185 protein-coding genes and 1 tRNA gene (2 of these 186 only partly in view) are annotated in these 230,686 nt (G+C 56.7%); 96 read left to right on the top strand and 90 right to left on the bottom strand.

The features are described from left to right. A protein-coding gene (locus E1J53_RS02335) for a peptide chain release factor 3 (protein WP_134270371.1) crosses the window boundary here: on the bottom strand, window positions 1–1,513 show its 5' portion. The gene continues 71 nt to the left of window position 1, outside the view; the window shows 1,513 of its 1,584 coding nt (coding positions 1–1,513); its start codon is at window positions 1,511–1,513; its stop codon lies off the left edge, out of view. 92 nt (window positions 1,514–1,605) lie between these two features. On the opposite strand from E1J53_RS02335, the gene E1J53_RS02330 reads away from it, so the two are divergent. Next, window positions 1,606–1,678: transfer RNA gene (locus E1J53_RS02330), tRNA-Thr, on the top strand. A 179-nt stretch (window positions 1,679–1,857) separates the two neighbouring features. On the opposite strand, the gene E1J53_RS02325 is transcribed toward E1J53_RS02330, so the two are convergent. The 3 genes from E1J53_RS02325 to E1J53_RS02315 all read right to left on the bottom strand — a co-directional run bounded on the left by E1J53_RS02325 (window position 1,858) and on the right by E1J53_RS02315 (window position 5,643). Continuing rightward, the gene (locus E1J53_RS02325) at window positions 1,858–3,042 is read right to left on the bottom strand and encodes a hypothetical protein (protein ID WP_134270370.1); all 1,185 of its coding nucleotides are present in this window, start codon (window positions 3,040–3,042) and stop codon (window positions 1,858–1,860) included. Between the two features lie 389 nt (window positions 3,043–3,431). Then, window positions 3,432–3,965, bottom strand: coding sequence for a DsrE family protein (locus E1J53_RS02320; RefSeq protein WP_134270369.1), 534 nt, complete (start codon window positions 3,963–3,965; stop codon window positions 3,432–3,434). Window positions 3,966–3,996: 31 nt separating this feature from the next. Next, the gene (locus tag E1J53_RS02315; protein ID WP_134270368.1) at window positions 3,997–5,643 is read right to left on the bottom strand and encodes a hypothetical protein; all 1,647 of its coding nucleotides are present in this window, start codon (window positions 5,641–5,643) and stop codon (window positions 3,997–3,999) included. 115 nt (window positions 5,644–5,758) lie between these two features. Here E1J53_RS02315 and E1J53_RS02310 point away from each other — a divergent pair, with 115 nt between their 5' ends. The 3 genes from E1J53_RS02310 to E1J53_RS02300 are packed head-to-tail and all read left to right on the top strand — an operon-like array spanning window position 5,759 to window position 8,657. Further along, the gene (locus E1J53_RS02310) at window positions 5,759–7,714 is read left to right on the top strand and encodes an acetoacetate--CoA ligase (protein WP_134270367.1); all 1,956 of its coding nucleotides are present in this window, start codon (window positions 5,759–5,761) and stop codon (window positions 7,712–7,714) included. Window positions 7,715–7,737: 23 nt separating this feature from the next. Further along, window positions 7,738–7,974, top strand: coding sequence for a hypothetical protein (locus E1J53_RS02305; RefSeq protein WP_134270366.1), 237 nt, complete (start codon window positions 7,738–7,740; stop codon window positions 7,972–7,974). Window positions 7,975–8,012: 38 nt separating this feature from the next. Further along, window positions 8,013–8,657 (top strand): TIGR02117 family protein, encoded by a 645-nt coding sequence (locus tag E1J53_RS02300; protein WP_173021334.1) that lies wholly within the window; start codon window positions 8,013–8,015, stop codon window positions 8,655–8,657. A 448-nt stretch (window positions 8,658–9,105) separates the two neighbouring features. Here E1J53_RS02300 and E1J53_RS02295 read toward each other — a convergent pair whose 3' ends face one another. Next, the gene (locus E1J53_RS02295) at window positions 9,106–10,176 is read right to left on the bottom strand and encodes a transposase (protein ID WP_134270364.1); all 1,071 of its coding nucleotides are present in this window, start codon (window positions 10,174–10,176) and stop codon (window positions 9,106–9,108) included. 1,163 nt (window positions 10,177–11,339) lie between these two features. Here E1J53_RS02295 and E1J53_RS02290 point away from each other — a divergent pair. Then, window positions 11,340–12,020 carry a DUF2459 domain-containing protein gene (locus E1J53_RS02290; protein ID WP_134270363.1) on the top strand — a complete coding sequence of 227 codons (681 nt, stop codon included), beginning with the start codon at window positions 11,340–11,342 and terminating at the stop codon, window positions 12,018–12,020. A gap of 79 nt (window positions 12,021–12,099) precedes the next feature. Beyond that, window positions 12,100–13,743 (top strand): PcfJ domain-containing protein, encoded by a 1,644-nt coding sequence (locus tag E1J53_RS02285; protein ID WP_134270362.1) that lies wholly within the window; start codon window positions 12,100–12,102, stop codon window positions 13,741–13,743. A 20-nt stretch (window positions 13,744–13,763) separates the two neighbouring features. Here E1J53_RS02285 and E1J53_RS02280 read toward each other — a convergent pair whose 3' ends face one another. From E1J53_RS02280 to E1J53_RS02270, 3 genes are read right to left on the bottom strand one after another with little or no spacing between them, the layout of a single operon-like run. Further along, on the bottom strand, window positions 13,764–14,609 hold the full coding sequence (locus E1J53_RS02280) for a phytanoyl-CoA dioxygenase family protein (protein WP_134270361.1): 846 nt from the start codon (window positions 14,607–14,609) through the stop codon (window positions 13,764–13,766). A 60-nt stretch (window positions 14,610–14,669) separates the two neighbouring features. Continuing rightward, a complete protein-coding gene (locus E1J53_RS02275; protein WP_134270360.1) occupies window positions 14,670–15,404 on the bottom strand; it encodes a hypothetical protein in 735 nt (244 codons plus the stop codon). Between the two features lie 31 nt (window positions 15,405–15,435). Beyond that, on the bottom strand, window positions 15,436–17,391 hold the full coding sequence (locus E1J53_RS02270) for a glycoside hydrolase family 3 N-terminal domain-containing protein (RefSeq protein ID WP_134270359.1): 1,956 nt from the start codon (window positions 17,389–17,391) through the stop codon (window positions 15,436–15,438). Window positions 17,392–18,284: 893 nt separating this feature from the next. On the opposite strand from E1J53_RS02270, the gene E1J53_RS02265 reads away from it, so the two are divergent. After that, the gene (locus E1J53_RS02265) at window positions 18,285–20,708 is read left to right on the top strand and encodes a prolyl oligopeptidase family serine peptidase (protein WP_134270358.1); all 2,424 of its coding nucleotides are present in this window, start codon (window positions 18,285–18,287) and stop codon (window positions 20,706–20,708) included. A gap of 60 nt (window positions 20,709–20,768) precedes the next feature. Here the strand turns inward: E1J53_RS02265 and E1J53_RS02260 are convergent, their stop codons facing one another. From E1J53_RS02260 to E1J53_RS02250, 3 genes are all read right to left on the bottom strand, one after another. Further along, window positions 20,769–21,134 (bottom strand): iron chaperone, encoded by a 366-nt coding sequence (locus E1J53_RS02260; protein ID WP_173021333.1) that lies wholly within the window; start codon window positions 21,132–21,134, stop codon window positions 20,769–20,771. Window positions 21,135–21,296: 162 nt separating this feature from the next. Further along, the gene (locus E1J53_RS02255) at window positions 21,297–21,776 is read right to left on the bottom strand and encodes an SMI1/KNR4 family protein (RefSeq protein WP_134270356.1); all 480 of its coding nucleotides are present in this window, start codon (window positions 21,774–21,776) and stop codon (window positions 21,297–21,299) included. Between the two features lie 211 nt (window positions 21,777–21,987). Next, complete coding sequence (locus E1J53_RS02250) at window positions 21,988–22,413, bottom strand: helix-turn-helix domain-containing protein (RefSeq protein ID WP_134270355.1); 426 nt, start codon at window positions 22,411–22,413, stop codon at window positions 21,988–21,990. Window positions 22,414–22,518: 105 nt separating this feature from the next. On the opposite strand from E1J53_RS02250, the gene E1J53_RS02245 reads away from it, so the two are divergent. After that, entirely contained in the window at window positions 22,519–22,884 is a 366-nt protein-coding gene (locus E1J53_RS02245) for a DoxX family protein (protein ID WP_134270354.1), read from the top strand. 2 nt (window positions 22,885–22,886) lie between these two features. Continuing rightward, the gene (locus E1J53_RS02240) at window positions 22,887–23,519 is read left to right on the top strand and encodes an NAD(P)-dependent oxidoreductase (RefSeq protein ID WP_134270353.1); all 633 of its coding nucleotides are present in this window, start codon (window positions 22,887–22,889) and stop codon (window positions 23,517–23,519) included. A 230-nt stretch (window positions 23,520–23,749) separates the two neighbouring features. Here E1J53_RS02240 and E1J53_RS02235 read toward each other — a convergent pair whose 3' ends face one another. The 3 genes from E1J53_RS02235 to E1J53_RS02225 all read right to left on the bottom strand — a co-directional run bounded on the left by E1J53_RS02235 (window position 23,750) and on the right by E1J53_RS02225 (window position 28,468). After that, window positions 23,750–25,594 (bottom strand): M61 family metallopeptidase, encoded by a 1,845-nt coding sequence (locus tag E1J53_RS02235; RefSeq protein ID WP_253929769.1) that lies wholly within the window; start codon window positions 25,592–25,594, stop codon window positions 23,750–23,752. A gap of 500 nt (window positions 25,595–26,094) precedes the next feature. Then, window positions 26,095–26,424 (bottom strand): hypothetical protein, encoded by a 330-nt coding sequence (locus E1J53_RS02230; protein WP_134270352.1) that lies wholly within the window; start codon window positions 26,422–26,424, stop codon window positions 26,095–26,097. 64 nt (window positions 26,425–26,488) lie between these two features. Next, on the bottom strand, window positions 26,489–28,468 hold the full coding sequence (locus E1J53_RS02225; protein WP_134270351.1) for a S8 family serine peptidase: 1,980 nt from the start codon (window positions 28,466–28,468) through the stop codon (window positions 26,489–26,491). Window positions 28,469–28,793: 325 nt separating this feature from the next. Between E1J53_RS02225 and mutS the strand changes: the two genes are divergently transcribed. After that, entirely contained in the window at window positions 28,794–31,481 is a 2,688-nt protein-coding gene (gene mutS / locus E1J53_RS02220) for a DNA mismatch repair protein MutS (RefSeq protein ID WP_134270350.1), read from the top strand. Between the two features lie 219 nt (window positions 31,482–31,700). Here the strand turns inward: mutS and E1J53_RS02215 are convergent, their stop codons facing one another. Beyond that, window positions 31,701–32,342 carry a transposase gene (locus E1J53_RS02215; protein WP_134270349.1) on the bottom strand — a complete coding sequence of 214 codons (642 nt, stop codon included), beginning with the start codon at window positions 32,340–32,342 and terminating at the stop codon, window positions 31,701–31,703. 387 nt (window positions 32,343–32,729) lie between these two features. Here E1J53_RS02215 and E1J53_RS02210 point away from each other — a divergent pair, with 387 nt between their 5' ends. Then, window positions 32,730–34,160, top strand: a complete 1,431-nt coding sequence (locus tag E1J53_RS02210; protein ID WP_134270348.1) for an FAD-dependent oxidoreductase — start codon at window positions 32,730–32,732, stop codon at window positions 34,158–34,160. Between the two features lie 4 nt (window positions 34,161–34,164). On the opposite strand, the gene E1J53_RS02205 is transcribed toward E1J53_RS02210, so the two are convergent. Both E1J53_RS02205 and E1J53_RS02200 read right to left on the bottom strand, forming a co-directional pair. Next, on the bottom strand, window positions 34,165–35,064 hold the full coding sequence (locus E1J53_RS02205; RefSeq protein ID WP_134270347.1) for a carboxypeptidase-like regulatory domain-containing protein: 900 nt from the start codon (window positions 35,062–35,064) through the stop codon (window positions 34,165–34,167). Window positions 35,065–35,171: 107 nt separating this feature from the next. Then, complete coding sequence (locus E1J53_RS02200; protein ID WP_134270346.1) at window positions 35,172–36,659, bottom strand: Na+/H+ antiporter NhaC family protein; 1,488 nt, start codon at window positions 36,657–36,659, stop codon at window positions 35,172–35,174. A 253-nt stretch (window positions 36,660–36,912) separates the two neighbouring features. Between E1J53_RS02200 and E1J53_RS02195 the strand changes: the two genes are divergently transcribed. After that, window positions 36,913–39,648 carry a pitrilysin family protein gene (locus tag E1J53_RS02195; RefSeq protein WP_134270345.1) on the top strand — a complete coding sequence of 912 codons (2,736 nt, stop codon included), beginning with the start codon at window positions 36,913–36,915 and terminating at the stop codon, window positions 39,646–39,648. A gap of 59 nt (window positions 39,649–39,707) precedes the next feature. On the opposite strand, the gene E1J53_RS24420 is transcribed toward E1J53_RS02195, so the two are convergent. Continuing rightward, on the bottom strand, window positions 39,708–39,842 hold the full coding sequence (locus tag E1J53_RS24420) for a hypothetical protein (protein WP_256366158.1): 135 nt from the start codon (window positions 39,840–39,842) through the stop codon (window positions 39,708–39,710). Window positions 39,843–39,856: 14 nt separating this feature from the next. Next, window positions 39,857–40,975 (bottom strand): DNA polymerase III subunit beta, encoded by a 1,119-nt coding sequence (gene dnaN, locus E1J53_RS02190; RefSeq protein ID WP_134270344.1) that lies wholly within the window; start codon window positions 40,973–40,975, stop codon window positions 39,857–39,859. Window positions 40,976–41,239: 264 nt separating this feature from the next. On the opposite strand from dnaN, the gene E1J53_RS02185 reads away from it, so the two are divergent. The 5 genes from E1J53_RS02185 to mrdA all read left to right on the top strand — a co-directional run bounded on the left by E1J53_RS02185 (window position 41,240) and on the right by mrdA (window position 47,158). Next, entirely contained in the window at window positions 41,240–42,598 is a 1,359-nt protein-coding gene (locus E1J53_RS02185; RefSeq protein ID WP_173021332.1) for a pitrilysin family protein, read from the top strand. Between the two features lie 272 nt (window positions 42,599–42,870). After that, window positions 42,871–43,908 carry a rod shape-determining protein gene (locus tag E1J53_RS02180; protein ID WP_134270342.1) on the top strand — a complete coding sequence of 346 codons (1,038 nt, stop codon included), beginning with the start codon at window positions 42,871–42,873 and terminating at the stop codon, window positions 43,906–43,908. Window positions 43,909–43,928: 20 nt separating this feature from the next. Next, entirely contained in the window at window positions 43,929–44,747 is an 819-nt protein-coding gene (mreC, locus tag E1J53_RS02175) for a rod shape-determining protein MreC (protein WP_134270341.1), read from the top strand. Further along, window positions 44,744–45,268, top strand: coding sequence for a hypothetical protein (locus tag E1J53_RS02170; protein WP_134270340.1), 525 nt, complete (start codon window positions 44,744–44,746; stop codon window positions 45,266–45,268). Before mreC ends, E1J53_RS02170 begins: the two co-directional genes overlap by 4 nt. Continuing rightward, window positions 45,269–47,158: a penicillin-binding protein 2 gene (gene mrdA / locus E1J53_RS02165; protein ID WP_134270339.1), complete on the top strand. Its 1,890-nt coding sequence runs from the start codon at window positions 45,269–45,271 to the stop codon at window positions 47,156–47,158. A 20-nt stretch (window positions 47,159–47,178) separates the two neighbouring features. Here mrdA and E1J53_RS02160 read toward each other — a convergent pair whose 3' ends face one another. Further along, window positions 47,179–47,652: a hypothetical protein gene (locus E1J53_RS02160; RefSeq protein WP_134270338.1), complete on the bottom strand. Its 474-nt coding sequence runs from the start codon at window positions 47,650–47,652 to the stop codon at window positions 47,179–47,181. 640 nt (window positions 47,653–48,292) lie between these two features. On the opposite strand from E1J53_RS02160, the gene E1J53_RS02155 reads away from it, so the two are divergent. Continuing rightward, on the top strand, window positions 48,293–51,565 hold the full coding sequence (locus E1J53_RS02155; RefSeq protein WP_134270337.1) for a CHAT domain-containing protein: 3,273 nt from the start codon (window positions 48,293–48,295) through the stop codon (window positions 51,563–51,565). Window positions 51,566–51,602: 37 nt separating this feature from the next. On the opposite strand, the gene E1J53_RS02150 is transcribed toward E1J53_RS02155, so the two are convergent. Next, entirely contained in the window at window positions 51,603–52,676 is a 1,074-nt protein-coding gene (locus tag E1J53_RS02150) for a hypothetical protein (protein ID WP_134270336.1), read from the bottom strand. 576 nt (window positions 52,677–53,252) lie between these two features. On the opposite strand from E1J53_RS02150, the gene E1J53_RS02145 reads away from it, so the two are divergent. Further along, window positions 53,253–53,942, top strand: a complete 690-nt coding sequence (locus E1J53_RS02145) for a hypothetical protein (protein ID WP_134270335.1) — start codon at window positions 53,253–53,255, stop codon at window positions 53,940–53,942. 415 nt (window positions 53,943–54,357) lie between these two features. Continuing rightward, window positions 54,358–54,705 carry a hypothetical protein gene (locus E1J53_RS02140; RefSeq protein WP_134270334.1) on the top strand — a complete coding sequence of 116 codons (348 nt, stop codon included), beginning with the start codon at window positions 54,358–54,360 and terminating at the stop codon, window positions 54,703–54,705. Window positions 54,706–54,754: 49 nt separating this feature from the next. On the opposite strand, the gene E1J53_RS02135 is transcribed toward E1J53_RS02140, so the two are convergent. The 4 genes from E1J53_RS02135 to E1J53_RS02120 form a co-directional block, all read right to left on the bottom strand. Further along, a complete protein-coding gene (locus E1J53_RS02135; protein ID WP_134270333.1) occupies window positions 54,755–55,975 on the bottom strand; it encodes a hypothetical protein in 1,221 nt (406 codons plus the stop codon). A gap of 399 nt (window positions 55,976–56,374) precedes the next feature. Next, complete coding sequence (locus E1J53_RS02130) at window positions 56,375–57,154, bottom strand: MBL fold metallo-hydrolase (protein ID WP_134270332.1); 780 nt, start codon at window positions 57,152–57,154, stop codon at window positions 56,375–56,377. A 350-nt stretch (window positions 57,155–57,504) separates the two neighbouring features. Next, the gene (gene galE, locus E1J53_RS02125; RefSeq protein ID WP_134270331.1) at window positions 57,505–58,530 is read right to left on the bottom strand and encodes a UDP-glucose 4-epimerase GalE; all 1,026 of its coding nucleotides are present in this window, start codon (window positions 58,528–58,530) and stop codon (window positions 57,505–57,507) included. A 15-nt stretch (window positions 58,531–58,545) separates the two neighbouring features. Beyond that, window positions 58,546–60,336, bottom strand: a complete 1,791-nt coding sequence (locus E1J53_RS02120; protein WP_134270330.1) for a hypothetical protein — start codon at window positions 60,334–60,336, stop codon at window positions 58,546–58,548. A gap of 59 nt (window positions 60,337–60,395) precedes the next feature. On the opposite strand from E1J53_RS02120, the gene E1J53_RS02115 reads away from it, so the two are divergent. Next, window positions 60,396–61,499: a trypsin-like peptidase domain-containing protein gene (locus tag E1J53_RS02115; protein WP_154640114.1), complete on the top strand. Its 1,104-nt coding sequence runs from the start codon at window positions 60,396–60,398 to the stop codon at window positions 61,497–61,499. A gap of 90 nt (window positions 61,500–61,589) precedes the next feature. Here the strand turns inward: E1J53_RS02115 and E1J53_RS02110 are convergent, their stop codons facing one another. Beyond that, on the bottom strand, window positions 61,590–63,650 hold the full coding sequence (locus E1J53_RS02110) for a M13 family metallopeptidase (RefSeq protein ID WP_134270328.1): 2,061 nt from the start codon (window positions 63,648–63,650) through the stop codon (window positions 61,590–61,592). Window positions 63,651–63,827: 177 nt separating this feature from the next. Further along, window positions 63,828–64,550 (bottom strand): polyprenol monophosphomannose synthase, encoded by a 723-nt coding sequence (locus tag E1J53_RS02105; RefSeq protein WP_134270327.1) that lies wholly within the window; start codon window positions 64,548–64,550, stop codon window positions 63,828–63,830. Between the two features lie 122 nt (window positions 64,551–64,672). Here E1J53_RS02105 and E1J53_RS02100 point away from each other — a divergent pair, with 122 nt between their 5' ends. Beyond that, the gene (locus E1J53_RS02100; RefSeq protein ID WP_134270326.1) at window positions 64,673–65,494 is read left to right on the top strand and encodes a transporter; all 822 of its coding nucleotides are present in this window, start codon (window positions 64,673–64,675) and stop codon (window positions 65,492–65,494) included. A gap of 114 nt (window positions 65,495–65,608) precedes the next feature. Beyond that, a complete protein-coding gene (locus E1J53_RS02095; RefSeq protein WP_134270325.1) occupies window positions 65,609–67,537 on the top strand; it encodes a DNA topoisomerase IV subunit B in 1,929 nt (642 codons plus the stop codon). Window positions 67,538–67,549: 12 nt separating this feature from the next. Here the strand turns inward: E1J53_RS02095 and E1J53_RS02090 are convergent, their stop codons facing one another. Next, window positions 67,550–68,371: a universal stress protein gene (locus E1J53_RS02090; RefSeq protein WP_134270324.1), complete on the bottom strand. Its 822-nt coding sequence runs from the start codon at window positions 68,369–68,371 to the stop codon at window positions 67,550–67,552. A 108-nt stretch (window positions 68,372–68,479) separates the two neighbouring features. Here E1J53_RS02090 and E1J53_RS02085 point away from each other — a divergent pair, with 108 nt between their 5' ends. The 4 genes from E1J53_RS02085 (at window position 68,480) to E1J53_RS02070 (ending at window position 72,192) form a co-directional block, all read left to right on the top strand. Beyond that, the gene (locus E1J53_RS02085; protein ID WP_134270323.1) at window positions 68,480–69,718 is read left to right on the top strand and encodes a GNAT family N-acetyltransferase; all 1,239 of its coding nucleotides are present in this window, start codon (window positions 68,480–68,482) and stop codon (window positions 69,716–69,718) included. Window positions 69,719–69,919: 201 nt separating this feature from the next. Further along, window positions 69,920–70,150, top strand: a complete 231-nt coding sequence (locus E1J53_RS02080) for a hypothetical protein (RefSeq protein ID WP_134270322.1) — start codon at window positions 69,920–69,922, stop codon at window positions 70,148–70,150. A gap of 297 nt (window positions 70,151–70,447) precedes the next feature. After that, on the top strand, window positions 70,448–71,182 hold the full coding sequence (locus tag E1J53_RS02075) for an electron transfer flavoprotein subunit beta/FixA family protein (protein ID WP_134270321.1): 735 nt from the start codon (window positions 70,448–70,450) through the stop codon (window positions 71,180–71,182). A gap of 50 nt (window positions 71,183–71,232) precedes the next feature. After that, window positions 71,233–72,192, top strand: a complete 960-nt coding sequence (locus tag E1J53_RS02070) for an electron transfer flavoprotein subunit alpha/FixB family protein (RefSeq protein WP_134270320.1) — start codon at window positions 71,233–71,235, stop codon at window positions 72,190–72,192. Between the two features lie 150 nt (window positions 72,193–72,342). Here the strand turns inward: E1J53_RS02070 and E1J53_RS02065 are convergent, their stop codons facing one another. Beyond that, on the bottom strand, window positions 72,343–73,671 hold the full coding sequence (locus E1J53_RS02065) for a T9SS type A sorting domain-containing protein (protein WP_134270319.1): 1,329 nt from the start codon (window positions 73,669–73,671) through the stop codon (window positions 72,343–72,345). Window positions 73,672–74,211: 540 nt separating this feature from the next. Here E1J53_RS02065 and E1J53_RS02060 point away from each other — a divergent pair. Continuing rightward, window positions 74,212–76,695 (top strand): alpha-amylase family glycosyl hydrolase, encoded by a 2,484-nt coding sequence (locus tag E1J53_RS02060; RefSeq protein ID WP_173021331.1) that lies wholly within the window; start codon window positions 74,212–74,214, stop codon window positions 76,693–76,695. Window positions 76,696–76,701: 6 nt separating this feature from the next. Here E1J53_RS02060 and E1J53_RS02055 read toward each other — a convergent pair whose 3' ends face one another. Continuing rightward, window positions 76,702–77,076 (bottom strand): response regulator, encoded by a 375-nt coding sequence (locus E1J53_RS02055; RefSeq protein WP_134270317.1) that lies wholly within the window; start codon window positions 77,074–77,076, stop codon window positions 76,702–76,704. A gap of 283 nt (window positions 77,077–77,359) precedes the next feature. Here E1J53_RS02055 and rpsT point away from each other — a divergent pair, with 283 nt between their 5' ends. Then, entirely contained in the window at window positions 77,360–77,614 is a 255-nt protein-coding gene (rpsT, locus tag E1J53_RS02050) for a 30S ribosomal protein S20 (RefSeq protein WP_134270316.1), read from the top strand. Window positions 77,615–77,703: 89 nt separating this feature from the next. Here the strand turns inward: rpsT and E1J53_RS02045 are convergent, their stop codons facing one another. Next, window positions 77,704–78,684, bottom strand: coding sequence for a YpdA family putative bacillithiol disulfide reductase (locus E1J53_RS02045; RefSeq protein WP_134270315.1), 981 nt, complete (start codon window positions 78,682–78,684; stop codon window positions 77,704–77,706). Between the two features lie 308 nt (window positions 78,685–78,992). Here E1J53_RS02045 and E1J53_RS02040 point away from each other — a divergent pair, with 308 nt between their 5' ends. Next, entirely contained in the window at window positions 78,993–79,988 is a 996-nt protein-coding gene (locus tag E1J53_RS02040) for a polyprenyl synthetase family protein (RefSeq protein ID WP_134270314.1), read from the top strand. A gap of 109 nt (window positions 79,989–80,097) precedes the next feature. On the opposite strand, the gene E1J53_RS02035 is transcribed toward E1J53_RS02040, so the two are convergent. The 3 genes from E1J53_RS02035 to E1J53_RS02025 all read right to left on the bottom strand — a co-directional run bounded on the left by E1J53_RS02035 (window position 80,098) and on the right by E1J53_RS02025 (window position 83,051). Beyond that, window positions 80,098–80,541: a GNAT family N-acetyltransferase gene (locus E1J53_RS02035; RefSeq protein ID WP_134270313.1), complete on the bottom strand. Its 444-nt coding sequence runs from the start codon at window positions 80,539–80,541 to the stop codon at window positions 80,098–80,100. A 5-nt stretch (window positions 80,542–80,546) separates the two neighbouring features. Beyond that, complete coding sequence (locus E1J53_RS02030; protein ID WP_134270312.1) at window positions 80,547–81,971, bottom strand: T9SS type A sorting domain-containing protein; 1,425 nt, start codon at window positions 81,969–81,971, stop codon at window positions 80,547–80,549. Between the two features lie 117 nt (window positions 81,972–82,088). After that, a complete protein-coding gene (locus tag E1J53_RS02025; protein ID WP_253929766.1) occupies window positions 82,089–83,051 on the bottom strand; it encodes an OmpA family protein in 963 nt (320 codons plus the stop codon). Between the two features lie 314 nt (window positions 83,052–83,365). On the opposite strand from E1J53_RS02025, the gene E1J53_RS02020 reads away from it, so the two are divergent. The 3 genes from E1J53_RS02020 to E1J53_RS02010 all read left to right on the top strand — a co-directional run bounded on the left by E1J53_RS02020 (window position 83,366) and on the right by E1J53_RS02010 (window position 86,590). Continuing rightward, window positions 83,366–85,033, top strand: a complete 1,668-nt coding sequence (locus tag E1J53_RS02020; protein ID WP_134270310.1) for a glycosyltransferase family 39 protein — start codon at window positions 83,366–83,368, stop codon at window positions 85,031–85,033. Window positions 85,034–85,265: 232 nt separating this feature from the next. Next, window positions 85,266–85,826 carry an RNA polymerase sigma factor gene (locus E1J53_RS02015; protein ID WP_134270309.1) on the top strand — a complete coding sequence of 187 codons (561 nt, stop codon included), beginning with the start codon at window positions 85,266–85,268 and terminating at the stop codon, window positions 85,824–85,826. A gap of 71 nt (window positions 85,827–85,897) precedes the next feature. Further along, the gene (locus tag E1J53_RS02010; RefSeq protein ID WP_134270308.1) at window positions 85,898–86,590 is read left to right on the top strand and encodes a hypothetical protein; all 693 of its coding nucleotides are present in this window, start codon (window positions 85,898–85,900) and stop codon (window positions 86,588–86,590) included. Here E1J53_RS02010 and E1J53_RS02005 read toward each other — a convergent pair. Further along, entirely contained in the window at window positions 86,558–89,473 is a 2,916-nt protein-coding gene (locus E1J53_RS02005; protein ID WP_173021330.1) for a CHAT domain-containing protein, read from the bottom strand. The two genes, E1J53_RS02010 and E1J53_RS02005, sit on opposite strands and share 33 nt — an antisense overlap. An 81-nt stretch (window positions 89,474–89,554) precedes the next feature. Here E1J53_RS02005 and E1J53_RS02000 point away from each other — a divergent pair, with 81 nt between their 5' ends. Further along, entirely contained in the window at window positions 89,555–90,358 is an 804-nt protein-coding gene (locus E1J53_RS02000) for an alpha/beta hydrolase (protein ID WP_134270306.1), read from the top strand. 16 nt (window positions 90,359–90,374) lie between these two features. Here E1J53_RS02000 and E1J53_RS01995 read toward each other — a convergent pair whose 3' ends face one another. Then, window positions 90,375–90,872: a hypothetical protein gene (locus E1J53_RS01995; protein ID WP_134270305.1), complete on the bottom strand. Its 498-nt coding sequence runs from the start codon at window positions 90,870–90,872 to the stop codon at window positions 90,375–90,377. Between the two features lie 85 nt (window positions 90,873–90,957). On the opposite strand from E1J53_RS01995, the gene E1J53_RS01990 reads away from it, so the two are divergent. Both E1J53_RS01990 and pckA read left to right on the top strand, forming a co-directional pair. After that, a complete protein-coding gene (locus tag E1J53_RS01990) occupies window positions 90,958–91,950 on the top strand; it encodes an acyl transferase (RefSeq protein ID WP_134270304.1) in 993 nt (330 codons plus the stop codon). A 104-nt stretch (window positions 91,951–92,054) separates the two neighbouring features. Continuing rightward, window positions 92,055–93,623: a phosphoenolpyruvate carboxykinase (ATP) gene (pckA, locus tag E1J53_RS01985; RefSeq protein WP_134270303.1), complete on the top strand. Its 1,569-nt coding sequence runs from the start codon at window positions 92,055–92,057 to the stop codon at window positions 93,621–93,623. 95 nt (window positions 93,624–93,718) lie between these two features. Here pckA and E1J53_RS01980 read toward each other — a convergent pair whose 3' ends face one another. After that, window positions 93,719–94,675: a lysophospholipid acyltransferase family protein gene (locus tag E1J53_RS01980; RefSeq protein ID WP_134270302.1), complete on the bottom strand. Its 957-nt coding sequence runs from the start codon at window positions 94,673–94,675 to the stop codon at window positions 93,719–93,721. A gap of 62 nt (window positions 94,676–94,737) precedes the next feature. On the opposite strand from E1J53_RS01980, the gene E1J53_RS01975 reads away from it, so the two are divergent. Next, window positions 94,738–95,352: a hypothetical protein gene (locus E1J53_RS01975; protein WP_134270301.1), complete on the top strand. Its 615-nt coding sequence runs from the start codon at window positions 94,738–94,740 to the stop codon at window positions 95,350–95,352. On the opposite strand, the gene E1J53_RS01970 is transcribed toward E1J53_RS01975, so the two are convergent. Continuing rightward, window positions 95,349–95,690: a MerR family transcriptional regulator gene (locus E1J53_RS01970; RefSeq protein ID WP_134270300.1), complete on the bottom strand. Its 342-nt coding sequence runs from the start codon at window positions 95,688–95,690 to the stop codon at window positions 95,349–95,351. The genes E1J53_RS01975 and E1J53_RS01970 overlap by 4 nt on opposite strands. Before the next feature lie 225 nt (window positions 95,691–95,915). Between E1J53_RS01970 and E1J53_RS01965 the strand changes: the two genes are divergently transcribed. Next, complete coding sequence (locus tag E1J53_RS01965) at window positions 95,916–96,752, top strand: phosphatidate cytidylyltransferase (protein ID WP_134270299.1); 837 nt, start codon at window positions 95,916–95,918, stop codon at window positions 96,750–96,752. Between the two features lie 124 nt (window positions 96,753–96,876). Further along, the gene (locus E1J53_RS01960; protein WP_134270298.1) at window positions 96,877–98,166 is read left to right on the top strand and encodes a hypothetical protein; all 1,290 of its coding nucleotides are present in this window, start codon (window positions 96,877–96,879) and stop codon (window positions 98,164–98,166) included. Window positions 98,167–98,200: 34 nt separating this feature from the next. On the opposite strand, the gene E1J53_RS01955 is transcribed toward E1J53_RS01960, so the two are convergent. Continuing rightward, window positions 98,201–100,675, bottom strand: coding sequence for an Ig-like domain-containing protein (locus tag E1J53_RS01955; RefSeq protein ID WP_134270297.1), 2,475 nt, complete (start codon window positions 100,673–100,675; stop codon window positions 98,201–98,203). A 275-nt stretch (window positions 100,676–100,950) separates the two neighbouring features. On the opposite strand from E1J53_RS01955, the gene E1J53_RS01950 reads away from it, so the two are divergent. After that, the gene (locus tag E1J53_RS01950; RefSeq protein WP_134270296.1) at window positions 100,951–102,267 is read left to right on the top strand and encodes a hypothetical protein; all 1,317 of its coding nucleotides are present in this window, start codon (window positions 100,951–100,953) and stop codon (window positions 102,265–102,267) included. 10 nt (window positions 102,268–102,277) lie between these two features. On the opposite strand, the gene prmC is transcribed toward E1J53_RS01950, so the two are convergent. From prmC to E1J53_RS01935, 3 genes are all read right to left on the bottom strand, one after another. Further along, on the bottom strand, window positions 102,278–103,126 hold the full coding sequence (gene prmC / locus E1J53_RS01945; RefSeq protein WP_134270295.1) for a peptide chain release factor N(5)-glutamine methyltransferase: 849 nt from the start codon (window positions 103,124–103,126) through the stop codon (window positions 102,278–102,280). Window positions 103,127–103,130: 4 nt separating this feature from the next. Continuing rightward, entirely contained in the window at window positions 103,131–103,667 is a 537-nt protein-coding gene (gene dcd, locus E1J53_RS01940) for a dCTP deaminase (RefSeq protein ID WP_134270294.1), read from the bottom strand. 519 nt (window positions 103,668–104,186) lie between these two features. Beyond that, window positions 104,187–105,077, bottom strand: a complete 891-nt coding sequence (locus E1J53_RS01935; RefSeq protein WP_134270293.1) for a WD40 repeat domain-containing protein — start codon at window positions 105,075–105,077, stop codon at window positions 104,187–104,189. Window positions 105,078–105,153: 76 nt separating this feature from the next. Between E1J53_RS01935 and E1J53_RS01930 the strand changes: the two genes are divergently transcribed. Both E1J53_RS01930 and E1J53_RS01925 read left to right on the top strand, forming a co-directional pair. Further along, on the top strand, window positions 105,154–105,336 hold the full coding sequence (locus tag E1J53_RS01930) for a hypothetical protein (RefSeq protein WP_134270292.1): 183 nt from the start codon (window positions 105,154–105,156) through the stop codon (window positions 105,334–105,336). Between the two features lie 150 nt (window positions 105,337–105,486). After that, window positions 105,487–106,134: a 4'-phosphopantetheinyl transferase superfamily protein gene (locus E1J53_RS01925; protein WP_134270291.1), complete on the top strand. Its 648-nt coding sequence runs from the start codon at window positions 105,487–105,489 to the stop codon at window positions 106,132–106,134. Here the strand turns inward: E1J53_RS01925 and E1J53_RS01920 are convergent. Both E1J53_RS01920 and E1J53_RS01915 read right to left on the bottom strand, forming a co-directional pair. Further along, window positions 106,131–106,649 carry a gamma carbonic anhydrase family protein gene (locus E1J53_RS01920; protein WP_134270290.1) on the bottom strand — a complete coding sequence of 173 codons (519 nt, stop codon included), beginning with the start codon at window positions 106,647–106,649 and terminating at the stop codon, window positions 106,131–106,133. The genes E1J53_RS01925 and E1J53_RS01920 overlap by 4 nt on opposite strands. A 46-nt stretch (window positions 106,650–106,695) precedes the next feature. Then, a complete protein-coding gene (locus E1J53_RS01915; protein WP_134270289.1) occupies window positions 106,696–107,610 on the bottom strand; it encodes an aldo/keto reductase family oxidoreductase in 915 nt (304 codons plus the stop codon). 60 nt (window positions 107,611–107,670) lie between these two features. Between E1J53_RS01915 and E1J53_RS01910 the strand changes: the two genes are divergently transcribed. From E1J53_RS01910 to E1J53_RS01890, 5 genes are all read left to right on the top strand, one after another. Beyond that, window positions 107,671–108,063, top strand: a complete 393-nt coding sequence (locus E1J53_RS01910; protein WP_134270288.1) for a transmembrane 220 family protein — start codon at window positions 107,671–107,673, stop codon at window positions 108,061–108,063. 155 nt (window positions 108,064–108,218) lie between these two features. Then, on the top strand, window positions 108,219–108,788 hold the full coding sequence (locus E1J53_RS01905) for a transposase (RefSeq protein WP_134270287.1): 570 nt from the start codon (window positions 108,219–108,221) through the stop codon (window positions 108,786–108,788). Between the two features lie 217 nt (window positions 108,789–109,005). Continuing rightward, window positions 109,006–111,624 carry an alanine--tRNA ligase gene (gene alaS, locus E1J53_RS01900; RefSeq protein ID WP_134270286.1) on the top strand — a complete coding sequence of 873 codons (2,619 nt, stop codon included), beginning with the start codon at window positions 109,006–109,008 and terminating at the stop codon, window positions 111,622–111,624. Window positions 111,625–111,867: 243 nt separating this feature from the next. After that, window positions 111,868–112,164 carry an SCP2 sterol-binding domain-containing protein gene (locus tag E1J53_RS01895; protein WP_134270285.1) on the top strand — a complete coding sequence of 99 codons (297 nt, stop codon included), beginning with the start codon at window positions 111,868–111,870 and terminating at the stop codon, window positions 112,162–112,164. A 330-nt stretch (window positions 112,165–112,494) separates the two neighbouring features. Further along, the gene (locus tag E1J53_RS01890; RefSeq protein ID WP_134270284.1) at window positions 112,495–115,248 is read left to right on the top strand and encodes a gliding motility-associated C-terminal domain-containing protein; all 2,754 of its coding nucleotides are present in this window, start codon (window positions 112,495–112,497) and stop codon (window positions 115,246–115,248) included. On the opposite strand, the gene E1J53_RS01885 is transcribed toward E1J53_RS01890, so the two are convergent. The 3 genes from E1J53_RS01885 to E1J53_RS01875 form a co-directional block, all read right to left on the bottom strand. After that, window positions 115,235–116,143, bottom strand: coding sequence for a bile acid:sodium symporter family protein (locus E1J53_RS01885; protein ID WP_134270283.1), 909 nt, complete (start codon window positions 116,141–116,143; stop codon window positions 115,235–115,237). The two genes, E1J53_RS01890 and E1J53_RS01885, sit on opposite strands and share 14 nt — an antisense overlap. 353 nt (window positions 116,144–116,496) lie before the next feature. Beyond that, entirely contained in the window at window positions 116,497–117,075 is a 579-nt protein-coding gene (locus E1J53_RS01880; protein WP_134270282.1) for a DUF3109 family protein, read from the bottom strand. Between the two features lie 3 nt (window positions 117,076–117,078). Next, window positions 117,079–117,669 (bottom strand): hypothetical protein, encoded by a 591-nt coding sequence (locus tag E1J53_RS01875; protein ID WP_134270281.1) that lies wholly within the window; start codon window positions 117,667–117,669, stop codon window positions 117,079–117,081. Window positions 117,670–117,976: 307 nt separating this feature from the next. Here E1J53_RS01875 and E1J53_RS01870 point away from each other — a divergent pair, with 307 nt between their 5' ends. Next, window positions 117,977–120,979: an FAD-binding and (Fe-S)-binding domain-containing protein gene (locus E1J53_RS01870; RefSeq protein ID WP_134270280.1), complete on the top strand. Its 3,003-nt coding sequence runs from the start codon at window positions 117,977–117,979 to the stop codon at window positions 120,977–120,979. A 43-nt stretch (window positions 120,980–121,022) separates the two neighbouring features. Here E1J53_RS01870 and porQ read toward each other — a convergent pair whose 3' ends face one another. Further along, complete coding sequence (gene porQ, locus E1J53_RS01865; RefSeq protein ID WP_134270279.1) at window positions 121,023–122,072, bottom strand: type IX secretion system protein PorQ; 1,050 nt, start codon at window positions 122,070–122,072, stop codon at window positions 121,023–121,025. A 71-nt stretch (window positions 122,073–122,143) separates the two neighbouring features. After that, window positions 122,144–122,806, bottom strand: a complete 663-nt coding sequence (locus E1J53_RS01860) for a toxin-antitoxin system YwqK family antitoxin (RefSeq protein ID WP_134270278.1) — start codon at window positions 122,804–122,806, stop codon at window positions 122,144–122,146. 199 nt (window positions 122,807–123,005) lie between these two features. On the opposite strand from E1J53_RS01860, the gene E1J53_RS01855 reads away from it, so the two are divergent. The 3 genes from E1J53_RS01855 to E1J53_RS01845 are packed head-to-tail and all read left to right on the top strand — an operon-like array spanning window position 123,006 to window position 125,059. Then, window positions 123,006–123,704 carry a hypothetical protein gene (locus tag E1J53_RS01855; protein WP_134270277.1) on the top strand — a complete coding sequence of 233 codons (699 nt, stop codon included), beginning with the start codon at window positions 123,006–123,008 and terminating at the stop codon, window positions 123,702–123,704. Further along, window positions 123,688–124,506 carry a hypothetical protein gene (locus E1J53_RS01850; RefSeq protein WP_134270276.1) on the top strand — a complete coding sequence of 273 codons (819 nt, stop codon included), beginning with the start codon at window positions 123,688–123,690 and terminating at the stop codon, window positions 124,504–124,506. The genes E1J53_RS01855 and E1J53_RS01850 overlap by 17 nt, the downstream gene beginning before the upstream one ends. Continuing rightward, on the top strand, window positions 124,475–125,059 hold the full coding sequence (locus E1J53_RS01845) for an FKBP-type peptidyl-prolyl cis-trans isomerase (protein WP_134270275.1): 585 nt from the start codon (window positions 124,475–124,477) through the stop codon (window positions 125,057–125,059). The genes E1J53_RS01850 and E1J53_RS01845 overlap by 32 nt, the downstream gene beginning before the upstream one ends. A gap of 163 nt (window positions 125,060–125,222) precedes the next feature. Here the strand turns inward: E1J53_RS01845 and E1J53_RS01840 are convergent, their stop codons facing one another. Together E1J53_RS01840 and rsmA are read right to left on the bottom strand one after the other, a co-directional pair. Then, window positions 125,223–125,672: a GNAT family N-acetyltransferase gene (locus tag E1J53_RS01840; RefSeq protein WP_134270274.1), complete on the bottom strand. Its 450-nt coding sequence runs from the start codon at window positions 125,670–125,672 to the stop codon at window positions 125,223–125,225. After that, window positions 125,659–126,435 carry a 16S rRNA (adenine(1518)-N(6)/adenine(1519)-N(6))-dimethyltransferase RsmA gene (gene rsmA, locus E1J53_RS01835; RefSeq protein ID WP_154640113.1) on the bottom strand — a complete coding sequence of 259 codons (777 nt, stop codon included), beginning with the start codon at window positions 126,433–126,435 and terminating at the stop codon, window positions 125,659–125,661. The genes E1J53_RS01840 and rsmA overlap by 14 nt, the downstream gene beginning before the upstream one ends. A gap of 55 nt (window positions 126,436–126,490) precedes the next feature. On the opposite strand from rsmA, the gene E1J53_RS01830 reads away from it, so the two are divergent. Then, on the top strand, window positions 126,491–127,426 hold the full coding sequence (locus E1J53_RS01830; protein WP_134270272.1) for an SMP-30/gluconolactonase/LRE family protein: 936 nt from the start codon (window positions 126,491–126,493) through the stop codon (window positions 127,424–127,426). 125 nt (window positions 127,427–127,551) lie between these two features. Here E1J53_RS01830 and E1J53_RS01825 read toward each other — a convergent pair whose 3' ends face one another. From E1J53_RS01825 to E1J53_RS01815, 3 genes are read right to left on the bottom strand one after another with little or no spacing between them, the layout of a single operon-like run. Continuing rightward, window positions 127,552–128,202 carry a hypothetical protein gene (locus E1J53_RS01825; RefSeq protein WP_134270271.1) on the bottom strand — a complete coding sequence of 217 codons (651 nt, stop codon included), beginning with the start codon at window positions 128,200–128,202 and terminating at the stop codon, window positions 127,552–127,554. Between the two features lie 11 nt (window positions 128,203–128,213). After that, window positions 128,214–129,422 carry a M20 family metallopeptidase gene (locus E1J53_RS01820; protein WP_134270270.1) on the bottom strand — a complete coding sequence of 403 codons (1,209 nt, stop codon included), beginning with the start codon at window positions 129,420–129,422 and terminating at the stop codon, window positions 128,214–128,216. Then, window positions 129,419–131,419: a peptidylprolyl isomerase gene (locus E1J53_RS01815; protein WP_134270269.1), complete on the bottom strand. Its 2,001-nt coding sequence runs from the start codon at window positions 131,417–131,419 to the stop codon at window positions 129,419–129,421. The genes E1J53_RS01820 and E1J53_RS01815 overlap by 4 nt, the downstream gene beginning before the upstream one ends. 212 nt (window positions 131,420–131,631) lie before the next feature. On the opposite strand from E1J53_RS01815, the gene E1J53_RS01810 reads away from it, so the two are divergent. After that, on the top strand, window positions 131,632–132,015 hold the full coding sequence (locus tag E1J53_RS01810) for a DUF1232 domain-containing protein (RefSeq protein ID WP_134270268.1): 384 nt from the start codon (window positions 131,632–131,634) through the stop codon (window positions 132,013–132,015). A gap of 94 nt (window positions 132,016–132,109) precedes the next feature. Continuing rightward, window positions 132,110–133,408, top strand: a complete 1,299-nt coding sequence (locus E1J53_RS01805; protein WP_134270267.1) for a Pycsar system effector family protein — start codon at window positions 132,110–132,112, stop codon at window positions 133,406–133,408. A gap of 19 nt (window positions 133,409–133,427) precedes the next feature. Here the strand turns inward: E1J53_RS01805 and E1J53_RS01800 are convergent, their stop codons facing one another. From E1J53_RS01800 to E1J53_RS01780, 5 genes are all read right to left on the bottom strand, one after another. Continuing rightward, entirely contained in the window at window positions 133,428–135,032 is a 1,605-nt protein-coding gene (locus E1J53_RS01800) for a M28 family peptidase (RefSeq protein WP_134270266.1), read from the bottom strand. Window positions 135,033–135,100: 68 nt separating this feature from the next. Continuing rightward, a complete protein-coding gene (locus tag E1J53_RS01795) occupies window positions 135,101–136,234 on the bottom strand; it encodes an amidohydrolase (protein ID WP_134270265.1) in 1,134 nt (377 codons plus the stop codon). Window positions 136,235–136,262: 28 nt separating this feature from the next. Then, entirely contained in the window at window positions 136,263–136,847 is a 585-nt protein-coding gene (locus tag E1J53_RS01790) for a hypothetical protein (RefSeq protein ID WP_134270264.1), read from the bottom strand. A 7-nt stretch (window positions 136,848–136,854) separates the two neighbouring features. Continuing rightward, complete coding sequence (locus tag E1J53_RS01785) at window positions 136,855–138,477, bottom strand: hypothetical protein (protein ID WP_134270263.1); 1,623 nt, start codon at window positions 138,475–138,477, stop codon at window positions 136,855–136,857. An 8-nt stretch (window positions 138,478–138,485) separates the two neighbouring features. Next, window positions 138,486–139,037, bottom strand: a complete 552-nt coding sequence (locus E1J53_RS01780) for an RNA polymerase sigma factor (protein ID WP_134270262.1) — start codon at window positions 139,035–139,037, stop codon at window positions 138,486–138,488. Between the two features lie 372 nt (window positions 139,038–139,409). On the opposite strand from E1J53_RS01780, the gene E1J53_RS01775 reads away from it, so the two are divergent. From E1J53_RS01775 to purE, 3 genes are read left to right on the top strand one after another with little or no spacing between them, the layout of a single operon-like run. Further along, a complete protein-coding gene (locus E1J53_RS01775) occupies window positions 139,410–140,858 on the top strand; it encodes a nicotinate phosphoribosyltransferase (RefSeq protein ID WP_253929764.1) in 1,449 nt (482 codons plus the stop codon). Window positions 140,859–140,888: 30 nt separating this feature from the next. After that, entirely contained in the window at window positions 140,889–141,602 is a 714-nt protein-coding gene (locus E1J53_RS01770; protein ID WP_134270261.1) for an NUDIX domain-containing protein, read from the top strand. 40 nt (window positions 141,603–141,642) lie between these two features. Beyond that, complete coding sequence (gene purE, locus E1J53_RS01765) at window positions 141,643–142,137, top strand: 5-(carboxyamino)imidazole ribonucleotide mutase (RefSeq protein ID WP_134270260.1); 495 nt, start codon at window positions 141,643–141,645, stop codon at window positions 142,135–142,137. 144 nt (window positions 142,138–142,281) lie between these two features. Here the strand turns inward: purE and E1J53_RS01760 are convergent, their stop codons facing one another. Beyond that, window positions 142,282–143,820 carry an OmpA family protein gene (locus E1J53_RS01760; RefSeq protein ID WP_134270259.1) on the bottom strand — a complete coding sequence of 513 codons (1,539 nt, stop codon included), beginning with the start codon at window positions 143,818–143,820 and terminating at the stop codon, window positions 142,282–142,284. A 433-nt stretch (window positions 143,821–144,253) separates the two neighbouring features. On the opposite strand from E1J53_RS01760, the gene E1J53_RS01755 reads away from it, so the two are divergent. From E1J53_RS01755 to E1J53_RS01745, 3 genes are all read left to right on the top strand, one after another. Continuing rightward, window positions 144,254–145,777: a S8 family serine peptidase gene (locus E1J53_RS01755; protein WP_134270258.1), complete on the top strand. Its 1,524-nt coding sequence runs from the start codon at window positions 144,254–144,256 to the stop codon at window positions 145,775–145,777. 216 nt (window positions 145,778–145,993) lie between these two features. Continuing rightward, a complete protein-coding gene (locus E1J53_RS01750) occupies window positions 145,994–147,559 on the top strand; it encodes a DUF547 domain-containing protein (RefSeq protein ID WP_134270257.1) in 1,566 nt (521 codons plus the stop codon). A 28-nt stretch (window positions 147,560–147,587) separates the two neighbouring features. Continuing rightward, window positions 147,588–148,901 (top strand): hypothetical protein, encoded by a 1,314-nt coding sequence (locus E1J53_RS01745; RefSeq protein ID WP_134270256.1) that lies wholly within the window; start codon window positions 147,588–147,590, stop codon window positions 148,899–148,901. Between the two features lie 168 nt (window positions 148,902–149,069). Here the strand turns inward: E1J53_RS01745 and E1J53_RS01740 are convergent, their stop codons facing one another. Next, window positions 149,070–149,846 (bottom strand): alpha/beta fold hydrolase, encoded by a 777-nt coding sequence (locus tag E1J53_RS01740; RefSeq protein ID WP_134270255.1) that lies wholly within the window; start codon window positions 149,844–149,846, stop codon window positions 149,070–149,072. Between the two features lie 94 nt (window positions 149,847–149,940). After that, window positions 149,941–151,635, bottom strand: coding sequence for an adenylate/guanylate cyclase domain-containing protein (locus E1J53_RS01735; protein WP_173021329.1), 1,695 nt, complete (start codon window positions 151,633–151,635; stop codon window positions 149,941–149,943). A 230-nt stretch (window positions 151,636–151,865) separates the two neighbouring features. Here E1J53_RS01735 and E1J53_RS01730 point away from each other — a divergent pair, with 230 nt between their 5' ends. Both E1J53_RS01730 and E1J53_RS01725 read left to right on the top strand, forming a co-directional pair. Beyond that, entirely contained in the window at window positions 151,866–152,570 is a 705-nt protein-coding gene (locus E1J53_RS01730; RefSeq protein ID WP_134270253.1) for a DUF3291 domain-containing protein, read from the top strand. Between the two features lie 112 nt (window positions 152,571–152,682). Beyond that, window positions 152,683–153,054 (top strand): hypothetical protein, encoded by a 372-nt coding sequence (locus tag E1J53_RS01725; RefSeq protein ID WP_134270252.1) that lies wholly within the window; start codon window positions 152,683–152,685, stop codon window positions 153,052–153,054. 108 nt (window positions 153,055–153,162) lie between these two features. Here the strand turns inward: E1J53_RS01725 and E1J53_RS01720 are convergent, their stop codons facing one another. Next, window positions 153,163–154,332, bottom strand: coding sequence for a PQQ-dependent sugar dehydrogenase (locus E1J53_RS01720; RefSeq protein WP_134270251.1), 1,170 nt, complete (start codon window positions 154,330–154,332; stop codon window positions 153,163–153,165). A gap of 259 nt (window positions 154,333–154,591) precedes the next feature. On the opposite strand from E1J53_RS01720, the gene E1J53_RS01715 reads away from it, so the two are divergent. The 4 genes from E1J53_RS01715 to E1J53_RS01700 all read left to right on the top strand — a co-directional run bounded on the left by E1J53_RS01715 (window position 154,592) and on the right by E1J53_RS01700 (window position 157,563). Then, entirely contained in the window at window positions 154,592–155,227 is a 636-nt protein-coding gene (locus E1J53_RS01715; protein WP_134270250.1) for an outer membrane beta-barrel protein, read from the top strand. Window positions 155,228–155,476: 249 nt separating this feature from the next. Next, window positions 155,477–155,992 (top strand): RNA polymerase sigma factor, encoded by a 516-nt coding sequence (locus E1J53_RS01710; protein ID WP_253929762.1) that lies wholly within the window; start codon window positions 155,477–155,479, stop codon window positions 155,990–155,992. Beyond that, window positions 155,989–156,576 (top strand): hypothetical protein, encoded by a 588-nt coding sequence (locus E1J53_RS01705; RefSeq protein ID WP_134270248.1) that lies wholly within the window; start codon window positions 155,989–155,991, stop codon window positions 156,574–156,576. Before E1J53_RS01710 ends, E1J53_RS01705 begins: the two co-directional genes overlap by 4 nt. 21 nt (window positions 156,577–156,597) lie before the next feature. Further along, window positions 156,598–157,563 carry a DUF4097 family beta strand repeat-containing protein gene (locus tag E1J53_RS01700; protein WP_134270247.1) on the top strand — a complete coding sequence of 322 codons (966 nt, stop codon included), beginning with the start codon at window positions 156,598–156,600 and terminating at the stop codon, window positions 157,561–157,563. A gap of 41 nt (window positions 157,564–157,604) precedes the next feature. On the opposite strand, the gene E1J53_RS01695 is transcribed toward E1J53_RS01700, so the two are convergent. Then, window positions 157,605–158,312 carry a DUF697 domain-containing protein gene (locus E1J53_RS01695; RefSeq protein WP_253929760.1) on the bottom strand — a complete coding sequence of 236 codons (708 nt, stop codon included), beginning with the start codon at window positions 158,310–158,312 and terminating at the stop codon, window positions 157,605–157,607. A gap of 332 nt (window positions 158,313–158,644) precedes the next feature. Continuing rightward, window positions 158,645–159,637, bottom strand: coding sequence for a tRNA (adenosine(37)-N6)-threonylcarbamoyltransferase complex transferase subunit TsaD (gene tsaD, locus E1J53_RS01690; RefSeq protein ID WP_134270245.1), 993 nt, complete (start codon window positions 159,635–159,637; stop codon window positions 158,645–158,647). A 118-nt stretch (window positions 159,638–159,755) separates the two neighbouring features. On the opposite strand from tsaD, the gene E1J53_RS01685 reads away from it, so the two are divergent. The 5 genes from E1J53_RS01685 (at window position 159,756) to E1J53_RS01665 (ending at window position 165,708) form a co-directional block, all read left to right on the top strand. Next, the gene (locus E1J53_RS01685) at window positions 159,756–160,337 is read left to right on the top strand and encodes a hypothetical protein (protein WP_134270244.1); all 582 of its coding nucleotides are present in this window, start codon (window positions 159,756–159,758) and stop codon (window positions 160,335–160,337) included. Beyond that, window positions 160,328–161,176: a DUF3822 family protein gene (locus tag E1J53_RS01680; protein WP_134270243.1), complete on the top strand. Its 849-nt coding sequence runs from the start codon at window positions 160,328–160,330 to the stop codon at window positions 161,174–161,176. Before E1J53_RS01685 ends, E1J53_RS01680 begins: the two co-directional genes overlap by 10 nt. Window positions 161,177–161,197: 21 nt before the next feature. Further along, window positions 161,198–161,758, top strand: a complete 561-nt coding sequence (locus tag E1J53_RS01675) for an RsmD family RNA methyltransferase (RefSeq protein WP_134270242.1) — start codon at window positions 161,198–161,200, stop codon at window positions 161,756–161,758. A 316-nt stretch (window positions 161,759–162,074) separates the two neighbouring features. Beyond that, complete coding sequence (locus E1J53_RS01670; protein WP_134270241.1) at window positions 162,075–164,870, top strand: 2-oxoglutarate dehydrogenase E1 component; 2,796 nt, start codon at window positions 162,075–162,077, stop codon at window positions 164,868–164,870. A gap of 94 nt (window positions 164,871–164,964) precedes the next feature. Further along, window positions 164,965–165,708, top strand: a complete 744-nt coding sequence (locus E1J53_RS01665) for a head GIN domain-containing protein (RefSeq protein ID WP_134270240.1) — start codon at window positions 164,965–164,967, stop codon at window positions 165,706–165,708. A gap of 235 nt (window positions 165,709–165,943) precedes the next feature. Here E1J53_RS01665 and priA read toward each other — a convergent pair whose 3' ends face one another. After that, window positions 165,944–168,424: a primosomal protein N' gene (gene priA / locus E1J53_RS01660; protein ID WP_253929758.1), complete on the bottom strand. Its 2,481-nt coding sequence runs from the start codon at window positions 168,422–168,424 to the stop codon at window positions 165,944–165,946. Between the two features lie 280 nt (window positions 168,425–168,704). Between priA and E1J53_RS01655 the strand changes: the two genes are divergently transcribed. Further along, window positions 168,705–169,208 (top strand): dihydrofolate reductase, encoded by a 504-nt coding sequence (locus E1J53_RS01655; RefSeq protein ID WP_134270239.1) that lies wholly within the window; start codon window positions 168,705–168,707, stop codon window positions 169,206–169,208. 6 nt (window positions 169,209–169,214) lie between these two features. Here E1J53_RS01655 and E1J53_RS01650 read toward each other — a convergent pair whose 3' ends face one another. Beyond that, window positions 169,215–170,570, bottom strand: a complete 1,356-nt coding sequence (locus E1J53_RS01650; RefSeq protein ID WP_134270238.1) for a DUF2851 family protein — start codon at window positions 170,568–170,570, stop codon at window positions 169,215–169,217. A 333-nt stretch (window positions 170,571–170,903) separates the two neighbouring features. Here E1J53_RS01650 and E1J53_RS01645 point away from each other — a divergent pair, with 333 nt between their 5' ends. After that, window positions 170,904–173,276, top strand: a complete 2,373-nt coding sequence (locus tag E1J53_RS01645; protein ID WP_134270237.1) for an outer membrane beta-barrel protein — start codon at window positions 170,904–170,906, stop codon at window positions 173,274–173,276. A gap of 203 nt (window positions 173,277–173,479) precedes the next feature. On the opposite strand, the gene E1J53_RS01640 is transcribed toward E1J53_RS01645, so the two are convergent. Beyond that, window positions 173,480–173,866, bottom strand: a complete 387-nt coding sequence (locus E1J53_RS01640; RefSeq protein ID WP_134270236.1) for a group III truncated hemoglobin — start codon at window positions 173,864–173,866, stop codon at window positions 173,480–173,482. A gap of 24 nt (window positions 173,867–173,890) precedes the next feature. After that, window positions 173,891–174,694: an N-acetylmuramic acid 6-phosphate etherase gene (murQ, locus tag E1J53_RS01635; RefSeq protein ID WP_134270235.1), complete on the bottom strand. Its 804-nt coding sequence runs from the start codon at window positions 174,692–174,694 to the stop codon at window positions 173,891–173,893. Window positions 174,695–174,793: 99 nt separating this feature from the next. Between murQ and E1J53_RS01630 the strand changes: the two genes are divergently transcribed. Then, a complete protein-coding gene (locus E1J53_RS01630; protein ID WP_173021328.1) occupies window positions 174,794–175,501 on the top strand; it encodes a transposase in 708 nt (235 codons plus the stop codon). Between the two features lie 7 nt (window positions 175,502–175,508). On the opposite strand, the gene E1J53_RS01625 is transcribed toward E1J53_RS01630, so the two are convergent. Beyond that, a complete protein-coding gene (locus E1J53_RS01625; protein ID WP_134270233.1) occupies window positions 175,509–177,875 on the bottom strand; it encodes a T9SS type A sorting domain-containing protein in 2,367 nt (788 codons plus the stop codon). A gap of 47 nt (window positions 177,876–177,922) precedes the next feature. Here E1J53_RS01625 and E1J53_RS01620 point away from each other — a divergent pair, with 47 nt between their 5' ends. From E1J53_RS01620 to E1J53_RS01600, 5 genes are all read left to right on the top strand, one after another. After that, window positions 177,923–179,887, top strand: coding sequence for a Na+/H+ antiporter NhaC family protein (locus E1J53_RS01620; RefSeq protein ID WP_134270232.1), 1,965 nt, complete (start codon window positions 177,923–177,925; stop codon window positions 179,885–179,887). 325 nt (window positions 179,888–180,212) lie between these two features. Continuing rightward, entirely contained in the window at window positions 180,213–180,764 is a 552-nt protein-coding gene (locus tag E1J53_RS01615; protein WP_134270231.1) for a hypothetical protein, read from the top strand. A gap of 68 nt (window positions 180,765–180,832) precedes the next feature. Then, window positions 180,833–181,873 (top strand): hypothetical protein, encoded by a 1,041-nt coding sequence (locus tag E1J53_RS01610; RefSeq protein ID WP_134270230.1) that lies wholly within the window; start codon window positions 180,833–180,835, stop codon window positions 181,871–181,873. Further along, window positions 181,857–182,690, top strand: coding sequence for an AraC family transcriptional regulator (locus tag E1J53_RS01605; RefSeq protein ID WP_134270229.1), 834 nt, complete (start codon window positions 181,857–181,859; stop codon window positions 182,688–182,690). Before E1J53_RS01610 ends, E1J53_RS01605 begins: the two co-directional genes overlap by 17 nt. Before the next feature lie 37 nt (window positions 182,691–182,727). After that, window positions 182,728–184,191 (top strand): S41 family peptidase, encoded by a 1,464-nt coding sequence (locus E1J53_RS01600; RefSeq protein WP_134270228.1) that lies wholly within the window; start codon window positions 182,728–182,730, stop codon window positions 184,189–184,191. 6 nt (window positions 184,192–184,197) lie between these two features. Here E1J53_RS01600 and E1J53_RS01595 read toward each other — a convergent pair whose 3' ends face one another. Both E1J53_RS01595 and E1J53_RS01590 read right to left on the bottom strand, forming a co-directional pair. Beyond that, window positions 184,198–185,625: a S9 family peptidase gene (locus tag E1J53_RS01595; protein ID WP_134270227.1), complete on the bottom strand. Its 1,428-nt coding sequence runs from the start codon at window positions 185,623–185,625 to the stop codon at window positions 184,198–184,200. Window positions 185,626–185,772: 147 nt separating this feature from the next. Beyond that, the gene (locus tag E1J53_RS01590; protein ID WP_134270226.1) at window positions 185,773–187,275 is read right to left on the bottom strand and encodes a family 20 glycosylhydrolase; all 1,503 of its coding nucleotides are present in this window, start codon (window positions 187,273–187,275) and stop codon (window positions 185,773–185,775) included. 129 nt (window positions 187,276–187,404) lie between these two features. Here E1J53_RS01590 and E1J53_RS01585 point away from each other — a divergent pair, with 129 nt between their 5' ends. From E1J53_RS01585 to E1J53_RS01560, 6 genes are all read left to right on the top strand, one after another. After that, entirely contained in the window at window positions 187,405–188,166 is a 762-nt protein-coding gene (locus tag E1J53_RS01585; protein WP_253929756.1) for a M15 family metallopeptidase, read from the top strand. A gap of 33 nt (window positions 188,167–188,199) precedes the next feature. Then, complete coding sequence (locus E1J53_RS01580; protein WP_134270225.1) at window positions 188,200–189,681, top strand: BCCT family transporter; 1,482 nt, start codon at window positions 188,200–188,202, stop codon at window positions 189,679–189,681. A 173-nt stretch (window positions 189,682–189,854) separates the two neighbouring features. After that, window positions 189,855–190,826 carry a MoxR family ATPase gene (locus E1J53_RS01575; RefSeq protein WP_134270224.1) on the top strand — a complete coding sequence of 324 codons (972 nt, stop codon included), beginning with the start codon at window positions 189,855–189,857 and terminating at the stop codon, window positions 190,824–190,826. An 86-nt stretch (window positions 190,827–190,912) separates the two neighbouring features. Then, window positions 190,913–192,001 (top strand): DUF4837 family protein, encoded by a 1,089-nt coding sequence (locus tag E1J53_RS01570; RefSeq protein ID WP_134270223.1) that lies wholly within the window; start codon window positions 190,913–190,915, stop codon window positions 191,999–192,001. A gap of 68 nt (window positions 192,002–192,069) precedes the next feature. Beyond that, window positions 192,070–193,122: an outer membrane beta-barrel protein gene (locus E1J53_RS01565; protein WP_134270222.1), complete on the top strand. Its 1,053-nt coding sequence runs from the start codon at window positions 192,070–192,072 to the stop codon at window positions 193,120–193,122. 111 nt (window positions 193,123–193,233) lie between these two features. Beyond that, window positions 193,234–194,265, top strand: coding sequence for an outer membrane beta-barrel protein (locus E1J53_RS01560; protein ID WP_134270221.1), 1,032 nt, complete (start codon window positions 193,234–193,236; stop codon window positions 194,263–194,265). On the opposite strand, the gene E1J53_RS01555 is transcribed toward E1J53_RS01560, so the two are convergent. Together E1J53_RS01555 and E1J53_RS01550 are read right to left on the bottom strand one after the other, a co-directional pair. Then, on the bottom strand, window positions 194,262–194,681 hold the full coding sequence (locus E1J53_RS01555; protein WP_134270220.1) for an alkyl hydroperoxide reductase: 420 nt from the start codon (window positions 194,679–194,681) through the stop codon (window positions 194,262–194,264). The genes E1J53_RS01560 and E1J53_RS01555 overlap by 4 nt on opposite strands. A 71-nt stretch (window positions 194,682–194,752) precedes the next feature. Continuing rightward, window positions 194,753–197,260 (bottom strand): PIG-L family deacetylase, encoded by a 2,508-nt coding sequence (locus E1J53_RS01550; protein ID WP_134270219.1) that lies wholly within the window; start codon window positions 197,258–197,260, stop codon window positions 194,753–194,755. A 583-nt stretch (window positions 197,261–197,843) separates the two neighbouring features. On the opposite strand from E1J53_RS01550, the gene E1J53_RS01545 reads away from it, so the two are divergent. Next, window positions 197,844–198,818 carry a polyprenyl synthetase family protein gene (locus E1J53_RS01545; protein WP_134270446.1) on the top strand — a complete coding sequence of 325 codons (975 nt, stop codon included), beginning with the start codon at window positions 197,844–197,846 and terminating at the stop codon, window positions 198,816–198,818. On the opposite strand, the gene E1J53_RS01540 is transcribed toward E1J53_RS01545, so the two are convergent. Both E1J53_RS01540 and E1J53_RS01535 read right to left on the bottom strand, forming a co-directional pair. After that, on the bottom strand, window positions 198,777–199,820 hold the full coding sequence (locus E1J53_RS01540; protein WP_134270218.1) for a glycosyltransferase: 1,044 nt from the start codon (window positions 199,818–199,820) through the stop codon (window positions 198,777–198,779). The two genes, E1J53_RS01545 and E1J53_RS01540, sit on opposite strands and share 42 nt — an antisense overlap. Before the next feature lie 5 nt (window positions 199,821–199,825). Then, window positions 199,826–202,264: a DUF3536 domain-containing protein gene (locus E1J53_RS01535; protein ID WP_134270217.1), complete on the bottom strand. Its 2,439-nt coding sequence runs from the start codon at window positions 202,262–202,264 to the stop codon at window positions 199,826–199,828. Window positions 202,265–202,521: 257 nt separating this feature from the next. Here E1J53_RS01535 and E1J53_RS01530 point away from each other — a divergent pair, with 257 nt between their 5' ends. Further along, window positions 202,522–203,127, top strand: a complete 606-nt coding sequence (locus E1J53_RS01530) for a superoxide dismutase (RefSeq protein WP_134270216.1) — start codon at window positions 202,522–202,524, stop codon at window positions 203,125–203,127. A gap of 197 nt (window positions 203,128–203,324) precedes the next feature. Here the strand turns inward: E1J53_RS01530 and E1J53_RS01525 are convergent, their stop codons facing one another. Both E1J53_RS01525 and E1J53_RS01520 read right to left on the bottom strand, forming a co-directional pair. Further along, window positions 203,325–205,088 (bottom strand): WG repeat-containing protein, encoded by a 1,764-nt coding sequence (locus E1J53_RS01525; protein ID WP_134270215.1) that lies wholly within the window; start codon window positions 205,086–205,088, stop codon window positions 203,325–203,327. Beyond that, complete coding sequence (locus tag E1J53_RS01520; protein ID WP_154640112.1) at window positions 205,085–205,807, bottom strand: hypothetical protein; 723 nt, start codon at window positions 205,805–205,807, stop codon at window positions 205,085–205,087. The genes E1J53_RS01525 and E1J53_RS01520 overlap by 4 nt, the downstream gene beginning before the upstream one ends. A 70-nt stretch (window positions 205,808–205,877) precedes the next feature. Here E1J53_RS01520 and E1J53_RS01515 point away from each other — a divergent pair, with 70 nt between their 5' ends. Beyond that, window positions 205,878–206,855: a tocopherol cyclase family protein gene (locus E1J53_RS01515; RefSeq protein ID WP_134270213.1), complete on the top strand. Its 978-nt coding sequence runs from the start codon at window positions 205,878–205,880 to the stop codon at window positions 206,853–206,855. Window positions 206,856–207,306: 451 nt separating this feature from the next. On the opposite strand, the gene E1J53_RS01510 is transcribed toward E1J53_RS01515, so the two are convergent. Beyond that, the gene (locus tag E1J53_RS01510; protein ID WP_134270212.1) at window positions 207,307–208,989 is read right to left on the bottom strand and encodes an AMP-binding protein; all 1,683 of its coding nucleotides are present in this window, start codon (window positions 208,987–208,989) and stop codon (window positions 207,307–207,309) included. Window positions 208,990–209,364: 375 nt separating this feature from the next. Between E1J53_RS01510 and E1J53_RS01505 the strand changes: the two genes are divergently transcribed. Further along, complete coding sequence (locus E1J53_RS01505; protein WP_134270211.1) at window positions 209,365–209,754, top strand: hypothetical protein; 390 nt, start codon at window positions 209,365–209,367, stop codon at window positions 209,752–209,754. 56 nt (window positions 209,755–209,810) lie between these two features. Here E1J53_RS01505 and E1J53_RS01500 read toward each other — a convergent pair whose 3' ends face one another. Further along, window positions 209,811–211,382, bottom strand: coding sequence for a TlpA disulfide reductase family protein (locus tag E1J53_RS01500; RefSeq protein ID WP_134270210.1), 1,572 nt, complete (start codon window positions 211,380–211,382; stop codon window positions 209,811–209,813). A gap of 546 nt (window positions 211,383–211,928) precedes the next feature. Between E1J53_RS01500 and E1J53_RS01495 the strand changes: the two genes are divergently transcribed. Further along, window positions 211,929–213,818, top strand: coding sequence for an amidophosphoribosyltransferase (locus tag E1J53_RS01495; RefSeq protein WP_134270209.1), 1,890 nt, complete (start codon window positions 211,929–211,931; stop codon window positions 213,816–213,818). A 109-nt stretch (window positions 213,819–213,927) separates the two neighbouring features. Here the strand turns inward: E1J53_RS01495 and E1J53_RS01490 are convergent, their stop codons facing one another. After that, the gene (locus E1J53_RS01490) at window positions 213,928–214,701 is read right to left on the bottom strand and encodes a hypothetical protein (protein WP_134270208.1); all 774 of its coding nucleotides are present in this window, start codon (window positions 214,699–214,701) and stop codon (window positions 213,928–213,930) included. Between the two features lie 147 nt (window positions 214,702–214,848). Here E1J53_RS01490 and E1J53_RS01485 point away from each other — a divergent pair, with 147 nt between their 5' ends. Then, window positions 214,849–215,748: a TIGR01777 family oxidoreductase gene (locus E1J53_RS01485; protein WP_134270207.1), complete on the top strand. Its 900-nt coding sequence runs from the start codon at window positions 214,849–214,851 to the stop codon at window positions 215,746–215,748. Then, window positions 215,745–216,509 carry a TIGR03915 family putative DNA repair protein gene (locus E1J53_RS01480; protein ID WP_134270206.1) on the top strand — a complete coding sequence of 255 codons (765 nt, stop codon included), beginning with the start codon at window positions 215,745–215,747 and terminating at the stop codon, window positions 216,507–216,509. The genes E1J53_RS01485 and E1J53_RS01480 overlap by 4 nt, the downstream gene beginning before the upstream one ends. Before the next feature lie 124 nt (window positions 216,510–216,633). Here E1J53_RS01480 and E1J53_RS01475 read toward each other — a convergent pair whose 3' ends face one another. From E1J53_RS01475 to E1J53_RS01435, 9 genes are all read right to left on the bottom strand, one after another. Continuing rightward, the gene (locus E1J53_RS01475) at window positions 216,634–217,137 is read right to left on the bottom strand and encodes a GNAT family N-acetyltransferase (RefSeq protein WP_134270205.1); all 504 of its coding nucleotides are present in this window, start codon (window positions 217,135–217,137) and stop codon (window positions 216,634–216,636) included. A gap of 93 nt (window positions 217,138–217,230) precedes the next feature. Continuing rightward, window positions 217,231–217,791: a hypoxanthine phosphoribosyltransferase gene (gene hpt / locus E1J53_RS01470; protein ID WP_134270204.1), complete on the bottom strand. Its 561-nt coding sequence runs from the start codon at window positions 217,789–217,791 to the stop codon at window positions 217,231–217,233. After that, a complete protein-coding gene (locus E1J53_RS01465) occupies window positions 217,778–219,205 on the bottom strand; it encodes a M28 family peptidase (RefSeq protein ID WP_134270203.1) in 1,428 nt (475 codons plus the stop codon). The genes hpt and E1J53_RS01465 overlap by 14 nt, the downstream gene beginning before the upstream one ends. Window positions 219,206–219,597: 392 nt before the next feature. Continuing rightward, entirely contained in the window at window positions 219,598–220,146 is a 549-nt protein-coding gene (locus E1J53_RS01460; RefSeq protein WP_134270202.1) for a hypothetical protein, read from the bottom strand. Between the two features lie 130 nt (window positions 220,147–220,276). Next, window positions 220,277–223,174, bottom strand: a complete 2,898-nt coding sequence (gcvP, locus tag E1J53_RS01455) for an aminomethyl-transferring glycine dehydrogenase (RefSeq protein WP_134270201.1) — start codon at window positions 223,172–223,174, stop codon at window positions 220,277–220,279. Window positions 223,175–223,373: 199 nt separating this feature from the next. After that, window positions 223,374–223,805 (bottom strand): DUF4231 domain-containing protein, encoded by a 432-nt coding sequence (locus E1J53_RS01450; protein ID WP_173021326.1) that lies wholly within the window; start codon window positions 223,803–223,805, stop codon window positions 223,374–223,376. A 99-nt stretch (window positions 223,806–223,904) separates the two neighbouring features. Continuing rightward, window positions 223,905–224,459 (bottom strand): hypothetical protein, encoded by a 555-nt coding sequence (locus E1J53_RS01445; protein WP_134270199.1) that lies wholly within the window; start codon window positions 224,457–224,459, stop codon window positions 223,905–223,907. 41 nt (window positions 224,460–224,500) lie between these two features. Continuing rightward, entirely contained in the window at window positions 224,501–224,866 is a 366-nt protein-coding gene (locus E1J53_RS01440; protein ID WP_154640111.1) for a hypothetical protein, read from the bottom strand. Window positions 224,867–225,214: 348 nt separating this feature from the next. Further along, window positions 225,215–226,180, bottom strand: a complete 966-nt coding sequence (locus tag E1J53_RS01435; protein ID WP_134270197.1) for a hypothetical protein — start codon at window positions 226,178–226,180, stop codon at window positions 225,215–225,217. A gap of 414 nt (window positions 226,181–226,594) precedes the next feature. On the opposite strand from E1J53_RS01435, the gene E1J53_RS01430 reads away from it, so the two are divergent. The 4 genes from E1J53_RS01430 to E1J53_RS01415 form a co-directional block, all read left to right on the top strand. Further along, entirely contained in the window at window positions 226,595–228,730 is a 2,136-nt protein-coding gene (locus tag E1J53_RS01430) for a peptidylprolyl isomerase (protein WP_134270196.1), read from the top strand. Window positions 228,731–228,896: 166 nt separating this feature from the next. Continuing rightward, a complete protein-coding gene (locus E1J53_RS01425; protein WP_134270195.1) occupies window positions 228,897–229,076 on the top strand; it encodes a hypothetical protein in 180 nt (59 codons plus the stop codon). 8 nt (window positions 229,077–229,084) lie between these two features. Beyond that, window positions 229,085–229,639, top strand: a complete 555-nt coding sequence (gene lptC, locus E1J53_RS01420) for an LPS export ABC transporter periplasmic protein LptC (protein WP_134270194.1) — start codon at window positions 229,085–229,087, stop codon at window positions 229,637–229,639. Between the two features lie 28 nt (window positions 229,640–229,667). Further along, window positions 229,668–230,686 carry the 5' portion of a hemolysin family protein gene (locus E1J53_RS01415; RefSeq protein WP_134270193.1) on the top strand. Its footprint extends 244 nt past the window's final position, so the window shows 1,019 of its 1,263 coding nt (coding positions 1–1,019); it begins with the start codon at window positions 229,668–229,670; its stop codon lies off the right edge, out of view.

Below are 230,686 nucleotides of genomic sequence, written 5' to 3'. Positions count from 1 at the left end.
TTTCGGCAAGGTATACGTTTCGGCCGCTCTTGTCGACCCCCACGTGCTGACGGCGGCGTTCCAAAAAGGCCCGCATGGCGGCCGGATCCTCACTCGTCACCCACAGCGCTTTGTGGAGGTTGATGGGCTCGTAAATGACCTTTGCGCCATACTCGTGCTCGAGCCGGTACTGAATTACGTCGAACTGCAGTGCCCCCACCGTTCCGATGATCTGGGCGTTATCCACCGTACGGGTAAATAGCTGGGCTACACCTTCGTCCATGAGTTGGTCGATTCCCTTGGCCAGTTGCTTGGACTTCAACGGATCACCGTTGATGACCCGCCGAAATTGTTCAGGACTAAAGGAAGGGACACCCTTAAAGTGTAACTCCTCCCCTTCCGTCAGGGTATCCCCGATTTTGAAGTTCCCCGAGTCATAGAGTCCCACCACGTCACCCGCAAAGGCCTCGTCCACCACTTCTTTTTTGGCGGCCATGAAGCTGGTCGGGTTGGCAAACTTCAGCTTCCGACCTTGCCGCACGTGCAGATAGTTGGTGTTGCGCTCGAAGGTGCCGGAGCAGATCCGGAGGAAGGCAATGCGGTCCCGGTGACGGGGGTCCATGTTGGCGTGAATCTTGAAAACGAAGCCGGAAAACTGATCTTCGTTGGGTTCCACCTGCCGCTCTTCGGCCGGCCGGGGCCGGGGCGGCGGAGCGATTTGCACGAAGCAGTCCAATAGTTCCTTGACGCCAAAATTATTGACGGCCGAGCCGAAAAATACGGGGCTGATTTCTCCATCCAGGTAGTCCTGGCGTGCAAAATCGGGATAGACCTCGTTGATCATCTCCACCTCGCCGCGCAGCTCTTCGGCGGCGTCCTCCCCAACCAGGCTATCCAGTTGCGGGTCCGCCAGGTCATTGAATTCAATGACCTCTTCCGGACGCCCCTGTTTGTTGTCGGGCCGGAACAGCACTAGTTTTTCCTCAAAGAGATTGTAGACGCCCTGGAACCGGTCTCCCATCCCGATCGGCCAGCTGAGCGGCCGGGCGTTCAGGTGCAGTTTCTGTTCGATCTCGTCGATGAGGTCGAAGGCTTCTTTACCGGGGCGGTCCAGTTTATTGACGAAGACAATGACGGGGGTCCTGCGCATCCGGCAGACTTCCACCAGTTTTTCCGTTTGTTCCTCTACCCCCTTGGCGACGTCAATGACCACGATCACGCTGTCCACCGCCGTCAGGGTGCGGTAGGTATCTTCCGCAAAGTCTTTGTGGCCGGGCGTATCGAGGATGTTGATCTTCTTATCTGCGTAGTCGAAGGCCATCACGGAGGTGGCTACGGAGATGCCCCGTTGCCGCTCGATCTCCATAAAGTCGGAGGTCGTGGTCTTTTTGATCTTATTGCTCTTCACGGCCCCGGCAACCTGAATGGCGCCCCCGAAAAGGAGGAGTTTCTCGGTCAGGGTGGTCTTCCCCGCATCGGGGTGGGCAACGATGCCGAAGGTGCGGCGACGGGCGATTTCGGTTTTCTGGCTCATAATTCGGAGCGCAAAAGTACGGCGGTAAAAAAACTTTCCCTAAGCTTGGTGCATTATCCCGTAGCATTTTATCTTTGCGTCCGCTTTAATCAGCCACCCTAGCTCAGCTGGTAGAGCAATTCATTCGTAATGAATAGGTCACCGGTTCGAGTCCGGTGGGTGGCTCACAGCAAAGCCCCGCAATCCGTCTGGATTGCGGGGCTTCTTGCTTTTTATCACCGGCAACTGCTTTCGGATGACGAAACGTACTCCGTTTTGGAGGTAAGGTTTCGGGCCCGGAGGGTTTACGCGACTAGCCTTTGGCAACGGCGTGCAGGTGCCAGGTAATTATTCGGGTGCCAACTTTACAGGTTCGTGGTCTGTGCGTCTACATTATAGCGGTAAATGGCACAGATTCCGGAGGTAATGCGGGGCATTTCCGTCCGGGGCAGATTATACACCTTCGCACCGGAGGCATGGGCGGCTCGGGCTGCCCGTTCGAGCAACTCCTCGCTGTTAGCATCATTCTGCTCCGGGTCAAGCGATACGCCGTTGGTCGCTTCATCGTAGGTACCGTAGCTATCGTGATCTTTATCGACCCAGAGTACCTCCACCCGGCCATTGATGGCTGCGGGAATGACGGTATGGACACCAAAACTTGCCTCGTTATTGGCCAGTTTCGCCTCGAATTTTTCGAGATCCCGCTGGTATTGTTCCTGAAAGTGGGGCGCCACTACGTTCCAGGCCATTTCCTGTAACTCGGCGGGTTGCTTATCCGCCACATTACCGGCCATAAAGTCCTCTTCGTACAGGTGAGCATAACTATTGGCCTCCCGGTAAATGGGAATTAGTTCTTCTACTCCCGCCAGCACCAGGGGTGCATTGTCGTCGCACAGAATACTGGTCACGCCGTCGTTCACGCGGTCAAAAAAGACCTTGATTTCTTCATTCTCCTGATCGTGATCGGCGTCACGGCCAAAGAATACGGAGTTACTACCGGCTTTTTTGCCGGGGGCACCAGCGCGGGTCAGTCCGCGGCTGCGGTCATCAATCCGTAACGCTTCGGCCATATTACTGGGCACCTCTTCGGCAAATTCCAGTTCCTGGATGCTGTATTCGGTAGTTTCAAACAGGCGGATGTTGTCGCGACTGAGGGAAAGAAGGTAAAAACGGGCGGGGTCCTCGTTCACCAGCGAAATCAGGGGACGTACGTAAAAGGTCTGCTGTACGTATACCTGGCTACGGAAGTCAATCGGACAGGCATAATGGCTGAAGTGTCCGTCACCGATAAACACGGCCAGGCCGTCACTTTGATCTTGCCAGAATTCCGGCTCGGCGAATAAATCAATGGCCGGCTGCAGAAATTGCTCCGCCTGTGACGGGCGCAACCCGAATTGCTTTTCAAGTTTGCGAGCGGCCAATTGCACGGCATTCTTAGCCCGTATACGGGACTTCTCCTCCTGGCCAACGCGGCCGGTGGGGAAATACATAGAAACAGAGTGTGGGCCACTGAAGCGGGCCAGTTCTTTGAAGTTATTGTCGGTAATCACGATGGGTGATTTTTAAGTTTGGTTTTTGCGTCCACGGAGGGAACTTCCCTCTCTCTTGAAGCGGCGTTGCGTCGTTTACGATTCTTCCGGTAAATACCGGAGATGACGCCCAGGAAATACAAAAATCCAAGTGCGTAGTAAATCGATCGCCCTACGGTACCCAGGCCCTTAGCGAGGCCGAGGTAGCCCATCATCCCCAATACGGGGATGGCCGTCAACAGTGTACTGGGAATCCGGGACACAATCAGGTTAATTTAAGGTTCATGGGGAACATCCCCCACTTACCTTAAAAACCGAAGGGCACTACCCCGTGTTCGGTAACCCTCTGGAAATCAAAACAGAAAACATTGCCCCGGCCGACATTACCTTTTCCGGATACTTTCCCGGTTTTAAAACCGAAAAACCGAAAATCCCCGCAATTGGTGGGTAGATACGGTGGTGAGCATGGAAGTTGCGATCTCAATTTCCGGCAGGGTTTGCTCCGGGGTAAAGCCCCGGGCCAGTAAAGACTGACCGCAGACGGTGAGCTTTACTCCCGCAGCCTTCAGGGCCGTTACCAGCGGAGCGTTAGGATTATCCACTCCGAAAAGCTTTTGGTGGGTAGCGTTATCCAATACACCGAAGGTGGCCTTTCCGTGGATGGCCAGCACCACCTCCATTTGCTCCGGTGGCACGCCACCCACGGCGTGTAGGTTCAGCATCCGGGCAACGTTGTTTAGTCCGGCCCCCAGGGTGTCGGGCGTGGGCGCTCCGGAAAACACGTCTACCACAATTTTGTAGCGCAGGCCCGGATCCGGCTTCACGGTAGCTTCCGGAATCGGATAGATCCCGCCAAAGTCCTTGATGACCGGGTTGACGCGTTCCTGGCCAAGCAGAGAGGTGAACGCCAGGAGACTAATGGCAAGGAGGAAATATGTTCGCATGTCTTGTGTTCTTGGTAAAAATTTCGGGACCCTACTGAAGCTTTGCCATTTCTTCTCTGGCGGCGGCAGCTATTGCTCCATCTCCGTCCAGGGCAATGGCTTTGGCAAAAAGTTCTTTGGCCTGATCCGTTTTACCGGAGCTCGCCACGGCAATTCCGTACCGATAATGGGTGCGGGCCGATTCCGGGAAGAGGCGGTTATTCATCCGTAGCACGAAGGAGGCCTCCACGTTACGACCACCACCGAGCAGCATTTGCCCGATGCGATCAAACTCGCCCTCAAAATCAACGAACCGATAGTTGGGGTCCTCCACGAACTTCTGGGCGTCGGTTTGCACCTGCATGATTTTACCCGTGGAGAATAAGTCGGTAAGGTGCTGCATGGGGTCGCGGACAAAATTATCTCCGTCAAACTGCAGGGCCTTTGCCAGGACGGGGTCCTGGTTGGTACGATATTCTTCGGCGCTGAGTCCTACCGCCAGATGGGGCGCCAGCCAGTCGGCGTTCTGCCACTGGGGCTTGTCTTGCCACCAGGCCCAGGAAAGGCGCACGGGGATTTTGCTGTTGGGCAGCACAAGCAATCGGTTATCGCCGTAGAAGTTTACGTTTTCGCCCGTTGGTTCTCCGAGGAAAATGGCGTTGGTGTAGTTGTCCAGTTCGTTGACCAAATTCTGACAGGCGGAGAACGTCCGCCGACCGATGAGTACGAAAAATTTACCGGGTTGGTTGATTTTATCGGCCCGGATGACGTTCGTGACCACGTACTTGTTGTTGAAATTGTTTCCACCGCCATTCAAGCGTACGTCCAGCACCAAGCGCTCCACTTCGTTGGCATCAACGAAGGCGAAAACGCGCTTGAAGAAGTCATCAATACTTTCGGTCGGGTCGGGAAAAACCTGACTGTACCGAACGTAGACTACCCGTTCCTCGGGCAAATAACGGAAGTAGTAGTGCTTTTCCAGGGAGTCCAGATAATGGGGGGTAACCGTTTCATCTCTCATGCCCGTCCATCCCTCACCGGATTTACTGAAGCCATAAGCAATGGAGATTTCCGGGGATTGCTCCGCAACAACCTGCTGTTCAAAGGTCTCCCCGTCTTTTTCGAGGGTGAAGGTGATTTCCTTCTTCAGTTCCTCCGTCACGCCGCTGGCGTGCAATATTTCCGGAATGCAGAGCATGTACAGTCCGTAGGCCTTGACGAAATAGTCATTCTCGGCGGGAATCATTGGCCGGACCATCGTCAACGCCTCGGCGACGGGCCGGCCTTCGATGTTGATCACTCTTGCTCCTACTGCCCGTGAATAGTCCCGGCTGGCACCTTCCACGAAAAGGCCATCAGAGAACTCGTACAGATTCAGGGGCAGACGGTGAAAGCCTACCTCCTCACTCAGCGGGCGAATGGAAGTATGTCCGTACGCAAAGGACGACACCAGACGGATGAACCCCGCCTTAATCTCGTGAGCCGCCATCTCCGGTATGGCTTCCCGCAGCTGTTCGACCTGCTCATCGAAGGCGGCTACCGTGGTTTTTTTGAACAGAAAGGGGTAATCGGTGTGAATGGTTTTCTGGAAAAAATCCAGATCCGCCCGCCATTCCCCGGCGGTAAGCTCCACTTGCGCAGTAGCGCCGGCGAAGGGTAGCAGGCCCACAAGCAGGGCCATAAGTAATCGAAAAAGCATGCTAAGTGTTAGGTGGTACGGAGCTAAAGGTAGGGGCTACAAGTTGGATTGATTTCCAGCTCCCGACAAACCACTACCTTCACCCACGCCTTAGCCAAATAAAATTGAAACCAGCATGCCTACCCACCCCGTTTTGTGGCAACCAGATCAAGCATCCGTTTCCAACACCAACCTGTGGGCCTATAAAAAGTGGCTCAAAGCTACCCGTGAGTATGACTTTGACACCTACGAAGAGCTCTGGAACTGGAGTACGAACAACCCCGCCGATTTCTGGCAAAGCATCGTCGATTACTTTGGGGTAAATTTTCATGATGCGCCCACTGAGGTCCTATCGGGAAAAATGCCCAACGTTCGTTGGTTTGCCGGGGCCACGGTAAACTACGCCGAGCACATTTTCCGTCAGGCCACTACCGAGTATCCGGCCCTAATCTTTCGGAATGAAACCGGGGGGCAGGAGGTCAGCTGGGCCAGCTTGACACAGCAGGTGGTCGCCGCCCAGCAGTGGTTGATCGGCCAGGGGATTGGCGTAGGCGACCGGGTGGCCGCCTACCTGCCCAACATCCCGGAGGCCATTGTCTTTTTTCTGGCCACCAATGGCCTGGGGGCGGTATGGTCCTGTTGTTCCCCCGACTTCGGGGTGGAAACGGTCATTGAGCGCTTCGGGCAAATCGAACCCCAGGTCCTGATCGCCTGCGACGGTTACCAGTACAACGGCAAGCCCTATTCAAGAATGGAGGAGGTCGCCAAGCTTCGCCGGGCACTTCCTTCCGTCCGGGCCACCGCCTTCGTCCCCTACCTCGATTCCGCGGCCAGTCTCCCGGACGCTGCCGCCTACGAGTACATTACAACCGCAGCCAGTGAGTATACCCGGGAGGACCTTACCCTAAGGCCGGTCCCCTTCGACCATCCGATCTGGGTTCTCTACTCTTCCGGCACCACCGGAAAACCCAAGGCCATCACCCACAGCCACGGGGGCGTGCTGCTCGAGCACCTGAAGTACATGGCTTTCCACAATGACGTCAAGCCCGGGGAGCGTTTCTTCTGGTTCACCACCACCGGCTGGATGATGTGGAACTTCCTGCAGGCTTCCATGCTCATGGGGGCTACGCCGGTGCTCTTCGACGGCAGTCCCGGCTTCCCCAGCCTGAACCGGCTCTGGGAATTAAGCGAGGAGCTGCCCATCCATCACTTTGGCACCAGTGCTCCCTACCTGGTGGCCTGCATGAAGCAGGGACTCACTCCCGGCAAAACTTATGACCTTAGCCGACTGCGGTCCATCGGCAGCACGGGTGCTCCCCTGCCCGCCGAGGCCTTCGACTGGGTATACGAAGCCGTGGGGGAACATCTCTGGCTTTGTTCCATGAGTGGCGGAACCGACGTATGTACGGCCTTCGTCGGGGGAATTCCCTTCGCCCCGGTTCGCCGGGGGCTCATCCAGGGCCGCGCCCTGGGGTGCGCGCTGTACGCCTACGACGAAGCGGGGGAGCGGGTCTCCGGGCAGCTCGGAGAAATGGTCATCGAACAGCCCATGCCCAGTATGCCCGTTTACTTTTGGAATGACCCGGGGCAAGCGCGCTACCGGGCCAGCTACTTTTCCGATTTCCCCGGCAAGTGGCGGCACGGAGACTGGATAAAAATTTTCCCAAACGGTCAGTTGATCATCCAGGGAAGATCAGACGCGACCCTTAACCGCAAGGGCGTCCGGATCGGGACGGCCGAAATTTACCGGGTGCTGGACCAGATTCCGGAACTAAAGGATGCCCTCATCCTGAACCTCGAACAACCCGACGGGTCGGACCATATGCCCCTGTTCGTAGTAAGCGACGGGGAAGTTGACGCCGGGATGCGCGAGAAGATCAACCGGGAACTGAAGGTTCAGTGTTCTCCCCGCCACGTCCCCGACGAAATCATCCAGGTACCGGACGTGCCCTACACCCTGAGTGGGAAAAAGATGGAAGTTCCGGTGAAAAAGATTCTACTCGGCATGGACCTATCCTCCAGCCTGAACCGGGATGCGGTACGCAATCCCCGGGCGTTGGACTGGTTCATAAACTGGGCCAAAAACAACTAACGAATAAGGAATACAAAGTACTCATGCCGAAAACCTACCAAGAACACCGCCGACGCTGGATGATCAAATCCGGCGGTGGCCTGGCCATTATCGGATTTGGTGCCTGCCTGATTGCCGAAGCGGCAATGCTAAAGTCCGGGGGCGCAGCCACTTCCTCCTGGGTGGCCTACGGTACGGTCGCCCTGGTAGTTTTCAACGCTGGGCTGGCTATCTTTGGGGATGCCGTGCGCCATCGGGTGCACATGGATCGGCTGGAATAATTTTCTTCCCCCAGAATGCAGCAAGGATGCTGAAAAAAATGAAACGATGGACGCTGCGCTCGGTCCTGGCGGTACTCGCCGGCCTGCTTGGTTACGTATTACTGTCATTGCTGCTATCCGCCATTCCCACCGGAGTGTTAAACGAAAAAACACCCCGGATGAAGACCATTTACGTCCACTCCAACGGGGTGCACGTAGACGTCATCCTGCCCCGGGCAGAAGTACCGGAAGACTTGTGGCAGCAGCTAAGTCCGGGACCAAACACCAGCTTCATGGCCTTCGGCTGGGGCGATAAGGGGTTTTATCTCGATACGCCCACCTGGGCGGAACTCAAAGCTTCCACGGCCATCAAGGCCATGCTTTTACGGAGTCCGACGGCCATGCACATCACCGACTACGAGCGGGAACGCACGGACTGGACGTCGGTACACATTCGGGAAGAGCAACTCTTCCACCTCCTTAAATACATCCGGTCTTCCTTCGCCGCGGGAGCGGCCGGGGAGGTGATCGAAATTCCGGATGCCGGTTACACGGATCGCGATCGCTTTTACGAAGCAAGGGGGCATTACAGCATGATCATGACGTGTAACACCTGGGTGAACCGGGCCTTCCGCCGGGTCGGTATCCGCACGGCGGTGTGGACCCCGATGGATAGTGGGATTCTCCGCCATTTGGAGCATTAGGTCCGCGTTTATCGTTGCCGATGCCATGGGACTTGATTCGGAAAATACGCTAAACTAGTAGATAAAGATGGGTGGGTTACTCTTGAGCGTAGGCTGTTCCGTGAATTAACCAATTGGCCATCAAACCCTTGAATTTTTCAGTAGCGGCAGAAAATTTATGGGATGGCATAGAGTTATACCCCTTTTGATAGCACACGGATTGTTCTTTCAGCTGAGTCTATCTCTTTCTAGGTCTTCCTCGCCAAAAGAAAAATCACAACTTAAAATCTAGGTCAGATGAATGCAGTGGCTAAATGGTGGTGGGTAAGAAGCCTCTTAATTTACTCCTAAGCGCCAAGGAAAATTCTACCCCATAAGTTTTCCACCTTTTGCTGGCCAAAAGGTGCTATGTTATTTTCCAAAGATTTAGACGCTTTTTTATCTTTAAAGCCTAAGGCCCATCCAACTTCTAGTTGATGGAGTCACGGTAGGCAAGTTTCGGCTTGCCTACTTCTTTTTGACACCTCCTTTGATGAAGTCTAGGGTCATAAGCAGTTCCATTTTTCACTATTGCGTACATAACCACTAACAACTTCCGTTGAACTGCAATAAGCCCTTTTTTCTTAATCATTGTCCGTTGATATACCCTCTGATACAGCTGGCCAAAAACACCATCATCCTTTACGTAGGATAATGATGGCATAAAAAGCGCTCGACGTATCCTTGAGTTTCCTCTTTTTGATATTGAAGAACGTCCTCTTACGGAACTACCCGACTGTCTTTCAACTACATCCATTCCCGAGAATTTTACTAATTGAGCACGAGAATCAAACAACTGAAAACAGCCTGTCTCTGCTGCAATGACTGCAGCTGTTTTTAAGGCCACTCCAGGAATTGTCATGAGTAGGCGTAGCACATTATCAAGAAGTTCGTCCTGGCGAGCAAGCTGGCGGATTTCTAATTCGATTTGTTTCAATTGTCGTTTAAAGAGTGCAATTATCTCACGATACCGCATGCAGACTTGGTCATCAACAAGCGCACTATGTTCCATAGCGTGTAGTTGATTTTGAGTAACTGTTTTTGATTCTGTAATTGCTTGATATTGACGTGTTAGGGCTCTTAGACGACGAATAGACTTTGTAGGTGGGCGCCAAGCAACAAGTTTTCTTTCGGAGACTAAGCGAGCAATGATTTCTGCGTCACTGACATCCGTTTTGTTGTGTAAGTTATGGCTCTTTGCGAATGCGTTGACCTTTGTCGATAATTGGACGGATACGAAATAGCCATGCTCAAAGAGAAAGTAAGCTAGTGCTTCGTGGTATACCCCGGTAGCTTCCATTGCTATCACCATCGGGGCATCCTGGACGGTATACTTCTTGAGCCATTCATGGAGCTTAATGAACCCCGAATTAGTGTTAGAAAACTTCTTGACGCCACGATGCTTGCGGACTTCGGTGCTCCCTTGGAACTGGAATAAAATGCGGACGTAGAAATCGTCTTTACTCACATCCACACCTATGGATTGTTTAACTACAGACATACAGAACAGAATTGATGATAAAAAGCAGAGTACTTTCTTCGCCTTCCCTCATAGCGTTATACTATCTAGTGAAAATATCCACTGATTTAAGTGCTATTCCGACTCTAAAAGCCTCCTAGCAGTAGGCTCAATCCTTTTGGTGTGGCTATACGATTTTACAGTAGGCCTTGGTGGAACAATGAGTCACTACTACTAGGAGTAAGATATCATGCTTCCTTTCTAACGAAAGACAATATGACATCCTAAGGCAAACATATGAGGTGGAGCCAACCACGAAGTAGCCGCGAAGCGAACGCCCTCGGCTGCATCATCGGCTTAACGGGAATGAAGACCTTTGCTGACCTACAAAGCCGAAACTCGCAACCTACTTAGTGGACAAAAGATCACTAATCGGTTACACATCATTAGGGACTTTTTAAAAGCCTTGGGGTGCTCATACAACAGCTTGGCGCCAACGGTCGCAAAGGCCTCCATTCCCTACCGATGACGAAGGCCGAAAAAAGGGGGGGGGAGCAGGGAAAGCCCGGAACAAACCACTAAGAAAACTTTGGTTGCAGCAAATACTTTAGACCTTCAACGCAGTGATATAAATCTTAAACCCGGCCTTAATTGCTGGTAGGGGGAGCGGTGCTTTTGGGCCGTGAAGCGGAATTGGTGTTTGAGCCAATACGGGGCGAGTACTTGAAAACAAAGAGTTGACAATCGATAGGTGTTCTTTGAAAAAAGTGGCGTGCGGTGAGTTTCAATTTCGTAGGCATCAAAAGCGCCGTGAGCCCGTTAAGCCGGCAATTTAGACGGGGGGCTTTTGCGGTACTTTTGGCCGGCAAAAGTACCAAACTCACATAGCGGAAAGAGTGTCTGTCTTTGTCCAAATTCAGTGATAGTAGACTGCCATATCACAAAACCACCTAATACAAAAAGGCAATTTATTAAGGAAAAACATTCAGGGTAAGAGGGTTGTAACTTCATACCGCTAAAGAAGTTACAACTTTGCGCTACCTGACAAATTTTCTGCCGCTACCTTGCGCCCTACTGAACAAACGCGATGCTTATAGAATCGCTGATGAGACCTTTCAGAAAAACCTTCCTAACCCTTCGGAAAACCGCCAAAAACTTAACGCAGAAGATATTCCCTAAAAAACCGGGCAGAATACCTTTGCGCCATGAAAAGATTGATGCTTTTCGGCACCCTGCTCGTGGTGCCCGCCGTAGCCGTTCTGCTGTACGCCATCATCGGTGCCCTGATCTCCCTGATTCCGGGAAGGGAAAAGGCTTCCGGAGGTCCGAACACCCGACGGGTCTATCTGGACGGCAACGGACTGCACTGCGAATTCGTATTCTCCGTTAATGATTTGCCGGCAGACCTGGCCGCGGAATTCCGTCCGACGGGGGCCTACCTCGGCATCGGCTGGGGAGAACGTAGCTTTTACCTCGACATCCCGACCTGGGACGACCTCACGGCGAAGATTGCCTTTCGGGCCATGCTGATGCCCAGCCCGACCGTGATGCATCTGCGCAACCATCAGGCGGCGGACGCTAATTGGCTGCCCCTGGAGCTTACGGAAACCCAGTTTCAGGAACTCCTGACCTACACCTTGGCGTCCTTTACCCGGACGGGGGGCGGCGCTTTCCGTCACCTCCCCGGGGTCGGCTTCGACGAGCGGGACTTCTTCTACGAAGCCCGGGGAGCCTACAGCCTCTTCAAAACCTGTAACAGCTGGACCAACGGGGGCCTGAAAGCCATCGGCTGCGCCACGGCCCACTGGACGCCATACGACCAGGCGATCAAACTTCACTACCGGCGGCGGCAACGCCGCCTGACCAGGCAACTGCGCCTGGCCTGACCCGCAGTTCGGAGGAAGATAACGCCGGCAGGAACTTTCCGGGGAGCAGCGTACATTTATTCGCCGTACTTTCCTGTCTATGGCTACCCCCGACTACACCGATGCGCAAGAAGCCCAGTGCTTCACCCGGGAACTGGAAGCGGTCCACCGCCGGTTTCCAAACCTACCCGTAGCGGAGGCCACCACCCAGGACCTGCTGATCATTTACCGCCGGCTGGAGGCGGACCTGCCTCCCTTTGGTCGTTTGCTGCGGCAAAACCTGAGCCAGGAAGCGGACTATGCCAGCCTGCTCCTTCCTCACCTGGAGGGCTGGTTATCGCCGGAGGATCAGCGGCCGCCCCTGCTGGCTTCCCTGATTTATCTGGACGCCCGGGGAGCCGAACCGGAAGTACTCCGGGAGCTGAAGGAACTACCGACCTACCTGGCCACCCCCGACCACCTCGGCATCCTGCGCTCCGCGCCCCTTAGTGCCCACGCTTCCTGGATTGAATTTCAGGGGAAGCACGGACCGGCGTTCTCCGAAGAACTCAACCACCTGGCTTTTCGGTTCCTGCTGGACATTTTCTTCCACGATGAATTGCTCTACCGGCAGAATGATCTGCTGGCAGAATTCCTGCGCGATATTCTGCCCCTTTATCAAGAAAAATTCCCCGACGAGCACCTGCCTCAATGTTATCATCGGGTGGCGGACTGGGTGAAGTTTTTCTTTCAGCACCGAGACCATCATTTCCCCCATCTGCCGGTGGAAGACGAACTCTACCACACCGCCATTGAGAACATCATCCGTTTCATTCCGGGCATCCTCTGGTGGAATAACGGAATTCCCTACCAGCGCGGACGAAAGGCCTTTGATTACCACAGCGAGGAGTTTCGTTGGCTGGCCCGGGGCAACAGCCTGCGCAAACTGCCGCGACACCCGACCTACAGCAAGGCCATGGCCAAGGCATTCAATAATCTGGCCCACAACCTGGACACCGAAGAGGGTGATCTTTATACCTACTGCCTGGTACTTTCCCTGGGGGGAAGGCCCCAGTTGGGTAAGGTTCTCCCCCGTTATTTCACCCGCCCGGAAGACGCTGCGGCCACGGCCGCCTGGCGTGAAATGATGGACCCCCTGATCCAGAAACTGGTTACCTTCCGGGACCTCGACTGGGAAACGGAGGAAGGGGACCGGCTGCTGGGCTACCTGTACCATATTTTCCGCGATCAGCCGCAGTACCCACTGGACGGGCGTACCCAGAACAGCCTGCTCCGCGACGCCCACGACTGGTATGACCGCATTGAGCAACGGCGGCAGGAGCTGCTGGACCGGCAGGCCGCCGCCCGGGCCGCCTGGGAGGCGTCTTTGCAACGGGATCACTGGCCAGCCCTGTCCGACGCGCCCGAGTGGTCGGAAAAATTTGGTCGCTACGATGCCATTCGCGCCCGCAAGATCGTCGAGCTGACCACGGAAACCCAGCTCCGGGCGGAATCCCGCGTGTTGAGCCACTGCGTGAGCACCTACGCCATGGGCTGCAAACGCGGCCAGTGCTCCATTTGGTCACTACGGGAACTGCGGCAGAATGGTACCTGGTACAGCATCCTGACCATTCAGGTTATCCCGGAGCCCCGCTCTATCGTACAGGTGCGCGGCCGGATGAACCGCGCCGCCTCCCGGGAGGAGATGGACATCGTGGAAGGCTGGGCCAGGCAGGCGAAGCTGAACATCGGGTTACTCTACTGATGCCTCCAAATGGACCGGGATCAGTGGACAATTTCGTCCCAGTCCACCTGATCATTGTGCGAGTGGGTGAAGCCCATGGCCCGCTCCTGGGCGATGGTATTCACGTCGCGGTAGGCGGCCACGTAGGTCTTGCGCCACACCGGGGAGGTATTCCCGCCGGAACCGTGGACGATTCGTTCGTCGTGCACGGTTATATCCCCCCGCTTCACGGGGAGGTAGACGATTTCGTCGGTGGGCTTCATGTCGATGACCAGGGTGTGTGAATCGTCGCGGGAGGTTTCCCCGGAGGCCGCCCCCTTGGGGCGGTGGCTGCGCAGGGCCGGCTCCCGGTTGGTGCCGGGGACCACCTGGAGGCAGCCGTTTTCCAGGGCGGAATCGCTGAGGGCCAGCGAGAAGGTGGCCGTCCAGGTATTTTCCGTTTTCGGCCAGTACCCCAGGTCCTGGTGCATCGCAAACTCGGCCCGTTCCTGGCGGGGGCGCTTGGCCAGGAACTGCTCGTAGTCCATGGCCGCCTTTCCTTCGGGGTAGAGTTGATCGGCGATGGACTGACTGATGCGATGGTAAACGTTATTGGCCAGCTCCGGCCGGTAGGTGCTGGGCAGCATGGCGTTGACGAGCTGCCATTCTTCGAAGGGCGTGCCGTAGTCCTGGCTCATGTCGCAAAAGTCCCGGCCCATATTGGGTTCTTTCCCCGCAACGAAGTGGTCAAACCAGCCATCCAGGAAGGCCATTTCTTCCTCCGTCAGTACTCCGTGCAGGATCAGGTAGCCGTCGCGGCGGTAGGCCGCGATCTCTTCATCGGTGAGTTGGTAGTGGTCCCCCCGTCGCCGATGGGCGCCGGAGGATGGGTTGGATATTTCACGCATGGCAAGGTAGGTTGGTGGCGTCCGGAGCGGCCGGATCTACACCCAAGACGAAACGCCCCCTTATTCTTCACTTACTGCGGCCGGTGAATCTCCCCGAATCTCCCGAAGGCGTTTCAGGGTAATCTCATTCAGTTTAATGGCACGATCAAGGTGAAAAGCGCGTGACTCTGCCTGCCGCAGATAGATCGCCAGTTTCACCGAAGCAACTTCTTTTAAGCCCGCGAAATCCGTGATGCAATCTCGTTGACCATCTTGCACCAGGCTCCGCAGGCAGGCCAGATCCAGGTAAGGGCCGAGAGACTCGGCGACTTCCAGGGTCTTGGCGTCGTGACGGAGCAAATCCGCCCGGACGTAATCATTGCGAAAGACGGAATTGGCCGCCAGCAAAGAGCGAAGCTCGAGGTCTTCAATCAACAGTGCATCACCGGATTGCGCGATGATGTCCCAGGTAGTGGGCGAAAAGGAGCGGAACACCCCCCGGACAAACACGTTACCCATGGTCTCCCCGAATTGGATGCGCGCCGCAGGACTATCTTCCCGCAACAGGCGGAGGGCGGTAAAGATGTCTTTAACGTCCTTTTCGCAATCGATGAGGTTGAGCTTATTGGACTGCATCTCTTCGAGCAAATCCACCTCAATGGCTTCCAAGTAGGCTACCCGCCGATCCTCATCCTTCAGGGATTGATTACAACGGTCCACCCCTACGGCAATGAACAGGGACAATAGGATTAGGGACACCTGTAACAGATAGTCTTTCCACCCCTTGATGGAGAACGGGCTTTTTCTTTTGGACATTACGGATAGGGGTTTATGGGAACACCAAAAATCAATAACTTATTCCGGCTCCGAAAGGATAGAGCGGATTTTCGGAATCGTACGGCAGGTCTTCGGCCTGGTTTTCCACCGCTTCCTTTGTCCGTGGAAGCTCGATGGGAAGTTTCCCCTCGGGCCGGGCGGCCCCGAAGAGCACCCGGGCCACGGCACGGTCCGAGCTACCGAATTCCGCCAGCAGGGCGGTCGCCGCGGCGTCCAGCTCCGTGAGGATGGCCGCGCGTTCCAGATTGGCAATTACCACGGCCGGTTTTTGGTTCAACACCGGCAGGATGGTATTCAGTTCCTCCTCACTGAAGTGCAGTCTGCCCTGGTGGAAGAAAGACTCCAGAAATTCATCACTACGGGGATCGTAGGGCGTGTTGACGCGGTAGACGACCACGTCCGCCGCCGCCGGCTCGTCCACCACCTCCCCGAAGGCTGCGTAGGCCTCCGTTTCCTGGGCACCGACCACGAAGAGCTTCGTCCCCTCCGCCAGCGGCAGCAGATCGTCATTCTTCAGCAGCACCATGGAGCGCTCCTGGGCGTCCATCCCCGCTTGCCGGAAGGCTTCCTTCCCCGCCACCGCGGTGGCGGCGGACTCCTCCACGTAGGGGTCGTCAAACAGTCCGAGGATGAATTTATCCCGCAGGATGCGCGCCACCGAGACGTCAATGCGGTCTTCCCGCACGGCGCCTTCCCGGACCAGTTCTACAACGTACTGCGGACAGGCCTCCCCGCCAAACTGATCGCAGCCGGCCTCCAGCGATTTCTGCACCCTTTCCTTTTCACTCAAACCCTCCACGCCCCAGGCGCGGCCCTTGCCGAGGGCCCCGTCGGTGATGATGTTCCAGTCGGTACACACTACCCCGTCGAAGCCCAGCGAGTCGCGCAGCAAGCGGGTAATGACGGCCTTGTTGAAACCGAAGGCCACGTCTTCGTCCGTCTGCCCCACCGGAATGCCGTAGTAGGGCATGATCTGCGCCGTTCTGGCGGGCAGGGCGCCCTCGCTGAAGGGCAGGAGGTGATAGGCAAAATTGTCGCCCGGATACACCTGCTCGGCGCCGTAACCGAAGTGGGCGTCTTCCCCGTCCTTTTGCGGACCACCCCCACTGAAGTGCTTGGTCATGCAGGCCACACTCTGCCGGTGCAGGGAGTCTCCCTGGAACCCGCGCACGTAGGCGGCGGTCAGTTTAGCCGAGAGGCCCGCGTCCTCGCCGAAGGTGCCGTTGGCGCGGGCCCAGCGGGGTTCCGTGGCCAGGTCGGCCATGGGGTGCAGGGCCAGGCGAATGCCCGTGGCCAGGTACTCCTGGCGGGCGATGTCGCCAAATTCCTGCACCAGCGCAGAATCGCGCAGGGCGGCCAGTCCGAGGGGCCCGGGCCACTGCGAAAAGGAGGAGGTCGAAATCACCGCTCCGGGATTAAAGGCCCCGACGTGGCGGGGGTCGGAGGCGATGGTCACCGGAATACCCAGCCGGGTGCGTTCCGCCCGCTTTTGGAGCAGGTTATTGTGGCGGGCCAGCACCTCGGCATCAAAGCCGTTGACGATGTTGAAGCTGTTCATGTGCCTGTCCACCAGCATCTCCGCACTCGTCCCCATCATCAGCGGCAGGATGAGGCCGAAGGGATCGCCACTGAACTCCATGGCGTCCTGGGGCTCCCCCTCACTGGTCATGCCCACCATGGTGATGAACATGGTGCCCGCCTTCTCTTCCAGCGTCATTCTGCCCAGCAAATCCTGCACCCGTGCGTCCGGATCAAGCGTGGGGTTTTCGTAATCGTCCAGGGTGCCGTTCTTGTTCAGGTCGCGAAAGCTGATGCCGTCCTGGGTGAGCCGGGGCGCTTCCTCCCCCAGCGTCGCCAGTCGTTTGTTGGCGGCAGCATGCATCTGCCACTGTACGATGCCGACGGCCAGGAGCGCCAGCAGAAAAAGGCCAAGGATACCGAGCAGCAGCCACTTCAGGATTTTCATATGCGGTAGGTCAGATGGGTCCTAAATCTACAACACGAACTACACCACTTCACGAAGGGTTGACCATTTTTCCTGGTCGTTGCTATGCCTTATTGGGGCGAGGGACCGCAGGTGCCAGATTTTCAGGATCGAGGATTAAGGATTTAGGGCAAAGTGCTCATCGGATGCGTCGGAGCGCAGCGGAGCTCATCCGATGTGTCACGCCCTCGGACAAGCTCCTAAAGTCCACATCCTCGGGCCTAAATCCTGTTTCTCCTCCCCTCGTCACTTACGAGTCACTAATCACCAAGAAACCAGCAACTAAATCAAGTATAGGTGTTGCCTCCAAGGTGACTCTCAAAGGAGTAACGACACGAACCTCCGGTTCAGCGCTACACACTTCGAGGTCACGCCGGAGCTGTTCTGGCCTTCGCAAAGTATCTGAAAAATCGAAGATTTTAGGGTCTACTGCGTTTGGCTATCTGGAGTCGTCTTTCCCCGAAAGGCGACCACACCAGCATAGTGGTTGAGATTGTACACGATCAGTTTACTCAAGCTGTTCTGGGAAGTATCTGGGTACCCCAGAACCGATTGGGTTTCCTTTCGGGGAAAGGAAACACCAGATGCCTAAGTCATTTATTATCTCTCCAAAAGAAATGTTGATGGGTCTCTCCTACCTTTTCAGAAAAAGCCAACCGTCAAGCCCCTCTCCTGCGAGGCACGAGCGGCCGGAGAGGGCTTTGGGGAGAGGGAAAATACTCACCACCACCCCCTTTTCGTCAGCCGCCGGTCAGTAATCCCCGGGAAACTCCGGGCGTTCGCGGCGGGTACGGGAAGTCTCGCGCAAATTTCTTTTCTTACGGAACCATTTTCCGGACCGGTCTACCGGTCTCCGTAACCCATAAAACCATACCATGCGTACTACCTTCTTGCTGGTACTGCTTCTGGCAGTCTCCGGCCTCAGCCTGGCTCAGGTAAAGCTTGATTACCAACAGCCTCCGAAAGAAATCATGGAACTCGTCGACGTCCCCCTGGCACCCTCCGTGCTGATGGACGAAGACAAGGAATTCATGCTCCTCCTCTACCGGGATGCCTACAAGACCATCGCCGAACTCTCCGAAACGGAAATGCGCCTCGGCGGACTCCGCATTGACCCGAAAACCAACATCGGCAGCCGCACCACCTACTTTAAGGACATCAAGGTGAAGCCCGTAAGCGGCGGCACGGCCCGCAGCGTACAGGGTCTGCCGAAGAACGCCCGCCTGGCGAACCCGACCTGGTCGCCGGACCAGTCCATGGTCGCCGTCACCAACACCACCAGTGAAGGGGTGGAAGTGTGGGTACTGGACGTGGCCAACGCCAACGTCCGCCGCCTCACCGGCCCCACCATCAACGCCAACCTGCGTGACGTGATCAACTGGTTCCAGGATGGCAGTGCCATCCTCGTCAAGATGCTTCCCGAAGACCGGCAGCCCCTCATCAACGTCGCTGAGGCGGTGCCCGAGGGGCCCACGATCTCGGTGGCCGACGGCAAAAAGGCCCAGAACCGGACCTACCAGGATTTGCTCAAAAACCCCAACGACGAGCACAATTTCGAGCAGCTGGCCAAGTCTACCCTCGTCAAGGTGAAGCTCGACGGCAGCACCGAACAGTGGCTCCCGACGGCCATGTACCGCAGCGTTTCCTTCAGTCCGGACGGCAACTACGTCATGGTCTCTACGGTGGAACGCCCCTTCTCTTACCTCGTCCCCTACTCTCGCTTCCCCTCCATCACCAACATTTACGCCGCCGACGGCAAGCTGGTACAGAACGTATCCAAGGTGCCGCTCATCGAGGACCTGCCCACGGGCTTCATGTCCACCCGGACCGGCCGGCGCGACCTCAGCTGGCGGGCTGACCGCCCCGCCACCCTGACCTTCGTGCAGGCCCTCGACGGCGGCGACCAGAACCGGGAGGCCGAATACCGGGACGAACTTTTCGAACTGGAAGCCCCCTACAACGGCACGCCCCGCAGCCTGATGAAAACGGTCAACCGGATGTCCTACGTCCTCTGGGGCGACGACAATACGGCGATCGCTTACGATCGCTGGTGGCCCACCCGTAACGCCAAGACCTACGTCTTTGCGCCCGGCAATCCCGGCAAGGGCGCCAAAATCATCGCCGATCGTAACTACCAGGATCGCTACAGTGATCCCGGCAACTTCGTCACCAAGCGTAACCAGTTCGGTCGCTCGGTGCTGGCCATGCAGGAAGGCAACACCTTCCTGATCGGTGCCGGCTACAGCGAAGAGGGACAATTCCCCTTCCTCCACCAGTACAACCTGAAAACGGGGGATAATAAGGAACTCTACCGCTCCACCTACACCGACAAGCTGGAAAACCTCAATGATTATGACCCGGCAACCGGTCGGCTGATGGTCCGGATTGAGTCCAGCACGGATTACCCCAACTACTACTTCCGCGAGCTGAATAAGGACGGCGAACTGACCCAGGTCACCAACTTCGCCAATCCCTACAAAGCCCTGGCCGACGTCCACAAGGAAGTCATCACCTACAAGCGCGACGATGGGCTGGAGTTGTCCGGGACCCTGTACCTCCCCGTTGGCTATGACATGGAGAAAAAGGAAAAGATGCCCATGATCCTCTGGGCCTACCCCCGGGAATACAAGGACAAGGCCAGCGCCTCTCAGACCACGGCCAACCCGAACGAGTTCACGCGCCCATCCTGGGGAAGCCCCGTATACTGGGTGACCCGGGGCTACGTGGTACTGTCCGGTGCGGCCTTTCCCATCGTCGGGGAGGGTGACGAAGAGCCCAACGATTCCTTCCGGCGGCAGCTGGTCGCCAACGCCAAGGCCGCCATTGACGCCGTGGATGCCCTCGGCTACATCGACCGGGATCGCGTGGCCGTGGGTGGACACAGCTACGGGGCCTTCATGGTGGCCAACCTGCTGTCGCACTCCGACCTCTTCGCGGCGGGCATCGCCCGCTCGGGCGCCTACAACCGCACCCTGACGCCCTTCGGCTTCCAGAGCGAGCAGCGCAGCTACTGGGAGGCCCCGGAGGTCTACTACACCATGTCCCCCTTCATGCACGCCGACAAAATGAAGACCCCGCTCCTGCTCACCCACGGGCAGGCCGACAACAACTCCGGCACCTACCCCCTCCAGAGTGAGCGCTACTTCAACGCCCTCAAGGGACTGGGCGCCACCGTCCGGCTCGTCATGCTCCCCAAAGAGAGCCACGGCTACCGGGCCAAGGAAAGCATCCTCCACCTGCTCTGGGAGCAGGACCAGTGGCTGGAGAAGTACGTGAAGAATCGGAAGCAGGTGCGGTAGCAACTGCTGATTGAAATGAAAAAGCCCCCGCATCATGGTTTGGTGCGGGGGCTTTTTTCGTCAGTATTTCCATTTTGCGTCTCGTTCCAATACATCCTCTACCCTGAACTTCGCTATTTTCTCGATGAGTATCACCGGCAGAGGGTCTGCATATTGAAATCTAATGGAGTCTTTATTCACAGCATACCCGGCAATTTCCTCCTCAAAAGGCTTCATGGCGGGACCCGTTGGCAGAAAAGTCAGGTGATTTTTATGTGCGGCGTAGGCAAACAAAATGGTCTTCATTTCAAAGGCAGGTTTGCCCCACTTCAACACTTCATCTGCTTCGGGCGCAATCTTCTTTAAGATTGCCCGTAGTTCCTCCGCCTTGGCTTGTGCGACTTCGGGCAGTTGGTTCATGTATTCTTCTACGGTTGATGGTTTCATCTGTATTCGATTAGGTTCTTCCATTCAGGAAAATACCGGCTTTCTATCGTTCGGCCCGCCATATTGTAACCTCCCCCCTTTTGCAGCATCTTCTATTGTTTAGAATGCTGATTATTTACGGGCTTGCGCCAAACATGTTTGGCAATTAGACCCCATCCATTTTCATTGCCCGACCACAAACAATTCAGATAGCTGACCAGCTACCTTATCCCTTCCTCCCTGAATTATTTCTTCACCAACATCACTCACGTCGTGATAAATCTGATATACGGGCGGATTCTCCCCTTCATGAATATTTATAAAGTATGGGTCGCCACTTCCCGTGGGGTCCTCACCTATGCATATGTATCCTAACTGCCCGATAGCGCATCCTGGATACAGGTCATAAAATTCGTCTTGCACCCCTTCGAAGCCGACAAACTCAATACTTCTTTCGTCGTCTGGATTAACCTCAAAATCTATGATCAATCCATTGATGGGAAACGTAGTCAAAAATTCAACGTACCACGGTGGAAGCGCAGCCTTTAATTCATTAGGCAGCGAACCGAAACCGTTTTCATCTTCTTTCTCCCCTTCGAATTTTATCTGTTGCGGGTGATTGAAAAAGTTTTCAATTGCGGCTAGAAGTTTAGTATCAATCATGCTAGATGTTTGGGCCTGACTACTTCATTTTTCAACGATAAGGTGCTCGGCGCAGTTTTGAAATTACGGAAATTGTATCGAGCGAAGCTCGAAAAAAAATTTTGGAATTTGCCGTAGGCATGGTGTCAGCGGAAGGGCGGAGCGCAGCGGAGACTTTCTCTCCAACGGTTCGGCTAAACGCAGTAGGCGAGGAATCGAGCCTATTGCCGTTTTAGCCTTTGTTGTGCTCTCGTCTTTTTTCTTTCATTAAATATTCTCGATGTTGCTTTCCCCATTTTGTCAATTCTATTATTAAAGGTACGAGTGTATATCCATAATCCGTAAGTTTATAAGTTACTTTTACTGGAATGGTGTCGTACACTTTTCTTTTTACCAATTCATTTATCTCTAAATCTTTCAATTCTTTTGATAACATTCTTGGAGTAATTTTCGGTATCCCTTTCTCCAATTCAGAATATCTAAACTCTCCATTACAGAGTAATGCAATTATCGGCATTTTCCACCTTCCTTGCACAATCTCCATTGTATCTTGAATAGCTTGTAATTCCTTTCGATAATGTTCGATTATTTCTAAAGGAGGTTTGTCTATTCTGTAACTCTTAAACTCTTCAATTTTATCTTTTAATGCCCTATCCATTGCTATCCGTTTTTGCAAAGATACACTATACTTTGGTATAGCACTATAGAATGTATAGTATTTGTTTCATAGTTTTGCGTCATCGTTAATTTTAAACAGTAAAAAATGAAAATATTATTTTGGATAGTAAGTCTTGGATTAGTTGCCTTTGAAATGGCAGCAGGAATTGGAAAACAACTTGGAGGGAAAATGGCTCTGGATTGGATGAATAAATTGGGTATCGCCAAACCTTTTATGAGTGCATTCGGAGGTTTAGAAGTGGGTGCGGCTGGTGTTATTCTTTTCAGTCTTTTTAGCAAAGGAGGTTTCAATGACAAACTTGTGCCTTGGGCTTGTTTGGTTCTTTTTGTCCTTAAAGTTGTTGAGCTAATCCTACAATATAAAGCAAGTGAACCGTTTGCTGCAATGGTTGGACCTATTGTAGTTCTTGTACTTGTTGCTGCTTTTTATTTCATAAGACAAAGTATATAACAATGAGTAAAACAGTTTTAGTATTTGGTGCAAATGGCAATTTGGGCAGTCATTTTGTTAAGCAAGCTTTGGATGCAGGTTATAGAATCAGAGCTTTTGTAAGAACCCCTGAAAAATATTATCTTTCAGATAATGTCAATATTGAAGTATTTAAAGGAGATGCGACTAATTATGATGATGTAGAAAAGGCTGTATCAGGAGTTGATATTGTAGTCAGTTGTTTAGGCAATCCACCAAAGAAAAAAATCTATATAATGGATAAAGCCTATGAGAATATAATGTTGGCTGCATCTGACCAACCTAATACACCACGTTGCTTAATGATTTCAAGTATTGGTATCGGTGGGTCGTCTTGGTTCGTCAAGTTTCTTCTTCAACAAATTGGAGGAAAAGAGGGCTTTGCAGATTTTGAAAAAGCCGAAAAGAGAGTGCTTGAAGCAAAGGATGTTCCTTTTGTTGCTATCCGCCCCGCTGGACTTACCAATAAACAAGGAAAAGGAAAATATCGAATTATTGAAAAGCCAACCGTTTTCTTTCCCAAATTCATTTCTCGTTCTGATGTCGCTAAGTTTTTCGTGCATTGCCTAAATGATACTTCATTTGACCGTAGAGCAGTTATGATTGAGGGAGCTTAATCTATTTTCGGATTTCGTTTTTTCTTGATGGCACACAACATAGTTGCATCCGCATTGCACATACACCAGTATATGTAGGCTAAAGTCCTAACTACGCAATCAGGGCACTCCAAAATAGCCAAAAACGGGGCCTCTCACGACAGAAAAGCGTGAAAAGTTGACGTTGTTACCGGTGTTTTCCCGCTAACAACGCAACAGAAACAGGGAGCTATTGCGCTATAATTCAGCCCCTACTGCTCCCCCAACCAACCATTCCGCAATTTCACCACCTTCTTCTTCACCTCCTCGTCCATGCTGACGGAAAAGGCCGGGTCGGTGGTCGCCGTGAAGGTGCCGCTGCGCTCGCGGCCGAGCTGCCGGAAGGTAATGGAGTAAGATTGGCCGAGAGTGAGGCCATCGGCAACTTCGTTGAATTGCTCCACGCTGGTGATGGCCACGCCGTTGAGCGTCAGGATAGTACTGCCGGCGTCTACGCCGGCGGCGTAGAGGGGATTGTTTTCGGCCACCGATCCACGGACCTTCACCACGCCATCGTCCTCCCGCAGCCGCAGACCGGCGAAACCGGGGGTGTCCGCATCGTTCTGCCGGACGCTGATGCCGTAGTTGTCCAGGAGGGCGCCGAAGTCGGGTAACTCACTGCCGTATACGTGGCGGTCAAACCACTCGGCGGCCCAGTCCTGATCCTCGACGACATCGCCCAGGGCGAGTTGGAGGTCGCGGATGTGGTAGGGGATTTCCGTAATACCGTAGCGCCGCCAGATCAGGCGCATCACCTCATCTAGGGTGTGGCCGCGCTCGCGGAGGGTGAGGTCCAGGGCGAGGGCCATGGTGGCGCCGTAGGAGTAGTAACTCACGAAGGTGTTGCCGTAGTTGTCGGGGTCGTTGGCGGTGGCGGCATCCAAGAAGGGAGCCTCCTGGCTCATTTCGATCGGATTGCGGTGCTCCCGGCCGGGACGGAGCAGCACGTAGTTCAGCTGCCCGGTCAGGCCGGAGGCGTAGTCCTCCTGACTGAGGATGCCGGCCCGAACCAGGCTCAAATCATCGTAGTAACTCGTAAAGCCTTCGGCGAACCAGAGCTCCCCACTCTGGTTGGCGTGGTCGAAGTGGAAGGGCTCCAGGCTGGCGGGGCGGATGCGCTCAACGTTCCAGCAGTGGAAAAATTCGTGGCTGACGGTGCCGATCAGGCGGTCGGCGTATTCTTCCAGTCCGACGGGCGCCGAACAGATGGTGGAGTTGCGGTGCTCCATACCGTCGCCGCCGATCCAGGGGTTATAGGCGCACAGGAAGACGTAGCGACCAAAGTCGAAATTGGGCAGTTCCCCGAATACCTTTTGCTGGGTGGCGACGATGTCCTTCGTCCATGCGACGTAGTCGTCGAACTGCTCCCGGGTGCCCTCGTGCATCATGGCCACCTCGATGATCTGGGTTTTGCCGTCCGGGTTTTTCACCGCCCATTCGTCGCGCATGATGTCGCCGGCGATGGTCGGGGAATCGTAGAAATAGTAGTAGTCCGGCGCGGCGAACTTCCGGCCGCCCAGGGCGACCAGTTGGGTAGCGACCGTCCAGTCGGGGCGCTGGCCGTTGGCCAGCTCCAGGGTGACCGGGCGGTCGTTGAGCCCCTCTCCGTAAATGAAGCTGGCGGGCATGTTGAGGTGAAGCTTGCGGTCGTCGATGCCCGAGTAGGTGCCGTCACCGCCGTTGGCGAACAGGGTGTAGGACAGTTGCACCGCCCCCCCGTGGCCGGCAATGGCCCAGCGGGTGATGCCGTCGCGGTGGACGGCAATGGGATCGCCCTGCGCGTCCCGGGCTTCAAGGTCGTAGACGTTCTTGGCGAAGTTATGGACCGCATAACGCCCCGGGCTCGACTGCGGCATGGATACGTAGAACACCCCCGGCCCCACGGCCGGAAAGTCGATCGTGATGCGCAGCTCGTGTTGCTGCACGTTCTGCAGGTCCAGGTGGTACTTAATGGTGGCGGGGTGATCGGCGACCCATTCCAACTGGGCGGCGAGGGAGGAAGATAACAGAAGGGCAAGGCAAAGGGCCAAACTGCGGCCCATCAAAGCTCGGAGCATCGTATTAGTTGTTTATTGTCCGCTAATTACGGCATAAACCGCTTACCCCCAAGGCAGTCCCGGCGGGATTTCCCGGATTGGGCGCACTACCGACCCGGTTTTTCCTTCATTTTGGAGTGGCGGAAATATTATGCGACGGGGCGCAGGTGCCAAGATGCCCAGCGGAGCCAAGATCATAGATCATGGCTTCACCCACCGCACGGCACCCGCGCGCCGTCGCAATTGTTTCAATTCGGCGATCCCGACGAGCCACGCGAAAATTGGGTGCGTCACCGACTTTCGCGACACCTCGGAGCAAATCGTTGCACTCGACGGCTCCGAGGAGCGCTCTAGTCTAAGGTATCATTGCCGGTCCTCCGAGCAGTCTTTACTGGGTCGGAGGCCCGGATTGCTGCTCGGAGGTCTCGGCATCCGGAACAATAGTCTCTTTTTACGAACTGAACCGCCTAGGTCATCCATCCTTCAGCCCCCGGACGCAATTATCCGAAGGAGTAGAATCATTAATTGCAGGAAAAATTATTGACTTCCTGGCGAGCTTGCGCCAGCGCATCCTGGTATTCCTGGGTGCTGGTCACCGCAGCACAGGTTTCGAAGCCCTCGACGGCGTCCAGGTAATCATTGGCCTCCTGACGCCAGGCGTCACAATTGGCCTGGGTGGGATCATTTCCGTAGGCAACGGCCGCATCACTGAGGGCCATCACCGCGTCGCTTAGGGCCGTACTAAAGGCCGCGCTGGTACAGTTGTTGGGGGTAACCGGATCATCGTCGTCGCCACAGGCGGCTACGAAAATGGCGGCAAAGAGCAAAACGGGATACAAGAACTTGTACATGAATAAGGGGTTGTTTTGGTTCTTTATGCTGAGTCGTCTTTTTCCGTTACAACCATCGCCAAATTTATACCACCGAACTGAGGGAGCGCAGCCACGGCTGGCGGATTCCCCCGGCGATCAGGCGACTTTTGGCGCTTTCGGCGGCACTCCGCGTAGCGAACGGCCCCACGATGATCTTGAAGGCCGTGGCCCCGTTGACCTCACTGATGTGAATCAGCACCGGCAGGCGGAATTTAGCTTCCAGTTCCTGTACTTTTTTCAGCACGTTCTCAAATTCCTTATTCACGGCCACCTGCAGGCCGAATCCGCTGCGGGATTGTCCGCTGACCGAAATCCGGATCAGATCGTTGCCGGACACGGGCGCGGAAACCGGCGGTGGCGTGGTGGGGGTAGTTGGCGTCGTGACCGGCGGCGGTGTGGGGGTTGGCGGCGGAGTGGTAATCGGTGGCGTGGTCGTCCCTCCTGCGGGAGGCGTGGTTGGCGTGGTGATCGGGGGCGGAGTCGTTCCGACGCCCGCCAGTCGCTGGGCCTCGGCCACGGCCCGTTCGGCGTTCACCCGGCCAAAGCCATACTTGGTGGAATATCCCCGGGCGTCGTAATCCCAACGGTTGCCGATCTTATCGGCCGTGGACTCCAGGATGCTTTTCACCTGGGCGCTGGTCAGGTTGGGATTGGCCGACAGCATCAGCGCGCAGATTCCCGCCACCAGGGGCGTAGCGGAGCTGGTGCCCCCGAAGTGCTTGTAGAAGGGCCCACGGTCGATGCCGTCGACGTAATACCGTTTATTGGCCGGCATCCCGGGGTTGCCGCCGTCCCAGCTGGCGCGGGCGGCCAGAATCGGCCAGCCGCCGTCGCTGGGGGCCACCACGCTCAGGCCGGTGCCCCGGTTGCTGTAGCTGGCGTGGGTATCGTTGCTGGTGCTGGCCCCCACGGCAATCACGCCGGGAATGGTGGCGTAATAATTAATGTACTCCCGGCCCTCGTTACCGGCCGCAAAGACCACCACGGAACCCTTGCCGTTTCGTCCGCTGGTGATGGCCCGCCGTACGGACTGGATATGTTCGTTCCCCGGACGGAAACGGGGGTCGATGGTGCCCCAGGAACAGGAGATAACGTCGGCCCCGTTGCGGATGCAGTGGCTGAACATCCGTTCGGTGAGCCACTTGGAGTAGGTCAGTCCGTGCAGGGGCATCAGCCGTGATAGGGGGGCGGCGCCCACCAGGCCGCTGCCGTTGGCCGCGCCGATGGCCACGCTCGCACAGGGGGTGGCGTGGTTGCCCACCGCCGAGCCCGTCGGGAGTTGGGCGCTACCGCTGGAGATGCTCAGGGGTGCGACCACCTTACCCCGTAAATCGGGGTGGTTCAGGTCAAAGCCGTTGTCGATGACGGCCACGGTGATGGAGGAGCTGCCGAGGTTACCCAGGCGCCGCCAGGCGGCACGCACCTTGGCGTCCGCCCCGGGCTTCAGCGGGAAGTTGGGTACGTCCGCTACCCTACCGTTATTCTGTAGGTGCCACTGGTGGGAGAGTAGGCCGTCGCGGGGTTCGACGAAATACTGGTCCAGGGGAACGTCCAGGTCCGGAATGGCTTTCTCCACCATGCTGAGCTTCTGGAGCGCCACGGCTACCTTTAGGGGGTTCGGACTCTTGGGAGTTACCTGCAGCACGCAGGTGCCGTCTTCCCGCTGCTCGAGTACTTCGAGGGCAAAGGTGTCAAAAATTACCTGACTTTCTTCCTTCCCGACCCCTTCGGCCAAATGGCAGTAGATGATGCCGGTGGGCACCACCGGACGGTTATCCCCGTCCACAAAGTACACGTGGGTGCCGACGTCGACAGAATCATCCCGGCGCACCTCATCCAGGGCGTCGTCGATGTTTTTATCCTGACGTAAAGAAACCACCTGGAATCCTCCCAGGTCGGGGATGACGTTCGTTTCCACGGCATCCACCTCCTTTTCCTCCCGGTTTTTCCGCAACCCCACCAGCTTACTGGATTTTCTCAGGGCAAGGTCTCCGGACTCCGATTGTACTTTAATCTCCTTCATGCTGGGAAGATAGGAAAGAATGGCGGAAGGTATCGCCAGATTTATCCGCTCTCTTACTCCTTCCCCCGCGATGCATTGGATGGCCCTTCCTTTTCCTTAGCTTTCTTCTGAACTTACCCCATTTCTCTCAAAAAATTGATCCCCGTAGCCATCTGGCTTTTCCCAAACGACCCCGCGATGCATCGGATGACCCTCCGCTTCGCTCCGGAGACATCCGATGAACGCTACTTCTGTCTTCCTTCTTCCTGTCTTCCTTCTCCTCAGCCCCCGCCTTTATCCTTAATCCTCAGTCCTAAATCCTCCTGGTTTTCTATCTTCGCCAGTCATGGCAAAGACATCCAAGAAGCGCTCCAAGAAGGTCACTCCGCTGATGCAGCAATACAACCAGGTGAAGGCCAAGCACCCGGAAAGTTTGCTGCTGTTCCGGGTGGGCGACTTTTACGAGACCTTCGGCGAGGATGCCGTCAAGGCCGCCCAGGTACTGGGGATCATCCTGACCAGCCGCAACAACGGCGGCAGCGACGTGGAACTGGCGGGCTTCCCCTACCACAGTCTGGACATGTACCTGCCCCGCCTCGTCAAGGCCGGCTACCGGGTAGCCATCTGCGAGCAGCTGGAAAAACCCAGTAAGGAGAAGAAGATTGTCCGGCGGGGCGTCACGGAAATCGTCACCCCCGGCCTGGCCGTAGACGATAAACTGCTGGACCACAAGAGCAACAACTTCCTGGCCTCGGTGGCCTGGTCCGGGGGCAAAAAGGACGTCTTTGGATTGTCCCTGCTCGACATCAGCACGGGAGAATTTCTCGTCGCCGAAGGCTCGGGCGATTACGTGGATAAACTTCTCCAAAGCTTCACCCCCAAGGAAGTGCTGCTCAGCAAGGACCGCAAAAAAACTTTTCTGGAACGTTTCGGAGATCGGTTTTACCTCAGTCCGCTCGACGAATGGATCTTCACTGAAGACTACACCCAGGAAAAGCTCCTTCGGCAGTTCAACGCCACCAGCCTGAAGGGATTCGGGGTGGAGGAAATGCAGCTCGCCCAACTGGCCGCGGGGTCCATCTTACACTACCTGGAGACCACCGAAAACAAGAACCTGCAGCACATTACGCGCATCAGCCGACTGGCCAACGACCGCTACGTCTGGCTGGACCGCTTCACGATTCGCAACCTGGAGCTGCTGCACAGTCCGCACGACAACGGCGTACCGTTGGTGCGGGTGCTCGACCACACGGTCACGCCCATGGGTGGACGCTTGCTCCGCAAGTGGGTCGTCTTGCCGCTCATTGACCTCAAGGCCATCCGGTCACGGCACGCCGTGGTCAATACCTTCGTTGGCTCCCCCGTCCTGCTGCAGGATCTGGACGGCTGCCTGAAGCAGATCGGCGACCTGGAACGCCTCATCAGCAAGGTTCCCCTCGGTAAAATCAATCCCCGGGAAATCCGGGCGCTGCGCGATGCCCTTTGCGCCATCGGCCCCATTAAGGCGCTGATCGCCGACGCGAAAAACGAAGTCCTGGCCCACATTGCCGGTAAGCTGGATGACCTGCCCGAGGTATGCGCCGAAATCGACCGCCAGGTGCAGGAGTCTCCGGCCGTCAACCTCAATAAGGGGGGCGTGATTGCCGACGGATTCGATCCAGCGCTGGATGAACTGCGGGACATCACCCGCAACGGCAAGGGGCGCTTGGCCGCAATTCAGCAGCGGGAGGTGGAGCGCACCGGCATCAGTAGTTTGAAGATCGGCTTCAACAACGTGTTCGGGTACTATTTGGAGGTCACCAATAAGTACAAGAACGACGTTCCTGAAGAGTGGACCCGCAAGCAGACGCTCACCAACGCCGAACGCTACATCACCGAAGAACTCAAGGAGCTGGAGAATAAGATCCTCAACGCGGAAGACAAAATCCTGCAGCGGGAGGAAGAGCTTTACGAGGAACTGGTGGTCTGGTTGCAGCAGTTCATTGCGCCCATCCAGCACAACGCCGCCCTGATCGGGCAGCTCGACTGCCTGCTGTCCTTCGCCAAGGTGGCGAACCAGCACCGTTACGTGATGCCGGAGCTGGACGAGAGCCAGGACATCGACATCACCCAGGGCCGCCACCCCGTCATCGAACAACAGTTGGCGGTCGGGGAGCAGTACATCCCCAACGACGTTCGCCTCGATCCGGAGGAACAGCAGATCATCATGATCACTGGGCCGAACATGTCGGGTAAATCGGCGCTCCTCCGCCAGACGGCCCTCATCGCCCTCATGGCGCAGATGGGGAGCTTCGTGCCCGCCCAGCAGGCCCGTCTCGGCCTCATCGATCGCGTCTTCACCCGCGTGGGGGCCAGCGACAACATTTCCAGCGGAGAATCCACCTTCATGGTGGAGATGAACGAGACGGCCTCGATCATGAACAACATCACCGACCGCAGCCTCATCCTGCTCGATGAAATCGGCCGGGGAACCAGTACTTTCGACGGCATCAGCATCGCCTGGGCCATTGCCGAATACCTACACAGCAACGGGCAGACGCGGCCCAAAACGCTTTTCGCCACCCACTACCACGAGCTCAACGAGCTGGCCGGCCGACTGGAACGCATCAAGAACTATTCCGTAGCCATCAAGGAGCACGGCAACCGCATCATTTTCCTGCGCAAACTGGTGCCCGGCGGAAGTCAGCACAGTTTCGGTATCCACGTCGCCCAGATGGCCGGAATGCCCCGCAGCATTGTTGCCCGGGCCACGGACATCCTCGCCCAATTGGAGCAACAGCACATTACTGCCGACGGTGATCAGCAGGGCGCAAGCGCAGGTGCCGAAGTTTCCGGGAACGGCCATGCTCCCCAGGCCCAAACCGCCGCCACCGCCTCGCTGTCCACCGAAGCAATGCAACTTTCCATCTTCGAAACCGTCGACCCCACCGCCGGAAAACTCAAGGCGGCCCTCGAAGAAATCAGCATCAACAACATGACGCCCATCGAATGCATGATGAAGCTGAATGAGCTCAAGCAATTGCTGGAGGAGTAGAAGCGCCTCCGGAAGAGGCTTGCTAACAACCCGCCCGCATAATCAATCTCTCTCCAGCACCCCCCGGAAAAGGCTTGCTCCGCAAGCCGGGCGTTTAGCGGGAGAGAACTGCTTCATATCAAGGGTCATTTTTCGTTCTCAACCGACCGGCCTGCGGAGCAGACCTAATCCCAATTCCCCACCCCGGAAGAGGCTTGCTCCGCAAGCCGGGCAATAACCCTACGTATATTTTCCAACCAATTCCTCCGTCAAGTAAACCCCCGGATATTCTGTCCAGTGTTGTACTGAACGAGCCGCTACGGGATTGTTTAAAATATAGCTCAGCACTTGATGAAAGGTTCCTGGCCTCAGATCACGATCAAAAAAGTCGTACGCCCAGAATTTACCTTTGCGGCCGAGCAGTTTATTGCACTTTACTGCGGTGAACGTTTTGTGTCGGTGCATGAGCTCTGGTAGATCAACCAGATTTGTTCCGCCCCCAATCAAGACATGCACGTGATTATTCATCACGCATACCGCAATCAATTCAAGGTCTCCTTTGTCGGCGAGAAACTTCCAAGAATCAATAACCACCCGCTTACACTCTATACGGTGAAGCAGTCCCTTTCCTTTCCGGAATTTAGCCGATAGGCGATGAAATTTTTTCTGGGCACGCTCAGTGGCTCTTTGTTCAAAACACATTATTGACTCGGGTGCAAGTGTAGGGGATTGCCGTATCGTTAGCAGCTCAATTTGATGTTTTCGCCAAAATTCTTCCGCCACCCGCTGGGGTAAGGAGTCAAAGGTTCGGTACACGAGATGAACATAATCTTCCCCCAAATCACGGTGTGGAAGCCGGTTTTGCTTTTCGGTGAAGGCCATAACAATTAATAGGGTAAAAAAAACAAAAGGCTTTCCAAGCTACGGTATTTTCAGACAAGATCTGTATAACTGATCGACGACCGGCCTGCGGAGCAGACCTAATCCACCACCACACCGGAAAAGGCTTGCTCCGCAAGCCGGGCGTTAGCGGGAGAGAACTGCTTCATATCAAGGGTCATTTTTCGTTCTCAACCGACCGGCCTGCGGAGCAGACCTAATCCACCACCACACCGGAAAAGGCTTGCTCCGCAAGCCGGGCGTTCAGCCTGACAACCAACCAGCCTACAGACCAGACCTGAACCACCACTCCCCCGAAAAGCGCTCCCAACAAGCCGGTCATTCCGCCATCACCAAACATAAACCCCACTCCAGACCTTATGCATAGGTATGAAATATACCCATGACCTCATCGTGATCGGTGCCGGGTCGGGCGGCCTCGGGGCCGCCGGCTTCGGGGCCGCCATCGGGCTGAAGGTGGCCCTCATCGATCGCTCCGCCAAAAATTTTGGAGGGGACTGCCTCAACTACGGTTGCGTCCCGAGCAAAGCGCTGCTCCACGTAGCCTCCCTCTTCGCCGGCGGAAAGCAAGCCGAACGCTTCGGACTGAAAACCTCGGGCCAGGCCGACTTCCCGGCCGTCATGCGCTACGTCCACGAGCAGCAGGACATCATCCGGGCCCACGAAACACCCGAGTACCTCGAAAAAGAGTATGGTCTGGAGTCCATCATCGGCGAGGCCAAATTTTCAGCGGCACGGGAGGTGACCGTCAACGACCGGAAATTGACGGCGCGGCGGATTGTCCTGGCCACCGGCTCCGTCCCCCGCCACCTCGAGGTTCCCGGAGCGGATGACGTCCGGCAATGGGACAACGAAAGCCTGTTCTGGGAACTGGACACCCTCCCCGAACACCTCCTGATCGTCGGGGGCGGCCCCATCAGCTGCGAAATGGCCCAGGCTTTCGTTCGCCTGGGCAGTAAGGTTACGCTGCTCGTCCGGGCCAAGCAGTTGCTGGAAAAGGACCCGGCCGTCATGGGCAACATCCTCGCCAACCGACTGCGTCAGGAAGGCGTCGACCTCCGCTTCGAAACCACCATCACCAAATTTGATGGGCCCCATTCCGCCACCCTGAACGATGGACAAACCATAACCTTTACGCACCTACTGGCCGCCATCGGCCGGGAAGTACGCACGGAGGGGATCGGCCTGGCCGCTGCGGGCATTGAAGTCCGGGACGGAAAAATCGTCACCGACGACTACTACCGGACTACCAACCCACACGTATACACCGTGGGAGATGCCTACGGCCGGGAAATGTTCAGCCACGGAGCGGAAAAGCACAACACCGACCTGTGGAATAATTTCCTGAGTCCCCTGCGCAAAAAGCATCGCCTGGAGGCCTTCAGTTGGGTCACCTTTACCGACCCCGAAATTGCGGTATTCGGTCAGACACCCCGACAGCTGCGGGAAGCTGGTATTGACTTCGACCTCGTGCAGCAATCCTTTGACCACGACGACCGGGCCGTAGCGGCCGATTACCGGGAAGGGCACCTGATGCTCTGCCTGTCCAAAGGTTTCTGGGGAGGAGGAAAAATCCTTGGCGGCGCCATGGCCGCCCCCGGTGCCGGGGAAATGATCCAGGAGTTACAACTGCTCCAACTCCTCGGCAAAAAGTACAGTACGCTGACCAACAAGATTTACGCCTATCCCGTGGGCAGCCGCATTAACCAAAAGCCCGCCCGGGACCGCACCTCCGAATTCCTCCTCTCGGATCGGGTGACCAGCATCCTCCGTTGGTTCTACCGGCTGAAGAACCGGTAATCCATCAAGGTTGTCGGAAATACCCCAGCTCGGCGCGAATTTGCAGGTGAAGGGTCTTCACTCCCCGCGGGAAATAGGCTTCCCATTCCTCCTCGTCAAAATAACTGTGCCAGTAGCCCCATTCATCTCCGGGGTAGCGTAGGTAGGTCGTAGTCCGGTTCCCCTCTACGCCGAGGGCCAGATTGGGGCTTTTTTGGATGTCCTGCTCGTCCGTCGGGCAGGAGGCGTCGGGCTGCAGAAATTCCAGCCCGATGAAGGCCCCCGACCGCGGCAGGAAAATGTCTTCCTCCCGTAGGTTAACCTCCAGCATTTTTTGTCCGGCGGGAACGTACACCTCAATGGTCCGTTGTAGCAAACTCCCGCCCGGGGCCCGTTCTTTCTCCTTTTCCACCACGCTGAACAGCCGGAGGCGGAACAGGCCGCCGCAGGCCTGGTTGTTGTTCAATTTGGCCATTACCGACCGCAACCATCCTGGCCGTCGATTTCCCGGCAGGTAGCGGACGATCGTGAAGCCCTTGGGGGCGGAAAAACCCCAGGTGCCGGGGGCGTTGAGGCTACCGGACGCCCGGCGGGTCATTCTCCCGGAGCGTTGCAGTTCGATGGTCGGCAACTCCAGGCTGGAAGGCGTCAGTTTCACGGTATCCGGCAAATCACCGGCCCTGATTTTTCGGTCTTCGTAGCCCAGGGCGGAAAAAAGAAGTTCTTCCACCTGCGCCACGTCGTAAAACTTGAAACGCCCCAGCATATCCGTGTACTGACCCTCCAGCCGCCCCTTGATGGCCACGGCCGCAAAGGTGATCGGCGTGCCGTCTTCAGCATCAATGACTACCGCCGATCTGGTCTGGGAAAACAGGGAAGACGATAGGGCAAAGCAGCAAAAAAGGAGGAGGCTGATGGGTTTCATGGCGGGCGTTTAGTTAATCCCAAAAACCAAAAATCAGCCGCCTGGTTTAGTGTTTTACCCGACGGGAAGGGGCATTTGGGCGTCACCGCAGGTGCCCGGCCTTACCCTCAGAGCAAGCCGAGCAACAGGTAAATCAGGGCCGCCGCTCCACCGGCGATACCGGCGTAGGGCAACTGGGTCTTGACGTGGTCCACGTGGTCCGTCGCCGAAGCCATACTGGACAGGATCGTGGTGTCGGAAATCGGGGAGCAGTGATCGCCGAACACCCCTCCGCCCAGCACGGCGGCCACGGCCATCAGTACGTTCGCGTCCATTTCGGTGGCCATCGGCACGGCAATCGGCACCATAATCGCGAAGGTTCCCCAACTCGTTCCGGTGCTGAAGGCGATGAAGCAGGTGACCAGAAAAACCAGAAAGGGGACCAGGCCCGGCGTGATGAATTGCTGCGCGACCTCGGAGACGTAAATTCCCGTCTCCAGTTTCCGGCACAGGGCGCCAATGGCAAAGGCCAGCAACATCAGCAGGGCCAGCGGGATCAGTCCGGCAATTCCCTTCAGCACCAGGTCCACGGATTCGCGGATGCCAAAAATGCCCTGGGCCTTATAGACGATGATGGATACGAGTATCGACAGGGTTACGGCGGTCAGTACGGCCGTGGACCCACTTCCACTGCCGATGGACTGGAACAGCATGGCACCTGCGTTCGCGCCCTCTCCCAACAGCTCCCGGGCATCCGCCCAGCCGGTATAGGCCAGCATTACGGGCATGAAAAACACCATCACGATGATCGGGATAATCATGTTCCGGGATCGCGGACGCACCCCTTCCTTGGGGGCAATATCCGTCAGTTCCGTATCCACCACCGGTGTGGCACCTTTACTCAACACCCGTCCGGAGGCGGCACGTTCCTGCGCCTTCTTCATGGGTCCGAAGTCGCGGCCCGAAAGGATGATGACGGGCACCAGCAGCAGCGCCAGGATGGCGTAAAAATTATATCCAAGGGCCTGGATCATGGTGCCAAATGGATTGGCAAATCCCTCGGCGGCCAGCAGGGTCATGATGAAGGCGCCCCAGCCATTGAAGGGGATGAGGATGGACGAAGGTGCCGAACTGGAATCGGCGATGTAGGCCAGCTTTTCGCGGCTCAGTCCCAGCTTATCGAATATGGGCCGGTACAGGGTACCGACCGTCAGCACGCTAATGCTGGACTCCACAAAAACCAGGGCTCCCGTCAGCCAGGCCAGTAACTGCACGACGATCCGGCCCCGACCATCCCGCTGGTTCTCGTAGTGCTGGAGCCTACGCTCCACGGCGGCGATGAAGCCCGCCACGCCCCCCGAAGCCTGCATAAACACGATCAGCGCCCCCACCAGGGCACAGAACATGATGGTGCGGGTGTTGCCGGCATCCGCAAACACGTCCACCATGCCCTGCAGGGTATCGAGGAACCCAAGCCAAAGGTTACCTCCGGCCAGAATGACGTAGCCCAGAAAAATGCCGGTGAGTAAAGAAATAAATACCTGCCGGGTGAGGATGGCCAGTAAGATGGCCACTACGGGAGGGATCAGGGTGAGGAAGCCGAGTTGTTCCGCCATGGATGTGCTTTACTTGGTGCGTAAGCTAGCCAAAAAAGAGCTAATCGATCGTAGTTCATGGTGTAGCGAAGGGCAGACGCGCAAGGCTACCCGCTGGCGGCAGTGCTTCCGTTATTGCAAGCCAGCTGACGTATCCGGCCAATAATTCGGCCGTTAGTCGATTGTTACGGCCGTTGATCGAAATACCCTGACCACTGGTCGGATCGTTTACGACCTTAAAGCTTTGTTTTAGTTAACCCTAATCCATTATTTCATGCGAATAAATATACTCGCCACCCTATTACTTTTTTGCGGGGGATTCCTTTTTGCCCAGGACGCAGCGCCGTCCATCAAAAAGATCACCACCGTTGAAGGCATCACCGAATACCAATTAGATAACGGGCTGCAGGTCCTGCTGTTCCCGGATCAATCCGTTCCCACCATCACCGTAAACGTCACCTACAAGGTGGGCTCCCGCCACGAAGCGTACGGAGAAACGGGCATGGCGCACCTGCTGGAACACCTCGTGTTCAAGGGTACTCCCGATCACCCCGACATTCCCCAGGAGCTTACCGAGCACGGTGCCCGACCCAACGGTACCACCTGGTACGACCGGACGAACTACTTCGAAACCTTTGCCGCCAGCGACGAGAACCTGGACTGGGCCCTAGACATGGAGGCCGACCGGATGGTAAATTCCTTCATCGCCAAGGAAGACCTGGACAGCGAGATGACCGTGGTCCGCAATGAGTTTGAGAGCGGAGAAAACGACCCCGGCGGCGTCCTGATGGAGCGGGTGCTCAGCACCGCCTACCTGTGGCATAATTACGGAAAGTCCACCATCGGCTCCAAGGCCGACCTGGAAAACGTACCCATCGAACGCCTGCAGGGTTTTTACCGGAAATACTACCAGCCGGACAATGCCGTGCTGGTGGTAGCCGGAAAAATTGAGGAGGAGAAGACCCTTAATCTGATCAAGGAGAAATTTGGCAAAATCCCCCGTCCGGAGCGTAAGCTCTACCCGACCTACACCCGCGAACCCGTCCAGGACGGGGAACGCTTCGTGGAGCTGCGCCGCGTGGGCGACGTACAGGTCATGCAGGCCGCCTACCACATTCCCGCCGGTCCGCACGCCGACTACGCGGCCATCAGCGTACTGATGAACATCCTGACCAGCCAGCCCAGCGGCCGCCTCTACACCACCCTGGTGGAAGACGGTGACGCCAGCCTGGTTTGGGGCTTTGCTCCGGCCCTGGCCGAACCCAGCTTCGCCATGTTCAACGTCAACGTACTGAAGGAAAATGACCTTGCTTCGGTGGAGGAAGCCTTTAAGGCTACCCTTGAGAAAGTCCGGGAAGAAGCCCCCACCGAAGAGGAGGTCAATCGGGCCAAAGAGCGGATCCTCAAGAATTTTGAACTCGGTCAGCGCGACGCCAACCGCGTCGGTCTCACCATGAGCAGCTACATCGCCCAGGGCGACTGGCGACTGGGTTTCATCTACCGGGACCGCGTGGAGCAGGTTACGGCGGAGGACGTACTGCGCGTGGCCCAGGAATACTTCAAACCCGCCAACCGCACGGTAGGCCGTTTCTTCCCCACCGAAGCCCCCGACCGGGCCGAGATTCCCGAGGTGAACAATCTTTCTGCTCTGACGGACGGTTACCAGGGCCGCGAAGACATTGATGCCGGGGAGGAATTTGACCCCGATTACGACAACATTGACGCCCGTACCGTATCCGGAACCGTGGGTAAGACGAAGGTGGAATACAGTCTGCTGGCCAAAGAAACCCGGGGCAACAGCGTAAACGCTCAGATGTCCGTTCGCTTCGGCAATCTTGAGGCCCTGAAGGGTCGCGCCAAGGCCGGAGAGATGGCCGGCAGAATGCTGATGATGGGCTCCGAAAACTATACCCGCCAGGAAATCCAGGACAAACTGGATGAGCTGAAGGCGCGCGTATTCGTGGGAGGGAGCGTAAACAATGCGTACGTTTCCATCGAAACGGAAAATAAGAACCTGGCCGCGGTGATTGACTTCGTGGGTGAAATCCTCAAGACCCCCACCTTCCCCGAGGAAGAATTCAACAAAATGGTCAAGGAGGAACTGGCTTCCATTGAGGAATCCCGGAGTGATCCGCAGGCCATCGTCTTTACCGAGATGCAAAAGCGGACCAACGACTTCCCCGAAGATCACCCCTACTACCCCACCAACTTTGACGAAGACGTGGAGCTTTTGAAGAGCACGACCATTGACGACGTCCGTGCTTTTTACGAAGATTTTTACGGGGGCTCCAACATTACCTTCGGAGCCAGTGGGGACATGGATACGGAGGCCGTCATTGCCGCCCTCGACCGAAACTTCGGCAAGTGGAAGAGTCCGAAAGAGTACAAACGGATCAACCGGCCTTACCGCGCCGTGAAGCCCGACATGGTGAAGGTAGAAACGCCGGACAAGGCCAACGCCTGGTTCGTGGCCACCCAGACCTTCCCCCTCAGCAAGGATCACCCGGACTACGCGGCCCTCGTCATGGGTAACTACATGCTGGGTGGCGGATTTTTGAATAGCCGCCTGGCTACCCGAATCCGGCAGGAAGAAGGATTAAGCTACGGTGTCGGCAGTGTATTCAACGCCGGGTCAATTGACCGCAACGCCAGCTTTATGGCCTACGCGATCTACAATCCCGAAAACCGGGAGGCCCTGGAGAAGGCCTTTAAGGAAGAAATCGAAAAGGTCCGGACGGAAGGCTTTACGGCGGAGGAAATTGAAGCCGCGAAAAGCGGTTGGCGCCAGAGCCAGCAGCTGAACCGTTCGCAGGATCGGTCCATGGCCGGTACCCTGAGCAATAATCTTTTCCTCGACCATACGATGCAGTGGTCCAAGCGTCTGGAGCAAAAGATGATGGACCTCACGCCCGAAAAGATCAACGCCGCCATCAAGAAATACATTGATGCGGACAAAATGGTCATGATTCGTGCCGGAGACTTTAAGCGAGTAGAAGCCAAGCGCCCGTAAGGGAACCGACTTATCGCTAAAGCATGAGGCCCGGATCGATGATCCGGGCCTCATTTTTTTTAGAGTTCCCACCCCATATAGTAGGCAAACTCTCCGAGGGCTTTCCCGGCCAGGTAAAGGCCACCGACCGCAAGAATGAGGATTTTGAGCCAGTAGTACAGCCGTTTGGGGTCGATCTCGGGTTGCTTATCCATCAATCGTGGGGGCCTTAGTTACTCAGCATGACGGGCATGACGAGCATCATGATTTCCTGGCCGCCGGCTTGTTCCGTGGGCAGCAAGATACCGGCGCGGGTAGCGGTGCTCATTTCGAGTTTGACTTCCTCGCCTTCCAGTACGCCCAGCATTTCCACGAGGAACTTGGCGTTGAAGCCAATCGTCAGCGGGTCTCCGTTGTAAGAGCAGGCCAACTGTTCGGTGGCCTCATTGCTGAAGTCAAGATCCTGGGCCGAAACGGTAAGGGAACCGTCGGCGATGGTCAGGATAACCTGGTTGGTGGTCTTGTTGGCGTAGATAACGATCCGCTTCAGGCTGTTCTGGAAATCAGCCCGGTTGATCAACAGTACGTTCGGGTTGTCTACCGGGATGACGGCATTGTAGTCCGGGTAACGGGCGTCAATCAGGCGGCAGGCCATGTTCGTATCGCCAAAAGTGAAGAAAGCATTGGCCTTGTCGAAGGAGACCGATACCTGTTCGTCCGTGCTGGGAAGCGCACTCTTGAGGAGGTTTAGCGCTTTTTTGGGCACGATGAAGTTGCTCGTCACTTCGCCGGAAATATCGCTCAGGGTGTACTTGACCAGCTTGTGGGCGTCGGTAGCGACCATGATGAGCTTGGAAAAATCCACCTGGAAGTAGACGCCCGTCATGGCCGGACGCAGTTCATCGGTCGACGTGGCGAAAAGTGTCTTGTTAATGCCTTCGAGCAAGTTCAGCGCAGAAACACTGATTTCATCGGCCTCGTTGGGTACGGGGATATCTGGGTAGTCGTCTCCGTTTTCTCCGGCCAGTTTATACTTACCGTAGGCGGAGGTAATTTCAATGCCGAAGTTGTCTTCGTTGATGACGAAAGTGACGGGTTGCTGGGGCAGTGCCTTCAGCGTATCGATCAGAATTTTCGCCGGTACGGCCACGGAGCCGTCGCCGTCTGCATTTACCTCAATGGTGGTGATTACACTCGTCTCCAGATCGGTGGCGGCAATGGTCAATTGATTGCCGCTAACCGTAAAGAGAAAATCCTCGAGAATGGGGAGGACGGGATTGGAACTGATGGCACCACCGGCCAGGGTCAGTTTCTTTTGCAGATCGGAGGAGGAAACACTAAACTTCATAGGGCAAACTTACGGATTAGTCCGGTAGCACACCAGTATGTAGAACAATGTCTCGGCATGATTTTTTCCACCAGGGTGTGGATTCCGAGATCGGGCCACAATTTCGGCCTTCCCATACCCTTCTTTTTGGGTAAAATTTGCTGATCATGCCGCGTGGGAGGGGGTGCATTAAAACTACGGTCGCCCAAAATTCGTTCACCCATGCCCGTCACTCCCACGCAAACTATCTTTGCACGATACGACCGGGCAATAATCCACTACTCCTTGCGCAAGCCTTCCCCCAAATTGATGAACACCTCCCTACGTACGGCTCCGCCCGTGCGTACGCCGGTCATTCCGGCGCTGGGTCCCGCCCATCGGTTCCGGCTCAGCAACGGGTTGCCGGTAGTCGCCATCGGGGGGGCGGAGGCCCCCATCCTTCGCGTAGAGTTCCTCTGTCAGGGTGGCCGTCCCTACGAAAATCAGCGGCTGGTGGCGGGAGCGGCCACCGACCTGGTGGTTGAGGGCACCCGGAAGCGAACGGCTTCCCAGTTAGAGCACTTTTTCGAACAGTACGGGACCAGCCTGGAAACCCCCAACGTGACCGACACGGGTAATCTGAGCGTGTCCACCCTGAACAAGCACGCCGAGACCGTACTACCGGTGATGGCCGAAGTAATCGCAGAACCCGCCTTCGCCCAAACGGCCTTCCGCCGCTTCATGCGGCAGCGCCGGCAACAGCTGCGGGAGAACCTGACCGACAACGACACCCTGGCCTACCGGTTGATCACCGAGGCCACCTACGGCAGTGACCACCCCTACGGATACAACGGTTTCTTTCCGGATTACGACCGCCTCCGGCTGGACGACATCAAAGCGTTCTATCACGGGCACTTTCACGCCGCCAACGGGACCTTGCTGGTCATCGGGCAAATTGATGCAAGCACCGAACGGCTGCTGGACGCCACTTTCGGCCAACTCCCTCCCGGTCCGGCAGTGGCCCCTCCCGTACTCCCGCCCACTCCTTCCGGGGCGGCCTGCCTGCAGTTGTTGCGCCCGCGGGCGCAACAGACGATGATTCGCCGTGGTCGGGCCGGCATTCACATCAAAGACCCGGATTACCCGGCGCTGGTCGTCCTGGACACCGTACTCGGGGGCTACTTCGGCAGCCGCCTGATGCGCAACATCCGGGAGGAAAAGGGCTTTACCTACGGGATCGATTCCGAACTGGATACCTACCGCTTTGACGGCAGTATGGAGATTTCGGCGGACGTAGCCAACGACAACCTCCAGGAGGTCCGGCAGGAAATTCTGGTGGAAATCGATAAGCTTCGCCAAACGCCGGTCCCCGCCGCCGAACTGGACATGGTACGCGCCTACCTGGGTGGCAGCATCGCCATGGAACTTGACGGGCCCTTTGGCCACGGGTGGCGTTACCGTTCCGCCATCATCAAGGACTACGAGCCCGTATCCTTTTTACGGAGGCTGCACGAAACCATCCGGGACATTTCCCCCCAGGAGCTCCTGACGGTTGCCCAGAAGCATTTGCGGCCGGAGGAGGACAAGGAGGTCATTGTGGGGGGAGCGGACCGCCTGCCGGAAGCCACTCCCGTAACGGACCCTACCCTGCCCCTCAACCGCTGAAAAACGGTACCGGTCGGATCATAAAAATTGCCGGATAGCGTTAATGCGAATATCCATTGCCGCACCAGGGTCTCAGGCACCTGCGACCGCGCCATAATTTGGGTTTTCCACTAATAAAAAACTTCCCCGGAGGGCATTTTTAAGATAAATTAGCCGGCGACGAAGAAAAGGGGCACATTCTTGGGAATATCCCCCCCGAAAACATCGTTTTGCCAGCCTTTTTTCCGACTTTTGCCGGACTATCCCCAGGGAACGATATATTAAGCAACTAGATGAGGTTTTTCAACCTATTTAAACAAGAGCTGGCCATCGATTTGGGCACGGCTAATACGCTCATCATCCAGAACGATCAAGTGGTGGTGGATGAGCCTTCTATTGTCGCCATTGACCGTAAAACGGAAGAGACGATTGCCGTGGGACGTCGTGCCATGCAGATGCACGAAAAAACCCACGACAACATCAATACCGTGCGCCCCCTGAAGGACGGCGTGATTGCCGACTTCCGCGCGGCCGAGCACATGATCAAGGGCATGATCGAAATGATCGGCAGTAAACGGCCCTTCTTCACCCACCTGAAAATGGTCATTTGCATTCCTTCGGGGATCACCGAGGTCGAGAAACGCGCCGTTTTTGAAAGTGCGGCCCGGGTGGATTCCAAGGAAACCTACCTGATTCACGAGCCCATGGCTGCCGCCCTGGGTATCGGACTTGACGTCGAGGAGCCCGTGGGCAACATGATCGTAGACATTGGGGGCGGAACGACGGAAATTGCGGTGATTGCCCTGTCCGGTATCGTTTGTGACCAGAGTATCCGGGTGGCCGGTGACGAATTCACGGACAACATCGTGCAGCACATGCGGCGCCAGCACAACATCCTGATCGGCGAGCGGACGGCGGAGCAGATTAAAATCAACGTGGGTTCGGCCCTGACGGAACTGGATAACCCTCCCCCCGAGTACGCCGTTAACGGCCGGGATCTCCTCAACGGTATTCCCCGGCAGATCACGGTTACTTACCAGGAAATTGCCGAGGCACTGGACGAAAGCATTGTCTCCATTGAGGAGGCCGTCATCCGGGCCCTGGAAACCACGCCACCCGAACTGGCCAGTGATATTTATTCCACGGGACTTTACCTGACCGGCGGGGGAGCCATGCTGCGGGGGCTGGACAAGCGCCTCAGCAAGAAGACCCAACTTCCGGTGCACGTAGCGGAGGATCCGCTGACGGCGGTCGTCCGGGGAACGAGCAAAGCCCTCTCCGACACGGACAGATTCAAGGCCATCCTGATTCCCGCAAGCAGCGTCAGCTAGTCTGATCAACCGCCCGCCGGATGGAACGCATACTCAGAATCTTCCTCGCAAACGGCAGCTTTTTCACCTTCTTCGGGTTACAGATTGTCTGCTTCTGGCTGATTATCAACTACAACAGCACCCAGAGCGAGATCGCCTCGGAAACCTGGTCGCTTTACGGTGGTTGGTTCCGGAGTGGTAAGGACGTCATTGATAATTACCTTGACCTCGACGAAGAGAACGAGATCCTGCTGCGGGAGAACGCCCAGCTCCGGGCCAAGCTTCCGGAGTCTTACTACGATACTACCGTCGATCAGGACAGCATCGAAGACGAAGCTCGCCTGCAGCGGTTTACCTATCTGGCCACCCGGGTGGTCAACCGCACCCCCTACAACCCCAACAATACGTTCGTGCTGGACCGGGGGGAACAGCTCGGGGTTATCCCGGGCCAGGGAGTCGTGGGGGAATCCGGATTGCTGGGCATCATCGACGTGACGACCTCCCGCTACGCCCGGGCAATTTCCATCCTGCACCTGGACACCAGGATCAGTGCGGGCCTCAAAAACAAGGCCTTTGGCACCCTGCGCTGGGACGGGCAGGACGCCCGCTACATGAGTTTATCGGACATTCCCGAATACATCACGGTCAACCCGCAGGATACGGTATATACGACCGGCTACTCGAACGTATTCCCCACCGGCATCGCCATTGGAACCATTAGTGAAATCGAGGTGCAGCCCGGTACGGGTAATCAGCTCCTCCGCGTGCGGCTGATCAATGACCCCCTGCGGCAGGACCTCGCCTACGTCGTGCAGGACCTGTTCAAGGAGGAACTGGAAAACCTAAATACAACCGAATGAGGGGGAATAGTCTGGGAGCCAACGTTGGGCGCTTCGTGCTGCTCTTTTTCCTGCAGGTTTTTGTTTTCCGGCAGGTAAGCCTCGGTTGGAGTGGCAAGGAGTATCTGTTCATATGGTTGTACCCGCTGTTCATTGCGGCCCTACCCCTGAGAACCCCGAGGCCCGGAGTGGTGGCCCTGGCGTTCCTGGCCGGTTTGTCCGTTGATATCGCTTACGGCACCCTGGGGTTGCACGCCTCTGCCGCAACGGCCACCGGCTACTTCCGACAATTTCCACTTAAGTTCCTGGAACCCAAGGATGGCTACAAAACAAAATCTACCCCGGAAGGCCGGGATCTCGGACAGGCCTGGTGGGTTCGCTACCTGGCCTACGTCACGGTGTTTTACTGTGTCTTCTACTTTTCCGTAGAAGCCTTTTCGCCCGTTTTTTGGCAGGATATTCTGCTAAAGTGCCTGCTCTCCATCCCGGTTTCCTATTTGCTTTCGTTGATCTTAGTATCTTTCCTCAGACCAAGACTGTAGATGAGTGTCTCCTCCCCCAAGGCTGATCCCCGTGGGTTGACCATTAAGGTCATCATGGCCCTGCTGTGTGGCTTGCTGCTCGTCAAGGCTTTCCACCTGCAGGTAGCCAGCGAGAGCTGGCGGGTACGGGCGGATAAAGTAGGCTACAGCAAGCAAACCCTGTATCCTGCCCGCGGCCTGATGACCGACCGGAACGGCAAGCTCCTGACCCTGAACAAGCCCGTCTATCAGGTTGAGCTCACCTACAACCAGTTCTATCCCCACCGGGAAACCTTTGACACGACGGAGTTCTGCAAACTCCTCAACATCAGCCGCGAGTATTTTGAGGAAGCCATACCCCGCCGGTGGACCGGACGGTACAGCCGCAGCAAACCCTTTATTTTCCTGAACCACGTGGCACCGGAGCGTTTTGCGACCTTCCAGGAGAAGCTCTTCAAATTTCCGGGTTTTTCCGCCAGTCTGCGGAGTTCCCGCGACTACCCGGCGCCCTACGCCGCCCACGTCCTCGGCTACATGGGGGAAGTTAACCAGGCGGCCATAGATCGGGGGGAAGGCAGGTACGTACAGGGCGATTACCACGGCATCTCCGGCCTGGAGTATCAGTACGAGACCCTATTGCGGGGCGACAAGGGAGAACGCTGGGTCTATCGGGACCGACTCGGGCGGGAAGTAGGGGAAGTCCTCGAAGGCCGGGCCAACCAGAGTGCCGAGGTAGGGGCCGACCTGGTCACCACCCTGGACGTGGAGCTCCAGCAATACGGAGAAGAATTGATGGCCAACAAACTCGGGACCGTCATTGCCCTGGAACCCGCTACCGGCGAGGTGCTGGCCATGATTTCCGCGCCCACCTACGATCCGGCCAGCTTAAAAATTGGTCGGGAGCGAAGCAGAGCCTTCACGGAGTTGTCCCGGGATACCCTCCAGCCCCTGCTCAACCGGGCCATCAACGGAAAATATGCCCCGGGTTCTCCCTTCAAGACCCTCGTGGCCCTGATTGCCATGCAGGACGGGACCCTCAATCCCAATCGAGGGATGGCCTGCCAGGGGGGATTTTATAGCGGGGGTAGAATGCTGCTGGGCTGCCACGGCCACCCCTACTGTAAAAATGTGGAGGACGCCATCGCCCAAAGTTGCAATAACTACTTCGTGACCACCTGGCTGGAAAATATCAACCAGTTCGGGTCCCTCTCCCCCACCGAAGGATTTGACTCTTTCAACCGATATCTGGAAGAGTTTGGGCTAGGAAATAAGCTCGGCATCGATTTTCCGGGAGAGATATCCGGCTTTATTCCTACCAGTGAATTCTTCGCCAAGCGGTTCGAGGACGAGCAATACTGGCGGGCCATATGGCTCCGCTCCCTGGCCATCGGACAGGGTGAATACGAGTTGACCAGCCTGCAGATTGCCAACTTCATCGCCGCCATCGCTAACCGGGGCTACTGGTATACCCCGCACCTGGTGAAGGAAGCCCGGGAAGGAAACGAAGGGATCCGTCGGGTAATCCAACCTCAGCGGCACGACATTTCCATCGATGCCGAATACTTTGAAACCGTGGTGTCGGGTATGAGAAAGACCGTTACGGAGGGAACTGCGAGAGTTGCCAACGCCCCCGGAGTAGAGATTTGTGGCAAAACGGGCACCGTACAAAACAGCTTCGGGGACCACTCCGTATTTACGGCTTTCGCTCCGAAGGACAACCCCAAAATTGCCATTCTCGTCTACATTGAGAACGGAGGATACGGAGGGTCCGTTGCCGCACCAATCGCCAGTCTGATGATCGAAAAATACGTCAACGGCAGTATTCCCCCGAACCGAAAATGGCTGGAAGACCGGATGAAAAACCTCGACATGCGGGAACGGGGTAAGAGCTCCATTCGCGTGACGAAATAACAGCCTTTTCCACATCGGGCTTATTCCTCCCGCCGTCTACCTCCGTAGGTAACCGGTGAAAGCTGTTGTAATGGCGCGAGCGCAGGTGCAAAACTTTCCCGGTGAAGCACCGTAGATGGCGTCGTCGGTAAAAGGAGGCCGTCCGGATCAGGCAATACAAGTGCATGTGGAGCAATTGCCATGGCTACCCGGGAGTTCTGAATTTCCGGAATGAACGAGCTTGTGCGCTGACCGGGGGGCGGGGAGACCATTTCTTTCTCGGAAAAATCGTGATAAATCAGGTTGCACTCCTTTAGGGAGCAGATCATTTTGCGTACCCCGTTGTGGTATAGAATCGCTCGGTTGCCGGGCTTTATCCGAAAGGTCACTTTCCCTTCTTTGTTCGTAGTCATTGTCTTCGTCCAGCCGCGCTTGGGTCCGACGATACTGAAGGCAATTTTTTGTCCAGACCATGCCTGTTCGGTATGGCGGATTCGCAATTCAACGGTAATCATAATTTCAGGAGAGTGATTTTGTGGAAAGGTTTATTGCACACTTAGCTAAGTGCTCCCTTCATGAGTACAAAATCCGTTAATAATAGGGTTTAGGTGTTTACTTCCAAAAACGAATAGAATTACTATAAGAGACACTTCACTAATAGGGATTCAGGGGCAAAAAAAACATTGGCTAATCATGTAAAAAACAATAGACAAACTCATTGATAAAGTATCATTGAATTATCTAAAAACAATTCAAAACAACTGCACTTCAAATATCACCGCTTCCTTAGGGCTTTTCACCCTAAGCGGCAACGGAACTTTTTTTTCAAAAAAATATCTTGAAATAACATCTTTCTAAGTAGCTGATAATCAGACATTAGCTTTGCAGAAAAAAATGTCGAAAAAACTGCAGTCTTCTTTTTACGCGTTTTGCTGCCGAAAAAACATTGATATTTCCGGTCGAAAATTTCACATTTAACTACTCGCTGGCGATCTGCAAACCAACTACTCCAGTCCATTTCCTCTCCACATTTCCATTCGCTTGATGGATACCTTTTCCATGTTTTATGTATGGGGGTATGAAGGGAAATTTCCGGAATAGGCATTAGCCTTGATTCGGGCAGTTTCAATAAGGGACGACTACAGCACATTGGGCATGAAAAAGTACTATGATTATCTGTACGCCAATGACTATGCTTCCGATAGCCAGGCCTACTTAAGCACTTATGAAGAACTCCGGCAGACCAAACCGAACAAGGCCGCAAAGGCATTCATCAATGCCATGCACCTGTGGCTCATTTACTACGGTCACCGCAAGGTGGAAAAATACCTGGATCAGCGTCCGGACCCTACGGGACCTTCTCGTGGAAACATAATCTCCTCCCTGGGAAAGGCAGGCAAATGGAAATTCGAGATCCAATTACTGCGGGCGGAGATCGCCTACCATCAGGGATACAATCATCGTTGCCGGGAGATGCTCTCTAAGTTGCTCCAGGAGATTGACCGCCATGAGAACAAGCACATCGGAACGAAGAATTTTTTACTACCCCGCATTCATCTGTTACGAGGAAAAACCCTGAATCGCGACCGCGATCACGCACTCGCCCGGATGGATTATGGGCTGGCCTATAACTATTTCTTCTACGGTAAGAAAAACCAGCAAAATGGTCAGGCGCCACTCACGCTGGGCCGTATTCACACGGCCTTCGCCCGGTCATTTTTTGACTGGAAACAAATGCAGGAAATTTATGACTACTTGGAAAAAGCTGAGTTGGTGTACAAAAGGTCCTTTGAGCACCAAGACCGGAAGCACCTCTGCTACGCAGAATTAGATGAACTCCGGGCGCGTTACGTGGTGGGCATGGCCAGAAAAAACTGGCGTAAGCATGCCAAGGAGCTTTTGCACCGGGAGGATAAGCCCCCCATTCACCAAACCTTATCCTGGGAAGATAAATTCAACGAGCCCATGGCTGACGCCATGCGGATTACCCATCATGCACTCAAGGGCAGGAAGAACCATCGGCGAAAGGCCCACCATCTGCGCTTGAGGGCCCGGGCGAAATTGGTGGCCGCCTATGCGGTCCTGGGCATGAACGGACGAAAATACATTCCCTGGGTGGTCCATCGGTTAAAACAGGCCGATCGCCTCTACCGCCGGGAGATCAAAATGAGATTGAAATTCTTCAATCACGTTCCCCACCCTACCCTGGTCCGGGCCTACAACCACCGGGGTAAGTGTCTCTGGATGTTGGCCGAAGCTTTCGCCCAGGAGGGGAAGAAAAAGGAGGCCAAAAAATACCTCCAACGGGCAGAATTCTCCCTGGCCAAAGCGAAAAAAATTAATCGGAAACCGCTGGACGTTATTCAGCGGGATAAAAGAGAACGGGAACAATCAATCGCGCTGCAGAAAGCCGCTTCCGGAGCGATGCACCAGGTCGTTGACCGCTATCAGTGCTTTCGGACGGAGCAGCGAGAAATGGAATGCAAGTTCATTACCCTTAAATACCCCACGATATTTGACGCTTCTCCCCGGCAAGTGTTCCGAGCGGTTGCTGCCGGCTATCACCGCTGTGAAAAAAAGATATCGGAGTGTTTAACCTGGCTGACCTTCAGCGAATCCCGGGAGTCTCTGCTGAAAGAGCACCGGTCCGTGGGGGAACTTATGCTCGAAGCGGCCTCCCTTTACCAGCCGGTCAGCCAGGAGGAGGAGGACTATCGGATGGATCGCATTCACCGGGTGTTTATGTTTTCTCAGCCAGACGTCAGCCGGAGTCCTCGCTTTCCCGGAAAGCTGGCGGAAGTGGAACCTAACGCACAACTTGGGCCCCTGGGGAAAATGCACATTCTACAAACGGCAAGCTTCTGGCGGCTCCTGCACAGCAATGAAGAAGACCTGACGGATGAATATAACGAACAGTTCTTTTCGTTCGCCAATGATGTGTCTCAGTACCACATGGACCAATTGGGTGAGGGAACCGGCAAAAACCCCGCCTGGCGGGTGGGCTCCTACCCTTCCGAAAGTGCAGTCATAGAACATTTTGATGGTGATGGCGGAGGTGGAGTTTTGGCCATTTATACGGGCTACCGACACGTCTACGCTTACGTACTGGCGAAAACTGCCAAGGGAGATTCTCACCGTAAGTTCGTCGCCATTACCGACGATGAGCAGCGTCGGTCGATGGATACCTTCATCAGCCTGACCGCAGATTTTCAAAATGCCCTGGCCAAGGTCATCGAAAGCCTGCAGGATGATCACAATCGGAAGCTCGTGGTCGAGCAGAAAACGTTGAGGTATCAGAAGACCAATGAGCACCTTCCGGATACGATCATCGGGAAGCAGTTAACACCGCAGGAGGCCGACGCCATCAATTCGACTTTCTTGCGGACGGGACGGGCCCTTGCCGAATTCCTTTTCGAGAAGGTTTCTATCCCGAAATCCATTGACCGGCTGTATTTGGTCTCCAACGATGAACATCTGCAGCGCCTTCCCCTCAGTATGCTCTACACCGGAGACCTTCCGGATGCCGGAGAAGAACGGGACTTCAACCACCTCGACTTTCTGGGGCTACGGTATCAACTTGCCATCATCCCTTCCGTAAGCTGGCTCTGGCGACTCAGAAAAACTTCGACTCCACCGGATGATCAGGTGCCGTCCGCGGATACGCTGAATTCCATGCTGAGCTTTCTGGCCGTTAGACAGGCCTCCTCTCCGCCGGATGAAGAAACCAAGCAGGGGGTTCTCATCTTTGATGCCTTGAAGCACATCACCCAAAACCTGAACTTAAATTACCGCGCAATTTTCCTGCCGGATGACCTTACGGGCATGGACACCATCAAAGATCATGTCATCCAGGGCAGCCCATTTGCCCTGATCAAATACTTTTATGGCCACATCAGCTACGAGGAAAGAAAGTACGGAAGGAAAAAGCTCATCCTCTCCGGAAAGAAATCCGCCAAGAAGGAGAGAGAAGACCGTCACTACGGGGATGCCTTTGACCGCAACCCAAAACATCTGTACCTGGACGAAATCAAGGAAAATGATCTGCGAAACTGCTTTCTCGTCTTCCTGAATGGGTGCGAAGCCGCTCAGGGTGACCACCGGATAGGGTATCTCCCCAATTCCTTGATGTCGGCCTACTTATGGGCAGGCGTACAGGCAGTCATCGGAACACACGTAGCCATTACTTCAACAACCGCCGCACTCTTCGGCGAGCTCTTCATGGAATACTGGCTGGAGGAGGGAGACACTACCCTTGGCGAAGCCATCATGCAGACCATAGAGGACATTCGACGGGGGGGGATGATCGAGGGGCATCCGCGGCGACGGCTTTCCCACCGTCATCCAATCCACTGGGGAGGTTACACCCTCATGGGAGACCTTACCCTGAAGTGGTCCGACGTAAAGGCCCTGCTAAATCCGGGGCAATGACACAAGCTTATGGCTCCTGGCGCAGTAGACAAGGGCACTATGCCATACCCGGAACGTATTGCCCCCTGCGATTGGACCAGGTCATGCGAACCTTTGGTACTTCGGTAAACTTTTCCCCAATTCTTAATCCATAAATCCGGAGAGGCTCATTATCGCTCATTGCCTTTTCGTCAAAAAGCTCTACCCGGTAAAGCCCCGGCCGAAGTAAGGTCTCCTCCTTGATATCAATAGAGATTTTACCCGCTTCATCCAAATGTCGCAGTGGAATTCTCAAAGTTTCTACGAGAATGGGAGCACGATCATTCACTTCTTTTTCCACTTGCTCGTCAATAAATCTCAGGTCCCCGCTTAGGGGTTCATACGCCCCATTCAGGTAAAACTTAAGAAAAACTCCTTCTCGGGGAAATTCATCAAGTGGAAAAGCAAGGTCAAGATACTCCTCCGCATTTAACATTTTGTAGTCCTTGTCGATTCCCAGCAGCCTTAATCCAGAGCTCGCCTTCATCGGGCTGGTAACATCTTTATGTGCATGGCTGTCTACAGAATCGTCGTCGGGGCCAAGCAATGCAGGGTTTAACCCCCTGCGTGGAAACAGATTATCATACATGTCGAGATATGAACGGTAAAGCCGGTTTACCGTACCCTGCAGAATCTCTTTATTATTCTTCGTCTTGAGTTTTTCCTCCTTCAGAATGTCTACAATATCTCTTTCGGTCAGACGCTCGGCCTTTAACTGGACAATTCGCCTCCGTAACCTTTGGGTGTCCGGATCAAACTCCGCGATCTGCTGCTTTTTTAGCGCGGCTCGTTTGGTCCTTTCCTCAATCGTCATCTGATCACCGGGAACATAGCTCAGGTTCCGGTTAGTCTCATCTTCCTTTGGCTGGACGAAAAAGGAGTTGATCTTCGCCCGTAGTCGAAGCTCGTCCTGAGTAAAGGGGAAATCATCTTCAAATTTTACCGTTACGGGCGTATTGGTAATCAGGGATGTCAGGCGTTCTCGCTTCTTCGGGCCACTACATAAAAGGAAATGATGAAATCCATTAATGGCGACTTCCTCAACTTCTCGTTCGGCTTTCTTTAGGCTGTCGGCAAACTGCTTGGCAGTCATATCAGAATTAACGGAGAGTGGCTTACCAGAAACGCGCCTTCCCTGGCCCCGGGATACATTAGGTGAATTGGTCATAATTTGGTTGAGTCATGCGGCTATCAAGAATCGTCCGGTCATTTTCGGTAATCGAAACACATTCTGATGAAGGCTACAGCGGATTCATTTTTTAGGCTTGCCACCAAGGGAGGCAATCGTGATTCAGAAAAAAACTAAACGTGGGGGCGCAAAGATAATTGTTTCGATTATACCATACAATATATGAGATAAAATAATCAAATTAAAGAAACGAATCGTCAATTTATAATTTTTTATTTTGAATCATTTCAAAGAAAAAAGAATTAAGATCCGTTTTTTTTAATCGAATCACTTGTTTTTTCGGGAAAAACGCCCTTCCTTTGTTTTGCCGCAAAAAAAGAGCCTGGCTCCTTCAACGGAAGGAGACCAGGCCATTCTCTAACCGACGGCACATTTGTTACCGCCAAGCTAGTGAAGTAAGGATCTTTAGCTTTAGGTGTACGTAGTGTAGTAATCATACGTAAGGTAGTAAATGGCCCGTCTACAAACAAGACCTTCGTCATGAAGTACGTCTTTCTAATTTTCTTAGTTTGCGTCGCGATGTACTACTTTAATAAGTTCCAGGATGAAAAGAGAGTGGAACATCGCGTTACGTCGGACTTTCAGCAACGAACCATTCGTGACCAAAACCAGCAGTTAGCCGAATGGAAACAATGGGCCCAGGGCATTAAAGCACAGCAGCAACGGGCCCGACAAGCCCTGGAGGACGCCAACGCCCAGATCGGCACCCTCCGGGAGGAAAAATCTCAATTACGGAAGCTCAATGACCGCCAGGTCCAGCAGCTCGCCAACCTCCAGGGACAAATTGAGTCCGCCGATGATGAGCTGGCGAAGATCAACACCTACGTTGATCAATTGAAACAACGCAACGGTATTCAGCAGGATAGCCTGAACGGCTATCGCCAATTGGCGGCCCACTTGCGTGAGGACAATGAAAGGTTATCGTCCTTTGCCAGTGAACGGCAAGCCAGTATGGATTCTCTCCTACTTGCCTTCCAGCAACTCCACCGCAAGAACGAAGCAATACGGAGCAATAATAAGCGCCGATTGGAAGCCACCGCCCAGTACGCATTAGCCCAATTCGGAATCCCTCTTTATCAGCTACCAACCGGCCTACTCATCATGATGCTGGGCCTCCTCTTCTCAAGCATTCTATACGGTCCGTCCCGGGACACCCTCCCCGGCGCCTGACCACCCACTACCCAAGGCTAAAAAACCTGCCCGCACTACACGGGCAGGCTAAGAATCACAATGAGGTAGCCTCAGGCTACCCGCCTACCCCAAAGGTCTGTCCCTCAGCCTGCGATTACAAGGCGTCAGCATCCTAACCCTACTCAGAACCTATCCCCTCAAACACCACCCTACACATAAAACCCTGATATCCAAAAACTTGAACGACACAAAATATGAACCTCGCTTTCCCGAGAGCAGCTCCGGGACCAGGCAGAGCCGTGCCATCGTCACGCCTCCACCTCCCCGAAAAGCCGCCTCCAACAAATTGGTCGACACGCGCCGACGGGCGTGATAGCTATAGCAGATTTCAGTGCACTGATGGCCTTTTCTCCAAAGCCAAAACAGAGGAGACCATCCCTCAATACTGGACACTATGCTTCAGCAATCGTTTTTCATCAGTGCGATCACCCTAATGATCGTAGTCAGCTCATTTTCCTTATCCGCACAATCCGCGGAAGATCTGGCCTACTGGGCCGCGTCTCCGAACAGCGGGACCAATGCCACTCCGACCTCAATTGCGGGGTCTGACCTGGCCACTTGGTCCTTTACCGCTCCCACCGCGGATAACGAAGCAATCATCAAAACTCCCGATGGAGTTCTCTGGCCTACCACCACTGACCAATTGTCAGCCTTGATGATGGCCTCGGCTCCTACCAACCGGTTCCTGGTTTATTACCATGGCGTAAGTGGTCCGGAAGTTCTGGCGGTTTGGGTTTTCTAACCCCCGATATGAGTGAGAGGGGAAGTAGCCGATCGGCTACTTCCCCTTTTTAATTTAACCTCCTTAAGTGTTCCTGCAACCAGAGGTCACTGCTCCGACCATTTTGTGCCAGCTGCGCTAGCAGTCGCTTTCTTTCTGCGTTCAAATGACGCGATCGTTTGATGGATTCAGGGGTATCATTCAAATAATCCTCCAACTTGAGCATTTCTCGGAAAACCGATAAGAAATTACGATGTAGCTGGAACTGGTACGCAAGCTTCTGCTTACGCAGCTCCAAATCATTAATCATCGCATCGTAGTTTTTCAAGAAGGCCGGAAAATTTTTGATCAGTTTCCGCGCCGCCTGGGGGTCTCCCTTTTGCCCCGTATGCATCAGGTCATAATACGTCTGGATGGTGAGCTTCTTCAGCGCCAATTTTCGCTCATCCTGATTAGTTTTACTCCTCGTTTTAAGGTGAGGAATCGCCTCCCGGTATTTCCCTTCATCCAGGAAAAGCAGCGCCCGACAAAAGGCCAGGGAGAATCCCCGGTCATTTCTATGCACCTTACTGCCATAAATACCTACGAAACGGTGCGCCCACTCATGAACACTGCGGCTTTCGTCCGTATTCTCAATTCCGTCAACCGGCACCATTGACCATTCAAATTCTTCCCGGAATCTGATGGCCTGAATCACCACATTGGTCAGGTAGGACGCCGGCAGGTCGTTGGTGGTTCCCGATGACCAACTAGCTCCGTACTTTCGGTCAATCACCATCAACTTGGCCCGAAAGCTAATGGGCCCCATCGCCTCGACTCCCTTATTACTGGCCATCGTAGCAAAAGAACCAATGCACCCCAAAAGGTCCACGTAGTCCTCCAGGGTAATCTTCGATACGTTAGCCTCCATGAAGAAGAAAAAGTCTTCAACCTCGTCTTCCAACGTAGGATCATTTAATTCCCTGGAAAAAATAGTGCTGACCTTTTGGTAGGCCAGTAGCATGGGCTCAGATTGTATTTGCACGGCCCGTCGCCCCAACAGCATCTTGAACTCCTCAAAGTGCTCTTCCGCCAGGGGCAGCTTGTCCGCCCGGAATATTGTAGGGTAGAGTTGATACCGCATGAAGAGTCGGCATTGATAAAGCAAGTACTGCCGATCCGCCTGCCAGGATAGTAGCGCCATTTTTTTAGGAAGCTCGTGCTTATTGCTCCACTCTGTTTCTTTCAGCTCGCGGTAAGTCTCTTCAAGGTCAATGCGGTACTTATTTAATGGGTACTCTTGATCTTGCACAAGTAGTATTTTAGGTGAGGGGAACCACCAATATAGGTATTCCCTGCGTTTAACGCTGCCTCTGAGGCGCCTACAAATGAAGGGGATAAATTATATAAAACAAGTCGATTAAAATATGATGATGTGAAGCAAAACTGCTAAATAATTGCCCCAACACCTATCGCGATACCAGCCTCCTTCCGCACCGGTATCTCACCAAAATTAAACCCCAATACGGCAGTTGCGTATTGGGGCCAATCGTTTCGAGACTATAAACAAGTAAATTCTCCCAAAAGGGCAAAGGCTTCACTCCTGGGCCTAATTCCCTAAAGATCGGGTGATTGGAAGGAGAAATGCAATCCTTGTCTATGCAAGTATCGTCCCTCCTGATTTTTTACTGAAGTTTGCTCCCGCCCAATCTTAGCTTCGGCCAATGATTATTCGCATTCCATCAAATCCGCACCGGACCTTATCCGGCAACATGGCCTCCACCGCTGCAGCGGTCCCCATCCGGTGACTCAGGTGAGTGATTACCCCACGTTCAGCACCGATTCGCTCCACGTATTCCAGGGCCTCTTCCAGGGAAAGATGAGAATGGGTCCCCTGGTGATGCAGGGCAGAAATAATGACGGTCTTCACCCCACGTAATTGTCTCAGGGTCCGCTCCGGCAGGGTCTTTGCATCCGTTAGGTAAGCAAGGTCGCCAATACGCAACCCCAAAATAGGCAGCTTGCCGTGAAGTACCTCCAACAGGGTCACGGCCCGCCCATTAAAGTTGATCTCCTCCCCAAAGCCAACCTCCCGGATGTCCAGTCGGGGCACCCCGGGATAATCACTAAAGGCGTAGGCAAACCGGCTCCGGAGCTCTTCGGCCACTCTGGGCAGGCAATACACCGGCATATCAATCTTTTGCCGGAAACAATATGGGCGCACGTCGTCCAGTCCGGCGGTATGATCATTGTGTTCGTGCGTCAGAATAAGTCCCGCCAGGGAGTGCACGCGCTCCCGCAACAGCTGCGTCCGAAAATCCGGCCCCGCGTCTACGGCCAGGGTTTCCGTTCCGTTCCGCAACAACACGCTCGCCCGCAGGCGCTGGTCCCTGGGGTCACCGGAGGTGCACACCGGACAGTCACAGCCCAGCACCGGAACTCCCTGAGAGGTAGCCGTGCCCACAATGGTTAAAGTTGGCTCTGAGGTCATTGTAAGTAGTAAATGATCAGGCATCCCGAAGGGTTGTGTTTCCCGCCCCTACTGGCGCACTCTTTTAGTTGATCCAATGTAGGGTGATAAACATCCACTGTTCTGACCGGACCTTCCTTGCCGACCCCGAAAGCTATCGGCTTCGTCATACACTATTCAGACCAGGGCTAAACCGTGGTCGGAAGCTTGTTTCACGAAGGCCTAGCCGAGTGAAATGGCGTCCGAACACTAGATGTATATATAGCTTAAACGCGAAATTTTTATCACCCTAGATCCGATGCCAATCGGTCTATCCCCATCTGTATTCGGGAAAATGGTCCCCAAACATGGCAAGGCCCTGACCGACCGGCCTATCCCTTGCCAAGCTGCTTCTCCCAGGCCCAGGCCGTGGCCATGATGTCTTCTACTCCACGCTCCGGCGTCCAGCCCAGCTCGATGGCCGCCCGGGTCCGGTCGGCGTATACCGCCACGACGTCACCGGGGCGGCGAGGACCGATTTCGTAATTCAGCTTCACGCCGGATACCCGCTCGAAGGCATCGATCACCTCAAGCACCGTCAGGCCCTCCCCGATGCCCAGGTTAAACACCTCGGGATTATTGGGCACCTTGTCTTCCAGCATGTGCCGGAGTGCCAGGGTGTGGGCCCGGGCCAGGTCCATCACGTGGATGTAATCCCGCACGCAGGAACCGTCCCGCGTCGGATAATCATCCCCGAATACCGTGAGTTTTTCCAGTTTCCCCGCCGCTACGGCCGTGATGACCGGCACCAGGTTAGAAGGGGAGTTGGCGGGGTCCTCCCCGATTTTGCCACTCTCGTGTGCCCCGGCCGGATTGAAGTACCGCAGGATCGTTGCCCGGCAGTAGGGATTGGCCCGACAAAAATCGAAGATGATGTCTTCCCCCATTTGCTTGGTCCGCGCGTAGGGGCTTTCCGCTTCCTGCCGCGGAGTGGCCTCCGTCACGGGAAGTTCCCGGGCGTTGCCGTAGACCGAACAGGAACTGGAAAACACCAGATTAGAACTGCCCTGGCTCCGTAGGCCCTCCATGACGTTGAGGAGGCTGTTGAGGTTATTGCGGAAGTAAGCCAACGGCTTTTCCACGCTTTCCCCCACGAGTTTGTAGGCCGCAAAGTGGATGGCTCCGTCAAACTCTTCCCGGGCAAACATGGCGGCGGCCGCCCGGGAGTCCGCCAGGTCGATGGCGTAATTTTTCACCTCCACCCCGGTGATCGCACGAATTCCCGCGAAGGTCTCGGGGCGGGCATTGTGGAAGTTGTCCGCACTGACGACCTCGTAGCCGCTTTCAATCAGATCAACGATGGTATGACTACCAATGTATCCCGCTCCTCCGGTTACCAGAATTCTTTTCTTCTTCATGCTGGGTCAATGTGTTTAGTCGTGGTGGAGTTTGATTTCGTCCGGCGGAATCTCGATGCCCATCCGGGCCATGAGGGCCGTAGCGTTAAAGCTCTTACTCACCCCGCGATGGAGTTTATAGTCAAACGTTAGCTGATCTCCTTCGGTCTGTACCTCCATCGCATAATTTTCCACCTTGCTGCCGGGTTCTCCCTCCAGAGCGGCCAGTTCCAGGTCGTGGGTTGCGATGATCCCGGCCCCGAGGTCCCGAATCAGCTGGCGAATAAGGGCCCGGGCGCCGGTGTGGCGGTCGCGGGAGTTGGTTCCCTTGAGAATTTCGTCGAGCAGAAAAAAGACCTGCTGTTGGGGGTCCGCCACGGCCTCAATGATGGCCTTCAGTCGCTTCAGTTCAGCGTAAAAACTCGAGGTGCTTTCGCTCAGGTCATCCTGGGTGCGCATACTCGTCCAGACGTTCAGGGCGCCGGAGCGCAGGTGCCGGGCACATACGGGGCCTCCGGCCTGCATCAGCACGAGGTTCACCCCCACCGTCCGCAGCCAGGTCGATTTTCCGGCCATGTTGCTACCGGTCACGAGCTGAATGTGCCCGTCGGTGCGCATGCGGATATCGTTCGTCACCCTGCTGGAAGGATGCAGCAGAGGATGCCCCAGTTCACTGGCCTCCAGGAGGGGCTCCCGGGTCCATTCCGCATCGGTCCATTCGGGCTGATTGAAGCGCAGGGTCGCCCAACTGACCAGGGCGTCCGTCCGCGCCATCGTTTCCAGCCACCCGGGCAGGGCCGCCCGGTGACTTTCCCGCCAGGCGTCCAGGCGGGAGAGCCACTGCAAGCTCCATAATCCGGACACCTCCAGCAAAATCACGAAGGGGTTGTAGCGCACGTCCAGTTGACTGATGAGGTACCCCAACCGCCGCATGGCGGGGATCGAAGGCGTACGGTTGGCCTTCGGTTGCACCACTTCCGGAGCAGATTCCAACTGGGCCAGTAAATCGGCGTACTGCCCCAGCAGTTTTCCCATCTCAGAAACGTAGGCGTGTTCGCGTTCAATCCGTTCCTTGTATTTCCGCAGTTGCAGGAAGGTCGGTACGAGGAAAAGCACGCCCAGTTGCCAGATCGGCATGAAGAGCATCCAGGCAATGGAGATTAAGGTCAGCGGGACGGCCAGCCAGAGCATCGTTTTGTCCCAACGACCTTCCACCACGGCCGGTCGGTCCAGCCAGGCGAGTAGCCGCTGCTGGTGTTGGGCGGTATCCTCCAGGGCGTCGCCGAGGGCGCGGAACTCGATGCACCAGTCGGGCACGGCCGCCAGGGCAATACTTTGCACCTGCGTCCGCGCCGCCGCTTCCTCTTTCGCGGGCACCAGCAACTGCTCGGCCAGATAGGCCTGACCGGGGGCCGTAACGGTTCGATTGAGGAATTGAAACAGACTATGCGGTCCGAAAACATCCAGGTCCAGCGCGTAGGGGTGCTGAGGATGCAGAAAGGTGCTCCCGTCTTCCCAGGCGCTGAAGTCGTGCTCCAGGGATTGCAGCTCCGCCCGGGCCAGCTTAGCCCGGATACTGGCGAGGGAAGACGCTCGTTCGAGGCTGCGGTGCCACCGGACGCCCCGGGCAATGACGGGTACGGATAGGGCAAAAAATAGCAGGCCAAAACGCCAGTCCCAGGAAAAAACCAGGATCAGTCCGGCCACCCACGCCAGGACGAGGAAGAGCCGAATCAGGGAAAATCGTTCGTAACGACGCGCAAAATATGCTGCTTCCGTAGAAGCCGATTGCCAAAGGGTTTGGTAGTACTGACTAGGGTCACTCATCGACGGCGAAGGTACGATCTTCGGGCGACTGCCCGGACCTCTTTGGTAGTACGATCGGGGTGAATTTTGTAGATTCGCCGTTACCAAAGCCTTGCCTTATCGCGAAGTTATCAGATTACGTTTTCCAGGTAGCCACGCCCTTCAGTACGGGTACGGGGGTTTACCTTCCCCGACGGGAGTTGCTGGTCACCAACGAGCACGTCGTGCGGGACAACGCTACCGTCGTGATCGGCAGTGAGCGGGAGTCCGAACAGCTCGCCGCCGTGGTGTACCTGGACGCCTACTACGATCTGGCTTTTTTGCGACCGGCCCGGCCCTTCGACCTTCCGGAACTTCCCCTGGCCGAAACGCCACCCGAGCCGGGCACGGAGGTGCTGGCCCTCGGCCAGCATTTCGGGCACTCCATGCGCATCAGCGAAGGCAAGGTGCTGGAACTCGGTCACCTGCACCACGGTATTTCCTTCATCGTTCATGACGCCTGGCAGGAGGCCAGCCACAGCGGTGGCCCCCTGTTCACGAAGGCCGGCCACCTGGCCGGTATCAATATGTACGACATTCAGGAGGGTAAGGGGCGCGCGCTCAGCCTGCCCACGGCCACGATCAAGGAATGCCTCGACCATTTCAAGGCCGGCCACGGCCGGCCCGCCGCCCGCTGCTTCAGTTGCCGGGAGATCATCTTTGAAGTCATCGTAAACCCCAACGGTCACTGCCCCAACTGCGGCAACCCCCTGGTGACGCCCGATCTGGTCGAAGATTATGAACCCACCGGAGTCTCTGCTACGGTGGAAGACATCATCAAAACCGCCGGACACAATCCACAACTGGCCCGCCGGGGTCCTAATCTGTGGAGCATCCGCCAGGGCAGTGCCATCATTCAGATGGCCTACCACGAGGATTCTGGACTGGTGACCGGCGATGCCTACCTCTGCCGTCTGCCGGACATCCCACGGCCAGAACTGTTTTCTTTCCTACTCAAAGAAAATTTCAAGCTACCCCAGCTGACCTTTAGTACCTACGGCCGCGACGTCGTGCTTTCTCTCCTGATCTACGATCGTTATCTGACCGTGGAAACCGCCCTTCCCCGTTTCGAACACCTCTTCGAGAAAGCCGACGAATACGACAACATCCTGGTCGAGGAGTACGGGGCGCAGTGGCTGAACTAAGATTTCGGGAAGCAACGGCCCCAAAGCACGACGCGCCATCCCGATCGATCGGGATGGCGCGTCGTGGTCATCGTTGGTGAGGCCGATGATTTACCAGATTCTTACCCGCTTCTCGGGTTCAAGGTACATGCCGTCTCCTTCCTTAATGTCGAAGGCTTCGTAGAAGGCATCGACGTTAACCAGGGGCTGGGTAGCACGGTAGCGCCCCGGAGAGTGAGGATCGGTCATCACCTGAGTCCGGAGGGATTCTTCCCGGGCGAGGGTGCGCCAGATGGTGGCCCAACTCATGAAGAAGCGCTGCTCGGCCGTAAACCCATCGATGGGTTCCGGGCGGCCGTTCTCCGCGTAGAAGAGCTGCAGGCCATCGTAGGCACCAAGCACGCCGCCGAGGTCGCCGATGTTCTCCCCGAGGGTGAACTTACCGTTGATGAATACGCTGTCGAGCACCTCAATGGCACTGTACTGCTCGGCCAGGGCATCGCCGCGTTTGGTGAATTCCGTCAGGTCTTCTTCGGTCCACCAGTTGGCGAGGTTACCGTCGCCGTCAAAGCGGGCGCCGGAGTCGTCAAAGGCGTGGGAGATTTCGTGGCCGATCACCGCGCCGATACCGCCGTAGTTGACCGCCTCGTCCGCCAGGTAATCGTAGAAGGGAGGCTGCAGGATGGCGGCCGGGAACACGATTTCGTTATTGAGGGGATTAAAGTAGGCGTTAACCGTCTGGGGAGACATCCCCCATTCTGACTTATCCACGGGCTTGCCAATTTCGGAGATGTTTTTCTCCGTGGCCCATTGATCCGCGGCCAGCATATTCTCGAAGTACGTCTTGTCTTCGCTCACCTCCATATTGGAGTAGTCTTCCCATTCGTCGGGGTAGCCGATCTTCACCGTGAACTTGTCCAGCTTCTCAATGGCGTTGCGCTTGGTGTCTTCCGTCATCCAGTCAAGTTGTTGAATCCGGTTTTGGAAGGCCTTGATCACGTTGGCGATCATCGTCTCGGCCTTTTCTTTGGCTTCGGGGGGGAACTTCTCGTCCACGTAAACTTTACCGAGCGCTTCCCCGAGGTTACCGTTTACGGTGGCCAGGGCCCGCTCGTCCGCCGGGCGCTGCTCCTTGGCACCGTTGAGGTACTTGCCGTAGAACTCCCAGTTGGCCCGGTTGGTTTCCGTGGTCAGCATGCCCGCGGCGGAGCGGATGGTGCTCCAGCGCAGCATGGTCTTCAGGTCTTCCAGCGGGGTGGTCGTCAGGAAGCTCTGCAGGGCCATGGTGTAGTTCGGCTGCATGACGATGAGGCTATCCAGTGGTTCCTCGATGTTCATGTCCGCCATGAGCTGTTGCAGATCCACGGAGGGAAGCATTTCCTGTACTTCGGCGATGGAGTGCCGGTTGTTGAAGTTGCGGGCGTCGCGGCTTTGCACCTTGTCAAAGCGGGGTTCGGCCAGCTGGGTTTCGAAATCGAGAATCTTCCGGGCGGCGGCCAGGGCGGTGTTTTCTTCGTCACCCAGGAATTGCAGCATCCGGGAAACGTGCTGGACGTACTCCTCGCGGATTTCCTTAGACTTGGTGTCTTCTTCCAGGTAGTAGTCCCGGTCGGGAAGGCCGAGGCCCTGGGGCGCGAGGTAGGCCGCATTTACCGTACTGTTATTGAGGTCGGGGAAGGCCGTGATGCCGAAGAAGGGTTGGGATATGGCATTGTTGGTCGCCAGGACGCGTTGCATATCGGCCAGGGACTCAATACCCTCGATATCGTTCAGGGCAGACTTGAGCGGGGTGATGCCCAGTTCGTTGCGGGCCAGGGTATCCATCTGTCCGTTGAACATGGCGATGGCCTTGGCCTGATCGGTACCCGGAGCGTAGCGATTTTCTTCCTGCGCCTTGGCGATGATGTCCAGAACGTCCTTATCGGTCGACTTACGGAGGACACTAAAACCGCCCCATGAGCTGCGGTCATCGGGGATTTGGGTTTCCTGCATCCACGTGCCGTTTACGTAGTTGTAGAAGTCATCTTTCGGACTAACGGTGGTGTCCATATTGGAGAGGATAATGCCACGTTCGGTGGTGTCCTCGGCCGTGGTGCCGTCGGCACCACAACCCGTCAAGAGTAGGGAAAAGAGCGGCAGTGCGCAGAGGGCACGCCAGAGGGAAATTTTCATTAGTGAATATTTATTACTCCATGAATGATCCGGGCCGCTGCTTACGCTAAAGCAGCCATCACGGCCAAAATTTTGCCAATTCTGAGAAGGCGGATAAAGCTAGGAACTTTTTCTCCGAGCCGTTACCGATTTTCGATCATCGTCCATCAGTCCCCGACGGGCACCCAAAATTGCCCCCTATTTCTTACTCCGAAACCGCAGGGCCAGAACGCCCAGTACGGCTTCCTTGATGATGGCGCCCTGCATTTTACTGGCTCCCAGTACCCGGTCCGTGAAGGTGATCGGGACTTCGACGATCCGGAACCCAAGTTGACGGGCGGTGTATTTCATCTCGATCTGGAAGGCGTAGCCAATAAACTGGATGGAAGAAAAATCAATGGCTTCCAGCACCCGGCGGGTGTAGCACATAAAGCCCGCGGTGGGATCTTTGACGGGCATCCAGGTCACCGCCCGCACGTAGAGGGAAGCACCGTAGGAAAGGGCGATGCGATCCCAGGGCCAGTTTTCTACCCGTCCGCCCCTGGTGTACCGGGAGCCGACCGCCACGTCACCGCCACCGGTGTGGCAGGCTTCCCGCAGCCGGATCAGATCCGCCGGAGTGTGGCTGAAATCGGCGTCCATTTCAAAGAAGTACTCGTAATTCTCGGGGCGCTTCAGTCCCCAGCGGAACCCGTCGAGGTAGGCCGTCCCGAGGCCGAGTTTGCCCGACCGCTCGAGTAAGTGGAGCTGATCGGGGTATTTTTGCTGGAGCTCCCGGACGATATTCGCCGTTCCGTCGGGGGAGCCGTCATCCACAATGAGTAAATGAAAGGGATACGACAGATGGAACACCGTATCGATCATCTTTTCGATGTTCTCCTTTTCGTTATAGGTAGGTATGATGACCAGGCTATCGCTCACTTCAGCTTCGGATTAAGTCGGGCAAAGATAGAACGTAGCCGTCACTGATGAAGACCGTGCCTTCCTCCGCAAACAATAATTCTGTAATAATTACCCTCCAGAACGGTATAAAATCCCCCCAAGTGTCCCTTAAGATCCCCCTATCCTCCCCTACTTTCTGGCTTTGCTCCTTCCTAATGTTGCTGGGCACCTGCGGTCACGCCCAGGGCCCCATTAGTGGATTCCCGGCCCCCAAGGGAGAAATTGCGGTTGCGTTGGGTTACTCCTTTGAGCAGTACGACACCTACCTGCAGGAAAATGGCCGGGAGGAAGCGCGAAACATCGAAACGGTAAGCTATAATCTGTTCGTGGAGGCCGGCCTCAACGAGCATACTGCTCTCGTAGCTACCCTGCCCTGGATGCAGGTCAATAACGGGCAAGGCAGCCTGCAGGACGGCTCCCTGTGGATTAAATACATGAACGCCGACAAGCGCCTCAAGAGGGGGCACAGCCGGTTCTTTACCGCCGTCGGACTGAGTTTCCCCGTGGGGAATTACTCTCCCGACGGGATTGCGGCCATCGGGCAACGGGGTGGCGTCTTTCAGGGACGGCTGGCCTATCAATTTCAGCACGACGCCGGTTGGTTCCTGCACGCGCAGACCGGCATTGATTTCCAGTTCACGCCGGACGCGCGATCCTCCTGGCCGCTCCTGCTCCGGTCGGGTTACGGCAACAAATATTTCTACGTGGAGGGCTGGATTGAATTTGTCACCGCGCTGGAAAGTGGCACCGGCGTACAGGCCGCCGCCGGGGGAACGGGCAGCAGCTGGCAGCGACTGGGAGCAACCTTTTACGTCCCCGTGCGCCCCTGGGTTGGGGCCATGGTGGGCGGCGCCTGGATTACGGATGGAGAGTTCATCGGCCGTAGCAACCGCCTTAATACCGGTGTGGTGTTCAAGCTTTAGGGTGAAGCGGACGGGCAAAACAACACATTCCAAGCTGGCTGCCATTTACCCCACAAATTGTTTTAACCTTTCGGCGCAGTTTCGTATGTTTGCAGAGCTAAGAAATACAACTTAATGGCCCAATCTAACTATACCGAAGACAACATTCGCTCACTAGACTGGAAGGAGCACATCCGGATGCGTCCGGGGATGTACATCGGTAAACTCGGGGACGGCGCAAGCCCGGATGACGGTATTTATATTCTGATCAAGGAGGTTATTGATAACTCCATTGATGAATACGTCATGGGTTTCGGGCGGGAGATCGACATCAACATCGAAGATGGTGTGGTGTCCGTTCGAGATTTTGGGCGCGGGATTCCGTTGGGTAAGGTCGTGGACGTAGTGTCCAAAATCAACACCGGGGGTAAGTACGATAGCAAAGCCTTTAAGAAATCCGTCGGCCTCAACGGCGTGGGACTGAAGGCCACCAATGCCCTGTCGGAAGAATTCACGGTTTACGCGGTACGGGAAGGAAAACTTAAGCAGGCGGATTTCGCCTACGGCGAACTCGTCAAGGATCACCGGCAAAGCAATACCAAGGAAGCCAACGGAACCTTCGTCAGTTTCCGCGCCGACAAGGGCATCTTCAAAAAGTATAAATACCGTTCCGACTTCGTTGAAAACCAGCTGTGGAACTACGCCTACCTGAACGCCGGGCTGAAGCTGAACTTCAACGGAAAAACCCTGGTGAGCCGCAACGGACTGAGGGACCTTCTGGAACGGAAAACAAACGTTGAGCAGCAGCGCTACCCCGTCGTTCACCTGAAGGATGAGGACGTTGAGGTGGCCATCACCCACGGTAATGCTTACGGAGAAACCTACTTCAGTTTCGTCAACGGTCAGCATACGACCCAGGGGGGAACCCACCTGAATGCCTTCAAGCAGGCCATGGTGGAAGCCATTCAGAAGCACTTCAACAAAAATTACGACCGCAAGGACATCCTGGCCAGTATCGTAGCCGCCGTTTCGGTCAAGGTCGAGGAGCCCGTCTTTGAGTCGCAGACCAAGACCAAGTTGGGGTCTACGGACATGGGGCCCGGACTGCCCACCGTGCAGACTTTTATGCGCAACTTCCTGGTGGAGCGCCTGGATAACTACCTCCATAAGAACCCCGAGGTGGCCCAGGCCATTGAGAAACGCGTTAAACAATCCGAGCGGGAACGCAAGGAAATTGCCGGCATCAAAAAACTGGCGAATCAACGCGCCAAGAAGGCTAATCTGCACAATAAAAAGCTGCGGGACTGCCGGGTCCACTACAACTCCTCTAACAAGAAGGTTGACCAGGAGATCAAACTAGCTTCCACCATCTTCATCACGGAGGGTGACTCGGCCAGCGGATCGATTACCGTCGCACGGGACGTTCAGACGCAGGCGGTTTTTTCCCTGCGCGGGAAGCCCCTCAACTGCTACGGACAGACGAAGAAGGTGGTGTACCAAAACGAGGAGTTCAACCTGCTCCAGCACGCTCTGAACATCGAGGACGGGGTGGATGAACTTCGCTACAACCGGGTGGTGATCGCCACGGACGCCGACGTGGACGGTATGCACATCCGCCTGCTGCTGCTGACCTTTTTCCTCCAGTTCTTCCCCGACATGGTGGAAGCCGGCCACCTGTACATTCTGGAAACCCCGCTGTTTCGGGTTCGGGACAAACAGAAGACCTTCTACTGCTACAGTGAGGCGGAAAAACAGGAAGCGATTCAGAAACTGCGCGGCAAGCCGGAGATTACCCGCTTTAAGGGACTGGGGGAAATCAGCCCGAAGGAGTTCAAGGATTTCATCGGGGAAGATATCCGGCTGGAGCCCGTCGTACTCGGAGAGCAAACCAACATCGACGATCTGCTCACCTATTACATGGGCAAGAATACGCCGAGCAGACAGAACTTCATTATCGACAACCTGCGGGTCGAGCGTGATGAGGACCTGGACGGGGACGGCACTCCGGATGCCGAGCAACTTGAGGAAGCGGAAGTGGCTACGGCCGCCGAAGCGGCGGCCTGATTTGGCTGATGCCTATTCGTTTACGTGCATGATGAGCAGGGGCGTCTGGGGGTGGAGCACCATCTGACGGGTCTCGCTACGGTGAAAGAGTCGCTCCCAAAAGCCACGGTTTTTCGTAACCATAATGGCCAGGTCAATGGGGTGACCATCCAGGTATTCAACCAGGCCTTCCTGCACGGAGTCCGCATTTACTTCCTTGATCTCAAAAGAAAATTCTGGATCGGGATTGGAGAACAACGGAGCGAATAGCTTCTCCCGCTGCCCTTCGTGGCTGCCCTCCTCATCGTTGACGTGGACAAAGTGCACCCGGGCGCGGAACAGTTCATTGAAATCCATCAGTCTCAGCACGGCACGGCGGGAAAGGGACAGGTTATTACTGGCGTAAAGGACATTCTCGTAATCGTGGAACTGGCCGCTTTTCGGCACCAGCAATACCGGACAGGGAGACCGCTGGGCCACCGAACTGGACACACTACCAAATACCTGCTCCAGCAAATCCGCATCGCCGGTAGACCCCATGACGATCAGGTCTGCATCAACGGCTACCTCCACAATTTTATCCGCCGCAAACCCCAGGACTAGTTCAGCATCCAGAGTGACGCCCGCCGGAACAGCGAAGTCGACCATAAAACGCTTCAGGTCTTCTTCTCTTTGCGCCATAAGTTCGCCCACCGGAGACATCGTAATGGCGTCGCCGGTTGCCACGGAAGGGGTAAATACGTGAATGACCTTCACCGAGGCAGTACCGACAAAATCGGCCAACTCAAGGGCATAGCGAAGAGATACGGCGGAATTATCACTGAAATCAACGGGAACCAGAATACGACTGAACATAGGGAATAATTTGGTGGGGGAAAGATAAGTCCTCACGATCAAAACTTATCCGACATCCATTTTCCGTTTCGCTGCGTTGTGTAAGTGAATAGTTTGTCCGCGCCACATATGCCAGTTGCTTTTTTACCCACGGTCTGTTCCCATGCCCCGGTGTCCCGTACCGGGGTCATTCCCATCGTCAACTTTCCGGATTGGCAACTCCTACGGGTGGAAGCCTTTGGGGCTTCCGCTGTTTCCTGGCCCGGCGCCAACCGGCCGGACGACTACTGGGTGCAGAAGAAAAATTTGCAGTTCCTCGAAAAGAATCCGCAGGGAATTGAGACGAAGGGCCTGGTGCTCCGTCATCGGCCATCCGGGCGGCAAATTCTACTCACCGAGCAAACCTTTTTCTTCCACCTGGCCGGACAGGTGAGCGACAACGCCAAAGGAGAAACTTCCCGTTTTGATTTCCGGAGAAGAATGCTGTCTCCCTTCAGCTTCAAAATTTTATGCCTGGGCCAATTTCTCACCTCGGGTGATTACTGTCAGGACGGCCTGGAACTGCTCACCCCACGGGAGAGCATCGACCTGTTGAGTGGCGTTGCCGATTCCATTCTTCAGCACGACCCCTCCTATACCGGGGTATTACTGAAGGACCTATTCCCAACGGACCATTCCGCAACCGAGGAACTCCGAAACCGGGGGTATTTCCTCTTGCCCACCGACCCGGTGATGGAGTTGGAGATTCCCGACCACTGGCGGTCCATGGACGATTACCTGGAAGACATTACGAGTAAGTACCGGGTACGGTACCGGCGGGCCAGGGGAAAAATGGAAGGGTTGTCTTCCCGGGCACTTTCCCCTCTGGAGATCAATATCCATCTTCCCCGAATCTACGACCTTTATACCCTGACCAGTTCCGGAGCTGACTTTAACGCCGCCAAGCTGAAGCAAGACTATTTTGGCTGGCTCGCTGGTCAGGAGGAAGTTAACGTGAAGGGGTACTTTGACCAGTACAATCATTTGGTTGCCTTCACGACCACCATCGCTAATGGTCCCATCCTGCATGCGCATTACCTGGGAATGGAAGATGCCTTTAAGCACAGTCATCACCTGTACCATAATATCCTCTTTGACCTCCTGGAATCAGCCATCGAAGGTGGATTCCAAAAGCTGGACTTCGGGCGTACGGCCCTGGAAATCAAAAGCTCCATCGGAGCGGTTCCCAAAGAATTCGCCTGCTTACTGAAGGCGCGGAGTGGCATCATTAATCGTCTTATCCCCCTGTTCACCCCGGCGGTGTACACCGCCCAGGCATGGACGCCCCGCAGTCCCTTCAAAGCAAGTACCGTAAGCTCCCGGAACTAGCCTCCGGGACTTTGTCTTGAGAATGTCTTTTTTGAATTCTGGCCAACCATTTTTTTCTTCGTGGGGTTCTTTGGGTAGATTTCAATCGAAGTTGACGGAGCTGGTTTTTGATCCTCTTAAAACGGGGAATTTTTACAATTTTTTTGTAGCTTCCGTCGTCTTTTCACCGCCTTTAGTATACCAAACAAAACCCAAGAGCTTATGAGTACGCGAAGAAATCTTAAGTATAAATACCTGAAGACTAAAATCGCCCTAAACGAAACCATTCAGAGTATTCTTGAGATCAATCGCAAGCGAAGAATCTTCGGAAACGATCGCGTCCACCATCAGGATCTCAACGAAGAACTCAAGGTACTTAACGCCGTAGCCGAAAACCAGGCCCGCTCCTTACGGGTCTACGAGCAACGGCTCCAGAATCAGGGCCGAGCCTAACGGCCTCACCCAACGCTTTAAGACCGATTTCGATCGGTCTTTTTTTTTGCCCAGACGCCCGAGATCACCCCCAGAGGTTCACGATTTCATCCACAAGTCACGATTTAGCGAAATTTCGCTAAATCTTAGTTTCAGCCAGGTTGGAGTGTTATCTTTGGCCGGCTTTTGCTCTGGGCAGAGGGATTTTGGACGGGTACTCAACCTATCTGAAAGAACTCCCGATCATTTGCCAACTATCTTTTGCCCTAACAGTTCCCTTTACGTAGGAACCCAGACCATAAAAATTTTCTTTACCATATGAAGCTGCTCGTATGCGTCAGTAAGACGCCGGAAACGACAACCAAGATTCAGCTGACGGCCGATCAATCCGACCTGGATAAGTCCGGCGTACAGTACATCATGAATCCTTACGACGAATGGTACGCCCTGGTGCGTGCCCTGGAACTCAAGGAAGCAGTGGGTGGCACGGTGACCATCCTGAACGTGGGTGCCGCAGACAACGACACGGTCATCCGCAAGGGACTGGCGATCGGTGCCGACGACGCCATTCGGGTGAACACCGACGGCGGAAGCAGCCTGTACATCGCCAAGCAAATTGCCGAACAGGCCGCTGGCTACGACATCATTTTCTTCGGTAAGGAAACCATCGACTACAATGGCTCGGAAGTTGGCGCCATGGTCGCTGAATTCCTGGGCTTACCCTACGTGGGTGACGCCAGCAATCTGGAGATGAACGGTAACCAGGCCACCGTTACCCGCGACATTGAGGGTGGCGTTGAGGTGGTGGAAGTGGAAACGCCCTTCGCCGTGAGTGCCGCTAAGGGCATGGCCGAGCAGCGCATCCCCAATATGCGGGGTATCATGATGGCCAAACGCAAACCGCTTAACGTAGTCGAGCCCGTAGATTTTCCCGAGACCACTCAGGTCAACCACTACGAGCTCCCCGCCGAGAAGACCGCCGTCAAGCTCATCGACCCGGACAATATGGAAGAACTCGTTCGCCTGCTACACGAAGAAGCCCGTGTCATTTAATTAATTGTCCGTCCACCTCATCCCCCTAACCACAAAAAAATTCTCTTCCCATGGTGCTTGTATTTGCTGAAGCCACGAATGGAAAGTTCAAGAAAGCTGCTCATGAAGCAGTAACCTACGCTAAAAAAACCGCCGAAGTGCTCGGCACGGATTGCTGCGCCCTCACCATCGGTGAGGTAGAAGACGCCGGCCAGCTCGGAGTTTTCGGTGCCAGTAAGGTGCTCAACGTCGGTGGCCCGGGCGTAGCCAAATTTGACAGCCAGGTGTACACCGCCGCCATCGCTGCGGCCGCCAAAGAAGTTGGTGCCAAAGTGATCGTCCTATCCCATAACTCCACGGGCAAAAACCTGGTGGGTCGTTTAGCCGCCCGCCTGCTGGCCGGCTCCGCCCCCGGTGTAAATGCCGTTCCGACCGCCAACGGAGACCAACTGACGGTACGCAAAGCGGTATTCTCCGGTAAGGCCTACGCCGACGTGACCCTCACGACGGAATACAAGGTCATCAGCCTGGCCGGTAACTCTATCCCCGTAGAGGAAAGCGGTGCTGCGGTAGCGGTGGAGAGCTTCTCCCCGGAACTGCCGGCCGCCAAAACCAAAGTAATCGAAACCAAGCGGGTGGAAGGAACCACTCCGCTTCCCGAAGCGGAACTGGTCGTCAGTGGCGGCCGTGGCCTGAAGGGCCCCGAAAACTGGGGCGTCATTGAAGACCTGGCCGAAGCCCTGGGAGCCACCACGGCCTGTAGCCGTCCGGTAGCCGACGTAGGTTGGCGCCCTCACCACGAGCACGTAGGACAAACCGGCGTAGCCATTCGCCCCAACCTGTACATTGCCGCCGGCATCAGCGGTGCCATTCAGCACCTGGCCGGGGTCAACAACTCCAAGACCATCGTGGTGGTCAACAAGGACCCCGAGGCTCCCTTCTTCAAGGCCGCCGACTACGGTGTAGTGGGTGACCTCTTCGAGGTGCTTCCGAAGCTGACCGAAGCCATCAAGGAACATAAGGCAGGGTAAACCTCTTGCCAGGAAGATGCTTGAAAGCCCCGCCGCCCCGTGCTGGCGGGGCTTTTCTTTTTATGTTCGGCTATTCGGATTGCTTCAGGTAGCCGGTTTGCCCCATACTCTCTTTTGCCGCTGACTCCAGGCCTGACCGTCGATCACGCGCTACTGAATGACCACCCGCAATTGCTCCACCCGTTGCTGGTCGGCACTGCTAACCCGCAGCAGGTAAACGCCCGCGGGCACCTCTCCGGCAATGAGTTGCTGACTGCCTGAGGACAGACGTTCCAGATTCAGCACTTGCCCACTCAGGCTCAGTAGCCTGGCCGTTCCGCCCGCAAACTCCTCGGGGACGTTCAGGTTCATCACACCGTTGCTTGGCGATGGCCATACGTGGAGTAGCTGCTCCAACGCCGGAACGACGATCATCGGCGAGAGGTGCGCACTACCGTCAAAATCTACCTGCCGTAAGCGGTACTGTAAACTCTCGGGGAATACCCCTTCATCCAAGAAAGTGTACTTCGCTCCGGCCGGGAGGTTACGGGCGGGAACGATGGCCCGCTCCGACCAGCTTTGTCCTTCATTTTCACTGCACTCCACCACGAAGTGGCTGGCTTGATCTTCGGTTCCCGTTTCCCAGTCCAGGGCGACCACCTGGGGCTTCAGCCGGCGCCCGGTCCACCGGAGGTAGGTCACGGGGAGAGCCCGGTTGACGGTGTAACGAAAATTGCTGCCTCCGTTCGTATCGCCGTTGATCGTGCGGTAATCGGCATCGGAACCGTCGGCGGCCGGTGGCACCGCATCGCCGGAGGTGAAGGGGTAGTATTCTACGGTGGTACCGTCCGGTTGGGCGGGAATCAAATACTCGAAAAATGGCCCGAAAACATTGTCCATCGGTACGACCGTCGAGGTGGCGAAGCCATCGGTGGTGTAGCGCAGATAGACGGCCTGCCCGGGGCTCATCGCGTCGGTGGTGACGACGCCCACCAGGACGGGTTCATCGGCGGGAATTTCTCCCTCCATATTTGGTTCTGGCTGCTGCCCGGTCTGGAAAATAGATTGAATGGGGCCTTCTACTTTGAAGTAGAGGAAGGAGGTAGGGTCTCCGAAAAGGTTCGGGGTTTTGAACACGTAGTTGTGGCTCATGTCCGTGACGTCGACGGAAAAAGCGACCGTTCCGCAGCCGGTCATCACGTAGTTTTCTCCCTCGTTGGCCGTTCGGTCGAGGTCCGCGGCGCATCCCTGCGGGCCGAACTGTCCGTTCTGGTAAAATTCGGTGTCCCCGGCATTGCGCCAGAGTCGGAAATACTGAAGTCCCGTTCCGTTGGGCTGGCCGATGAAGATGTTGCTGGAGCCGAAGGAGGGCGAAAAGGAGAGTCCGTCCGTGGGTACCGTCCAGCCGTTGGCGAAGCCCGTGCCAATGATTCCGTTTTGCGCCACCACGTTACCTCCCATCACCAGCAGGCAAAGGAAGAGCCAATTAACCAATTTCATATTAGATGTTTTCTGAAAGGTCAGGTAAGATAAGCAGGGCCACTTAAAGATGCACCCTTGCTTTTGGCCCTCGCCTTCGAGTTCCGCGAATTTCCTCGGGGTAGTTGATTGTAAGAAAATGCAGCGGCCCCGAGTTCCGCTCAGCTCGTCGGGATCGCTGATTGTAAGAAAATGCAGCGGTCCCGAGTTCCGCTCATCTCGTCGGGATCGCTGATTTTTAAGAAAATGCAGCGGTCCCGAGTTCCGCTCAGCTCGTCGGGATCACTGATTTTTAAGAAAATGCAGCGACGTGCTTGTGCGACTAGCCCTTGGGCAACGGCGTGCAGGTGCCTTGTTTATCCGCCCAGAGCCAGGGAAATTGGTGCCTGGGGGTTAGCAATCGCTCACTGCGACTGTGTCCTCCCTCTTCACCTGGCCTCACCCAAAAACACGGCACCCGCGTCAGCCATCGTTGCACATCCCTTGATGGCGACATACCCGGAAATTTCGCCCGCACACATAAAATTTATTAATTATTTTATCCGCCCAACCCCCTCCATCATGCGTACCCTTTTTCTCCCCCTACTGCTCTTTGCGACTTTATCGATTTCGGCTCAGGACTTTATGCTCCAGGGCTGGTACTGGGACTACGACAAAGACGGCTGCAATGGCTACAGCGGCCCCAACTGGGCCAGCGTCCTCGCCGGCCAGGTCAACAGCCTGGACGACGCGGGCTTCACCTACGTGTGGCTACCGCCCATGTCGCGTGCCAGCTTCGGTGCCTGCTCAAACGGCTATGACCCCAAGGATTTGTACGACCTGGGAGAATTCGGCCTGGGCCGCACCGGTTTCGGAACCCGGGGAGAAGTGGACGCCATCATTGGTGCCCTGAACGCCCGTGGTATGCAGGCCGTAGCCGACGTGGTCTACAACCACCGCGACGGCGGCAGTCCGGAAGATAATCCCGCCGTCAAAGCGTACATCGAAACCCACTTCAACGGCAACGGCAAGCAGCCCTACCCCAGCGACCGGTTCCGCTGCCGCTTACCGCTGGGCGGAGCCTACGGAGCGGGCACCTACTACATCAAAATCAGCTCAAAAACCCAGGCTTCGTCTTACGTCAGCCGGACTTATAAATTTTACCCCACGATCGCCAGTTCGTCCCTACCCTATCAGGGAGAAGTAAACGAGTCGGAGCCCAACGGGGGCGGAGATTGCGGGCAACCCTTCAACCTTGCTCAGCTTAATCAGGATATCGTCGCCACGCTGTTTGACTTCAGCGGTTGCTACACCGACGAGTTCGCCCTGACCATCACCGCCGCCGACTTTAACGCGGGCGGGGACGATCTGCTGATTTTCCTGAACAACACCAACGGCTATTCGGACCACCGCATCTACGATATTTACTACGAGCCCGCCGACGGCAGCCCGGGATTCAATATTCCCCTGTCGGACCTGGTCTACCAGACCTACACCGACTTTACCGCACTGCCCAGTGGGCAGGGCGGAATGAACTTTGAGAACTTCCGCCCCAACACCAGCAACGCCGCCACGACCTTTCTGTCCGGCGACTGGGACAGCAAGATCTTTTTTTACGATATCGTGCAGGCCGAAGCCAGTACCGCAACCACCTACAACGACTGGACCAACTGGTTGCTTACCGACGTGGGCGTAGGGGGCCTGAGAATGGATGCCGTCAAGCACTTCCCGCCTTCCTTCGTCGGGCAGCTGCTCGACGACCTGGCCGGCCGCGGCCAAACCCCCGACATGGTCGTTGGCGAACTCTTCGACGGCAACCCCAACCTGCTGAAGGCCTGGGTGGATGACGTTACCCTGGCCACCACGTCCAGTAGTGCCGTCGTGCGGGTTTTTGATTTTACCCTGCGCAATGCCCTGAAGGAGGCGTCGGACAACGGCGGCTACGACTTGCGGAACGTCTTCAACGCCTCGCTGCGGGATGCCGTCGGACTGCCGGGCTTCAACGCCGTAACCTTCGTCAATAACCACGACTTCCGCGGCCCCGGAGAACCCATTCAGCAGGATCCCATGCTGGGGTATGCCTACATTCTGACCAATAACCAGATTGGCGTGCCCACGGTATTCTATCCGGATTTCTTCGGCAAACCCATCCCCAACGCTCCTACAGTGAACCTTTCCGCGGAGATCAGTCAGCTCATGGCCATTCATCGCGCCCACATTTTTGGTTCTCCCACCATCGAATACCTGAACCGCTTCGGGACTAACCGGTCGGCCGATTATCAATCCGGCCAGGACAGCCGATCGCTGATCTACCAGATGAGTGGTGGTGCCGGCGCCCAGCAGGTGGTGGTAGCCATCAATTACGCCTACGAAACCCTGAAGGTGAATCAGGAATTGGCGCCCGCTAATGGCGTTGGTGGCGGGTCTACCTTTCTGGAGTTGACGGGTAATGCCTTCAATACGACGGCGACGCTGGGTAACGACCGTAAATTGCTCATCGACGTACCGGCCAGATCCTACGCCGTCTACATTCTTTCGGAGGCCCTTCCCCTGACGCTGAATGCCTTTACCGCCCTGCCGTTGGACAAGGGCGTCGTTCAACTGGACTGGTCTACTTCCCTCGAAGAAGACCTGGCGGAATTCGTGCTGGAAACCAGCGAGGATGGGTTCAACTTCCGTTTGCTTCACCAGGCTATTCCCAACAATCGCCCGGCAACGTACCGTCATCTCGACGATCGCCCCTGGATCAATTCCGTTCGGTATTACCGATTAAGAACCCGGGAGCTGGACGGCAGCGAGCACCTCAGCGAGGTGCGTACCGTTTGGGGAGACCCATCCGGGCAACTCGCCGCCTTCCCCAACCCTACGGACCACCTGCTCCGGGTAAGGGGAACCGGCGCCACGAGGGGCTGGCAGCTTATGGCGGCCGATGGCCGCAGCTTCGCCGCGCCGGTACGCGCGGCCAACGATAATGAGATTATCGTAGATCTCGGGGAAGTTCCCGCCGGGGTTTACGTATTGCGGCGGGGAGAACAGGTGGTTCGGGTGGTCCGCAGTCCGCGCTAGGTACGGTTAGCCGTAGATGAACAGATCCCCGAGAACATCGAGCAGGTCCTGGTTGTCGAAGGGCTTGGTCAGGTATACTTCTCCACCGTGCTGGTATCCGGCGTAGCGGTCTTCGGGACGGCTCCGGGCGGTAAGGAATACGATGCGGACATCACTCAGGCCGGGGATTTCCCGTAGTCTTTCGGCCACCGTGAAGCCGTCCATTTCGGGCATCATGACGTCCAGGACCGCTACCTGGGGCTGAAAGGTGGTTGCCACGGCGATGGCTTCTTTCCCGTCGCTGGCCACAGCCGTTTCATACCCGGCCTTGCTCACCAGAAAGTCTAACGCCGTTCTTATTGCGGGCTCGTCGTCGACCAGCAATATTTTTCCTCGTTTCATAAAAGCACTAGGTTACCGGGTAAAGGTAAAGGATTTAGGTTTCAGGATTAGAGGATTTAGGGGGTAGTGAGGGATTGGAGGACGGAACCATATCCCTGGGCCAGAAGACAGAATTTCCTCCTCAGGACAACTTCGGGCCTTAGAAAGGCATTTCCATAAGTGAGGTTTAAGGATCCCCACCGGGATCTAAAGCTCATAAATAAAAAGGTAAAGGTTTCGCAGAATTGAAAAAAGTCGTACCTTTGCGGACCGATTCAAGCCCGGAAATAAATTTCAGTAGAAAATGGCACATCACCAGTCAGCTAAGAAACGCATTCGTCAGGACGCCAAAAAGCGTCTTCACAACCGCTATTACAAGAAATCTGCCCGTACGGCGATCCGCAAACTGCGGGACACCGAAGATAAAGCCGAAGCCGAAAAGCAGCTTCCCGGTCTGTTCAGCATGATCGACCGTCTGGCCAAGCGCCGGCTCTTCCACCCCAACAAGGCCGCTAACCTGAAGTCTAGTCTCTCTAAGCACGTTAAGAGCTTAGGCTAGTATTTCCCCGGGCATATAATCTAGGCAAAACGCCGCTTCGTTTTTGAACGAAGCGGCGTTTTGCGTTTCTCGGTACCGGTTGTTTGGCCTCAGGCCGTCACGGACTGCTTTTGGACGATATCTCCGACAATGATGTCTCCGTGATCCCGGGTATTTTCGATGAAGAGTTTGCTGGTCTGGAGGCCGGCACAGACGACTCCGGCCATATACACTCCCGGCAGGGTGGTTTCCAGGGTTTCCTTGCGGAAGATTGGCTTACAGGCATCTTCTTCGTCGATGGGGAGTCCCAGGCGTTCCAGCAGGTCATAGTTTGGACGGTAGCCCGTCATTGCCAGCACGAAATCATTGGGGAGTACCAGGGTTCCTTCGGGGGTGCGGACCACGACCTCCGTTTCCTCAATACGCTCAAGTTCGCTGTGAAAGTAGGCCTTGATGCTGCCCTCCTTGATTCGGTTCTCAATGTCGGGACGAATCCAGTACTTGACCCGGGGAGAGATTTCTGCTCCGCGAATGACCATCGTTACGTGGGCGCCCTTGCGCCAGCATTCGAGGGCCGCATCGCAGGCGGAGTTGGCCGCTCCGACCACCACCACTTCCTGACCGATGTAGGCATGAGGGTCATCGTAGTAATGCTTCACTTTCGGGAGGTCTTCTCCGGGAACGTCCAATGGGTTGGGCGTATCGTAAAAGCCGGTAGCTACGCATACATAGGAGGCTGCGTAAGTATCCTTTTCGGTGGTCACCACGTAACCGCCCGTGGCCGAAGCCTCCATTTTTTCCACGGCTTCGTAGAGGTGCAGATTAAGGTTGAAGCTGTCGACCAGGCGGCGGTAATATTCCAGGGATTCGGCCCGGGTGGGTTTATCTCCGTGGCTGATGAAGGGAGTCTGGTGGATTTCCAGTTTGAGCGAAGTACTGAAAAAAGTCATGTTCACCGGAAAATTAAAGAGGCTGTTGACCAACATCCCTTTTTCCAGAATGAGGTACTTCAGTCCGGCCTTCTCCGCACTGATGCCCACATTGATGCCCGAGGGACCTCCACCGATGATGATCAAATCGTAGTGTTCCATAAAGGTTTCGCTTTTGGGTTGGGCAGAACAACATTCTTCGGGAGCTAACCAGAACATTCTGGCTCCCCGGGTTTTTGCCTGGCACCTGCACGACGTGCCCAAAAAATATTCGCCAGCGGAAGTTGGCTTCCCGCATCAATGGCGATGACGCGATCCACCTAATTCGACGGCAAACCTGGTTCAGGCATTCGCAAACCCGGGGAGTAACGGAAGTAATAACTACTGCCCAATAAAATTAACCCCCAACCCGCAAGACTGTTCCGCAGGAATCGATGTTTATAGCCAGTGGCACTTCGTATGTTTGCCCCATGCAACAGCCTCCGATTACAACCATTGACGATATTCGCCAGCTTTTCCTGAAGGAACTGGTGAGCGGATTCGGGGAAAAAGAGCCCCGGGGCCTTTACGCCCCCATCGACTACATTTTACAACTCGGTGGGAAGCGCATTCGACCGGTGGTTGCCCTGCTCTGTGGCAAAATGTTTGGCGACCAGGATTTCAGCAACAGCATGTCCGTCGCCCTGGCCGTTGAGGTATTTCACAACTTCACCCTGTTGCACGACGACATTATGGACGACAGTCCCCTGCGACGGGGGCAGCCTACGGTCCACGAAAAATGGGACGTCAACACCGGCATCCTCAGTGGTGATCTGATGCTGATTCAGGCCTATGAGCATCTTTGTCGGTGCCCGAACACGGTGGCCATTCCCAGCCTCCTGCAGACGTTCAACCGGGTCGCCACGGGCGTCTGCGAAGGCCAGCAGTACGACGTGGATTTTGAGCGGCGGGAAGACGTAACGATCAGAGAATACGTTCGGATGATCGAACTCAAAACGGCCGTTCTGCTTGGCGGGGCCATGGAACTCGGCGCCCTCGCAGCCGGAGCCCCACAAAGCGACGCCGATCATCTCTACGCCTTCGGTCGCCTTACGGGTCTGGCCTTTCAGCTTCAGGATGACCTGCTGGACACCTTCGGAGACAGTGCCGCCACCGGAAAGCGGACCGGCAATGACATTATTCGCAATAAAAAAACCTTTTTGTTCCTCAAAGCCCTCGAGTTGCTTTCGGACGAACACCGGGAGGAACTCCGCGAGTGGTTCAACTCCAGTCCCGACGACCCGGCCGAAAAGGTAATCCGGGTTACGGAACTGATGCAGGAGGCCGGGATTCCCGGCGCGGTGGCCCAACTGCGTGATGATTTTCAGCAGCAGGCCTACGAGCACCTCGCAGCAGCGGGTGGGAACCCTGAGGTTAAGAAACTCCTCGTGGCCCTGGCGGAGGGGCTGCTGCAACGTGATCATTAGCGGTGTAGCCTCCCTCGGTCTAACTTACAGCCTAAACGACCGGCTTGCGGAGCAAGCCTTCTCCGAAGTATTTCTTTAGCCTCAGCCTCAGCCTTCTCCTTAGCCTTGCTTACAACTCCAGCTTTCCGTTGAGCCAGTTATTTTCAATCGTGGCGTCCTGGGCGGCGTAAAATTTCAGGGCTTCCGTATTCGTATCAACGATTTGCCACTTAAGCAATTTACAGCCACGCTCCCGGCCACGCTCCTGCAGGGTGTCCCAGAGTCTTTGCCCGATTCCCCGTCGTCGGTAGGCGGGTTCGAGGACAAAATCTTCCAGGTAAATCATTCGTCCTTTCCAGGTCGAATACACAAAATAGTAGAGCGCCATCCCGATCACCCGGCCATCGTCTTCCGCCACAATGGCGTGATAGAACCCATCCTCAAAATCTTTTTGGTAGGCTTCTACCGTAGCGGTGAAGTGAGGCAATGCATCAACGTAACGGGCAAGTTCTGCTACGAGGCCGTGAAGGGCCGGCACGTCCGCCGGCCCCGCTTGTCTGATTTGAACGGACATCTTCGTTATTTTAGGACGATGCGACGGACTACGGATTCTCCGGAAGGCAGACCAACACGGACCAGATGCCAGCCCGCGGGAAGGGTGCCGGGCAGGCGTATTCCGCCATTGTCGGCGGTTAGACCACTCAGGAGCTGACGTCCACTCTGGTCGTAGATGAAAAATGGATGGGCGCCGGCGGGTAGACCCCGTAGCTGCAGATTATCTCCCCGGGTGGCGGGGTTGGGTTGCAGGCTGATCTCGGGGCGTTCAATCGGTGCCCCCAGGGAAACGGAGTACACGTTTGCAAACTGCGCAAAGAAATCAAGCGTAGCCGTAAAGGCCGGGACTACGCAGCCGCCGTGATTCAGGGGGCCGCCGGTAGCGATCTCCACGACCGTGGAGCCGTTGGCGCGCATCACGGAATCCGCTAACAGGGCATTCTGGAAGGGTACCTGCTCGTCTTCCGTGCAGTAGTAGAGCAAGGTGGGAGACACGGGTGCCCAATCGTAAGTATCGTTGTCCTGCAGGGACTGAATGATGACATTGTCGGGGTCCTGTGTTTGCAAAACCTGCAGTACGGAGTCCTGGAAGATGTCCGAAACGACGGCGTCGTTTTGCCGTAGGAGCGTATCCAGCCGAACATTGAATTCCCCCAGACTCATCTGAAGTTGGTCCAGGGAGTCAATGACGGGGAGATAGGGGTCGACGAATACCTGATCCAGGGAGTCGAACCAGCCGTAAACGTTGTTGTAGCTGATGTAGGTGTAGGCGATGTAGCCCGGCAAGGTGGCCAGTTCCTCACTGAAGAGGGTGTTGAGCATGATGTCGGAGATACTGTAAGGGCCGCTAAGGTGCGCTCCGGCCGTAACGGCAATGTCCGTGTTGAGTTCAAGCTCGCGGTGCAGAGCCTGGGCCGCGTGCCCGCCCTGACTGTAACCGGTCACGAAGACCTGTTCGTTGAAGGGTATTTCCCGTGACTCCAGCCAGCCTCTCACGGCAATCAGCATATCGCGGCCGGCGGACGCTTCCGAATCCGCGTGCACGTAGGGGTGGAAGCCCTCACTGTCCCCTAGTCCGACGTAATCCGGAGCCAGGGAAATGAACCCTTTAGCCGCCAGGGCAATGACCAGGTTTCGTTCAAACACGCCCTCGCGACTGGGGACGGCTTCGCGGTTAGGCACCGTACCGTGATTATAAACCGCCAGGGGAAATACCAGTTCCTGGTCCAGGGGAAGGGAGAGCATTCCGCTGGCGGTATCCGGTTGACCAAAGGCGTCCACGGTGGTATAGACTACTTTGTAATTCTGGACGTCGTATTCTGCATCGATGGGCAGCAGGACATCAAGGACGAACTCAAAATTGAAGTCTTGTTCCTCTACGGAGATCACCTCTTGGGCAAAAGTAGGAAAAACGAATAGCAGGCAGGTAAGAGTTGATAGTAAGCGCATGATCGTATAAAGTAAAAAGTGGCGTCTGGTTCGCAGACAAACAAAAAAAGCCCCAGTCAGACAAACTGACTGGGGCCCTTAATGTAGTCATTAATTCAGAACACGGAGTGAGCCGATTTAGAGGTCAGCGTTGATTACGCGGAACTCGGTACGGCGGTTAACGGCGTGCTCAGCTTCAGAGCAGCTTACACCGTCGGCACAACGGTTCTTCAGTTGGCTTTCACCGTATCCGTTAGCAACCAGGCGGCTGCGGCTGATGCCCTTATTGGCGAGGTAGTTAACCACGGCCTGAGCGCGACGCTCGGAAAGGCTCTGGTTGCTGGCGGCAGAACCACGGCTATCCGTGTGAGCGTTCAGCTCAATGCGGATGTTCTTCCGCTCGTTCATCAGCTTTACCAGGGTATTGTCGATGATCCGACGGCTTTCGGCGGTCAGATTGGCGCTACCCAGCTCGTAGTTGATGGGCAGTACGTTGTAGGTAGTCAGTTCACAGTCGATGGGCTCGTAAGAGGTGATACCACCTTTAGTTACCAGCACCTCTTTGGTGACCGTGGTGTACTCAGCGGGAACAGTTTCCTCACGAACGGAAGCGGGCTGATCAACAACACGCTTGGTGATTTCGTCGTATACGGGGTCGATCGTGATTTCGCGAACCTGCGCGGCCGAGGCAACAACTTCCTTGGTGTAGGAAGCGGTCTGACCGGACACGTTGCTCTTCGTGGTCGTGGCGTTAGAAGCCAGACGCTTTACCGCAATGGTGCGGTATTCGGCGTCATACTTGCGGTAACACAGGGTCTGACAGTCCAGGGGATTGTCGGACTCACAGCCTTCGGTAGCGGTTACTTCCCAGCCGTAGGATTCCGGCTTGATGAGGATACGTTCTTCCGCATCACTGAAGGTGGCAGCCTGTACGTTCAGTGCCTCAGCGGGCGACTGGCTTTCGTAGTTTACCGTTTCGGTGGTAAAGGTAGCGGGAACGAACTCGTAGCGCGTGTAGCCTTCCTTTACCAGAACGCGTTCGGTAACGGTCTTGTAAGTTGCGGGAGTGGTCACCAGACGGGTATACTCGGGACGAGTCATTACTCGTTCGGTTTGCGTCTCGTATACATCAGGAGTAACGCAGCGTACGTAACAGGTGTTGGGCTCTGGATTCGCTGGGAGACCGCCTTGTGCTTGAAGGGCGGTAGCAGAGAAAACCAGGGCAAAAAGGAGAATAAAACTAAGTCTCATGGATGGTTGGTTGGATGGATGTTTGAGTAGTCACTAGGGTAAGTTACATTGTACCAAAAAGTCCGTGTTCACAATCTGAGTTATCCAAAACAATGCAGATAGATAGCTCGGTACTTTCCAAACTTACGCATTCTTGACGTAACACTTCAAGACAAGTCACAGGGATGAAACAAAAAAAAATAATCCTAAATCGTCATCCTACGGGTCTCTCCCCCTGGTTGAAGGTTTGCCTCTGTCTTATTGCCTACGCTCTTTTCCTCTCCCTGGGGCTGGGGGAGGTAGCTCTTTTTGACTGGGACGAAATCAATTTTGCGGAGATCGCACGCGAGATGCAGGTCACTGGTGATTACCTCCAACCCCGCATTAATTACGTGCCCTTTCACGAGAAGCCACCGCTTTTTGCCTGGATGCAATTATCGGCCTTTAAGCTGGTTGGCACGGGGCCCTTCGGCGCCCGCTTGCCCAACGTTATTTGCGGTGCCCTGACGCTGCTCTCGCTCTGGCACCTCGGTGGAAGGGCGTCTGCTTATAAGCTTGCCTACTGGTGGATGGCCTTCATGGGGCTCAGCCTGCTTCCCCAACTTTATTTTCGTTCTGGCATCATCGACCCCTGGTTCAACCTGTTCATCCTGCTCGGGTTGTGGCCGGTTTTTCGCAATGCCGTTCCCGCCTGGGGGAATATTTTCTGGGCGGGGGGCTGGCTTGGACTGGCGGTACTGACCAAAGGCCCCGCCGCGGGATTGATTGCCGGCCTATGCTGTCTGGTATTACTCATTATGGATAGGGATGATCGCGGGAAACGCAGCCTCCGCTACCTGTCCTTTGGTTTGTTAAGTTTGTTGCCGTCTTTGATCTGGATCGGATTACTGTGGCAGGAGGATGGTGGGCAGCTGGTCATGGACTTCCTTGATTATCAGTGGCGACTATTCTCCCGGGAAGATGCCGGACATGGCGGTTTTCCCGGCTATCACGTCGTAGTGCTCCTGATCGGGTGTTTCCCCGCCAGCATTTTTGCCATACCGGGACTGACGAATCGATTCAATCCATCAGATGACAAGACCATCCATAAGCTTGACCGGGGCATGCGTATCCTCTTTTGGGTGGTACTGATCCTGTTCAGCATTGTCAACACCAAAATCGTCCATTACTCAAGCCTCGCCTACTTCCCCATTGCCTGGTTTGCGGCCAGGTGGGTCACCCATACGAGTAGCTCGATTGATGCACCTACCTGGCTGTCCCGCACGGGGACAACGATCCTGTGCCTCTTTGCCCTGGCGAGTCTGCTCCTTCCGATTATTGGTTGGCAGTCCAGTGCGCTTGCCAGCACGAGCCAGGACCCGGAACTGATCTCCAGACTCGCCATGAACGTACCCTGGCCCTGGTACACCATTTTGCCGTTCCTCCTGATTATTGGTCAATTGGTAGCAGTTCTCCGACTCAAAAAACGCAGTCTGCCGAACCTGGCAGCGATCTACCTGGCGGGAATGGTCTTGTTTACCGCCGCGGGCCTGTGGAGTTTCACCGGCAGAATCCAGACGTACTCTCAGGGAGCGCTTACTGAATTTTTCCAGGGTCTCCGAACTTCGGACGTGTACGTGGGTACGGCCTACCATAAATCTTACGCCCACTGGTTTTATTCCGAAGTCCAACCGGAAGTCTACGAATACGGTCAGACTGACCGACACTGGAGATTCCATGGGCCCATTGATAAACCGCTCTTCTTCAGCAGTCCGCTAAGAAAAACCGATCAGGTACTCAGAGAAGTGCCCGACGCTGTCCTACTCTACCAAAAGGGTGGTTTTTCATTTTACCAACGGCCCGCTCATCCCTAGTCCTACCGGTTGGTGCGAATCTTTTTTCATCGCTCCTCCCATTGAGCGTCGGCTTTATTATTCGGGAAAAGTTCAACGGCATTAGGAAGCAGAATACCGATAAAGTGCGTTAACTTACTGGGCAATAGGAATATCTGTTTCTTCCTGGAAACAATTCCCCCCCTAAATCCCTTTTACGGGGAGATAGACACCGTGAATATTCACATTACACCCTAAACGTTCTTGCCCTACGATGAAATTCAATCGTCGGCAGACCTATACTGACGAGGAGCTACAGGCCCATTACCGTAAAGGAAGTGGCAAGGCTTTTCAACGGATTTACGAAAAGTACGATAAAGACCTCCTGGCCTACATCCGCAACTATTCAAAGGATGACCGCGATGCCGAAGATGTCTGCATCATTGCCTTCACCAAGCTTAGCGAAAAGATTAAGAACGGCGAAACCGTTGAAAAAATCCTCCCCTGGTTAGTCACCGCCGCCAGGAATCGTTACCTGGATATTTTGCGGTCCAATGACCGCAAAATGAACGACTTCTGGGAAGAGGTCCGGCTTGAACCCACCCAGGAAGAAGGAACCCCAGCGTACGATTTTCAAAAAGATCCACGGTGGAACATCCTAATTAGGGAAGTTACTCGTCTTAAGGAAGAACAACGGATAGTTATCGTGGCAAGATTTCTTCACGAACAATCGGCCGAAGAAATCGCACAACTGCACCAATGGCCCGTAACTTCCGTGTATAATTATTTAAACGGAGCAAAAAAAACCCTGCGTCGGCGATGTCAAACCCTCTGACCCGACGCGTTTACCCTGACCCAGGTCTCCTCCCCCTTTAGCTACCGACCTTCCAGAAACTAAACGTAGAGATGTCTTCCCGGAACGATTTTGATCCCGCTGAATTCGACCGCTTCGCCGCGGCGGGTCAGCAAAAGTTCGAAAACTTTGCCCATAGTCACCGCAATGTGCGCCGTGGCCTTGATGCCCAGTTCCGAAAACACCGTCCGCTTCGCTATCGCACACTCTTTTCCATCGCAGCGTCCATTATCGTGGTCCTGGTTTGTGCCTTCCTCTTCCGCGGAACCCAGCAGGATAGCTATCTGGCTTTAGCGGATGAGCTCCGCCAACCCTTCAGTACGGAAACCCTGAGCGTAAAGCGGGGGGAGGTAGAACCCGAAATCTCTGGCGGCAATCAAGCAGCCCTCATTACCAAAGCGATGAGGCTCTACCACGGTGGGGCAGCGCTTGAAGCAGCGGAACTATGGCATGAGCTAGCCGCCGATGCCGATCCGGATAATCAACCGCTCTTTCAATTTTATGAGGGAAGCGCCTACTGGTTAGGAGGTGCCCCGCAGAAAGCCATTCAACTCCTTACTCCCCTTCTGGCCTCACTTCCCACGACCGATGCCCTTTACCGAAAGTGTCATTACGTCATCGGATTGGCCTACCTGGACAATCGGGAGCCCCAAAAAGCCATTCCTCACCTGGAAGCAGTGTCGGGCATCAGGGATAAAATGGGCAAAGCTACCTCAAGACTTTTGGCGGACCTTAGAAAGGCCTAGGAGTATCACCGCTCCAATTACCAGCCCTCCCAGCAGCATCAACGGCCAGATAGGGTTCTGCCCGGCCAGTGGGTCGGCATTTCCGATATAAATCATCGTCGCCCAGTTGGCGGGATGAACGCCATCCCCACTTCGCTCTAGGTATTCGAGTTGGGCGCGCTGCAGGGCCTGGTGTTTAGGCAACCCCAATTCGTAAATGCCTTCGTAAAAATCTTTTTGTAGGTAAAAGGAGGTTTCGTCTCCGACCTCCCATAGGTTGACCACCAGGTTACCGACGCCCGCCGTAGCGAATGCCTGAGCCAGATTCGCAATACCCCGACCTTTGAATAAGCGGCCGTTGGCGGATTCGCAGGCCGACACGAACGCCAAATCCGCTGGCAAAGAGCTGTTCGATATTTCCTGGGCATCGATCAGGGCTACCTCTTCTCCGGTATCGGGAAAGAAATAAAGGCCGGATGCCTCAGGTTGCTCGTTATTGATGCGGGTATGGGTGCCGATATGGAGTACTCTGGCACGTGGTGCCAGATCCCAGAAGGCCGCCTCCCGGGCGGCTTCTCCCCGGGTAATTTTAACCTCTTCTCCCAATAACTCCTCCAGATAGTCCGCAGAGAGCGCACTGAAGGGGAGTGCTGGCATATCCGCATACCCCCGGTCGATAAAGGGCATGAAGGCCGCCATCTCCCGATCCGGCGCAGCTGGTCTTACTTCCTCGTAAAGCTGCCCCGAACGCATGTTGAACAGATGACGGATGGCTCCATTTTTGATCAGATAGGCGTAGTCCATGCTGGACTCCCCCTCCCGGGGAGCCTCCATCAACAGCGCGCCAAAGGGTAAGTATCCCAGATTACCGTCCGGGACAATGACCAGGTCCCTACTCCGTACGTCTACCTCGAAGGGCGCAATGAGCTGGACGTAAAAGTCGTGTAACTGCTCGTATACGCGATTGTCCTCTGCCCGCATGTCCTCCAACAATGCCGGAATCCGGTTATTTAATCCTCCCGGAATCCGGACCCGGGTAAATCCGGTCCGCTCCGCAGAAACCATGATGATGTACACCAGACTATCCTGATCGACGAAGTGCAGGAGCACCTCATCCTCCCGGAGAATATTCTGACGAATATCCTCCAGGCTTACCCGGCCAAAATTTGCTCGCTCCTCCAGGTAGCCATCATTCGCGAAACGGAGAGAGTCCATGCGGGCGTCCTGCCGGGAACGAACCTCCTTGACCGCCCGCTCAAGACCGGGCAATCGACTACGGTCCAGCTCCAAGTTTCCGACCAGTCGGGTCAGAGAGTCCAGAATTTTTCGATCCTCTTTTTCCGCCATCAGCAATGCACCTCCCCGCTCGGAGAGCAATTGCATTTTATTGAAGTGTAGCGCTTCGGTGATGCCGAGATACTTTATTCTTTCGCTGGCGTCAAGCGCCACCCGCAAGTCTTCAGCATTTGCCTGACGACGGTAACTCCGCCAGGCTACGCCCACTTCAATTTTTCTCAATTCCAGCGCCGCCTCATCCAACTGACGGCGAAAGGCTGCCTGATCGGCCTCTCGACGAATAACCTTCAGTAGACTATCCGCAAGGGCAATGTCCCGTTTGGCGTACTGGTCGTAAATCTGGTCCTTCGTGTCCAGCCCCCAACGGGAAAACATGGCGGAGCGCTCGGTCAGTAGTTTAAGGACGCGTAGGTTGGCGGGAAGAGGGTCTTGGGAAAAGTCGTGTAGGGGTTTAGGCACGCGGTAATCTATCCGGGGGTCCGTTTCAAAGGCTAACAAATAAAAAAAGTTATTGGCGGCAGCTTCAAAATCCCCCCTCCGAACCAGTGCTTTAGCCTGAAGCAGCAAACGGGAGGTAAACAGGTCATAGTCGAACTCCGAAATATCCTGAGCTTCTGCCCCTCGCGCAATCCATTCCATTGCTACACTATCCCGACGGGCCAAAAGGTGGTAGCTGGCCCGAAAATTACAGTACCGCTGGTAGCGATTACTCCGCTTGAATTCGGGGTACCTGGCAAAAAAGGTGCCCATGGCATCCAGCGACCGCGCAAAATTCTCGTCATCCCCCAGGGTACTGTAAAGTAGCACCGAGTAGGAGTGGAAAGTAAGTCGTTCTTTATCTGACGGGGCCGTTTCTTGCTCAACTAACCGACCTGCCTTAGCCAAAATGCGCTCAGCCTCGGTCAGCTCAAACAGTTCCAGCCGTAGCAGGACCTCATTAAACAAGCCTTCAATGGAATCCCGGGGAGCCGTAGCCCACAATAAGGCCATTCGCTGCGTAGAAAGCGCCTTCTCATAGTCCTGTTGATCGGCGTACAGTACGGCCAAATTATTGTAGGCCGACCAGAAGTCCAACGGGGTGAACACTGCCTCTCCGATGGCCAGCGACTCCTCCGTTTTCCGGATGGCCAGGTCCTCCTCCCCCCGATGAGCGGCCATCATTCCTTCCGCATACTTGACGTCCGCCACGGCCTTGGCGTCATCGGCCTGATGGGCGTAGACATAATTCGCCATCCGTTCAAAATAGGCAACTCCCTCCGGAGAACGGTGGCCATAGGAAGTGCCCAGTGCCTGCAGGATGAGGTAGTAAAAATCGAGCTGAGTGGAATCAATCCCCGCCGATTTGACCAAGCGCTCACTGGCCAGAAATTGTTCCGCAGCGGCATCATACTGGCCAAGTTCATACAGGCACTCCCCGTAGTACAGCTCCGCCTTAGCCTGGATCGCTGATGGCTCCTGCCGGCGCAGTTTCCGCAGCAGCGTGGGAAACTTCCGGGCTGCCGCAGCATATTCCTGATTATAATACTGATCAATCAGCACCTCCAGACTGGCGCCATCATCCGTTTGGGCGGTCACCGCAGGTGCCATGCTGATCAGAAGGAGCAGCATCAACCAAAACGTCCTGGAGTAGTTGTGTAATTGTGTTCTCTTCAACATAGGGGGGACGAAGCAAATTACGCCATATTTTTGATGGACTTCCGGCATTCAGCCATTTTTAACGCCCTGCAGTTACCCGCCTACTGGCGGGCCTGTCACCGGACACGCGCACAAATGGACATCCGGGTCAATACCGTCCCCTACGGAAAGCATTCCCGGCAATACTATCTGGAAATTCTACCCGCCGCCGGCCCGGCTCGACCCGATCGACATGCTTTCTACTTTCATGGCGGCGCCTGGACTTTCGGACGTCCGGAAACCTTCATTCCCGCGGCCATTCCCTGGCTAGAGAAGGGCTTTCGGGTGCTGATGCCCAGTTATCGCAGACCTCCCCGGGTCTGGCTACCCGACATCGTGGATGATTGCCGGGCGGCCATCTCCCACGCCGCCGTCTCCGCGGATGTAGGGGCCCTCCACCTTGGCGGCATCAGTGCCGGCGGACACCTGGCCGCCCTGCTCGCTTGTCATCCGGAATGGTGGACGAGCGCCGGCTGGTCATCCACACCCCACAAAGCCCTCATATGTGCGGCCCCCACTTCGTTTGCCCATCTCTGGCCACCCGCGCTCTTCTCCCGTTACCCGACACTTGATCCCGTGCAGCAGCTGCCCTCCCCAGCTAGGGCGGACCTCGCCTGGTACTTGCTGCACGGAACGGCCGATGCCACCGTCAGCTACGAACACTCACAGGTATTTGCGGAGGCCCTACGACGAACCGGGCATCGCGTGCAATTCCATACCCTGCCCGGTGGCACCCATCTGGACGCCGGAAGATGGATGTTCGGCGAGCTGGCGGAAAAAGAAGTAAAAGAATTTATTCAGGAGGGATTACGACCCTAGCGGGCCGCCGGTTTCCCTATTGGCCTAAACAGAGGATGTTGATCGGGTCGGTCCGGATTACGTTACTGAAGTTCCCCGCGCGGTCAACAATCTGGATGGAGTAGGAAAAGGTATCCACGGGGAAACGCTCGTCCGCCGCGCAAAGCCGGTTATTGAAGATGCAGCAGATACCCGTAGTATTGACGATGGTGATGAAGATATCCCCACTGATGCCGTTCCCCGTTCCTTCTTCCGGGATCAGGGGTAGGCTGAAGGGCGTTTGAATGCCCAGGCGACTGTCCTCGACGAAAATGTCAATGCTGTCACTGTCGAGTTGGCTGAGGTCACCGTCACCGTCCGTAAAGGAAAACTGGATGGTAATACTATCCAGAGGACCGTTAGTGAACTGATAAATCTCGCTCTTATTCATGCCCTCGTAGGTAATCACCGGCTCCACTGGGAATTCGGGCGGGTTGACGCAGGAGGCAATCGTCAGGCAGGCCAACAACCAAAGTGCAAATCGGGTGTATTGCATACTAAGATGATTATGAATTTTGGTGGTATGGATGTTGCCAACCAGTAAAATGCACAACGGCCACCCGATTGCTTACCTCCTCCAGATGAATCGAGCAGAACTCGCGCGTCTAATTCAGGAAGTCAGTCCCGACACCTTCGAGCCACTCGCCCTGGAGGTGTTCCGGTATCAGGCAGCCTGCAACAATATTTACGCCGAATATCTCAAATTGTTGCGTGTTTCTCCGCCTTCGGTCCGCCGCTTGACGGACATTCCCTTTCTGCCCATCTCCCTTTTCAAGCGATATCGACTGCAATCGGGCACCTGGGAGCCCGCCAAAGTCTTCACTTCCAGTGGTACTACGGGAGCCACCACCAGCCATCATCTCCTCCGCTCGGAAGCATGGTACCGGGAAAACGCCCGACGGGCATTCGAAGAAATCTATGGCCCGCTGCGGGGTCGGGCGGTTCTGGCCCTGCTGCCCGCCTACCTGGAGCGCACGGGCTCCAGCCTGGTGTTCATGGCCGATGACTTCATCCAGAGAAGCCAGCACCCCGCTTCGGGGTTTTTCCTCCACGACCTCCGGGAACTGAGCCACCGCCTGGCGGAATTAACCGACGAAACCCTCCCTCCCCTATTGATTGGCGTCAGCTTCGCGCTCCTCGACCTGGCCGAACAGTTCCCCCAATCCCTGGCCCATACCCTCGTCATGGAAACCGGTGGCATGAAGGGCCGCCGGCGAGAACTTACCCGACCGGAACTCCACCAACGGCTTGGCCGGGCCTTTCAATCCACTACCATCCACAGTGAATACGGTATGACGGAATTGCTCAGTCAGGCCTACGCCCCGGAAGCCGGCATCTTCTACCCCGCCCCAACCCTGAGGGCCTTCGCCCGCCAACTCACGGACCCACTAAGTCCCGCCCCCGTCGGGAAAACCGGAACCCTCAACCTCATTGATCTGGCCAATCTGGACACCATCTCCTTCATCGCTACCGATGACCTGGGGATAGTCCACCCGAACGGCACCTTCGAGGTCCTGGGGCGAATGGACCATTCTGATGTCCGGGGCTGCAACCTGCTGGTCCGCGACCTCTGACTCCGCAGCGGAAAGGATAATAATTGACAATAAAAACAGGTCCGATCAGGTTTGGAATCCGCCGATCACCGCTACCTTTGCGCCACCAAATAAAGCCGAATTACATGCAACATTCAAACCTCCAGGAAAACCTGAAGGTCGCGGCCCTCGTTGAGGCCACCATCCGCGACGGTCAGGGCAAGATCAGCGACACGGGTGCGCTGATCATCAACACGGGGAAATTCACGGGGCGCTCCCCCAAGGATCGCTACATCGTCGAAGACGAGATCACCCGGGAAACCGTGGACTGGGGAGACATCAACATCCCCATCACCCAGGACACCTTCCGACAGCTGAAGGAAAAAACCATGGCCTACGCAGCGGACCTCCCCGAAGTATACGTCCGCGACGCTTACGCCTGTGCCAGCCAGAAGTACCGGATCAACATCCGGGTCTTCACCGAGTTCCCCTGGCAAAATATGTTCGCCTACAACATGTTCCTCCGCCCCGACGGGGAAACCAACAAACAACTGCAAACGGACGAGTGGACCATTTACGCCTTCCCCGGCGTACTGGCGGACCCGGCCGTCCACGGCACGCGTCAGGAGAACTACTCCATCATCAACTTCACCGAAAAAACGATTCTCATCGGCGGCACGGCCTATACCGGTGAGATCAAGAAGGGCATTTTTTCCGTCCTCAACTACGTACTGCCCACCCAGCGGGAAGTGCTGAGCATGCACTGTTCGGCCAACGTGGGTACCAAGGGAGACACGGCCCTGTTCTTCGGTCTTTCGGGCACCGGTAAAACTACGCTGAGTAACGACCCGGACCGTCGCCTGATCGGCGACGACGAACACGGCTGGAGTAAAGCCAACGTCTTCAACCTCGAAGGCGGCTGCTACGCCAAAGTCATTGACCTCAGCGAAGCGAAGGAACCCCAGATTTACCGGGCGATCAAATTCGGGGCCCTGCTGGAAAACATCGGGCTGCAGCAGGATGGCCATACCCCCGACTACCACGATGCCTCCATCACCCAGAATACCCGCGTGAGTTATCCGATCTACCACATCGATAACATCATGTACAACAGCCGCGGAGACCTGCCCAAAAATATCTTCTTCCTCACCTGTGATGCCTTCGGTGTATTGCCTCCCATCAGTAAGCTTACCCCCGAACAGGCCATGTATCACTTCATCAGTGGGTATACGGCTAAAATTGCGGGTACCGAAGCCGGCATCACCGAGCCTCAGGCTACCTTCTCCGCCTGTTTCGGCGCTCCCTTCATCCCACTTCACCCCACGGTGTACGCCGACATGCTCGGAAAAAAGCTCAAGGATAGCGCCGAGGAAGGGCAGCCCATCAACGTATGGCTGGTCAATACCGGCTGGACCGGTGGAGGATACGGTGAGGGATCCCGGATCGAATTATCGTTCACCCGGGCCATGATCAAGGCCGCGCTGGACGGTGCACTGGACCACGTAGAGTACACTACCGACGACCGCTTCGGCCTGGCCCGCCCCGTGAAGTGCCCCGACGTACCCAATGCCCTCCTCAACCCCAGAGACACCTGGAAAAACGAGGAAGAATACGACGTGGCCGCCAATAAGCTGGCCGCTTTGTTCCAGAAGAACTTCTCCAAGTTCGCCGCCGAAGCCGAGCCACTCGTCGTGGAAGCCGGTCCGGCCGTCTAGAGCCGCTAAAGCGACTTATTGGTCCCGATGATCCCGAATTTCAGTTCGTACTGGAATTCGGGATATTTTTTGGAACCAACCAGAGGATTAAAGCATCACCTCCCGGCCTCCTTACTTGCCCGGAGGTCCCGGTCGTACTCCGCCGGCAGGTAGGCTTTGCCCGCCATCGCTTCCATTGCGGCGGGGTCTTCCCCGCGTTTCCACCGTCGGTGGGTCCAGAGCCAGGGCGTCGGGTCGCGCAGAATCTCTTTTTCCAACTGCCGCACAAAGGCCTCCGTAATGAAACCCCGGGGCGTATCCCGCGGAGTATCCGTCACGGGTAGTAAACGGGCCACATAGTGCCCTCGCTTCTCCATCCGGAGGGTAACGTAATATACCGGGCGGTCGTACCGGACCGCATAGCGCTCCGGTCCCGCTAAAAAACGGGTATTGCGGTGCAAGAAGGGACTCCAGTGGACCTTCTGCCAGGCAGCATTGCTGGGGGACTGATCCGCAATGAAGAAATCGATGGCCGGCCCCGCCGGGTTTTCGTCAAAGTATTCAGTGACCTTCCGCCGAGACACCATCAGGGTGCCCGTGCGGGAGCGGTTGGCCCCGATGAGTCGATCCAGTGTTTCGTTCTTTAGCGGGGAGTAGATTCCCATCACCGTATGGCCCGTAAACTGCAGTGGAAAAGCCAGGGCCGCCATTTCCCAGTTCGCGTAGTGCGCCCCCATAACGATACAGCTGCGCCCCGCTTTGGCCAGGTGCTCCACAATCTCCGGGTTTTCTACCCGGCAGCGACGCACCATTTCTTTCCGGGGCATGGAGAATAGCTTGATGGACTCCGCCATCGAATCAAAAAAGAAGCGATAGTTCTCGTCTACCTGTCGCAGGACTTCCGCTTCCGTCCATTCGGGGAAAGAACCGCGGATATTCGAATACACCACCTGCTTACGGTAACCCAGCAGTCGGTATCCGATCCAGTATAATCCCCGGCCCAGGCCGTATAACACCGACAGCGGTAACCAGCTCAGGGGTAAAATGATGAGGTAATAAATGATGTAGGCCATATCGGGAGGCGAAGGTAGGCTTCAGGAGTTGTTCCTAAGCGCAGATCACCTAAATTTAGGACATGGAAACCCAAGAGTCACCCGGTAATACCGACGCCAAGCTCAACCGCCGGATTGACCGGTCTCTGCTCATTTCTCTGGTCGCCGTACTGATCAGCCTGATCGGTACCGCCGTATCCATTTACGAAGCAAGGGTCCTCCGGGATCAGCAGTACCTGCAGGCCGAACAAAAAAGTGCCTCGGCCTGGCCTTACGTGGAAACCTCTGCTGTAATCAACTACCAAAACGATTCATCCGTACTGCTATCCTGTCTTTTACGCAATAAGGGGGTAGGCCCGGCCATTCTGGGGGATGTTCACTACTTCTACGATGGTGCACCGTGGGAGTCCTACAGTATGGACGATGCACTCGTAGCGCAGGAGCCCACATTTTCCGTTCAAACTCAACGTAATTCACAAGTGGACAGCCTGGTACTCAGCCCGGATAAGGATTACACCATTTTCACGCTGGAAATCACCGGCAAGTCCACGGACGGATTTTCCCAGAAAATCAACGAGGTAACCGATAAGATATCGATCGAATTTTGCTACTGTTCGATCTACGGGGATTGTTGGTACCGGGGTAAGGGACGGGCACCCGTGAAAAATGAAAGGTGCCAGAGTTACCTGTCGTATTAGCCCAGATCTTCCCGCATTTTTACCAGTCGGGCCCGCACGTTGCGTAGGTGGTTGATCATTTCCTGGCGGTCCGGAGCGGGCTTCTTTCCCGCAGCAATTTCCTTACGTGCTCCCTCAATGGTAAACCCCCGCTCCTTCAGAAGGTACTGAATCTCCTCTAGCTGGCGAATATTTTCTTTGGTGAATCGGCGGTCTCCGCGACTGTTCTTATTCGGTTTGATGTGCCCGAATTCGGTTTCCCAAAAGCGCAACTGGGAGGTCTTAACGCCGAGTCGCTCGGCGACTTCACCGATAGAATAATAAAGTTTGAGGTCTTCGTCCGACTTTTCCTTGGCCATCGATCTCCGGGTTTGGGGTGGAAAAGATAGGCATAATTACCCAAGCTTCGGTAAGGCGGTATTGAAGACAAAGATGCCCTCCGGTTCGAACTACGGGTGCCACAATGACCTTCTAACGGTAGATATCCGGCTTTTTACCGCTAATCACGGCACCTGCGTGCGCGCCAAACCACCGCAATTATTTTAAGCTAGTATATTGCCAACTGCTTTAGCACTAAAGTTTTCATGCAAGGACTCTGGAAAAGACTAGTCACCGCGATAATCTTCGTCATCATCATGATTGCGGGGTTGTACACGGGACCCTACACCTTCAGCTTATTATTTTTCGTGATCACGGCCGGCTGCCTCTGGGAGTTTTTCGGCATGACGCTGGACCGGACCACGCGCCGGGATCAGTTGCGCAAGGCCCTGGGCGTTGCCCTGGGACTGATGCCCTTCGTCTTTACCTCCGTACTTTCCCTGGTGGAGGTGCAGGACCCGGAAACCTTTATTTCCTTCGCCAGTCTTCTCTTCTCTCCCTTCGTTTTCCTCATCTTCATCTACGAGCTGTACAGCAACAGCAAGCTCCCTTTTGAGAACATCGGGTACCTGATCCTGGGCCTCTTTTACATCGGCATCCCCTTTGCGCTGCTGCACTTTATCGCCTTTGACGGCCCCCATTTTTATTACCGCATCGTCTTTGGTCTCCTGCTCCTCACCTGGGTGAACGATACGGGTGCTTACCTGGTCGGCAGCCAGTTTGGTAAGACGCCCCTTTTCCCGCGTATATCTCCGAAAAAAACCTGGGAGGGCACCGCCGGCGGGATTCTCACCACCGTGGTCTTTGGCTACTTACTCGGACTGGTGTTTACCGAAATACCGGTCGGGCAGTGGATCGGACTGGCCCTCATCGTGGCCATTTTCGGAGGGCTCGGCGACCTCATCGAGAGTATGCTTAAGCGCAGCGTCGGGGTGAAGGACAGTGGTAATCTGCTGCCCGGGCACGGGGGGCTTCTGGATCGCTTCGATGCCTTCATCTTCGTAATTCCCTTCGCCACCGCTTACCTTTTGTACCTGCGCTAATTTTGAGGCCGCCTTTCAATTTGTTGGTCTCCAGGCAAGGGTCATTGATGATTTATGGCGGGACGCGGGTGCACAGTCCTCACTCAGAGCAAAGTCTTCTGGTTTTGCACCTTAACTTGGCCCTATGGCCCGATTCACTTCTCCCGACGATTTGCTGCGGCTGGCTCCGGACGCAAAAAGCCTGGAAGTAGCCCGGCGGCTTTTCTACAGCCGTCGCTGGCGGCTCCTTGGCGGAGACGGCCAGTGGATGTGGGGCGAATTTCTCTACGGCCACAACAAGGCCATCGAAACGGCCGTAGCCCTCACCGAGGGTCGTTTCTTCTGTAGTTGTCGCGCCCGTAACCGCCCCTGCACCCACGGATTGGCGCTGGTGATGATCCTCAAGAACGGACAGGACCGGATCACGGTGGGCCAACCCCCGACCTGGCTCCGCAGCCTCCAGTTTCAACTGGACAAACAGCGCAAGCCCGCTACGTCCCCCAAGGCGCCGCCCCGGTCGGACCGACGAGCCGAGCGGCTCGCCCTCATGGATGCCGGTGTGGATGATCTGGAAGTACGGCTCATTGATTACGCCCGCCGAGGGATTGCGGACACCATGGCCCTACGGGAAGAGGTGTGGCACGCCGCCGCCGCCCGCCTGCAGGACGCCAAGCTACCCGGCCCGGCGGGTCGCTTGCGCCGAATCGCCGGGCTTACCGCCCGGGATAAAGAAACCGCCATCGCCCGTACGCTGGGCGACCTGTTTTTCTTTGTCCGCTCCTGGAAAAAAAGGCATCAGCTCCCCGTCGACCGACAGGAAGAGTTGCTTCAGGTCGGCGGGCTACTGCCCAAGAAGGAGCAGGTATTGGAACAAAAAGGACTGGTGGACCACTGGCTCGTCGTGGGCGGCAAGACGGGGCGGGAAGAAAAGCTCACCTATCGAAGGACCTGGTTTCGCGGAGAGCGATCCCGGAGGTTTGCGCTCCTGCTGGATTACACCTTTGGTGAACGGCCGTTTGATCGGTCCTGGCCCCTCGGGGCCAGCTTTACGGGGAGTATGCATTACTACCCGGGAAGCTACGCCCAGCGAGCCCTTTTCCCCTACCCTACGGCCGGCGGCCGGCCGTATGACGGTCTGCGCGGGTATGAACGGATTACCGACATGTACACCAACTACCGGCGCGCCCTGGCGGTTAACCCCTGGTTGCTGAGTTATCCGGTCTACTTCCAGGGCGTAAAACTGGCCGTTAAGGGCCAACAGTACGGACTACTGGACGCCGACCATCAGGTTCTTCCCATCCATCCGGACTTCGAGAACACCTTTTCCTTGCTCGCCCTCAGTGGCGGACGGGCTTTTTCCATTTTCGGGGAATACGACGGCTACCAACTCCTGCCCCTCAGCACGGTTACGGGCATGGGATTACAGCCGCTATAGCGTGGACTAAAATCACCGCCGTGTGAAATAAAAATTAGCGAACGACCTCAACCTTGCGGTTCACCACCCCGTCGTCCGTCGTCAGGCTCAGGGTGTAAATACCGTTGGGGAGGTCTCCCAGACGCAGTTCCCGGTGGTTGGTCTCCAGACCCGTCTCGTACCGGAGGGTACGCCCGGTAATGTCCGTTAGCGTCAGGGTAGTGAATTTCTGTTGGCCGTTCAGGTGCACCACCAGGCGGTCGCTGGTGGGATTGGGGTATACCTGCAGTTTGTTATCCAGGTAAACGCTGGCCGCCACCGGGTCGTAATCGGCCACTTCGGTGGGTGCCTGGCGGCGGATCGTCAGGTTGAAGGGATTGACATGCACGGCATCCATGTGGCCGGCTCCGTTCATCACTGCGGCGGTTTCGCCACCGAGGGTGAGTACCGTCTCGGGGCCGTTATCCTGGTCCGCGATTTCATAGTCATCGATGAAACCGTAAACGTCTTCGGTGATCACTACACTGAGTTCACCGATCTTTCCGAATCCACTGATGCCCTCACCGTTGGTTCTCGTAAAGGCGCTCTGAATGCGGCCACGACCGGGGTCGTTTTTGGTGAGGGAGAGAATCGGGCTATCGTAGCTGGCCCAGCTGTCTTCGCCGTAGACGATGTCCACCCCACTGGCGTCCACGGCCCGGGGGTCATAGGTGAAGGGGAAAATGAAGCCGTATACGTCTTCGGTGATCACCACCGAGTTACCGGCAACAATGTCCAGAACCACCCGATCTCCGGGTTCGGCGATCAGCGTGCCGCTGAGGCTGAGTTCGAAGGTGGTGAAGTTTTGGGGAACGGAGCGTAAGCGGTGGGCCAACCCGAGGTTATTCATCACCACCTGGGTATCCAGAGAACTGATGATTTGGTCGCCGTTAGCATCAACGTGCTTCAGGTCTACACCGTTCAGGTCTTCGTCCCAGTCTTCGCCGTATTGTGCTCCCCAACCACCGGGATTGGCGGTAAGGCGGGGCGTGCCCGACTGTCCCATGGCCAGGCCGATGGGCAGCAAGTCACCAACGTCCACAACACCGTCGTTATTCGTATCTCCCGGCCACACACAATCTTCGTCGAGGCAGGCGTTCGGGTCTTCGGCCGTTACGTTAATGGAAACCTCTACCGTACTGCTAAACTCGCAGCCGTTGCTTTCATCATTGCTCAGACAGTATTCCAACGTCAAGACATCGGTCTGTCCCACCGCGTTGGGTAGTGGCGTGTACCGTAATTTTCCGGTAACCGGATCGGTAATCACTAATCCGAAACTGGGCTGTTCCACGACGCTCCAGGAGGCATTGCCGCCGGGACTGCTGTAGGTCAAATCCAGCGGAACCCCAACCGGAGTGGTCAGCGTAGCCGTTTCCTGGTCCGGAGCAAAGTTCGAGACAAAAACGTAGACCGTTTGTTCTTCGGCTTCTCCCTCACAGCCGGGAGCCATGGAGGTGTAGGTAAACTGATCGACACCCGACCATCCGGCGGGAGGATGGTAGGTAACCTGTCCGTGAACACCAGTATTGACCAGAACGCCAAATTCCGGAGCTCCGAATTCCACGCAATCCGCGAACACACTGTACAGGTCATTGTGCAATACGTTCAGCGTGACGGGAGCGTCAACGGTGGTGTAAGTACGGTCTTCTTCGGCAAATTCGTTTTCCCTGAGGTCCAGCACGGTAATGTGGAAGACCATTGGTGATTCCTGGTCGTCGGAAGCGTAGGCGAGGTACTCTTCCCCGACGAAATCTTCGTGGGGAGCATAAGCCATTACTCCGTCGATCAGGGTCATTTCGCCGTACTCGGGAGTAGATAGCGGAGTGGCTCCTTCCGGAGCGAAAATGAACTGGGCCTGATCGCGATTGGTGAATACCCGTACGGTATCCATCGGCGCACCTCCCTGCTCGGGGGTCACCGTTACGCTCACGGTTCCCAGGTCGCAGGTGTTTTCCAACGTGCAGATGACGTAGTTAAAGTCGGTCAGTCCGCTGAAGCCCGGGTTAGGCGTAAAGACGATTTCGTCTCCCACGATTTCCACCGTGCCGGCATTGACTACCGGAGCCGCCGTCAGGGCAAAGTCGCCCGTGTTACTGAAGTCATTACTGGTTACCGGAATCGTTACCGGCGTACCGGCGGCGGTGTAGGCCGCGTCGTGCTTGGCCTGAATGATCGCCTCTTCCACCGACACCTCAAACTGGGTGAAGGCCACGTTTACCCCGAAAGGGAAACTGACCAGTAGAAAATCATCGCCACCTACGTATCCAGGATCGGGGGTGTAGGTGAGGGTATAGTTGAAAATGGGGTCTTCCACCATCGTCACCGTACCGTTCTCGGGCTGTCGCCCAACGGTAGGTTCATACCGGGAAAGAAAGCTGAAAGTTGCTGACTGGTCCTTGATGACCGTCATCTCTTCACGCTGGCCAAAAGCGTCCGCAGAAACGCCTAGCAACAGCAAAAACAGAGCCGCCTTAAAGAGCCGCAAGTTCATGAGAAGGGATGCATTAAAACCAGTTGGGACCACAATATAACAACTCCTTTTGATGTCCCAGCATGAAATCAAGAAATATGCTACTATTGCGTGAAAAAAATATATCAGTCTAATTTACCGTTTCACGCTGATAACAAGGGCCTTAGAACTTAGATTTGTGAACAATGAATGAAAAATCTAATAAGTTAATTAGCCTTTTGGGTAGTTTGGAGCGTCATCAGCAGCGAAGCTGTCGAAAATTAGTCCAGTCTCCCTACTTCAATACTAATGATGACTTGTTAGCCCTTTACGACGACATCACCAAGCGTCTGCAGAAGGGAAAGAGCCTGGGAAAGGTGGAGGTTTGGCGCTCCGTTTTTGGCAAATCCAAACCCTACAATGACGTCCGTTTCCGCAAGTACACTTCCGATCTTTTTAAGCTGGTTCGGGAATACCTGACGCAGGAGTCCCTGGAGGAAGAGCCCAAGCTCAAAGACTATCTGTTCCTGGCGGCACTGGAACGGCAGCATCCGGATAAGCTGATTCGGGGGGTTGAGCGCAACTGGGCCAACATTACTTCCTTTGAGGAGGACGCCGATTACAACCGTTACCTGTACCGGCATTTACTGGAGCTGCGCAAGTACTCCCTGGTGAACTACGAGCACCGTCCGTATGACCGGGCGAACGTGGAAGAAATCAGCTCAAGTCTGGACATTTACTACATCGTCGTAAAACTCCGTTCCGCCGTTGATGCTCAAAGTCGTACACAAACTGAAAAACAGCAATACGAAATCCATCTGGTGGACGAGCTGGTCCGTTTCCTGGAGACCACGAAAACTTATCTGGACCACACTCCGGTAGCCATTCATTACTACATGTATAAAATGCTTACCACCACGGATTCCGAAGCCCCCTATTACCACTACAAAAACTTGCTGATGGAACGCACGGACAGTCTGCCACCGGAACAGACTTCCGAGCTCTTCAAACCCGGGCTGAATTACTGTCGGCGCCGGATCAATGAGGGACGCCGGGAGTTCCTCGCCGAATACCTGGAGATTTACCGCTATGCCCTGGACCGGGAACTGGTCTACGACGACGGCGTGCTCGATCCGCTGCAGTTCCGGAATACCATCCTGATTGCCCTGCGTCACGGTGATTATGACTGGGCGGAACACTACATCGAAAACTATCAGGATCGCCTGCCCCCCAAGCAACGGGCAAACGCCGTGAACTATAATTCCGCTACCCTTTATTTCTATCAGAAGAACTACGACAAGGCTCTGGACTTCCTGCGCGACGTGGAGTACGAAAACACCACCTACAACCTCAACGCCAAGACCATGTTGCTGGCCATCTATTACGAAACCGAGGAGGACATCGCCCTGGACTCCCTCTTCGACTCCATTACGGCCTACCTAAATCGGCACAAGGAACTACCCGTCACGGCCCAGCAGGCATTCCGAAATCTGGTGTCCTACACCCGCCGGCTTACGCGACTGCTACCCGGCGACCAGAAGGCACTGGATCAGCTCAAAAAAGACCTGGCCGAGAAAAAATACGTCGCTTCACGTCCCTGGCTGGAGGAGAAGATCGCCGAATTCGAAAAATAAAGTCCCTGGATCAGGCATTTATCGTGGCCCGGATCATTCGCCATTTGTCGCGCATATCTTTTTGGCGCTGCACGCTGGTGCAAGCCATTTCGGTAAATAGCAGACTGACTTCTTCGTTGTTGAACTCATTGGTTTCCACGTAGAGCATTCCTCCGGGGCGCAGGAGCTGTTCGCCAATTTCCACGGCCCTGCGGTAAAACTTCAGCGGATCGTCTTCCGGGACGTACAGGGCGAGGTCTGGCTCGTGCGCAAGGGTCGATGCCCCCATCCGATCCTTCTCGGAGGGAGGAATGTAGGGAGGGTTGGATACGATGAGATCGAACTGCCCGAGATCATCTTGACGGGGGACGTAGTTGAGCAGGTCAGCTTCCTGAAAGGTAACCGGTAGCGATAATTTTTCCGCATTTCCCCGGGCTACTTCCAGTGCTGCCTCCGAAACGTCTAAGCCGCTGCATTCCCAACTGGGCCGTCGTGCCTTCAGGGCGAGGGGAATGCAGCCGGAGCCCGTACCCAAATCCAGCACCCGCAGGGGCTGGTTTCCCGGATGATCCCGCAAGATCCACTCCACGAGTTCCTCCGTTTCCGGGCGGGGGATCAGCACGGCGGGGGAAACGGTCAGTTGCAGGCCGTAGAAATCCGCCACGCCCGTAACGTACTGTACGGGCTCACCGGCCTTGAGGCGGTTGATACTGGTCCAGGCCATGATCTGCTCGTCCTGGCTCAGTAAGCGGGGCCGCTGGCCCCGCCGCCAGCCAAACAAGTCCTCCAGTACCAGGCGGGCAACGGAGGCGGCTTCCCCGTCGCCCAGGACGGGAGCCAGTTCGTCAATCAGGTGCTTGGTGAGTTGATCCGTCCGCACTGAATTAGAATTTATTCTTCCACATCATGGATTCCATCGGACGGTCACTGCGCTGATTGTACTTGGCGTTCTTCTTCTTGTTGTAGTAATTCTCAATGTCACCTTCTACCCCGAAATAGATCAGCTGCCCGATGGGCATCCCGGCGTAGACCCGGACGGGGTGAGTACAGCTGATTTCCAGCGTCCAGTGATTACAAAAACCCACGTCGCCCTTGCCCGCCGTGGCGTGAATGTCGATTCCCAGTCGACCAACGCTGCTTTTCCCCTCCAGGAAGGGGACACTCGAGTGCGTTTCGGTGTATTCAAGCGTAACCCCCAGGTAGAGGGTGTTCGGGTGAAGAATGAATCCTTCCTCTCCGATTTCGACGTGCTCAATGGCGTTGTGCTTACGGGCATCCAGAATATGATCCTTGTAGTAGGCCAGGTGACGGCCCAGGTGAACGTCGTAGCTGTTCGTTCCGAGATTACTCCGGTCAAAGGGCTCAATGACGATTTCTCCGCGGTCAATGGCCGCCAGGATTTTCTTATCACTCCAGATCATGGCAGCGAAGGTAGAGATTTGAGGGGTGAGAATTGATGATTGAGGTTCAATTTTAGGCTAAGGCTGAGAAATGAGACCCTGGAGGAGGCAAAGGCTGAGGATTGAAAGCACGGATTGGGCTTGCTCCCCGCCCCACCGATGATTGGTCGGGCAAGCGCACCCCAAACTGGTCGAGGCGTTCCACGCCGAGCCATTCCCGGAGCCGAGCATCTTTCGGGCCAAGCTTGCTCTAGGCAGCAGCGTAGGCTTCTCATTTTTCAGCCGATGAGGGAGTTCCCGCTTCCGGTAAAAGTAACTTTGTGAAACGATGCTATCGTTATGAAAAATCGGAGTGCTTACCTACCGCAGTCCGGTCGTTCATGCCAAATTGCGTAAAGAGAAATTGAATACTGGAAGATGTTCTCTTAGGATTTGAACCTGATAGGCGTTTTCCCCGGGATAGGCTAACCGGTTGTTCTCTGAGCACGGCCCTACCCGTTAACCTTGCACCTGCAGACTTGCCCTGTATAAGACCAATACCTACCCTACTCTCCATTCCAGTACCCGGCGGTCATCACCGGACGTCAAAAGCGTTTGCTCGTCCTTCCACAGGAGGGTGTTGACGGAGTTGACGTGTCCCCGGTCCCGGACGACCTCGGCCACCTTGAGCAGGGCGAGGTCCGCCGCCCGCCAGAGTTTGATGGTTTTGTCGCGGCTGGCCGTAGCCAGGTACTGACCGGAAGGATCGAGGGCCAGTTTATTGATGGTGGACAGGTGGGCCGGCACGGTTCGCAGGTGCCTAAGGGAAGCTTCCGATACGTCCCATTCTATGAGTTGTGCATCCCGTCCGCCCGAAATCAGTCGCTGCCCGTCGGCGGTAAACGCCAGGGTAAATACCGAAGGCTGGTTGGCTTTTTCCCGCGCCAGGAGGCGTAAATCCTTGCGGTCCAACAGGTAGATGTTTCCGTCACTGGCTCCGAAGGCGAGTCGATCGCCGACGGGATCATGCGCAAGGCAGCGAAGGGAGTTTGCGCTGAGTGGAAGACTTTCGCGGCAGCTTCTCGCCCGAACGGACCACCGACTCAGGACTCCGTCTCCTCCTACCGCAAACAGGTCATCCTCCAACCGGAGCAGGGCAAAAATTCCCTGCCGGTGATGCGCTAAATGGCGGTTGCGCTCTTCATCGCCGGGATACAACCAGTGCAATCCACCGTCCAGTGCTCCCGCCACCAGGCCGCCGTCTTCCAGTACGTCCATGCACAGAAATTTGCCGCCGTCTACTTTCGCCACTACCCGGCCGAAATCCACGTCGTCCTGGTGCCAGTGCACCAGGTAGCCGTCGGCGGCAGCGGAATAAAAACCATCCGGTGCGGCCCGTAAATCATAGACGGCGGCCAGGTGACCGCTGCGTTCACTAACCCGTTTTAGCATACCGTGCGAACATCTAAGACAAACCGTAGTTGTATATCGTCGCTATGAAGTTTTTAAATATACTACATACCTGAATATGAAGTTTGGCCTTCTCGCTCTGTGCTTTCTCCTCCTCGGTTACTGGCTCCCCCAGTGGACTCCCCTGTGGCAAGCCCTGGTGGGCGGAGGAACCACCCTCGTCACCCTGGGCGTGACCTTCTACTACATTGACACCCGCGTTTTTGCCGAACGGCTGGCGGAGCTGGAAACCTTTTCCTGAGTGGTGCGTCGGGGTATTGTTCCCGTAGCGTGAGCAATTCCCACTGGTTGGAGAGTTGAAGGCGGATGTGGCTTTCGCCCGTCGGTTGCTTATCTTTCGCGCCGCCCGACGTCCGGGCAACGGTTATCCTGCGAACACAAAACTTCTACTTTGCCCCTTCTGCTCCACGAAACGCTGCATCCCCCCGGTGAATGGGGGCTCTGGCACATTCTTGAATCAGAGGCCTTGCTCCGCGAACGCACGCCACTCTTCGAAGCCGAGCTGGTGGCACTGGAGCAAATCAAGGGGGAAGGACGTCGAAGAGAATTTCTTGCCGCCCGGCTCTTGCTGCACCACATGAGCGGTCGGCCGGAACGGGGGGAGCTGATCAAGGATGATTCGGGCAAGCCTCACCTGGTGGACTCCATTTTTCACGTCTCCATCAGCCATACCGTTGACTATGCGGCGGCCATTGCCCACCCCAACCCCTGCGGCATTGACGTGCAACGTATCGTCCCTCGCATCGTGAAGCTGGCCGACAAGTTCGTCAATACCGCCGAGCGGTCGCAACTGAAGGATCGGCACGAACTGGTGCAACTGCACCTCATCTGGTCCGCTAAAGAGGCTATGTATAAGGCCTTTGGACGGCGAAAACTGGACTTCAAGGAACACCTGACCGTGAACCTGGAAGACTTCAGCCCCGACAACAGTCGGGCAACGGCCATGTTGCGCAAAGGTAATGCGGAGATGGTCTTTGACCTTACCTATCAGATTAACCCCGATTTCGTGATGGTGGCCTGCGTGGAAATTACCCTTTAGGACTCACCGAACCAGGAGGCGTATTTCGGATATGCCCGGGCGATTCGTTCGATGGTGTCCGCCCGTTGGGCGGGGTCGAGGTCTTTGATCTTGCGGGCGGGAATGCCGGCGTAGATGGAGTTGGCTTCGCAGCGCATATTGGCGGGCACCACCGCTCCGGCGCCAATGATGACGTTGGATTCCACGACGGCATTGTCCATGATGATGGCCCCCATCCCCACCAATACGCTGTCGTGCAGCGTGCAGCCGTGAATAATGGCCCGGTGGCCGATGCTGACGTCATTGCCGATCGTCGTGGCGGCCCGCTCGAAGGTACCGTGGATGACAACGCCGTCCTGGATGTTCACCCGGTCGCCGGTGGTGATGGCGTTGACGTCTCCGCGGACCACCGCGGTGAACCATACCGAGCAGTCGTCGCCGAGTTTCACTTCTCCGATGAGGGTAGCGTTTTCGGCGAGAAAACAGTTCTCGCCCCATTCGGGGGTAAATCCTCTTACGGGTACAATCAGGGCCATGGCGGTACATTAAATTGGCTAAACGGTGCCGAGTATTGGTGAGTGGTTAGGCGACTTCCTTGCCTTGGGCTGCTTCCAGCAGGGCGAACCAGTCCTGTCGGTCGAGGTCGGTTTTCAGGGCGAGGCGTGCGTCGCGAATCCGGTCCTTTTTGGTGGTGCCCAGAACGGGAATACATCCCGCCGGGTGCCGCAGTAGCCAGGCCAGCAGGATGATGTCCTCACCGACGTTACCGTACTTACTGGAGAGTGACTTGGCCACGTCCCGCACCCGGAGCACGGAAGTACCTTCTCCCTTGAAGTACTTGGCGCCGCCGAGGGGGCTCCAGATCATGGGGCGGCAGTCGGTGTTGATCATCTGATCGAAAGTGCCGTCAAAGAGGGGATCCGTGTGCAGGGGGTTGCACTCCACCTGGTTGGTGACCAGCTCCGTGCATTGGGACAGCATCTCGTACTGCGTGGGCGTAAAGTTGCTCACCCCGAAGTGCAGGACCTTACCCGCTTCCTTGAGGTGCGCGAAGGCCGCAGCCACCTCCTGGGGATCCATCAGGGGGTCGGGGCGGTGGATGAGGAAGAGGTCCAGGTGATCCGTTTGCAGGTTGGTCAGGCTCTGTTCCGCGCTGCGGATGATGTACTCTTTGGAGGTGTCGTAACTCTTCAGCCGGTTTTGGGGGCGGCGGTGGGATTTTAGCCGGATGCCGCATTTGGTGACCAGTTGAATCCGGTCGCGGATATCCCCACCGATGTGAGCCAGAGCCTCGCCGAAGGTTGCTTCGGTGCTGTAGTGGCCGTAGATATCTGCGTGGTCGAAGGTGGTGATTCCCAGTTCTACACAATGCTCAATCATCATGGCCATTTGTTCGGGACTGTAGTCCACGCCCCACTCTCCCCAGGTCATGGTTCCGGCTACGAGTTGGGACAATTTGGGCCCATTTGGGGCAATGTTCACCTGTTTTACCTTCATGGCCGTAAGTTTACGACAAAGCCGGCAACCGGCCCCATTTTCCGCCAAGCCAATTTCAGTATGAAGTATCTCCACCTCCTCGTGGCCGCCCTATTTGTCCTATGCGCCTACTGGCAGCTGAACGACCCGGACTGGAACAAGTGGGTCGCCGCCTACGGCATTGTGGCCTTCGTGGCCGTGCGCGCCTATTCGGGTGGCCTGCGGCCCATCGTGGCGGGCCTGCCGGCGCTGGCGCTGTTCGTCTGGTGGTGCACCTACGTGCCCGATTTCATCCAGTGGTTGCAGGACGGCACCCCCAACATCGCCACGGAAATGAAAACCGAAGAACCACACATCGAACTGACGCGGGAGTTTTTTGGCCTCCTGCTGTGCTGGGGGACGCTGGCGTATTATACCTATTGGGCGTGGAAGCGGCAGCAGGGCGGCGGCGCGCAGGTGCAGAAAAATGCCTAGCGGCCGTGGACATTGGCTCTACGAAATACCAAAACCGATACCGGATTGCGTCAACCCGGGCCCGGTGGTGGGATTACGGGTGGGATGCCGCCTATTTCGTGACGATGTGCACCAAAGGGATGCACCATTATTTGGGAAAAATATCTGGGGCAAAAATGACGCCCACCCCGCCGGGGGTTATTGCGGCGAGGATATGGACGGAAATTCCCGACCATTTTCCCGATTGGCGGTTGGGGGAATTCGTGGTGATGCCCAACCATGTGCACGGAATTTTGATCAAACAATCCTCCCCCCAGGAGGGATTGCCGGCAGGCGCCAACGTTGATCAACCATCGGAAATGCCCGGCGACGGGGACGTTCGACCACCATCAAGAATATTGGGCGACGCCGACGTTTCACCACCGTCAAAAATATTGGGCGACGCCAACGTAGAGACAGGGCATGCCCTGTCTCTACATCCCGCGCGGGAAAAATCACCGGGTAAAACAAAAAATTCCACCCCCGCCCAACGCCGATTTCGCAATCCCGGGAAAAACACCCTTTCGGCCGTGGTGGGATCCTACAAATCGGCCGTTACCCGGGAGGTCCGCCGCGGCGGACACGATTTCGCCTGGCAGGCCCGGTTCCACGACGTTATCATTCGGGACAGCAACGCCTATTTCCGCATCGCCCAATACATCACCCATAACGTAGAAAATTGGCGCGAAGACCGATCCTTCGGATGATTCCGACCTCCGTATCCCCTGCACCACGCTCAGGAGACATCCGATGAACCCGGCTTGTTCCCCACCACCCCGGCACCTGCACGCCGTTGCAAAACTGCTCGTCGCATAAACCTCCGGCCATTTTCATTCCCCTCCGCTGCACCTTTTTCCTCCCCCTCCGGTATTGTATCTTTGCGCCCCTAATCGGCCCAATCGCCAACAGATTACAATCGTACCCATGACTGCTGCCCAGATCCGCCAGGCTTTCCTCGACTTTTTCCGGGATAAAGACCACAAGATCGTTCCCTCCGCACCCATCGTGAACAAGGATGACCCCACCCTGATGTTCACCAATGCGGGCATGAACCAGTTCAAGGATTTCTTTCTCGGCGACAAGACCCCCGACCGCCGCCGCATCGCCGACACCCAGAAGTGTATGCGCGTCTCCGGTAAGCACAACGACCTGGAAGACGTGGGCCGCGACGGCACCCACCACACCATGTTCGAGATGCTGGGCAACTGGTCCATCGGCGACTACTTTAAGCCCGAAGCCATCGCCTGGAGCTGGGAATTCCTGACCAAGACCATGGGCCTCGACCCCGAATGCCTCTACGCCACCATCTTCGAGGGCGCTCCCGACGAGAACGTCCCCCGCGACGACGAGGCCTACAACGAATGGCTCAAGGTGCTGCCCGCCGAGCGCATCCTGGAGGGCAACAAAAAGGACAACTTTTGGGAGATGGGGGACACCGGTCCCTGCGGTCCCTGTACCGAAATCCACTTCGACACCCGCAGCGCCGAGGAACGGGCCAAAACACCCGGCCGCGACCTGGTCAACGTCGACGACTCCGGGGTGGTGGAAATCTGGAACAACGTATTCATCCAGTTCAACCGCAAGGCCGACGGCGGCCTGGAGCCGCTGCCCGAAAAGCACGTCGACACGGGCATGGGCTTCGAGCGCCTCTGCATGATTATGCAGGGCAAGACGGCCACCTACGACACCGACGTGTTCACCCCCATCCTGGGAGAGATTGAGCGTCTGACGGGTAAGAAATACGGCGGCTCCTACGCCGCCGACGCCAAGGCTGACATGGCCATGCGCGTCATTGCCGACCACCTGCGCTCGGTAGCCTTTACCATTGCCGACGGACAGCTCCCCGGTAGTGGTGGAGCGGGTTACGTGGTGCGCCGCATCCTGCGGCGGGCCGTCCGCTACGCCTACAGCTTTCTGGACCAGAAGGCTCCCTTCATCAATAAGCTCATGCCCATTTTGGTGCGGGAGATGGGCGATGCCTTCCCCGAACTCAAGGAGCAGGAGCAGCAGATTACGCGCATCATCGAGAGTGAGGAAAAATCCTTCCTCAACACCCTCGAAAACGGCCTGACCCGCTTTGCGAACCTGGAGCCCCAAGACGGCGTGATCACCGGTGAAGACGCCTTCCAGCTCTACGACACCTTCGGTTTCCCCATTGACCTGACGCGGCTGCTCGCTGACGAGCAGGGTTTGCAGGTGGACGAAGCCGGTTTCGAAGCCGCCCTGGCCGAACAGAAGGCCCGCGCCCGCAAGGACGCCGCCAAGGAGGTGGGTGACTGGACGGTCCTCAGCGACGAAGACAGCACCTTCATCGGCTACGATTACCTCTCCGACGCCGGTGCCCGCATCACGAAATACCGCACCGTGAAGGTGAAGGACAAGCCCCAATACCACGTCGTGCTGGACCGCACGCCCTTCTACGGGGAAAGTGGCGGACAGGCCGGCGACACCGGTACTTTGCAGGTGGGCGACGAGACCATTTACGTCACCGACACCATCAAGGAGAATGACCTGACGGTGCACATCGTCAACAAGCTGCCGGCCACGCCGGAAGCCGACGTCATCGCCAAAGTGAAGGCGGCCGAGCGTCAGGCGACGTGTCAGAACCACACGGCTGCCCACCTCCTGCACGCTGCGCTGCAGGAAGTGCTCGGCGACCACGCGGTACAAAAAGGACAAGACCTCGGACCGGAAAAACTGCGCTTCGACTACAGCCACTTCGACCGGACGACTGACGATGAGCTGGAAAAGATCGAACTGCTGGTCAACGCCAAGATTCGCGAAAACATCCCGCTGATCGAGCGCCGCGACGTACCCATTGCGGAGGCCAAGGCCTCCGGGGCCATGATGCTCTTCGGGGAGAAGTACGGCGACAGCGTCCGCATCATCACCTTCGACCCCGACTTCAGCACGGAGCTGTGTGGGGGTACGCACGTGAAGCACACCGGTGAGGTGGGACTGTTTAAAATCACCAGCGAGAGCTCCCTGGCCGCCGGCGTCCGGCGGATCGAGGCCGTCACGGCCCTGAAGGCGGAGTGGTTCGTCCGGGGTCGCCTGGCCGCCCTGGAAGACATCAAGGACCTCGTGAAGGGCAGCGATCCCATCGCGGCGGTGGCGAAGCTACAGGACGAAAACCGCAGCCTCAAAAAGGAGCTCGAGAAACTACAGGCCGCCCAGGCCAGCAACCTCAAAGGCGATCTGGAAAAGGCCTTCGAGGACGTCAACGGCATCAACTTCCTGGCCGCCAAGGTGCCCCTGAGCGACGCCGCGGCCATCAAGACGCTGGCCTTCCAGCTGACCGGCGAGAACGAAAATGCCTTCGTGCTCCTCGGCTCCGAGAACGAGGGCAAGGCCCTGCTGACCTTGGCCATCTCCAAAGGTCTGACGGAAGCTAAGGCGCTGAACGCAGGTGCCATGATCCGCGAACTGGCCAAGAACATTAAAGGTGGTGGCGGTGGCCAGCCCTTTTTCGCTACGGCGGGAGGAAAGGATCCCGGTGGGATTGCGGCTGCATTGCAGCAGGCGAAGGAGGCGTTGGGGTAGGTATAAATCTGCCCTCCCTCCACAAACACATTCCCTCGGCTGAGCGCGAGGATTCCGCTACGCTGCACCTGCGCTCCGTCGCAAATACTTACGTCAACAATCCGGAAGCATTTCAAAGACTCGTAATTATCGTGGAATATCCCTCGGCGGGATTGTGATAGAAGGCCAGGCCCAAGGAACGGGCGGTCAATTTACTCCAGCATCGAAAGCGAAAATTCGCTACCTTGCGGAAAATTTTCCACCATGACCTTAGCTGAATTCACCGAAAAAACCCGCGAAGCCGCCAAGAATGCCCCCAACCTGGGTAAGAGCATTAAGCTTCAGCTCGATGAAGGCGTCGTTCACATTGACATGACCGAGGACGAAGCCCAAGTCACCAACGAAGACAAAGAAGCCGACACGGTCGTCATCACCAGCATTGACACCCTCGACAAACTGCGCACCGGTGCCCTCAACCCCATGATGGCCATGATGAGCGGCAAGGTGAAAATCAAGGGAGACATGGGACTGGCGATGAAACTGCAGAGCCTGTTGGGATAGACTGTTGGACCGTTAGTTCGTTCGTCTGTTAGTCTGTTAGTCTGTTGGTTCGTTAGTCCTTTAGAAATTTTGATGGATTGTTTTAGGATTTCACGATCAGTAGGATCTTGACCCCTCATCCCCCGTTAACGAACAAGGCAGGGTATTCCCCTAACAGACTAACAGACTAACAGACTAACAGACTAACAGACTAACAGACTAACAGACTAACAGACTAATTTCCCCCTTTTGCCTGCTTACGGACAAGTCTGAAAAAGCAATTTCCAATTTTGTGCGTTATTGGGTTAGTGTGCATCCAGAGTGTACCCACAAACCCAATTCGCCTGGCTTATGCGTTTTTTGACCCTCTCCCTGTTTTTTTTGCTGCTTCCGCTGACCATTTTTGCCACCCACAACCGGGCGGGGGAGATCATCGTACGATCCTCCGGGGACTGTACGGACATCAACGATCAGCTGACGGCCTGCGCCGTGATCATCACCTACACGGAAACGATTCAGACGGACGTTGACCGCGACAGTCTGCTGATTTCCTGGGGAGACGGTACGACGGAAGTCGTGCAGCGGGACGCGATGCGCATTACCAACCTGGGGAACGGTATCCAACGCAATGAATACCCGGCCTGTCACCGCTATTCGGGTTTTGGCACCTACTTCATCAGTTTTCAGGACCAGAACCGCGTAGCGCAGGTGCTCAACATTGACGGAGGGTCGTCGGTGAACATTCCCTTCAGCGTTTACACGGTGTATACTCTGGCCAATCCGCTGCTGAACGGTTGTAACAGCAGTCCCGAGCTTTCGCAGATCCCCATTGAGGATGCCTGTATCGGCTCCGTCTGGACCCACAACCCCGGAGCCTTTGACGTTGACGGTGACAGCCTCGCCTTCGAATTCACGGTTCCCCAGCGCGCCCCCGGCGTGCCCATCCGCAACTACATTCTCCCCAACCTCTTCGGTGGAAACACCGGCAGCCTAACGATCAACTCTCAGACCGGTCAAATCACCTGGGATGCGCCGGCGGTATCGGGTGAATACAACCTGGCCTTTTTGATTAAGAGCTTCCGGAACGGTATCCCGCTGGATACCGTCGTGCGGGACATGCAGATTTTCGTGCGGGAGTGCTCCAACGACCCACCGGAGCTGGACATCCCAATGGAGGAAATCTGCGTCGTCGCCGGAGAACTCATCGAGTTTGACGTGGTAGCTACCGCTCCGCTTACGGATACGGACCAGCGGGTGCGGTTGCAGGCCAGTGGCCGGCCCTTTGACCTGGAGAACGGGGCCACCTTCACGCCCGATCAGGATATCTGGCTCACCGATCCGGTGACCAAAACCTTCCGCTGGCAAACGACCTGCGAAGACATCAGTAATCAACCCTATTTCGTAGTGTTCCGGGCGGAAGATGATTTCTTCGCTCCCGACCGGGGACTGGCCACCCTGCGATCGGTCTCGATCAAAGTGGTTGGGCCTCCCCCCGAAGGGTTGAGGACCACGGCCGAGGACGACCTCATCACCCTCAGCTGGGACAAACCCTACACCTGCGAAGACGAAGACGATCCCACCTTCCTGGGCTTCACCGTCTGGCGAAGAGAGGGAAGTAACGCGTTCCCTCCCGACACCTGCCAAACCGGCCTGGCCGGCAGGGGCTACACCAAGTTGACGGACATTGAGACTACGGAAATGTCCGAAGGTCGGTACGTGTACCTTGATCAGGACGTCGAACGGGGCCGCACCTATTGTTACCGCGTCGTAGCCCTGTTTGGCCGACCGATCGCTAACCTGGGGCTCATTTTTGAGGAAATAGAGTCGATTCCGTCGGAGGAGATCTGCGTGCAGCTGGCGCGGGACATCCCGCTGCTCACCAAAGTGGACGTATCCAATACGGACCAGAATAACGGGAGTATTGATGTGTGCTGGATTCTGCCCGACGCGACGAGCCTCGACACCATCCTCAACAGTGGTCCTTACGAGTACGTCCTGAGTCGGGCGGACGGACAGACGACGAACCCCGGCGACTTCGCGGAAATTGCCCGCTTTACGACTACCTTTTTTGATGAGCCGGTCGATACCTGCTTTTTGGACAGTGGGTTGAACACCGTGGACCAGGCTTATTCCTACCGCATTGAGCTCTTCGTGGAAAACGAAAGCGAACCCGTCGGGGAGGGCCAGCCGGGCTCCTCCGTTTTCCTATCCGGTGCACCAACCGACGAGGCGGCCGTGCTCAGCTGGACGGAGACCGTGCCCTGGACGAACACCGAATACGCCATCTTCCGCCAGCTGCCGGGTAGCAGTACCTTCGATAGCCTCACCACCGTGACGGAGATGAATTTCCGGGACGAAGGCCTAGTCAACGGGGAAGAATACTGCTACTTCATCCGGGCAGTGGGAACCTACAATATCGAAGACATTCCCTCACCGCTGCTTAACCGCAGCCAGGAAGTTTGCGTCATTCCTACGGATAACGTGCCTCCCTGTCCGCCGGTACTCAGCGTAGAGAGTGTCTGTGATCGTGGCGTAGACTGTACGAATGATGAAAACCTCTTCAATACCCTCACCTGGACCGCTCCGATAGACGAATGTGGAGATATGGACGTAGCTGGCTACCGGGTGTACTTCACCCCCGTAGTGGGCGATCCCGCACAATTGATTGCCACCATCCAGTCTTCCGACGTTCTGACTTTCGAGCATACGCCCGAAAACGGCATTATCGGTTGCTACACCGTAACGGCCTTCGACAACAACGGCAATGAAAGTGATCGGAGCAACGAAATTTGTGTCACCAATTGCCCCATTTACGAACTCCCCAACGTCTTCACTCCCAACAACGACGGGCAAAACGATCAACTCAATCCCCGGGGGCTTTGCTTCGTGGAACGGGTGGACATCAAGTTCTATAATCGCTGGGGGCAGCTGGTCTTCGAAACCGAAGATCCTTCGATCAACTGGGATGGCACCAACCTCAACGGCGAGCCGTTGAGTGACGGCACTTACTACTACGTCGGTCAGGTGTTTGAACGCCGATTAGAGGGCGTCACACTTTCTCCGGACCCCATCAGTGGTTACGTAGAAATCATTACGGGTAACTAAAAAATCGCAGGACCTTCCATTCGTTCTTCAGCACTTTCCACATCCCGGGCTTCAACCACAGTCCGTAAAGGAGTGCCGTGAAGAAGGTGAACATTGCGTAGACCAGCGCCGGCTTGAGCATCTGCTCGTTCTGGAGCAGGGTGGAAGTGATCAGGAAAGCCAGACTGGTGTTCTGGATACCGGCTTCTACGCCCAGGGTAAGCTGATCATTTCTGCCGAATCCGAAAAGGCGCCCCATTATTCGTCCCATCATCAGAGCCCCGAAGTTGACCAGAATGGACGCCGGTAGGATGATCCATATTTCATGGAGCAGGAGGTTACTCCCACCGGCACTGGCGGGAGCAAAGAGCTTGAGCGCAAACAGAATTCCCAGGAGGAATATGTTGACGTACCGCAAGCGGGGCTGAAGAAACAAGGCCAGTTTTTCCTTTTTCCACCGAAAAACCATGCCCAGGGCGACGGGGACCAGCACCAGTAAAAAAATGCGTCCCGCCGTGGGAATGAAGGGTAACTGGGTGATTCCTTCTCCCGGAGCGAAGTAGTTGAGTCCGAGGTTGACAATCAGGGGGATCGTCAACATGGACAAACTGGTGTTACATATCGTCAGACTAACGGCCAGCGTGGTATTGGCCTTCAGCAGGTAACTGATGAAGTTGCTGGTGAGTCCGCCCGGACAGGCCGCCAGAACCATCACCCCCGCAGCGAAGTCGGGGGGCAGGTCCAGCAGGACACAAACGAGGAAGGCCAATCCGGGTAACATCACCAATTGCAGGGTGAGCCCGAGAAGCAAAACCCGGGGATTGGTGAACAGTCTGCGGAAACGCTCCGGCTCCAGACTTAAACCGATGCTGAACATGATTAACCCCAGTATTCCACCGATTAGTAAGTCAATCATTTTTGAGCCGGATGTTTTGGTGATTCGGGTATATACACTAAATTCGCGTAGAAACTGGTACTAACAACAGTAGTCCAGACAAAATTACAACAACTTCACCCGCCGGGTGTTTGAAAATATTAAGCGATTATAACTAACTCGCTTTCAAGAAGTTAATAGGGTTTTAGGTGTTTATTTCTGGACCGGCTGCGCTTTGCGCGACCGGTCTTTTTCTTTTTGGTCAAACAAAGAAAAGTCATAACAATACCGGGAAAACTGTCCGTTTTCAGGCATTATTCCACCTTGGGAATTCGTCATATTTCTGTTGAAAAACAGAAAATTCAGGCAGCTTAATATTCGGTTATGGCGTTGTCCTAGTCCGCTTTGGCGTCCACCGCAGCGGCCAGCTCTTCGTACCAGTCTTTTCCGTACTTTCGAATCAGGGCTTCCCGGGCAAATTCAAACACCCGAATCTTTTCCTTTTGCCCTTTGGTACAGGCCGCTGAGCAGATATCCCACCGATCGTAGTTGAGGGCCGTGAAATTAGCTTCCTTCTTTTCCGTCACCCGGATGGGGTAAAGGTGACAGCTGATGGGCTTTTTCCAATCGGTCTTTCCCTCCCGGTAGGCTCGCTCAATGGTGCACTGGGCTACACCGCCCTCGTCTAGCATCATGTAGGCACAGGGCCCACCGTTAACCAGGGTGGTAGCGTATTCTCCCATTTCAGAATTTCGGGTGTACAATCCCTGCTCCGCTACGGCCCGTCTTCCGGCTTCCGTCATCAGGGGAGCCACCTCCGGGTATACCCGCTTCAGGTCCTCAAGCTCTTCGTCCGCCAGGGGAGCACCGAACTCCCCCTCCCAACAGCAGGCCCCCTTGCAGGCGGTGAGGTTACAGGCAAATTGCTCGTCCGCGACTTCCTCACTGACGAAAATGGATCCGATCAAATACATGCGCTATTCTTCGATGTTCAGTTTTTCCCGAACGGGGGGAGGGACCAGCAGGTCCAACAAGGCTACGTTCTCCGGTTGATACTCGACGAAGTACCAGGGAGCCGTTGCGCCCCTGCGAATACCAAACATACGTTTGTGCTGCTGGACGAAAAAGGTATTTCGGTCGGTATCGTACCGGACGCTTTTTACCCCGTGGCGTTTTTCCAGCATTCGCTGCATCCGACTGCGGGTATCCTCCGACTGATAGGCGGAGCTGAGGAGCCGGATGACCATCTCATGGTGAATATTAATCGGCACGTAGACGACTTCTCCATCGTCTACCAGAGCACCTATTTCATCAACCGTAAAGGAGCGGAAGCGTACGTCGATATTACCGTCTGCGTTGAGTCCGACCAGTTGGTCACGCATTACCGAGCGGGGAACGATATCAAACAGCTGGGGATCAATAAATTCGAGGATGGAATCAACTTTCCATTCCATGGTCAATCTCCCGTAATCCGCCAATCGGCGAGCCACTTCCTGGTAACAGTCTGCCCGCTGGCCGAATAGGCCGGTAGTAAAAAGAAGCAGCAGGAAAACAATAATGATCCGCAAGAGAATAAGTTTTGACCCGATTAAGGGTACAAAGGTAAGGCCTTCATTACCCCTAATGCGTTAAAAATCAACTTAAATTCCCTTAGGTCTCACGCTCCAACCTACGTCACGAGAAATCCGTATTCGGAGGATAATTTTTACTTTTTCGTCCCCCAAAACTTCCGGTCTTTCTGCTGAAGGCAAAACGCGCACAAAGACTCCCGGGCGGAATGCTTATCCCAACCCATCATTTCTCGCATTCTGCTGAAATCCGCGTCCGGATAAAGGTCAAGGGTGGAAAGTTTGATCGGGTTCGTAATTTTCGGCCATGCCCAATGCCTCCTCCACTCCCATTCCCTGGCCTGAGCTCGCGCGCTCCCTACGCGGAGAATTATGCACGGATCAGTTACACCGTATCCTCTTCGCAACGGACGCCAGCGTGTACCGGGAGATGCCCCGGGCGGTAGCTTTTCCAAAGGGTGAAGCAGACGTGGTGGCCTGTGTGCAATTTGCCCGTAAACACCAGCTCCCGATCACTCCCCGGGCGGGCGGAACTAGTCTGGCCGGACAGGCCGTGGGCACCGGACTGATCGTTGACGTCAGTAAGTACCTCAACAAAATCATCGAGATCAATCACGAGGAGGGGTACGCCATCGTGGAACCGGGGGTAATCCGCGACCAGCTCAACGCTGCCCTGGCTCCCTTGGGATTTTGGTTTGGGCCAAACACCAGCACGGCCAATCGCTGCACCCTGGGGGGAATGTTCGGGAACAACAGCTGTGGCAGCACCAGCATTACCGTTGGGAGTACCCGCGACCACACCCTTGCCGCCCGGGTGGTGTTGAGCGATGGCAGCCTCCACGAATTCCGTGCCGAAGACCAGGACATTACGCTGGCCAAAATGCAGGAATCTGCAAAACAGCCGTTATCCGGAGCGGAGACTTCCTTCACGACCATCCCCAACGAAGATTCCTCCCGGATCACTGCCATCTACCGTAACCTGGGCAAGCTACTGGGCACGGAAGAAAACCGGGAACTCATCAGGGGCGCCTTCCCGAAGCGGGAAGTACAACGACGCAACACCGGCTACGCGCTGGACCTTCTGGCCGAACAGCAGCCCTTCACCCCGGATGGCCCGCCCTTCAACCTCTGTACCCTCCTGGCCGGATCGGAAGGCACCCTGGCCTTCACCACCCAACTGAAGGTGCGCATTCTTCCCCTCCCCCCGGAAGGAACCGCCGTCGTGGCCCTGCATTTCAATACCATTGACGCCGCCATGCGCGCCACCCAGGGCACCATGACGCAACGGCCCTTTCTGTGCGAACTCATGGATGACACCATTCTCCAGTTGGCCAAAAAGAACCCGGACCAGGCGCAGAATGCCGCCTTCGTCCGCGATGATCCCCGGGCGTTGTTGCTGGTGGAGTTTCGAGCGGAGGATAACCCCGCCGCCCGGCAATTGGCCAGTGACCTTGTCGATTTTCTCGGTCAGCAGGAAGGCCTGGAAGCTCCCTACGCGGCCCCCATCCTGGTGGGTGCTGCGGCCTCTCAGAAGGTGTGGGCGCTCCGGGCGGCCGGACTGGGAATATTGGGCAATATGGTCGGCGACGCCAAGGCCGTGGCCTGCATCGAAGATACCGCCGTGGCCCTGCCCGATCTGGCCGATTACATCCGGGAGTTTGACCAACTCATGCGGCTATACGACCAACACCCGGTCTACTACGCCCACGCCGGAGCCGGAGAACTTCACCTGCGGCCCGTGCTGAACTTGAAAACCAGTGAAGGGCAGCGCCAATTCTACGAGATTACCCGCGACGTGGCCAAACTGGTAAAAAAGTACCGCGGGAGCCTCAGCGGCGAACACGGCGACGGGCGGGTAAGGGCCGCGTTCCTCCGTGATCAGCTGGGGGATGAAGTATACCAAATGCTCGTCAGCCTGAAGCGCGCCTGGGATCCGGAGGGCATCTTCAACCCGGGAAAAATTGTGGAGGCGCCCCCCATGAACGAAAGCCTCCGGTATGCCCCCGACCTTCCGTCACCGGACTACCCTACCCTGCTGGACTTCGGCGAAGAGGGCGGCCTGTTGGCCGCCGCGGAAAAGTGTAATGGTTCGGGAGATTGCCGGAAAATCAGCGGCGGCGCGATGTGCCCCAGTTACCGGGCCACCCGCTCCGAACGCGACAGCACCCGGGGCCGGGCCAATGCCCTGCGGGAAATCCTCACCCAGAACCAGCACGACAATCCCTTCGCCCACCCCGCCCTGGCGGAAGCCATGGACCTCTGCCTCAGTTGCAAGGCCTGCACCAGCGAATGCCCGAGTACGGTGAACATGACCGCCCTGAAGGCCGAATACCAGTACCAACTGGCCCGCCAGCGCGGACATTCCCTGCGGAGTCGCCTGGTGGCCGCCAACGAACAGCTTTATCGATGGGGCGGGAAGTGGCCCCGATTGGCCAATACGGGGCTAAACATTCTGGGGCCGCTCATGAAGCGGCTAGTGGGCATTGCCCCCGACCGGAGCCTCCCCGCCTTCCCCGAAGAATCCCTGCGGGCGTGGTTTGAACGCACCGATCCGGGACCGATTTCGGACGATCAAAAGACCGTGTTTCTCTTCGGGGATGAATTTTCCAATTACCAGGACGTCGCCCCCGGCAAGGCCGTGATCACGCTTTTACGCAAGCTCGGTTATGCGGTGCGGTGGCCCGCCCACGTGGCCAGCGGCCGCGCCCAGCTGAGTAAGGGCTTCCTGGAAGAAGCCCGGGACCTGGCGGAAAGGAATGTGGCGCTTTTCGGTCCGCTAGTTTCCCCTTCCGCTCCCCTGGTCGGGATCGAGCCGTCAGCCATCCTCGGGTTTCGGGACGAGTACCCTAAACTGCTCCGGGGTGAAGCCGCGGAACGGGCCACGATCCTGGGTCAAGGGGTGTTTACCTTCGATGAATTTTTGCACCGTGAATTGTCCGGCGGTCTCCTGCGGCCGGAAGACTTCGGTCCCAAAACCGCCCGGCTGGTGCTGCACGTTCACTGCCACGAAAAAGCCCTGGGGCGGGCCGAACGCTGCGCCACGGCCCTGGCCCTGCCCCCGAATTTTGCCGTAGAGCTACTGGACAGCGGATGCTGCGGCATGGCGGGATCATTTGGTTACGAGGCGGAACACTTCGCGCTTTCCCGGGACATTGCCGAACAGTCCCTGCTCCGGCACCTGCGCTCGCGCCCAGAAGACACCCTGATTGTTGCTGCGGGCACCAGTTGTCGGCATCAAATTAAAGATTTCCTGCACCGCCGGGCCCTTCACCCCGCGGAAGCCCTGCTGAGCAGTTGGGAAGAAGCTTAATATGGGCGTGACCGCGGGTGCACAGTCGATCCCGGGGGCAACGCTAGCGTTTCGCGAAGGAGAAGTCCAGGCCAAGTTGATTCACCCCACCCCCGATGTGGTAGGTTGTGCGCCCATAGGCGATTGAGAAACGTTTGGTCCGGAAGGCGAAGCCGAAACTGTAGCCCGCGCCGCTCCGAAAATCCCGCAACCGCAGCTCCCGCTGCATGCCGTGGTTGTAGCCGAACCGGAGCCGTAAATTCCGGGATTTACCGATGAGGAGTTCCCCGTTGAAGACCAGGTGTCGGGCCAGGTTATCCAGGAAAATCGCTCCCGCTCCGCGGGTGGTTTCTTCCTCCCCGAAGGCCAGGAACAGGGAGTTATTCTCTCCCTCCGGATCATCGAAGAGGATGTTCCAGCGATCCAGGTAGCGATAGATCAGGGAGAACCGGAACGGCAGGTAGCGCAGTTCCTTGTTGATGCCCAGCTGGAGCTCGAAGGGCATCGGTTCCCGCCCCGTAGTGGCGTCGTACTGGCCCAGTTGCCGACCGGCATTCCTGGCCAGCAAACTGATGCCGAAGAGCCCGGAGGTATCCACGTAGTGGACGGCCAGGTCCGCCCCGATACCAAAACTGCCGTAGCCCGCCAGCTGGGAGGAGATCAGCTTCAGGTTAGCGCCCACGGAGAGTCGGCCCTCGAACTGGCGGGCCGCCCCTACCGTCAGGGCAAAATCGGAGGCCGAGAAGGTTCCCTGTGCCTGTCCCGTGGGGTCGCGGCGGACCAGATCGCCCCCGTAATTGGTGAATTGAAGTCCGCCCTGAAAGGTCAGCCCCAACCGATCGTGGTGGTGGCCGTAGCCCAGGTAGCTGTTGCTGATGCCGGCCGGATGAAAAGCGTGACTGATGGCCGCCCGCTGATGCATGCGCTCGTTAAGCAGGCTGGGATTACGCGCCGCCAGGCTGAGGTCATCGTCCATGAGGGCAATGTGGTGCCCCCCCATCGCCGCTACCGTGGCGGAGTTGGGCAGGTTGAGAAACTCATACACCGAAATACCCCCTACCTGGGCCGAGAGCCCGGCAGAAATAAGAACCAGAAGAATCGTTAGATGACGCATACGAAGGGCAAGGTACGCCATAAGGATCCCTGACCGTCTTCGAATGTGGCCTTGTTGTCGGGGAATTACCGCTATTTACTGTTCTCGCTGAGCGCCGGTGGCTGGATCATATCGGCTCCCGCCGGCGGCTCTTCACCGTTACCGGGTTCCCAGGTGGTCTTGCACAATCCCCGGTCACATTCCATTACCCGGCGCAACTGCCCGTCCTCCGCGTAGAGGTGCAGGGTGCCGTGCTCCTTGTCACCGTCCAGATAGGCACCGCTGGCCTTGGGTTGCCCGTTTTCGTACCATTCGCGGAAGGGACCATTTTCGTTGTTATCGGCAAAGGTTACCACTTCCCTGACGGTGCCGTTGGGGTAGTAGGATGTCCATGCCCCCGACATTTTACCATCGACGTACTCTCCCTTCATGCTGAGCTGTCCCGTCTCGTCAAAGAGGGAATAGGGACCCGCGAATTCTCCCCGCTCGTAATTTTCCTCCACCAGGAGGTTACCCTCCGGGGAGAACAACAACCGCTTTCCGTTCAGTTCGTTATCCAGGTAGTGCTCTTCGGCCACCAGGTTGCCCTGGGGGTCATACTGTCGGCTCACGCCCTGCTGCATCCCCGTTTCGGGATCGATTTGACTTACGGTTTTAAAGCCGAGAGCATCTACGGTTTCTTTTTCCTCCAGTCCGTTGCCGCAGGCATAAATAAGCGTTAACAGGCCGAGAATGGGGAGAAGGCTACGGTACATTGGTTACTTTTACCTAAGAGCTGGTTTGGATTTTGGATTTCTGACCGGATTTGAGCATTTTTTGAGTGCTGGTAAGGCGGGAATACCGAAGTCTAGCAGCGCTACATGAGGATAGTTCCAACGCAACCAGCGCCAAAAAAGGCCAAATTGAGGTCGATTACTGAAGTCCAAACAAGCTCCAAGAATAATGAAAGATATAATGATCCCTAAAACGTCCATCCTCTTTCTTCTGGTATACCTTTTTTCTGGAATACTCCTGGCTCAGGAGAAGGAGCCGAGGCAACTCCAGGAGGAAGATTATGAATACCTTATTGAATCGAGCCGGGCCATCGACCCGGACCGCTACACCGAAGTGAGGGGTACGCCCTTCCGCTACAAGACCTTCCGGCCCGCGGTGCTTTATGACGTCGGGGTTAATCAGTACGCGCTCGATTCCGTCAACCTGAATGGCTTTACCCACCAGTTTGAATTCAAATGGGAGGGCCAGTGGCGGGAGTTAAACCCCAACAGCTTCCTGCGGGGAGAAATTAAGGATGACGATGGTGTACTGCATACCTACGGCCGAAAAATCAATCCGCGTTTTCCCAATAAATACGCGGAGATCATTTACAACGGAGATTTTATCGTAGCCACGATGGTATACGACGTCCAGAACGACGAGAAAATCGTGCAGGACGTGGGTAAAACCCTGAAATTACGGCGGTTCAGCAGCAAATCACTGCACTTTGCGATGGTAGACGGCGACCTGATTGCCGTCAAGACAACCCCCAAGAACCTCGCCGCAGATCTTGGACACAAAGCTGAGCTTTCCAAATTCATCAAGGCCAACAAATTGAAACCACACCGGCGAGAAGACCTGATTAAAATTTACCAAAAAGCCGATGAGCTGTTCGACTAGTACCCTGACTTTTTTCCTGGTCCTTAGTCTGTTGGCCTGCGCGCATCCGGCACTTGCCCAGGATCCCCTGTTATCCCGTCAGGAGAACCTGGTTTTTCAGCAAATTCAGCAATCCATCCGGATTACCCAGAGCCAGCAACGAATGGCGGCCATTCAGGCCATGGGAAAAAACCAGGGAGACCCCGACTTATCGGAAGAGCTGAAACTGATCGCAGAATCCGCCTACCGGGTCCCCCCTAATCGATACGCTAAAGCCTACGGCAGCCCGTTCCTGCTGCCGGAACACACCCAGGGAACCTTTTACGACTTACTCAAAAACCAGTACGAACTGGACTCCGTGAACTTCAACGCCTACACGGGTGAATTCGAATTTCTCACCCCTAACGGCACCTTTGCCGTGGTGCGGGGGGCCTTCAACCGGGTGGAACTAAAGGTATCGGCCGAGCAGACCAGAATCTTTTACTTCGACATCAACCAGGCCCACGCTCAAGCCTACGTGGAGGAAATCTACCACGGTAACCGGGTGTTTGGCGCCACGTATCACGTAGTCAACAAACACACTTCCCGGACAAACATGCTTACGGGTGATGCCGACGTGGAGGAAAATCTCAAGGGTATCGCCAGGCACTACCTGACCCTGGACGGAGAAACCCAACCGACGCCAAAGTCGGGGAAGAAACTGGGAAAGATTTCCGGCGTCCCGGCCATCAATGATTTCATTAATCGGGAAAACCTTGATCTTCGCAATCTGGAAAACCTGAAAAGAATTTATGCCGAACTGGACCGCTTACTCGCAGAATAACTGCATTTTCTTAGCCCTCCTGCTCCTGGGATTTCTCTCCTGCGGCGGAAACGGAGACGCTCCCGAAGCACCGGCGGTCGACGAAGCGACCAGATCCAGCATCGAGGCACGGCTAATTCCGGAATTGAGCCCCGCCGAAGATCGTGCCGGACGCCAACGGAACGCCATCATTAACCGGGCCATCGATCAGGCCTACGATATCCAACCCGCGCCCGAAGGCTACTTTTACGAGATCCTCTCCCCCGGAGCGTATAACCCCCTGGCGGAGGGGGATATCGTGACCGCCCATTACCGGGGCCAATTCCTCGACGGTACCGTGTTTGACGACAGCCGTCCTCGGGGAGAACCCCTCCGCTTTACGGTCGGAGAGCTCATTCCCGCCTGGAATCTCGCCCTCCAGCGGGTCCAGCCCGGCGGCGCCATCCGTATTCTCACCCCCAGCGCCCTCGCCTATGGCGCGGGAGGTCTCGTCGGCCCGCGAGGAGACACCCTCGTCCCCGCCCACACCGTACTGGAATTCATCATTGAAGACATCAACATCCACGAAGAATAGTTGCGGATACGGGACGTAGTAATCAGCCCCTTTCCTGGCCCCGCCAACCGACTAAAATACTAACCGACTAAAATACCAACGGACTAACAGACCAAATTTCCAACAGTCTAAAATACCAACACACTAAGAGACTAAAAGACCAACATTCCAACGTACCAACACACTACTCCCCTCCCAGCCCTCGCCGTAACCAAATGCGGTATTCCTCTTCGACTTCCCGCGGCTCCACCTTGATGATGTTAAACCCCCGTGTCAGGGCAAACTGCAACATCCCGCGGTGACGATTGTGGGTCTTGAAGGTGACCGAAGTATAACCGCGTTCCCCTGCCCACTGGTCCTGTGCATTGGCCAGCATCCGCGCCAGGCCTAAACGTCGAAAGTTTGGCAGCACCCCACCCATCCAGCTATACCAGTAATCCTCCCGCTGGTATCCCACCTTAAACCCGGCCGGTTGATCGTCGACCGTCGCGATCAGCACCAGATGAGGAACGCCCGTGAGCTTTTGGTGATATGCTTCCGGCGGATACGGGTTAATCAACTCCGGAATTCCCTGGGAGACTTCAACGACTTCCGCAATCGTCCCTTCCCGCACGTCAAGTTTACGATGCTTCATCCCGATTCGCGAGGTCAACGAATTCCTCCAGGCTCACCTGCTCCGGACGGCGTTTGAAGAAGGGGTCGTCGGCCATAGATTCCGAAGAAAAAGCCGACTTGAGGCTGTTGCGCAGCATCTTCCGGCGCATTCCGAAGGCCGACTTGACGATGTGCTTGAACCGCCCCCAACGTTCGTCAGCCACGAGGGGTTCTTCCCGGCGTACCAGTCGAATAACGGCACTGTCTACTTTGGGTGGAGGGCTAAAGTTTCCCGGACTGACGTTGAAACAGAGGCTCACCGTATACCTTGCCTGTACCAGCACGCCAATGACACCATAGGTTTTGGATCCGGGGCCCGCCGCTACCCGATCGGCAACTTCCTTCTGAAACATGCCCACCATTTCGGGAATGAGCTGGTAATTATCCAGCATTTTGATGAGGATCTGACTACTGATGTTGTAGGGGTAGTTCCCCACCAATCCGAAGGGCTTCCCGTCAAACAATTGAGGCATATTTACCCGAAGGAAATCCCCGGAAACGATGAATCCGTTCAGCTCGGGGTAATGCTCCTCAAGAAAAGCCACCATGTCCTTATCGGCCTCGCTCACCGTCAGGTCAAAATCCTCCTTGCGTTTGAGTAGATGTTTGGTCAACATTCCCTGCCCCGGTCCTACCTCCAGCACGTGATCGTAGGTATCCGTAAGCTGGAGAGCTCCGGCGATCCGTTCTGCGTAATGCTCGTTGGTCAGGAAGTGTTGCCCGTAGGATTTTTTTGCACGCATGCCACAAAGGTACGTTTTGGTGAACCCGATCCCCGACTGAGGGTGTATTAGCGGTATGAATGTCCCGATATTTTTTCCTGCCGATGCTCACGAAGGCCCCGTTTGGGTGGGCGACCAACACCGACTTTACTTCACGACCACCACCCACCTGGACACCAATCCCCTCGTAAGTATCCTCTTTCTGGACTTCCGGGAGCAACCTCCCCTCGGTCCGGAATGGCGCCCCGAGCCCGCAGGTATTCGCCCGCAGGTGTGGGTCCGGGACGCTAACATGGCCAACGGTATGAACCTCGATCGCGGAGGCAACCACCTGCTGGTCGCCGAGCAGGGAAACATGCGGACGCCCGCCAGGATTCGACGGTATCCGCTGTCCGGACAGCCCGCCGAAACGCTGGTGGAGTACTACGACGGCCGCCCCTTCAATTCCCCCAACAAGGTTTTGCCCAGCCGGAAGGGCCACCTCATATTTTCCGATCCCGATTATGGTTTTCGCCAACATTTTCGTCCGCCCTCGGAAATGGAACCGGCACTTTACGTCCTGACCAGCAGCGGAAAGCTCACCTCCTTTGATTGTGGACTGGAAATGCCCCACGGCCTGGCCTTATGCCCGGACGAAAAGACGCTCTTCGTTACCGACACCAGCTACGACGGTGCCCACCGGGGCTTCAAACTGGAGCACCGCCGACGGTCGGTCTGGGCCTTCGGTTTTAAAGCCGCAACCGGAACGATATCCGGCCCCGGTCGCTGTTGTTTTTCGGTGGACAAGGGCATTCCGGACGGGGCCATTATCGTCAAAAATCAATTGTTGGTGGCCGGAGGAGACGGGGTATACGTAGCCGACCAGCAAGGGCAGCTGCTGGGTAAAATTCCTACGGGCGAGGACACCGCAGTGAACCTCTGCACTACGGACGACGATTTGCACCTCTTCGTAACCATTGACCGGGGGGTACTCCTCTTCACCAACTGGTTGGAGTGGATAGAAAAAATTTAGCGCATCCCGCTGCAGTAAATTATGGGTAATCGTTAATTCACCATCGGCCTTAGCCAGAGTTGTACGAGCAGCAGCAGCCAACAAGTGCAGGTGCCAAAATAGCGCGGGAGGGCCGCGTTCGTCCCCTAGCTATCGTGCTGCAGGGACCACAGGAAATCATACACGTCACGGGGAGTCGCCGAAAACTCATGTACCACGAAGGTTTTCCGGAGGGTCGACACGAAATAGATGGACCGGTAATTAGTCAGTCCGTAGGCCGCATCCGAAAACTTGTACTTCAGACGCATGATGGACTTGCCGGATCCGGAGTCCAGGGAGGTGCGCATGTTCGTAATTTCCAGATTGGGGTTGGCGGCCTGTTGGGCATCGTTCTGTTGTTTCACCTGACTGGCCAGCGCGTTCCCAACGGAGGGGTTCAGGTCGATGTATTCCGTATCCACGAAAAGTAGTAGCCCTTCATAATTTGAAGTATCCACGAAAAGGTCCAACTGGGCGTCCTCAAAGCTCATGGCCGTGAGTAAGTCGGTGAATTGCTCCACGAATACCTGATCATAAATCTCGGCACCCTTCCCGCTCAGGAATTCTTCCTGGGTCAGTCGGAAAAAGGAGATGGGTAAGCTCAGGGAGGTTCCCTCATTGATCAGCGCATGCTTTTGCAGTTGATCGGTGTTCAGCTCCCGCCCCTTTTGGTTATCTCCTCCACAATTCCACAGCAACGTTAGGCTACTCAGCAAAAGCAGGCGGAGGGAAAGGTGGAGCAAGGGAGAAATATTCATGGGATGATGATTTAGGCGCTGGTGAGGTGCCGGATGGCCAGCCAGGCCATGAGTCCTGCTCCCGTTTCCAGGGCCGCTTCGTCGATGTCAAAGGTATCGGTGTGTACGGGGCTCGTGATGCCCCGCTCGGGGTTTCCTACCCCCAGCCGGTAGAAGCAGGCCGGAAGGTGATGGCTGTAGAAGGCGAAGTCCTCCCCGGTCATCCGGATCGGGAGTTCCACCGCCCGGTCCTCTCCGAGAAACCGGCGGGCTTCGTCCCAGGCCCAGCGGGTGAGGTTTTCGTCGTTCTTCAGGAAAGGGTAGCCCTTGATGATGTTCAGCTCGGCCTCGCCGCCCATGGCGGCGGCAATCCCACCAATGAGCTCCTGGAGCCGGTGGTGCAGCTCCGCCCGCCACGTTTCATTCAGGGTCCGCATGGTTCCCTCCAGGGATACGGCGTTGGGGATGATATTCGTCGCCCCGCCGTCACTGGCAATCTTGCCAAAGGTGATCACGGCCGGCAGGGTCGGGTCGGTCTGCCGACTCACGAGTTGCTGCACGGCCGTAATCACCTGGGCCGCAATGGCGATCGGGTCCACGGTGTTGTGAGGAAGTGCGCCGTGTCCTCCCTTTCCCCGGATGGTCAGGTACAGCTCATCGGCACTCGCCATGTAGATGCCGGGACGAAAACCTACCGTTCCCGCCCGCAGGGGCGGATGCACGTGCTGCCCGAAGATGGCCTCCGGGGCGGGGTTTTCCAGGGCACCGTCCCGGATCATGAGCGTGGCACCACCCGGCAATTTTTCCTCGCCGGGCTGAAAGAGCAGGCGAACGGTCCCGGAAAAGTGCTGACGATGCTGCTGGAGGATCCGGGCGGCCCCCAACAAGCTGGCGGTGTGTACGTCGTGGCCACAGGCGTGCATGACGCCCCTGTTTTTGGAGCAATAGGGCACCTGATTGGCCTCGGTAATGGGCAGTGCATCAATGTCGGCCCGCAGTGCCATGCTCCGACCAACGCCCCCGGCACCTGCGACCTCGCCAAGAATTCCCGTTCCCGCAATCTCGCGAAAACTCACCCCCATTTCCCGGAGTTGGTCCGCAATGTAGCGCTGGGTGTTGTGCTCCTCGAAGCTGAGTTCGGGGTGCTGGTGGAGGTGGCGACGATGACCTACCGTGGCCGCGTGGTGTTCGCGGGCGGCGTCGGCAATGCGGGCGCGTAAAGAATCGGTTGCTTCCTTCATCGTATCTGGATGCTTTCAATGCGGCTACCGACCGTCAGCATGTCCACTACGTCCTGGCCGTCGATAACTTCGGCAAAGATGGTGTAATTCCCGTCGAGGTGGGGCGTCGGGCGGTGCGTAATGAAAAATTGCACGCCTTCCGTGTCCTTACCGGCGCTGGCCATGCCCACGAGGCCGGCCCGGTCCCAATGGAGACCCGGCGTTTCCGTGCGAATAATAAAGTCTTCGGATCCGAAACCATCTCCCCGCGGGCCTCCACCCTGGGCCACAAAATTCGGTACCACCCGATGGAATTGCTTACCGTCGTAGTAGCCCTCCTTCACCAGCGAGAGGAAACTGGAGACCGTCGCGGGGGCCGCCTCGGGCAGCATGCGGAGGTCAATCCGCCCCTCGCTGGTCCGGATGCGCACCGTCTTGGCCCCTTCACCGGCGATCAGCGTCCAGTCAATGGCCCTCGCTTCCGCCGTTACGTTTTGGGGTTCCGGGGGATCCTCTCCCCGCAGGGCCGCCGCGGCGGCGGCTACCGCCCGGTACGTTTCAATTTCTTTGGGCAGAGAAAAACGCCCCTTACTTTGCTCTACCCACCCTAAATCGGGGTAGAAGGCCCGCAGGGTTCCGGCGTTTTGCTCCAGCGCATTGGCCGCCACGTAGGCTGGTCCCGCTTCGGCACTTTCGATCATGGCCCGGAAGTAGGCCGCAAGGTCCGTCCGCACCCGTCGGGTACTCGCGCGGAAAAAATTCGCGAAGTCTTCCCGGCCGGCAATCTCGGCCAGCGCCGATGCGGCGGCCGTCCGGACCGGCGCCTCCGTCGTCTGCTGATACAGTTCGTAAATGGTGCGGTAGTTCCAGGGGAATTCGGCCAGCGCCGCCAGAATATCCGCCCGTAAATAGGGATCGGATTCGGCCGCGTAAGCCGTTTGCAGGTCGAAATTAATTCGTCCGCGAATGTCCGTGAAGTAGAGGGGTAAATGGCGATTAGCGGCACCGTAGAGCCGGAAACGCACGTCGGGGGACAAGGAATCCTGCGCCAACTTTCGGTAAAAGGTAGCGTCCGGAGCGGTTCCCTGGTCCAGCAGGAAATCCGCGGCGGATCGCCTGACGAGCGGATGGTCATCCCGCAGCAGTTCCACCATCGGTTCCCGGACACTGGCGTAATCAAAGTTTCTCAAGGCCCGAATCACCTCCACGCGAACGCGCCAATCGTCGGCCGAGCTCAGGAGGCGCAGGAGTGCGACCCTCGCGGCCGGATCGTTGGACCTCCCCAGGGCGCCAACCGCCCCCATCAGAATAACCGGATCGGTAGCTACCCGCAGGATTTGTCTCATTTCCCGCAGCTGATTGCTATCGGCTTCCACCGGAAAGCGCTGGAGGAAATAGGCCGCCGGTTGGCGGGCCGCCGGGGGCGTGTTTTCGTCCAGAAAAAGACGTAGCATCAGGGCGTTGCCCGCAGGATTGGAAATTCGTCGGGTAGCAAAGTAAAAGACACCCCAGGCCTGACCGGCTAGCAGGGTCGTATCCGTAGCCCGGTAGGTGGAGATGGAACTGATCTGTTCCAGGCGGTCCTCCTCTCCCGTTTTGCCGATGGCCGCCAGAATTTCCGCATTAAAATCCGTCAGCCCTCCGGTTTGATCAAAGGCTACCGCCAGCGCATCGGCGACTTCTTCCCGACGGGTTTGCCCGAGGGCATAGGCCGACGCACGCCTTACGATGGGTTGCGGATCCCGCAGCTGGCTCACCAGGCTATCCACGACGGCGGATGGCAATTCGGGGAAGCTGCCAAAGGCCCGCGCGGACAGGTAACGATAGCCCGGATTGCTGTGCTCCAAAAAGGGAAGCAAGCTATCCGCCAGACGCTGATTCTGGTAGTCATAAATGCGCTGACTGACCGGATCATTCAGGTCGACGACCACCCCCTCAACGGGCGCCTCTTCCCCGGGGGGAACGCAGGCGATCAGGGTCATGGCAAGCAATAGCAGAGGGAAGGAGCGGATTAGCATACGGCTAAGGTAAATGAACTGCCCAAAACTCGTGACAAAGCCCGGAATTTCGGTACGCCAGGAAGAGAAATGCCAGAAAATCACGTCAGATTCTGGGGAAAAGTGGGCTCAAATTCATCGAAAATTCCGGGATTCCCGTCGATGTCCCCCCCACCAATTAAGCCAAAAACGGCATTCTAACGTTATCTTGGTACGATCAATCCTCCCGCAGTGTGAAAAAGTTAGATAAATATCGCAAGCACTTCAGCGAGTTTGCCTTTTGGGACAAACTGAAGAAATACGCTCAGGCCGCGGGTATCAAGGTAGTTTACAGCGCCTTGCTGCTGTATTATGCCTACCAACGTTCCGATACGCCATCCTGGGCCAAGCGCACCGTAGTCGGCACCCTCGGATACCTCATTGCCCCCATCGACTTCATTCCGGACCTGGGGTTCCTCATCGGTTACACGGACGACATGGCCATCCTGAGTTTCTGTCTGGTCACCATCGCGGCCTTCGTCAATGAAGAAGTTCGCGGAAATGCCCGCGAAAAACTCGGTCAGTGGTTTGATAGCGTAGATGAAACGGCGCTGTCCGAAGTAGACGAAAAACTGTAAACCGGAGTACGGGTCTGCCGTTTCCGGCCAATTCCCTGGAAAGTCGGAGCGTAACCCGCTTGTTGGAGAGTAGCTTCCGTATATTGGCGAAATCATGAATACAATCGCCGAGCCAGAAGCCCTGCTTCAGTCCGTTGAAGCCTACGTTGAGCACTTTATTCAGGAAAAGGTAGACCAGAAGTTTGTCTACCACAATTTCCAGCATACCTGTGCCGTAGTGGAAGCCGCCAAGGAACTGGCCGACCATTATGACGTCAGTCGGGAAGACCGGCTCATCATCATTCTGGCAAGCTGGTTTCACGACACGGGCTACGAAGAAGGTTGGGATGACCATGAATTGCGGAGTGCCAACATTGCCGAAGCTTGGTTACGCGAACAGGGTACCAGCGACGAAGACCTGATCCAGAGCGTGCGGGGTGCAATTCTGGCCACAAAAATGCCGCAGTCGCCCCAGAATTTCCTGGAAGAAATCGTGGCGGATGCCGACCTGAGCCATCTTGGAGACCTGAGTTACTGGGACCGCTGTGGCCGCGTCCGTCAGGAGTTCGCCCTGACCCGAAACATGATCATGTCCGATCAGGAATGGATCGACTTTGAACTGGGCTTCATGCTCGCCCACGAATACCACACGGAGGCCGCCCGCGAGCTTTTCGGCGAACGAAAAAGCAAGCACGTCAAGCAGCTTTACAAACGCAAAAAGGCTTTGTACCCCGATCAGACCCCCAGTAATCTTGAAGAACTCGAACAGTCCAAAAAGGGTAAAAAAAAGCTCAAAAAGCTAAAAAAGGCCGTAGCTAAAGCCCGCAACAAAGACAACGATGATTTCAAGCCGGGCCGGGGAGTGGAAACCATGTACCGGGCTACTTACCGGACCCACGTTAACCTTTCCAGTATTGCGGACAACAAGGCGAACATCATGCTCTCCGTCAACGCCATTATCCTGAGTATTCTGGCCGCCAACCTTTTCCCCCGCCTGGATTCGAATCCCCACCTGACGGTCCCGACCCTCACGCTGGCCGGGGTCTGCCTGGCCTCCCTGTTTTACGCCATCCAGGCCACGCGCCCCAAGGTAACCGAGGGCAAGAGCAGCATGGAGGACATTAAGGCCCGTCGCAGTAATCTCCTCTTTTTCGGCAACTTCTACAGTATGCCCATCGATGATTTCCATTACGGTATGATGGAAATGATCCGCGATGAAGACTTTCTCTATTCTTCCATGACGCGGGATTTGTATTACCTGGGGGTAGTCCTTGCCAAAAAGTACCGCTACTTGCGGGTTTGCTACAACGTATTTCTCTTTGGCCTCATCATCGCCGTCATTGCCTTCATCGTCGCGGTGATGATCGACAACGCCAGCACGGCGGCCAACGGCACCTCACTCCTGCTTGAGTAGTCCCGTTGCCCGCGCCTACTTACCGCTGGCGTACGTTCACCTGAATCCGGCGATCCTGGTTGCTTAATTGCCAGGCGGTGTGAAAGACGAGTTGACCAATTTTGGCCATCTTCTCAAAGTTGATCTTTTCGATGGTGTCGGTATCCTGGTGGTAATCGGCGTGGGTACCGTTAAAGTAGAAGATACTCGGGATACCCTTCTCGGCGAAGTTGTAGTGGTCCGAGCGGTAGTAGTACCGGTTGGGGTCGTCTTCGGCGTTGTAGGTATAATCCAGTTCCAGTTGGGTGTACTCGAGATTAGCGGCTTCGTTGATGTCGTGCAATTCCGTGCTCAATCGGTCACTGCCGATAACGTAGATGTATTCCGGATTATCGGCGTGCTTTTCGTCTACCCGGCCCACCATATCGACGTTGATGTCCGCGATGGTGGATTCCAGCGGAAAGATGGGATGGCTGGCGTAATATTCTGAGCCCAGTAATCCTTTCTCCTCTCCACTAACCAGGAGGAAGAGCACACTCCTGCGGGGCCCGAGGCCCTGCTTTTTGGCCGTCACGAAAGCTTCCGCGACCTCCAGAACCGTACTCGTACCCGAGCCATTATCGTCGGCACCATTAAAAATGGCGTCCCCACGTCTACCAATGTGATCGTAATGGGCACTGATGACCAGTACTTCGCTTTTCAGCTCGGGGTCCGTACCCTCCAGGTAACCGAGCACGTTTTCTCCCTTCAGTTCCCGAACCGATTTTTTCTGCGTCAGCCGCAAGTTCGTCATGACGTCGACGGGCTTGAGCTTGCCGGACTTGGCCAGTTTTTTGCGGGCCTTGATGATCTTTTTGTAACTGTCCCCCATGATTTTCTGGGCCAGCTTGGGGGTCAGGATCACGCTGTTGGCGATTTTGCGCTCGGCCTCCAGTTGTTCCACCATTTTCATGCGGCCATCCAGGCTTTCCCGACGGATGGTCCGGACGTTATTTTTAAATTCCGGATCAATTACGAATACGGTAGCGGCCCCTTTATCGTAGGCAACCGCCAACTTCCGCTCCAGGTTGTTCCCCCAATCCGAGGCCAGCCCGCTTTTTGACACCAGATAGTTATTGTTCTTGTCCTTTGGCTCTCCGGCGAGGATTAACAGGTGCTTACCCTTTACGTCTGTATCCTGGTAATCACTGTAGGCCGCATCATCGATGCCGTAGCCCAGGAAGGTGAGCGATTGGATTTCCGTGGTCTCCCGATCGGCGTTCATCGAGGGGGCCGAAGCGTACTCCCACAGGTGACGCAGGGACTCCCCGTCGAGTTGAAGATCAATTTCCTCCCAACGCTGCCGGCTGAAGCGAATGGTTTGAAAGTAGCCATCTTCTTCTCCGATGGCCGGCAGGCCAAGCTCCGCAAATTGCTTTTGGAGGTAGGCGGCCGCCTTCTTTTGCCCGGGCTCTCCCGTCTCCCGACCTTCCATATCATCGGCGGAAAGGACGGAAAGGTGAGCCCGTAAATCTTCCGGAGTGATGGTCTCGGCCAGGGCCCGCTGTTGCTCAGGGGTATTTTTCAGGGCGCCGGGCGCCGGTGCCTGGGCCGCCAGTACGGCAGTGAAAATCAGCAAGAACGCAAAGAGTAGTCTGGAACGCATACGGAGAGAGTTGTTGAAAGTACTTGAAGGTAAACGACTGAACGGGAAATTTGTGTTGTAATGAGGCCTTATTCCTGCATGATCAACCGCACCAGTTCAGAAAATACTGCCGTACCCTGCGGTAAAAGGCTATCCGGAAAGTCATAGTCCTCGTGGTGCAGCGGGGGTGTATCCAGTCCGCCCCCCAGGCCGAACATGGCCGTACGGTAGCGCTGAGAAAACCACCCGAAATCCTCTCCAAACCTGAACGGATAAGGACGTTCCTCGAGCGGCAAGCCCGCGGCCACTGCCGCCCGCCGTACCAGCGCGTTGGCCCCCGGATCGTTTTGGCTGGCCGGGAAATGTTCCCGCCAGTCAATGGTATGATCCAGTTGCTGCTGCTGGGTGACCTCCTTCACGATTTCCGTGACGGCCCGCCGGAGATTGGTCATCGTTTCGGCGGACCACGTGCGGAGGGTGTAGTGAAGTTCCCCCCGCCCCGGAGCAATTCCGTACGCCAGCTGTCCCACCCGGCAATGTACTGGCGTGAGCAGGGCGAAATCATCGGCCGCCGGATCCGGTACGTTGAGCGATCGCAGCCTCGCCAGGATTTCCCCGATCGCGTAGGCGGGGTTACGCCCCTCCTCCGGCTGGGCCGCATGAGCCTGGCGCCCCGTAAAGATGAGGGCGCAGCTGATCACCTCGGCCGAAAAACCCGCCTCCATTACCAACACCTTTCCCAATTCCGCTCCGGGAATGTTGTGGAGCGCAAAAAGGTAGTCCGGTTTCAGGTCAATGAACCGTGGATCGGCAAGCACCCCGGCCGCGCCGCGCCCGGTTTCCTCCGCCGGTTGAAAGAGCAGCACTACCCTGCCCCGCACCGGCGGCTGCTCCCGGAGCGAAAAGATCAGTCCGGCCACCATGGCCATGTGGCCGTCGTGGCCACACTTATGCGCTACCCCCGCCCGGATGGAGCTCCACGGCAGGGCGTCACTTTCGGCGATGGGCAACGCATCCAGTTCGCACCGGAAGACCACGGCAGGGCCTTCCCCGAAGGCGTACACTGCCGCCAGACCGTGCCCCCCGAGCGCTTCGAGGAAGGTATCCGGCGGGTAGTGTTGCTGGAGGAAATCTTTTATGTGCCGGGCAGTTCCGGACTCCAGTCCGGACAGCTCGGGATGACGGTGCAAGTGATGGCGAAGGGTGAGCATGGCGGTTTCCATGCCGCAAAATAGCTTCCTGAACGGGACACTACCGTTGCCAGTAGGCCAGCAATTGGGCCACGGAATCCTCCGGAAGCTTCGTCAGCCCATTGGCGGCGATGACTTCTTCACCGTTTCCTTCGATCCGAACGTTGGGCGTTCCGGAGCGGGCGTCGATGACGGCCAGGATGTCGGTGGTTTCCGGTCCGCACCCCAACTGGTAGCGCAACAAAAATTCTTCCTGTCCGTGCTCGGTAAACCCTGCGGGCTGCAGGTTCGGGGAGGCGTCCCGGTTAATCCTGGCACCTGCGGTGACGCACTTAATGGTATCACGGTAGGTCCAACGAAGCTCTACGCCCGGATCGCCCACCCGGTAGTGCCGGAGGTACAGGCCCCGGTATCCTTCCGCATCATATTCACTCGAAAGCACGGTGTAGACGCGTTCTTCCCCCATGCGCCACTGGTGATCGTCCAGGATTTCCCCCGTAATACCCTCCCGGATACCCGCCAACTGCCCGGCAAACTCTTCTGCCGTCAGGAGACTGCGGTCCATCAGTACGGGCGTGGGTTCCTGCCCACAGGCCGTCAAAACAACAAACACGATGCTCAGGAGGCTAATCCAGCGCAAATTCATCCGCGGCTTACTTTTTGCTCAACAGGAAACGGGAACCCAACCGGATACTTCCCGTGTGAATCCGATCGCGGTAGGGGCCGATTCCGTCGGAATCGCGCAGGTAAACCACCCGACCGAAGCTCGGAGACACGTAGAGACTAAACCGCTCGTTGATCAATCGTTCAACCGTTACCCCACCATTGAGGTAAAAACTTGAATTGGCCAGGATCGAGCCCCCCTGTAACCACCCCGGCTCGGGGTTTGTCAGGCGACGGGAAGAAATGCCCCCGGCCTTGTTGAACAGTGACCGACCGGAGCCCTGGGGAAGATCGTCCTGGTCGGCGAAGGAGTTAAAGCTTTCTACGAAGCGTTCCTGTCCCTCCGGCGTATTGAAGGAGGAAGCAGCGATGATACTCATGCTCATCCCCAGACGACCGCTGAACCGCCAGCGATCATTTTCCGTGAGGGTCCGCCGGTAATTGAGGGGAATGGTGATGGCGTCAAACACGAAGCGGCTGTAACCACGGATGGGCTCAATGACCGGGTAGTCTTCTTCCAGGTACCACTTAAGTGCGGTGGGGATGTAGGAGCGCCGGGAGTAGATCAGACCGGTTTGCAGTCCGTTCTTTCCCTGAGAAATGTCAATCAGCAATCCGGCACTGTAGCCGGCGGTGAGGCGATTATCGCCACTGATGTCAAATTCCCGAATCGAGGAAGCCGGCGTGATGACCTGGTTGAAGTCAAAGGGCGATACGAAGGCGTTCAGGGCGTACCGAACGGGCAGACCGTTCTTCACGGGCTCCAGTTGCAGCACCGGACTGGGCACCGCCGTCAGGTTTTCTACCCCCACAGCTTCCATTGGTGAGAGGGTACTGACCGCCGTCTGCGTACGTTCCGGACTTACCCCGGGCAAATCGGGCACGGCAGGCGTCAGGCGCTCCGCCGGTAGCGTGGGAAGGGTCGATACTCGCGTCTCCCGGGCGAATGCTTCTTCCCTTACCGGAAGATTATTCTCCGGGTTAAGGGCCAGTTCCTCTCCGGCCGGTTCTGCTGGCGTCGGGGGAACAACCAGCGCCGCCAGCGGCGGCGTTCCCTCGCCCGGGAAGGGGAAGGCATTGATGTTCGGGTCCGCGTGGGGCAGCGATGCGAAGCGCGTGAAGAGCAACAGGGCGCTCAGCAGGAGCGAAAGCTCCGTGATTTTCCAGGCGGCAATCTGCCCCCGGCGCTGGGCGATGAGTTCCAGGCGGGCCGCCAGGGCCGCCCAACCGGATACGTTACTTGTAAGGTTACCGGAAAGGTTCTCCTTAACGGTTTCGTCCATGGCGGTGGCAGCCTCCGAGTCCATGCGGTCCCGCAGTATTTCCCACGAACCGGGAACCATGGCGGGGGCCAGCGACTGCAGGGCGTCCGCCAACTGATGGTCACCGGAAGTGTCGGCGTCCATTTTTTCTTCAAAGGCCGCCCAATCGGCCGGAATTGCGAGCGGCGTCGCCGTAAGGGCGTTCCGTAAACCCTCATCGAAGCGGTTTTCCGGGGGGGCGTCCATCGCCGACGCCAGTCGGTCCCACCCATCGGGGTGGAGCTCCGCCGGAGGCAGGGCTTTCATCCGTTGCCGGATGGTATCGTCAAATTGTTGGTTGATTAGTTTCATTGGGACTACTAGCGACCAGGAGCAGTTAAAACTTTCTGTAATTTCCCCCTGGCTTTCACAAGGTTAGAGCGGCTGGTACTTTCGGTAATCTCGAGCTGCTCACCGATTTCCCGGTGGCTGTATCCCTCAATTACGTAAAGGTTGAATATCGTTCGGTACGTTGGTGGTAGCTTCTGTACGGCTCGCAAGATTTCCTGTGCACTAAACTGAGCGATCACGTCGGGCGCATCACTACTGATGTGATAAGCCTTTTCCAAATCCTCCGTTCGCCGGCGTTTGCTGCGCCGGTAGTGGTCAATGGCCGTATTGACGGTGATGCGCCGCATCCACGCCAACAGTGCCGTACCACTTTCGTACCGCGAAATCTTTTTAAAAATCTTGATAAAACTCTCGTGGAGTAAATCCATCGCCTCATCCTCACTGCCCGCGTAGCGCTGACAGATCGACATCAAAGGAGCGTAATACTCCTCATAGAGCGCCCGCTGGGCGTCGCGATTGCCGCGAACCAGGGCCGCGACAAACTGCTTTTCGTTGTGATGTAGGCTTAGGGAATAATCCATAAAACAGGTATATAGTTAGGCCCGGGAAGCTCCCGAAGGAATCCGCCCAAAGCAATAACCGTAAAATAAACGATTTTTTCCGGGCCTTCGCTGCCAATCCATCGCCATTAACGCAGTTGGGCGACGAATGACCGGATTTTTACCGGGCTGGCAGCACAACAGGTGAGGAAGAAAGCAGATCCGTAGAACAGGCTCCTCATGCGGTATAGCTGGGCACCGGAGTGTGGAGCGAAGCGTAATACTCGGCTAAGCCGGTACGGGTGCCGGAGGTCGTCCGGACGGCCGCACTAACTGGTCAAAAAGCAGAAATAATGTGGCAAAACTTGTGGGGCTCATAGAAAGACCCTACCTTAGTTTAAATTTTAAACTAAGATGGCAATTCCCTCCCACCTGTCAACCCTTTACCAACCTCAGTTTGGCTTGTTGACCGACCTGTACCAGCTTACCATGGCCGCAGGCTATCATCGGCACCGCATCCATCAAAGAAAAGCAATTTTCCACCTTTTTTACCGCAAACCGCCCTTTGGCGGGCAGTTTGCCCTGTCGGCGGGGCTTCCCCTGGCGGTGGATTTAATCGAAAACTTTCGGTACGGTACGGAAGATGTGCACTACCTCGGTCGCCTGAAGGGCAATGACGGGAAGCCCATTTTTCGGGAGAATTTTCTGAACTACCTGCAGCGCCTCCGCTTCGGGGGTAATATCGATGCCATTCCGGAGGGAGAGATCGTAATGCCCCACGAGCCGATTCTCCGCATCGAAGCCACCCTGGCCGAAGCGCAACTCCTGGAAACGGCCCTGCTGACGATAATCAACTTCAGCACCCTCGTGGCCACCAAGGCCGCCCGCATCCGCGAAGCGGCCGGAGAAGATTCCGTACTGGAATTCGGACTGCGGCGGTCCCAGGGTATTGACGGCGGGCTCACCGCCACCCGCTCCGCCTACCTCGGGGGCTGCGACGCCACCAGCAACGTTTGGGGCGGACGCTACTACGGAATTCCCGTCAAGGGCACCCACGCCCACAGTTGGGTGATGATCTTCCGGGAGGAACTCGAGGCCTTCGAAGCCTACGCCGCGGCTATGCCCAATAACGCCATCTTACTGGTGGACACCTACGACACCCTCGAAGGGGTCCAGAAGGCCATCCAGGTGGCCAAACACCTGCGGGAACGCGGGCATCACATGCTCGGCATCCGCCTGGACAGCGGAGATATGGCGCGGCTGTCCATCGACGCCCGTCGGTTGCTGGACGAAGCGGGGTTCCCCGAAGTCAAGATTGTGGCCAGTGACTCCCTGGACGAGTACGCCATTGCCAAACTGAAGGCCCAGGGCGCCCGCATTGACATCTGGGGCATCGGTACCCGCCTGGTTACTGCCCACGACCAGCCCGCCCTCGGCGGCGTGTACAAACTTGCCGCCGTGGAAAACGAAGCCGGCGAATACGAACCCCGGATCAAACAGTCCGAGACGGCCGTCAAAACCTCCAATCCCGGCAAGCTCAACGTGCGGCGGTACTTTACGCCGGAGGGGCAACTGGCCGGGAGTAAGCTCTACAACGAATTGAACGGTCCCGAAGCGCATCAGATCGTCCTTTCCGGGGAGAAAACCCTCGACTTGTCCCGCTATGCAGACAACTCTTCCTCCCTGCTGCAACCCGTCTACCGAAGCGGGGAACTGGTGATGGATTTTCCGGACCTCCACGAGGTCCGGGAGCGGGGAATGCGCAACTGGAAGAAGTATTCAGCGGTTGGTAATGCCGGGCACCCGCTATCTTTCGGCCCCGCCCCGGCCTTGCTCGCCGAGCAGCAACGCCTAATGCGTTGAATTAAGTGACCCGATAAAGTAACTGAACCTATGTACACCTACGAATATCCACGCCCATCGGTCACGGTAGACATTGTTGTCTTTGGCTACGATGGTGGCCGGCAATTGAAGCTGCTCCTCATTCAACGGGGTGCTCCTCCCTTTAAGGGGCAGTGGGCATTGCCGGGCGGCTTCGTTGACCTGGACGAAGACCTCGAAACGGCCGCCCTGCGGGAACTGGAGGAAGAAACCGGCGTTAAGGACCTCTTCGTGGAGCAGCTGTTCACCTTCGGTGATCCCGGTCGTGACCCGCGGGGAAGGGTAATCAGTGTCGCCTACTTCGCCCTCGTCAACCTGCAGGATCACCCCGCGGTAGCGGCTTCCGACGCCGATGAAGTGGGCTGGTACTCCCTGGAAGAATTGCCGGAGCTGGCCTTTGACCACGCCGACATCATCGAAATGGCCACCAATCGACTCCGGGCCAAAGTGCGCTACCAGCCAATCGGCTTCGAGCTCCTGCCGGAGAAATTCACCCTCGGTCAGCTACAGTCTTTGTACGAGACGGTCCTGAACGTGGAAGAATTCAACAAACGGAACTTCCGCACGCGGATTTTACGCACCGGCATCCTCGAAGAAGTCGGCCGCCAGCAGAACGTGGCGCACCGGCCGGCCGTCCTGTACAGCTTCAACGAGGAAACCTACCAGCGGCTGGCCAGCCAACGCGATACGGGTGTCCTCCGGCGCGCGCTCGATTTTGAACTTTAGCAGCCTACCTTTGTCGCGCTAAAAAAAGAAACATCCCCACATGGTTTCCATCATCATGGGGTCGGATTCCGACCTGCCCGTTATGCGTCCTGCCGCCGAGATCCTTACTGAATTTGGGATCGAAGTGGAAGTAACCATTGTCTCGGCCCACCGTACGCCGGACCGCCTGTTCAGCTTTGCGCGGGAGGCCGCTGATCGCGGCGTTGAAGTCATCATTGCCGGCGCCGGAGGCGCCGCTCACCTGCCCGGCATGGTGGCCAGCCTCACTCCCCTACCCGTCATCGGCGTTCCCGTGAAGAGCCGTAACAGTATCGACGGATGGGATTCCGTGCTGTCCATTCTCCAGATGCCCGGCGGGATCCCCGTGGCCACGGTAGCCCTGGACGGCGGCAAAAACGCGGGCCTCCTGGCCGCCCGCATCCTCGGCGCCCAGGACGAGACCATCCGCCAGAAGATGGCCGACTACCAGGAGAGCCTCCGGGCGGCGGTCCAGGCGAAGTACGAACGCGTGGAGCGTGATGGGTGGCGGGAGTAACGTTAAAGACTGACGATTTTTCATTCAAGGCCCCGCAACAAGATCAGTAGGTGCGGGGCATGCCCCGCACCTACTGAGCGTCTTTCTACCGGGCTGCGATTCCCCGGGAATCGCGCTATACAAATTACTTAATACCCCCTGGCACTAATTCCCCGGCACCAGGGCGAACTCCACGCGGCGGTTCATCCGCCGCCCCTCGGCGGTATCATTGCTGGCCTTGGGCTGACTTTCCCCGAAGCCGGCCGAACTGATGCGCCGGGGCCTGATGCCCGTAGCCAGCAAAAACTCCTCGCAGGCCAGGGCCCGTCGGCGACTCAGGTTCAGGTTAGTCAACTGCTCGCCCCGATCATCGGTGTGCCCGGAGATGACGAGGTTATAGTCCGGGTACCGCCCCATAATGAGGGCAATCTCCGAGAGGATGACGTAGCTTTTTTCCTTGAGTCTGGCTGAACCGGACTCAAACTCCACGGCGCGGGCGGCGTATTCCAATCGCTCCTGTACCTCCTGCTCAATCTCCGGGCAACCGTCACCGTTGGGTGCTCCGGCCTGGGTAGGACAGGGATCATTCTGGTCGGCAATGCCGTCACCGTCCGTGTCCGGACAGCCCCCAACGGGCCCGGCCTGCCCCGGGCAGGCATCCACCTCATCGGGCACTCCGTCACCGTCACGGTCGGGCACCGGACAGCCATCCGGCGTACTGGCCGCCTGCTCCGGGCAATTGTCTACGTTATCGTATTTCCCGTCTCCGTCGGTATCGGGGCAGCCGGCGTGGTCCGCCGGCCCCGGAGTACTCCGGCATTCATCCAGGTGGTCCGCCGTCCCGTCACCGTCCGTGTCCGGGCAACCGGAGAAGTTGGCCGGGCCGGGTTTGTCCGGACAGGCATCCCCAGCGTCGGGCACCCCGTCTCCGTCGCGGTCCGGGCAACCTTTGGTCAGGGCCGGCCCGGCCGCCTCGGGACAGGCATCTTCCGCGTCCGTTAAGCCATCCCCGTCGGTGTCCGGACAACCATTGAGGCTCGCCGGCCCCGCCTGGGTGGGGCACTGATCGTCGGCGTCGGTAATGCCGTCCTGGTCGGTATCGGGGCAGCCCTGGGCCCCGGCGGGGCCGGGCATATCCGGGCAAAGGTCATCCCGGTTAAGGATGCCATCGCCGTCGGTATCCAGCTTGGTGAGTCGGTATACGTACCCCAGGCCAACCATGACGTTGTCCCGTAATTCCTGATTGGACATCCGGTATTCTCCCTGCACGTTGAACCAGGAATTACCCCCCAGATTGAAATTAAAGCCGGCGCCGAGGGGAATCTGGGCATTTCCCGCTTCAAATCCCTCACTAACGACGCCGTATCCACCGTGGAGGAAGGGGCTTACCCCCCCGTTGGTCCCCAGTGGGTAAATCTGCGCCAGCAAATCAATGCCAACGATGGTGGGGTTTTCCAGTTCTCCCACGTCAATTACCCCAATCTTCAGCGGCACCTTCAGGGCAAGTATTTTACCCAGTTGTCGGCGGTACCCCAGCTCCAGGGCGAAGGTGGTGGAAAGTCCGTCAAAGGTCTCGTTGGGCAGGTTATGGTCAACCGCCAGGACCCGGGCGGAAAGTGCATTGTAGTGATCAGGTCGATTAAGCTGCCCTGGGAGCCAGGCAGCGCACAGCAGCAATAGGCCGCTGAGAAGTACACGTATCATGGGATGTTGCTTTCTGAAAATATGGAAGTCAACCGGGCACGGCCATTACCGGGCCCGCTCCTTCCGCTGGGATGATAACACGCCTTAAATATAGTACGATTACCAATAGATAATTTAACACAAGCGAAATTTCGCTATAATTCCGCTATTGCCTACCTTCACCACATAACCTTTTACTTAAAAACCACGCACTTAATAATATTCTGAAAACACCACACGATCCCAAACACCACTATCCGGGATCGGGGTTCTTGGAAAGCATATCACATTGCTGACGTAGTTACGGGATTACCTGATCGCGGCCACCTCGGTGTTACCTGACACCCGGCTAAGTACGGGATTTTCACTGCACCTGCGCGCCGTCGCCCTAAACACCGTAATTCTCCAAGCAACCTGGTGGTCTTCAGCATCATCTCAAGCCATTTAACTTATCATGCAAAGAATTCTCATTATCTGCGTCCTGGCGTTCACCGTATTCTCCTGCCAGGATGAAGTCCTCACCACCAATGCTACGCCCGAAACCGAAGCTCCGGTCTCACTCACCAAAGCAGAAATCAACGCCATCGTGGAGGAACACCTCTTCAGCACCAACGAGGTATTCGACTGGAACGATGCGGACGTCAACGTCGTCTGGTCCGCGCTGGAACTCAGTGAAAACCACGCGGCACTGGGCTACCAGCCCGCGGGCTACGAAAATCTCAAGGAAACGATCCACGAGATCAACGTAAACGAAGGGGAATGGAAAGTGACCCGTGACGAGCTGGTCAGTGACCTGCTGGAAGCCACCGAGCGCCTCACCGGCAATCCGATCACCGAAGAAGAACTTTTCGTCTACGAGGAAGATGGTGTGCTCCCCATTCTGGACATCAGAATCCTCCACAAAGACGTTCTTACGGAATTCCGTGACCGGCCCGAGGTCCGCTACCTGGAACCCACCAACTACGACGCCGCGGAAATCGATTTGCGGTCTGACTCCGGCTGTGGCGGCGCCCCCAGTAGCAACGTCAATTCCGGAGATTTCACCACGACTTCCTACGGTGCCAAGGTGCCCTGGAACTACAGCTACATGAACATCCAGCAGGCCTGGACCCGCAGCCAGGGCGACAACATCACCATCTGCGTTATCGACACCGGTGTCTACCCCGAACAAAGCAAACTGGGCAGCTCGTTCTCCAGCGGTTCCAGCACCGGACGTTTCGTGCAGAAGTACGGCACTTACGAGCCCAGCTGGTGGAGCAGCCGCACGGACGGCCCCAACGATCGTTGTGGACACGGCACCCAGATGGCCGGTCTGGCCGCGGCGCCCCTTACTTCCGGCGGAGCTACGGTTGGTGTAGCCTACAAGGCCAACCTGATCAGCTACCGGGCCACGAGCGACGTGGTCATTAACGGCAGCAAGGAAAAGAAAGGGGTGAAGAACGCCCTGATTGGTGCCGGCAACCGCTCGGACGTTAAGGTAATCAGCATGTCCATCGGAGACGTGTTCAGCAGCGGTACGGTTAAGGATGGTGTTTACTACGCCTACAACCGCGGCAAACTGATGGTGGCCGCCGCCGGAACTTCCCTCACCTGGACCAGCTGGGTGGGCGTGATCTTCCCCGCCAGCATGAACGAAACGACCGCCGTGACGGGCATCCGGGACGGTAGCCCCATGCAGCGGTGCAATACCTGCCACGACGGCAGCAAGGTAGACTTCGTGGCCGTCATGCAGCGCCGCAGCAATACCGACCGCACCAGCCTGACGCTGTCCCGCTACAATAACACCCCGGGATACGTCGGCGGGTCCAGCGCCGCCACGGCCACCACGGCCGGCATTGCCGCCCTGGTCTGGGCCACCAACCCGAGCCAGAGTCGCAGTCAGGTCCTCAACCGCATGAAGCAGGCCGCTTCCTTCTATCCCAGCCGTAACGGAAGCTTCGGCTGGGGCATCGTGGACGCCAACCAGGCGGTTCAGTAGCCCACAAATTCATACGTCAGAAGCCACCGAGCGCCATCCGGATTACCGGGTGGCGCTCTTGTTTTTCGGGTACCCGTACCCCGACGGATTCAACCCGAAGCAGCCCCATTCGGGAAATATCGGTCAGCCTCCGGGAAGATTCTTTAAGTCACCCGCACGCAGCCTCCGGCAATTTTGTGGTGTAAGGATCAATAACCACATCACAAAAATTTTATCATGTTTAAGCCATTCACCTTCTTCGCACTCCTGCTGCTGAGCGTTTCCGCCCTGAGTGCCCGTACCTCAACGGCGGCATTCTTTGAAAGCACGGATGACCTCCTAATGCGCTACGTCAACCACGGACGGGTCGACTACGCCAGCCTGAAAGCCTCCGGTGCCCTTCAGCCCCTGATCAAAGAGATTGCCGAAGTTGATCTTGCTTCTCTCGGGGGCAACGAACGGAAGGCCTTTCTGATCAATGCCTATAATTTACTGGTCATTAAGGAAGCCCTCGCCCACTACCCCCTGAAATCCGTTCTGGACGTGAACGGGTTCTTCGACGGCAGGAAACAGCAGGTTGGCGGTCGTTCGGTCACCCTGAACCAGCTGGAAAAGGATATTCTGCTGAAGCAATTCCCCGACGCGCGCCTCCACTTTGTGCTCGTCTGTGGGGCGCTGGGCTGCCCGCCCATTACCAGTTTTGCCTACCAGCCCCAGGACCTGGAAAATCAGCTGAACCGCCAGACGCGCAAGGCACTGAACGACGGAAAATTTATCCGGGTCGAAAACGGGGGCCAATCCGTAGCGCTCTCTCAGATTTTCAACTGGTACGCCAAGGATTTTGGCGGCGCTAAAACTGCCGTACTCGACTTCATCAACCGGTACCGCAGCCAGCCCCTCGCCACCGACGCCAAGGTGAGTTATTACGAGTACGACTGGAGCCTGAATGTGCCCGCTGGTCGGGCCGGAGCCACCCCGGAAGACGCCGAAGTTTCCGGCGGCGGCGCACCGCCCACCGGAGGAGGCAACAACGCCGCACGCTACGTCGTCTCGGCCGCCATTCCGCAGGGCACCTACGAAATCAAGATTTTCAACAACCTTTACAGTCAGGAGGCCGCCGGAGAGCGGGCCTCCTTTTTTACGTCCACGACCAGTGCCCTGTACGGACTCACCAACCGGATAAACGTGGGTTTCGACCTGCGGTACCGGCGGGTACGTTACGACGAAGAGGGTAGCGCCAGCAATTTCGACGTATTCAGCTCAGATGATGCCGGAGCTTTCCGCCAGGGCGTAACCGGCTTCGGCCCCAAGGTGCGGATTGCCCCCTTTACCCAGCTGCCCAACTTTTCCGTGCAGTCGGCCCTATGGCTACCCATCGCCGATGATCCGAGCGGCGCGGAGACCGGACAGCGCTTTATCGACTTCGATGGACCTACCTGGTTCACCCAGTTTTTCAACGATTTCCCCGTCGGCAACAACTTCAGCGTATTTGCGGAGGTGGACGTACTGCTGGAAGACATTGGCCCCGACCTGGAGGGCCACATCAACCGTTTCTCCACGCCGTTGACGGGGATCGTAAGCTATTTCCCCAACCCCAAAACCACACTGTACGCCCTGGCCAGCTACAGTCCTTACTGGCAGGAAGACTTTGACTACTTCTACCAGGTCGGCAGTGGAGCCAAGTACCAGTTTACGCCAAAGTTTGAGCTGGAAGTCTTGTTGACGGCCTTCGATAATGAATTCATCAGCAGCGTGGACGGCAACGCCGGCACCGTAAACCTGGGCCTGAGGTTCAACCTCTAAACCCGCCCTTCTCGTTTAGTACCACATCGTGTTTTCTACCCTTCCCTTCCGTAGATTTTCGTTCGGCTTAGTCTTGTTTTTCCTGACCTTTTCTTCCTCCTTTCTCGGGGCGCAGGTCAGGATGAGATTTTCGGGATTGGCGCGGACGCAGGTGCAATACCTGACCGCTCGTATTCCCGGCCTGACGGCCGGGGAAGGCCAGGATAGTATCCTGCAGTATCAATCTGGCTTCGGCACGGCCCTTCCCGCGCAATTGGAGCGCCTGCGGCAAGACCTGGTGAACCTTCCCGCCCTCCAGCGGGCCACCTATCGGCTGGAGACCAACGGAAAGGACACCACCGTCCACTGGGATTTCACCGAAAGCAGAACCCTCTTCCCCGTGGTCAACCTCGGCGGCATCCAGGGCAATTTCTACTACCAGCTCGGATTCCGCGACAGTCACTGGCGCGGACTGGGACAGGAATTAGCCGCCAATTACCAGAATAATGACGGGGAGCATAATTTCTACTTCTCGCTGCGCAATTCCGCCTACCGCGGCAGCCGCTGGGGGTACGGAATTGAATTTCGCCGCTACGCCGCCATTGAGCCCCTATACTTTCCCGAGGGCCAGGTAAACTACCGCTACGCGAACCTCAGCCTGGGGCTTGACCTTAGTTACACCTTCCGGCCACGGCAACGCCTGACGGTAGGTCTGAGCACCTTCACCGAAGATTTCCTCAAAACGACCCAAAGTCCGCTCGGCCCGGACCGCCTCCGGCAACGAAAGTATTTGGTAAGGTTTCACCACCGGATTGACCAGCTAGACTACCACGGTGCCCGGCTTTCCGGCTCCAACCACCAGAGCATCGGCCAATTGGTCTTCAATCCTGGCGGGCAACCCGCCTTCCTGATTGGCTGGCACGATTTCCGGTGGTTCCGTCTGCTGGGACAGCGAGGAAATCTCGCCGCCAGGTTAAGAACCGGCCTGTCCTCCAACAACGACAGTCCCTTTGCTCCCTTCGTGTTGGACAGCCAGATCAACATCCGGGGAAGCGGCAACCGGATTGATCGCGGTACCGCCCAGCTCATCCTCAACCTCGAATATCGCCATTTGGTGTGGGCGGACCGCCAGCAACGTTTTTCGGCCCAGCTGGTCGGCTTCAGTGACCTGGGCACCTGGCGCAATCCGGGCGGAGACTTTCGCGACCTCATCGAGAGGGACAATATCCGCCACTTCGTGGGGGTCGGCCTCCGCTTGATTTCCCACCAATCCAACGACACCGTCATCCGGCTGGATTTCGGACGGGACGTATTCGACGGCCGGCAGCGGGGCTTCGTGGCGGGTTTTGGGCAGTATTTTTAGGAGTAGGCTGTTCCGTGAATTAATCCTTTGGCCATCAAGTCCTTAAATTCACCAGTAGCGGCAAGGCATGCCTTGCCGCTACCGTTTGCCCCTCTGAACTGCCGCGATTCCGCAGGAATCGCTGATGAAACCTCACGGAACACCCTATTTTTAGGAGAAAGAACCTGATTATGCGCCCGCCGTGGCTCCTACCCTTTTCAGGAAGTCCCCGAGAATCTGATTAAACTCTTCAGGACGCTCCATCATGGGAGCGTGGGCACACTTATCGATCATGTGCAGCTCTGAGTCCTCGATCAGTTCGTTGAACTGTTCCCCGACGAAGGGAGGCGTAATGGTGTCCTGTTTCCCCCAGATGAGGAGGGTGGGCACCTTGATGAGGTCAAGCTTATGCGCGAGATTATGGCGGACGGCGCTTTTGGCCGTCATGATGATCCGTAGCCCCTTGTTTCGGTCGTTCACGGAGTCAAACACCTCATCCACGAGTTCTTTGCTGGATGTCGCCGGATCGTAGAAGGTAGTTTCTACCTTCTTTTTGATGAATTCGTAATCACCCCGCTTCGGAAAGGTATTGCCCATGGCGCTTTCAAAAAGGCCGCTACTGCCGGTCAGGGTAACCGTGGCAATTTTCTGGGGTTGGGCCATGACATAGAGAATCGCCACGTGCCCCCCGAGGCTGTTGCCCATCAGGTGAATATTGGAGAGCCCCTTGTATTCTACGAAGTCTTTGAGGTGGTCAACCAGACCCGCCAGTGATACCTTTCGCAGGGGAAGGGTAAACATGGGCAGGGTGGGAACGATGACGTTAAAGTCCTTTTTGAAGTGGTCAATCTGGGCTCCGAAATTGCTGAGCCCACCAAACAGCCCGTGTAGCAGCATCAGTGGCTCCCCCGGTCCGCCCGTCTCCAGGTATTCGAACTTGCCTTCTTGCTTCAATTTTGGCGTCATGAGCGCGAGTTTCGCGAATGGTTGATGATCGAGGGGTAAAGAAACGGAAAAATTTGTGGGATGCACGGCCTTGTTCGACAAACCGCCCCGGGAATCACCGATTTTCCGTCAGTTCTCTTTCTACAAAATACATATCGATCATGCCTTTGTTCTTTGCTTCGACCTTACCCCGGTAAGTACACTGGAAACGATACTTGATCAGGTGGTAGGTGTCTTCGCTGATGTTCACCCGGCCAGCTTCACTCTTGCTTTCCATGCGACTGGCTACGTTTACCGTATCGCCCCAGATATCGTAGGCGAATTTCCGGGCGCCCACGACACCAGCCACTACCGGACCGGTATGGAGCCCGATCCGTCCCGTAAAGTAGGGCAGTCCCAATTGGCGGCGTTTTTCTCCTTCCTCGTTCAGGAAACGCTGCATTTCCAGCGCCGTCCGTACGATATCATTCGGCAGGGACTTGCGGGCGCTGAGCCCACTGGCGACCATATAGGCGTCACCGATGGTCTTGATTTTTTCGACGCCCTCGTAGCGGTCTACGATGGCGTCGAAGGCCTTAAAACAGGTATCCAGCTCCTGTACCAGCGCTTCGGCGCCCAGGCGTTCGGCCGTTTGGGTAAAATTGACAAAATCGCAGAACAGTACCGTCACCTCCGTGAACCGCCGGGCCTTGGCCTTTCCGGTCGTCTTGAGTTCTTTGGCAATGTCTGCGGGAAGAATGTTCTCCAGCAGGTCATCGGATTGCTGGCGCGCTTCGTCGAGGGCCGTGTTGGCCTTCGCCAGTTTTGCCGCCGACCGCTGCTTTACCCGGAAGCGGGAGAAAAAGGTGAGCGCCAACAGGAAAAGTCCGGCACCTGCCCCCAGGGCAATATTGCGTTGCGTCGCCTGTCGCTCGGCCTCCATCTCGGCCGTTTGGCGGATGAGGGCCTCCTGGGCCAGTTGCTCCCGGGCCTCCGTAGCCAGGGTTTTCTGCTCCAGAGCTTCCCGGCTCAGGTTCTTGATTTCCCGCTTACTCGCCGCCACCCGGGCTTCCACAACTTCCCGTTGCCGTTGGGCTTCATCCAGCTCCTCGGAGCGGGCCTGCAGTTCTTCCGTACTCGCCTCCAGTTGCTCTGAGGTGACCTGATTGCGTTGGGCCAGGGAGGCGTTAACGTCTTCCAGTTCGTCCTTTTCGCCCCGTAACCGGTCTACCTCGCCGGCCAGGGCCTGCCGTTCCTGGTCAATTTCCTGGCGACGGCGCTGCAGGGCCGCCTGTTCCCGTTCCAGTTGCGCGCGCAGGGCTTCGATGTTGTTATCCTCCCCGTTTTCGGTAAAATAATCCAGGGCCTCCTGGTTAAAGATGACGGCATCACGGTAGCGCTGGCGACGACTGGCGATGCGCGTCCGCTGGGCGGTAGCCCGGAGAATCAGATCCGCATCACCCGTTTGCATGGCGTAGCCCACCGATTGCTTCAGCAGGCTTTCGGTTTTGCCGTAATTGCGGTCCCGGTAGTAAGCCTGCCCGAGCGCGTAGGTCGCCGGAGCCAGCAACTTGGGGTCCCGGATACTTCTGGCCGTCCGCACCAGTTGCTCCCCGAAGCGGATGGCCAGATCCTTATCGGAGTGTCGGCTCGACTTGGTGTAGTTCTCCGTGAGTTGGTACAGGATACCGTAGCGTTCCCGATTATTCTCGGCGCCATCAAGTGCCTCAACGAGTTCTTCGTTGGATTGTGCGAGCAGCACGGTGGAACAGAAGCAGGCCAGCAGGGCCAAGAAAATATAGTGGACCGGAAATCCGGTTCTAAAATCCATGCCGTTCATGATTATGGCCTTTGGACCAGTCCAAATGGTGAGGGCGTCTTTCAAAAGTAATCCCGAAGTTTCAATTCAACACCCAGCCCGGCACCATCCGGGTAAGGCTGGGTCTACCTCAAGGCAACGCCCCAAAGTAATCTTCTAGTGCTCAAAGGTAAAAATTCAAAATTTGTTTCCTCCCGCGACCATCGCAAAACCTAAATTATCCTCCGGCGTTACCCCGAAGCATGCGTCACGTTACTACACTATCGCTCATTCGCTATACCGGGTTGCGTCAAAAAAGCTGGGCTTTCGCCCAGATGGGGCTGGCCCCCACCCTACTGAGTAAGGTTTCGGGGTTATCGTTCGGTCGTCTGATGGGCAGCGGAGGAGGCAACGGCTTCAGCCTTGCCCCGAACTTCGGCGTCTACGCCTGGCTGGGACACTGGGAAGACCGGGACGCCGCCGAGGACTTTTTTGCTCATCATGACTGGTGGCAGGAAGTCCGGCAACGGCAGGACGAATCGGCTACTTTTTTCATGTTACCCACCATGACCCACGGCGTCTGGGGCGGAGAGCGTCCCTTCACCCCCGATCCGGAAGCTTATGACCCGGCCAGTCCCGTGGCGGTCATCACGCGGGCCACGATTCGAACCCGAAAGTTGCCCGACTTCTGGCGGTACGTGCCCCAGACGAGTGCCTCGGTGGAAGAACACGCGGATCGTGTACTGAGTGTGGGTATCGGGGAGTATCCGATTTTCATGCAGGCCACCTTCAGCATCTGGCGGAGCGGCAAATCCATGCAGGATTTTGCCTACCGGAGTAAGCACCATAAACAGGTCGTCCGCCTGACCCGGGATCGTAAGTGGTACAAAGAAGAGATGTTCACGCGCTTTTCCCTCCTGGAAGCCCGCGGGAAATGGAATGGCCAACTGGCGACCGAGCTCTGTTAAAATTTCGGCCACTCCAACAAAAATACCTACCTTATCCTTTGTAAATGTGTGCGTTAGTTGTTGGCAACCTCAACCCGCACCCTTAATGTTCTTGCCCCACTAATTGCTCAGGATGGCACAACATGCCTGGAACATCACGGGTCACCAGGGAAATACCTACAAGCTGGGGCTTTTCCACGGAGAAAAGACGCACCACGTCGTCGTGCACTGTAACAATCGCGTCATTGCCATTGACTTTTCCGTCAAGGAGTCCAAGACCTATTCTCTTTTTCTCGACCAGGAGTTGTGTGAGCTGACCATTGACCATACCGGCAACGATCATTACGAGTACAATTGCCGCATCAATCACGACGCCAAGACCCCCCTTAACGAGAAGCGGCGCCAGTACCGGGAAGAAGAAGCCAAAACGGAACGCCTCCGCCTCATCGCCGCCGCCAGCGTGGCGGCCGTCATGCTGGTGTGGTTGCTGGGAAGTATGTTGTAGGGGCAGGCGAAGTATAATCGGAGCAATTCCTACGTTGCGATAGCCCCAACCCAAAGCGGCCCGGCGGAACATTCCGCCGGGCCGCTCTGCGTTAGAATTAGGGGGCGGTTACTCCACCTCCAGCCGTACAATCCCCTCTCCTTCCACGCTGACGTAGATGTAATCATCGGGGCCCATGCGCACGTCCCGTACCCGGCCGAAGTTATTGAGGAGGCGCTGCTCTCCGATGACCTTATCACCGTCCATCATCACGTGCTGTAGCCGCATGAACTTCAGGCTGCCGACCAGCAGGTCTCCCTCCCATCCCGGGTAGCGGTCACCGCTGATGAAGGCCGTTCCGCTCGGAGCAATGCTGGGCACCCAGTAGTGAACCGGCTGTTCCATGCCCTTTTTGGCTACCTCCTGGGTAAACTGCGTTCCGTTGTAGTTGATCCCGTAGGAGATCACCGGCCAACCGTAGTTCTTGCCCGCCTCAATGCGGTTCAGCTCATCTCCTCCCCGCGGACCGTGCTCCGTCTCCCAGATCTCTCCGGTTTCGGGGTGTACGGCCAGGCCCTGCGGGTTACGGTGGCCGTAGGAGTAAATGGCCTTATTGGCGTTTTCGTATTCCACGAAGGGGTTATCATCGGGGATGGATCCGTCCGCAGCGATGCGGTACACCTTACCGGCGTCCCGGGTGCTGTCCTGAGGGTTGACGTCCCGGTTACCCCGGTCGCCGATGGTGAAGTACAGGTGGCCATCTTTCGGGCCCCATACCATCCGGCTGCCGTAGTGGAAGGGCCGGTCCGTTTTATTCTCAGCGTCATAGAGCACGGTGAAATTCTCCAACATGCTTTCGTCGTCGCTCAAACGTCCCCGGCCTACGGCCGTACTGGCGTTGTCGTCCTCGTCGGGCTTGCTCCAGGTTAAATACACCAGGCGGGTGTTTGCAAAGTCCCGGTCAAGCAGAATGTCCAGCAGTCCTCCCTGACCTACGTCCTTTACTTCCGGAATTCCCCCAACTTCTTTTCCGTTTCCTTCCGCGTCCACGATGAGCACCTTGCCGCCCTTATCGGTGGCGATGATCCGGTCGTCGGGCAGGAAGGTAAAGCCCCACAAAATGTCTTCGTAGGCGAACACCACCTCGGTGGTAATGGCCGAAGGCGTTAATCGCATCGAACCGTCCGCCGCCGCGGAAGCCCGGTCGGGCGCCTCGCTGGTACTGGAGGTCGTTTCCATCGCACCGTTACAGGAAGCCAGCAGCGCCCCCAGGAAGAGAAGAGAAAAGAATCTTGACATAGTAGAATATGGATGTTGAGGTCAGCAAAAAAGACGTTGAAAGCCCCGATAAGTTCGCAGACCCGCCAAAAATAGCGGGTTTTCATCACAACTCCTTTTCCCGTAACGGACCGTTAATTCGGACGAGAAACCATTACCGGGGCCGTGAACGGGTAGACTTTAACCCCTTGAGCTTAGCCTCTTAAGTTCTCTTTAACCAAACCCGGGCAATTCCTCCCCGAACTTTGTCGCTTTAAGACCCAAACCAACACAAGAAGACATGAAAAACCGCTTCATACCGCTGCTCGTTTGCTGCCTCCTGTCGGCCGGCGCGTACGCCCAGGTCGAATTCGGCCTCAAGGCCGGACTGGCCACCGAAAGCCTCCAGGGCGAGGAATTCCGCCTGGACCGCGAAGGCCGCGAAGACCTCCTCTTTGCCATCGCCGATGCCGATTACGGCTTCCAGTTTGGCGCACTGCTCCGCATCCCCCTTTCCGATCGCTTCGATCTGCAAACGGAACTGACCTTTAACAGCGCCAAGACCGACTTCAGCGTTAATGACCCCGAATCCGGAGAAGGCCTTCAGGTCTTCAGCGAACGGTACAACGACATCAACATCCCCTTACTTGCCAGCTGGAAACTGGCTTTCCTGCGTCTCCAGGCCGGTCCCGTAGGCCACATCTACGTCTCCAGCGTCAGTGACCTGATGGACGAAGGGGGTATCGACCGGGCCTTCGATTCCTTTAACCTCGGTTACGCCCTCGGCGGAGCCATCGACATCGGCCCCGTCACCGTGGACGTCCGCTACGACGGCAACTTTTCCCGCTACGGAGAAGACATCATGATCGGCGGCGGCAACATTCGCGTCGATCAGGCCCCCAAACGCTGGATCGGCTCGATCGCCTACCGGTTCTAAGGGTAGAATGATTGAAGGAGAGAGGGATTGAAGGAACGTATTCGTTAATTCAATCCCTCTCTCCTTCCGTCCTTCAATCATTAATTATATCCTCCCCCAACCAACCCCGGGCATCCCTCGGGGTTTCTTTATGATAGAATAACCTACTCCTGTGGATTGATCACCATAGTATAATGACGGATTGAGCTCACCAGAAAGATGTTGAAGAATACGATTAAGGCCGATACTCTTTTCACTACCCCAGCACGGATGACCGAATCGGAACTGGTGGCGGCCTGCCGCCGGCAGGACCGTCGCGCCCAAAAAGAACTTTACGACCGCTACAGCCGGGCGATGTATACCGCCTGCTATCGCATCTGCGGCGACTTTGAACTGGCCAACGACGCCCTTCAGGAAGGTTTCCTCAAGGTGTTTCAAAAGCTGGACACTTACCGCGGGGACAGTACCGTTGGGGCCTGGATGAAAGTGGTGATCGTACGCACGGCCCTCAATAAATTGCGCCGCCGCAAAATCACCGAGGAACTGCCGCTAAATTACGCCGATCAGGAAGTCGACTGGGACAACACCTCCCTGGACGTCGAATACCTGGAACGGGCCATCAATAAGCTGCCCGACGGTTACCGGGCCGTGTTCGTACTGATCGAGGTTGAAGGCTACAAGCATCAGGAAGTGGCCGACATGCTCAACATCACGGTGGGCACCAGCAAGAGTCAATTATTTTACGCCAAGAAAAAGCTGCGTGAGTTTCTGCAGCACTACGTATGAAAGAACGTAACTACGACAAGCTTCGACGGGCACTGGATCAACTGCCCGACCACCAGCCACCAGCCGATTGCTGGCGGGGGATCGAGCGGGAACTGGTAGGTTCCCTCGGTGACCGGCTGCCCAGCTACCGACCGCCGGCCAGCGTCTGGAATCACCTCAATCAGGAACTGGACCAGGGTATTCCACAAAGCATCCACCGCGCCCGGCGTCGGAGCCTGCGGTGGGTTGCCGTAGCGGCAAGTTTCCTGCTCGTGCTCGCCCTGGCGGGTAACTGGTGGGCCCAACGGAATGCCGGGCCGACCGTTACCGTGGCCATCAGCAGTGAGCCCATGCCCACCGCCACACTGGTTAAAGACTGGGATGATGAAGAACAAAGCTTCACCGAGATCATTGAGGAAATTGATCGCCGGGACGAACCCACCCTCAACAACCTCCGCTATGAGCTGGACGAGCTGACGTCCGCCAAGGAAGAAATCCAGGCCATGCTCGTCGCCTACGGCGACGACCCCACGGTCGTCCGCCAGCTCGCCGAAATTGAACGCGATCGCTCCGACCTTTACCGGCGCATCATCGTAGAATTATAGGCCATCCGGCATCCCATCCCCATGAATAAGTTGTCCGCAAACATTTCCGGTCGGGTTTTCCCCACCTGGGTAGTTTTACTACCCTTGCTACTCTTTCTCGGCCATTCCGGTAACCTCCGGAGCCAGAATACCCGCGAAGTGGTTACCAAGACCATCGAAGATACCTACCCCTACCGGGCGGGCAACGAGCTGGCCGTAGAGGGAGAGAAAGCGGAGATTTTCGTTGAGACCTGGGACAAAAACCAAATCCGGATCAAGGTAGTACTGACTGCCCGCCACCCTAAACTGGAGCAGGCACAGGCCGACCTGGAAAACCTTCAGTACATCAGTGAGGTAGCCGGACAGAAAATTTTCATCAAGAATAAGCGCACCGACACCAAGGTGGAGCCGGAAAGTGAATTGAGCGTAGAGTACTTCATTACCCTCCCCGAAGCCTGTCCCGTGTACCTGAAAAGCTATTTCGGTGGTGCGACCATTTCCAATTTGCGCAATCAACTCCGCATCAACGGGGCCTACTCGGCCATCAACATCGATAATGTGCAGGGCCTGCTGGACATCCGGACCCGCTTTGGCGACATCACGGGGGAGCGCATCGACGGTAACGTTGTCATCAATTCCCGGCGTTCTGACATCAACCTGCTGGACGTCGGTGGCACCTTCACCATCAACGCCCAGTACGGTGAGCTACGGCTCAGCCCGAACCTGCAGATGCGGGACCTGAGGATCAACGCCGATAAGAGTGACGTGTACATCTACGAACCCATTGGCGGAGAGGGCCTCGCCTACGAACTGGCGCTGAACAACGGAGAAGTAAAATTACCCAGTGATCGGAGCATCGTGGAGCTGGAAAGGACCACCGAACTGCGTCGGGTGGCCATCCGCCCGAACCGGGAACGACTGGGCACCATCACCGCCAGCGTCACCTTCGGCGACCTTTACCTGGCGAAGCAGCAGCGGGAGCTGGAAAAAAGAACGCGCAGTAATTAACTGCGCGTTCTCCCGTAATTCTCAGCAAGAATTTGCGGCGATTAGCCGCCGATGATCTTCTTTTTCATCGCCTCAAATTCCTCTTCGGTGATGATGTTCTGGGCCTTCATCTCCGCCAATTCCTTGATCTTGCGAATGGCGGCGTCATTTTCTTCCACCACCGCCGCCGCTACGGGGACTTCTTCCGCTACGGTTTTGGCCTTCTTCTTGGAGGACTTGGCCTTGGGGGTTGGTGCGGGTTCTGCGGTCGGCTCCGGTGCCGCTTCGGGAGCTTCCTGGTCCGCCTCCTGTTTCCATTCCTGGGCTACCTTTTTGCCCTTCTCGAATTTTTCCTGGTAAAGCTTCTTGAGCCGGTCCGTGTCGAAATCCAGGAAGGTCCCACCGTTACTGAAGTGCTTTTTAAACACCTCCCCCAGTGCGTACGTACTGGCGCCGTTGACGACCGCGACCGTAATGCCGCCCACCACGGTGCCCACTACGGGGATAACCTTCAGGAGGCTCCGGGCGCCGGCCCGGGCCATGGTACTGGTCGTCAGGGCAGACACGATGGCCTTACCCTGGGTTTCGGCGAAATCAATATCGTACACCCGGCACATTTGCCGGATCATGTCCAGCTGTAGGGCGGAAACGGCGAAAACGTCGGCTACGGGAAGCGGGATGATGTAACTGGCCCCCATGCTCCAAATCACGTGGTTACGAATGATCGTTTCTGCGTGACGGTCTTTATCGGAGTTTCCTTTTGGATTCATAATGGAATCTTTCAATTTCTTTTTGGCGAACTTTTCAATCTTCTTACGCATATGGTTTTAACGTGTCAGATGATATGAAGTTATGGGCGCGGTGCGCGGGTGCCGGGGAAATTCGATAAAGAGCCCTCTTTCATGGATGAACGACGGCAGGGGTTCCTGATTTTCGGGCATTAGGCGCCCCGTTCCGTCTCCTCCCCGCAACGAAGAATCCCATCACCGGGGACAAAACGGTTGAGAATAACCGGGCCCTATGTGCTTTTTGGCGTTTGGTCGCCTGGTCGGATGGAGCGCTTGCTGGCGCTGCCCAGGTGGAAAACCGGCGTTTAACCACGCTAAAGTCGGGCGGCCGGAGCTACGGACTGATCGGCAAACTCTCCCCGCTCGAACTTGAATCCGGCGGTTACGCCAATCATGGCCGCGTTATCCGTACAGTATTCAAAGCGGGGGATGAAGGTCGTCCATCCTTTTTCCCTACCCAATTCTTCCAGTCCCCGTCGCAGAGCGCTGTTCGCGGAAACCCCACCGGCCAGTGCGACCTGGCGCAGGCCCGTCTGCTCGGCCGCCAGGCTCAGCTTCCGGAGTAGAATCGATAAGATGGTATCCTGAATGGAAGCACAGATGTCGTTCAGGTTATCCTTTACGTAATCGGGATCTTCCTTAACCTTTTTCTGCAGGGTGTAGAGGATACTGGTTTTTAGTCCGCTGAAACTGAAGTTCAGATCACCGGGATCGGGTTTGGCAAATTCGAGGACCGGCTGGCCCTGACTGGCCAACCGGTCGATCACCGGTCCGGCCGGATAGGGCAGCCCCAGTAATTTTCCGGACTTATCGAAGGCTTCCCCGGCGGCGTCATCGATCGTGCGGCCGATGATTTCCTGGTCGAGGGGATCCTTTACCACCACAAGTTGGGTGTGCCCGCCGGAGACGGTCAGGCAGAGAAACGGGCCTTCCGGTTTCGGATTTTCGGCGAAGTGAGCCAGCACGTGTGCCTGCATGTGGTCTACCTCAATCAGGGGCAGATTGCGGGCCAGCGCAAAGGCCTTGGCGAAGCTTACCCCCACCATCAGGGAGCCGATCAGGCCCGGTCCGCGGGTAAAGGCCACGGCCTCTACTTCCTGCTCCGTAACACCGGCCCGTTTCAGGGCTACGGCCACCGTGGGAACGATGTTCCGTTGGTGGGCCCGACTGGCGTGTTCGGGCACCACACCACCATATTCTTCGTGTACCGCCTGGCCGGCCGTAACGTTGCTGAGCACCCGTCCGTCCTTCAGCAAAGCCGCTGAAGTGTCATCACAACTGGACTCGATGGCAAGAATAATGGGCATTTTGTCCGCTTTTTCCCTGCAAACAAACGAAAAACCCAGACGTTGCACCACATTCTACGATTTCTGCATCAACTAGGTGCGAATAATGTTTTATAATTGCGGAAACTAATCGGCACAGATGCGTAAAATTTTCAGTCTACTCTTTCTGGTTCTTGCCTTTTTCCTAGGCTTCTTGCTGTACAAGAGCATCGAAGAACCCATCAACTTTAGCGCCGAACGGGTCAAACGGGATCGCGCCGTAGCTGAGCAGCTAGGAAAGATCCGTACCACTCAAGAGCTTTACCGGGACATCACCGGAGAATTCGCCCCGGACTTTGACACCCTCCGCCAGGTGCTGGAAACCGGAGACCTCCTGGAGATCGCCGTAGTGGGTGACCCCGATGATCCCGACTTCACCGGAGAGATCACCTACGATACCACCCGCCTACCCGCCATCGACTCTATCCGGGCCATGGGCATTGACCTGGCTACTTTGGATGAAGTCCCCTACGGTGAAGGAGCCAAGTTTGACATTACCGCCAACGTCATCGATTACCAGTCTACTTCCGTACCGGTCGTTCAGGTTGGTGTTCAGAAAAAGAAATACATGGGACGTTTTGCGGACGCTCGCTTCAGTCGCTACGACCAGAACTACGACCCCAATTCTGCGATGAAATTCGGAGACCTTACTAAACCGTCTCTGGCCGGGACTTGGCAATAAGCAGTTACGATATAACCGCCGCGGCCTTCCAACCCGGTAAGGCACATAACTACGAACTGTCCATCCTTACGGGGATGGACAGTTTTGCGTATATCATTCGTGATCGCATCAAAAACCAGCTCCTGGCCTACCGCAGCCTGTCGCTGACCCCAGAGGAGCAAAAGAGCTGGGGAGAAAGCATCTACCGCCTCATCAAGGCCGACGATAAATTGCGATCCCTGCGCTACGGTAGTTCCGTGCTCGGCTGGGAAAGTCCGCGCATGACGCTGGTTCCTGATGCCCTGTACCAGGAACACCAAAACCGTCAGTACCTCGAGCAACTCACCCTGATCGGGCTGGAAGACCTCGTCCGGAGTGAACGAATCAACGACCTGGAGGCCCAGTTGATTTTTGGTGCCTCCAAAAACCGCCTTGACGCCGTCGAACGGCGCCTGAGTCCGTTGCGAACGACCCACATGGCGGGTGGACTACTCACCGCCTGGGGCAACCGTTCCCGACGTCTACGGCACCAGGCCGTCAGCGCTTCCGTGCGGGGCGGACGTCTTTTCCTGGCCGCCCACCAGAACGGCAACCTTTTATACTTTAACACCTTTACTTTCCGCAAGGCGCCCGATGCCGTCTATTACCTCCTGCTGGCTTACCAGCAGTGCGGCTGGACCCCCAAACGGGTTCCGCTGTACCTGTCCGGCGAGATTACGGATCAATCAGAATTGTTCCGCCAGTTTTACCGTTACGTCGAAGACATCCGGTTTTCGGCCTACGGAGCTCCTCCGGCTAACCCGCCGGAAATGACTTCCCTTCCCGGTCATGTCTTCTTTGAGCTTCTCTGTCTGGGCTAGCCAGCCGAAACGAATTGTACTATGCGCATTATCTCCGGAAAATTTAAGGGCCGGAGGTTTCATCCTCCCGCCGACAACTGGCCAACTCGCCCCACTACCGACTACGCCAAGGAAGGCCTGTTCAACGTACTCAATAATCGCCTGGACTTTGCCGACCTGCGGGTACTGGACCTCTTCGGCGGAACGGGGAGCCACGATTATGAATTCATTAGTCGGGGCTGCTGTGACGTTACCTACGTGGACAAGCACGGTCCGGCGGTGAATTTCGTAAAGAAGACGGTCGCCACGCTGGGGGTAGAAGACTGCATCCGGATCATGCGGATGGACGTTTTTCGCTTCCTGCAAAGACCTCCCGCCGAGCCCTTCAACTACATCTTTGCCGGCCCTCCCTATCCCCTGCCGAACATCCCGCAGATCCCGGACCTGGTTTTTGCCGCGGGTATTCTGGCCCCCGACGGACTTTTCGTGCTCGAGACCAACCCCCACCATGACTTCAGTACGGACCCCCGCTGCACGGAAGTCCGGAATTACGGCAAAACCATTTTTTGGTTCTTTGAGCATCCGGCGAAGGAGGAGGAATAACCCCTGACGGGCAAATAGTACCCGCAAAGCGCTCTTTACCCCCTCCAATTCCGTGAAGCCCCTGCCATACTGGTATCGTGGGCACCTGCGCTCCGTCGCCCCAAACCAAAATTTTACGCCTGACTTACGACCTACGGGAAAAATAGCGGCGATTCATACCAGTTAGCCCATCATTTTTCCTCAAATTTGCAGGAATATGCCCCGGCATTATTCCCGATTAGAACATTGTACTATCGGGCGTGTAAACTAAGGTAGGAACAGCAATTTATGCCCCTGCATTCCGGTCTTGCCGGAGTACCGCCCAGCAGCCATCATCATGAGCAATTATTCACATCTAGCCAACGCCCATCCGGGCTTTATTGAAAATCTTTATAAGCAGTTCACCGACGCTCCGGATTCGGTGGATCAAAGCTGGAGAGATTTCTTTCTCGGTTTTGATTACGCCACGGAGAACGCCAACGGTGAGGTAGCGACCAACGGTGCGGCCCTGCCCACAACCGGCAGCGGCGAGGTGGATTGGGAGCACGTGGAAAAGGAACTCAGGGTTTTCGCACTGATCAAAGCCTACCGGGTTCGCGGACACATGGATGCGGCCATTGACCCCATCAACGAATTTGATGATCCCGATGCCGTCCTGAACCTTTCTGATTTTGGCTTGTCGGATGCCGACCTGGACGTTCCCTTCCGGGCGGCCCAGCAGCTCTTCCTCCCCACCAGCACCCTGCGGGAAATCATTCAGCAGCTTAACAAAGTTTATCTCGGCAGCATCGGCTACGAGTTTGACCATATTTTCCAGCGGGATAAGCGGCGTTGGCTGCGGACGCGGATCGAAAATACCGAGCCCCAGAATGCCTTCAACCTGAGCCTGGAAGAAAAACGGCATATCCTCACCCGGCTAAACGACGCGGTAGGGTTCGAGGATTTCCTCAAAGTGAAGTATAACGCTCAGAAGCGATTTGGCCTGGAGGGCGGAGAAGCGGCCATCGTGGGCATTGACGCCATCATCAACGAAGCCGCCGTTGAGGGGGTTGAAGAAGTGGTGATCGGCATGGCTCACCGGGGACGGCTCAACGTGCTGGCCAACATTATGGGAAAGAGCTACGAAAGCATCTTTCAGGAGTTTGAGGGCTTCACCCCGGAAAACGCCAAGGGAGACGGTGACGTAAAGTACCACATGGGCTACAGCAGCATCATCAAGACCCAGTCCGACAAGGAGGTGAACGTGAAGCTGGCCCCCAACCCCAGCCATCTGGAGGCCGTCGGCCCCGTAGTGGAGGGTTTTGCCCGGGCCAAGGCCGATATGCTCTACGGCAACGATTACGACAAGATTCTGCCCATCCTCATTCACGGGGATGCCGCGGTTGCCGGACAGGGAGTGGTCTTTGAGACCGCCCAGATGAGTGAACTGACCGCCTACAAAACTGGCGGGACAATTCACTTCATCATCAATAACCAGATTGGATTTACCACCGATTACAAAGACGCCCGTTCCAGCATTTACGCCAGTGGCGTAGCCAGCGTGGTGCAGGCTCCCGTTTTCCACGTCAACGGAGACGACCCCGAGGCCGTGCTGTTCGTTTCCAAGCTGGCCGTTGAATACCGCAATGAGTTCAACTCCGACGTCTTCATCGATATGCTGTGCTTCCGCAAGCACGGCCACAACGAGGGAGATGACCCGGGCTACACCCAGCCGGGGATGTATCAGCGGGTGAAGAAGCACCCCGATGTGCGCGAGGTTTACACCGAGCGGCTGGTGGCCCGTAAGGACGTAGAGGAGAAAATGGCCCGCGAGCTGGCCGAGGAGTTCAAGGAGCAGCTTCAGACGATCCACAGCCGGGTGAAGAACCACGACGATCTGACCTACCGTTACCAGGAGCCGGAAATGGCCTGGCGTGCCCTGAACCGCGATCACTGGGAGGAGAAGTACTTTGCCGAGTCTCCGGAAACCGGGGTGCCCGAAAAGGAAATCAAGCGTATTCTGAAACACCTGGTCACGCTGCCCAAGAACTTCAAACCGGTCAAGAAGGTAAACCGGCTATACAAGGGCTACCAGAAATCCATTGACGAGGACAAACTGGACTGGGCCCTGGGCGAATTAACGGCCTACGCCACCCTACTGGAAGACGGGCATAACGTTCGCATGAGCGGACAGGACGTCCGCCGTGGCACCTTCAGCCACCGCCACGCCATCCTCAACGCCGAGAATGGGGAAGGTTTCTATAACCGCCTGGACGGCCTTTCTGAAGAGCAGGGTAAAATGCTCATTTACAACTCTCACCTTTCTGAATTTGCCGTGCTCGGTTTTGAATACGGTTACAGTACGGCCAGCCCCGACAACCTCGTCATCTGGGAAGCTCAGTTCGGTGATTTTGCCAACGGCGCGATGACGGTCTTCGACCAGTTTATTTCCTCCGGGGAAAGTAAATGGTCACGGATGTCCGGTCTGACGGTACTGCTGCCGCACGGCTACGAGGGTCAGGGACCGGAGCACTCCAGCGCACGCCTGGAGCGCTTCCTCCAACTCTGCGCCCAGTACAACATGATCGTCACCAACGTGACTTTACCAGCCAACTTCTTCCACCTGCTCCGGCGCCAGCTGGCGTGGGACTTCCGTAAGCCCCTGATCGTCATGTCGCCGAAATCCGGTCTCCGTCATCCGATGGCCGTAAGTCCAGTAGCGGACTTCGTGACCGGTACGCGCTTCCAGGAGGTGCTGGATGACCCGACGGTTTCCGCCCGCGGCAACAAGAAGGTCAAGCGCCTGCTGCTCTGTTCCGGCAAGGTATACTTTGATCTTGCCCAGGAGAAGGAGAAGAACCAACGCGATGACGTGGCGATTGTCCGCTTGGAGCAGCTCTTCCCGTTGCCCGTTGATCAGCTACAGAAAATCATCAAGCGATACGGCGACGCCGAAGTCGTCTGGGTGCAGGAAGAAAGCAGAAACTCCGGAGCCTGGACGTACATCAGTGACCAGTTCCAGTTCAACGAAGCCCTGGGGCTGCACCTGACCCTGAAGTACGTTGGTCGTAAGCCAACGGCCTCTCCCGCCACGGGATACAAGCCCGTTCACGAGCAGGAACAGCGGGAGCTGATCGAGCAGGCTTTCGCCTAAAAGTCGGACCGATTCGTCCAAAATAGCGGGTTGCACGTAGCGGAATACGTGCAACCCGCTTATTTTTAGTGCGTCTTTGAAAGAAAAACAAGCTATGAGACCAGTATTTGCATTAATCCTATTTTTAGTTGCCGGTTCCCTGTTCGCCCAGCGCGAGTACAACAACGGGTGGGGTGGCGTCTTCCGCAGTAAGGTGAAGGGAAACGGTGAGCTCGTTAAGCAAGAGCGCAACATCGATGACTTCACGGGTGTAAAGGCCTGCTGTAGCCTCAACGTGGAACTCCGCCAGGGTAGCTACTCCGTTGAGGTCGAAGCGGAAAGTAACCTGCAGGAGTACATCAAGGTCGAGCGCCGTGGCCGCACCCTTGAAATCGGCTTTGAACGTAACACCAACATCAAGACTACCAAACCCATTACCGTTTACGTGACCCTGCCGGATTTGGAGTACGTTGGTGCTTCCAGCAGCGCCAAGATGACGGGTAAATCCAGCTTCCGCGGCGATGACCTGGAACTGGACGTCAGCAGTAGCGGTGCCATCTACCTGGACTTTAGCGGCGACGAGATTGAAGCCGATGCCAGCAGTGGCGGGAAAATTGAAGTGAGCGGATCGGTGAGTTTCATGGACTGCGACGCCAGCAGCGGTTCCAAGATTCATGCCGGAGACTGCAAGGCCAAACGCGCCCGGGCTGACGTGAGCAGCGGCGCCGGAGTTACGGTGTACGCCTCCGAGGAAGTAGACGCCGAGGCCAGTTCTGGCGGATCGGTGCGTTACCGGGGTAATCCCGGCGCAGTGGATTCGGATACCAGCTCCGGCGGCAGCGTCCGCAGCGGTAACTAATCCGTTCCCGCAGAATCCTTTACCGCTTCCTAAAGCATCCTCCCGGAAGGCGGAAAGCGGGTACAAGTCCCCCTATATTGTAGCATAATTACTCGTTTAGAGTATCATAGGGATGACTTTAGAAGCCCGGCCTCCTTTAAAGGCCGGGCTTTTTTTATTTGGCGTATCCCACTTTTCCTCCCGACCTTGGCGGGGCTTTTTGAAGTCAATCCCGCTGCATTATGCAGCCCGGAAATCAGTAGGGATCCACGTCCACGGCGACCCGCACGCCCGTCAGCCCCTCCGTAACCGAAAGTTTATCTACGGAAGCCCGGATAATTTTTTTCACCCGACTTAGCTCTGCGGCGGAAGGCTTAATGCGTACAACCATGTCCTGCAGGTAATACGTGCGCAGCCGGGCGACACTGGGCTCAAAGGGGCCATCCAGGGTGTCCCCTAAATGATGTTTGAGCCAGCCGCCCATGAGTTTGGCGGCTTCCTCCACGGTATGCCGGCGCGGATGGCGTAGCTGGAGGTGAATCATCCGGACAAAGGGAGGAAAATGGAGGGTTTGCCGGTTATTGGCCTCCCGTTCGATAAAGTTGGCGAAATCGCCGGAGAACACGTCCCGCAGTACCGGGTGGGTCTGATCGTAGGCCTGAATAACCACCTTGCCCCGCCGGTGCCGCCGGCCGGCACGGCCGGCCACCTGTAACATCAGCTGAAAGGCCCGCTCATCGGCCCGAAAATCCGGGAAGCGCAGCAACTGATCCGCGCTGATGATCCCGACGAGTCCGACCCGTTCAAAATCCAGCCCCTTGGTGACCATCTGCGTTCCCACCAGTACGTCAAGCTGTCCGGCTTCGAAGCGGCCGATCAGTCCGGCCAGGGCGTTTTTACCCCGGACCGTGTCCAGGTCCATCCGGCCCACGCGGGCATCCGGCAAAAAGATTTTTAGTTCATCCTCAATCTTTTCGGTGCCCGTCCCTCCCAGTTTAAGTTCCGGATGGCCACAGGCCGGGCAGCTATCGGGAGGAGAGGTAACGTAGCCGCAGCAATGGCAGCGCAGGCGATGCTGGTACTTGTGGTAGGTCAGACTTACGTCGCAGTTGACGCATTCCACCGTATAGTCGCAGGTGGGGCAAAAATACACCGGAGCAAAACCCCGGCGATTCTGAAAAAGGATCACCTGTTCTCCCCGCTCGAGGGTTTCCCACATTTCCCGCAGCAAGGTTGGAGTAAAGAAGGGGTGCTGGTTGCCTTTTTCGTCCTGCTCCCGCGCACTGACGATGACCACCTCGGGGAGTTCCAGCCCACCGAAGCGTTCGGGCATGGACACTAAGCCGTACTTGCCAGATTGGGCGTTGTGCCAGCTTTCCAGGCTGGGCGTTGCCGTGCCCAAGAGGACGTTAGCCCCGTGCTGATGGGCCAGAAAAACCGCCACGTCACGGCCGTTGTACCGCGGGTTGGGTTCCTGTTGTTTATAACTGGGATCGTGTTCTTCGTCTACCACCACCATGTCCAAACGGGTGAAGGGTAAAAAGAGGGCGGACCGTGGTCCGACCACGGAGGTCGTCCCGGCCAGGATGGCCTTCCAGATTTCCACCCGCTCCATATTATTCAGGCGGCTGTGGTAAACCGTGATCTTGTCCCCCAGTACGCGTTGGAGACGTTTTACGATCTGGCCGGTAAGCGCAATTTCGGGTAGCAGATACAGCACCTGCTTGCCCGCCTCGATGGAAGCCTGCATTTTTTCCAGATACACCCGCGTTTTACCGCTACCCGTTACGCCGTGAATCAAGACGGGCTTGCCCTCCCGATGAAAGCTTTGCACCTGCGTCAACGCCCCTTTTTGCTGGTCGCTCAGGGGCAAGGCATCGATGGGATCCTCCTCCACGCTACCGATCCGGCTGACTTCCTGCTCAAAGAATTCGAAAATCCCCTTATTGACCATGGCCTTGATGACCGCATCGCTGGCGCCGGTTCTTTTGGTGAGGTCCGTCCGCCGGACGTAAGGTTGCTGGCGAAAGAGCTGGAGGTACTCCAGCAAAACGGCCGTTTGCTTCTCCGACCGCTTCACCAGATCGAAGGCCGCGATTTGTTCGGTTTCCGTTTGAAACTCCGGCGAAAACCGCACGCAGCGGACCACCCGTGGGCGGTAGCGCTCCTGGAGTTCCTCCTTCAAAAAGATTATCCGGCGGTCCAGTAGGCGGCGAATGACGGGGTACACGGTCTTTTTCTGGAGGATGTCCCGGACGTCCTTGAGGCTCAGTTCCTGCTGAAGGGTCAGGGCCTCCACGATCATGTATTCCTGATCGTCCATCTGCGTGGCGTCGTCGCTGAAGAGGGGCCCCAGGGTGACGATGGTTTCGCTGGTCAGCTTCAGGTGGCTGGGAAGGCCGGCCGCCATTACTTCTCCGACCGTGCAGGCGTAATAGTCCGCCATCCATTCCCACAGCTGAAGCTGTTTTTCGGTGATCAGGGGCTCCAGGTCGATGACGCTCAGGATATCCTTGGTCTTATGTCCCGGATGGTCTCCGTGTAGCCGGCGTACAATGCCGGTATAGTGCCGCTTTTTGCCGAATTGCACCTCCACCCGTAAGCCCGGCCGCAACTGGGGCACCAGATGCTCGGGCACGGAAAAGGTGTACGACCGGGCCACCGCCAACGGAAGTACCACATCCGCAAAAACGGTGCCGGCGTGGATCAAATCGGAAGAAGTCGACGAGTTGGGCAAATACCACAGATTTGTGCCGAAGCAAAAAGAATGCAATGAATTGTTGCGAAGGTAAGAAAGTCTTGCCGTCCGTGGGGGCAATCTTATTTCGAGGATTACTTAGCGCCAATTTGGGTTTTGGTCTTTTGGCCGGATTTGAACATTTATTGGTGCTGATCAGGTGGGAATACCGGAGTCTAGCAGCACAGAATGAAGATAATTCCAACGCTGCCAGCGCCAAAAAAGGCCAAATGGAGGTCGATAGCTAAAGTTCAAACAAGCTCTTAATTACCTTTGCCGCATGAAACTCTCAGCAATTGTGGCCACCGATCGCCGGGGGACCATCGGTAAGGACGGACAAATACCCTGGTATCTGCCGGCCGACCTGAAATTCTTCAAGCGGACCACCCTGGGGCATCCGGTAATTATGGGTCGGAAGACCTTCGTGAGCATCGGTCGACCACTCCCGAAGAGGACGAATATTGTCCTCACCCGGGATGCCTTTTTCATGGCCACCGGCGCCGTGGTCACCCATTCCCTGCGGGAAGCACTTGCTCATCCGGCCGTAACGGAGGCAGAAGAGGCCTTCATCATTGGTGGCGGGGAGTTGTACGCCGCCAGCATGGACCTGGTGGACACCGTTTACCTCACCATCGTTGACGCCGACATCCCGGACGGAGACGCTTTCTTCCCCAAACTGGACCCGACCTACTGGCAGGAAGTCTGGAGCGAAGCACATCGTCCCGACGAGAAGAACGAATTGGCCTACCGCTTCTCCCGCTGGGAGCGCAAGCAAACTCAGTAATCCCCCTTATCCTACCCCCGCAATCCGGTACAGCACGGCCCGCTCGTTCAGGCTCAGGATGGGGCCATCCCCGTCTTTTCGGTAGGTCTGTCCCAAAACTTCTTGTCCGACCGGGCATTCCAGGCACCGGCTGCGGGAACAATACTCCTTCTTGAGGGAAAGCAGGGCCTGGGAATCCGCGGCGTTGCCGGCCGTCCACCCCAGTGCGCGCCATCGCCGGATGACCGAATTGTCCTCCGCCGGGAGTGCCCGCAGCAAACTAACGGCGCGGTTCCGGTACTTTCCCTCCTTTCGCGCCCGGCCATATGCTTCCAGCGCAGGCGCCACCGCATTGATGAGGATGGATCGTACCATATCGTCCCCTAACCGCCGATCTTTGGTTTCGGTCGCCACCCCAAAGCGGTAGTGGGAGCGCCAGTAATTGCTGAGCTTCACGTCAAACATGTTCATCAGTTCCCGCTGATCGGTCGCAGCCAGGGCCTTACTGAATAGCTGTCCGGTCCGGTGCAGTAGAGCCGCCAACTGAGCAATCCGGACGGTCGGGAAGCCATTTGGTCGCATCCGAAGAAACCGCCAGGCGGCAGCAGGCAGGGGCGTTAGTCCGTATTTGGTACGTAGTAGGGCGTATTCCCGCTTCAGGAGGATAGTGTATTCCTCTTGTTCTCCATCAGCGGACGGTAGTAAACCCGACTGGCCGAACAACAAGGCTTCCAGTTGCAGCAAGCTGTGCTGGTGCTTTTGCAGGATACGCAGCGGCAGGGCCTGGGTGAGCATTTCCATGGCCTCCCCGTTTACCCGCCCACCCATACTGCGGGCCAGCGCGCGAAAGAAGCAGGCCTCCCAATCTCGGCGGCCGCGATGGACGGTACCCAGAAAGTATTCCCCCTTAGCATTTAGCCGCTCCCGCACCAGAAAGCCGAGCCAGCCTTCCCGGACATCCTCCCCCACGTAATGCAATTGATGTTGGCAGGGAATCCAGTTTTCGTTGTGCATCAGTCGCCAGTAGGATCGCAAAATGCCGGGCGGAATCCGGCCACGCAATTCGAGGCAGGGTATTCTGGAGCCATCGGCGCGGAAGACAGGACGATCCTCCCGCAGCACCACGTGCAGGATCACGTTGTCGTAAGCCGGGTCACGCTCGTGCCCGTGGTCGTACCATTCGCTACTGTTGAGGTGCATTTCCACCTGCCCGGCCCACTGCAGGCCATCGATGGATACCTGTGCCGCCAGAAAATCCGGGCCACCGTCTTCATTGGGTGCGCCAAATTGGTGAATCTGAATATCCTGACCGGTGGTCGACCGTAATTGGCGCAGGTCAAAACGCCCCGTGCGCCAGATGAAATGCAAAAATGCTTCCCGCATAATTTTCGTATTGCGAGCAGTGGGAAGGAACATTTTGCCACACAAGTATAGCGTTTTAAATTTTTAAAACAAAAAATTTCATAAAATATTTGAACCCCACCACCCAGCCGGTTTATTCCGGGATGCACGCTGCTGGCGCTCACCGCAGGTGCCATGATCCATCCGGGTGCCGGCTACTCAAGCGCTGTTCATTGCAACCCCCGAAAAAGCGCATCGTCCTTTTCCAACGAAGACTTAATGACGCGGGTAGAATTTTTTAGAGACCAATAACCCGTTTTTGCCCTTCGGGGCAACGCTTTCTTTTCCGACTACCTTATCGCTCAACAACCCACAATGCGCCACTTATCACTATTAGCTTTACTCCTGTTTTCCGTTTCTCTTTCCGCACAAACAAAAATTACCGGCCGGGTGGCCGACGGAGACACCCCAGCAGAATTCACCAATATTCTGTTGCTTGCCGTTGCGGATTCTGCGGTAATTAAACTGGAATTGGCGGACGAGGCCGGACAGTTCGTCTTTACCGACATTCCCCCCGCAGACTACTTCATCAGGACTACCGGTATCGGATACGCGGAGGTGAATCACCCGGTTTTCTCCCTCGGAGAGGGGCAGGAACTTACGCTACCAACCTACCAGATCAAGGGATCGGGCACCACCCTGGAGACCGTAGAGGTCGTTGCCCGCAAGCCCTTTCTGGAGCAAAAGGCGGGCATGCTGGTGGTCAACGTCGACCAGAGCATCACCGGCCAGGGAGGAACCGTCGTGGATGTACTCCGGAAGGTTCCCGGAGTCATTGTGGCCGGAAACCGGATCAGCATGGCCGGGAAATCCGGCCTGACGATCCTCATTGACGGCCGCCCCACCAAGTACATGGACATCCAGAGTCTCCTGCGGGACATGCCCGCGGACAACATCAAAAGCATCGAGGTGATTTCCCAACCCGGAGCTGCCTTTGACGCGGAAGGCGCCGGAGGCGTCATCAACCTCGTACTAAAAAAGAACAGCCTCCTGGGCACCAACGGCCAGGTTTTCCTGGGCGGTGGTTACGGTGAGCGTCCCAAGTACCGGGCTGGCGGATCGGTCAGCCACCGGGCCGGCAAGGTCAACCTCACCGGAGGGGTCTCCTGGAACCGCCAGGAATGGGTGGAAGGCCTGGACCTCATCCGTCGCTTCGATGACCGGGTCTTCGAACAGCAGAACCGGGATTTCGGCACCCCGAATTCCTATTCCGTCCGCGCCGGCGTCGACTATGACCTCACCGACCGCCAGCGCATCGGCATCAATGGCCGCTACAACTGGGGAATGAGCCCCCGCACGGCCACCAACGTCACCAACATCCTTTCTCCCGACGACCAGGAACAACTGTCAAGCTTCGTCACCAACATCCAGCGGGAACGGGACTGGAACAGCCTCAACCTCGATGCCTTCTACCGCATTAAACTGGACACCTCCGGACAGGAACTCAACTTCGACGCCAGCTTTAACCAGTTCACCCGCGACGCCGTCGTCAACCTCGAAACCCGTGGTACGGATGAATTTCCCTTCCGCGTCAACCTCGAGCCTTCCACGGCAGACATCATCAGCGCCCAGGTGGATTACAAGAAGCCCCTGAGTAAAGGTTTGCTGTTGAGCGCCGGCGCGAAGGCCAGCCGGGCGGAACTGGACAACGAGCTGCTCAGCAGAATTGACGTCAACGGCGAAATGCAGCTGGACGAAAACCTGAGCAACCGTTTTCTCTACGACGAGGAAATCAAGGCGGCGTACGCGAGTTTCGGATACGAGAAAGGAGACTTCAGCGCCAATCTGGGACTTCGGTTCGAAGACACGCGCATGGAAGGCTATAACGTTACCCTGGACAGCGTCAACCTCCGGAACTTCAACCAGCTCTTCCCCAGCTTCAGTGTCTCGGCCCCCGCATTCGGCCCCATCGGGGTAAGTCTGGCCTACAGTTATCGCATTGAGCGCCCCAGCTACTACGACCTGAATCCCTTCGTTTCCTACCTGGACCCGCTGACCTTCGAAAAGGGGAACCCCTTCCTCCAGCCCGAGCTGATTCACAGTGGGCAGCTGTCGCTCACCTACGAAAAACAGCCCTTCTTCAACCTGAGCTACGATTACACCACCGACGTAATTGCCGACGTCACGGAACAGGATCCGATTTCGGGAGCCGCCTTCCAGACCACGGTGAACCTGGACCGGTTTATCCGCTACGGCGGTAGCCTTTTCTTTCCCCTGGACTTCATCGCCAAACCCATCAGTGGCTACGGAGGGTTCATGCTCTACTACAACGATTATACCTCCAACTATCTGGGGGGTACGCTGGACCAGGACCAGTGGAACTTCACGGCCTTCCTGCAGGTGAACGCCAAACTGCCCATGGGATGGAAGGGAGAAGTCTCCGGCTGGTACCAGGGACGCGGACTGGATGGAATCATCCGCTATAATCCGATGTACGGCGTCTCCGTCGGCCTCGAGAAAGATTTTCTGGATGACCGCCTGAACCTCATCCTCTCCGGAGATGGCATCATTCAGCAGTTCTTCACCGGAGAAATCCGCTTTCAGGATCAGGACATTGACATCGTTTCCACCTGGGAAGCTCCGGTGTTTTCTGCGAAGGTTACCTACAAGTTCGGCAACCGCTTCCTGAATAAGCGGGAGGGCCGGAGAAGTTCCGCCAGTGAAGAACGAGGACGCCTAAACGATTAAGAGTTTGTTTGGATTTTGGTCGTCTGGCCGAATTTGAGAATTTTTTGGTGGTAGCAAGGCGGGAAAATCGGAGTATAGCAGCGCTAAATGAGGATTTTCCCAACGAAGCTAGCGCCAAAAAAGGCCAAATGGAGGTCGATTACTAAATTCCAAACAAGCTCTAAATCCGATCAAGATAGAGGAGGGGGATGCGCGCAGCGCATTCAACTCCTCTTCATGTTGATTTTGTGCTCCATCAGGCGGGCGATATCCGTTGCCCGCCGAACGGCCAGGTCCGCCCGTTCGCCCGAGAAGTGCTCCTCCACGGTGGCGCGCCACAGCGCCAACCACCGCCGAAAATGCTCCGGCTCCAGGGGGGATAAATCATCGAGGTGGAGGTGCTTCAGCATGGGATTGCCCCGGTAGACCGGATGGCCCAGCAAAACACTTTCCCAAAAGTTGACGATCACCGGCAGATGCTCCCTCAGATCGAGGGATACCACCTCGGTAAAAAAGTGACCGATGTGCGCATCGGTCATTGCCCGGGCGTAGAAGCGCTCGACGATCAGCTCCAGGTCGGCGCGGGTGGTGATGTCTGCTTGGTCGGCCATTTTCTGCTCGATACTTTTCGTCCGCTACGGCTGCCCTTCGATAACCTTCCGGACGCTACCCTCGAGCAGCAGGCGCCGCTTGGCTTCCTCGTACTCCAGCCCCAGTTGCTCTACGATCATCTTGGTGCCACGGTCCACCAGTTTGGCGTTGGACAGTTGCATGTCGACCATGCGGTTATCCTTTACCCTCCCCAGGCGAATCATGGTGGTGGTGGTGATCATGTTGAGGATCAGCTTCTGGGCCGTGCCGGACTTCATTCGGGTACTTCCCGTGACCACCTCCGGGCCGACCACCGCCACGATGGGGTGATCTGCGTGTTCGGAGACGGGCGCTCCCGGATTGCAAGTAACGCTGGCGGTCAATATGCCGTGTGCCCGGGCATCCCGCAGGCCGCCCACCACGTAGGGCGTGGTGCCCGAAGCGGCGATCCCGATGAGGGTATCTTTATCGTTGATGTCGTGTTCGGAAAGGTCACGCCAGGCTTGATCCATAGCGTCTTCGGCGGATTCTACCGGATGGCGGAGGGCGTGGTCGCCACCGGCAATCAAGCCGACTACCCAATCCGGCGGCACGCCGAAGGTCGGGGGGCACTCACTGGCGTCCAGGACGCCCAGTCGTCCGCTGGTACCCGCACCAATGTAAAAGATTCTGCCCCCTCGCTGCATCCGGGGAACGATCTCGTCCACCAGAGCCGTCAGGGCGGGAATGCAGGCCTCCACCGCAAGGGCCACTTTCTGGTCTTCCCGGTTGATGTTGGTCAGTAATTCGGCTGTTGACTGCCGCTCCAGATGGCGGTATAGCCCGGGTTGTTCCGTGATTTTTTCCATGGCATGTGCGATATCCTCCGCAAGGTAAACTTTGTTGGATTAGAAATATTATTTTACAATTTGTTTCATAATTCGTATTTTTACACAAATTGTAGCGAGATGAGTTTACCTTCCCCACCTCCCGCAGTCCTTGAACTGCCCCACCGCAGCCAACCGCTCACCCAGGGACCGGTCCACATCATCTATTACCTCCATGATTCCCTTCCCGCCGAGCGGGAAGCGGCGCTACGGAAAGCTTACGAAACCGACCTCGCCCAACTACGGCGACGCATCAGTACCGGAAAACTCGGAGAAGTGCCCGGGGTGGAGGAACACCCCTACCTTTCCATGGAAAAGGCAAGGCTGCGAGAGTTACACCAACGGCGGTTTGACGCCGAGCTGGACCACACCACCCCCACCGGGATCAACCTGACCGAGACGGACATTCGGGATCAACTCCTGCACCACTGGAAACTGCTGGAACAGGCCGGAGAGGTTCATTTACACGCCATCTGCGTCATGCCCAACCACGTTCACCTGCTTGCCTCACACCCCGATCCCTTTGAGCGACGGAGCTTGCTGCCCCTGCTCGAAAAACATAAACGAGCTACCACCCGAAGTATTAATCACTTACTTCACCGGAAAAGGCAGCGGGTTTGGGCCGGCAAAGCCTTCGAGCGGGCCGTGCGGCCCGGCACCTTCAACAAAATCTTCTGGGAAGTGCTGCACAACCCGGTGCGGGCCGGTCTGGCGGGTGCTCCGAGTAATTACCCCGGCAATTATTGGCATCCGGAGATGGCGTGGGCGGGGTCACCCAGCGGGTCGTAGACCCTACTTACCGCAGCACCAGCTTGCGGGTGGCGACACCCTTCTCCCCGATAGCCCGGATAAAGTAGACGCCCGCAGGATACTGCTCCAACCCGGTCCATTGCACCTGCCGCAGGCCAAAATTACCCACTGCGTTTGACCGACGGAGGATTCGGCCCTGGAGGTCAACGAGTTGAATTTCCCGGACCCGGTCCTGCGCCGACCAGCCCGATACGAGCAACTCCTCCTTCGCCGGATTCGGGAATACGGAGAACTCGAAGGCGGGTCGCACGGGATCAAACAGGCCCACGGTGCCCACCGTCGTGAAGTTGGTGCCGAAGAAGGTCAGTCCACCACGCTCGTTACCCACCACCAGTTCGGTCACGCCGTCGCCGTTGAAGTCGGCGAAACAGGGGGCGGAAAAGGCGCCTACGTCCAGGCCATCCACCGTTTTGGTCAGCAGCGTGAAGGGCTCGGAGTAGACCGAGTCAATGCCAAAGCGGTAGCTGGCCAGGGCACCATCCCGCTTCCCGCTGAAGACCAGCGTGTAATCATCGTTTTGCAACACCCAGGGGGTTGGGTGGCCGGTGCTCACGCCCGGCGTGTTCACGTTGATGGTCCCCAGTTGAATCTGGTTACCCGGAGCCTGAAGGTCCGCCGAAAACATCGGTTCAGTGGGCGTTCCTACGTTTCGGTAAAAACGTATCCGACCGTCAAAGCCGCCCACGAGGAGGTCCATCAATCCGTCCCGGTCAAGGTCCGCCAGGTGGGGCTTGGCGAACTGGCCGGCATCAAGGTCCATCCATTCAAACTGCGGGGGACCGAAGGCGACCGGTTGCCCGGGACCTCCCGTGTTCTCAATAAAGATCAGCTTGCCGCTGCGCTCGCCGATGACCGCGTCGAGGTCCCCGTCGTTATCCAGATCGCCAAAACTGGGGGCGAAGGCCCAGGTGGTGGTCATAAAGCGCGTAAGCCCGAGATAGTCATCATCCACCAGTTCAAACGCCACCGGACCACCCACCGGAGTAATGTTCCGGAACAGCCGTAGCTGGCTACTCAAAAAATTGGTCCCGGTATAATCGTCGTTGTTACCCACCACGAGGTCGGGGCGCCCATCGGCATCGTAATCCAGTACGGCCGGGAAGGCGGAGGTACCAAAATCAATCATGTCCCGCACCAGGTACTGGCTATCCTGAAAGACAAAATCCGGAGCTTCATCCGTCCCCACGTTGCGGTAATACCACATGACGTTGACGTCCTCCACGTTGAGCGTAACGCTGGGTGCACCGATGATGTCCTTGGCGCCGTCCTGATCGGCGTCCAGGTGGAAGGCGGCCGGGAATGCGGGAATATCCGCCACTACCCCATCGGAAGGCCAGGTTTCGTCCTGGTCGCCGATCCAGGCGAGGTCCAGGCTACCGTTGTTGAGGCCGAGGACCAGTTTATCGAACGAAATGTCGCCGAGCATGATGTCCGTCAAACCGTTTCCGTCGTAATCAAAGGCGGCGATGGTCGAGCCCGAGTGGCGGGGACGTCCACCGCCGCCGGGTTCCAGCAGGTTATCGAAGCATTCTCCCGGAGCGGGCGAAAGATCCAGGGCCGTCGTCAGCCCACTTTCAAAAAAGCCGCCCCAGCAATTGTCGACGAGCCGGTAGATGAGGGTGTCCGGTCCAAAGCCACGTTCCACGGCCTGATTCTGGTAGTATTCGATGTACCCTCCGCCGACGTTGAAGGTCAGAATGTCAAGGTCTCCGTCGCGGTCCTCGTCGACAACGGCGGGGTAATCGTCCCGGGAGATGAAAATCGGCGCCCGATCACCGTTGCCTCCGGTCGGGGCGTAGAGCTGAGGAAGCTGATCCCCGAAGTCTACGAGGGTGAAGGACAGCCGTCCGTCCGCCCGCCGGGCTCCCCGGTACACCCGGATGCCGTCTACCGCCGGGGCGTAGGTAAACAGGTCGATGGCCCCGTCCTGGTTGTAGTCTCGCAGTAGAATCCATTCCTGAAGGTCTTCCGGAAAAAACTCCACCAGCGCCGGATCAATACGATAATCGCCGCTGCCCTCGCTCCGCAAGCCGAGAGAAATTTGCCCCGCCTTATCAAAGATGTACAGGTCCGGGGTTCCGTCTCCGTCCAGGTCCGCCGCCTGGGGCTGCGGGGCGTTAAGTCCGCCAAACCACGCCAGGGGTAAAGAGCGACCATCCAAGTCACGTACACTCGGGTAGGCCCGGTTAAGTTCCAGGCTCTGGGCGGTCATTAATCCGGAAAGCAGGACAAAAATTACCAACAGGGGGTTGCGGAGCCCGGGCCCCGGAATCCGGGAAGTGTGGTCATGCTTTTTGGCCCCGATTTGGGTGCCCCGACGGCAATTGGGGAGGGTGCAAAGCGAATTGGTCATCAGTAAAGAAATTCGGAATAGTATATTGGCGTGACTAATGTTACGCTATGGCTACCCCAAAGTTTATTGTTTCGGTATTGATTCTTAGTCTGCTGACCGCCTTTTCTCCGCTTCGTGCCCAAAGTCCCGCGGCGGACTGGCTCAGCAACCTGGAGGCGACCAGCGCCGGGATCGTCATTCCGGAGGGTGTGGGAGACATTGAGGTGAACGGGGAAGCCATCACCCTGGAAACCATCGACGGCAAACGGATTGCGGTACTTGAACCTGGCTTACAGTTCATCAAAGCCGGTGAGAGCAGCCAGTTGTATCATCTGGGTGGAACCGGATCGGACCGACTGCGGCGAATTCCCCTCTGGCTCTCCATTCTTCCCCCGCTGATTGCCATCGGGTTGGCCCTGCTCTTCAAGGAGGTGCTCATTTCCCTGTTCGCGGGCATCTGGGTGGGTGCCTTCGTGGCAGGAGGGTTACGGTTTGAGGGCATGTTGGGCCTCGTCAAATCCCTGCTGGCGACCATCGATCACTACATCATCGAGGCACTCAATGACGGCGGGCACCTGTCCGTGATCGTCTTCAGCCTCATGGTAGGCGGCATGGTGGCCATCATCAGCCGGAACGGCGGCATGGCCGGCGTGGTGGAACGGCTGACCAAATACGCCAAGACTCCCCGCAGCGCCCAGATCATCACCTGGTTTTTGGGGATCGCGATCTTCTTCGACGACTACGCCAACACCCTGATCGTGGGCAACACCATGCGCTCGGTTACCGATCGTTTTAAGATCAGTCGGGAAAAGCTGGCCTACATCGTAGACGCCACCGCCGCGCCGGTGGCCTCGGTGGCCTTCATCACGACCTGGATTGGCGCGGAACTGGGTTACATTGACGATGGCATCAGTCAGGTGGCGGCTCTGGAGGGCCTGACCCCCTACGCCGTGTTCCTCGAGTCACTCAAATACAGTTTCTATCCCGTCCTGACCCTCATTTTCATCTTCATGCTCGTGTGGATGAAGCGGGATTACGGGGCCATGCTGAGGGCCGAAACCCGGGCCCGTACGACCGGGGAGGTAAAGGCCGCCAGTACCAGCACCGACGAAACGGAAGAGACCGAGGACCTCAGTCCCGTCACCGGCGCGCCCCTGCGGGCGCGTAACGCCGTCATCCCCGTGCTGACGGTAATCATCATGACCATCATCGGCCTGTTGGACACCGGTTTGTCTTCCGTTTACGGAGACCTCGCCAGTCCGCCGGCCACCGACGGCTGGGGCGCCACCTGGGGTGCCATGGAGGGAGGATTCTTCGGTAAGCTCGGGGAAGTGATCGGTGCGGCAGACAGTTACGTAGCCCTGCTCTGGGCCAGCATCAGCGGGGTTTTCGTGGCCCTGCTCATGACCGTCAGTCAGCGCATCATGAACCTCGGCCAGACGATGGGCGCCCTCACTTCCGGCTTCAAGGCCATGTTTTCGGCCATCATGATCCTGACGCTGGCCTGGGCACTGGCCCTGACCACCGAAGAACTCCACACCGCCGATTTTCTGGTGGACTTACTGGGCAACGCCCTCAACCCCTATTTCATTCCCCCCATCATCTTCATCCTGGCCGCCCTGGTGAGCTTCAGTACCGGATCCAGCTGGAGCACGATGGCCATCCTCTACCCCATCGCCATCCCCCTGACCTGGGCGGTAGCTACGGGAGCGGGCTGGGAAGACGCCGCCGCTCAGGGCCTGCTCTTCAACGTAATCTCCACGGTACTGGCGGCCAGCGTACTGGGCGACCACTGCTCGCCCATTTCGGACACCACGATTCTGTCCAGCCTGGCCTCTGACTGTAACCACATCGACCACGTGCGCACCCAACTGCCCTACGCGCTGACGGTGGGCGTGGTGGCACTGCTCTGTGGCTTCCTCGCTACCCTGCTGGGTGGCGGGTGGCTGCTTTGCTTCCTGCTGCTGGTCGTCGGGGTGGCCGTGCTTTACGGCATCATCCGGTTCCGGGGCACGGTGGTGGAAGCCCCATAATGACTGCATCCGGTATAAACCTGGCATCCTGCACACCGTTGCCCGTTCTTTCACACTGCCTTTGAAAAGAATTTTGCGATCACCGCAGGTGCCAGACAACCTGGGTGAAAGCAGGGTAAATGGGTGTTTGGGACTGTTTTTGGGATAGCCAAGGGTAATTCCGTGGCCGTTATTGCAAAAAAAGGACCGCTAAAGTCGAGTAAAACCTAGGATACGTCCGTTTATCCCAGGTAGCCATCGGCCAGGAGGGGAATTCGGGTGACAGACAACCCGGCATTCCCTACATTTGTTTTCCACACAGCTTCAATATTAAGACACAAGATTAATGTCCAAACTTACTCAAGCCTTTTCCCCCATGCCCGGAGATGACGAACGTTTTGCCAATGTTTTGATGAAAGCCCTGGAAGACAAGAACCTCGAAGGGTTTGATTATCTGGAGTTCAAGCAATCCGTGGCCAAGCTTACCGAAATCGGCATGGACCACGAAACCGCCATCCGGTCGGCCTTTGCCACGGGATCTACCGTGGGTCTAAGCCTGGAAAAGCTGGTCAAGACCGCTAATTACTATACGGAGGTGCTGGAGGACGAGAAGTCCAAGTTCATGAACAGCATGGAGAAGCACCTCATGTCCAACGTGGAGGGCAAGGCCAAAGAAACCGGGGAACTAAAGAAGAAAATTGCCAACTGGGAGGCCAAAATTGAGCAGTTGCAGGAGCAGGTTGCCCGGGCGAAAGCCAAAATTGCGGCGGCGGATTCTGAGATCAACGCCGCCAAGAGCAAGGCCAGCCTGAACCAGCGGGGCTTTGACGAAGCGTTGGACGTGATTACTTCCACCATTCGTAAGGACATTCAGGATATCCAAAGGGTGCTGGGTTAAGTTCCCCCCGAAGCCCTTATCTTTCCCTATCGTCCACCATTTTTTCTCCCCAAACACATCCAAGCCAAATGGCTGCATTTACTGATACGCCAACGAAGAAGTCATTCTGGAAGCGCCCGGAGGGAGTAACGGGGCTGTTGTTCCTCATCGCTTTGATTGCCGGGGGAGTCTACGTGGCCACCGCCTTCACTTCCGCCATTTTGGCTTTCCTGTCGACGACCCTGGGTCTGGTGGTCTCCGCCGCCGTGCTGGGGGTAATCGTCTTTGCCATTGCCGACCCCCGCACCCGAACCCTGCTGAGCTACATGTATAAAAGTGCCATGCGGACGATCACGGGTGTCTTCGTCAACATTGACCCGATCGGCATCCTCAAAACCTACATCGAAGAACTGGAGGGTAAACTGCAGGATATGCGGAAGCAAATTGGCAAGCTCCGCGGACAAAAGCGACACCTCGAAACGCTCGTACAAACGAACGAAACGGAGATTAAAAAGCAACTCAAGCTGGCCACGCTCGCCAAAGAACGGGGAAAAAACCAGCAGATGATTCTGAGTACCCGTCGGGCGGCTCGTCTCAAGGAGAGCAATCAGAAGTATCGGGTGTTGCTGACCAAAATGGACGTGCTGAACCGGGTTCTGAACCGTATGCACCAGAATTCCGAAATCCTGCTGGAAGACACCCGCGATCAGGTCGCCATCAAAATTGAAGAACGCAAGGCCATCCGGGCCAGTCACGGAGCGATGAAATCGGCTATGTCGGTCATCAATGGCAGTCCGGACCAGCGGGCCATGTTCGAGCAGGCCATGGAGCACATCACCGAGGACGTGGCCAACAAGGTGGGAGAAATGGAGCGGATGATGGAATTGTCCAACGACTTCATGTCTTCGGTAGACCTGCAAAACGGTGTGTTTGCCGAGGAAGGACTGAAAATGCTCGAAGAGTGGGAGCGTAAAAGTGACCTGATGCTGGCCGGTGGCCACATCGAGTTACCGTCCGGGGAATCCACCAGCCAGCGGGACAGCACGCTGGACCTGGATAGCCTTCCGCAGCGGGAAAAGGACGCCCTGAAGCGGGGTGGTGAATCTTCCGGCTATGACCAGTTCTTCTAAACCTACCAAGGACCGGGTCACTTATCTACGGCACCCGTTCCTTGACGGCCTTTCGGTACTTACGGCATCAGCCTACCACGAAGACTTCCCGGTCCACCTCCACGATGAGTACAGCCTGACGCTCGTACAATCCGGGCGGGAAACCACCGTCACCCCCCAGCGGGAGCTGACGGCCCTGAGCGGCTCCATCTCCCTGACGCCACCCAACGTCCTGCACGCCAACCCCAACCGGAACGGGTCCAGCTACGGCTTCACTACGCTGTACCTCAGTCCGGATGTCGTGCACTACCTCTCGCCCAAAGCCACCGCCAGGCTACGCGAGGACTCCGTCGTTCTGCAGGAGCCGCACCTGTTTGCGGCCCTCACGGCGTGGGCCGCCGGCCCCCACGCCCCGGAACGGGAACTCATCGCCTTACTGGAACAACTGTTTCGCTCCAGCCTGAACGGCAATTACCCAGCACAAGATTCTCCGTCAGCCACGGAAAAAAGCTGGCTGGCCAACGTGACCGAATACGTCAACCAAAACCTCGAGGATCGGGTCTATCTGGACGATCTGGCCACCGTCGCCGGAATGAGCCGGTATCATTTCCTGAGAAGCTTTCGCCGGGAAAAAGGCGTTACGCCCCTGCAGTACGTGAACCTGTGCCGCGTCGAGCGGGCGAAAAAATCCTTGATGCGGGGAAATTCCATCACCGGGGCAGCCCACGAAGCCGGTTTCTACGATCAGAGTCACTTTCACCGCTTTTTCCTGCGGTTTTCCGGCATCACTCCCGGGCAATTTCTGGCGGGCAGCAATTTTGTACAAGACCACCACTAGCGCGGGAAATAGCTTTGTGGTCAATCCAATTGATGCCATGATCCTACGCTCCCTATTCTTTATCCTCCTGATCTCCGGCCCCCTGGCCGGACAGACCATAAATTCCCTGCCGGCCAACAAAATGTTGAGCCGAGCCCAGGCCGGGCAGGACATTGATGTCCTGCACCACCACCTGCTGGAAACCCACGGTGGGGTTTTCACCTACGCGACCCCGGACGACTACCAAAACTTCTTCTCCGCCGCCAAGGGAAAACTGCCCGACTCCCTGCGGGTGCTCGAGCTCTACCGCATCCTCGGCCCACTGGCCGAGCTGTTATCGGATGCCCACACCAAGATGGAGCTTCCCGCCGCTTTTTACGAGTATCTGGACACGGAGATGCGCTTGCTTCCCCTAGGCGTCCGATGGATGGACGGTCAGCTCTTCATCATGCGGGACCTGTCCGCGGAGCAGCAATTCACCCTCGGAGAGGAGCTGGTTTCCATTAACGGTCAATCCGCCAGGGAGTGCTTCCGGGAGTGTCTGCGCTACCAGTCGCGGGACGGCAAGAGTCTGCCGGGCGCGGAAAGGCAGATGTCAAACCTATTCATGGACTATTACGGCTTCCTCTTCGGGGAACCCGAGCAGTTTACCCTTGAGATCAGGAGTGCGGACGGCGGGCTGCGCACCCTGACGATCCCCAGCGAGCGGTGGCCCGCCCTGGAAGCTCGGCTGGAAGCCCAGCGCGCCAAATCCCCTCCCTTTGATCCGGCGAAACGCTTTGCCTTTGAGCTGCGCGATCAGTACGGCTACCTGAAGGTGGGAAGTTTTCTGCCCCGGCACTGGAAGCAGGCCGGGCGCAAACCCAAACGTTTTTTCAAATCCGTTTTTGCGGACCTCGAGGAACAAGGAGTCAGTACCCTCGTACTGGATTTACGGAATAACGGTGGCGGCAGCGAAGCCTACTTCATGCCATTGCTGAGCTACCTCCTCGACCAGGAATTCCGGGTGTACGAAGAACTCAGTGTGGCGACCCTCAGTATCCCCGAGCACCAGTATTACCCCGAAGACAACCTCCGCCAACTCGAGAAAGCGGCCCGTAAATCCCTGACGCCCCGGGGTGATCGGTTCGCCGAGGTAAACGATCCTTCCGTGAAGAACACGGCTCCCCGCGAGCCCAATTTCCGCGGGAAGCTCTACGTCCTGATCAATGAATACACCTATTCCGCTGCCGGCGACTTTTCCGGCGTGCTGCAGCACCACGATCGGGCCACCTTTATCGGAGTGGAAACGGGAGGAAGCCCCAACGTCAATACCGCCGGGATTGCGAATACCCTGCACCTCCCCAACAGTGGGATCAAAATGCGTATTCCCTTGCTACGGTACCTGATCAACAATCGCCACGACAACGCAGGCCACGGCCTGCGGCCGGACTACCCCGTCACGCCCACCATAGCGGACGTGCTTGCCGACCGTGATCCGGTCCTCGAAAAGGCCGAGGCCCTGATCGGGCAACGGCCGTAGAGCAACCTAGAACCGTTTATCCAGCCAATCCGCCATGGTTTGCAGGGCTTCTTCGGCAAAGGTGACTTCGATGGTGCCGTATTCCGTCGGGGAGCCCGTATCTGCGGGTTGAAAGAGGTGGTTGAGGTTAAGGAAGGGAGCCACCGTTAAATCTTCATTGCCGGCCCGGGCCAGGGCCGCGGAGATACCGTTCAGGTTTTCCAGTCCGGGTACCTGGGTGTCTTTGAGGCCGTTCATGGCCAGCACCGGCACGGTCAGCTGCTCAAGGTACTCCGTGGGGTCAAAGGCCAGGAAATAACGCATCCAGGGCGACTTCAGCGCATCAACGTACTGCTTGCTGTAGGCTCGCCGGTCTACGATGCTTTTACGCATGGCTTCGGGAAAATCGTCGATGGCTTTGATAAACACTCCGTAAAGCCCTTCCTCGTATTCCTCCATGGTAAGATCCGTGTTTTGTTTGATCCAGGCGTAGGCGTCCCGCAGGGCCTGTTCGTCGCGACTGGTAATCACTTCGGGCACCCCCATCGCCTTGCTGACCTGGCGGCGCTGCTCGAGCATCAGGCTATCGATGGGCAGGCCGGGAGCCGCCAGCAAGATCACAAAATCGAGGTCACCGTCGGCCGCGGCCACCATGGGGGCCAGCATGCCTCCCTCACTATGACCGGCCAGTCCGACGGGAACGGACGACAGTTCGGGGCGGGTTCGCAGGTAACGGACCGCAGCCCAGGCATCCTTCGCCAGATCGGCGCTGGTGGCCGCCCCAAAGTCTCCGGTGCTTTCGTTTACTCCCCGGTCGTCGTAGCGTAATACCCCGTACCCTCTTCGGGTCAGAAAATCACTCACCACCAGGAAGGGGCTGTGGTTGATCTGAGCGCCGATGTAGGAATTGCGGTCCTGCGGACCGGAGCCGGAAATCAAGACGACCATGGCCCGGGGCTTGCCGTTAGCGGGCGTGGTCAGCTCCCCGGCAATCGTTACGTCATCGGCTCCGCCAGCGAAGCGTACGGCCTCCCGTTTGTAGGGGAAATCGGTAGGATCCTGGGGTCTCGCCCGCAGGGTCATCGGTCCTTCCTCGATGGGATAGCCGTTGGGCCGGTACCGCGTGAAGGTGAGGGGAAAATCCTGGTTGGCCTGATTGTACACCCCCTTGATGACCTTTCCGTCGTATACCGCATCGTACTGGACGTTCACCACCTCAATCTCGAACCGGAACAGCTTCCCGTCAAATTCCAGGCGATCCATCGGTAGTTTGGTGGGGCCCTGGCTGGGAGATTGGTAGGTCCCCGAACGCTTGCCTTCGCCTTCGACCACCTCAATTTTCAGGGGAAGTTTAGTCCCCATGGCGTCAAGGATGGCAAACCATTCCCCGGCAATTTGCGCGGGAAGGGACACAGTGAAAAAGAGCAGTAAGGGCAGTAGGAAAAACCGTTGCATCGAAATGTGTTTCAGGGTTGATGAGTCTGAGGGTAGGACGGAAAAGAAAGCACGGGGGTCACAATCCTTCCCGGGAAATACCCGTAGCTGGCGGAAGAATCTTATGGCGTTACCGCAGGTGCCAAGATGTACCCAGCGGCCGTGCGCTTATTTGAGCACCCGGGTATCGTATGTACCAATACCCATGCTCTTGAGCCATTCCTGGTGGGCGGCCAGTCGGCGCTTGAAGTCTTCCCACTCCCGCTGCCGCTGGGGCGTCCAGGCAACTTCCGCCAGCGCCGGAAGTCTTGGGAAGACCAGGTAGTCAATATCTTCCAGGGAGCGTACCGTTTCGGACCACAGCGGAGCTTCCACGCCGAGAATATCGGCATCTTCCACGCCCTCGGCGATGGCGGCCGGGTCCCAGAGGTAAGCCGAATCCACTTCAATGTAGGCGGCCCAGTGCAGTCCGATGCGGGAAGTGCTGTCGTATTGCATGTCGAGGTACGTCCGGTTGGCGGGACTCATCAGCACCTGGTTGCCGTTCTGCTTGGCCCTGAGGGCGTATTCCGGGTGGGCCCAGAGTTGCACCACGGTTCCGTTCGCCAGGTTGGAAGAGGCCACTTCGTCCCAGCCCACGTTCTGCTTGTTGTGCCGTTCAACGATCTGCTGGACTTCGTTGATGAAGCGGACGTAATCTTCGTGGTCCGTTACGTGGCTCTCGTCTCCCCCGATGTGGAAGTAGGGTCCGGGGGTCATCTCGGCGATTTCCCGCACCACGTCGTCAATGAACTGGTAGGTGAGGTCACTATCCGTATTGAAAGTGCTGAAACCTACTTCGGTACCAAAGTGGGGTTTGGCCGGCTTGTCCGTGCCGTTGAGTTCGGGGTAGGCAACGATAGCCGCATTGGTGTGGCCCGGCATATCCACTTCGGGCACCACGGTCATCCCGCGGGCCGCCGCGTAATCGATTATTTCCCGGTATTCCTCCTGGGTGTAGAACCCGCCGGGGGTACCGTCGACTTCCGTAAGACCGCCCACTTCGGTGAGTTTGGGCCAGCTCTTGATTTCGATGCGCCAGCCCTGGTCGTCGGTCAGGTGCAGGTGCAGGAAATTGACCTTGTAGCGGGCGATGCGGTCAATGGTAGCCTTGAGGGTATCCATGCCCATGAAGTGACGGGCCACGTCCAGCATGAAGCCCCGATAAGCGAAGCGCGGCATGTCCGTGATCGTACCGCAGGGTAGGAAGATGCCCCGTTCGGAGTCTCCGGCGAAGGCCATGACCTGTTCCAGGGTGATGGCTCCGTTGAGGACGCCATCGGCGTCGGCGGCACTGATGCTCACCCCATCGGGCCGAACGTTGAGCAGGTAGCTGCCCGCGGGAAGTTCCAGGCTTGCATCAATTTCGGTGGTGAGGGGGAAACCCGTGGCCGGCAAATTCTCCCGCAGGTAGGCCAGGGCGCGGGCGTCGATCGTTTCTTCCGACCACTCCGAGGGGGCGTCCAGGTCAATGAACAGGGCACCCTCGGCGTCGGCCATCTCCACCGGCAGGGGAATCAGGGGCATATCGGAGAGGGGAGCCATCGCCGGAGGCGGTGGTGGTCCGTCCTGGCCACAGGCAACAAACAGGCCGCAAACGAGCAGCAGCAGAAAAATCTTGGGAGTCGACATAGCTTTTAGTTTTGATCCACCCCGGCCGATGGCCGGGCCCACGGGCAGCCAAGATACCGGCCACGGGGAGTGTACGCAAGTCGGGCCGACAGCTTACCTTACCGGAACGATTTCAAATACCCCCGAGGGATGAATACTTCCGTTTTCCTGCCTGCCATTCCGGTAATCACGCTGCTACTGACCGGATTGCTCTGCACCTGCGCACCGTCGCCCACCGAAAAATCCGACGAGAACATCGAGTTGCCCAACCCGGAATCTTCGCCCCCAAGCCTTCAACGGGGCTTTCCCATGGACACCCTGCCCGCCCCGGCACCTCCCCCACCGATTGACTACGACACCACCGAATGGATGGAAATCACGCGGCATGACCCGACGATCCTGCTCGACCTGCGCTACGCTACGGACAGCAACTTCATGGAGCGGGTAATCTACGATTGCGGCCGCTGCTTCTACCGCCCCAAGGTGGGTCAGGCCCTGCTGCGGGTGCAGGAGCGGCTCCGGGAAAGGGGCCTGGGGCTGAAGATGTTCGACTGCTACCGCCCCGGTCCGTACCAGCAACGGTTGTGGGACGTGCTGCCCGACCCCCGCTACGTGGCCAATCCCGCCCGGGGCAGCCTCCACAGCCGGGGAGCCGCGGCGGACCTGACGGTGGTGCGACTGGCGGACAGTAGTGAGCTGGACATGGGCACCGGCTACGATTATTTCGGAGAAGCCGCCTACACGACGACCACTGCGCTGCCGGACAGTGTACTGGCCAACCGCAAGCTCTTCCAGGAGGCCATGATCGCCGAGGGTTTCCTCACCATCCGCACCGAGTGGTGGCACTTTAATTTCTCCGGTCCGCGCTACCCGCTGAGTGAGTGGGTCTGGCCGTGCAGTAATGATGAGTAACGGAACTGTAGCCCCGCCCACTACCTTTGGGGCATGAAACTTCGCCTCCCGGTCATCCTCACGCCCATCATTCCCCTCGTCTGTTGTGCCGTGCTGGCCCTCGACGACCCGGCCGCCCTGGTGGCCCGGGCCCGTGGGTGGAGTGTCTGGGTGCTGGAGCACTTTGACTGGCTCTTCAACTGGTCCATTTTCGGTTGCGTCGTGGTGGTCACGGTGGTCTACTTCAGTCCGCTCGGCCGTCTGGTCATTGGGGGTAAGGGGGCCGTGCCGCTGCTTTCTCCCTGGCGCTGGTTTGCGGTGACGGTGTGTACGACGGTCGCTACCGGCATCCTGTTCTGGGGTATCGCCGAGCCGATGTATCATTTGAGTGGCACGCCCGCGGCGGGAGCGGATGCCCCCAAGGTTTTTGCCCTGTCCACCCTTTTTCTGCACTGGACCATCACGCCCTACGCCATGTACACCCTGGCGGGCCTGATCTTCGCCATTGCCTACTACAACCGGAAACAGCCCTTTGCCCTCAGTGCCCTGATCGAGCCGCTTTTCGGTCGCGCGATAACCGGCTACGGGGGGATCGGCATCGACGCCATTTGCCTGTTCGCCCTGGTGGCGGGCATGTCGGCCAGCCTCGGCACGGGCGCCCTGTCGCTGGCCGGGGGGACGGGGCTGCCCCCCAGTCCACTTACCCTGGCGGCCATCATGGTCTTCATCGTGGGGGCCTTCTGCATTTCTGCGGCCTCCGGGCTGCAGCGGGGCATTCGCATCCTGTCGAACTGGAACGTGGTCGGCTTCATCATGCTGGCCTTCTTCGTATTCTTCTCCGGACCGACCCTCGGAGCACTGGAGCTGGCGGGCACCGCCAGCGTCGACTACGCGGCGAACTTCCTGCCGCGGAACCTGGGGCTGGACCCGGGAATTGATCGCCCCTGGATGCACGACTGGACCAGTTTCTACTGGGCCAACTGGTACGCCTGGGCGCCCATCACGGCCCTTTTTCTGGGGCGTCTGGGGCTGGGGTACACCGTCCGGCAATTCATCCGGGTAAACCTGGTGTACACCTCGCTGTTTGGCGCCTTCTGGATGATTGCCTTCGGTGCCATCGCCATCGTTACCGACGGGGGAAGTGGTCCCATCGTACGGGCGGTAACCGAATTGGGGCCGGAAGCGGCCATTTATGAGTTGCTGGGCCGACTGCCCCTGGCCGCGTACACCCCTCACTTCTTCGTGCTGCTCATCTTCCTGTCCTACGTTACGGCGGCGGACTCCAACGTTTCGGCCATGAGTGCGCTGTGCGTCAACGACATTCGCCCCGACCAACCGGAGGCGCCGCTGTTCCTCAAATTCCTGTGGGGAGGAATTATCGGCTTAACGGCCTGGACGTTGGTCGCCTACGCAGGAATTGACGGCATCCGGCTCATCTCCACCCTGGGTGGTTTTCCCGCGATGTTGTTGATCATACTGGCCGGCCTGGGGCTGCTGCGGCTATCGTTCCGGAGCTTTTCCGGGCGGGAGAAATGATCCATTTGGGTAAAGAAATCATTCTCTGTCGGCAACAATGTTGTCAAGTCATACATTTTAACGACTTTTGGAGGCCTTAAACGAGGCAAAGCAGATGGCAGGCCAATTATTCCCCCGCTTCCATCGTTAGTTTCATTTCAGCATTTTCACCCCAAACTATTCCCCCGACTCCCATGGCAGTACCTAACTTCAAATCCGACGTAGAAGCCGTTGACGCCCTCGCCCAAGCCTATCAGGACTTACGCGCTGAGATTGGGAAAATCATCGTTGGCCAGGAGGAAGTGGTGAAGGCCGTTTTGATTTCTCTCTTCTCTAACGGACACTCTCTGCTGGTGGGGGTTCCCGGACTGGCCAAGACCCTGCTGGTTTCCACCATTGCCGAAGTGCTTGACCTGGAATTCAAGCGGATTCAGTTCACCCCGGACCTGATGCCTACGGACATCACCGGCTCCGAGATTCTGGGGGACGACCGCAAATTTGCCTTCAACCCCGGTCCGCTGTTCGCCAACATCGTGCTGGCCGACGAGATCAACCGTACGCCCCCCAAAACGCAGGCGGCCCTGCTGGAGGCCATGCAGGAACGTTCGGTGACCGTCAGCGGTCACCGTCATGCCCTGCCCGCACCCTTCTTCGTGCTGGCCACCCAGAACCCCATCGAGCAGGAGGGTACCTACCCGCTGCCCGAAGCCCAGTTGGACCGCTTCATGTTCAACATTCCCCTCGACTACCCCCGCTACGAAGAAGAAATTGCGGTAGTAAAGGGCACCACGGGGATTTCCGTCAGCGAGTTGAAGCACATCCTCTCCGGAGAAGAAATCATGTTCTTCCAGCAGCTGGTGCGCAAAATCCCCATCAGTGACAACGTACTGGAATACGCCGTCAGCCTGACGAGTAAGACGCGCCCGAACACCGAGCGTGCCACCAGCGAGGTCAACGATTACATCAGCTGGGGCGCCGGTCCCCGGGCCAGCCAGTACCTGGTCCTCGGGGCCAAGTGCCACGCGGCCATCATGGGCAAGTACAGCCCGGACATTGAAGACGTTCGCGCCATTGCCAAGTACGTCCTACGCCACCGGATTGTGAGGAATTACAAGGCCGAAGCGGAGGGCATCACCGAAGAGCACGTCATTGAAGCCCTCTTCTAACCGATTCCGCATTATTTGTTACTTCTTTTCCGTTGAGTGCCCGCCAGAACCCGGCAGGTAATCATCTGTTCTATTATAGGTATAGCATGAATATTATGATCCAACGGTTCTCCCTTTACTTTGCTGCCCTGTTGCTGGCCGTCACGCTCTTCTCCTGTAGCGATGATATGCAGCGCACCCTGCAGCCGACCCCGTCGGCTTTTGGCAGCATCAACAGCGTGACGGTCATTGCCGACAGTAGCCTCTGGTTGTCGCAGGCCCGTGACTCGGTAGCTTTCTTCTTTGAGTCTCCCTACATCATCCTGCCCCAACCGGAGCCCATCTTCGACATCCGGCACATTGAGCCCCGTAAGCTGGCCGAAGAGCCCACCTTCCAGGAGCTTCGGAATTACATCGTACTGGCCGACCTGAGTGATGCGGACAGTCCGACGACGAAGATGGTCCTCAACGACCTCAACGACGCCAAAATCTCCCAGGTCAAGGAAGAAGGTTTCGGCACCGCCGTGGCCAAAAACAAGTGGGCCACCGGGCAGCAGCTCATCTACCTGATGGGCCGAGACGAAACCGAATTGCTGGCCGGCATGAGTAACATCTACCCCTCGGTCGTCAAGCGACTGGCCGATGCGGAACGGGAGCGCGTCCGGATCACCACCTACTTTGAGGGCATCAACCGGGGTCTCGGAGATACCGTACAACAGAAAATCGGCGCGCGCCTTGACGTTCCCGGCAGCTACAGCCTGGTGCCCATCGACGAGCCGAACTTTGTGTGGCTCCGGAAAGAAACCCAGGGAGGAAGCCTCAACATCATGGGCACCCGCGTCCCCTACGAGAGCCAGGGCCAGCTGACCAAGGAGGGCCTGAAGGAAATCCGGGATCAACTGGGCAAGCAGTACATCAGTACCACCCTGGAAGATACCTACATGAAGGTAAACGACGTGGACCTGCCGCTCTTCACCGAATCCATGGAACTCAACGGGCAGTTTGCCCTGGAGGGCCGGGGAATCTGGGAAATTGAAAATGATTACCTGGGCGGCCCGTTCGTATCCTACCTCATCAACAATGAGGCGGAACGGGAGCTGGTTTTCATCGATGGCTTTGTCCTGGCCCCCGGCCGTAAAAAGCGGGAGCTGGTCGAACAGTTGGTCCAGGTACTGCGGACTACGGAAGTTCAGTAAGCCCGTAGTTTTTCCGTTTCCCACCAACATTCGAAGGTATTTTTGGGGTCTACCCCAAAAACCCCGCTATGTTACGCTTTCCCCTTCTTTTTGCTCTTCTACTTTGCGGCAGTGCCCTGGTAAATGCCCAGTTCACCAAAGGACAGATCTACCTGGGGGGCACCTCCTCCGTGGGGCTAACCGCCCAATTTGAGCCCTTTGGGATGGCCCTGCAGTCTCAGGTTTCCGGGTCGGGTGTATTTCTTGCCGATCGCTTCCTGGTGGGAGCCGACGTGGTGGCGGGCGTAGGCACGGCCCAGGGAAACGTAAATGGCACCTCCTTTATTCGACCCTTTGCTCGGGTGTACTTCGTAAATAAATCGCCGAAAGCCCCGACGGCCTTCGCGGAGCTGGGGGTAGGCAGCGTGGGTACCAATGGGTTTAGTCAACTAGACGTGCGGCCGGCCGCAGGACTGGAAATCCCCTTTGCTCCCCAAATTTTTGGTACGCTTAAATTGCAGTATGGGATAATCCCCGACGACAGTAACCTCGCCCAGCTAACTTTTGGTCTGAACGCCCTGCTGAATCAATTGGGCGCGGACGCAGGTGCCAGGGGCATTCCGGTGCGCCAGGGGCAACTGATGCTGGACCCACAGTTTGGCAACCTGATTTATATTCGACCTTCCGGGTCCGGGTCCCGGCTAATCAGCGGAAACTTTGGGGTTCGGGGTGGATACCTTCTGAGTGAATCCGTTATGCTACTGGGGGGCGTAAATTTCTCCCTGGGGAGCAACAAGAGCGATTTCTTTGAGTTTAACAACAGTTCCCTCGGTGCAGACCTGGGCCTGCGGTATCATTTCCCCACAAGCAGAATGACGCAATTCTTTGCCGGTGGCAAGTTCAGCTACCAACGTATTTCCTTCAACAGCAGTGGTAACATCGGCACTCCGACGGAATTCTCGGACAACAACGTCTCCTTCATGCCGGAAGCCGGATTTCTTTTTTTCCTGCTGAACAACCTGGCCCTTGACCCCTCCGTATCCCTGAATATTCCACTAGGCGAAAACAGTTTTGAAACCACCCTGCTGCGGGCGGGCATTGGGCTACAGTTCTTTTTTGGAGGGCGTGGCCAGGCGGAGTAACCAACCGGCCCCGCAGAAAAGAGGCTCATTAGATTGAATTCAAAGTGCTGCCCTTCTCCACCTGATTGCTGGTTTGGAGCGTTGCGCACCATCAACCTAAAGCCTGAACTCATGCAAAAAGCCTTACTCTTTCTCCTTGCCATTCTCCCTGCCTTATTGATTGCCCAGGAACGCCGGGGACAATGGCTAATCAATACCAATACGGGCTTCACGACTAACCAGGGTGCTCCCGGTATCCGGGACCTCCTGGGGAGCAACGCCGAAGCGGGATATTTCCTCTCTGATCGATTGCTACTCGGTGCCAGCCTCCAGTTTGGTGAAGTTGACGGGGGAGACTGGGAATTCAACGACAACTACGTTAATCCCTACCTCCGGTATTATCTCCCCGGATCATCGGATGGCCGCTTGCGGTATTTTGCGGAAATCGGAGGACTTCTTCGTTTTAATTCGGGAAGTGCGCTGAGTATCCGTCCGGGATTGGGCCTCGAATACGAAATCGCCCGGGGAATTGTTCTGAATGCCGGGCTCCGCTACACGGCGGCAGAGAACGAATTTCCCCGAGCGCTCAGCCTTCAGCTAAATACGCTGGTTCTGCTCGGGCGGGAAGGTGATCCCGAACAAAAGGATGGGGAAAACTACCGCAAAGCCCGAGGAACGACCATGCTCAACCTTGGGTTCGGCAACGCCACCTGGGGCAGCCTGGGCTCCTTTGACTACAAGGACGTCAACCTCACCTTCGAGGCCAGCACCTTTCTTACCGATAACTTTCTGCTGGAAGCCCGGCTGGGTGCTTACTACTCCGATCTTGGCCGGGAGTCCCCCAGCTACGTAGGCGACTACCTGAACCTAAGTGCTTCCCTGGGAGGTCGATACCTGTTCCGCAGCGGAAAGCGGCTTCAGCCCTATTTGGCGGCCGGAATTACCTACGAATACCTGGAACAGCGCGTGGACATCGAGCTAGGGAATGTCCCCCAGGAATTTTCCCTAGATCTTCAGGTTAATCAGGTCTCGTACTACGGAAAGGCCGGGGTCCTGTACCATCTCAACGATCGCTTAGCACTTGACGTAAACGTCGGCTATGACGGCGTCACAAAACGCATCAACGGAGGAGCGGGCATCCGTGCCTTTTTTGGCGGGAATTAACCGAGGGGCCTGATCGAAACGTCTTCCGTGATCTTCCAGGGCCTGGCCGACCAGAGCATCAGGCCAAAAGGAACAATCCAGATCAGATCGTTGAACAGGGTTACCCACCAGAAGGAAGCCGGGAAATTGCCCAACCAGTAGTGGTACACGAAACCGATGGGACCAAAAACCTTTCCCAGGAAGCCCACCAGCACGATGGGCCAGTGCCGGTCCGGCGCCAGGGCGGCGATGCCGTAGCCCAGGCCGTAGACCCCCACGATCATGCCAACGGATTGCCAGATCATGGGGTAAAGCGGTTGTTCCATCCCCGTCAGGTCAAAGACGTGCCGGGGGAATAATACCACCCAGGCGCCCCAAAGAATGTTGTACGTGGCCGCGGCGGCCAACCAGTAAAATCGCCAGTCTCGGTTTCGCATGGGCGTCTAACGGAGACTGGCGACTCGGGTTTTACCGGAAGCGTCCTTTTACTTAAAAAGGAGGATATCGATCAGGGCCGCACCTCATTGCCCAAACCAACCAGGTTGGCAAAGAGGCGGTAGGCCCCGGGGACGCCGGCGGGGAGTTCCCGGAAGAAACTGTAGCCCGTATACACGAAGTACCCCTCACCGTATTCGGCCACCAGCAGTCCGCCATCCCGGGCGGGTTCTCCGGGGTCATTGCTGCTGAGGATCGCCGTGTACTCTTCACTCCAGTTGTTGGGGAAGTAAAGACCGCGCTCCTGCACCCAGCCGTCAAAGTCGGCTTCCGTGATCTTGTTCGGATAGTTCAGGACGGGGTGGTCCGGAGCCAGCATCCGAACTTCGGCTTCCTCCACAGTTACCCGATCGCGGGAAAGCTGAAGGGGGTAAGGACCGATTTCCGTCTGCGGGAGCTTGAGTCCGCGGCTAGTGTTGTACTGGATGACCAGCGTGCCACCCTGCTTGACGTATTCCAGTAGGCGGGGATGATAATTCGGCATCCGGTCCAGGACGTTGTACGCCCGGATGCCCACCACGATGGCATCGAAGCGGTCCAGGCTGTTGCTGGTAAAATCGCCGTCCTCCAGGGTCGTGACGTTGAACCCGATGTTGGTCAGGGCCTCCGGAATGGCGTCTCCCGCTCCGGGGAGGTAACCAATGTTGCGTCCGGCAATTTTTAGGTCCAGCTTGGCGACGGGAACGCTGGCGTCCAGCTCCGCCAGCTGGGTCGGGATGTGGTCGTGGTCGATCTTCACCAATTTGCGGGTAAACCCTTCTTCCACGCTGTCCAGTCGGACGAGGGGCACGATCATCCCCTGCGCCTGGCCTTCGGGGGGCGTAAGGTCAAAGGTGAGGATTTGCTCCTGTCCCTTGCGATCCATGGTGAAGGTCATTTTTTCGGGTTCCACGCTCCATCCTTCGGGGGTGCACAACTCCACCGTACCGGAGATATTTTCCTTTCCGGCGGTCACCTTTACCCGAATGGGGCTGGGGGCAGACTGCGTGAACAGGTAGGAGCTTTCCCCCAGCTCGGCAAATACCGGCTGCATGATCTCAAAGGGCTGCACCTGTTCTCCCTTGACCGGGTCCGTGAAGCTGTGGCGAAGCGGACGGGCAAAGGTCAGTGGCTGTCCGGCAACGTCGAGATCAAACTCGATCATGATGGGATCATCGCTTTCTCCTTTCCCCCGTAGCAACTGGTCTTTGACGGTGTACATACCCAGTTTCCAGGCATCCCGTAACCAATAGGGACTACTGGAGGCCAGGTCTGTGGGCAGTTGGAGGGTAAACTCGTGCTCAACGGGGCGGGCCCGCTCCATCTTGGCGTCCAGGGTAGTGGTTTCGGTCAGTCCGCGCACGCGGAAGCCCCGAAGGTTGACCGGCTGGTCGGTCCGGTTGGTGGCCTCCAGCTCGACGGTAATTTCCTCTCCGGCCGCGGCCGTAGGGTCATCCGTTCCCGCAAAGAGGTACAGCCCGAGGATTCCGGCCACGATTTCGTCCAGTTCGGCCATCTTCTTTTTCTTCCAGTAGCCGTCGGGCAGGGCCTCCATCATCGAACGTACCCGGAGCAGATCGGGCAGGGAGGCCGAGGGATCATCGAAGTCAAAACTGGCTTCCACGGCGGCCAGCGCCCGTCCGACGGGGGCACCTCCCTTCACCCGGTTCCAGGAGACGTCGATGTTGGCAAAAATATCGTTGTCGGCATCCCGATCGTCGCCCTTGAGCAGTTCGAGTTGTTCGTCGTAGCTGGCCCGGCTTCCGGAACTCCCGAAACCCTGGCTCTTGTGCTGACTGCGGCTGCGGGCCGCAATTTCCGAGACGCTTTCTCCGAGTTTCGGCAGGTAAGTACCGGCATCCACCTTGATGACCTTATCCTGCTGCATATGCTCGGGCACCCCGCGCCAGGTGTAGGCATTCCAGTAGATGCGACGGGGCTGCCAGGGCTCTACGTACTCGAGCTGCTCGGGGAAAGCGTTGGGGTCACCGGCCTTCTCAAAGGCCTCCATGCCAATGATGGCCGAAGCCGTGTGGTGGCCGTGGGTCGTTCCAGGGGCGCGGGGATCAAACCGGAGCACGATCACGTCCGGCCGCCACTGACGGATCACCCAGACGGCATCGGCCAGGACATCCTGCTTATCCCAGATGTTAAAGGTCTCGTCCGGGTGTTTGGAGTAGCCGAAATCATTGGCCCGGCTGAAGAATTGGGTTCCCCCGTCGGTACGGCGGGCGGCCAGGAGTTCCTGGGTTCGGGTCAGGCCCAGCAGTTCGCGGATGTCCGGAGCGATGAGGTTCTGCCCGCCGTCTCCGCGGGTGAGGCTCAGGTAGGCCGTTTCCACCTTGTCGACTTTGGAGAGGTGGGTAATGAGCCGCGTGTTTTCGTCGTCGGGGTGAGCGGCCATGTAGAGGGCAGCGCCGAGCACCTGGAGCTTTTGAATATCGGCGTGAAGTTCGCCCGAAGTGGGTCGGGCCGGAATTTGGGCGAATAGCGAAAAGGAAAGCGCCAACAGGCTAACAATCAGGGGTAACGTCTTCTTCACGGGGTTGGATATTTTTTTACCGGCAATAAGACGCCACAGCGGCGGGATATGTTTACACGGCACCTTCGTTCTGCCGGAGAATTAACGAAATGACGTTCGTTCGCCCCGATGAGGTGGCTCAGCTTCAACAAGTGTAGGGGCATGATGGCGGAGCAGGTGCCACGCTGGTGGGTATGGCAGAGCGATGGTGGAACCCAGGCCGCTACTCGGCCCAATAGCACTTTTTCCCCTACTTAGGCTTTTCAGTTTGCACTCATTTCGCGACACCTCCGAGCAGCTCGTTACACTCGACGGCTCGGAGGAGCGCTTTAGGGAAAGTGGCATAGCCGGTCCTCCGAGCTGTCTTTACTGGGCCGGAGGACCGGTATGCTGCTCGTAGGTCTCAGCGTCGGGTGATGGCACTGGAGGTATACCCGGCATCCTGCGCGCCGCGCCCCCCAAAGCAACTTTGCCGCCAACTTCCCCCGGACATTCCGGGAAAAAGAAGGCCCTGGGGCAACCATCTGGCTTTATTTTCATTTTTAAGTGAAAGATACCCTTCCACCCCATACCTTTGACCAATTCCACAACCACCGCTAAACGCATGGGCGCCAGCCTGGACCAGATAAAGCAGCCAATCGCCGAGGAGCTGACCGCCTTCGAACGGCGATTCCGGGAGACCCTCCGGTCTCCGGTGCCCCTGATGGACCGGGTGACTTACTACATCGTTCGCCGCAAGGGCAAGCAGATGCGCCCCATGTTCCTTTTCCTGGTGGCCAAAGCCTGCGGGCAGATCAACGATTCGACCTACGTGGCCGCCTCCATGATTGAGATTCTGCATACGGCCAGCCTGGTACACGACGACGTGGTGGACGAATCCTACGAACGGCGGGGTTTGTTTTCCATCAACGCTCTCTGGAAAAACAAGATCGCCGTGATCGTCGGTGACTATTTCTTCTCCAAGGGGATGCTGATTGCCCTGCAGAACAAGGAGTACCGCCTGCTGGAAATCACCTCCGATGCCGTGCAGGCCCTGGCGGAGGGAGAATTACTGCAGCTGGAAAAAGCCCGCCGGCTGGACATCGACGAGCAGGTTTATTTTGACGTGATCCGCCAGAAAACCGCCAGCCTGATTGCCGCCTCCTGCATGGCCGGAGCCGCCTCGACCACTAAGGACGAGGAAACAATGCAGCTGATGCATCAATTTGGCGAAAAGATTGGGATCGCCTTTCAGATCAAGGACGACCTCTTCGATTTCGGCGTAGACGACGTGGGCAAGCCCCGGGGCATTGACATCAAGGAGAAGAAGATGACCCTCCCCCTCATCCACGCCCTCAACGAAGCCTCCTACCTGGAACGGCGGCGCATCATTCGCCTGATCAAGAAACACCACGATAAGGCCGACAAGGTCGCCGAGGTCATCCAGTTCGTGAGAAACAGTGGGGGGATTGCCTACGCGGAGCGGGCCATGCTGCGCTACCGCGACGAGGCCTTTGCCCTACTGCACCAACTCCCCGCCAGTGAAGCCCGGGACGCCCTAGAGGCCCTGGTCAACTACGTCGTTGACCGCAAGTACTGACCGGTACACCGCTTCGTAGGCCTCCACCATTTTCTGAATACTGAATTGCTCGGCCCTACGCCGGCAATCGGCCCGATCTTTTCCGGCTGCTTCCCCAATGGCGCTGGCCAGAGCCTCCGCGTCTCCCTTTTCCACCACTACCCCCACCTCCGACGTCAGGATTTCGGGCGTCGCTCCGGAGTTGAAGGCGGCAACCGGGGTGCCGCAGGCCAGCATCTCCACCAGGACCAAGCCGAAGGGTTCGTCCCACACCGCCGGGAAAACCCCCACGCTGGCACCGGCGAGCAACTCACCCAGCTGGGCGCGATTGAGGTGGCCGAGGTAGCGCACGTCCTCCCCCACCTCGGGAGCGATCAGTTGCTCGAAATAGTCCCGGTCCGCCACCGCCCCCGCGATGGACAGGGGGAAGCCCGCCACTTTGGCGGCCCGGATGGCGTGGTGAATGCCCTTTTCCGGCGTGATCCGACCGTAGCATACGGCCAGGGGCCTTGCCGGAGCGGATAGCTCCGCCGGCCAGCTTTGCAGGTCGATGCCGTTATGCACTACGGTGTACGCTCCGACGTAGGGCGCCCACTGCCGTCCCAGGTGATCGCTGATGCTGACGAAGCGGTGCGGGTGCCGGCCCCGCGTCATCCACCCCGTCAGCCGGGAGGCCCGGTAAGGTGGGGTGTGCAGGGTAGTGACCATGGGGCGGCCGGTCTTCCGGGACCACAGGGGAGGAAGGAAGTGAATGCTGTTGTCGTGGATTACGTCCACGTCAAGTTTGGCTAATATCCTCAACATCCGGGCGTGGGCCCGGAGGGTGCCCCCGAAACCCGCCCGTTCCGGAAAGGGGACCGGGACGAGGGGAAGATCCGGACTGGAATCCGGGTGGGCGAGCAGCAGCACTTCGTGCCCGCGTTCCATCAGTGCCCGCACCAGGAGGTCGGTAAACATCTCCAATCCGCCCCGAAAGGGCTCCCGAATGGGAAAGCGGAGGGGGGCAATGACGGCAATCCTCATTCTCGTTAGCTAGCGGGTTCCAGTACCGCTTCCGGTGCGTCCCGGTGGGTGAACCCGAGCTCCAGGCCTAATTCCCGGGCCAGGGCCAGGCCCAGTTCCAGGTGATTTTCGTCCAGGGTGGCGGCGTATTCGTCCGTCCAGCCCTCCAGGAAGGCATTTTGCGTACGGTAGTAATTGGGGTCCAGGTTAAGGAGCTTCAGCGCACGGACCAACTCCAGCGTTTGTCCCCACAGTTCGCTGTCTCCGAAGGCCCGAAGGATGAGGTTCCCCACAAAAAATTCAGCGGCCCTTTCCAGATCCGCCTGCTCCTCCCATTCGTGTTTCCAGTGCTGGTAATCGGCCACAATCCGCGCCAGGCGGGGCTGATCGAGGGGGCCTTCTCCGGTCAGGAACTCCATGAGTCGGCGGTGGAGGGTAAACCTTACGGCGGCCATGTAGGCATCGGGGAGCGGCAGTCCACTATCCCGCATGGTGCTCATGAGCTGGTAATTGTCGTAGTAGACGTCCGAGAAGTTCTTGGCGGCAATGCTCAGGTTCCGCCCCGTCAATTCCAGCAGAATTTTCCGTTTTTCGTCCCGGAAGAGGTGCCAGAGGGAGAAGGTAGCGCCGCCGAAGTTGTTACTCATCAGGCGGATCAGTTCGGCCACCCGCCCCACCCGGAATTCCTGCTGCAGCCGGGGTACGAGGTCGGCGAAAATCTCTTCGTCCATGTCGCTCCGCAGTTCTCCGATCATGGTTTGTTGGCCAAGGTAAAGTACGGCAAAACTGAAGGTGGAGTTACTGTGGGTGAGGTTAGACAGGATGGTCATCCGTCCCAGGGCCAGCCGATAGGTTCCCGCCCGCAGTTGATGCAGATCGTGGATCATGGCCCGGTAGTTGAACAGTTCCACGGAGGCCATGTCCGGTTCAAAGAGGCTCGCCGCCGCGAAGTGCATCCCCACCCGTTGCAGTCCGACCCGGGCGGGCATGACGTTTTCGCGGTAGGCCACCGCGGCGTTTTCAAATACGTTGCTTTCCACCTTTTCCAGGTTGGCCACGAAGGCCGGGTGATGATTCTTACCCGTAATCACCTGGCAAAGGTGCAGCGCCCGGTTAGCGTACTGCAGCACCTGAAGTGTTTCAATACCCGATACTTCGTTGAAGAACCAAGCACAACTGGTATACATCAACATCGCGTGCCGCTGCATTTCGAGCAGCCGCAGCATGCGGATTTTCGTTTCCGGCGCCAAAACCTCCTGCTTTGCGTGCCGGCTCACGAAGTCCTCGCTGTTGCCGGGGGAGCGGTCCAGAATAAGTTGGATGTAATCGTTGCGGGCCTCCCATACATCCCGGAACAGGGTCTTCCCTTCCCGCTCAAAGACTTCGATGAGTTGATCCCGCACCTCATCCAGGGCAAAGCGCAGGGGTTGCCGCCAGCGTTGGTGCCAACCCGGCCCACCGCCGGTGTGGCAACCACAATCGCTCCGCCACCGCTCCACACCGTGCACACAAGACCAGGAACTGTTCTCGTGAATCCGGGCCTCCCACACCGGGGGGTGCAGCTCCAGGAATTGTCCGTAGTTGGTGAGCGTAAAGTGCTCGTTCTCCTCGATGTGGTTCAGGCAGAAGGCCAGGGCCATTTCGCCCTTCTTGTGATGGTGTCCGTAGCTTTCTCCGTCCGTCGCGATCTGGGCAATCTGGACGTCATCGTTGGCGTCGAGGCTGTTCATCAGCCGGTCCGCCAGCAGCCGACCGTCGTTCAGCAACCCTTCAAAGGCTACCGCTTTGGAGACTTCCCCATCGTAGAAGAACAGGTCGATACTCCGACCGCTGGGCAGGGGGCAGCGGTAGGCCCGGCGGCTGTCGACGCCGCCGTTCACTTCGTGCCAGTGCTCTTCCTCCTGAAAGCGGACGGCCTTACACTGGCGGGGGGCCAGAACGGTAAATTTGATCCCGTTATCCACCAGTGCCTCCAGGCAATCGGTGTCCACGGCCGTTTCGGCCAGCCACATGCCCTCCGGCATCCGGCCGAAGCGGTGGGCAAAATCCGCGATGCCCCACTTGATCTGCGTTTGCTGATCGCGTGCGTTCGCCAGGGGAAGAATGATGTGGTTGTACGCCTGGGCCAGGGCGTTACCGTGGCCACCGAAACGCTCAAGGCTTTGCCGGTCCGCTTCCAGTAATCGCCCGTAGGTATTGGGATCGTGGGCTTCCATCCAGGATAAAAGCGTAGGGCCAAAGTTCCAGGACATCCGGGCGTAGTTGTTCCGGATGGCGCTGATGTGGTTTTGGTCGTTCAGTACCCGGGCCGTGGCGTTCGGGGCGTAGCATTCTTCGTTGATGCGTTCGTTCCAGTCGTGGTAAGGAGCCGCAGAATCCTGAATTTCGATGGTTTCCAACCAGGCGTTCTCCCGGGGAGGCTGGTAGAAATGGCCATGAATACAGATAAATTTCGAGGGGGTCATAAAGACAAAGTTACGACGGAGGACGCCTAATATTTTGCTCCTTAAGTGCGCCTAATTACGAGCAGAAAACGCCCCACTCCCCTCCCAACAATAAACTTCCGCGCCACGCAGAAAATAAATACCGGCGAAGCGATACCGGGGCCAACCAGCTGGCCCTTTCCGCGTTAGTATGGCGAAGGGACATTGGGAGCTTGATTTGACTCTAGCAATCAACCTCCATTAGCCCTTTAATGCATAACCAAAATTAAACAGCAAATATGTTTGAACTTCCAAAACTCCCCTACGCTTACGATGCTCTTGAGCCGCACATTGATGCTCGCACTATGGAGATTCACCACACTAAGCACCATGCCGGATACACCAATAAACTAAACGCCGCCCTGGAAGGAACGGATCACGCCGATGCTTCCATTGAAGATATTCTGGCCAACGTCAGCAAAGCCAGCACCGGCGTGCGCAATAATGGCGGAGGCTTCTATAACCACAGCCTGTTCTGGTCCGTCATGGGACCAAACGGCGGCGGCACTCCCGGTGGTGAGCTGGGCGCAGCCATTGACGAAGCCTTTGGCAGCTTTGATGCCTTTAAGGATGCTTTCTCCAGTGCTGCCGGCACGCGTTTCGGCTCCGGCTGGGCGTGGCTTCTGGTGGGCGCAGACGGCAAGCTGCACGTAAGCTCTACCCCCAACCAGGACAACCCCCTGATGGACGTGGCCGAAACCAAGGGCACCCCCATCCTCGGACTCGACGTATGGGAACACGCCTACTACCTCAACTACCAGAACCGTCGCCCCGACTACGTACAGGCTTTCTTTGAGGTCATCGACTGGGACGCGGTAGCCAAGCGCTACGCGGCGGCGAAGTAGATTGGTTACGGGTTGCTGGTTACTAGTTGGTGGTTGCTGGTGGTGTATTCAACACTTCCGGTAAAAACCTGGCTAAACCAGCTTCACGGTACCTGCACCGGCTAAGCCGAGTATTCCGCTTTGCTTCACGCTCCGCGCCCTATTGATCGGGGCAATGGGCAAAAGACCAAGCGTGGACGGATTAAATTCCGTTCACGCTATTCTTTTTTATCGGGAAAGGGGCGCAAAACGCCCCATTTCCCCCGGTACCGGACCCGGATACCGCGATCACTCCACTTGGGGTCAATCTCATCAAAAACGGCCGCCGTAAGCCGCACGCCATCCCGGACCAGGCCATACTTTCCTCCTTCCCCGTATCGCTTCAGGGCCTCGCCCTTTTTGGTATCCAGGAAAGTAAATTCCCGTTCGGCCTTCCCGTAGAAGAAATCATCCAGATAGTAGTAGGTGGAGTCTCCCAACCTGACGACGTTCTCGTAAAAAGTTGCCTCCCGCCCCACAATGGTCCGGTGGATACCCCGGTCGAAGTCATGCAGGATCACACTATCCTGACCACCCGGCCTTTCCAGGTAGACGTTGCCGTGGAGGTGGGTCGTTGGGTAGTCGTATGCACCACGGACTTCTCGCCCGAGCGTATCCAATAAATAGAAAACCTGCTTGCTTCGGGGGCGCATCACGCCACCCTGCAGGGTAGAATCCAGTCGCACTTCCGTCGCCTGATAAAGTTGACCGATTCGCTTCAGCGAGCGGAAGGGACGATCCGGTGTGCAGGTTCCGGTTTGGGGGTCAAACAACCAGAACGAATCCCTCCGTTGACCGATAATTCTTGGGGCAAGATACGGTCCTCTGATCCGGTCATATTTAGGCACTTCGTAATGCCCCGACGCATGGGAAAAGGTTCCGTAGCGCCCATTCTTCTTGAGGATAAACCAGGTGTTTGGGGAGACCGGAGACCACACTTCCTGAAAGGTATCCGGCAGTATTGGCGTAAAATCCATTCCCCACAGTTGTACCCCGCCCTCCGACAGGGAGAACCGGGCGTAGGGCAGATGCAGCATACTGGTCAAACTTTCCCCCTGACCTCGCCAAACTTCCTTTCCGTTTAACCCCAAAAGCACCAGCTCCCCATCCTGAACGGCCGAGAAATACCGCTGATCGATCAGACTGTAGGCAATTTCGTCGTACTGAAAGGGGATGAGTACGGTTCCTTCGTGGTTCAGTACGCCAACCTTGTCATTATGGCTATCCGTAGCGATCATGACCTGCTGCGCATACAGCATATTATTGTAGTTGGAGTAGTAGCGATTGGGCGCCAGGAGGGTGTCTCTGTCCATGCTCGTCCACCCCCAATACCGATGATTACGTTTTTTACCGGGAGCGCTGATCATGATCCGATCGCGAATTTGGCCACTATTGATTCTCAGGGCCGAGGCACGTTCTTCCGCCGTCCTTCCGTCGGTTTCTTTCACCCGGAGGGTGTCCATTTGCCCGTTGGGGCGTCTTCCCCAGTAGCGCCCACGGCCTAACCGCCGCATGTCCGTGTAGCGCGGGGGACAAATTTCGGTACCGTCCGTATCCAGGAGGCCAAAAAGCTCATCGCGCTGCACCAGGATCACGTTGGTCCGGTAGTATCGGTTAAACTGATCGTAGCCCTCGGACAGAAAGCGTCCATCGCTGGTGAAGAGTACCCGGTTACCTTCTGCGTCCAGGCCGGTCCAGGTTTCGTTTTGGGGCATGTACTGTAACTGGCGAAAGGAGCGACCGTCGAGTTGAACTTCCCCCCGGGCATTCTGAATGGTTACTCCGCTGGTCCGGTCACCCACCAGCACCCAGCCGGACTGGGCCGTAAGGCCGTAATGAAAATCGGGCGTTTCCAGCGTAGGTTCTACCAGCCAGTCTAACTGCGCGGAGAGGAGACCGGGCAAGACAAGGAATAATGCAAGGAAATGGGTTCGAAGATTCATCGATCGATTGGCTTGGAGACGTAGACGGTAATGAAGTTATGGTGCTCAATCGTCCGGACCGGCGATCGCTTTTGCAGCAGCTCCAGATAAGTGGTGTGGGTCATCTCGGTTTTGGGGCTCTGGGACACCCGGAAGACCGCTTCCTCCTCCAGAAACTTAATGACCTCCGGCTTGAGTCTCGTCAGATCCAGTAGTTCCTCGTTGAGCACCATACCGAGGTGGGGTCGTTCTTCGGGTTGATAGCGCTCCAGGACCTCATCCAGCAACGCCCTTTCCCGAAAAGCCCGCGTCTTTACGGTATCCAAATACCGCTGGAAGGTTGCGTTCCCCATACCGAAGGGCTGGTGGATCTGGGCGATGGTAATGTCCGCGTATCCTTTCGGAGTAGTCGCCATTTTGCGGTAGTAAAACACCGTGCTGTCGCCCTGAAGGAAGGGGCCATAAAATTTCCCCTTCTTCATCGGTGCGATGAGGGCATACAAGCTGGTATCCTTACTGAGCACACTAACCACCCGCCGTCCTACCCGGTAGGGCTTTACGCGCCTGGTTTTTTCGCGGCCGGATCGATCGAGCACGATGAGGTCTTTCTCCAGGGAACGCTTACTGACCCCGTAGTGCCTGGCCACTTTCCGTGCGGGGCTACAACCAACCATCAGGGCGACAATAACTCCCAAAATCCCAACAAGGCAAATCCGTGGCACCTGGCCTCCTATCGACATCTATCCTTATGTTTAGCCGTTGCAATAATCGGCATAAAGGTACCCGTGATGGGCTCCCCAAACTCCACGAATGAATAACTTTTTACTCCGTCGTCGCGCCACCCTTGATCCTCCCCGTTTTCAGGGTTGGGGCCGCCATCGCCGCTACTTTGAGGGCTGGTACTTCAAGATTGTGGTTCCGGCACAACGGCTGGCCTATGCCTTCATCCCCGGCATCAGCTACGATGAGCGGGGGCAGGGGCATGCTTTTCTGCAGGTGCTGGACGGCGTGGCCGCCACCTCCCAGTATTTCGACTACGCCACCGAAGATTTTCGGCCCGCAACCGATCATTTTTCGCTGCAGCTTGGTCCGCATGAATTTTCCGATCATCACCTCAGGGTAAGTCTGCCGGATTTGGCGGTGGACCTGCAGTTTGACGGCATCCATCCCTGGCCCCGCCGTCCGCTGGCTCCCGGCGTCATGGGCTGGTATGGCTTCGTGCCCCGGATGCAGTGTTACCACGGACTGGTGAGTTTGCACCACGAGCTACGGGGTACCATCCGGGTGCGGGGAGTGGACCATCCGGCTAAGGGCGGCGTGGGTTACGTGGAAAAGGACTGGGGCAGCGGCTTTCCCGAAGCCTGGATCTGGTGCCAGAGTAACCACCTCAGCCATACGGATCAACCCGCCAGTCTGATGGCCAGCGTGGCCAGTATCCCGTGGATGGGCAGTTCGTTCACGGGCTTCCTCTCCACCTTCCTGTTCGAGGGAGAGCTGCTCACCTTCACGACCTGGACGGGGGCGCAAGCGCAGGTGCAAAGGCCCTCCGACGGAGCCGTGGACCTGGTGTTCTCCGACAAAAAGCATCGCCTGGAACTCCGGGGTCACCCCGCTCCGGGTGGCAACCTGGCCAGCCCCATCGCCGGAGCGATGACGGGCAAAATCAACGAATCACTCCGGGCCAGTTTGGACGTCCGTTTGTTTACCGAAGGACAACTGCGCTACGCGGGCGTCGCCGAATGGGCGGGCCTGGAGGTGACGGAGAATAGTGGTTTACTGCTCGATTAGAACTCAACCCCATCTTCCGGGGTGATCGCGGGCCAGGCTTGCTCCCGCAAGCCAGGCTTTTGTTCATGAATTCTGTTCACGACCGATCTGCGCTTGCCCGGCCAATCGTAAGGAGGGCGGTAAGCAGGCATGGTCCGGACTTAGTGGGTAGGAGAAAAGTTTTCGCCCACCGAAATTCGTCGGAGGTGACGGAGAATGGTGATTTGCTGCTTGCTTAGAACGCACCCCCATCTTCCGGGGTGATCGCGGGCCAGGCTTGCTCCCGCAAGCCACGCTTTTGTTCATGAATTCTGTTCACGACCGACCTGCACTTGCCCGCCCAGCCTTAGTGGGGCGGAGAGCAAGCCTGGTTTGAGGTGGTGGGTAGGAGAAAAGTTTTCGCCCACCGAAATTCGTCGGACGAGAAAATCGCCGGGGGCGATTTTGATTCGTCCGACGAAGTGCCGGGGGACTAAGAAACTTTATCCTCCTCTTCCCGCAGCACCCGCCGCAGGATTTTACCCACGTTGGACTTGGGCAATTCCTGGCGGAACTCAACGTGCTTGGGCACCTTGTAGCCGGTCAGGTTCTCACGGGCGTAGTTGATGATGTCTTCTTCCTTCAGCGACTGGTCCTTTTTCACGACGAAGACCTTGACCACCTCACCCGATTTTTCGCTGGGAACGCCGATGGCGGCGACTTCCAGTACGCCGGGGTGGCCGGCCAGGACGTCTTCCACTTCGTTGGGGAAGACGTTGAAGCCCGAAACGAGGATCATGTCTTTTTTCCGGTCAACGATGCGGAAGAAGCCGTCTTCGGACATCATGCCGATGTCTCCGGTGCAGAGCCAGCCGTCCTTGATCACCTTGGCGGTTTCTTCGGGGCGATTGTAGTAGCCCTTCATGACCTGCGGGCCCTTGATCTGGATTTCCCCGCGTTCTTCGGTGGTGGCGACCCGGCCGGCTTCCTCGTTCCAGACCCGCATGTCCGTGTTGGGCAGGGGAACGCCGATGGTACCGATGCGCATATTATCGTTGAGGGGGTTCATACTGGCGGAGGGGCTGGACTCCGTGAGTCCGTATCCTTCGCTGAGGGGTACCCCCGTCAGCTTCTGCCAGGCCTCCGCTACCGGACGCTGTACGGCCATTCCGCCGCCTACGGTGATGCGGAGGTGGCGGAAGTCCAGATTCTGGAAGCTCTTATTGTTGATCAGGGCGTTGAACAGGGTATTGACCCCCGTCATGCCGGCAATCTTATGGTCCTTGAAAGCGCCAACTACCGTGCTGAGATCCCGGGGGTTGGTGATCAGGACGTTGCAAATGCCGTGGTTAAACAGGGCCACGGCGTTGACGGTAAAGGCAAAAATGTGGTAGAGTGGCAGGGGGCAGAGCATGCAGCCATCGCTGCCTTCATCCAGGAGTTGGGTCATCCAGGCCTTGGCCTGGAGGGCGTTGGCCACCAGGTTTGCGTTGGAGAGCATGGCGCCCTTGGAGACGCCGGTCGTACCTCCGGTATACTGCAGGGCGATGGTGTCGTCCGGCTGCCCCGTGAATTCCGGCAGGCGGTGTTTTTTTCCTTCGGTGAGGGCCGTCTGGAAGTTGACCGCACCGGGCAGGTTGTAGGCCGGCACCATCTTCTTGACGTTGCGGACCACAAAATTGACGAGGTGCTTTTTGGGGAAGCTCAGTAATTCGCCCAGGCTGGTACAAATCACCGTTTTGATTTCCGTATCTCCGATGATTTGTTCCAGGTTGGAAGCAAAATTCTCCGCGATGATGATGGCCTTGGCCCCCGAATCGGTAAACTGGTGCTTCATCTCCCGCGGGGTGTAGAGCGGGTTGGTATTTACCACGACCAGCCCCGCCTTCAGAATACCGTGCAGTGCGATGGGATACTGAATGAGGTTCGGCATCATGACCGCGATCTTATCCCCCGGTTGAAGACCACGATAGTGCAGGTAAGCTCCGAAAGCCGTGGAAAGGCGGTCCAGTTCAGCGTAGGTGATGGTCTTTCCCATACAGGAAAAAGCGGGGCGTTTCGCGTGCTTTTTCATGGAATCCGCCAACAGGTCCTTGAGCGTGGTGTAGGCCGTTACGTCTACGTTAGCGGGAATACCGTTGGGATATTGGGCAAGCCAGGGGCGCTGGTCTTTCATAGTCTGGATCGATTTATAAGCTTACTGTGCGCGGCAAAATACGACACAGTGCCCGGTTTTGGTAGCCAGGGGAACGCCAAAGCCCCTCCAGAAAAAATTTCATCCCGTCACCCGGAGGAGCGACGGACTCTCTGCACCCCATGCGCTCCCACCGAAACACCCTGTTAGGTGACGGAGGCTGAACTAAGGCTACTCTTTATGGACTTTATTATGTGAAGACCCGAGCGGGAAAAGAAAAACTTAACCCTGGGTAAAAACGTTTCTATACGGTAGCTTCGCTATCCAAGCGTTAAACTGCGCCCCTTCTCTTACCCCATTGCTCCCCAATGCAGGGGTACACTCTACCAACATAATCGTTTAAACCCACTATCGTTAATGGAAAACGGGATTCTCACCGAAGCACAACAAAAAGATGCGGAACTGATTGAGCTGCTCCTTGAAAAAGTTGTCAAGAAAAAAGGCTTTGAAAACATTAGAGCTAACGCAGAAGGCTACGACACTCCAGCCAAAATCCGCCGCAGCAAAGACAGCGAAGAATACTTCATCCCCGACGTAACCGGCGAAGTCAACGGCCGGAAAAGCTACTTCGAACTCGGCCTGAAAACCGACGATGAGCGCCAAGTGGTCACCAAGTGGCGCCTGCTCTCCAGCCTGGCCGCCTACAAACACGGTAAACTCTACCTGGCGGTTCCCCGCGGCCACATGGCCTTCACCAACCGCCTGCTGGCGGACTACCCCATTCAGGCGGAAGTCGTGAAAATCTAAGCAGAGCTTAGCGGTCGCAAAAGCCCGGTGGTCAATGACCACCGGGCTTTTGCTTTTTATTCCCTCGCCAGTAAAGATTCCATTTTCTCCCGATCCAGGCCCGAAGGACGGGAGACGTCCAGGACGGGGCTGCCGTCCGGCTGCAGCAATACGTAGGTGGGGTAACCGCGGCCCTTGAAGATTTTCATCACCTCCGCGTGGACTTTATTGGGCACAAAGAGATGGATGCCGGGTAGTTCATGCTTGGCGATGAGGTTGTCCCATTGCTCCCGGGAGCCCCCGCTGTCCGTACAGAGGTAGACGAATTTCACCGGCAGTCCCTCCGTTTTGTGGTGGAGCTTGGCGCTGTAGGGCATTTCGGCGAGACAGGGCGCGCACCAAACGGCCCAAAAATCGAGGTAGATGGCCTGATCGGGGAAGGCTCCCCGGATTTTATCGAGCAACTCCTGGCCGGAGAGGGAGGGATCGACGAGGTACTGATCCGCTCCGAACGTAAAGCTGCCCGCGGGTTCGCCGAGGTCTTCGACCGCGGCAATGGCGACTTTACCGGACAGGGCCTCCTCCATTTTCGCCGTGGCCGCTGCACTCCGGTCATAATGGCGTTGTTTGATCCCCCTGACCCACGGAGTCTTGATTCGGTTCAGGGCCTTCTCCAGTTTAAGGTGATGCAGTGCGGGGTCCTTCTCTTCGGCGTAGAGGGCGAGGATATCCGCCAGCGCTGGCGGATGATTATCGTAAATGAGGTCGAAGAATAAATCTACTTCGGCCTCCTGCCGGGCCATGCCCGTGAGGTTGGTGTCCAATTGCTCTTTGGCCAGATGATAAGCCTGAATTTTCATCCCGGTGGAGTAGTAGCTGTAAAACCCCCGGGTTTCGTTGGACATGGCCAGGGGACGGTGGGCCAGGTATCGCTGCCTAAAATCATCGGGTAAGCCCTCGTTCCAGTACAGCGGGATGGTATTGGCCAGCCGTTCCGTGGTCCGTTCATTTTCCAGTAGCTTCCGTTCCCGTTCCGGAGCATCCACCAATATTTCGGCGTCCATGGCCGCCAGCAGATCATAGATGGAGTCCAGCCGAACGCTCTTCTTATCTGCGGGTAAAGTACGGTTCATCATGGTCATCTGGGCCGCTTTGCTCAGGCCCAGCCGTTCTTGTCTGCGGTCCGAAATCAGCCGATTGCGCAGCCGGGTTAATTCTCCATCAAAGCCGGAAAATTGTACGCCCGTGGCGTTCCACTGATGTTCCTTTCCGTCGCCGAACTGGTTGAGGTCCAACTCCACGTGGAGCTCCTTTTCCACCAGGAGCACACCATAATAATGCTCCCCCAGCCAAAACCATATTTCCCGCAGAGGATAATTTTCGGGCAGGTCAAGAGAAAAGGTTCCGTCTGCTTCCAGGTCTACCGTCTTACGGACCTGTTCGTCCCGCAGGATGGACACGGCGGCAAAGCCTACCGTGAGGGTGTCCCGAGCCGCATCCGTGAGGTTGAGCACCCGGCCGGTGATCTTTTGGGGAGCCGAGCTCCCCTGGTACACATCGGAAAAGGCTTCGTTGAGGAAGTGGGGGACTTGTGCCCCGAGGCCCCCCGTGAACAACAGGGCAAGAAAAGCGGGAAGAAATCGTCTCATTGATGGAGAAGGTTTTGGGTGATCATTTCGCGACACCTACGAGCAGCTCGTTGCACTCGACGGCTCGGAGGAGCGCTTTTGGGAAAGTAGTAAACAACCGGTCTTCAGAGTTGTCTGTACTGGGCCGTAGGCCCGGATTGCGGTTCGGAGGTCTCGGGGTCCTGAATATAGGGTTTCTTCATTTTCATAAACTGATCATCCTATGCCCGACGGACTTTACGTTAGCTGCGTTCGCAAGAAAGAATTTCCTGCAAAGTACTTCATCCACGCCCATAAGCACTTTTGAAGATCTACTTTAACAAGAGATGACAATCTACCTCATCCTGGTGTTTTGTCCCACAAACTTTGCCCTGCGGGTTCCACGTACACGGCACCTGCGCTTTGCGCCAAAACAAAAAAAATCTCACCGCGAGTGTCGTTTGCCGATACCCTGAAGGATTGGCCCTTAAAGAAAAGTTAGGCGCTAAACTATAATTAGGGTTCCGGTGTCCTATTGGCCTAAGATTTAGCCGTAGTTTTGCGGCGTTCCCCAAAAGGGCTTCCTCCATGAGCGACGTAATCCACCACGAATGCGGCCTGGCGATGATTCGCCTCCGCAAACCGCTGGCCTATTACCACCAGAAATACGGTACCGCCCTGCACGGTCTCAAATGCCTGCAGCTGCTGATGCGCAAAATGCGTAACCGCGGACAGGATGGAGCCGGCATGGCCACCATCAAGCTTGACCATCCTCCGGGAAAGAAATTTATCAGCCGTAAGCGTTCCAATGCCGCCAATTACCTGGATGACCTCTGGGAGGGGGTGTACCGCCGCTTCGACCAGCTCAGCGAGGAACAAATCAACGATCCGGAGTACCTGAAGGCGAACCTCCCCTACACCGGGGAGCTCATGATGGGTCACCTGCGCTACGGCACCCACGGCAGTAATGACATCGAAACCTGCCACCCCTTCCTGCGGCAGAGCAACTGGAAGACGCGCTGTCTGATCGTTGCCGGAAACTTCAACCTCACCAACGTCGACGAACTCTTCCAACAACTCGTGGATTTGGGACAGTTCCCCAAGGAGAAGTCCGATACCGTGACCGTACTCGAAAAGATCGGCCACTTTCTGGACGATGAGGTGCAGCGGATTCACCAATGGCACAAGCCCGAAGGGTACTCCAACATTGAGATCAACGACATCATCGCCAAGGAATTGGACGTGCAGCGTCTGTTGCGCCGGGCGAGCAAGAAGTTCGACGGCGGGTACGTGATGGGGGGCATGATCGGCCACGGAGACGCTTTCGTGATGCGGGATCCGGCCGGAATCCGGCCGGCCTTCTACTTCGAGAACGAAGAATTTGTGGCGGTAGCCTCCGAACGGCCAGCCCTGCAGACGGTATTCGATCTGCACGTTAACGAAGTAAAGGAGGTGGAACCCGGGCACGCGCTGATCATCAAAAAGAACGGGGAGGTCTCGATGGAGCAGTACACCGAGCTGCTGCCCCGGGCAGCCTGTTCGTTCGAGCGCATTTACTTTAGCCGCGGTAATGACCGCGACATCTACCTGGAGCGCAAGGAGCTCGGGCGTCGGCTGGCCAAGCGGGTCGCTCAGGCCGTAAAATACAACTGGGACCATACGGTATTCTCCTTCATCCCGAACACGGCCGAAACGGCCTACCAGGGCATGATTGAAGGCCTGGAAGAGGAGCTGACCGAATGGAAGAAAAAGGAAATTAAAAAACGCCGAAAGAAGGGTAAAGAGGGCCTCGGCAAGGTGCTGAACACCAAGATTCGCAACGAAAAGATTGTGGTGAAGGACGGCAAGACCCGCACCTTCATTGCCGACACCACCAGCCGGGACGATATGGTCTCCCACGTCTACGACGTAACCTACGGGATCGTGGAAAACCATAAGGACACTCTGGTGCTCCTGGACGACAGCATCGTGCGGGGAACGACGATGCGGGACTCCATCATCAAAATCGTGAGCCGCCTTAAACCCAAACGGATCGTTATCGTCTCCTCCGCCCCCCAGATTCGTTACCCCGATTGCTACGGCATTGACATGTCCCGAATGGGCGAATTCGTGGCCTTCAAGGCCATGGAGGCCCTGCTGGCGGAGCGCGGTAAAAGCCGGTTGATGAAACAAGCCTACAAACGCGCCCTGAAGGAGCTCGATAAGCCCATGGAAGAAATGCGCAATCAGGTCCAGACGCTCTACGATGAATTCACCTACGAGGAAGTCAGTAAGAAGATCGCCGAGATCATGACGCCCAGCGGGACGATTCCCAAAGTGGACGTCATTTACCAGACGATCGATGACTTACGCGCCTCCTGCCCCAACAACAACGGTGACTGGTATTTCAGTGGCAACTACCCCACGCCGGGAGGTTTCCGGGTGGTCAACCGGGCCTTCGTGAACTACATGGAAGGAAGTTCGGAGCGGGCTTACTAATTTGGGTGCCCCTAAAATACCGACGGCCCGCACAATCATGCTGTGCGGGCCGTCAGTGTTTGGGGAGACCTTTTTATTAGTTGTTGGGTCCAATACCCCCAGGCAACCATTAATTGATGCGCCGGAAGTCATTGCCTCGTCTGGCCTGCAATCTCAGGCAGGGGCTCTGCCGGCCACCGGGCCGAACCCGGACGTTAAGGGTCGTCTTCTGACTGCTCACGATATTTCCGGGTTCGATTTCAATACGCCACTCCCCTACGCCCAGGTTGCCGGAAGGAAAGATGTCGTTGAGGTTGAGAACCCCGGGAGTGTTCCCGTTGCGAATAATTTGATTACCCACCCGCTGGTACTGACCATTTGCCTGCTTCTGATAAAAGATGTAGCTGGTTCTGGTGGCGTGACTGACGTTGGCGTTCACGGTGATGGGGTTGCCCTCGCAGAACATTTCGTTGGGGTCCGCCAGGCGGACGGTGCCCGAAACGTTGTGGGGGACGGTCACCGAGCCTCCGCCTTCGGAAATACGGGCACACAAATTGCACCAGATCGTTTTGACGCTTACGTGGTAGGTGCCTCGGGGTGGGTTTCTTACGTACAGGGTATGCTCCAGGCCATCACTACCCTGGGTAGTCGCATGTGGGTACCAGGTACCATTGACGAAAATCTTGGTGGGTGATTTGGAACAGCTGCCCACGACAACCTCCAGGGCGGCCACGCCATTGTGGTTAACGGGAGTTACCCGCCAGGCCTGGCAATTATTCTGGGGGTTGAAAACGCCTTGCTGGGCGTCGTTCTGCGTATTTGGACTGGTCGTGTTGACCGGCCGCTGGGCGGAAAGTCCAATACAAAAACAGAGGAAGAAGATAGAAAATGCGAAGTATTTCATGGCGGTGTGTTTTGCCTATCGATTGCCGGCCTCCGGCAAAACTTACCCCACCCAATTGTTAAAAAAATCCTAAGGGGTTAATGGACGCGGAATCAGGGAATAGCCACTCCCCACGCAACCTTCCCCGCTCGCTGGCATTACACCTATATGGCAACAATCCTGATTGGAGGAGGCACCGGGTTTATCGGTGGTTACCTCAGTGAAAGACTGCAAGCATTGGGGCACGAGGTCCGGCACCTAAGCCGCCGTTCCCGGCCCGATAGTGCATTCCCGACCTTCGTTTGGGACATCAAAAACCAAACCATTGACGAAGCAGCCTTTACGGACCTGGACTACGTCATTAACCTGGCGGGAGCCGGGATCGCCGACGCCCGATGGACCGAAAAGCGGAAGCAGATCATCATCAACAGCCGGACGGAAAGCACCAAACTGCTGGTCGACGCGATCGCCAAATTCCGCCCTCAGCTCAAGGGTTACCTTTCGGCTAACGCCATTGGCTACTACGGCGACCGGGGAGCGGAAGTACTGGGGGAAGATGCCGGTCCCGGCACGGGCTTCCTGAGCCGGTCCTGCATCCTCTGGCAGGAGGCCACCGCCCCCATCGCGGAGATGGGAATCCCGACCTTCATCAACCGCACGGGCATCGTCTTGCACCCCAAGGCCGGCGCCCTTCAGAAGATGCTCATCCCCCTCCATTTCTTCGTGTCGACCTACTTCGGCGCGGGCCAGCAGTACTACAGCTGGATTCACATCGATGATTTGGTGGAGACCTACGTTTTCGCCATCGAAAAGGAACTGGCCGGAGCCTACAATTGCGTCGCTCCCCATCCGGTCCGAAACCGGGAGTTGGCCGGGGCCCTCGGCCCCGCCAGCGGTAAGCCCGCCCTCGTCCTGCCCGCTCCGGCCTTTACGATGAAACTGGCCCTCGGGGAAATGAGCCACACGGTGCTCGACAGCACCCGCTGTTCGGCGGACAAGCTTCAGGAAGCGGGGTTTGAGTTTCGCTTTCCTACCCTGATGGCAGCCCTAAAGGATTTGCTCGGGTGACCCTGACCTACGACGGTACCTTCGCCGGACTCCTGTCCGCCATTTTCGAATCTTACCTCCGCAAGGATTCCGTACTGGACATCGTGGCCGAAGACCAGCACCAGGCCCAGCTCTTCGAGACGCCGGTGTTTGTCCCCACGGAGGAGGCCCACGCCCGTCGCGTACTCCGGGGACTGAAAGAAAAGAGTGGCAACCCCCAAATTGATCGCTGGCTCCGGCGCATTTTCCTGACCGAGCAGCGGGGAAGCGAACGCCTCATTTTGCACTACGTCCGGCGGCAAATGCAGTCGACCGAAGACGTCAGTCAGGACGCGGGAGACGAACACATCCGCCAGCTTCAACGCCTCCACCAGCAGATGGGCCGGGAGGTGCACCGGATGCACGCCTTCGTGCGCTTTCAGCGCACCGCCGACGATTTGTACGTCGCCTTAATCAATCCGGACTTTAACTGCCTACCCCTACTGGGAGAACACTTCGCGGCCCGCTACCCCGCCATGCCCTGGCTCATCTACGATACCCGGCGGCACTACGGTCTGCTCTGGGACGACCAGGCCAAGCAGTCTTCCTTCATCACCCTGACCGGGCAACAGGACGGGCAGTTACGGCAGCTGTCCGCGGAAATTCTGGAACAGACCGAATCCGATTACCAGGACCTGTGGAAGACCTACTTCCGGGCGGTGGACATCCCGGAGCGGCGCAACATGAAGTTGCACCTGCAGCACGTGCCACGCCGGTACTGGAGGTATCTGATTGAGAAGTAGCGGGGCGGGTGATTTTCCCAGTCGGCCGGCCGGTCAGCCCCCGGCTTTGCCGGGACGCCTGGGCTGAGGACCTTTCACCGGAGGAATCCGGCGCTACTGGATTATCCTTGATTATTAATTACCGCTATAATTTCCTGGCCATGAAAAGATCACAGCCGCTGTGCCCGGTGGCGCCCATGGGACCGTCCAGGTAGGAAAACCCGTAGGCCCGATACAGGCCGGCCGCTTCCGTCATCGCCGTGACGGTTTCCAGATAAATGGTGCGGTAACCGTCGGTTCGGGCCCCGGCCAGGCAGGCCTCCATGAGCATCCTACCTCCGCCAAGGCCGCGCCCTTCCCGCAGCAAATACATTTTCCGCAACTCACATACGCTGCCGTCACCACCGACTAGTGGTCCGTAACCGGCACAACCGATGATCACGGGCTCCCCTTCCCCTACCGTTTCCAGTACGTAAAATTGACTCCCGTCACCGGAATAGGCTCCGGACATGTCGTCAATCTCGGGATCGTTGATGGAATAGCCTTCCCCCACGCAATCATATTCCGGCATCACGGTGCGGATAATGTCCGCTACCCGGGCATTGTCTTCCGGAGAGATGGGACGTAGTTGGAGGGAAATCTCTTGCATGGGACGTGAAGTTTATTGCGAAAAGAGCGTAGGTTGATAAGTGGGCGCTTCGCGCAGGTGCCGGGGAATCAGGAGGAAGCCACAGCATGGGTTCTAATACGCTTCATCCAGTTGGTAAATGGCCGGCAACTGCCGGCCCAGTCCGTCGTAATCCAACCCGTAGCCCACCACAAATTTGGGCGGAATGGTAAAACCCACCAAATCAATCTTTACCGGCACTTGCTGGGCTTCGGGTTTGTGCAGCAAGGTGACCAGGGTCACGGAGCTGGGACCCAATTTTTCCAGTTCGGGCAGGAAGGCCTGCATGGTCAGTCCGCTGTCCACGATGTCTTCGATTAAGACCACATCCCGGTCCTTGACCAGGTCCGGTTCGGGGGCCAGGTGCATACGGACGGTTCCGCCGCTTTCCGTACCCTCGTAGCTGCTGGTGCGTACGAAACACACTTCGCCGTGGAGCCGGGTGGCCCGCATCAGGTCCGCCGCAAACATGAATGCTCCCTTGAGCATCACCAGATAAGTAGGCTTTTTACCGTATAGCCGCTGGCGAAGCTCCTGGCCGAGCTGCGTGACGCGCTCCTGAATTTCCGTCGTTTCCAGGTAGGGGCGAAACCGCAGTTCATGCAATTGAATGTGGTCAGATTTATCGTAGGCCATATTTGTCAATTAAGTATACCATCGCCGTAATGGAGGCCGCCCCCAGCTCAAGTTCCCGTTTATTGACGGCTTCAAAAACGTCCGCCGGAGTGTGGTGAAAGTCAAAGTAACGTTGTGCATCGGGCACAAATCCCATTAACAGACCACCCTGAGACTTCAGTCCGCTGATGTCGGCCCCGGACCCTCCGGTGGTGAACGTCAGTCCGTAGGGCTCCAGGAGGGGCAGCCAGGTACTGATTTTCGCGTAGTAGTCCGTGAATACGTCTTCCCGTCCCTGAGCGCTGAATCCGCGGGGCGTGAAGCCACCCCGGTCGCTTTCGATGGCGGCCAGGTGAAATTCATTCCGTTCGTTGCTGGCCGCCCAGTAGGCGCGGCCGCCGGCCAATCCGTTCTCTTCGTTCATGAACAGCACACAGCGGAAGGTTCGTTGCGGTCGGTAACCGAGTTTCTTCAGCAGGGGGTACACCTGCAGGGAATGGGCGATTCCCGTACCGTCGTCGTGGGCACCTTCCCCCACGTCCCAACTATCCAGGTGTCCGCCCACCAGAATGATCTCCTCGGGATGGGTAGTCCCCCGAATCTCTCCAATGACGTTATAGGTCTTGACGGGTGGTAGGAGTTGGCCGTTGGACTGCAGGTGCACCTTTACTTCTCCCCGCCCGAGCAGCCGGGAAAGCTGTTCGGCGTCGTTGGTGCTGACGGACAGGGCCGGAATTTTGGGCACCGTATCCACCACCGCAACCGATCCGGTGTGGGGAACGTCATCCAGCTTGTTGGTCATGCTACGCACCAGCACCGCCCGGGCACCGTAGCGGGCGGCCACCACCAATCCCAGGGCCCGCTGGTCCACGGCGCCGCCGTAGGCGGCAAAGGTATTCAGCAAGCGGGGGTCCATCGGACGGTTAAAGAAAACGATCTTGCCGGCTACTCCGGCCTCGCCCAGTATTTCTACTTCCTCCAGGCTTTTCACCTCCACCAGGGGCGCCGTAATCCCGTCGGGGCCAGTACCCACGGTGTTGCCCAGGGCAATGACGTTCAGGGGCTGAGTCCCCAGAAATTCATTATTCACGATCCTGCCAGAAGCCGGGGCACCACGGTCCCAACGGGGGGCCATACAGGGCTGCAGGTAGACGGTATCAAAGCCCAGCGTATCCATCAGCCGTTGCATGCTAAAGACGGCCGCCTCCGCTCCGGGAGAACCGGCAAGCCTCGGCCCGATGTCCTGACAAAGGTGCCGCAACCACTCGTAGCATTCTCCTTCCGTGAGGGCGGTATCGTAGATATCACGCAGGAAAAAAGCGTCCTCATTTTGGGAAAAAAGAGGGCCGTTGAGGGCGATTATCAAAAAAAAGGCAAGAATTTTTTTTACGACGGCATACGAGCCGGAAGTAGTGCTGTGGAAAATATGGCGCATTCTGTGGAAAAATTTGTCGTGTCCCGAAATAGAATAAATAATGGCACCAAGTAAAGAAACAGAATAAAATTTTACGCCTTCGCCCGCTGATAACAGATTCTCCGGAAAAAGCAAGGCTCGATTTCATACTTTAGTCAAGTAGCAAATTTTTATTCCTGAAAACCTCCACTTGGCCATCAATAGTTTTACGATGCGAATACTGACAAACTTAATATTTTGCCAAAATAATCGCCGGATCGTTATGAACTTTTATACAATAAGCCCTTATCTTTGACTTAACGCAGGGATAACAATACATCCCCACGCGTAAGAATAATTTGGTTTTATTTGGTTAGGGCTGAGGTGGTGCTGTGGTGGCACTGCCTCTTTTTTTTGTCCCTGCCCCACCTGACTTACTTCCAGCGAACTTCAATGGAGGCGTCAACGTCGTCCCCAAATCGGTTTTCCTGGACCGTACGGACGGAGTATCCTTTAGCGGCTTCGTACCAGAGTTCATGGCGTCCGTCAGATAATACCGTTCCCGTCCGTCGCACGATTTCCACCCGACGGACCTGCCCCCGATCCTGATCGACGAGCAGCGACCGGGTTTGCAGACTACTATCCAGTGCCGTGTACCTAATGATCAGGTGGCTTCCCGAAAGCCGCTGGGTGTCTGCTGCGTATTTTTCAATCCAGGCCGGTTTATTGATGTCGGCCTCCCGAAATACCCTCAGGTCGTTGGCAAAGTTGATGTCCGCCATCTCATGGGACTCTACCGTTCCGTTAAGTTCGATGGTCTTTTCAACCAGGACGGAATTATTGGCCAGGCTGTCGATCTGTCCCTGCATGTAGCCCCCCAGATCAAAAAAGGCGGGTGGCATGGCCGGGGCGTCGGCGTCCGGAGTCGGTTCACAGCCGGTAAGCAACAGCCCCAGGGGCAATAGAAAAGAGAAATAACGCATGTGGAGTAAAGGCCCGGAAGCAGGATTGGGTTGACTGTAGGTCAAGATTCTGACGATTGCCCGGTACCAAAAAAGAAACCGGCGTCATTGAATTATTCAATGACGCCGGCCCGGTGAAGGGAGATCTCCCTTATTCCTCCGCGTAAGAAGAAATCGGAGGGCAGGTACACACAAAATTCCGGTCGCCGTAGCCGTCGTCCACCCGGGCGACGGATGGCCAGAACTTCAGTCCCTCCCGCAGGTAGGGCAAGGGGTAAGCGGCCTGCTCCCGCGAGTAGGGGTGGGTCCACTCCGTTGCGGTAATTTCTTCTACCGTATGTGGGGCGTTTTTGAGCACATTATCTTCGGCATCCGCCTCGCCACGGGCGATCGCATCGGCTTCTTCCCGGATGGCAATGAGAGCATCGCAGAAACGGTCGAGTTCTTCCTGGGATTCACTTTCCGTGGGTTCTACCATCACCGTACCGGCCACGGGCCAGCTCAGGGTGGGTGCGTGGAAACCGTAGTCAATTAAACGCTTCGCCAGGTCACCGGCCGTCATGACCGATTTGAAGGGCCGCAAGTCGAGGATCAGTTCGTGGGCCGCCCGACCGTTCTCCCCGGTAAAGAGAACTTCATAGTGATCCTTGATCCGGTCCTTGATGTAGTTGGCGTTGAGGATGGCGTACTCACTCGCACTGCGGAGGCCACGGGCGCCCAGCATCCGTATGTAGGCATAACTGATCAGGAGGATCGAGGCGCTGCCCCAGGGGGCTGCCGCCACGGCACTGCTGGCCTTCTGGCCTCCCGTCTCCTGCATGGGGTGACCCGGTAAGTAAGGAGCCAACGCTTCGTTACAACAGATGGGCCCCATGCCGGGGCCGCCACCGCCGTGCGGGATGGCGAAGGTCTTGTGGAGATTGAGGTGGCAAACGTCGGCGCCAATCGTCCCGGGATTGGTCAGCCCTACCTGGGCGTTCATGTTGGCGCCGTCCATGTACACCATCCCTCCGGCTTCGTGGACCAGATCGCAGATTTCCGTCACTCCTACTTCAAACACCCCGTAGGTGCTGGGGTAGGTAATCATCAGGGCGGCAAGATTGTCTTTATGGGTGGCTACCTTTTCCTTGAGATCTTCCAGGTCGATGTTGCCGGCGTCATCGGATTTGACCACGACAACCTTCATGCCGGCCATGACGGCACTGGCGGGATTGGTGCCGTGGGCGGATTCCGGAATGATGGCTACGTCCCGGTGGTCATCTCCCCGGTCATGGTGGTAAGCACGAATGACCATGAGGCCGGCGTACTCGCCACTGGCCCCGCTGTTGGGCTGCAGGCTGCAGGCGGTGAACCCGCAAATTTCGGCCAGATTGCGTTCCAGTTCGTTGAAGATAATCTTGTAGCCCTGAGCCTGCTCGATGGGAACGAAGGGGTGAATATCCGCAAACTCCGTCCAGCTGACGGGAATCAGTTGGGTGGCGGCATTCAACTTCATCGTACAACTGCCCAGCGGGATCATGCTGTGCACCAGGCTCAGGTCCTTGTTTTCCAGGCGCTTCAGGTAGCGCATCATTTTCGTTTCCGTCCGGTACTCCGTGAAGTTGGGGTGGGTCAGGAATTCCGAAGTTCGGAACAGCGAAGCGGGTAACTGGTCGTGGACGCCCGTCACGCCACCTTCGTCGTTCAGCTCGGCACCGGGATAGTCCAGCTCCGCATCAAAAATGCGGCAGACGGCCTGGAGGTCGGAGGTCGCCACCGTTTCGTCAAAGCTGATGCGGATACCGCCCTCTACCGGGTAGTAGAAGTTATAGCCTTCGGTTTCGGCACGATGGCGAATTTTCATTTTCTTTTCGGGGCTGACGTCAATGTGCAGCGTGTCGAAAAAGTATTCACTGGCCAGGGAAAATCCGGCCTTCGTCAGGGTGTCCGCCAGGAGCACCGTGAAGTGGTGGGTCCGCTTGGCGATGGCGATCAGGCCTTCGGCTCCGTGGTAGGTGGCGTAAAAGCCGGCCATATTGGCCAGTAGGGCCTGAGCCGTACAGATGTTACTGGTGGCCTTTTCCCGACGGATGTGCTGCTCGCGGGTCTGCAGCGCCATGCGGAGGGCATAGTTTCCGTGCCGGTCCTGGCTCACGCCGATGATGCGGCCGGGGATCTGCCGCTTAAACTGATCGCTGGTCGCAAAGTAGGCGGCGTGGGGACCGCCAAAACCCATGGGCACCCCGAAGCGCTGGGTGTTGCCCACCACGGCGTCTGCGCCCCATTCTCCGGGAGGAATCAGTAGGGTAAGGGCCAACAGGTCGGCCGCCACGATGGTCTTTGCACCTGCGCTTGCCGCCTGATCCACCAGCTCCCGGTAGTCTTCCACCGCTCCGTTCGCGCACGGATACTGGAGCAGCATGCCAAAGACCTTTTCGGTGGAGAAATCAAATTCCTCCGTCGGCATCGCCCGCACCTCAATGCCCAGGGGTTCGGCCCGGGTTTCCAGTACGGCGAGCGTCTGGGGAAACACCTGATCCGAGACCAGGAATACGTTGGCGGGATCATCCTTGGCCCGTTTGTTGACAATGCCGTAGAACATGGTCATGGCCTCGGCGGCCGCCGTTCCCTCATCCAGGAGCGAGGCGTTGGCCACGGGCATCCCCGTCAGGTCGCTCACCATCGTCTGGTAATTCAGCAGGGACTCCAGGCGCCCCTGGGCGATTTCCGCCTGATAGGGAGTGTACTGGGTGTACCAACCGGGATTACTGAATACGTTGCGCAGGATGACGCTGGGCGTGACCGTATTGTAGTACCCCATCCCGATGAAGGACCGGAAAACCTTGTTGCGCTTGGCAATAATTTTAAGGTGCTGCAAATAGTAGTATTCGCTGATGGCCGGAGCCACATCCAGGGCTTCCCGCACCCGGATTTTTTCCGGGACGGTCTGGTCCATGAGCTCATCCAGGGAAGACACCCCGATGGCCTTTAACATGGTTTCCGTTTCCCGGGCGTCCGGACCGATATGCCGGTCAATAAATTGATCAAATCGAGGAGTTAGCGCTGGCATGAAAGCTACTTTGGAAGGCTAGGGGATCAATTGTCGCGACAAAGATAATCGGTCGGTGCTTGGCAGAAGCTTTCCTCCGCTTCCGTGACCGAAAAATGAAACTTGGAAGTCTCCCGTTCCGGCACAACCAGATTACCTAACGGAATGCTCCGTTGGCGAGAAGTTCTAACAACGATTTGATGGGCGTTTGGTTGACGCTTTAGGCGGAGGCCGCCTCGTCTTCCGCCCATTTTTTGACTTCGCCCCCCAGCAGGTCCTCGGTCCGCTTGACGAGGAGGTGGAAACTTTCCTTTTCGGCCAAGCCGTCGTAAGGGCCCGACCCCGTTTCAAAAAGGAAACGTTCGCGCTTCAACCCTTCGGAAGCCGCACGGGATTCTACCCAATTATTGTGGTAGTCATACAGTCCCAGGATCCCTTCAAAAATGGCGATCAACGCACCGCAGGCCCCGGATACGTAGGCGAGCCAATCGTAGTCCTTCATCCAGCCGGACACCAACGTAACGACGGCCGAAAGAATGATGATGATGATGCGGTACAGACGGTAGCGATACTGAGACGCCCCACTGCGTTTGCTGTGGTATTTGCGCTGGTTCTCCAGGCGCTGGTCGATGTATTCGGCGGCGGTGAGCATAGATGGGTGTGTGGTGAATGACAAAACAGACCGGCCATGCAGGACTACGGTGGAGCCAGCTGCCCGGTAATTCCCCATCAAAGTAAGCCGAAAATCTGATTATCCCTCGTCCTCCGCCCGGAACCCGAGCAGGAGTTGCCGGTCTTCCAGGTTTCCGGGTGGCCGATCGAAAAGTAAAACCAGGTACACCATCCCCCGGCCTTCCCGATACAGGGCGATCAGCTGTGCCTGCGATCGTTCACTGTAGCTCCGCTTGGGCCGGAAGGTAAACAGCCGTGCCCAGTCGGCGTTGAACACCATCATTTCCTCCTCCCCGAAGCTGTGGACGGAGGTAACGGCATCCTCGTCGTTACTCCCCAGGTTCATCACCAGGTGACCCGCCCGCAGGTGCGGCATCCCGTAATAAGGATCCCGGGCATCTTCGGCCCGAAAATGCAGCCGGATCTCCAGTTTTTCCTCCCGGGAATAGAAGCGCGCGTGGTCCTCCAGGTAGTCATTATCGGTGGGTGCCTGGGCCTTGTAGGCCACGTCAAAAGGCTGGTACAGGCGCACGTCCAGGCTGTCCAGAAAGGTGGTCAATTCCGGACTCGTGGGAAGCTGCCCCCACACCGCCAGCGTAGTCAGCAACAGAAAAAGGGTAAGGAAGGACTTCATATTCGTTTGAACGAACGGCGGGGAAAATTCGTACGCGGTAGTTACTGACTGCCGTTCAGTCGTTCGGTCAGCAGATTCGTCAATCGTCGATTTACCGCTCCGTCATTATTCCGGTAATATTCCATTTCCGCGACGGTGAAGTGACCGACCGTCATGCCAAACAACAGTCCCCGGAGTCGATTATCCCGGGTGACCAGCTCCTTTACCTTAGCGAATCGATCCCTGGCCGGCAGTTGCTGCAACCGGACCTTGCGCTTTTCCAGGTAAAGCTCAAAGGCGGCCACCAGCAGGTCGTGCTGCATTTTAAGGATGGGGCGCAGGGTGTCGTTTTGAAAATTTTCTTCGGGCGTGGACGCAGGTGCCAGGTTCAGCCGGGGGCGCAGGGTGATGCGGTTTTCGTCGGTCATGGGGATGTGTTTTTTGAGCGTATTTGGGGCGGCATTCGGCGGCTCCTCCTTTCACACGATGGTTTACTAAAACCGGAAATTGCCCTTTCCGGACTCCTTAATGAAAGAAACAAGGATTAAACCAGGAAGATCACGATTACCGATGAATGTTCCCGAAGAGAACCGTTAAGAGCTTGTTTGCACTTTAATAATCGACCTCCATTTGGCCTTTTTTGGCGCTAGCTTCGTTGGGAAAATCCTCATTTAGCGCTGCTATACTCCGATTCTCCCGCCTTGCTACCACCAAAAAATTCTCAAATTCGGCCAGACGACCAAAATCCAAACAAGCTCTAAGTCCTCACCAGCCCATTACAATTGACGAACGGACAAGCCCCAGGTTTTACTCAGCATATGGATGTTATCCGGTGGGCGAAGCACCAGCTCCCAGCGGTAGTGGGAAGCCCCGATGCGGTTGGCGGGCGGAAGGGGCCGGGTGATCCAGGGCAAGACTACCTCGAACCCCTCACTCGTCATGCGGCCGAAATCCCGAATGCGGCCTCCAACCTGGATCAGGGGTGCTAAACCCACCTGCTTCTGCTCTTCCCGGTCCAGTCGGACGTCGCGGATTTGGTAGTGCAGCCGTCCGTCCAGCACCCGGGCGTCAGAGGAGGTAAACAGGAGAATCCGCATTCCGTTATCTCCCCCCTCCAGTACGCGCATCGGCGTTTCCTGCAGGTAATGCAGGCGGTTGGTGTAGATCATCGTGGTAATGGTCAGTGCACCGAGGGCCGCCACGATGGGGACGGTGGCGCCGAGGAGCGTGGTGGCCAGCCAGCCACCGGCCGAGCCCAACCACCAGAGGTCCACGCCGCTAGTGTATAAATTCTGGGGGGCAACCCGGTAGGTAAAACGGGTCGGCAATACGTTGATGGCCGCCGTTCCTTCCACATAACTGCGGCTGAAAAGGTGAATCTTATCTCCGCTTACCTTGGTGATGCTGCTTCGAATGGGCGTAATCCGCGCTACCACCATGAACCGGGCGTCGAGTTGCTGGGCCACGAAGGTGCTCCGGTCTACGGGCTCCGGGAAGGAAAACTTGAATTCCTGCTGGCCATAGGCCTCCACGGTAGTTCGTTTGGCCAGTTGGATCGTCCAGATTTCTTCCCGGTGCGTAAAGGCCCCGGACTTCACCCGCCAGTGGAGGTGGGCCTGCAGACCGTAAAAGCCAAATTCCCGGTTGCTGACAATAATCACCCGGCCGGAAACGCGCTCTCCGATCCGGTAGGGTTCCTCCTTGTCCAACTTAACCAGAATGTCAACACCAGCGAGGATCAAAGCAAAGCTTGGATTAGTAGTCGTAAATGTAAGTAGGACGGTAAAATTATTTACTTGCAAAAAATGCTATTCGTCAGACGTAGACTATTCAGTTTGCGAAAATTAAGAGCCTCCTCAAAAAACCGAGGTGTCGCGAACAGGATTGGGTCCCGGTGGCAAAAGGTGGCGCGGATCACCCAAAAACAGCGCACAACGGAACATTTCCGGTCATCTGACACTCCCCGAAGAATCATTAATAACCTCCAGTTCTACCACCTATTTCAATTTATCGTATCTTCGCGTCCCCTTCCAAGCCCGGCCGGGACCTCAAACGCGACGGTCCGGCCATTTTTTTGGGAGGTTGACTACCAACAAGAACTACCATGAACAAGTCCCGAACTCCTGGTTCGGGCACCGCTAAAGCAAGATTGCAATATGGCACTGATTGGGAAAATTAGAAAGAATCCTCTCATCGTCCTCCTCTTCATCGGAGGTGGTATCGCCCTTTTCGTTCTCTCGGAGATGACCAGTGGCGCCAACGGCCCCATTGGCCCCGTAGAAAACGCTATGGGCCGGATTGGTGAAATGGAAATTGACCGCGCCGAATTCGAGCGCACCCTGAGTTCCGTCTACAGTGGCGGCGACGCCTACCAGAACCGGGACAACCTCTGGCAATTCTACGTCAACGAAGGTCTCGTAACCCAGGAGGCCGCCGATATGGGCCTGACCGTGAGTGAGCAGGAACTGACGGATCTGGAATTTGGCCCCAACCCCAGCCCGGTGATCCGCCGGAACTTTTCCGACCCTCAGACCGGCCAGCTGAACCGCCAGTTCCTCACCGAAGTACAGGGGTACCTGGACCGCGGGGACATTGACCAGGGCATCACGGACCGTAAGCTCAGCCCCAACTTCCGTTCCATCTGGAAGTACCAGCGCCGGGAAATCACCGCCCAGCGGCTCCAGGAAAAGATGAGCGCCATGGTTTCCAAGGCCATGTACGCTCCCAGCTGGCAGGCCCAGGATTTCGCCAACCAGCAAATCAGCGGCCGCAAGATTGCCGTCGTCAAAGTTCCCTTTGACGAAGTGCAGGACGACGCCGTTGAGGTAGGTGACGATGCCATCCAGGCCTACATGGAAGAAAATCGTAGCCTCTTCCTCAACCCCGAAGAAAGCCGTTCACTGAACTACGTTACGTTTAACGTAGTCCCCACCGAGGCGGACTCTGCCGCGCTGCGCACCCAGCTGAACGAGATCGCAGAGGAGTGGAAGTCTGAAACGAACGACAGCCTTTTTGCCCTGGCCAACAACGGCAGCTACGCCGGCGTGTTCTACGCGGAAACCGCGCTCAGCCCCGTCATTGCCGACGTGGTGCTGGAAGACATGAACGTCGGGGAAATTTATGGCCCTTACGTGGAAGGTAACGCCATGAAGCTGGTCAAACTGGTAGACCGTAAGGTAATGGCCGACAGTGCCCGGACCCGTCACATCCTGCGCAACGCAACGACTCCCGCCCAGTTCGAGGAAGCCGACCGCATGGTGGACAGCCTCATGACCGTACTCAACGCTAACCGCGGCAAATTCGCCGCCCTCGCCGAAGAGTTCAGCCAGGATCCCGGCAGCGCCAGCAACGGCGGTGTTTACGAACGCGTGACTCCCGGACAATTCGTCCGTCCCTTCGACAAGGTACTCTTCCAGACCGGCACCGTCGGTCGTCTTTACAAAGTAAGAACCCAGTATGGTGTGCACCTGGTGGAGGTCATGAGCCGCAGCCAGAGCACCAGTCCCCGGGCTAAGGTGGCCTACGCCGTTGAGTCCATTCTGCCCTCCAACGAAACGGAGGATGCCGTACTGAGTGAAGCCCAGCAGTTCCTCAACGGCAAGGGTTCCCTCGAAGAGCTCAAAACCGCCGCCGAAGCGGCGGGTATGGAAGTGGCTAACACCGGCCCGCTGGCCATCAGCAACTATGCCCTCGCCGGCCTTGGTTCCGGTCAGGAAGTACGCGACATGATGTGCTGGGCCTTCAGCGCCGACCCCGGTGACGTAAGCGGTATCGTGTACACCTTTACCGATCCTCAGCTCTTCTACGAGAACAACTACGTGCTGGTTGGTCTGGAAGACGTGATCCCCGCCGGCATGGCTCCCGTAGACGCCGTACGGGAATCCGTGCTGCCCATCGTACGCAATCGCGCCAAGGGTGAGACCCTCGCCCCACAGCTTGCCGGTAAGGACCTGACGGCCCTGGCCAGTCAGTACGGCGCTACGGTAGACACGGTCAATAACGTTAACCCCACCATGTCCAGCCTGCCTAATGGTCTGGGCCGTGAGCCGAAGCTGGTTGCTGCTGCCGCCAACCTTCCCACGGGACAAATGAGTGCTCCCATCATTGGCGAGACGGGGGTTTACGTCATCAAGGCGCTTACCGATGCTCCCGAGGCCAACAGCGGTAACCTTCCCGGTGCCCGCCAGCAGCTCAACACCACCGTTCGCCTTCAGGCCGCTAACGGTCTGATCGCCGCCATGCGCGTTGGCGCAGACGTTGAAGATCAGCGTGCGGCCACGGAATGTCGCTAGCCGGTATCTAAAATTACGGAAATACTACGCGGCGGAAGGGAAGATTTCCCTCCGCCGCGTAGTATTTTTGCAGCCCATTGAAGGAAATCAGACTTCCGGCAATCACCGATTGCCCCCAGCATCTGGCTCCCTTCACCCACTACATAAACTTATAGAATAAGTCACCATGTCCGAAATCAAATCTGCTGGCTTTAAAGGATACGTTGTTATGGGCGCCGCTATCGCCCTCCTGTTGTTCGTATTCCTAGTAGTTTACCTCTACCAGTACAACGACTACCGCGTTCCCGAAGATCCTCAGCGCTACGGTGCCCTGATCGAGGCCGGCCTGCGGACGCTGACCGCCTAAAGAATTTTATGGTCCGCAACCTTTCTCTCTCCATCCTTTTCGTTATGGCGGTGCAGCTGTGCGCCTCCTGCATTAATGATCCCGAAGACGTTGCCCGGCTTCAGGCGAGGCTGGACGACCAGGTAGAGGTTGCCGAAGGGGTAGAAATTCTCTACAGTGACTCCGCAAAACTGCGGGTGCTCGTCCGGGCGCCCAGGATGCTGAATCACCTGCAAAGCAGCGACCAGCGGCAGGAATTCCCGGATGGTCTACACGTCACCTTCCTGGACGAGCGGGAAGACACCAGCAGCACCCTCATCGCCAACTGGGGCGTTTACCGACGCCGGACGAACCAGTTTACCGTTCGGGACAGCGTCGTCTGGGAATCCGTTGATCAACAGCGATTGCAGACCGAGGAGCTGAACTGGGACGAAAAAACGGAGGAGATTTACACCAATAAATTTGTGATCCTGGAACAGCCGGGCTACCTGATTACGGGCTATGGGCTGAAGGCCAATCAGGATTTCTCCAACGCCCGGGTCCTCCAGGTAGACGGTAAGATTCCGGTCAGTAAGCCGGAATAATCAAGCGAAAAGTCCTACTTTAACGGATATGCTTCTGGCCCTCGTCATCGTAAGTTGCTTGCTGCTTTCGGCCCTGTTTAGCGGGTCGGAGATTGCCTACGTCTCCGCCAGTAAACTGCGGGTGGAGTTGATGAAGAAACGCAGCAACCGACGTAGCCGGATCCTGACCACCTGGTTTGAGCAACCGGCCGACTTCCTCAGCACCATGCTCGTGGGCAACAACATTGCCCTGGTGGCCTTCACTTCGCTGGTCACCGTCCCACTGACGGGCCTCATCAGCCCCTTCCTTCCCGTAGAAAATGAGGTGGTGATGATTCTTGCCAATACGCTGGTCATCACCATTGTTGTGCTCATCTTCGGCGAGTACCTCCCCAAAACCCTTTTCCGGCTTTACGCCGAAGACGCGCTCTACTTCTTCGCCCTCCCCCTGCGGGGACTGCAATGGTTGCTCTACCTGCCCAGCCGTCTGATGACCGGCACCAGCGACTGGTTGCTGCGACTCTTCTTCAAACAACCCAGCGAGGAACTGGAAACCGTACTGACGCGGCTGGACCTGGAAAACTTCGTCAACGAAAGCAACCCCTCGGACGAAGAAACCAGCATCGACACCAAGCTCTTCGGCAATGCGCTGAAGCTGTATGACGTTCGCGTGCGGGATTGCATGGTCCCCCGTACGGAAATTCAGAGCATTGACGTCATGGCCAGCCTCGAGGAGCTGGAAGAAAAATTTCGGGAAACCCGGCTCAGCCGGCTCCTGATCGTAGACGGAGACATGGACGGCGTGCTGGGATACGTGCACCACCAGCAACTCCTGGAATTTCCGGAGACGATCCAGTCGATGATTCTCGACCTCACCTTCGTCCCCGAAGTGGCCCGGGTTACGGATTTACTGAACCGATCGGTGAAGGAGCAGCTGAGCATTGCCTGCGTGGTAGACGAGTTTGGGGACATTGCCGGCCTGGTGACGATGGAAGATCTGCTCGAAGAAATCTTCGGAGAAATTGAAGACGAATACGACAAGGACGAATACATCGAGCAATCCCAGGA

It is taken from the genome of Lewinella sp. W8 (assembly GCF_004375085.3).
Taxonomy (GTDB): Bacteria; Bacteroidota; Bacteroidia; order Chitinophagales; family Saprospiraceae; genus Neolewinella.
Note: the sequence above shows the minus strand (reverse complement) of the source record. Positions and strands in the feature narration are given on the sequence as shown.

Coding starts and splice junctions, on each gene's coding strand:
- E1J53_RS02150 (WP_134270336.1), bottom strand. CDS start 52,676: ATGACTGCCAAGCAGTTTGCCGACAGCCTAAAGAAAGCCGAACGAGAA.
- E1J53_RS01595 (WP_134270227.1), bottom strand. CDS start 185,625: ATGCAACGGTTTTTCCTACTGCCCTTACTGCTCTTTTTCACTGTGTCC.
- E1J53_RS01545 (WP_134270446.1), top strand. CDS start 197,844: ATGGGCGCCAGCCTGGACCAGATAAAGCAGCCAATCGCCGAGGAGCTG.
- E1J53_RS01960 (WP_134270298.1), top strand. CDS start 96,877: ATGGCCCGATTCACTTCTCCCGACGATTTGCTGCGGCTGGCTCCGGAC.
- E1J53_RS01970 (WP_134270300.1), bottom strand. CDS start 95,690: ATGGCCAAGGAAAAGTCGGACGAAGACCTCAAACTTTATTATTCTATC.
- E1J53_RS02255 (WP_134270356.1), bottom strand. CDS start 21,776: ATGATTGATACTAAACTTCTAGCCGCAATTGAAAACTTTTTCAATCAC.
- E1J53_RS01760 (WP_134270259.1), bottom strand. CDS start 143,820: ATGATACGTGTACTTCTCAGCGGCCTATTGCTGCTGTGCGCTGCCTGG.
- mutS (WP_134270350.1), top strand. CDS start 28,794: ATGGCAAAGACATCCAAGAAGCGCTCCAAGAAGGTCACTCCGCTGATG.
- E1J53_RS01560 (WP_134270221.1), top strand. CDS start 193,234: ATGCAAAAAGCCTTACTCTTTCTCCTTGCCATTCTCCCTGCCTTATTG.
- pckA (WP_134270303.1), top strand. CDS start 92,055: ATGCAACATTCAAACCTCCAGGAAAACCTGAAGGTCGCGGCCCTCGTT.
- E1J53_RS01640 (WP_134270236.1), bottom strand. CDS start 173,866: ATGGCCGACCAAGCAGACATCACCACCCGCGCCGACCTGGAGCTGATC.
- E1J53_RS01770 (WP_134270261.1), top strand. CDS start 140,889: ATGTACACCTACGAATATCCACGCCCATCGGTCACGGTAGACATTGTT.
- E1J53_RS02250 (WP_134270355.1), bottom strand. CDS start 22,413: ATGGATAGGGCATTAAAAGATAAAATTGAAGAGTTTAAGAGTTACAGA.
- E1J53_RS01605 (WP_134270229.1), top strand. CDS start 181,857: ATGACCAGTTCTTCTAAACCTACCAAGGACCGGGTCACTTATCTACGG.
- E1J53_RS02045 (WP_134270315.1), bottom strand. CDS start 78,684: ATGGAACACTACGATTTGATCATCATCGGTGGAGGTCCCTCGGGCATC.
- E1J53_RS01590 (WP_134270226.1), bottom strand. CDS start 187,275: ATGTCGACTCCCAAGATTTTTCTGCTGCTGCTCGTTTGCGGCCTGTTT.
- E1J53_RS01995 (WP_134270305.1), bottom strand. CDS start 90,872: ATGCAATACACCCGATTTGCACTTTGGTTGTTGGCCTGCCTGACGATT.
- E1J53_RS01830 (WP_134270272.1), top strand. CDS start 126,491: ATGAATGTCCCGATATTTTTTCCTGCCGATGCTCACGAAGGCCCCGTT.
- E1J53_RS01445 (WP_134270199.1), bottom strand. CDS start 224,459: ATGAAGTCCTTCCTTACCCTTTTTCTGTTGCTGACTACGCTGGCGGTG.
- E1J53_RS01785 (WP_134270263.1), bottom strand. CDS start 138,477: ATGAAACTAATCAACCAACAATTTGACGATACCATCCGGCAACGGATG.
- E1J53_RS01905 (WP_134270287.1), top strand. CDS start 108,219: ATGACGCCCACCCCGCCGGGGGTTATTGCGGCGAGGATATGGACGGAA.
- E1J53_RS01495 (WP_134270209.1), top strand. CDS start 211,929: ATGAGCGACGTAATCCACCACGAATGCGGCCTGGCGATGATTCGCCTC.
- E1J53_RS01870 (WP_134270280.1), top strand. CDS start 117,977: ATGCCCAATGCCTCCTCCACTCCCATTCCCTGGCCTGAGCTCGCGCGC.
- E1J53_RS02240 (WP_134270353.1), top strand. CDS start 22,887: ATGAGTAAAACAGTTTTAGTATTTGGTGCAAATGGCAATTTGGGCAGT.
- E1J53_RS01520 (WP_154640112.1), bottom strand. CDS start 205,807: ATGTCGATAGGAGGCCAGGTGCCACGGATTTGCCTTGTTGGGATTTTG.
- E1J53_RS02080 (WP_134270322.1), top strand. CDS start 69,920: ATGAGTACGCGAAGAAATCTTAAGTATAAATACCTGAAGACTAAAATC.
- E1J53_RS01735 (WP_173021329.1), bottom strand. CDS start 151,635: ATGGATTTTAGAACCGGATTTCCGGTCCACTATATTTTCTTGGCCCTG.
- E1J53_RS01540 (WP_134270218.1), bottom strand. CDS start 199,820: ATGAGGATTGCCGTCATTGCCCCCCTCCGCTTTCCCATTCGGGAGCCC.
- E1J53_RS24420 (WP_256366158.1), bottom strand. CDS start 39,842: ATGGATAAGCAACCCGAGATCGACCCCAAACGGCTGTACTACTGGCTC.
- E1J53_RS01920 (WP_134270290.1), bottom strand. CDS start 106,649: ATGGCCCTGATTGTACCCGTAAGAGGATTTACCCCCGAATGGGGCGAG.
- E1J53_RS01935 (WP_134270293.1), bottom strand. CDS start 105,077: ATGCTAAAACGGGTTAGTGAACGCAGCGGTCACCTGGCCGCCGTCTAT.
- E1J53_RS02040 (WP_134270314.1), top strand. CDS start 78,993: ATGCAACAGCCTCCGATTACAACCATTGACGATATTCGCCAGCTTTTC.
- E1J53_RS02305 (WP_134270366.1), top strand. CDS start 7,738: ATGCCGAAAACCTACCAAGAACACCGCCGACGCTGGATGATCAAATCC.
- E1J53_RS02035 (WP_134270313.1), bottom strand. CDS start 80,541: ATGTCCGTTCAAATCAGACAAGCGGGGCCGGCGGACGTGCCGGCCCTT.
- E1J53_RS01565 (WP_134270222.1), top strand. CDS start 192,070: ATGTTACGCTTTCCCCTTCTTTTTGCTCTTCTACTTTGCGGCAGTGCC.
- E1J53_RS01860 (WP_134270278.1), bottom strand. CDS start 122,806: ATGTACCGTAGCCTTCTCCCCATTCTCGGCCTGTTAACGCTTATTTAT.
- E1J53_RS01650 (WP_134270238.1), bottom strand. CDS start 170,570: ATGCGGGAAGCATTTTTGCATTTCATCTGGCGCACGGGGCGTTTTGAC.
- mreC (WP_134270341.1), top strand. CDS start 43,929: ATGGAACGCATACTCAGAATCTTCCTCGCAAACGGCAGCTTTTTCACC.
- E1J53_RS01805 (WP_134270267.1), top strand. CDS start 132,110: ATGAATACAATCGCCGAGCCAGAAGCCCTGCTTCAGTCCGTTGAAGCC.
- E1J53_RS02200 (WP_134270346.1), bottom strand. CDS start 36,659: ATGGCGGAACAACTCGGCTTCCTCACCCTGATCCCTCCCGTAGTGGCC.
- E1J53_RS01850 (WP_134270276.1), top strand. CDS start 123,688: ATGAGCTGTTCGACTAGTACCCTGACTTTTTTCCTGGTCCTTAGTCTG.
- E1J53_RS01895 (WP_134270285.1), top strand. CDS start 111,868: ATGACCTTAGCTGAATTCACCGAAAAAACCCGCGAAGCCGCCAAGAAT.
- E1J53_RS01750 (WP_134270257.1), top strand. CDS start 145,994: ATGTTTAAGCCATTCACCTTCTTCGCACTCCTGCTGCTGAGCGTTTCC.
- E1J53_RS02055 (WP_134270317.1), bottom strand. CDS start 77,076: ATGAAACGAGGAAAAATATTGCTGGTCGACGACGAGCCCGCAATAAGA.
- E1J53_RS01740 (WP_134270255.1), bottom strand. CDS start 149,846: ATGACGCCAAAATTGAAGCAAGAAGGCAAGTTCGAATACCTGGAGACG.
- E1J53_RS02245 (WP_134270354.1), top strand. CDS start 22,519: ATGAAAATATTATTTTGGATAGTAAGTCTTGGATTAGTTGCCTTTGAA.
- E1J53_RS01720 (WP_134270251.1), bottom strand. CDS start 154,332: ATGTCAAGATTCTTTTCTCTTCTCTTCCTGGGGGCGCTGCTGGCTTCC.
- E1J53_RS01670 (WP_134270241.1), top strand. CDS start 162,075: ATGAGCAATTATTCACATCTAGCCAACGCCCATCCGGGCTTTATTGAA.
- galE (WP_134270331.1), bottom strand. CDS start 58,530: ATGAAGAAGAAAAGAATTCTGGTAACCGGAGGAGCGGGATACATTGGT.
- E1J53_RS01430 (WP_134270196.1), top strand. CDS start 226,595: ATGGCACTGATTGGGAAAATTAGAAAGAATCCTCTCATCGTCCTCCTC.
- E1J53_RS02170 (WP_134270340.1), top strand. CDS start 44,744: ATGAGGGGGAATAGTCTGGGAGCCAACGTTGGGCGCTTCGTGCTGCTC.
- E1J53_RS01730 (WP_134270253.1), top strand. CDS start 151,866: ATGCGTCACGTTACTACACTATCGCTCATTCGCTATACCGGGTTGCGT.
- E1J53_RS02260 (WP_173021333.1), bottom strand. CDS start 21,134: ATGAAACCATCAACCGTAGAAGAATACATGAACCAACTGCCCGAAGTC.
- E1J53_RS01490 (WP_134270208.1), bottom strand. CDS start 214,701: ATGAAATACTTCGCATTTTCTATCTTCTTCCTCTGTTTTTGTATTGGA.
- E1J53_RS01525 (WP_134270215.1), bottom strand. CDS start 205,088: ATGAATCTTCGAACCCATTTCCTTGCATTATTCCTTGTCTTGCCCGGT.
- E1J53_RS02265 (WP_134270358.1), top strand. CDS start 18,285: ATGCGTACTACCTTCTTGCTGGTACTGCTTCTGGCAGTCTCCGGCCTC.
- E1J53_RS02075 (WP_134270321.1), top strand. CDS start 70,448: ATGAAGCTGCTCGTATGCGTCAGTAAGACGCCGGAAACGACAACCAAG.
- E1J53_RS02000 (WP_134270306.1), top strand. CDS start 89,555: ATGGACTTCCGGCATTCAGCCATTTTTAACGCCCTGCAGTTACCCGCC.
- E1J53_RS01530 (WP_134270216.1), top strand. CDS start 202,522: ATGTTTGAACTTCCAAAACTCCCCTACGCTTACGATGCTCTTGAGCCG.
- E1J53_RS01600 (WP_134270228.1), top strand. CDS start 182,728: ATGATCCTACGCTCCCTATTCTTTATCCTCCTGATCTCCGGCCCCCTG.
- E1J53_RS01975 (WP_134270301.1), top strand. CDS start 94,738: ATGGAAACCCAAGAGTCACCCGGTAATACCGACGCCAAGCTCAACCGC.
- E1J53_RS01845 (WP_134270275.1), top strand. CDS start 124,475: ATGCCGAACTGGACCGCTTACTCGCAGAATAACTGCATTTTCTTAGCC.
- rsmA (WP_154640113.1), bottom strand. CDS start 126,435: ATGCGTGCAAAAAAATCCTACGGGCAACACTTCCTGACCAACGAGCAT.
- E1J53_RS02210 (WP_134270348.1), top strand. CDS start 32,730: ATGAAATATACCCATGACCTCATCGTGATCGGTGCCGGGTCGGGCGGC.
- E1J53_RS02235 (WP_253929769.1), bottom strand. CDS start 25,594: ATGCTCCGAGCTTTGATGGGCCGCAGTTTGGCCCTTTGCCTTGCCCTT.
- E1J53_RS01575 (WP_134270224.1), top strand. CDS start 189,855: ATGGCAGTACCTAACTTCAAATCCGACGTAGAAGCCGTTGACGCCCTC.
- E1J53_RS02290 (WP_134270363.1), top strand. CDS start 11,340: ATGAAAAGATTGATGCTTTTCGGCACCCTGCTCGTGGTGCCCGCCGTA.
- E1J53_RS02130 (WP_134270332.1), bottom strand. CDS start 57,154: ATGACCTCAGAGCCAACTTTAACCATTGTGGGCACGGCTACCTCTCAG.
- E1J53_RS01885 (WP_134270283.1), bottom strand. CDS start 116,143: ATGATTGACTTACTAATCGGTGGAATACTGGGGTTAATCATGTTCAGC.
- E1J53_RS02275 (WP_134270360.1), bottom strand. CDS start 15,404: ATGTCCAAAAGAAAAAGCCCGTTCTCCATCAAGGGGTGGAAAGACTAT.
- E1J53_RS01965 (WP_134270299.1), top strand. CDS start 95,916: ATGCAAGGACTCTGGAAAAGACTAGTCACCGCGATAATCTTCGTCATC.
- E1J53_RS02295 (WP_134270364.1), bottom strand. CDS start 10,176: ATGTCTGTAGTTAAACAATCCATAGGTGTGGATGTGAGTAAAGACGAT.
- E1J53_RS01775 (WP_253929764.1), top strand. CDS start 139,410: ATGGCAATTCCCTCCCACCTGTCAACCCTTTACCAACCTCAGTTTGGC.
- E1J53_RS02140 (WP_134270334.1), top strand. CDS start 54,358: ATGCTTCAGCAATCGTTTTTCATCAGTGCGATCACCCTAATGATCGTA.
- E1J53_RS02320 (WP_134270369.1), bottom strand. CDS start 3,965: ATGCGAACATATTTCCTCCTTGCCATTAGTCTCCTGGCGTTCACCTCT.
- E1J53_RS02195 (WP_134270345.1), top strand. CDS start 36,913: ATGCGAATAAATATACTCGCCACCCTATTACTTTTTTGCGGGGGATTC.
- E1J53_RS01815 (WP_134270269.1), bottom strand. CDS start 131,419: ATGCTAATCCGCTCCTTCCCTCTGCTATTGCTTGCCATGACCCTGATC.
- E1J53_RS01615 (WP_134270231.1), top strand. CDS start 180,213: ATGTCCAAACTTACTCAAGCCTTTTCCCCCATGCCCGGAGATGACGAA.
- E1J53_RS02070 (WP_134270320.1), top strand. CDS start 71,233: ATGGTGCTTGTATTTGCTGAAGCCACGAATGGAAAGTTCAAGAAAGCT.
- hpt (WP_134270204.1), bottom strand. CDS start 217,791: ATGGCCTACGATAAATCTGACCACATTCAATTGCATGAACTGCGGTTT.
- dnaN (WP_134270344.1), bottom strand. CDS start 40,975: ATGAAGTTTAGTGTTTCCTCCTCCGATCTGCAAAAGAAACTGACCCTG.
- E1J53_RS01820 (WP_134270270.1), bottom strand. CDS start 129,422: ATGAAGGAAGCAACCGATTCTTTACGCGCCCGCATTGCCGACGCCGCC.
- dcd (WP_134270294.1), bottom strand. CDS start 103,667: ATGATCTGGAGTGATAAGAAAATCCTGGCGGCCATTGACCGCGGAGAA.
- E1J53_RS01790 (WP_134270264.1), bottom strand. CDS start 136,847: ATGAATTTGCGCTGGATTAGCCTCCTGAGCATCGTGTTTGTTGTTTTG.
- lptC (WP_134270194.1), top strand. CDS start 229,085: ATGGTCCGCAACCTTTCTCTCTCCATCCTTTTCGTTATGGCGGTGCAG.
- E1J53_RS01890 (WP_134270284.1), top strand. CDS start 112,495: ATGCGTTTTTTGACCCTCTCCCTGTTTTTTTTGCTGCTTCCGCTGACC.
- E1J53_RS01475 (WP_134270205.1), bottom strand. CDS start 217,137: ATGCAAGAGATTTCCCTCCAACTACGTCCCATCTCTCCGGAAGACAAT.
- E1J53_RS02005 (WP_173021330.1), bottom strand. CDS start 89,473: ATGCTGCTCCTTCTGATCAGCATGGCACCTGCGGTGACCGCCCAAACG.
- E1J53_RS02155 (WP_134270337.1), top strand. CDS start 48,293: ATGAAAAAGTACTATGATTATCTGTACGCCAATGACTATGCTTCCGAT.
- E1J53_RS01685 (WP_134270244.1), top strand. CDS start 159,756: ATGCGTAAAATTTTCAGTCTACTCTTTCTGGTTCTTGCCTTTTTCCTA.
- E1J53_RS02160 (WP_134270338.1), bottom strand. CDS start 47,652: ATGATTACCGTTGAATTGCGAATCCGCCATACCGAACAGGCATGGTCT.
- E1J53_RS01930 (WP_134270292.1), top strand. CDS start 105,154: ATGAAGTTTGGCCTTCTCGCTCTGTGCTTTCTCCTCCTCGGTTACTGG.
- E1J53_RS01630 (WP_173021328.1), top strand. CDS start 174,794: ATGAGTTTACCTTCCCCACCTCCCGCAGTCCTTGAACTGCCCCACCGC.
- E1J53_RS01620 (WP_134270232.1), top strand. CDS start 177,923: ATGGCTACCCCAAAGTTTATTGTTTCGGTATTGATTCTTAGTCTGCTG.
- E1J53_RS01795 (WP_134270265.1), bottom strand. CDS start 136,234: ATGGAAACCGCCATGCTCACCCTTCGCCATCACTTGCACCGTCATCCC.
- E1J53_RS01980 (WP_134270302.1), bottom strand. CDS start 94,675: ATGGCCTACATCATTTATTACCTCATCATTTTACCCCTGAGCTGGTTA.
- E1J53_RS01655 (WP_134270239.1), top strand. CDS start 168,705: ATGAAACTCTCAGCAATTGTGGCCACCGATCGCCGGGGGACCATCGGT.
- E1J53_RS02095 (WP_134270325.1), top strand. CDS start 65,609: ATGGCCCAATCTAACTATACCGAAGACAACATTCGCTCACTAGACTGG.
- E1J53_RS01855 (WP_134270277.1), top strand. CDS start 123,006: ATGATCCCTAAAACGTCCATCCTCTTTCTTCTGGTATACCTTTTTTCT.
- E1J53_RS02085 (WP_134270323.1), top strand. CDS start 68,480: ATGCCAGTTGCTTTTTTACCCACGGTCTGTTCCCATGCCCCGGTGTCC.
- E1J53_RS01910 (WP_134270288.1), top strand. CDS start 107,671: ATGAAGTATCTCCACCTCCTCGTGGCCGCCCTATTTGTCCTATGCGCC.
- E1J53_RS01715 (WP_134270250.1), top strand. CDS start 154,592: ATGAAAAACCGCTTCATACCGCTGCTCGTTTGCTGCCTCCTGTCGGCC.
- E1J53_RS01515 (WP_134270213.1), top strand. CDS start 205,878: ATGAATAACTTTTTACTCCGTCGTCGCGCCACCCTTGATCCTCCCCGT.
- porQ (WP_134270279.1), bottom strand. CDS start 122,072: ATGCGTCATCTAACGATTCTTCTGGTTCTTATTTCTGCCGGGCTCTCG.
- E1J53_RS02310 (WP_134270367.1), top strand. CDS start 5,759: ATGCCTACCCACCCCGTTTTGTGGCAACCAGATCAAGCATCCGTTTCC.
- E1J53_RS02090 (WP_134270324.1), bottom strand. CDS start 68,371: ATGTTCAGTCGTATTCTGGTTCCCGTTGATTTCAGTGATAATTCCGCC.
- E1J53_RS02315 (WP_134270368.1), bottom strand. CDS start 5,643: ATGCTTTTTCGATTACTTATGGCCCTGCTTGTGGGCCTGCTACCCTTC.
- E1J53_RS01425 (WP_134270195.1), top strand. CDS start 228,897: ATGTCCGAAATCAAATCTGCTGGCTTTAAAGGATACGTTGTTATGGGC.
- alaS (WP_134270286.1), top strand. CDS start 109,006: ATGACTGCTGCCCAGATCCGCCAGGCTTTCCTCGACTTTTTCCGGGAT.
- E1J53_RS02180 (WP_134270342.1), top strand. CDS start 42,871: ATGAGGTTTTTCAACCTATTTAAACAAGAGCTGGCCATCGATTTGGGC.
- E1J53_RS02280 (WP_134270361.1), bottom strand. CDS start 14,609: ATGCGTGAAATATCCAACCCATCCTCCGGCGCCCATCGGCGACGGGGG.
- E1J53_RS01570 (WP_134270223.1), top strand. CDS start 190,913: ATGAATATTATGATCCAACGGTTCTCCCTTTACTTTGCTGCCCTGTTG.
- E1J53_RS01450 (WP_173021326.1), bottom strand. CDS start 223,805: ATGCTCACCGCCGCCGAATACATCGACCAGCGCCTGGAGAACCAGCGC.
- E1J53_RS01460 (WP_134270202.1), bottom strand. CDS start 220,146: ATGCGTTATTTCTCTTTTCTATTGCCCCTGGGGCTGTTGCTTACCGGC.
- E1J53_RS01440 (WP_154640111.1), bottom strand. CDS start 224,866: ATGACCGACGAAAACCGCATCACCCTGCGCCCCCGGCTGAACCTGGCA.
- E1J53_RS01555 (WP_134270220.1), bottom strand. CDS start 194,681: ATGCGAAACCGAGACTGGCGATTTTACTGGTTGGCCGCCGCGGCCACG.
- E1J53_RS02015 (WP_134270309.1), top strand. CDS start 85,266: ATGAAATTCAATCGTCGGCAGACCTATACTGACGAGGAGCTACAGGCC.
- E1J53_RS01710 (WP_253929762.1), top strand. CDS start 155,477: ATGACCGAATCGGAACTGGTGGCGGCCTGCCGCCGGCAGGACCGTCGC.
- E1J53_RS02060 (WP_173021331.1), top strand. CDS start 74,212: ATGCGTACCCTTTTTCTCCCCCTACTGCTCTTTGCGACTTTATCGATT.
- E1J53_RS01800 (WP_134270266.1), bottom strand. CDS start 135,032: ATGCGTTCCAGACTACTCTTTGCGTTCTTGCTGATTTTCACTGCCGTA.
- E1J53_RS02145 (WP_134270335.1), top strand. CDS start 53,253: ATGAAGTACGTCTTTCTAATTTTCTTAGTTTGCGTCGCGATGTACTAC.
- E1J53_RS01825 (WP_134270271.1), bottom strand. CDS start 128,202: ATGAATATTTCTCCCTTGCTCCACCTTTCCCTCCGCCTGCTTTTGCTG.
- E1J53_RS01485 (WP_134270207.1), top strand. CDS start 214,849: ATGGCAACAATCCTGATTGGAGGAGGCACCGGGTTTATCGGTGGTTAC.
- E1J53_RS02230 (WP_134270352.1), bottom strand. CDS start 26,424: ATGTACAAGTTCTTGTATCCCGTTTTGCTCTTTGCCGCCATTTTCGTA.
- E1J53_RS01840 (WP_134270274.1), bottom strand. CDS start 125,672: ATGAAGCATCGTAAACTTGACGTGCGGGAAGGGACGATTGCGGAAGTC.
- E1J53_RS01880 (WP_134270282.1), bottom strand. CDS start 117,075: ATGTATTTGATCGGATCCATTTTCGTCAGTGAGGAAGTCGCGGACGAG.
- E1J53_RS02120 (WP_134270330.1), bottom strand. CDS start 60,336: ATGAGTGACCCTAGTCAGTACTACCAAACCCTTTGGCAATCGGCTTCT.
- E1J53_RS01990 (WP_134270304.1), top strand. CDS start 90,958: ATGAATCGAGCAGAACTCGCGCGTCTAATTCAGGAAGTCAGTCCCGAC.
- E1J53_RS02215 (WP_134270349.1), bottom strand. CDS start 32,342: ATGGCCTTCACCGAAAAGCAAAACCGGCTTCCACACCGTGATTTGGGG.
- E1J53_RS01955 (WP_134270297.1), bottom strand. CDS start 100,675: ATGAACTTGCGGCTCTTTAAGGCGGCTCTGTTTTTGCTGTTGCTAGGC.
- E1J53_RS01505 (WP_134270211.1), top strand. CDS start 209,365: ATGGAAAACGGGATTCTCACCGAAGCACAACAAAAAGATGCGGAACTG.
- E1J53_RS01610 (WP_134270230.1), top strand. CDS start 180,833: ATGGCTGCATTTACTGATACGCCAACGAAGAAGTCATTCTGGAAGCGC.
- E1J53_RS01645 (WP_134270237.1), top strand. CDS start 170,904: ATGCGCCACTTATCACTATTAGCTTTACTCCTGTTTTCCGTTTCTCTT.
- E1J53_RS01500 (WP_134270210.1), bottom strand. CDS start 211,382: ATGAGACGATTTCTTCCCGCTTTTCTTGCCCTGTTGTTCACGGGGGGC.
- E1J53_RS01755 (WP_134270258.1), top strand. CDS start 144,254: ATGCAAAGAATTCTCATTATCTGCGTCCTGGCGTTCACCGTATTCTCC.
- E1J53_RS01580 (WP_134270225.1), top strand. CDS start 188,200: ATGAAACTTCGCCTCCCGGTCATCCTCACGCCCATCATTCCCCTCGTC.
- E1J53_RS01915 (WP_134270289.1), bottom strand. CDS start 107,610: ATGAAGGTAAAACAGGTGAACATTGCCCCAAATGGGCCCAAATTGTCC.
- E1J53_RS01465 (WP_134270203.1), bottom strand. CDS start 219,205: ATGCGCCATATTTTCCACAGCACTACTTCCGGCTCGTATGCCGTCGTA.
- E1J53_RS02270 (WP_134270359.1), bottom strand. CDS start 17,391: ATGAAAATCCTGAAGTGGCTGCTGCTCGGTATCCTTGGCCTTTTTCTG.
- rpsT (WP_134270316.1), top strand. CDS start 77,360: ATGGCACATCACCAGTCAGCTAAGAAACGCATTCGTCAGGACGCCAAA.
- E1J53_RS02300 (WP_173021334.1), top strand. CDS start 8,013: ATGAAACGATGGACGCTGCGCTCGGTCCTGGCGGTACTCGCCGGCCTG.
- E1J53_RS01705 (WP_134270248.1), top strand. CDS start 155,989: ATGAAAGAACGTAACTACGACAAGCTTCGACGGGCACTGGATCAACTG.
- tsaD (WP_134270245.1), bottom strand. CDS start 159,637: ATGCCCATTATTCTTGCCATCGAGTCCAGTTGTGATGACACTTCAGCG.
- E1J53_RS02020 (WP_134270310.1), top strand. CDS start 83,366: ATGAAACAAAAAAAAATAATCCTAAATCGTCATCCTACGGGTCTCTCC.
- E1J53_RS02010 (WP_134270308.1), top strand. CDS start 85,898: ATGTCTTCCCGGAACGATTTTGATCCCGCTGAATTCGACCGCTTCGCC.
- mrdA (WP_134270339.1), top strand. CDS start 45,269: ATGAGTGTCTCCTCCCCCAAGGCTGATCCCCGTGGGTTGACCATTAAG.
- E1J53_RS02285 (WP_134270362.1), top strand. CDS start 12,100: ATGGCTACCCCCGACTACACCGATGCGCAAGAAGCCCAGTGCTTCACC.
- E1J53_RS01675 (WP_134270242.1), top strand. CDS start 161,198: ATGCGCATTATCTCCGGAAAATTTAAGGGCCGGAGGTTTCATCCTCCC.
- purE (WP_134270260.1), top strand. CDS start 141,643: ATGGTTTCCATCATCATGGGGTCGGATTCCGACCTGCCCGTTATGCGT.
- E1J53_RS01780 (WP_134270262.1), bottom strand. CDS start 139,037: ATGGATTATTCCCTAAGCCTACATCACAACGAAAAGCAGTTTGTCGCG.
- gcvP (WP_134270201.1), bottom strand. CDS start 223,174: ATGCCAGCGCTAACTCCTCGATTTGATCAATTTATTGACCGGCATATC.
- E1J53_RS01725 (WP_134270252.1), top strand. CDS start 152,683: ATGGCACAACATGCCTGGAACATCACGGGTCACCAGGGAAATACCTAC.
- E1J53_RS02225 (WP_134270351.1), bottom strand. CDS start 28,468: ATGAAGGAGATTAAAGTACAATCGGAGTCCGGAGACCTTGCCCTGAGA.
- E1J53_RS02025 (WP_253929766.1), bottom strand. CDS start 83,051: ATGACTCGTCCCGAGTATACCCGTCTGGTGACCACTCCCGCAACTTAC.
- E1J53_RS01535 (WP_134270217.1), bottom strand. CDS start 202,264: ATGACCCCCTCGAAATTTATCTGTATTCATGGCCATTTCTACCAGCCT.
- murQ (WP_134270235.1), bottom strand. CDS start 174,694: ATGGAAAAAATCACGGAACAACCCGGGCTATACCGCCATCTGGAGCGG.
- E1J53_RS01510 (WP_134270212.1), bottom strand. CDS start 208,989: ATGAAAGACCAGCGCCCCTGGCTTGCCCAATATCCCAACGGTATTCCC.
- E1J53_RS01695 (WP_253929760.1), bottom strand. CDS start 158,312: ATGAATCCAAAAGGAAACTCCGATAAAGACCGTCACGCAGAAACGATC.
- E1J53_RS01585 (WP_253929756.1), top strand. CDS start 187,405: ATGAATACTTCCGTTTTCCTGCCTGCCATTCCGGTAATCACGCTGCTA.
- E1J53_RS02205 (WP_134270347.1), bottom strand. CDS start 35,064: ATGAAACCCATCAGCCTCCTCCTTTTTTGCTGCTTTGCCCTATCGTCT.
- E1J53_RS02110 (WP_134270328.1), bottom strand. CDS start 63,650: ATGAAAATTTCCCTCTGGCGTGCCCTCTGCGCACTGCCGCTCTTTTCC.
- E1J53_RS02030 (WP_134270312.1), bottom strand. CDS start 81,971: ATGCGCTTACTATCAACTCTTACCTGCCTGCTATTCGTTTTTCCTACT.
- E1J53_RS01665 (WP_134270240.1), top strand. CDS start 164,965: ATGAGACCAGTATTTGCATTAATCCTATTTTTAGTTGCCGGTTCCCTG.
- E1J53_RS02065 (WP_134270319.1), bottom strand. CDS start 73,671: ATGAAATTGGTTAATTGGCTCTTCCTTTGCCTGCTGGTGATGGGAGGT.
- E1J53_RS01625 (WP_134270233.1), bottom strand. CDS start 177,875: ATGACCAATTCGCTTTGCACCCTCCCCAATTGCCGTCGGGGCACCCAA.
- E1J53_RS01700 (WP_134270247.1), top strand. CDS start 156,598: ATGAATAAGTTGTCCGCAAACATTTCCGGTCGGGTTTTCCCCACCTGG.